General features: G+C 66.3%; 185 protein-coding genes, 5 tRNA genes and 1 pseudogene (1 of these 191 running past the window's edge). 84 read left to right on the plus strand and 107 right to left on the minus strand.

What is annotated here, in order from left to right; genetic code table 11:
• The 3 genes from ABD729_RS12880 to ABD729_RS12890 all read left to right on the plus strand — a co-directional run.
• A protein-coding gene (locus tag ABD729_RS12880) for a hypothetical protein (protein WP_344710890.1) crosses the window boundary here: on the plus strand, positions 1 to 821 show its 3' portion. The gene continues 364 nt to the left of window position 1, outside the view; 821 of the gene's 1,185 nt are visible here — the last part of the coding sequence; its start codon lies beyond the left edge, outside the window; it ends in the stop codon at positions 819 to 821.
• A gap of 86 nt (positions 822 to 907) precedes the next feature.
• Positions 908 to 2,869: a DEAD/DEAH box helicase gene (locus ABD729_RS12885; protein WP_425564897.1), complete on the plus strand. Its 1,962-nt coding sequence runs from the start codon at positions 908 to 910 to the stop codon at positions 2,867 to 2,869.
• On the plus strand, positions 2,862 to 4,043 hold the full coding sequence (locus tag ABD729_RS12890; RefSeq protein WP_344710894.1) for a GIY-YIG nuclease family protein: 1,182 nt from the start codon (positions 2,862 to 2,864) through the stop codon (positions 4,041 to 4,043). The genes ABD729_RS12885 and ABD729_RS12890 overlap by 8 nt, the downstream gene beginning before the upstream one ends.
• Positions 4,044 to 4,315: 272 nt before the next feature.
• Here ABD729_RS12890 and ABD729_RS12895 read toward each other — a convergent pair whose 3' ends face one another.
• Together ABD729_RS12895 and ABD729_RS12900 are read right to left on the minus strand one after the other, a co-directional pair.
• Entirely contained in the window at positions 4,316 to 5,218 is a 903-nt protein-coding gene (locus tag ABD729_RS12895; RefSeq protein WP_344710896.1) for a DUF4143 domain-containing protein, read from the minus strand.
• A complete protein-coding gene (locus tag ABD729_RS12900) occupies positions 5,218 to 9,216 on the minus strand; it encodes an NACHT domain-containing antiphage protein EruA (RefSeq protein WP_344710898.1) in 3,999 nt (1,332 codons plus the stop codon). Before ABD729_RS12900 ends, ABD729_RS12895 begins: the two co-directional genes overlap by 1 nt.
• A gap of 450 nt (positions 9,217 to 9,666) precedes the next feature.
• On the opposite strand from ABD729_RS12900, the gene ABD729_RS12905 reads away from it, so the two are divergent.
• Positions 9,667 to 10,509, plus strand: a complete 843-nt coding sequence (locus ABD729_RS12905; protein ID WP_344710900.1) for a DUF6615 family protein — start codon at positions 9,667 to 9,669, stop codon at positions 10,507 to 10,509.
• A 1,088-nt stretch (positions 10,510 to 11,597) separates the two neighbouring features.
• On the opposite strand, the gene ABD729_RS12910 is transcribed toward ABD729_RS12905, so the two are convergent.
• The 4 genes from ABD729_RS12910 to ABD729_RS12925 form a co-directional block, all read right to left on the minus strand.
• Positions 11,598 to 11,975: a hypothetical protein gene (locus ABD729_RS12910; protein ID WP_344710902.1), complete on the minus strand. Its 378-nt coding sequence runs from the start codon at positions 11,973 to 11,975 to the stop codon at positions 11,598 to 11,600.
• A gap of 238 nt (positions 11,976 to 12,213) precedes the next feature.
• Positions 12,214 to 12,411, minus strand: a complete 198-nt coding sequence (locus tag ABD729_RS12915) for a helix-turn-helix transcriptional regulator (protein ID WP_344710905.1) — start codon at positions 12,409 to 12,411, stop codon at positions 12,214 to 12,216.
• Positions 12,412 to 12,488: 77 nt separating this feature from the next.
• Positions 12,489 to 12,959, minus strand: coding sequence for a hypothetical protein (locus ABD729_RS12920; RefSeq protein ID WP_344710907.1), 471 nt, complete (start codon positions 12,957 to 12,959; stop codon positions 12,489 to 12,491).
• Positions 12,956 to 14,320: a tyrosine-type recombinase/integrase gene (locus tag ABD729_RS12925; protein ID WP_344710909.1), complete on the minus strand. Its 1,365-nt coding sequence runs from the start codon at positions 14,318 to 14,320 to the stop codon at positions 12,956 to 12,958. The genes ABD729_RS12920 and ABD729_RS12925 overlap by 4 nt, the downstream gene beginning before the upstream one ends.
• Before the next feature lie 128 nt (positions 14,321 to 14,448).
• On the opposite strand from ABD729_RS12925, the gene ABD729_RS12930 reads away from it, so the two are divergent.
• From ABD729_RS12930 to ABD729_RS12940, 3 genes are all read left to right on the plus strand, one after another.
• Positions 14,449 to 14,544: transfer RNA gene (locus tag ABD729_RS12930), tRNA-OTHER, on the plus strand.
• A gap of 85 nt (positions 14,545 to 14,629) precedes the next feature.
• The gene (locus tag ABD729_RS12935) at positions 14,630 to 15,178 is read left to right on the plus strand and encodes a pseudouridine synthase (protein WP_344710912.1); all 549 of its coding nucleotides are present in this window, start codon (positions 14,630 to 14,632) and stop codon (positions 15,176 to 15,178) included.
• Positions 15,179 to 15,213: 35 nt separating this feature from the next.
• Entirely contained in the window at positions 15,214 to 16,044 is an 831-nt protein-coding gene (locus ABD729_RS12940; protein WP_344710914.1) for a 23S rRNA (adenine(2030)-N(6))-methyltransferase RlmJ, read from the plus strand.
• A 42-nt stretch (positions 16,045 to 16,086) separates the two neighbouring features.
• On the opposite strand, the gene ABD729_RS12945 is transcribed toward ABD729_RS12940, so the two are convergent.
• Positions 16,087 to 17,571: a sensor histidine kinase gene (locus tag ABD729_RS12945; protein WP_344710916.1), complete on the minus strand. Its 1,485-nt coding sequence runs from the start codon at positions 17,569 to 17,571 to the stop codon at positions 16,087 to 16,089.
• Positions 17,572 to 17,714: 143 nt separating this feature from the next.
• Positions 17,715 to 18,179, minus strand: coding sequence for an arginine repressor (locus tag ABD729_RS12950; RefSeq protein ID WP_344710918.1), 465 nt, complete (start codon positions 18,177 to 18,179; stop codon positions 17,715 to 17,717).
• A gap of 58 nt (positions 18,180 to 18,237) precedes the next feature.
• On the opposite strand from ABD729_RS12950, the gene argC reads away from it, so the two are divergent.
• From argC to ABD729_RS12975, 5 genes are read left to right on the plus strand one after another with little or no spacing between them, the layout of a single operon-like run.
• Complete coding sequence (argC, locus tag ABD729_RS12955; RefSeq protein ID WP_344710921.1) at positions 18,238 to 19,254, plus strand: N-acetyl-gamma-glutamyl-phosphate reductase; 1,017 nt, start codon at positions 18,238 to 18,240, stop codon at positions 19,252 to 19,254.
• Complete coding sequence (gene argJ, locus ABD729_RS12960) at positions 19,251 to 20,414, plus strand: bifunctional glutamate N-acetyltransferase/amino-acid acetyltransferase ArgJ (RefSeq protein ID WP_344710923.1); 1,164 nt, start codon at positions 19,251 to 19,253, stop codon at positions 20,412 to 20,414. The genes argC and argJ overlap by 4 nt, the downstream gene beginning before the upstream one ends.
• Positions 20,411 to 21,349: an acetylglutamate kinase gene (argB, locus tag ABD729_RS12965; RefSeq protein ID WP_344710925.1), complete on the plus strand. Its 939-nt coding sequence runs from the start codon at positions 20,411 to 20,413 to the stop codon at positions 21,347 to 21,349. The genes argJ and argB overlap by 4 nt, the downstream gene beginning before the upstream one ends.
• Positions 21,346 to 22,206 (plus strand): ornithine carbamoyltransferase, encoded by an 861-nt coding sequence (locus tag ABD729_RS12970; RefSeq protein ID WP_344710927.1) that lies wholly within the window; start codon positions 21,346 to 21,348, stop codon positions 22,204 to 22,206. The genes argB and ABD729_RS12970 overlap by 4 nt, the downstream gene beginning before the upstream one ends.
• A 6-nt stretch (positions 22,207 to 22,212) precedes the next feature.
• Positions 22,213 to 23,436 carry an argininosuccinate synthase gene (locus tag ABD729_RS12975; protein WP_425564899.1) on the plus strand — a complete coding sequence of 408 codons (1,224 nt, stop codon included), beginning with the start codon at positions 22,213 to 22,215 and terminating at the stop codon, positions 23,434 to 23,436.
• Between the two features lies 1 nt (position 23,437).
• Here the strand turns inward: ABD729_RS12975 and argH are convergent, their stop codons facing one another.
• Both argH and ABD729_RS12985 read right to left on the minus strand, forming a co-directional pair.
• Positions 23,438 to 24,805 (minus strand): argininosuccinate lyase, encoded by a 1,368-nt coding sequence (gene argH, locus ABD729_RS12980; RefSeq protein ID WP_344711456.1) that lies wholly within the window; start codon positions 24,803 to 24,805, stop codon positions 23,438 to 23,440.
• Positions 24,806 to 24,846: 41 nt separating this feature from the next.
• Entirely contained in the window at positions 24,847 to 29,103 is a 4,257-nt protein-coding gene (locus ABD729_RS12985; RefSeq protein WP_344710929.1) for a PAS domain S-box protein, read from the minus strand.
• 152 nt (positions 29,104 to 29,255) lie between these two features.
• Here ABD729_RS12985 and ABD729_RS12990 point away from each other — a divergent pair, with 152 nt between their 5' ends.
• On the plus strand, positions 29,256 to 30,209 hold the full coding sequence (locus ABD729_RS12990) for an NAD(P)H-dependent flavin oxidoreductase (RefSeq protein ID WP_344710931.1): 954 nt from the start codon (positions 29,256 to 29,258) through the stop codon (positions 30,207 to 30,209).
• Here the strand turns inward: ABD729_RS12990 and ABD729_RS12995 are convergent.
• The 5 genes from ABD729_RS12995 to ABD729_RS13015 all read right to left on the minus strand — a co-directional run bounded on the left by ABD729_RS12995 (position 30,206) and on the right by ABD729_RS13015 (position 33,486).
• Positions 30,206 to 30,967 (minus strand): hypothetical protein, encoded by a 762-nt coding sequence (locus ABD729_RS12995; protein ID WP_344710933.1) that lies wholly within the window; start codon positions 30,965 to 30,967, stop codon positions 30,206 to 30,208. The two genes, ABD729_RS12990 and ABD729_RS12995, sit on opposite strands and share 4 nt — an antisense overlap.
• A 133-nt stretch (positions 30,968 to 31,100) precedes the next feature.
• Positions 31,101 to 31,532: an acyl-CoA thioesterase gene (locus ABD729_RS13000; RefSeq protein WP_344710935.1), complete on the minus strand. Its 432-nt coding sequence runs from the start codon at positions 31,530 to 31,532 to the stop codon at positions 31,101 to 31,103.
• Complete coding sequence (locus ABD729_RS13005; RefSeq protein WP_344710938.1) at positions 31,529 to 32,671, minus strand: iron-containing alcohol dehydrogenase; 1,143 nt, start codon at positions 32,669 to 32,671, stop codon at positions 31,529 to 31,531. The genes ABD729_RS13000 and ABD729_RS13005 overlap by 4 nt, the downstream gene beginning before the upstream one ends.
• 18 nt (positions 32,672 to 32,689) lie before the next feature.
• Entirely contained in the window at positions 32,690 to 33,184 is a 495-nt protein-coding gene (locus ABD729_RS13010; RefSeq protein ID WP_344710940.1) for a DUF1465 family protein, read from the minus strand.
• A 104-nt stretch (positions 33,185 to 33,288) separates the two neighbouring features.
• Entirely contained in the window at positions 33,289 to 33,486 is a 198-nt protein-coding gene (locus ABD729_RS13015) for a YdcH family protein (RefSeq protein WP_344710942.1), read from the minus strand.
• 156 nt (positions 33,487 to 33,642) lie between these two features.
• Here ABD729_RS13015 and ABD729_RS13020 point away from each other — a divergent pair, with 156 nt between their 5' ends.
• Complete coding sequence (locus ABD729_RS13020) at positions 33,643 to 33,807, plus strand: DUF465 domain-containing protein (RefSeq protein WP_344710943.1); 165 nt, start codon at positions 33,643 to 33,645, stop codon at positions 33,805 to 33,807.
• Positions 33,808 to 33,897: 90 nt separating this feature from the next.
• Here ABD729_RS13020 and dksA read toward each other — a convergent pair whose 3' ends face one another.
• Positions 33,898 to 34,359 (minus strand): RNA polymerase-binding protein DksA, encoded by a 462-nt coding sequence (gene dksA / locus ABD729_RS13025; RefSeq protein ID WP_344710944.1) that lies wholly within the window; start codon positions 34,357 to 34,359, stop codon positions 33,898 to 33,900.
• Between the two features lie 305 nt (positions 34,360 to 34,664).
• Here dksA and surE point away from each other — a divergent pair, with 305 nt between their 5' ends.
• The 3 genes from surE to ABD729_RS13040 are packed head-to-tail and all read left to right on the plus strand — an operon-like array spanning position 34,665 to position 37,425.
• Positions 34,665 to 35,435, plus strand: coding sequence for a 5'/3'-nucleotidase SurE (gene surE / locus ABD729_RS13030; protein ID WP_344710945.1), 771 nt, complete (start codon positions 34,665 to 34,667; stop codon positions 35,433 to 35,435).
• Positions 35,432 to 35,770 (plus strand): hypothetical protein, encoded by a 339-nt coding sequence (locus ABD729_RS13035; protein WP_344710946.1) that lies wholly within the window; start codon positions 35,432 to 35,434, stop codon positions 35,768 to 35,770. Before surE ends, ABD729_RS13035 begins: the two co-directional genes overlap by 4 nt.
• Positions 35,767 to 37,425 (plus strand): ATP-binding cassette domain-containing protein, encoded by a 1,659-nt coding sequence (locus tag ABD729_RS13040; protein WP_344710948.1) that lies wholly within the window; start codon positions 35,767 to 35,769, stop codon positions 37,423 to 37,425. Before ABD729_RS13035 ends, ABD729_RS13040 begins: the two co-directional genes overlap by 4 nt.
• On the opposite strand, the gene asnB is transcribed toward ABD729_RS13040, so the two are convergent.
• Positions 37,422 to 39,392 carry an asparagine synthase (glutamine-hydrolyzing) gene (asnB, locus tag ABD729_RS13045; RefSeq protein ID WP_344710951.1) on the minus strand — a complete coding sequence of 657 codons (1,971 nt, stop codon included), beginning with the start codon at positions 39,390 to 39,392 and terminating at the stop codon, positions 37,422 to 37,424. The two genes, ABD729_RS13040 and asnB, sit on opposite strands and share 4 nt — an antisense overlap.
• A 71-nt stretch (positions 39,393 to 39,463) precedes the next feature.
• Here asnB and ABD729_RS13050 point away from each other — a divergent pair, with 71 nt between their 5' ends.
• The 7 genes from ABD729_RS13050 (at position 39,464) to ABD729_RS13080 (ending at position 46,316) form a co-directional block, all read left to right on the plus strand.
• A complete protein-coding gene (locus tag ABD729_RS13050; protein WP_344710954.1) occupies positions 39,464 to 40,780 on the plus strand; it encodes a UDP-glucose dehydrogenase family protein in 1,317 nt (438 codons plus the stop codon).
• Between the two features lie 10 nt (positions 40,781 to 40,790).
• Complete coding sequence (locus ABD729_RS13055) at positions 40,791 to 41,786, plus strand: SDR family NAD(P)-dependent oxidoreductase (RefSeq protein ID WP_344710956.1); 996 nt, start codon at positions 40,791 to 40,793, stop codon at positions 41,784 to 41,786.
• Between the two features lie 79 nt (positions 41,787 to 41,865).
• Positions 41,866 to 42,294, plus strand: coding sequence for a sugar 3,4-ketoisomerase (locus ABD729_RS13060; RefSeq protein ID WP_344710958.1), 429 nt, complete (start codon positions 41,866 to 41,868; stop codon positions 42,292 to 42,294).
• A complete protein-coding gene (locus ABD729_RS13065) occupies positions 42,291 to 43,391 on the plus strand; it encodes a DegT/DnrJ/EryC1/StrS family aminotransferase (protein ID WP_344710960.1) in 1,101 nt (366 codons plus the stop codon). The genes ABD729_RS13060 and ABD729_RS13065 overlap by 4 nt, the downstream gene beginning before the upstream one ends.
• Complete coding sequence (locus tag ABD729_RS13070) at positions 43,388 to 43,855, plus strand: N-acetyltransferase (RefSeq protein WP_344710962.1); 468 nt, start codon at positions 43,388 to 43,390, stop codon at positions 43,853 to 43,855. Before ABD729_RS13065 ends, ABD729_RS13070 begins: the two co-directional genes overlap by 4 nt.
• On the plus strand, positions 43,852 to 45,327 hold the full coding sequence (locus ABD729_RS13075; RefSeq protein WP_344710964.1) for an oligosaccharide flippase family protein: 1,476 nt from the start codon (positions 43,852 to 43,854) through the stop codon (positions 45,325 to 45,327). The genes ABD729_RS13070 and ABD729_RS13075 overlap by 4 nt, the downstream gene beginning before the upstream one ends.
• Positions 45,324 to 46,316, plus strand: coding sequence for a glycosyltransferase (locus ABD729_RS13080; protein ID WP_344710966.1), 993 nt, complete (start codon positions 45,324 to 45,326; stop codon positions 46,314 to 46,316). Before ABD729_RS13075 ends, ABD729_RS13080 begins: the two co-directional genes overlap by 4 nt.
• Here the strand turns inward: ABD729_RS13080 and ABD729_RS13085 are convergent.
• From ABD729_RS13085 to rfbA, 12 genes are all read right to left on the minus strand, one after another.
• The gene (locus tag ABD729_RS13085; RefSeq protein WP_344710968.1) at positions 46,313 to 46,903 is read right to left on the minus strand and encodes an acyltransferase; all 591 of its coding nucleotides are present in this window, start codon (positions 46,901 to 46,903) and stop codon (positions 46,313 to 46,315) included. The genes ABD729_RS13080 and ABD729_RS13085 overlap by 4 nt on opposite strands.
• A gap of 94 nt (positions 46,904 to 46,997) precedes the next feature.
• Positions 46,998 to 48,143, minus strand: coding sequence for a glycosyltransferase (locus tag ABD729_RS13090; RefSeq protein ID WP_344710970.1), 1,146 nt, complete (start codon positions 48,141 to 48,143; stop codon positions 46,998 to 47,000).
• Positions 48,106 to 49,059: a UDP-glucuronic acid decarboxylase family protein gene (locus ABD729_RS13095; RefSeq protein ID WP_344710972.1), complete on the minus strand. Its 954-nt coding sequence runs from the start codon at positions 49,057 to 49,059 to the stop codon at positions 48,106 to 48,108. The genes ABD729_RS13090 and ABD729_RS13095 overlap by 38 nt, the downstream gene beginning before the upstream one ends.
• Before the next feature lie 130 nt (positions 49,060 to 49,189).
• Positions 49,190 to 49,912, minus strand: a complete 723-nt coding sequence (locus ABD729_RS13100; protein WP_344710974.1) for an NTP transferase domain-containing protein — start codon at positions 49,910 to 49,912, stop codon at positions 49,190 to 49,192.
• Positions 49,912 to 50,808: a glycosyltransferase gene (locus tag ABD729_RS13105; protein ID WP_344710976.1), complete on the minus strand. Its 897-nt coding sequence runs from the start codon at positions 50,806 to 50,808 to the stop codon at positions 49,912 to 49,914. Before ABD729_RS13105 ends, ABD729_RS13100 begins: the two co-directional genes overlap by 1 nt.
• Entirely contained in the window at positions 50,805 to 51,437 is a 633-nt protein-coding gene (locus ABD729_RS13110; RefSeq protein WP_344710978.1) for an HAD family hydrolase, read from the minus strand. The genes ABD729_RS13105 and ABD729_RS13110 overlap by 4 nt, the downstream gene beginning before the upstream one ends.
• On the minus strand, positions 51,434 to 52,645 hold the full coding sequence (locus ABD729_RS13115; RefSeq protein ID WP_344710980.1) for a 2-phospho-L-lactate transferase CofD family protein: 1,212 nt from the start codon (positions 52,643 to 52,645) through the stop codon (positions 51,434 to 51,436). The genes ABD729_RS13110 and ABD729_RS13115 overlap by 4 nt, the downstream gene beginning before the upstream one ends.
• Positions 52,639 to 53,871 (minus strand): glycosyltransferase, encoded by a 1,233-nt coding sequence (locus tag ABD729_RS13120; protein WP_344710982.1) that lies wholly within the window; start codon positions 53,869 to 53,871, stop codon positions 52,639 to 52,641. Before ABD729_RS13120 ends, ABD729_RS13115 begins: the two co-directional genes overlap by 7 nt.
• On the minus strand, positions 53,868 to 54,770 hold the full coding sequence (gene rfbD, locus ABD729_RS13125; protein ID WP_344710984.1) for a dTDP-4-dehydrorhamnose reductase: 903 nt from the start codon (positions 54,768 to 54,770) through the stop codon (positions 53,868 to 53,870). The genes ABD729_RS13120 and rfbD overlap by 4 nt, the downstream gene beginning before the upstream one ends.
• Entirely contained in the window at positions 54,767 to 55,822 is a 1,056-nt protein-coding gene (gene rfbB / locus ABD729_RS13130; protein ID WP_344710986.1) for a dTDP-glucose 4,6-dehydratase, read from the minus strand. The genes rfbD and rfbB overlap by 4 nt, the downstream gene beginning before the upstream one ends.
• Entirely contained in the window at positions 55,819 to 56,370 is a 552-nt protein-coding gene (gene rfbC, locus ABD729_RS13135; RefSeq protein ID WP_344710988.1) for a dTDP-4-dehydrorhamnose 3,5-epimerase, read from the minus strand. Before rfbC ends, rfbB begins: the two co-directional genes overlap by 4 nt.
• Positions 56,363 to 57,241: a glucose-1-phosphate thymidylyltransferase RfbA gene (rfbA, locus tag ABD729_RS13140; protein ID WP_344710990.1), complete on the minus strand. Its 879-nt coding sequence runs from the start codon at positions 57,239 to 57,241 to the stop codon at positions 56,363 to 56,365. Before rfbA ends, rfbC begins: the two co-directional genes overlap by 8 nt.
• A 117-nt stretch (positions 57,242 to 57,358) precedes the next feature.
• On the opposite strand from rfbA, the gene ABD729_RS13145 reads away from it, so the two are divergent.
• Positions 57,359 to 58,432: an EpsG family protein gene (locus ABD729_RS13145; RefSeq protein WP_344710992.1), complete on the plus strand. Its 1,074-nt coding sequence runs from the start codon at positions 57,359 to 57,361 to the stop codon at positions 58,430 to 58,432.
• A 13-nt stretch (positions 58,433 to 58,445) separates the two neighbouring features.
• Here ABD729_RS13145 and glmS read toward each other — a convergent pair whose 3' ends face one another.
• The 5 genes from glmS to phaR form a co-directional block, all read right to left on the minus strand.
• On the minus strand, positions 58,446 to 60,269 hold the full coding sequence (gene glmS, locus ABD729_RS13150) for a glutamine--fructose-6-phosphate transaminase (isomerizing) (protein WP_344710994.1): 1,824 nt from the start codon (positions 60,267 to 60,269) through the stop codon (positions 58,446 to 58,448).
• A 7-nt stretch (positions 60,270 to 60,276) separates the two neighbouring features.
• Positions 60,277 to 61,623 carry a bifunctional UDP-N-acetylglucosamine diphosphorylase/glucosamine-1-phosphate N-acetyltransferase GlmU gene (glmU, locus tag ABD729_RS13155; protein ID WP_344710996.1) on the minus strand — a complete coding sequence of 449 codons (1,347 nt, stop codon included), beginning with the start codon at positions 61,621 to 61,623 and terminating at the stop codon, positions 60,277 to 60,279.
• 88 nt (positions 61,624 to 61,711) lie between these two features.
• Positions 61,712 to 62,458, minus strand: a complete 747-nt coding sequence (locus tag ABD729_RS13160) for a hypothetical protein (RefSeq protein ID WP_344710997.1) — start codon at positions 62,456 to 62,458, stop codon at positions 61,712 to 61,714.
• 311 nt (positions 62,459 to 62,769) lie between these two features.
• The gene (locus ABD729_RS13165; protein WP_344710999.1) at positions 62,770 to 63,192 is read right to left on the minus strand and encodes a hypothetical protein; all 423 of its coding nucleotides are present in this window, start codon (positions 63,190 to 63,192) and stop codon (positions 62,770 to 62,772) included.
• A 10-nt stretch (positions 63,193 to 63,202) separates the two neighbouring features.
• Complete coding sequence (gene phaR / locus ABD729_RS13170) at positions 63,203 to 63,739, minus strand: polyhydroxyalkanoate synthesis repressor PhaR (protein WP_344711001.1); 537 nt, start codon at positions 63,737 to 63,739, stop codon at positions 63,203 to 63,205.
• Between the two features lie 19 nt (positions 63,740 to 63,758).
• On the opposite strand from phaR, the gene ABD729_RS13175 reads away from it, so the two are divergent.
• The 5 genes from ABD729_RS13175 to ABD729_RS13195 all read left to right on the plus strand — a co-directional run bounded on the left by ABD729_RS13175 (position 63,759) and on the right by ABD729_RS13195 (position 69,401).
• Positions 63,759 to 64,790 carry an alpha/beta fold hydrolase gene (locus ABD729_RS13175; protein ID WP_344711003.1) on the plus strand — a complete coding sequence of 344 codons (1,032 nt, stop codon included), beginning with the start codon at positions 63,759 to 63,761 and terminating at the stop codon, positions 64,788 to 64,790.
• Positions 64,791 to 64,802: 12 nt separating this feature from the next.
• A tRNA-Arg gene (locus tag ABD729_RS13180) sits at positions 64,803 to 64,879 on the plus strand.
• 217 nt (positions 64,880 to 65,096) lie between these two features.
• Positions 65,097 to 66,773 (plus strand): MFS transporter, encoded by a 1,677-nt coding sequence (locus tag ABD729_RS13185; RefSeq protein WP_344711004.1) that lies wholly within the window; start codon positions 65,097 to 65,099, stop codon positions 66,771 to 66,773.
• Positions 66,770 to 67,969 (plus strand): HlyD family secretion protein, encoded by a 1,200-nt coding sequence (locus ABD729_RS13190; protein ID WP_344711006.1) that lies wholly within the window; start codon positions 66,770 to 66,772, stop codon positions 67,967 to 67,969. Before ABD729_RS13185 ends, ABD729_RS13190 begins: the two co-directional genes overlap by 4 nt.
• Positions 67,970 to 67,973: 4 nt before the next feature.
• Positions 67,974 to 69,401 carry an efflux transporter outer membrane subunit gene (locus tag ABD729_RS13195; protein WP_344711008.1) on the plus strand — a complete coding sequence of 476 codons (1,428 nt, stop codon included), beginning with the start codon at positions 67,974 to 67,976 and terminating at the stop codon, positions 69,399 to 69,401.
• Here the strand turns inward: ABD729_RS13195 and ABD729_RS13200 are convergent.
• The 12 genes from ABD729_RS13200 to paaA all read right to left on the minus strand — a co-directional run bounded on the left by ABD729_RS13200 (position 69,364) and on the right by paaA (position 81,579).
• A complete protein-coding gene (locus ABD729_RS13200; protein WP_344711010.1) occupies positions 69,364 to 69,777 on the minus strand; it encodes a lasso peptide biosynthesis B2 protein in 414 nt (137 codons plus the stop codon). The two genes, ABD729_RS13195 and ABD729_RS13200, sit on opposite strands and share 38 nt — an antisense overlap.
• A 35-nt stretch (positions 69,778 to 69,812) precedes the next feature.
• A complete protein-coding gene (locus ABD729_RS13205; RefSeq protein ID WP_344711012.1) occupies positions 69,813 to 70,847 on the minus strand; it encodes an AI-2E family transporter in 1,035 nt (344 codons plus the stop codon).
• Positions 70,848 to 71,006: 159 nt separating this feature from the next.
• Positions 71,007 to 71,774: an SDR family NAD(P)-dependent oxidoreductase gene (locus tag ABD729_RS13210; protein ID WP_425564902.1), complete on the minus strand. Its 768-nt coding sequence runs from the start codon at positions 71,772 to 71,774 to the stop codon at positions 71,007 to 71,009.
• A 13-nt stretch (positions 71,775 to 71,787) separates the two neighbouring features.
• Positions 71,788 to 73,017 carry a zinc-dependent alcohol dehydrogenase gene (locus ABD729_RS13215; RefSeq protein ID WP_344711015.1) on the minus strand — a complete coding sequence of 410 codons (1,230 nt, stop codon included), beginning with the start codon at positions 73,015 to 73,017 and terminating at the stop codon, positions 71,788 to 71,790.
• Positions 73,018 to 73,029: 12 nt separating this feature from the next.
• Positions 73,030 to 73,827, minus strand: coding sequence for an SRPBCC family protein (locus tag ABD729_RS13220; protein WP_344711018.1), 798 nt, complete (start codon positions 73,825 to 73,827; stop codon positions 73,030 to 73,032).
• Positions 73,828 to 73,875: 48 nt separating this feature from the next.
• Entirely contained in the window at positions 73,876 to 75,105 is a 1,230-nt protein-coding gene (locus tag ABD729_RS13225; protein ID WP_344711021.1) for a dihydrolipoamide acetyltransferase family protein, read from the minus strand.
• A 2-nt stretch (positions 75,106 to 75,107) separates the two neighbouring features.
• The gene (locus tag ABD729_RS13230) at positions 75,108 to 77,156 is read right to left on the minus strand and encodes a transketolase C-terminal domain-containing protein (RefSeq protein WP_344711024.1); all 2,049 of its coding nucleotides are present in this window, start codon (positions 77,154 to 77,156) and stop codon (positions 75,108 to 75,110) included.
• Positions 77,149 to 78,342, minus strand: coding sequence for an aromatic amino acid transaminase (locus ABD729_RS13235; protein WP_344711027.1), 1,194 nt, complete (start codon positions 78,340 to 78,342; stop codon positions 77,149 to 77,151). Before ABD729_RS13235 ends, ABD729_RS13230 begins: the two co-directional genes overlap by 8 nt.
• 19 nt (positions 78,343 to 78,361) lie before the next feature.
• Positions 78,362 to 79,438, minus strand: a complete 1,077-nt coding sequence (locus ABD729_RS13240; RefSeq protein ID WP_344711029.1) for a 2Fe-2S iron-sulfur cluster-binding protein — start codon at positions 79,436 to 79,438, stop codon at positions 78,362 to 78,364.
• The gene (gene paaC / locus ABD729_RS13245; RefSeq protein WP_344711032.1) at positions 79,435 to 80,256 is read right to left on the minus strand and encodes a 1,2-phenylacetyl-CoA epoxidase subunit PaaC; all 822 of its coding nucleotides are present in this window, start codon (positions 80,254 to 80,256) and stop codon (positions 79,435 to 79,437) included. The genes ABD729_RS13240 and paaC overlap by 4 nt, the downstream gene beginning before the upstream one ends.
• Entirely contained in the window at positions 80,256 to 80,537 is a 282-nt protein-coding gene (paaB, locus tag ABD729_RS13250) for a 1,2-phenylacetyl-CoA epoxidase subunit PaaB (protein ID WP_425564903.1), read from the minus strand. Before paaB ends, paaC begins: the two co-directional genes overlap by 1 nt.
• 46 nt (positions 80,538 to 80,583) lie before the next feature.
• Positions 80,584 to 81,579, minus strand: a complete 996-nt coding sequence (gene paaA, locus ABD729_RS13255; protein WP_344711038.1) for a 1,2-phenylacetyl-CoA epoxidase subunit PaaA — start codon at positions 81,577 to 81,579, stop codon at positions 80,584 to 80,586.
• 62 nt (positions 81,580 to 81,641) lie between these two features.
• On the opposite strand from paaA, the gene ABD729_RS13260 reads away from it, so the two are divergent.
• Both ABD729_RS13260 and ABD729_RS13265 read left to right on the plus strand, forming a co-directional pair.
• Complete coding sequence (locus ABD729_RS13260) at positions 81,642 to 83,810, plus strand: primosomal protein N' (protein WP_344711041.1); 2,169 nt, start codon at positions 81,642 to 81,644, stop codon at positions 83,808 to 83,810.
• 38 nt (positions 83,811 to 83,848) lie between these two features.
• Positions 83,849 to 85,378, plus strand: a complete 1,530-nt coding sequence (locus ABD729_RS13265; RefSeq protein ID WP_344711044.1) for a hypothetical protein — start codon at positions 83,849 to 83,851, stop codon at positions 85,376 to 85,378.
• Here ABD729_RS13265 and ABD729_RS13270 read toward each other — a convergent pair.
• On the minus strand, positions 85,375 to 85,869 hold the full coding sequence (locus ABD729_RS13270) for a CAP domain-containing protein (protein ID WP_344711047.1): 495 nt from the start codon (positions 85,867 to 85,869) through the stop codon (positions 85,375 to 85,377). The genes ABD729_RS13265 and ABD729_RS13270 overlap by 4 nt on opposite strands.
• Positions 85,870 to 86,052: 183 nt before the next feature.
• Between ABD729_RS13270 and ABD729_RS13275 the strand changes: the two genes are divergently transcribed.
• The gene (locus ABD729_RS13275; RefSeq protein ID WP_344711050.1) at positions 86,053 to 87,627 is read left to right on the plus strand and encodes a cryptochrome/photolyase family protein; all 1,575 of its coding nucleotides are present in this window, start codon (positions 86,053 to 86,055) and stop codon (positions 87,625 to 87,627) included.
• Between the two features lie 40 nt (positions 87,628 to 87,667).
• Positions 87,668 to 89,188, plus strand: a complete 1,521-nt coding sequence (locus ABD729_RS13280) for a hypothetical protein (protein WP_344711053.1) — start codon at positions 87,668 to 87,670, stop codon at positions 89,186 to 89,188.
• A gap of 27 nt (positions 89,189 to 89,215) precedes the next feature.
• Here the strand turns inward: ABD729_RS13280 and ABD729_RS13285 are convergent, their stop codons facing one another.
• Both ABD729_RS13285 and ABD729_RS13290 read right to left on the minus strand, forming a co-directional pair.
• The gene (locus ABD729_RS13285) at positions 89,216 to 90,259 is read right to left on the minus strand and encodes a bifunctional transcriptional activator/DNA repair enzyme AdaA (protein ID WP_344711056.1); all 1,044 of its coding nucleotides are present in this window, start codon (positions 90,257 to 90,259) and stop codon (positions 89,216 to 89,218) included.
• Entirely contained in the window at positions 90,256 to 90,717 is a 462-nt protein-coding gene (locus tag ABD729_RS13290) for a DUF1203 domain-containing protein (RefSeq protein WP_344711059.1), read from the minus strand. Before ABD729_RS13290 ends, ABD729_RS13285 begins: the two co-directional genes overlap by 4 nt.
• Before the next feature lie 99 nt (positions 90,718 to 90,816).
• On the opposite strand from ABD729_RS13290, the gene ABD729_RS13295 reads away from it, so the two are divergent.
• The 7 genes from ABD729_RS13295 to ABD729_RS13325 all read left to right on the plus strand — a co-directional run bounded on the left by ABD729_RS13295 (position 90,817) and on the right by ABD729_RS13325 (position 98,026).
• Positions 90,817 to 91,278 carry a GNAT family N-acetyltransferase gene (locus ABD729_RS13295; RefSeq protein WP_344711062.1) on the plus strand — a complete coding sequence of 154 codons (462 nt, stop codon included), beginning with the start codon at positions 90,817 to 90,819 and terminating at the stop codon, positions 91,276 to 91,278.
• A gap of 234 nt (positions 91,279 to 91,512) precedes the next feature.
• Positions 91,513 to 92,067 carry a F0F1 ATP synthase subunit delta gene (locus ABD729_RS13300; RefSeq protein WP_344711065.1) on the plus strand — a complete coding sequence of 185 codons (555 nt, stop codon included), beginning with the start codon at positions 91,513 to 91,515 and terminating at the stop codon, positions 92,065 to 92,067.
• Positions 92,068 to 92,069: 2 nt separating this feature from the next.
• Positions 92,070 to 93,599 (plus strand): F0F1 ATP synthase subunit alpha, encoded by a 1,530-nt coding sequence (atpA, locus tag ABD729_RS13305; RefSeq protein ID WP_344711068.1) that lies wholly within the window; start codon positions 92,070 to 92,072, stop codon positions 93,597 to 93,599.
• 43 nt (positions 93,600 to 93,642) lie between these two features.
• The gene (locus tag ABD729_RS13310) at positions 93,643 to 94,530 is read left to right on the plus strand and encodes a F0F1 ATP synthase subunit gamma (RefSeq protein WP_344711071.1); all 888 of its coding nucleotides are present in this window, start codon (positions 93,643 to 93,645) and stop codon (positions 94,528 to 94,530) included.
• A 28-nt stretch (positions 94,531 to 94,558) separates the two neighbouring features.
• The gene (gene atpD / locus ABD729_RS13315; protein ID WP_344711074.1) at positions 94,559 to 96,037 is read left to right on the plus strand and encodes a F0F1 ATP synthase subunit beta; all 1,479 of its coding nucleotides are present in this window, start codon (positions 94,559 to 94,561) and stop codon (positions 96,035 to 96,037) included.
• Positions 96,038 to 96,150: 113 nt separating this feature from the next.
• Positions 96,151 to 96,411 carry an ATP synthase F1 subunit epsilon gene (locus tag ABD729_RS13320; RefSeq protein WP_344711077.1) on the plus strand — a complete coding sequence of 87 codons (261 nt, stop codon included), beginning with the start codon at positions 96,151 to 96,153 and terminating at the stop codon, positions 96,409 to 96,411.
• Between the two features lie 127 nt (positions 96,412 to 96,538).
• A complete protein-coding gene (locus ABD729_RS13325; protein ID WP_344711080.1) occupies positions 96,539 to 98,026 on the plus strand; it encodes a TadA family conjugal transfer-associated ATPase in 1,488 nt (495 codons plus the stop codon).
• Between the two features lie 81 nt (positions 98,027 to 98,107).
• Here the strand turns inward: ABD729_RS13325 and ABD729_RS13330 are convergent, their stop codons facing one another.
• From ABD729_RS13330 to recA, 4 genes are all read right to left on the minus strand, one after another.
• Complete coding sequence (locus tag ABD729_RS13330; protein WP_344711083.1) at positions 98,108 to 98,542, minus strand: hypothetical protein; 435 nt, start codon at positions 98,540 to 98,542, stop codon at positions 98,108 to 98,110.
• An 83-nt stretch (positions 98,543 to 98,625) separates the two neighbouring features.
• Positions 98,626 to 100,050 carry an NAD-dependent succinate-semialdehyde dehydrogenase gene (locus tag ABD729_RS13335; RefSeq protein ID WP_344711086.1) on the minus strand — a complete coding sequence of 475 codons (1,425 nt, stop codon included), beginning with the start codon at positions 100,048 to 100,050 and terminating at the stop codon, positions 98,626 to 98,628.
• A gap of 26 nt (positions 100,051 to 100,076) precedes the next feature.
• Positions 100,077 to 100,856 carry an SIMPL domain-containing protein gene (locus ABD729_RS13340; protein ID WP_344711089.1) on the minus strand — a complete coding sequence of 260 codons (780 nt, stop codon included), beginning with the start codon at positions 100,854 to 100,856 and terminating at the stop codon, positions 100,077 to 100,079.
• A 203-nt stretch (positions 100,857 to 101,059) separates the two neighbouring features.
• Positions 101,060 to 102,133: a recombinase RecA gene (gene recA, locus ABD729_RS13345; RefSeq protein WP_344711092.1), complete on the minus strand. Its 1,074-nt coding sequence runs from the start codon at positions 102,131 to 102,133 to the stop codon at positions 101,060 to 101,062.
• Positions 102,134 to 102,407: 274 nt separating this feature from the next.
• Here recA and ABD729_RS13350 point away from each other — a divergent pair, with 274 nt between their 5' ends.
• On the plus strand, positions 102,408 to 103,901 hold the full coding sequence (locus ABD729_RS13350; RefSeq protein WP_344711095.1) for a M28 family peptidase: 1,494 nt from the start codon (positions 102,408 to 102,410) through the stop codon (positions 103,899 to 103,901).
• A gap of 9 nt (positions 103,902 to 103,910) precedes the next feature.
• Here the strand turns inward: ABD729_RS13350 and ABD729_RS13355 are convergent, their stop codons facing one another.
• Together ABD729_RS13355 and ABD729_RS13360 are read right to left on the minus strand one after the other, a co-directional pair.
• Entirely contained in the window at positions 103,911 to 105,677 is a 1,767-nt protein-coding gene (locus ABD729_RS13355; RefSeq protein WP_344711098.1) for a DUF885 domain-containing protein, read from the minus strand.
• 141 nt (positions 105,678 to 105,818) lie between these two features.
• On the minus strand, positions 105,819 to 106,724 hold the full coding sequence (locus tag ABD729_RS13360; protein ID WP_344711101.1) for a LysR family transcriptional regulator: 906 nt from the start codon (positions 106,722 to 106,724) through the stop codon (positions 105,819 to 105,821).
• Between the two features lie 95 nt (positions 106,725 to 106,819).
• Between ABD729_RS13360 and ABD729_RS13365 the strand changes: the two genes are divergently transcribed.
• Together ABD729_RS13365 and ABD729_RS13370 are read left to right on the plus strand one after the other, a co-directional pair.
• Positions 106,820 to 108,388: a proton-conducting transporter transmembrane domain-containing protein gene (locus tag ABD729_RS13365; protein ID WP_344711104.1), complete on the plus strand. Its 1,569-nt coding sequence runs from the start codon at positions 106,820 to 106,822 to the stop codon at positions 108,386 to 108,388.
• Between the two features lie 29 nt (positions 108,389 to 108,417).
• The gene (locus ABD729_RS13370; RefSeq protein WP_344711107.1) at positions 108,418 to 110,802 is read left to right on the plus strand and encodes a YbcC family protein; all 2,385 of its coding nucleotides are present in this window, start codon (positions 108,418 to 108,420) and stop codon (positions 110,800 to 110,802) included.
• Between the two features lie 150 nt (positions 110,803 to 110,952).
• On the opposite strand, the gene ABD729_RS13375 is transcribed toward ABD729_RS13370, so the two are convergent.
• Together ABD729_RS13375 and ABD729_RS13380 are read right to left on the minus strand one after the other, a co-directional pair.
• A complete protein-coding gene (locus ABD729_RS13375; RefSeq protein WP_344711110.1) occupies positions 110,953 to 111,651 on the minus strand; it encodes a response regulator in 699 nt (232 codons plus the stop codon).
• Positions 111,648 to 114,530, minus strand: a complete 2,883-nt coding sequence (locus ABD729_RS13380; RefSeq protein WP_344711113.1) for a hybrid sensor histidine kinase/response regulator — start codon at positions 114,528 to 114,530, stop codon at positions 111,648 to 111,650. The genes ABD729_RS13375 and ABD729_RS13380 overlap by 4 nt, the downstream gene beginning before the upstream one ends.
• Positions 114,531 to 114,717: 187 nt before the next feature.
• Here ABD729_RS13380 and ABD729_RS13385 point away from each other — a divergent pair, with 187 nt between their 5' ends.
• The 7 genes from ABD729_RS13385 to ABD729_RS13415 all read left to right on the plus strand — a co-directional run bounded on the left by ABD729_RS13385 (position 114,718) and on the right by ABD729_RS13415 (position 125,371).
• Entirely contained in the window at positions 114,718 to 114,936 is a 219-nt protein-coding gene (locus ABD729_RS13385; RefSeq protein ID WP_344711116.1) for a hypothetical protein, read from the plus strand.
• A gap of 123 nt (positions 114,937 to 115,059) precedes the next feature.
• Complete coding sequence (locus tag ABD729_RS13390) at positions 115,060 to 119,310, plus strand: beta strand repeat-containing protein (RefSeq protein ID WP_344711119.1); 4,251 nt, start codon at positions 115,060 to 115,062, stop codon at positions 119,308 to 119,310.
• 50 nt (positions 119,311 to 119,360) lie between these two features.
• Positions 119,361 to 119,900, plus strand: a complete 540-nt coding sequence (locus ABD729_RS13395) for a hypothetical protein (RefSeq protein ID WP_344711122.1) — start codon at positions 119,361 to 119,363, stop codon at positions 119,898 to 119,900.
• Positions 119,901 to 120,206: 306 nt separating this feature from the next.
• Positions 120,207 to 120,965 (plus strand): HupA family protein, encoded by a 759-nt coding sequence (locus tag ABD729_RS13400; protein WP_344711125.1) that lies wholly within the window; start codon positions 120,207 to 120,209, stop codon positions 120,963 to 120,965.
• Between the two features lies 1 nt (position 120,966).
• Positions 120,967 to 122,289 carry a surface lipoprotein assembly modifier gene (locus tag ABD729_RS13405; RefSeq protein ID WP_344711128.1) on the plus strand — a complete coding sequence of 441 codons (1,323 nt, stop codon included), beginning with the start codon at positions 120,967 to 120,969 and terminating at the stop codon, positions 122,287 to 122,289.
• Between the two features lie 126 nt (positions 122,290 to 122,415).
• Positions 122,416 to 123,177, plus strand: a complete 762-nt coding sequence (locus ABD729_RS13410) for a PEPxxWA-CTERM sorting domain-containing protein (RefSeq protein WP_344711131.1) — start codon at positions 122,416 to 122,418, stop codon at positions 123,175 to 123,177.
• A gap of 124 nt (positions 123,178 to 123,301) precedes the next feature.
• Positions 123,302 to 125,371: a TonB-dependent receptor gene (locus ABD729_RS13415; RefSeq protein ID WP_344711134.1), complete on the plus strand. Its 2,070-nt coding sequence runs from the start codon at positions 123,302 to 123,304 to the stop codon at positions 125,369 to 125,371.
• Here ABD729_RS13415 and ABD729_RS13420 read toward each other — a convergent pair.
• A complete protein-coding gene (locus tag ABD729_RS13420; RefSeq protein ID WP_344711137.1) occupies positions 125,368 to 126,924 on the minus strand; it encodes a winged helix-turn-helix domain-containing protein in 1,557 nt (518 codons plus the stop codon). The genes ABD729_RS13415 and ABD729_RS13420 overlap by 4 nt on opposite strands.
• A gap of 209 nt (positions 126,925 to 127,133) precedes the next feature.
• Between ABD729_RS13420 and ABD729_RS13425 the strand changes: the two genes are divergently transcribed.
• Genes ABD729_RS13425 through ABD729_RS13435 form a run of 3 tightly spaced genes read left to right on the plus strand, consistent with a single transcriptional unit; the run spans position 127,134 to position 131,220 of the window.
• Positions 127,134 to 129,170: an HAD-IIB family hydrolase gene (locus ABD729_RS13425; protein WP_344711140.1), complete on the plus strand. Its 2,037-nt coding sequence runs from the start codon at positions 127,134 to 127,136 to the stop codon at positions 129,168 to 129,170.
• Positions 129,167 to 130,303, plus strand: a complete 1,137-nt coding sequence (locus tag ABD729_RS13430) for a glycosyltransferase family 28 protein (protein WP_344711143.1) — start codon at positions 129,167 to 129,169, stop codon at positions 130,301 to 130,303. Before ABD729_RS13425 ends, ABD729_RS13430 begins: the two co-directional genes overlap by 4 nt.
• Positions 130,300 to 131,220: a glycosyltransferase family 2 protein gene (locus ABD729_RS13435; protein WP_344711146.1), complete on the plus strand. Its 921-nt coding sequence runs from the start codon at positions 130,300 to 130,302 to the stop codon at positions 131,218 to 131,220. Before ABD729_RS13430 ends, ABD729_RS13435 begins: the two co-directional genes overlap by 4 nt.
• Here ABD729_RS13435 and ABD729_RS13440 read toward each other — a convergent pair.
• Positions 131,151 to 132,221 (minus strand): glycosyltransferase, encoded by a 1,071-nt coding sequence (locus ABD729_RS13440; protein ID WP_344711151.1) that lies wholly within the window; start codon positions 132,219 to 132,221, stop codon positions 131,151 to 131,153. The genes ABD729_RS13435 and ABD729_RS13440 overlap by 70 nt on opposite strands.
• A gap of 110 nt (positions 132,222 to 132,331) precedes the next feature.
• On the opposite strand from ABD729_RS13440, the gene ABD729_RS13445 reads away from it, so the two are divergent.
• Together ABD729_RS13445 and ABD729_RS13450 are read left to right on the plus strand one after the other, a co-directional pair.
• Positions 132,332 to 133,195, plus strand: coding sequence for an alpha/beta hydrolase (locus tag ABD729_RS13445; RefSeq protein ID WP_344711154.1), 864 nt, complete (start codon positions 132,332 to 132,334; stop codon positions 133,193 to 133,195).
• Between the two features lie 71 nt (positions 133,196 to 133,266).
• Positions 133,267 to 134,097: an aldo/keto reductase gene (locus ABD729_RS13450; protein WP_344711157.1), complete on the plus strand. Its 831-nt coding sequence runs from the start codon at positions 133,267 to 133,269 to the stop codon at positions 134,095 to 134,097.
• 14 nt (positions 134,098 to 134,111) lie between these two features.
• On the opposite strand, the gene ABD729_RS13455 is transcribed toward ABD729_RS13450, so the two are convergent.
• Positions 134,112 to 138,728 carry an Ig-like domain-containing protein gene (locus ABD729_RS13455; protein WP_344711160.1) on the minus strand — a complete coding sequence of 1,539 codons (4,617 nt, stop codon included), beginning with the start codon at positions 138,726 to 138,728 and terminating at the stop codon, positions 134,112 to 134,114.
• A gap of 274 nt (positions 138,729 to 139,002) precedes the next feature.
• Here ABD729_RS13455 and ABD729_RS13460 point away from each other — a divergent pair, with 274 nt between their 5' ends.
• Together ABD729_RS13460 and ABD729_RS13465 are read left to right on the plus strand one after the other, a co-directional pair.
• On the plus strand, positions 139,003 to 139,878 hold the full coding sequence (locus ABD729_RS13460; RefSeq protein ID WP_344711163.1) for a YitT family protein: 876 nt from the start codon (positions 139,003 to 139,005) through the stop codon (positions 139,876 to 139,878).
• A 158-nt stretch (positions 139,879 to 140,036) separates the two neighbouring features.
• Positions 140,037 to 140,891, plus strand: coding sequence for a metallophosphoesterase (locus ABD729_RS13465; RefSeq protein ID WP_344711166.1), 855 nt, complete (start codon positions 140,037 to 140,039; stop codon positions 140,889 to 140,891).
• Between the two features lie 81 nt (positions 140,892 to 140,972).
• On the opposite strand, the gene ABD729_RS13470 is transcribed toward ABD729_RS13465, so the two are convergent.
• The 5 genes from ABD729_RS13470 to ABD729_RS13490 all read right to left on the minus strand — a co-directional run bounded on the left by ABD729_RS13470 (position 140,973) and on the right by ABD729_RS13490 (position 156,246).
• The gene (locus ABD729_RS13470) at positions 140,973 to 142,616 is read right to left on the minus strand and encodes a ShlB/FhaC/HecB family hemolysin secretion/activation protein (protein WP_344711169.1); all 1,644 of its coding nucleotides are present in this window, start codon (positions 142,614 to 142,616) and stop codon (positions 140,973 to 140,975) included.
• A 79-nt stretch (positions 142,617 to 142,695) separates the two neighbouring features.
• On the minus strand, positions 142,696 to 144,642 hold the full coding sequence (locus ABD729_RS13475; protein ID WP_344711172.1) for a CHASE2 domain-containing protein: 1,947 nt from the start codon (positions 144,640 to 144,642) through the stop codon (positions 142,696 to 142,698).
• Complete coding sequence (locus tag ABD729_RS13480; RefSeq protein ID WP_344711175.1) at positions 144,639 to 145,361, minus strand: hypothetical protein; 723 nt, start codon at positions 145,359 to 145,361, stop codon at positions 144,639 to 144,641. The genes ABD729_RS13475 and ABD729_RS13480 overlap by 4 nt, the downstream gene beginning before the upstream one ends.
• The gene (locus tag ABD729_RS13485) at positions 145,358 to 148,378 is read right to left on the minus strand and encodes a CHAT domain-containing protein (RefSeq protein WP_344711177.1); all 3,021 of its coding nucleotides are present in this window, start codon (positions 148,376 to 148,378) and stop codon (positions 145,358 to 145,360) included. The genes ABD729_RS13480 and ABD729_RS13485 overlap by 4 nt, the downstream gene beginning before the upstream one ends.
• 32 nt (positions 148,379 to 148,410) lie before the next feature.
• On the minus strand, positions 148,411 to 156,246 hold the full coding sequence (locus ABD729_RS13490) for a beta strand repeat-containing protein (RefSeq protein WP_344711180.1): 7,836 nt from the start codon (positions 156,244 to 156,246) through the stop codon (positions 148,411 to 148,413).
• A gap of 391 nt (positions 156,247 to 156,637) precedes the next feature.
• Between ABD729_RS13490 and ABD729_RS13495 the strand changes: the two genes are divergently transcribed.
• The 3 genes from ABD729_RS13495 to ABD729_RS13505 all read left to right on the plus strand — a co-directional run bounded on the left by ABD729_RS13495 (position 156,638) and on the right by ABD729_RS13505 (position 158,033).
• The gene (locus ABD729_RS13495) at positions 156,638 to 156,826 is read left to right on the plus strand and encodes a hypothetical protein (RefSeq protein ID WP_344711183.1); all 189 of its coding nucleotides are present in this window, start codon (positions 156,638 to 156,640) and stop codon (positions 156,824 to 156,826) included.
• A gap of 254 nt (positions 156,827 to 157,080) precedes the next feature.
• Positions 157,081 to 157,530, plus strand: coding sequence for an ion channel (locus ABD729_RS13500; protein ID WP_344711186.1), 450 nt, complete (start codon positions 157,081 to 157,083; stop codon positions 157,528 to 157,530).
• 206 nt (positions 157,531 to 157,736) lie between these two features.
• Positions 157,737 to 158,033: a hypothetical protein gene (locus tag ABD729_RS13505; protein ID WP_344711189.1), complete on the plus strand. Its 297-nt coding sequence runs from the start codon at positions 157,737 to 157,739 to the stop codon at positions 158,031 to 158,033.
• A gap of 87 nt (positions 158,034 to 158,120) precedes the next feature.
• On the opposite strand, the gene ABD729_RS13510 is transcribed toward ABD729_RS13505, so the two are convergent.
• Entirely contained in the window at positions 158,121 to 158,807 is a 687-nt protein-coding gene (locus ABD729_RS13510; protein ID WP_425564905.1) for a TetR/AcrR family transcriptional regulator, read from the minus strand.
• Positions 158,808 to 158,946: 139 nt separating this feature from the next.
• Here ABD729_RS13510 and ABD729_RS13515 point away from each other — a divergent pair, with 139 nt between their 5' ends.
• Together ABD729_RS13515 and ABD729_RS13520 are read left to right on the plus strand one after the other, a co-directional pair.
• Positions 158,947 to 160,242, plus strand: coding sequence for a spinster family MFS transporter (locus ABD729_RS13515; protein WP_344711192.1), 1,296 nt, complete (start codon positions 158,947 to 158,949; stop codon positions 160,240 to 160,242).
• Positions 160,239 to 161,852, plus strand: a complete 1,614-nt coding sequence (locus ABD729_RS13520; RefSeq protein WP_344711195.1) for a carboxylesterase/lipase family protein — start codon at positions 160,239 to 160,241, stop codon at positions 161,850 to 161,852. The genes ABD729_RS13515 and ABD729_RS13520 overlap by 4 nt, the downstream gene beginning before the upstream one ends.
• A 2-nt stretch (positions 161,853 to 161,854) precedes the next feature.
• On the opposite strand, the gene ABD729_RS13525 is transcribed toward ABD729_RS13520, so the two are convergent.
• Both ABD729_RS13525 and ABD729_RS13530 read right to left on the minus strand, forming a co-directional pair.
• Positions 161,855 to 163,378 carry an AMP-binding protein gene (locus ABD729_RS13525; RefSeq protein ID WP_344711198.1) on the minus strand — a complete coding sequence of 508 codons (1,524 nt, stop codon included), beginning with the start codon at positions 163,376 to 163,378 and terminating at the stop codon, positions 161,855 to 161,857.
• 81 nt (positions 163,379 to 163,459) lie between these two features.
• Positions 163,460 to 165,682: a TonB-dependent receptor gene (locus ABD729_RS13530; RefSeq protein WP_344711201.1), complete on the minus strand. Its 2,223-nt coding sequence runs from the start codon at positions 165,680 to 165,682 to the stop codon at positions 163,460 to 163,462.
• A gap of 305 nt (positions 165,683 to 165,987) precedes the next feature.
• Here ABD729_RS13530 and ABD729_RS13535 point away from each other — a divergent pair, with 305 nt between their 5' ends.
• Positions 165,988 to 166,164, plus strand: a complete 177-nt coding sequence (locus tag ABD729_RS13535; protein WP_344711204.1) for a hypothetical protein — start codon at positions 165,988 to 165,990, stop codon at positions 166,162 to 166,164.
• Between the two features lie 171 nt (positions 166,165 to 166,335).
• Here ABD729_RS13535 and ABD729_RS13540 read toward each other — a convergent pair.
• The 5 genes from ABD729_RS13540 to ABD729_RS13560 form a co-directional block, all read right to left on the minus strand.
• Positions 166,336 to 166,410: transfer RNA gene (locus ABD729_RS13540), tRNA-Val, on the minus strand.
• A 51-nt stretch (positions 166,411 to 166,461) separates the two neighbouring features.
• Positions 166,462 to 167,403 carry an acetyl-CoA carboxylase carboxyltransferase subunit alpha gene (locus tag ABD729_RS13545; protein ID WP_344711207.1) on the minus strand — a complete coding sequence of 314 codons (942 nt, stop codon included), beginning with the start codon at positions 167,401 to 167,403 and terminating at the stop codon, positions 166,462 to 166,464.
• A 13-nt stretch (positions 167,404 to 167,416) separates the two neighbouring features.
• Positions 167,417 to 168,322 (minus strand): tyrosine recombinase, encoded by a 906-nt coding sequence (locus tag ABD729_RS13550; protein ID WP_344711210.1) that lies wholly within the window; start codon positions 168,320 to 168,322, stop codon positions 167,417 to 167,419.
• Between the two features lie 13 nt (positions 168,323 to 168,335).
• Positions 168,336 to 170,159 carry a hypothetical protein gene (locus ABD729_RS13555; protein ID WP_344711213.1) on the minus strand — a complete coding sequence of 608 codons (1,824 nt, stop codon included), beginning with the start codon at positions 170,157 to 170,159 and terminating at the stop codon, positions 168,336 to 168,338.
• Entirely contained in the window at positions 170,143 to 170,298 is a 156-nt protein-coding gene (locus ABD729_RS13560) for a hypothetical protein (protein WP_344711216.1), read from the minus strand. Before ABD729_RS13560 ends, ABD729_RS13555 begins: the two co-directional genes overlap by 17 nt.
• Before the next feature lie 49 nt (positions 170,299 to 170,347).
• Between ABD729_RS13560 and ABD729_RS13565 the strand changes: the two genes are divergently transcribed.
• Complete coding sequence (locus ABD729_RS13565; RefSeq protein WP_344711219.1) at positions 170,348 to 170,908, plus strand: shikimate kinase; 561 nt, start codon at positions 170,348 to 170,350, stop codon at positions 170,906 to 170,908.
• Complete coding sequence (aroB, locus tag ABD729_RS13570; protein ID WP_344711222.1) at positions 170,905 to 171,975, plus strand: 3-dehydroquinate synthase; 1,071 nt, start codon at positions 170,905 to 170,907, stop codon at positions 171,973 to 171,975. The genes ABD729_RS13565 and aroB overlap by 4 nt, the downstream gene beginning before the upstream one ends.
• A gap of 6 nt (positions 171,976 to 171,981) precedes the next feature.
• On the opposite strand, the gene ABD729_RS13575 is transcribed toward aroB, so the two are convergent.
• The 5 genes from ABD729_RS13575 to radA form a co-directional block, all read right to left on the minus strand.
• Positions 171,982 to 173,721, minus strand: a complete 1,740-nt coding sequence (locus tag ABD729_RS13575; protein ID WP_344711225.1) for a cation:proton antiporter domain-containing protein — start codon at positions 173,719 to 173,721, stop codon at positions 171,982 to 171,984.
• Complete coding sequence (locus ABD729_RS13580) at positions 173,718 to 174,107, minus strand: iron-sulfur cluster assembly scaffold protein (protein WP_344711227.1); 390 nt, start codon at positions 174,105 to 174,107, stop codon at positions 173,718 to 173,720. The genes ABD729_RS13575 and ABD729_RS13580 overlap by 4 nt, the downstream gene beginning before the upstream one ends.
• Before the next feature lie 20 nt (positions 174,108 to 174,127).
• Entirely contained in the window at positions 174,128 to 175,441 is a 1,314-nt protein-coding gene (gene cysS, locus ABD729_RS13585; RefSeq protein ID WP_344711230.1) for a cysteine--tRNA ligase, read from the minus strand.
• Complete coding sequence (locus ABD729_RS13590; RefSeq protein WP_344711232.1) at positions 175,438 to 175,950, minus strand: CvpA family protein; 513 nt, start codon at positions 175,948 to 175,950, stop codon at positions 175,438 to 175,440. Before ABD729_RS13590 ends, cysS begins: the two co-directional genes overlap by 4 nt.
• A 104-nt stretch (positions 175,951 to 176,054) precedes the next feature.
• Positions 176,055 to 177,416 (minus strand): DNA repair protein RadA, encoded by a 1,362-nt coding sequence (gene radA, locus ABD729_RS13595; RefSeq protein ID WP_344711234.1) that lies wholly within the window; start codon positions 177,414 to 177,416, stop codon positions 176,055 to 176,057.
• A 90-nt stretch (positions 177,417 to 177,506) separates the two neighbouring features.
• On the opposite strand from radA, the gene ABD729_RS13600 reads away from it, so the two are divergent.
• Entirely contained in the window at positions 177,507 to 178,388 is an 882-nt protein-coding gene (locus ABD729_RS13600) for an alpha/beta fold hydrolase (RefSeq protein ID WP_344711236.1), read from the plus strand.
• Here the strand turns inward: ABD729_RS13600 and ABD729_RS13605 are convergent.
• Positions 178,385 to 179,644 carry a pyridoxal-dependent decarboxylase, exosortase A system-associated gene (locus tag ABD729_RS13605; RefSeq protein ID WP_344711238.1) on the minus strand — a complete coding sequence of 420 codons (1,260 nt, stop codon included), beginning with the start codon at positions 179,642 to 179,644 and terminating at the stop codon, positions 178,385 to 178,387. The genes ABD729_RS13600 and ABD729_RS13605 overlap by 4 nt on opposite strands.
• Positions 179,641 to 181,101, minus strand: a complete 1,461-nt coding sequence (locus tag ABD729_RS13610; protein ID WP_344711240.1) for an AMP-binding protein — start codon at positions 181,099 to 181,101, stop codon at positions 179,641 to 179,643. The genes ABD729_RS13605 and ABD729_RS13610 overlap by 4 nt, the downstream gene beginning before the upstream one ends.
• Before the next feature lie 65 nt (positions 181,102 to 181,166).
• On the opposite strand from ABD729_RS13610, the gene ABD729_RS13615 reads away from it, so the two are divergent.
• Positions 181,167 to 181,442: an acyl carrier protein gene (locus ABD729_RS13615; protein WP_344711242.1), complete on the plus strand. Its 276-nt coding sequence runs from the start codon at positions 181,167 to 181,169 to the stop codon at positions 181,440 to 181,442.
• 18 nt (positions 181,443 to 181,460) lie between these two features.
• Here ABD729_RS13615 and trxB read toward each other — a convergent pair whose 3' ends face one another.
• The 5 genes from trxB to ABD729_RS13640 are packed head-to-tail and all read right to left on the minus strand — an operon-like array spanning position 181,461 to position 185,484.
• A complete protein-coding gene (trxB, locus tag ABD729_RS13620) occupies positions 181,461 to 182,405 on the minus strand; it encodes a thioredoxin-disulfide reductase (RefSeq protein WP_425564915.1) in 945 nt (314 codons plus the stop codon).
• Positions 182,406 to 182,439: 34 nt separating this feature from the next.
• Positions 182,440 to 182,658 carry a hypothetical protein gene (locus ABD729_RS13625; RefSeq protein ID WP_344711246.1) on the minus strand — a complete coding sequence of 73 codons (219 nt, stop codon included), beginning with the start codon at positions 182,656 to 182,658 and terminating at the stop codon, positions 182,440 to 182,442.
• Positions 182,659 to 182,698: 40 nt separating this feature from the next.
• Complete coding sequence (locus tag ABD729_RS13630; RefSeq protein ID WP_344711248.1) at positions 182,699 to 184,312, minus strand: hypothetical protein; 1,614 nt, start codon at positions 184,310 to 184,312, stop codon at positions 182,699 to 182,701.
• 60 nt (positions 184,313 to 184,372) lie between these two features.
• Positions 184,373 to 184,684 (minus strand): hypothetical protein, encoded by a 312-nt coding sequence (locus tag ABD729_RS13635; protein WP_344711250.1) that lies wholly within the window; start codon positions 184,682 to 184,684, stop codon positions 184,373 to 184,375.
• Between the two features lie 47 nt (positions 184,685 to 184,731).
• Complete coding sequence (locus ABD729_RS13640; protein ID WP_344711252.1) at positions 184,732 to 185,484, minus strand: MauE/DoxX family redox-associated membrane protein; 753 nt, start codon at positions 185,482 to 185,484, stop codon at positions 184,732 to 184,734.
• A gap of 40 nt (positions 185,485 to 185,524) precedes the next feature.
• On the opposite strand from ABD729_RS13640, the gene ABD729_RS13645 reads away from it, so the two are divergent.
• On the plus strand, positions 185,525 to 185,911 hold the full coding sequence (locus ABD729_RS13645) for a MerR family transcriptional regulator (RefSeq protein ID WP_344711255.1): 387 nt from the start codon (positions 185,525 to 185,527) through the stop codon (positions 185,909 to 185,911).
• A gap of 5 nt (positions 185,912 to 185,916) precedes the next feature.
• On the opposite strand, the gene ABD729_RS13650 is transcribed toward ABD729_RS13645, so the two are convergent.
• The 4 genes from ABD729_RS13650 to tpiA all read right to left on the minus strand — a co-directional run bounded on the left by ABD729_RS13650 (position 185,917) and on the right by tpiA (position 189,164).
• Positions 185,917 to 186,066, minus strand: coding sequence for a lmo0937 family membrane protein (locus ABD729_RS13650; protein WP_344711257.1), 150 nt, complete (start codon positions 186,064 to 186,066; stop codon positions 185,917 to 185,919).
• Between the two features lie 48 nt (positions 186,067 to 186,114).
• On the minus strand, positions 186,115 to 187,746 hold the full coding sequence (gene pyrG / locus ABD729_RS13655; protein WP_344711260.1) for a CTP synthase: 1,632 nt from the start codon (positions 187,744 to 187,746) through the stop codon (positions 186,115 to 186,117).
• 144 nt (positions 187,747 to 187,890) lie between these two features.
• On the minus strand, positions 187,891 to 188,277 hold the full coding sequence (secG, locus tag ABD729_RS13660; protein WP_344711263.1) for a preprotein translocase subunit SecG: 387 nt from the start codon (positions 188,275 to 188,277) through the stop codon (positions 187,891 to 187,893).
• Positions 188,278 to 188,411: 134 nt separating this feature from the next.
• Positions 188,412 to 189,164 (minus strand): triose-phosphate isomerase, encoded by a 753-nt coding sequence (gene tpiA / locus ABD729_RS13665; protein WP_344711266.1) that lies wholly within the window; start codon positions 189,162 to 189,164, stop codon positions 188,412 to 188,414.
• A 114-nt stretch (positions 189,165 to 189,278) separates the two neighbouring features.
• Between tpiA and ABD729_RS13670 the strand changes: the two genes are divergently transcribed.
• The 3 genes from ABD729_RS13670 to lexA are packed head-to-tail and all read left to right on the plus strand — an operon-like array spanning position 189,279 to position 192,568.
• Entirely contained in the window at positions 189,279 to 191,225 is a 1,947-nt protein-coding gene (locus ABD729_RS13670) for a peptidylprolyl isomerase (protein ID WP_344711269.1), read from the plus strand.
• Between the two features lie 35 nt (positions 191,226 to 191,260).
• On the plus strand, positions 191,261 to 191,902 hold the full coding sequence (locus ABD729_RS13675) for an anthranilate synthase component II (RefSeq protein WP_344711272.1): 642 nt from the start codon (positions 191,261 to 191,263) through the stop codon (positions 191,900 to 191,902).
• A gap of 3 nt (positions 191,903 to 191,905) precedes the next feature.
• The gene (gene lexA / locus ABD729_RS13680) at positions 191,906 to 192,568 is read left to right on the plus strand and encodes a transcriptional repressor LexA (protein WP_344711275.1); all 663 of its coding nucleotides are present in this window, start codon (positions 191,906 to 191,908) and stop codon (positions 192,566 to 192,568) included.
• 87 nt (positions 192,569 to 192,655) lie between these two features.
• Here the strand turns inward: lexA and ABD729_RS13685 are convergent, their stop codons facing one another.
• On the minus strand, positions 192,656 to 193,213 hold the full coding sequence (locus ABD729_RS13685; RefSeq protein WP_344711278.1) for a phytanoyl-CoA dioxygenase family protein: 558 nt from the start codon (positions 193,211 to 193,213) through the stop codon (positions 192,656 to 192,658).
• 358 nt (positions 193,214 to 193,571) lie between these two features.
• Here ABD729_RS13685 and ABD729_RS13690 point away from each other — a divergent pair, with 358 nt between their 5' ends.
• Entirely contained in the window at positions 193,572 to 194,135 is a 564-nt protein-coding gene (locus ABD729_RS13690; RefSeq protein ID WP_344711281.1) for a PRC-barrel domain-containing protein, read from the plus strand.
• 54 nt (positions 194,136 to 194,189) lie between these two features.
• On the opposite strand, the gene ABD729_RS13695 is transcribed toward ABD729_RS13690, so the two are convergent.
• A complete protein-coding gene (locus tag ABD729_RS13695) occupies positions 194,190 to 194,561 on the minus strand; it encodes a hypothetical protein (RefSeq protein ID WP_344711284.1) in 372 nt (123 codons plus the stop codon).
• Between the two features lie 143 nt (positions 194,562 to 194,704).
• Between ABD729_RS13695 and uvrA the strand changes: the two are divergent.
• The 3 genes and pseudogenes from uvrA to ABD729_RS13710 all read left to right on the plus strand — a co-directional run.
• Positions 194,705 to 197,617: pseudogene (uvrA, locus tag ABD729_RS13700) on the plus strand (excinuclease ABC subunit UvrA); the annotation flags it as partial.
• Between the two features lie 271 nt (positions 197,618 to 197,888).
• Positions 197,889 to 198,533: a hypothetical protein gene (locus tag ABD729_RS13705; RefSeq protein WP_344711290.1), complete on the plus strand. Its 645-nt coding sequence runs from the start codon at positions 197,889 to 197,891 to the stop codon at positions 198,531 to 198,533.
• Positions 198,526 to 198,885, plus strand: coding sequence for a hypothetical protein (locus ABD729_RS13710; RefSeq protein WP_344711292.1), 360 nt, complete (start codon positions 198,526 to 198,528; stop codon positions 198,883 to 198,885). Before ABD729_RS13705 ends, ABD729_RS13710 begins: the two co-directional genes overlap by 8 nt.
• A 35-nt stretch (positions 198,886 to 198,920) precedes the next feature.
• Here the strand turns inward: ABD729_RS13710 and ABD729_RS13715 are convergent, their stop codons facing one another.
• Complete coding sequence (locus ABD729_RS13715) at positions 198,921 to 199,661, minus strand: DUF2726 domain-containing protein (protein WP_344711295.1); 741 nt, start codon at positions 199,659 to 199,661, stop codon at positions 198,921 to 198,923.
• A 287-nt stretch (positions 199,662 to 199,948) separates the two neighbouring features.
• Here ABD729_RS13715 and ABD729_RS13720 point away from each other — a divergent pair, with 287 nt between their 5' ends.
• The 3 genes from ABD729_RS13720 (at position 199,949) to ABD729_RS13730 (ending at position 202,224) form a co-directional block, all read left to right on the plus strand.
• Positions 199,949 to 200,536, plus strand: a complete 588-nt coding sequence (locus tag ABD729_RS13720) for a hypothetical protein (RefSeq protein WP_344711298.1) — start codon at positions 199,949 to 199,951, stop codon at positions 200,534 to 200,536.
• A gap of 162 nt (positions 200,537 to 200,698) precedes the next feature.
• On the plus strand, positions 200,699 to 201,508 hold the full coding sequence (locus ABD729_RS13725; RefSeq protein ID WP_344711301.1) for a hypothetical protein: 810 nt from the start codon (positions 200,699 to 200,701) through the stop codon (positions 201,506 to 201,508).
• 98 nt (positions 201,509 to 201,606) lie between these two features.
• Positions 201,607 to 202,224: an Hcp family type VI secretion system effector gene (locus tag ABD729_RS13730; RefSeq protein ID WP_344711304.1), complete on the plus strand. Its 618-nt coding sequence runs from the start codon at positions 201,607 to 201,609 to the stop codon at positions 202,222 to 202,224.
• Between the two features lie 4 nt (positions 202,225 to 202,228).
• Here ABD729_RS13730 and ABD729_RS13735 read toward each other — a convergent pair whose 3' ends face one another.
• Together ABD729_RS13735 and ABD729_RS13740 are read right to left on the minus strand one after the other, a co-directional pair.
• Positions 202,229 to 202,444 carry a hypothetical protein gene (locus tag ABD729_RS13735; protein ID WP_344711307.1) on the minus strand — a complete coding sequence of 72 codons (216 nt, stop codon included), beginning with the start codon at positions 202,442 to 202,444 and terminating at the stop codon, positions 202,229 to 202,231.
• A gap of 136 nt (positions 202,445 to 202,580) precedes the next feature.
• Positions 202,581 to 202,657: transfer RNA gene (locus ABD729_RS13740), tRNA-Arg, on the minus strand.
• An 80-nt stretch (positions 202,658 to 202,737) separates the two neighbouring features.
• On the opposite strand from ABD729_RS13740, the gene ABD729_RS13745 reads away from it, so the two are divergent.
• Complete coding sequence (locus ABD729_RS13745) at positions 202,738 to 203,259, plus strand: hypothetical protein (protein ID WP_344711310.1); 522 nt, start codon at positions 202,738 to 202,740, stop codon at positions 203,257 to 203,259.
• On the opposite strand, the gene ABD729_RS13750 is transcribed toward ABD729_RS13745, so the two are convergent.
• Entirely contained in the window at positions 203,238 to 203,816 is a 579-nt protein-coding gene (locus ABD729_RS13750; protein ID WP_344711312.1) for a GNAT family N-acetyltransferase, read from the minus strand. The two genes, ABD729_RS13745 and ABD729_RS13750, sit on opposite strands and share 22 nt — an antisense overlap.
• A gap of 7 nt (positions 203,817 to 203,823) precedes the next feature.
• Entirely contained in the window at positions 203,824 to 204,816 is a 993-nt protein-coding gene (gene hemB, locus ABD729_RS13755) for a porphobilinogen synthase (protein WP_344711315.1), read from the minus strand.
• Positions 204,817 to 204,863: 47 nt separating this feature from the next.
• Between hemB and ABD729_RS13760 the strand changes: the two genes are divergently transcribed.
• The gene (locus ABD729_RS13760; protein WP_344711318.1) at positions 204,864 to 205,775 is read left to right on the plus strand and encodes a diacylglycerol/lipid kinase family protein; all 912 of its coding nucleotides are present in this window, start codon (positions 204,864 to 204,866) and stop codon (positions 205,773 to 205,775) included.
• Here ABD729_RS13760 and ABD729_RS13765 read toward each other — a convergent pair.
• From ABD729_RS13765 to ABD729_RS13790, 6 genes are all read right to left on the minus strand, one after another.
• Entirely contained in the window at positions 205,757 to 207,184 is a 1,428-nt protein-coding gene (locus ABD729_RS13765; protein ID WP_344711321.1) for an MATE family efflux transporter, read from the minus strand. The two genes, ABD729_RS13760 and ABD729_RS13765, sit on opposite strands and share 19 nt — an antisense overlap.
• 114 nt (positions 207,185 to 207,298) lie before the next feature.
• Positions 207,299 to 209,929: a valine--tRNA ligase gene (locus tag ABD729_RS13770; protein WP_344711324.1), complete on the minus strand. Its 2,631-nt coding sequence runs from the start codon at positions 209,927 to 209,929 to the stop codon at positions 207,299 to 207,301.
• A 101-nt stretch (positions 209,930 to 210,030) separates the two neighbouring features.
• Positions 210,031 to 212,082, minus strand: a complete 2,052-nt coding sequence (locus ABD729_RS13775; RefSeq protein WP_344711327.1) for a S9 family peptidase — start codon at positions 212,080 to 212,082, stop codon at positions 210,031 to 210,033.
• A gap of 55 nt (positions 212,083 to 212,137) precedes the next feature.
• On the minus strand, positions 212,138 to 212,572 hold the full coding sequence (locus ABD729_RS13780; RefSeq protein WP_344711330.1) for a DUF2497 domain-containing protein: 435 nt from the start codon (positions 212,570 to 212,572) through the stop codon (positions 212,138 to 212,140).
• A gap of 15 nt (positions 212,573 to 212,587) precedes the next feature.
• Positions 212,588 to 214,042, minus strand: coding sequence for a TolC family outer membrane protein (locus ABD729_RS13785; protein WP_344711333.1), 1,455 nt, complete (start codon positions 214,040 to 214,042; stop codon positions 212,588 to 212,590).
• A 20-nt stretch (positions 214,043 to 214,062) separates the two neighbouring features.
• The gene (locus ABD729_RS13790; RefSeq protein WP_344711336.1) at positions 214,063 to 214,695 is read right to left on the minus strand and encodes a protein-L-isoaspartate O-methyltransferase family protein; all 633 of its coding nucleotides are present in this window, start codon (positions 214,693 to 214,695) and stop codon (positions 214,063 to 214,065) included.
• Between the two features lie 235 nt (positions 214,696 to 214,930).
• On the opposite strand from ABD729_RS13790, the gene ABD729_RS13795 reads away from it, so the two are divergent.
• Positions 214,931 to 217,828: a M16 family metallopeptidase gene (locus tag ABD729_RS13795; RefSeq protein ID WP_344711339.1), complete on the plus strand. Its 2,898-nt coding sequence runs from the start codon at positions 214,931 to 214,933 to the stop codon at positions 217,826 to 217,828.
• 41 nt (positions 217,829 to 217,869) lie between these two features.
• Positions 217,870 to 217,943: transfer RNA gene (locus ABD729_RS13800), tRNA-Cys, on the plus strand.
• Between the two features lie 11 nt (positions 217,944 to 217,954).
• Here ABD729_RS13800 and ABD729_RS13805 read toward each other — a convergent pair.
• From ABD729_RS13805 to ABD729_RS13820, 4 genes are read right to left on the minus strand one after another with little or no spacing between them, the layout of a single operon-like run.
• Positions 217,955 to 219,364 (minus strand): efflux transporter outer membrane subunit, encoded by a 1,410-nt coding sequence (locus ABD729_RS13805; RefSeq protein WP_344711342.1) that lies wholly within the window; start codon positions 219,362 to 219,364, stop codon positions 217,955 to 217,957.
• Positions 219,365 to 219,375: 11 nt separating this feature from the next.
• On the minus strand, positions 219,376 to 222,558 hold the full coding sequence (locus ABD729_RS13810) for an efflux RND transporter permease subunit (protein WP_344711345.1): 3,183 nt from the start codon (positions 222,556 to 222,558) through the stop codon (positions 219,376 to 219,378).
• Positions 222,559 to 222,615: 57 nt separating this feature from the next.
• Positions 222,616 to 223,866, minus strand: coding sequence for an efflux RND transporter periplasmic adaptor subunit (locus tag ABD729_RS13815; RefSeq protein WP_344711462.1), 1,251 nt, complete (start codon positions 223,864 to 223,866; stop codon positions 222,616 to 222,618).
• A gap of 20 nt (positions 223,867 to 223,886) precedes the next feature.
• The gene (locus ABD729_RS13820) at positions 223,887 to 224,270 is read right to left on the minus strand and encodes a hypothetical protein (RefSeq protein ID WP_344711348.1); all 384 of its coding nucleotides are present in this window, start codon (positions 224,268 to 224,270) and stop codon (positions 223,887 to 223,889) included.
• On the opposite strand from ABD729_RS13820, the gene ABD729_RS13825 reads away from it, so the two are divergent.
• Positions 224,269 to 224,490: a hypothetical protein gene (locus ABD729_RS13825; protein ID WP_344711351.1), complete on the plus strand. Its 222-nt coding sequence runs from the start codon at positions 224,269 to 224,271 to the stop codon at positions 224,488 to 224,490. The genes ABD729_RS13820 and ABD729_RS13825 overlap by 2 nt on opposite strands.
• Positions 224,491 to 224,619: 129 nt before the next feature.
• On the opposite strand, the gene ABD729_RS13830 is transcribed toward ABD729_RS13825, so the two are convergent.
• Positions 224,620 to 225,231, minus strand: coding sequence for a TetR/AcrR family transcriptional regulator (locus tag ABD729_RS13830; RefSeq protein WP_344711354.1), 612 nt, complete (start codon positions 225,229 to 225,231; stop codon positions 224,620 to 224,622).
• Between the last annotated feature and the right edge of the window lie 115 nt (positions 225,232 to 225,346).

The raw sequence follows: 225,346 nt of genomic DNA on the forward strand, positions 1-225,346 counted from the left end.
CGCTAGTCGTAGTCTATGCGGCCGGCGGTGCGCCGGCCGAGCTGCGAGGGAAGGTTCTCGGCGTTCAGCAAATCTCTCACCGGACAGGCTTGAAGTGGGACTTCCTCGCCCCCGAACGCATGGACGCAGAGCGAGCCGATGCCGATCGTCGCGACAAATGGCTGTATGCGATCCAACTGCTCAGGGGATGGCGCGTGCCATTTGAGTGCCGCCCGAATGTTGAGCAATTTGCGCCTGAAACATACAAACACGCGAATGCCAGAGCGATCGGCTCAATGGGGCTTCGGCTGACTAAGGGCGAGGCTGAGGGCCTGCTCAACCTGACACTTATCGAGATACCTGTTTACGGCGGAGGAGCTGTGGAGATGCAGCTCCCTTCTGCGGCCTCCATCGTGCTGTCTCCGAGCCGTCCAGGCCCGGTTTCTCAGCGTCCCCACCTAACCCGGGAGGCGGAAGGGCCTAAGCATCTCTACATCCTCGGTCTCGATGGAAACGCAGATCATTTCCTCGGCTATCCCTCGGACCAAAAAGCGATCGTAAAAGTCGGTTTCTCGGTTAGTCCGCAAACTCGCTGCGACGCGCACAATGGCTCCCTTCCCGCTTGCGCATTCAAGTGGAGCGTCAGGTATTCTACTTACCTGAATAACCGGACACCATTCCCATCTTCACGGCATGCTCTCGCCGGCGAGGCAGCAATGAAGGATGCTCTCAGAGAGAGCGGGAAATCGCTGGGCGGCGAGTTTTTCTTGGCTGATCACCAAAGCATTGAGCGCGCTTGGATGCTGGGGCTCCGCGCTGCAGAAAGATGGACTGACGCATGACGATTGCAGGTAGCGTTCCCTCGGTTTCAGTCTCCTACGCCCGCAATGGCAATTCGACTAAGGCTAATGCGCTAGGCATGCGTCCCATGCAGGAGCGCGCCTACGAGAAACGCGGCGAGCAATATCTGTTGATCAAGTCTCCGCCCGCCTCAGGAAAAAGCCGGGCGCTTATGTTCATCGCGCTGGACAAGCTTGTGAACCAGGACATTAAGCAGGCCATCATTGTGGTCCCCGAGAAGGCGATCGGCTCAAGTTTCAACGACGAGCCACTGAGTCAGTTCGGCTTTTGGGCTGACTGGCGCGTGGAACCGCAGTGGAACCTGTGCAATGCGCCGGGCACTGACAACGGCGGCAAGGTCAATTCACTCGGGGCTTTCCTCGAAAGCTACGACAAGGTGCTGGTATGCACCCATGCCACATTCCGATTTGCGGTCGATCGCTTTGGCATAGAGGCCTTTGACGACCGCCTGATCGCCGTGGACGAGTTCCACCACGTCTCCGTAGGCGAGGACAATAAGCTTGGCCGGCATCTTGGCGAGTTCATCGCCCGCGACCGGGTGCACATCGTCGCCATGACCGGCTCCTACTTTCGCGGCGATGCAGAGGCCGTGCTTGCGCCTGAGGATGAGGCGCGATTCGATAGTGTGACCTACACCTATTACGAGCAGCTCAACGGCTACGAGCACCTCAAGCAGCTGGACATCGGCTACTTCTTTTATTCCGGTGCTTACGTCAACGACATTCTCGCGGTGCTCGACGCGGGCGCGAAGACCATCATCCATATCCCCAACGTCAATTCGCGCGAGAGCACGAAAGACAAGATCAGGGAAGTGGAGCACATCATCGAGGAGTTGGGCGACTGGCAGGGCACCGACGCCGCCACCGGCTTCCAGCTCGTCAGGACGCGGGATGGCCGCACCCTCCGCATCGCTGATCTTGTGGACGATGATGCGGCAAAGCGGGACCGTGTTTCGGCTGCGCTGAAGGACCCGACTCAGAAGAACAACCGCGATCATGTGGACATCATCATCGCATTGGGAATGGCCAAGGAGGGCTTCGACTGGATTTGGTGCGAACACGCGCTCACGGTGGGCTACAGGGCCAGCCTGACGGAGATTGTCCAGATCATCGGCCGGGCCACCCGCGATGCGCCCGGCAAGACCCGCGCTCGTTTCACCAACCTGATTGCGGAGCCTGACGCTTCAGAGGGTGCCGTTACCGAAGCGGTGAATGACACGCTCAAGGCTATCGCGGCCAGCCTGCTGATGGAGCAGGTGCTCGCGCCACGTTTCGAATTCAAGCCGAAGAACCCCGCGAACGCGGCGACGCCCGGGTTCGACTATGGGGCCGGCGGTTATGACGCCGACAAGTGCAATGTCGGCTTCCACGAAGAACGCGGCGTCTTCCAGATCGAGATCAAGGGGCTGGCCGAACCCAAGAGCCCAGAAGCAGCGCGCATCTGCCACGAGGATTTAAACGAGGTGATCGCAACCTTCGTCCAGGACAAGCCGTCGCTCGAGCGCGGCCTGTTCGACGAGGAACTCGTGCCCGAGGAGCTGACGCAGGTGCGCCTCGGCAAGATCATCAAAGACAAATATCCGGAATTGGGCGACGAGGATCAGGAAGCGGTGCGACAGCATGCAATCGCCGCGCTTAACCTGACTCAGCAGGCCGCGAGGATCGCCATTGGTGATGGTAACGAACCGAGCGCCAACACCGCCCTGATCGATGGCGTGCGCAAGTTCGCGATGGACGTGCGCCAGCTCGACATTGATCTGATCGGTCGGATCAACCCCTTTGGCGAAGCGTATGCCATCCTCGCCAAGACCATGAGCGAGGAGAGCCTCAAACAGGTTGCTGCAGCGATTGCCGCGAAGCGCACCAGCCTTTCGCCTCAGGAGGCGCTGGAGCTTGCAGACCGTGCTCGACGATTCATTCGCGAACGCGGCCGGCCGCCGTCGGTGACATCCGCTGACGCTTGGGAAAAGCGAATGGCGGAAGGTGCCGCAGCGTTCATGCGCTTCAGGAAAGAGGGGCGCTATGAGTAAGGGCCTCGACCTAGACGAACTGGCAGCCGAGCTTGCGGACTTTGACCAGCCGGACAAGAAAGCGATGCGCTCGCCGCGCGACGAGCGCATCATTGCAGGATTTGAGGAAATCCAGCGTTTCGTTGACGAGCACGGCCATGCCCCCCAGCATGGCGAGGAGCGCGACATCTTTGAACGGCTCTACGCTGTGCGGCTGGACAGGCTACGGGCGCTGGCAGATGCTCGAACCCTGCTGACGCCCTTGGACCATCAAGGCCTGCTTGCCGGCGCTACTGAGACCGTGCCTAATAGTGCTGAAGAACTCGACGTCGACGAATTAATGGCCGAACTCGAAGGCGCAATCGGACCGGCCGAAATCAGCGAGCTTCGCCACGTTCGATCGAGCGCCGAGAAGCAGGCAGCGGAAGAGATCGCCAACCGAGACCGGTGTGAAGACTTTGATCGCTTCAAGCCTCTGTTTGACCAGGTCCAGACCGACATCGAACACGGCGTCCGTCAGACGCGACCATTCGAACTGAAGGCAGAAATCACGCCCGGCACTTGGTTCATCGTTGGCGGTCAGAAGGCTTATGTCGCCGACGTTGGCGAGACGTTCACAAATGCACAGGGTCGAACCGACGCTCGCCTTCGCGTGATTTTCGACAATGGCACCGAGAGCAACATGCTGATGCGCTCTTTGCAACGCGCCTTGAACAAGGACGAAGCCGGCCGGCGCATTACCGATCCCATTGCCGGGCCACTATTTTCCGAGGAAAAGGAGGACGGTGATCAGGCCAGCGGGACGATTTATGTCCTTCGCAGTAAATCCGATCACCCGATCGTCGCTGCCAATCGCGATCTTGTGCATAAGATCGGAGTCACCAATCTGAAGGTAAGCCAACGCGTAGCCGGCGCGCGGCTTCAGCCAACCTTCCTCATGGCAGATGTCGAAGTCGTCGCGACCTACGAGCTATTCAACATCAACCGGAGCAGGTTGGAGGGATTGATCCACCGGGTCTTTGAAAGGGCCCGGCTGGACATCGAGATTGAGGACCGGTTCGGCCGGCCATGTCGGCCGCAGGAATGGTTTCTTCTGCCGCTTTTCATCGTCGATGAGGCTGTGGAACGGATAAAGGACGGGACGATCGGTGACTACCGCTACAACCCTCAGCACGCAGCGTTGGAGAAGGTTTAGGCCAGCTGACCGCCGCCCGCTCCCGAAATCACAGGTTCGAGTAGCCCTGACGTTGCCCCAAGACCTTAAGGTCCGATGCATACTCGGTAATTCCGGCTTATTTTAGCGACATTCGCCGCTCGGGTTTGCTGATTGATTCTCAGCGGCTGCTCCGTTCGTCGAATTCCGACCGGTCGATTCCGGCATTATCAAAGAGAACTTCGGCCATATGCCACGGCGCATCTTCGGAGCTCTGCATGCTTGCGAACCGAAGCGAGCTTCGCGCGACGGTGTTACGGTCCAGCATCGACGGCCAAGAGCGCTTCTTCGAGGTTCATGATTTCGAGATTGCGGGCCATGTCTCTGTCCCATTTGATCTTTGGCGCGCCTACCAATGAGTTATGGAGCAAAATTGCGCGTGTCGCCTGCACCTCTCCGCATCCGCGCTCGAAATGGCTTTTGATGCGTTTGCTTCGTCCCAGTGTAATCTCAATGGCCCAGCATTCGCGACTTTGTGACCATTGGAGGACCAGATCGATTTCGCCGTCAGGCGCGGTCCAATATGATGCGCGTCCGCGGACACCAACTGCGCGAACGAGACAACTAATTGCGAAACCTTCCCAACTTAGTTCACGTCGACGATCCCATACCGGGTCACGGTAACGCAGTGATCGCCGCTGCCAGTCCTTAAGCTCGGCCTCTGGCAAGCCGAGGAGATGATGCAAAATTCCGGGATCCGTAAGGTAGATGAAGCCCGGCCAAGGCGATGACTCTCCAGGCGGGGACCACGGCGGGAGACGAAAGATGAGGTCGCGCTGCTCGCCCACATCGCGAAGTCGGTCAAAAGCATCGCGGCGCAAGCGGCTTCGCTTCAAGAGTCCCGTTTCTTCATGCCCATTCTCGATCGCGAACCACCGCCACGGATGCGGAACAAGCGGGGAATGACCAGGCAAGTCGCCGCCCAACGGTAACAACTCGTCTTCGTTGCGGGCACGCCATTGATCGCTTTCGAGTCCGCTTGCGGCAAACAAGCTTCGAGCGAAGCGACCTCGAAACCACATCCTCTGAAGGTCGAACGAGCCGACGGGCTCCAAAACCACCGGCTGATCGGATGCTAGGCCTATGAGTGCGGCAGAATCTGCACGGCGGATACCGTGGTGCGCTTCGATCAGCCGCAGGCTGGCTTCGTCGAGCATTAGTGGGTTAGATCGAGAACAAACACGCTGAGATTTGCCCGACCAGATGTGGTGAGGGCCTCTTGAAGCGCCTGGCGGAGCATTTCAGGAGTGGTGGGGAATTTAACACCCGCAGGCGGCCTTTTTAGTCCCTTCCGTCCCTTCACCGCGCCAAACCAATAGACGAGGTAAATACCCTGACCTGCAGCTAGATGGTCTATCGCTTGCTGCCCGCCTAGTTGCCAATCGGCGGCGGTCCAAAGATCGGCGTTCCACTGCCCCTTCGCTTCTATCGGCATGCGAAGCTTGCCAACGGAGCAGGCGATATCGACTTCACGATCGCTCCCGATGTGAAACTCGGGGTCGAACCGGATCGCCGGCGCTTCGAGCGCGAGCAAGTTCGCCAAGTGATCGGAGCAATCTTCTTCCCCTTTGGGGGTGACCCCGTCGTCGCGGTAGAAGCCGCGCCAACAGTTAGTTGGGTCACTATGCACGCGCGCTTGCGTCCGAGCTAAGGCGGCCAGCACCTCCGCCTTGAGGGCGGTCACCGTCCTAGGTGCCGAACCGCTGAGCACCGTTGCGATGTCTGCGACGGACGGCGGTATGTAGGCGATCTCGGCCCGCTTCGCTTCTTGCTCAGCCGCCACTCGACGAAGATAATCGCTATAACCATCGCGTGGCGCGTCGCGCAGTTCTGTTAACAATCCCGTCGCTTCGTCACTCGGGTCGTCCCCGAGCTGGCCGATGAGTCTCGTGAGGTAATCGCTTGCGTCCCAAGCATTTTGATCGCCGCTGGTTACCCCGCTTGGATGATTGCGATACGGCCACGCGGCGCGAAAGGCGCGGACAATCCAAGCCGCTAACTCCGGCCGCAGCGCAACGGGGGGTTCTTCACGGTGCCGGTGCCCGCCCAAGCGGTTGCGGATAGACCATATTAGATCAGCATCGCGCTCTCCTATCCCGTTGAGCAACGCGCTGGCTCGCTCGAAGTCGGCCCAAAGCGCAACCGCCTGCCAGTTTCGGCGGCTGCGCTCGTCGCGGGCCTCGTCGTTCATTCGTTCAGCCGCCGCAGCGCGGAGGGTATCCGTTTCGTGTGCCCGTATGAGGCGGTCGATCAGCTCTTCCTCAACATCGGCCGACATCTGTGGAAACTCGCCAATCCACTCGGCCGCCAGCTTTGTTGCGAGCGCGGCATGCCTCTTCTCGCGCATCAGGCCATACAGACCGGTTATGTGGTCGCGCCGCTTGCGAAGGTGTGGTTCGATCAGCAGGCGAGCATACGCTTCGAAAGCACCGCGATTGATGAGTTCGGTCTCAAGCGCGTCGCCCAACTCTTTAGCTTCTTCGGAGCGCGCTAGTCCGTGCTCGGTCTGCAGCAGCGCCGCAATCAGGCGATCATCGGGAAGGTCCTCGAATCCGGCACCCTTGCGTATCCGCTCAACCAACGCGGCGACAAACACCCAGGCGAGCGGCCAAAACCGACTCTCAGCCCAGCTATCTGCGATCTGCTCCGGCGTTAGTGCTGGCGGCTCACGAGTTAGGAACGCCTCAAACCCAGCAAGCGCGTCAGCCTGAAGATCCTCGCCCAGCCAACGGCCGATCCGCTCATGCGGCGGTCCGTCCTTCGGCAAGTCGCTAAAGTGGCCGAGGTATGCCTGTGCCGGTTGATCACCGATGTCGCCAGTCAGTAGTTTATCGCGGTGAGCAAGAAACGAGGCACGGTGCTCGGCATTGCGGGCAGCGTTCTTGGCTTCGTGCTTCAACTTTCGCTCGCGGTCGCGCAATTCCCATTCTTGCGGCTTCGGCGTTTGGAGCTCGTCAATCCAGCGCAGCATGTCAGGCCGATTAGCGACAAATCGCTTTGCAGCTGCTCGCGCATCCGCGCCTCTTTCGCCGTCGTGGTGGATCATCTTAAGCAGGTCGCGCCAGCGGTCATCGGACGCGTCCAGGCTGTCGAGCAATGAGGCCAGATCGCGCGAGTCGAGTGCGGCCCCGGGCAATGGCTCAAGGAGTTGCCACTGACGTTGCCAAACGTTTTGGTCGCCTTCTAGGTCGAGAAGAATGTGGCGCTGGATAGCTCGCCGTTCGTGCTCATGACTCTTTAGCCACTCTGCGACTTCGTCGCGGTCCGAACGCGAATAACCTCGGTCGCCTCGAAATGGCCGCAGCCAACGCCAGAGTGCGACGGGGTCGGCGAGCGGTCTTCGATCGGTGAGGGACAGCCTACGAACGATCAATCCGCCGATTAACGTTTTGAGGTCAAACGCTTCGATTAAATCCGATCGATCATCGCTAAATGGCTCTAGAAACGCCGCGAACTCATCGAGCACGCCGTCCAGCCGTTCGTCCGGAAGTTCGTGCTCGAGATAGTAGAGGGTGCCGGCAGTGCGGCGCTCGTCGTAGACTCTCGGCAGCGAGCAGATGGTGATCCCATCGTAAGCTAGGACCAACTCCACTATTTGCCGGTCGCTGATGTCGCCGAACCCGACAGCGCCGAGCAGGTCGACCGCTAGGCGACACGAGTCCTCCGTCATCTGGAGGCGCAAGGTCTCTAGAAGTTTGGACCAGTCTTTAAGCGCGCCTTGAACGGCAAGCGCGTTGCCTGCGGCGGACCGAATGGCAAACTCCTGATCCTCGTTGAGGAGCATAGTGCGGAGTTCGCTTCGGCGTGCATCCACAACGTGCGGAGCGCTTAACTGCCGGGCAATCACGATCCTAAGCGAAAATGGATATTGCCAGCCTCGATCTGCATCGTCCCGTTGCGTCAGAATGCGCCAAGATTCGTCGAGCAATGAACCCTTTACCAACGATCCCGCACGGGGACTCCACCCGACGCTGAAAAGTGGATTACGCTCTACAAGTGATCCGAGTGCCTCGAGCAGAACACGGCCCTGCCCTTCCGGTAGATCGTCGGCGTCGCCATATTCGATGACGCCTGCCGGGTCGGTTCGGATTACGTCAGTCGCGAGCCGTGGATCGGTCGCTAACCAAGCATGAAGGCCACGCAAATTCGCGGGCACAATGCCGTTCGAGCGCAACATGGCGAGTAGGCGTGCCTGTTTCGGCGGCGTGTCCGCCTGTTTCGCAAGCCAACGCGCGCCGAGATATTCACCAATCCGCTTGTGCTGAAATGTGCGACGCTCCGCAGGGCCGATGCAAAGTCGACTTGCGAGTGCCGCCTCGAGGTGCTCGCCGCCGGGAAGGGTGACCACCTCGGCGCGAGGCAGGTCGCTAGGGACTAGCTTGTGTTGAGGCACGTCGGACAACGTAGCCGAACCTGTCAGGATCAAAGAAGCAAAGCCCGCGCCAAGTGCGTCGAGCACCGCCTCCTTGCCAAGTCTTTGCAGCGGTGCACCAGGGCGTCGGTCGCTGTGTTCGAACCAAGCAAGATCGACAAACCGGCCGAACAGGGCTGATGCCGACTCAGGCATCTTTTCGTCGCGCGCCATGTCTGCGACCATTTCGAGGGTCTGGGGGTTACCTAGCCATTCGGCGAGACCCCGCTCCCGAAAGCGCCACGAGACCTCATCGGCGAGGTTGGCATCATTGAGATAGGCCGAAAGAAACGCACGTGCGTCTTCATCCGTGAATGGCGCAAGTTCGACCTCAACTGGCGCTTCGCCATATTGCTCGCGGATGGCCTCCCGCATCGTTGCGGATCGCCATTCTGACGAGCGACACGACAGGATGAAACGCGGGAAGCCAACCTTACGAAGAGCGCGCAGGACCAGGTCGACTGCATCGCCGTCCGCTTTAGCAGCGATTTCATCGAGCGCATCGATCACAAGGACTTGGGAAGGCTTAAGCGAGTCCTGCCCATCACCGTTGATGAGCTGTCGAGCGGTGCAGCGCTTATGGGTCGCCACACTGCCCAGCCACTCGGTTAGCCGCGTCTTGCCGCCACCCGCCTCGCCTAGCAGGATGATATTACCAGGTAGCTCGAGCAGCAGTTCGTGCCCGACGTCCCGAACATCGCCGTCGGCGGCATACACGACCCTACGGGGAATGAAGACCTTCACTATCGCCTTTTGCTCCTTCGACGATTGTTCGGAAAGGAATGTTGCTCAACGGTCGAAGCAAGCACCAGACTGACTGGCTCACCTGACTTAGTCGGATTCACTCAGAGCGTGCTGTAAGCTATTCAACTTGATTTGGTAGGGCGCGCACCGGCTCGGCAGCTTTCCTTTGCTCAGCGACGTCGGAGGGCTCGGCAATGTTAAAGCAGGCCCCCCGTTGCCCCACGACCTCGTCGCCTCACGCAGGTTTGAGTTCTCGCGCCACTTTCAAATGCTTACTGCATCGGTGTCACTGCGAGCTAGTCAGCGGGCCTCCAAGGTCTTCGCCAATCAGCAGAAAGCGTCACGCCGGTCCGATAGACATACCTCCGACGTGGACGACATCCCTGGAGCCTCATAGAGACACGGGAAACTTCTAGGGGCGGGTTCGTGAGAGGCACTTTACTAAGTTCGTTGCTTGAACTGGGCCATGCAACGTCTCAAAATCTTGGCTTCGCGCATCGTGGCGATGTTCATGTCAGCTACGGCGAGGAGACCATTACAGAGACCAATCTACTTGAGCTGCGACGCCGCCACCCCGCCATCATCAGCTTGAAGACCTTCGGCAAGAAGAGTGAGGGGCTCAATGGCGCTGACTGGGAGTGGCACATCCTTGGCCGAGCGCGAAAACTCCGCATGCGTGTCCAAGCCAAGCGACTGCAGAGAAATGACAGGCTGACGATACCACACACGGTCGCATCGTCGGGCAAGCAACAAATCGATCTTCTAATCGCCGATGCGAAAACTTATGGAATGAAGCCGGTTTACTGCATCTACGCTGCCGAAAATCAGCGCGCGTTTTGGGCTAAGAAGGGAGGTTCAATCGTTGGAGATGAATTTGAATACGGCTGCCTTCTTATCTCTGCTTACAAGATAAAAGCAGCGATGCCGAAAGCGCTATCAACCATCGAAGCGGACTGCATTCCGTGGCACTATTTGGTTGAGCGCCGCCGCTACTCCGAGACCAAAATGTCTGGATGGTTTAAGGACGGTCCGGACCTCAGCTTTCTAAGTCTCTTTGACGCAGTTTCGATCGTTTCAGCCTCTGCGGAATTGACCGACGAACCGCGCGAGTTCCCCACCATTGATGAGCTAAATGCGGTGAATCTTCCGGAAACGACCTTCGACGGCGTCGTTGAGATCGGATCTCCTGAGTATGAGTTCAGCTTGCCAGAGGAGGCATACCTCGAACGTGGTATCACCAAGCTCGTTCAGATTGACGTACGAGACATACCCCCGGGGTATCCCGAATTCTGACATTGAGCGCCACACATCTCGTTTCGGCGCAACCCAAATCGAATATTTAAGTGTCAGCTCTGGCAAGTCTCTCTTCGAGCTATTCGGCGTGCCTGTCCTTTTAAGGGTGCCCACTAGGATCCGCACCTCTTTAGTTCGCTGTAGATCCGGCCTGAGGGTTGCTACTAGGGCCAACCGGCAGCCAGAGGTATCGGAAGCAGCCGGCAGGTCCGCCAACGTCAGAAAAATCACGCCATGCGAGACGATACCTTCCGGAAATCTGTAGGCTGGACTCACGGCCTCGGGTGGTTCCTGCCCCAGCCGCCGCTCCCCAGCTGAGGCTTCCGCCGAGAACGCGGGTCTCGGCAAGATCGAACGCAGCATCGACAGTGTCAGACCGTCGCCTGACGCGCCAGTAAGCTGGGTCGTTGGTCAGTACGAGCACAGCAGCGCTGTACCCCGTGCGCTCACTGTATCGCTCCATGCGCTGAATATCTTTGCATACATCATAACGCCGGATGTCATGCGCGCTCTGGTGGCGAAGTGTGATCTCTTCTCCGCCAACCTGCGCCGTCAGCCCCTTGCAGAGATACTTGAGCTCCAACGCAAATCGATCCGGCCCGAGAAGCAGGATGTCGATTGCGCCGCGTAGGTCAGGCCCGAGCGGATATTCGAGCCGGACTTGTAGGTCAGGCTTGGCAAGCCGAAGCTCGTGAGCGAGTTCATGTTGAAAATCTGCCTCTGAGCAGAACAAGCTTCGCCGCTCAGCGAGCCGAGACATTACCGAGTAGATATCCATCACAATCGTATAACGAGAAGTGCGCTAATGAGCCGTAAGCACGGCGAGAACTGATCGCGTGATCGCGCTGGCTCAATCTGCTGACCCGCGCACGTGCGCGTGCGCGCGCGCGAGACTGCTGCTCATGGTGATATATCGCGGCCAGGGCATATAAAAGTTGAGCGGTATCGCCGTGAGACGCGCGCATGCGTGAGCAAGGCTGGTGTGGCTGAAAAGCTGGTAGGCGAGAGACTGCGCCTCAGTCTTTGGGACTTCATCCGTGTGAGGTGGGGTATGGTATTCTATAAGTGGTGACGCCGCCTCAGCAGCCTCAGTCAGCGAGCTTCGCAGTTTTCCGCCGGTTTGCGGCAATCCTTGCTAATGCCGCTTCATCAAGCTTTCGCGCTGGTGATGATGCGGCTTGAGCAGCTACCCGGCACTCTGCTGACGCCGTGTCAGCGCAAGATTTCTCCCGCTTGACCCACGTGCGGTAGTCGTTGGTGGCACTCGCCGTTTTTGTTGAAACAAATGTTATCCGGTATTCGCGTGCCTGACGTGCCTTCCACTGACCCTCCGCGGTGACGTCGATGAAGCCGTGCTCCATTAGTTCTGCGATACCTTTGCCTATCGCCCGAAAGTTTGTTGTTCCAAGTGCTTCGGCAAGCTGTCGCTGGCTCCGCGCGATCTCTCCATTGTTGTAGCCGTTCATGGCTGCAACGAGTTCTATCAACAGCGCTCGTGCCCAGAGTGACAGATCCCGATAAGCCGGGCTCGTGATGACGCAAATGGGAATGCCGGCCCATGGACCTCCCCGCGTGTCCGCACGGCAATCCGCTTTGACCTTGCGCCTGCTCAAGCATGACGGGCCGCACAGGCGGCCCCTCCCCCGCACACGGGTGAGCCGTGCAGATCACCTGAGCAGCTGGAAATGTCGGCAGCGGCGCTACTCACGATCCGATGCTCTGGCTTTCCCAATCCCGCTTGCCAGCCAGGAACTGAACCAGGACGGACTTGCGCAGCCCCACCCGGCCAGCGCTGATCTGCTCGAACTTCGGAAAGCGGCCGGCGCGCTGCATTCTGTTGATCGTCGGAAAGGACAAGGTGGTCAGTTCACGCACGACGGCGCGATCGAGAAACGGATCCAATTCACTGTTCATCTGCAACCTCCTGACTCGGGTTGCACGCAAATGACGCCTCAGGATGGTATGGTCAGGAACGATAACTAAGTTAGTTTTTTGCCCCTATTCTTCATCAACTTGAGGATAGTCGAGGCACTGGCAGGATCACCATGCTCACCCCCGAACCCAGCTGCGGCAGACGCGGCTTCAAGTTCGGCCTCACCCGGAGCTACGCCGGTTTTCACCAAATAAGCCTTCACCTTCCGCGCGTAGGAGATGGCGGCAGCGCGTAAAGCTTTCTGGTGTCGCGACAGTCGAGGTCTGCCGGCCGGCCTTATTCTCGATTTCAACGCAATGGCGATGAATTCCGCTACGTCCAGACTTAGAAGGACTTCCTCCTGACCGCTGGAAAGTGCCGCCTCGATCTGTTCAATCAACGCGTCAATTGCATTTTCGATGATTGCCTGCGGGTGTTCCCGCTCGCCAATTTCAGCCGGCGGAAGGCGGAGGGAAATTGCATCTTTCGCACTCTCACTGTGCAGTGCGGCGAGCCGTGTCGCGGGACCGAGGCTCACACTCGGGCCGCCCTGATCGGCACGACTTTACCACTCTCCTCTCCGATGACGCGATTGCGAACAAAGTCCTCCCATGCGCAAAGAGCGAGCCGTCGTTGCTCAAACAATTCGGATTTATTGTAGACGCGCATGATCTTGGATGTGGTCGCGGTTGCCACATGATTGAGAATGCGGTCAGCGACGGCCGCATCCACACCCAGCTCCTCGCAGGCGAGCGTAGTGAACGACGTGCGGAGGTCATGGAACGTCCAATGTGGCATTGGGACCGGGTCAACCCCAGAAGCTTCAGCCGCCTTCGCTTGATTAGCCGCAATCGTTCGGTCCAACCGTCTTTTTGCTTTTGCAAATCCTGACACAGAAGTCGTTTCAGTTGTGCTGAAAACGAAGGGGCTCTTATTCGGCCGAGCCTCGTTTCTAATAGCCTCGCTAACGATGCTGCGGGCCAGCGGTCCGAGCGGCACCCGCAAGGCGTTTGCTCGTTTCGTCCTTTCAGCCGGCAGCGTCCAGATGCCCTCGGTGGCACCTTCGGGGCCGAGGTCGACTTCCGCGATCGGCATCGCCGCCAATTCTTCCCTCCGCATGGGCAGCACCATCAGCAGGCGAACGAGGTGGCCAAAGGGGTAACCCAATTCCACCGCCGCTCTCCAGATTTCCTGCAGCTCATCAAGAGAATGGTGCCTGTCGCGAGCCCTTTCGATTGACGGCTTGGCAATTGATTGGGCGGGGTTCGCGGACACGATCTCTTCAGCAACGCACCAGTTGAAGAAGGCCTTCGCATAGGCGAGCTGCCGGTTCGCGGAGATAGGGGAAGTTAGCGCACGTTTGCGCAAAGCTGCCCGAATCTCTGAGCGACTTATCGAATTTGGCTCCCGGTCTCTAAGATCGGCCAGAAGCCCGCAGCTGCCGTCCAACGCCCTCCTCGTAGCCTTCCCTCGTCGCAAGTTGGCCAGCTTGTCCGCCTCATACTGGTCCAGCACTTCGCCAATGGTGCGTCGGGATAGCCGGCGGTGCTCGGCTTCGGCTCTGCGCTGTTTGGCTTCCTCAGCAGGGTCAATCCCCCGGCGTATCAGAGTTTTCCAGTCGATGGCCTTCTGGCGCGCATCACCCAGCGAAAGCTCGGGGAAGGTCCCGAGAGTCCGCCTGGTGGGGTTCGCCTTAGGTGTGAAGCGCGCGAGGAGCACGAAACTGACGTGTCCGGCCTTCCCATTGCGTCGTCTGTCAGTGGATTCAATCTTGGCGTCGCCAACCCGGACCCGAAGCCCACCTACGTGAGTGTCCGCAATTTCATAACGTTGACCGACCGGCGCAGGCATGAGGGCTTCCAGCCGTTTCGTGGTCAGCTCTTCCTTAGCCGTCGTCATCAGCACTTTCCCCCACGGCGGGCAACACTGGGGCAACGTGGGCGCCGATCTCCGTTGTTGCCGCGTGAAACGGAATGATATGACCGAGATCAGCTAGATCAAGGAAAAGTCGCGGATTTTCTTCCGTGGGAGCGCTGATTGAACTCGGCTGAAATCAGCTGACTTGCTCGGATCGGCGGCTCTTAATCAGCGGGTCCTAGGTTCGAGCCCTAGTGCGTCCACCATTTTCCAGAACGATCAGCACGAACCAGACGGCCTACCGCGCGATGGCGCCGAGACATTGGCGCGATCGGGCGATATGCGGGGGCGATGGGCCGGCTGCTGCTGTTCAACAAGCCTTTCGGGGTATTGTCGCAATTCACCGACCGCGGGTCGCCGACGGTTCGCGCGACGCTGTCGGATTTCATCACCATCAAGGGCGTCTATCCGGCCGGGCGGCTCGACCGCGACAGCGAGGGGTTGCTGCTGCTGACCGACGATGGGCGGTTGCAGGCGCGGATCGCCGAACCGCGGTACAAGATGCCGAAGTCCTATCTGGTCCAGGTCGAGGGCGACCCGCAGGAGGAAGCGCTGGAGCGCTTGCGGACGGGCGTGGCGCTGAAGGACGGGATGACCCTGCCCGCAACTGTCGAGTCCGTCGACGCGCCGCCGCTGTGGCCGCGCGACCCGCCAATCCGCGCGCGCAAGTCGATCCCCGACAGCTGGCTGAAGATCACCATCCGCGAAGGGCGCAACCGGCAGGTGCGGCGGATGACCGCGGCGGTCGGGCTGCCGACGCTGAGGCTGGTCCGCTGGTCGGTCGGCGAGTGGACCGTCGGCGGCATCGCGCCGGGTCAGTTTGAGGAAATCGCGGTCTAGGTGAGCGCGGCCGTCCGCCCTAGAGGCACATCGCCATGAACTATCGCCATTCCTTTCACGCCGGAAACAGCGCCGATGTGGTCAAACACAGCCTGCTGATCACGCTGGTCCGGGCGCTGCAGCAGAAGCCGGGCGCGCTGACGCTGATCGATACCCATGCCGGTTGCGGGCTCTACGACCTTGAGGGCGAGACGGCGCAGCGCACGGGCGAGGCGCTGCAGGGCGTCGTTCGGGCGCTTGGCGACACCAACCCGCTCCTCGACGACTATCGCGCGGCCGTGCGGACGGTGAACGACGCGGGCGAGACGCGCCTTTACCCCGGGTCGCCGACCGTGCTGGCGCAATTGCTGCGCCCGCAGGACGGGTTGGTCCTGAACGAGAAGCACCCTGAGGACGTGGTCGCCCTGCGCCAGGCGATGCGCGGGACCATGGCGGCGGTGCACCAGCGCGACGCTTACGAACTGTGGCTGGCGATGGTCCCGACGAAGACCCCGCGCGGGGTGGTGGTGGTCGATCCGCCTTATGAACAGACCGACGAACGCGCGCGCATCACCGCGACCCTTGCCGCGGCGCACCGCAAGTGGGCGCATGGCGTGAGCGTGATCTGGTATCCGCTGAAGGATCGCGACACGCATGAGCGGTGGAAGCAGCAGCTACGCCGGCTCGGCATTCCGAAGTTTCTGACGATCGAGCACTGGCTGTTCGATGCCGAGCAGCCGGGGGTCTACAACGGTGCTGGCCTGTTCGTGGTCAATCCGCCTTATGCCTTCATGCAGGCGCTGCCGCCGATGCTTGAAGCGTTGCGCGCGGCGCTGGCCCCGGACGGGCATCGCGGTCAGCTTACGGCCGAGTGGCTGGAAGCGTAGGCGGCCGGCGCGCGACGAGGCTTTGCGCTTCGTGATCGTTCCTCAGCCGAGCGGGCAGACGATCCGGAGGGTGAGCCCACTCGCCTTCCACTCGCGGGAGACGCTGCCGTTCAATTGGCGGGTGACAAGCCGCTGGAGCAACTTCGATCCGAACCCCTGATGCGAAGGGGTCTGCACCGGCGGACAACCGCTCTCGATCCAGTCGATGGACAGCTGACTGCCCCGCTCCAGCTGATCGAGCGACCAGCGCACTTCGAGCGCACCCTCGGGCACTGACAGGCTGCCATATTTGCAGCTGTTGGTAGTCAATTCGTGCATGATCATACCGAGGGCAATGGCACGTTCCGAGGAAAGGAGGACGTCCGGGCCGCTGACGCTCAACCTCGATTCAATGGAAGCATAGGGCGCGATTTCAGCATTGATGAGGTCGGCCAGCCGAGCGCTCGCGCCGCCGCGGCGGAGCAATTCATAGGTCGTCGCGAGCGCATCAAGCCGCTGGCTGAAGGTCTTTTCAAACGTCGCTAGATCGGGCGAACTGCTGAGCGTGGTGCGGACCAACGCCTGCACCGTCGCCAGATTGTTCTTGAGGCGATGGTGAAGCTCGCTGTTGAAGATCTGCAGCTGCTGTTCAGCGGAGAAGCGATCGGTAATGTCGTGGTCGACCCCGACCATCCGGAGCGGACGACCATCGTCATCGCGGATGATGACGGCGCGGGTCTGGGTGCGGCGGATCCCTCCGTCGCTGCGAACCATCCGGAACGACACTTCATAGTCACCGTCGCCGGCCAGCGCAGCATCGAGCGCGGCGCGGACCAGGGCACGGTCATCTTCGTGCACGAGTTCCCAGAAGGATTCGAAGCTTCCCCCGAACTCTTCCTTGAGGCCGGCGAAGCGCGGCAGCGTTTCGTCCCAGGTGACCGCTCCGGTGGTGAGGTCCCAGTCCCAGCAGGCGATCTGTTCGGCCTGCATGGCGAGGCGCAAGCGCTGCTCGTTTTCCGCCGATTGCCGCTGAAGATTGACCAGCTCGGTCACGTCGACGTTGATCCCGAGCAGCTTGGCTGGCCCGCCGTCGCGGCCGAGCTGAACTCGGGCGCGGTCCTGGATCCAATAGGTGTCGCCGCCGCGCACGATGCGGAAACGCTGGTCGACGTCCCGGCCGTGCGCGATCGCTGCCTCGGCGACCGCCTGCACGCCCTCGCGGTCATCGGGATGGATGGCGGCGAGCCAGCCTTCGAGGGTCGGTTCCGCGTCGGCCGGAAAGCCATACAGGCTCTTGGTCGAGCGCGACCACAGGAGCTTGTGGGTCCTGAGATCGAAACTGTAGGCGGCGACGCTTCCGGCCTCCTGCGCGAGGTGCAGCCATTCATTGGCGGCGCGCAATTCTTCCTCGACTGCCTGGCGCTTGGAGATATCGGCCATCAGCGTCTGCAGGATCGCTCCCTCCCCGCGCACGGACAGCTCGCGTTCCAGCTCGGCAAGCTGCGCTTCCAGCTCGATGATCCGAGCAGCAAGATCGGCGGGAGCCATTTACGAGGGTTAGCCACGATTTTGTTGCGCCTGCAACATGAGTCTCGGCGGGTGCAGGATAGGTGATACCGCCGAAACGGTGGTTTTCAGGCCCTTACGGAGAATGACTGGTCCAGCCTATTCGCGGACGGCAGCCGGTTCGGTCAGGCCGCGAGCCAGCCTTGCCATTCACGCGCCAGCGCCTGGGCCTCGGCCGGGGTGCGGCAGGCGATGAACAGCGTGTCGTCGCCGCTGATGGTGCCGACCACGGCGGCAGGCGGCGCCGAATCGAGCGCGACCCCGACCAGGTGCGCGGAGCCTGGCGGGGTCTTGAGGACGACGAGGCTGGCGGCGGGCTCGGCGGCGCGGACCCACTCGGCAAACAGGGTGCGAAGGCGGTTCTGGTCGGGGGTGGCGGCGGCAAGCTGGTCGGGCAAGGCGTAGCGGGTCTCGCCCGCGCGGCGCATCTTGACCGCGCCAAGCTGGTCGAGGTCGCGGCTGACGGTCGCCTGCGTCACCTCATGCCCGGCCTCGCGCAAGGCAGCGACGAGTTCGTCCTGACGGGTCAGGCTGCGTCGTCGAAGCAGGTCGGTCAGCGCGGCGAGACGCCGATTGCGGCTATCGGTCATATGCAGCTTTATGCATGAACTTGCATATCAATGCAAACAGGACCATAGCCGCTATCCCATGATTCGATCAGCCATCCTTGGCGCCTCCGGCTATGTCGGCGGCGAATTGCTCCGCCTCCTGTCGCGCCACCCGGCGATCGCCGCGACGCGCCTGTTCGGCGACAGTAAGGCCGGGCAGAAGCTGGGGCAGGTGCATCCGCATATCGGTGGTTCGTTGGCAGCGCTCGAGGTCGAGCGGTTCACTGCCGAGGCACTCGACGGGATCGACCTGGTGTTCGCCGCGCTGCCGCATGGCGAAAGCCAGAAATGGGCGGAGGCGATCCTCGCGTCGGGGGCGAAGCTGGTCGATCTCGGCGCCGACTTCCGGCTGCATGACCCGCAAGATTATGCAAAATGGTATGGCGAGGCGCACCAGGCCCCGCACCTGCTCGATCGCTTCGTCTATGGCATTCCCGAGCTTCACCGCGATGCGATCAAGGGCGCGCAGGCGGTAGCCGCGGCGGGCTGCTATCCGACCGCCGCGATCCTTGCCTGCAAGCCGCTGGTCGATGCCGGGCTGATCGATCCCGCGAGCCTGATCGTGGACGCTGCGAGCGGTGTCAGCGGGGCCGGGCGCGCGGTCAAGGAGGGAACGGCGTTCAACACCGTGGACGGCAGCTTTGCGGCGTACGGCCTGCTCAACCACCGGCATACCGCGGAGATGGAGCAGGCGCTTGGCGCGACCGTGCTGTTCACCCCGCACCTGGCGCCGATGACCCGCGGCATCCTGGCGACCTGCTATGGTACCGCGACTCGCGCCATGGCGGCGAACGAGCCGCTGGACGCGCTGCGCGCGGCCTATGCCGGGGAGCCGTTCGTCCGGGTCAGCGACGATCCGCCCGCGACCAAGTGGGTGTCGGGCAGCAACGGCGCGGTGGTGACGGCGCGTTACGATGCGCGTACGGGCCGGGTGCTGGCGCTTGGCGCGATCGACAATCTCGGCAAGGGCGCGGCCGGGCAGATGGTCCAGTGCGCCAATCTGATGTTCGGCCTCGACGAGGCTGCTGGCCTGTCGGCCGAAGGGGTGTTTCCATGAGTGTCACTGCGCCCGAGGGCTTTGTCGCGGCCGGCCTTCATGCCGGGATCAAGAAGTCGCGTCCCGACATGGCGCTGCTGGCGACCGAGGACCGGCAGCCGGTGACCTGCGCGGCTGTCTTCACCCAGAACAAGTTCAGCGCGCCGCCGGTGCAGCTCGACCGTGCGCTGCTGGAAGCAAGCGGCGGGCGAGCGGCGGCGGTCGTGATCAATTCGGGCAACGCCAATGCCGGAACCGGAGCGGCGGGCCTCGCCGACGCGCGGGCGATGGGCGCCGCGACCGCGCAGGCGCTGGGCGTCGGGGCGACCGACGTGCTGGTCTGTTCGACCGGGATCATCGGCACGCCGCTGCCGATGGACGTCATCCTGCCGGCGATCCCGACGCTGAGCGCAAATCTGTCGGTCGAGGGCGGGGCCAAGGCGGCCGAAGGCATCCTCACCACCGATCACGTCGCCAAGGAAGTCGTGGTCCGCGGCGCTGGCTGGACGATCGGCGGCATGGCCAAGGGCTGCGGCATGATCGCCCCCAACATGGCGACCATGCTGGCGTTCCTGACCACCGATGCCGACGTCCCGCTGTCGACGCTGCAGGCGATGCTGAAGGTTGCCAGCGACGCGACCTTCAACACGTTGAATGTCGATGGCGCGACTTCGACCAACGACACCGCTATGCTGTTCGCCAGCGGCCGCAAGGGGGCGCCGTCCGACATCGACGGCTTTGGCCGCGCGGTCGAGGAAGCGTGCCGCCAGCTGACGCTCAAGATGGCGCACGACGCCGAAGGCATGACCCGGCTTGCGCACCTGCATGTGACGGGCGCCGCGAACGATGCCGAAGCACGGATCGCGGCCAAGAACATCGCCGAGAACAATCTCGTCAAATGCAGCTGGTATGGCGCCGATCCCTATTGGGGCCGGCTGCTGGCGGCGGCGGGATCGGCCGGCGTGGCGCTGGATGTCGAGAAGAGCTTCGTCAGCTACGGCGGGATCAGGGTCGCGCAGGGCGGGACCAACTTCGCGCATGACGCGCAGGCACTGACCGAGCATATGCTGGGGCAGGAATTCCGGATCGAGGTCAACCTCGGATCGGGCGACGGCGAGGCCCGGGTAATCGGGGTCGACCTCGGCCCGGGCTACATCAAAGAGAATAGCGTAACTTCATGAGCGAGATCCTGTCCCTCGACGTGCCGGCGACGGCGAGCAGCGCTGGAGCCGGGCTGGCGACCAGCATGGTGTCGCCGACCGGCACCGCGGAAATCCTGGTCGAGGCCCTGCCCTACATCCAGCAGTTCGCCGGCAAGTCGGTGGTGGTGAAGCTGGGCGGGGCGGCGATCGACCCCGAAAGCGATCGCGCGCTGGCGCAGGACGTGCTTCTGCTCCGCTCGGTCGGGGTGCGCTGCGTGCTGGTGCATGGCGGCGGTCCGCAAGTCGATGCGATGCTGCGCCGGGTCGGCAAGCAGCCGGAATTCCGCGACGGCCTTCGGGTGACCGATGCCGAGACGCTGGAAATCGTCCGGATGGTGCTGGTCGGCAAGATCAACCGCGACCTCGTCGCCACCATCAACGGCGAAGCGGGCGTAGAGCCGGTGGCGCTGGGCGTGTCGGGCGAGGATGCGGGCCTGCTCAAGGTCGTGACGCGTGACCCCTCGCTCGGTTTCGTCGGCGACGTGTCGCAGGTCAATGCCGATCATTTGCTGCGCCTTCTCGACAGCGGACTGGTGCCGGTGGTTTCGACCATCGGATCGGACGCTGCGGGGCAGCCGCACAACGTCAATGCCGACGAGGCGGCCAAGGCGATCGCCATCGCCATGGGCGCGGAGAAGATCGTCTATCTGACCGCCGCTCCCGGGTTGCTGGAAGACCCCAAGGACGAGACCAGCCTGGTCCCGCGCCTGACCGTTTCCGAGCTTCGCGAGCGGATCGCCCATGACAGCGTCGGCGGGGGCATGATCCCCAAGCTGACCGCCTGCCTCGAAGCGGTCGAGGGCGGCGTTCCTTATGCGCACATCATCGACGGCCGCGTGCCGCATGCCTTGCTGATCGAACTGCTGACGAGGCACGGCATCGGCACCATGATCCGGGCGGAGGCAAACTGGTGACCCATCTTCTGACCCTTGCCGGGCTGGCCCGCGGCGACATCGAAGCCATGCTGGCGCTGGCCGAGGCGACCCCTGCCCCGCTGCTGGCGGGCAAGGGCGCGGCGCTCTACTTCGAGAAGCCGAGCGCGCGAACCCGCAATTCGATGGAGCTCGCGGTCCACCAGCTTGGCGGGCACCCGGTCTATTTGACGCCGGGCGAGCTTGGCATCGGGACGCGCGAAAGCGTCGAGGACATCGCCCGCACGCTCGCCTGCTATCATGGCGTGATCTGCGCGCGAGTGTTCGATCATGGGCTGCTGGAGCAGCTGGCCTCGGCGAGCCCGGTTCCGGTGGTGAACATGCTGTCGGGGACCGACCATCCGCTGCAGGGCCTCGCCGACCTCCTCACCATCAGGCAGCTGTGTGGGCGGATCGAGGGCGTGAAGGTCGCCTATGTCGGTGACGGGGACAACAATGTCGCTCGCAGCCTCGCGCAGGGTTGCGCGGCGCTGGGCGCCGAGCTGACGATTGTCGCACCCGAGGGCTACCAGCTGTCGGACGCGCCGGCGGGTGTCAGGCAGACCACCGACCTTGCCGCGGTGGCGGGCGCCGACATCGTCTACAGCGACGTGTTCGTTTCGATGGGCCAGGATGCCGAAACCGAGCGGCGGATGGCCGACCTTGGCGCCTATCAGGTCAACGAAGCGCTGATGGCAAAGGCGCCCGACGCCTGGTTCCTCCATTGCCTGCCCGCACGGCGCGGCGAGGAAGTGACCGCGGGCGTCATCGACGGACCGCGATCGGCGGTCTGGCGGCAGGCCGAAAACCGGATGCACAGTGCGCGCGGCGCGCTGATGTGGCTCTTACAGCAGGACTGAACAATCATGGCTAAGCTCAAGGTCGTGCTCGCTTATTCGGGCGGGCTCGACACCTCGATCATCCTGAAGTGGCTGCAGACCGAGTATGATGCGGAGGTGGTGACCTTCACCGCCGACCTCGGCCAGGGCGAGGAAGTCGAGCCGGCGCGGGCGAAGGCGCAGATGCTGGGGATCAAGCCCGAGAACATCTTCATCGAGGACGTGCAGGAAGAGTTCGTCCGTGATTTCGTGTTCCCGATGTTCCGCGCCAACACGGTATACGAGGGGCAGTATCTTCTCGGCACGTCGATCGCGCGTCCGCTGATCGCCAAGCGCCAGATCGAGATTGCGCGCCAGGTCGGCGCCGATGCGGTGTGTCACGGCGCGACCGGCAAGGGCAATGACCAGGTCCGCTTCGAGCTTGGCTATTATGCGCTCGAGCCCGACATCCGGGTGATCGCCCCGTGGCGCGAATGGCAGTTCGCCAGCCGCGAGCAGCTGATCGATTTCGCCGAGAAGAACCAGATCCCGATCGCCAAGGACAAGCGCGGCGAGAGTCCCTTCTCGATCGACGCCAACCTCCTGCACTCGTCGAGCGAGGGCAAGGTTCTGGAGGATCCGAGCCAGGAGGCGCCGGAATATGTCCACCAGCGCACCATCTCGCCCGAGGACGCGCCGGACAAGCCGACCGAGATCACCATCGACTTCGAGCGCGGCGACCCGGTCGCGATCGATGGCGTGGCGCTGTCCCCCGCCGCCTTGCTGACGAAGCTAAACGAGCTTGGCCGCGACAATGGCATCGGCCGCCTCGACTTGGTCGAGAACCGCTTCGTGGGGATGAAGAGCCGCGGGGTCTATGAGACGCCGGGCGGCACCATCCTGCTGGCGGCGCACCGCGGGATCGAGAGCATCACGCTCGACGGCGGGGCGATGCACCTCAAGGATTCGATCATGCCGCGCTATGCGAGCCTGATCTACAACGGCTTCTGGTTCGCGCCCGAGCGCGAGATGCTGCAGGCGCTGATCGACAAGAGCCAGGAGATGGTCAGCGGCCGTGTCCGGATGAAGCTCTACAAGGGCAATGCCACGGTGATCGGCCGGGAGAGCGAATATTCGCTCTACGACGAGGACCTGGTGACCTTCGAGGAGGGCTCAGGCTCCTACGACCAGCGCGACGCGGCGGGCTTCATCAAATTGAACGCGCTGCGGCTGCGGATCGCGGCGCAGCGGGCCAAGAAGGTGGCTCGCTGACTTAGGCGAGCTGCTCCTTCCACCGCGCCACCTGTTCGCGCACGCGGACCGGCGCGGTGCCGCCGTAGCTGATACGGCTGTTGACCGAAGCTTCGACGCTGAGGACGTCGTAGACGCGGTTATCGATGCGGGCGTCGATTGCCTGCAGCGTATCGAGCGACAGGTCGGCAAGGTCGCAGCCCTGGTCCTCGGCGGCCTTGACCACGCGGCCGGTGATGTGATGCGCCTCGCGGAAAGGGACGCCGGCTTCGCGGACCAGCCAGTCGGCAAGGTCGGTGGCGGTGGCGAAGCCCTGCGCGGCGACGTCGCGCATGCGGGCAGGCTTGAAGGTGGCGCTTTCGACCGAACCGGCGAGCGCGGCGAGGCTGAGCATCAGGAGGTCGTGCGCTTCGAACGTCGGCGCCTTGTCGTCCTGCATATCCTTTGAATAGGCGAGCGGCAGACCCTTCATGGTAATCATCAGGCCGGTGAACAGGCCGACGATCCGCCCCGAATGGCCGCGCACCAGCTCGGCCGCGTCGGGGTTGCGCTTCTGCGGCATGATAGAGCTTCCGGTCGACCATTGATCCGAAAGCTGGACGAAGCCGAACGGCGGGCTGGCCCAGTTGATCAATTCCTCGGCGAGGCGCGAAAGGTGCAGGCTGCACTGGGCGGCGGCGGCGAGGTAATCGAGCGCGAAGTCGCGGTCGGAGACGCTGTCGAGGCTGTTGGCGGTCGGCCGTTCGAAGCCGAGCGCATGGGCGGTCGCTTCGCGGTCGATCGGAAAGCCGGTGCCGGCAAGCGCGGCGGACCCGAGCGGGCTCTCCCCTGCCCGCTCGTCGGCAGCAAACAGGCGCGACACGTCGCGCTGCAGCATCTCGACGTAAGCGAGGAGATGGTGGCCGAGCGTCACTGGCTGCGCGACCTGGAGGTGCGTGAAGCCGGGCATGATCGTTTCGGCATGTTCCTCGGCGCGCGCGACCAGCACCGACTGGAGCGAGACGATCGCCCCGGCCGCTTCCCGGCACGCGCGGCGGGTCCACAGGCGGAAGTCGGTCGCGACCTGATCGTTGCGCGAGCGGGCGGTATGGAGGCGGCCGGCGGCTGGGCCGATCAGTTCGGCAAGGCGGCTTTCGACCGCCATGTGGATGTCCTCGAGCGCAAGGTCGGTCGGCGGGCCGTCGGCCTCGAATTCGGCTTCGATGGTGTCGAGGCCGGCGAGAATGGCGGTGGCATCCTCGCCGCCGATGATCCCGGCGTCGCGCAGCATGGCGGCGTGGGCCCGCGAGCCGGCGAGATCCTCGCGCCACATCCGGCGATCGACCGGAAGCGAGGCGTTGATCGTCTGCATGATCTCGGACGGCCCGGCGGCAAAACGGCCGCCCCACATCTTGTTGCTGCTCATGGGCAGCGGCTCATAGAGGAGGAGGCCTACGCCGTCACCTTCTCCAGCGCCGCGGCCAGTTCGGCCTGGCGGAACGGCTTGCTGAGGTGCGGGAAAGCGGGCGACAGGCTGTCGAGGTCGGCATAGCCCGAGACGATCAGGACCGGCATGCTGGCCGACCGTTCGCGCAGGCGCACGGCAAGGTCGGTGCCGCTGACGCCCGGCATCAGCTGATCGGTGACGAGAAGGTCGGGGCGCAACCCGTCGGCGATCAGCGCTAGCGCCGCTTCGCCGCTATCGGCCTCGATCACGCGGTAGCCGAGGTCGGCGAGCATGCCGGCGGTCGACGCCCGGACCAATTCTTCGTCATCGACCAGCAGGACGGTGCCCGAACCCTGGGCCTCGGCTTCCTGGGCCGGTCCCTCCCCTTCGCTGACCGCGCGGTTGGCCAGCGGGAGCCACAGTTCGATCGTGGTTCCGAGCCCGAGCGCGGAGCGGATGTCGAGCGCGCCGCCGAGCTGAGCGGCAAGGCCGTGCACCATCGACAGGCCAAGGCCGGTGCCCTTGCCGAGGCCCTTGGTCGAGAAGAACGGTTCGATCGCGCGGCGTCGGGTTTCCTCGTCCATGCCGAGACCGGTATCGCTGACCGAGAGGACGACATGCGGGTCCGCGCCGAGGCCAAGGCGATGGCCTGCGCCCTCCTCCTCGAGGCGGGCGGCGATCGTCAGGGTGCCGCCTTCGGGCATGGCGTCGCGCGCATTCACGCTGAGGTTGAGCAGCGCCATTTCGAGCTGGTTGCTGTCGGCGAGCGCGGGCGGGAGTTCTTCGGTCAGGTCGGTCAGCACGCGGATGCGCGGTCCCGAGGTCGAATCCATCAGTTCGCTCATTTCCGCGACCACGCGGTTGAGGTCGATCGCCTGCGGCTTCAATGGCTGGCGGCGCGCAAACGCGAGCAGGCGCTGGACCAGCACCCGGGCCTTTTCGGCCGAAGCGAGCGCGCCTTCAACCAGGCGGCCCGTGCGCGCGTCGAGGATCTGCTTGCGCTGGAGGAGGTCGAGGCTGCCGATGATCGGGGTGAGCAGATTGTTGAAGTCGTGCGCGACGCCGCCGGTCAGCTGGCCCATGGCTTCAAGCTTCTGGCTCTGGCGCAGCGCTTCCTGCGCGGCCTCACGCTCGGCAATGACCTTTTCGACTTCCCGCTCAAGGCTTTCGGTAAGCCGCTTTTCGCGGTCGATATCGATCGAGGCGACTACGCCGCCGGTGATCCTGCCCTCGTCCCCGCAGATCGGCGCCGCGACGTAGCGGAGCCAGCGAAGCGATCCGTCGCTGCGCCGGACCCGGGCTTCGAGTTCGGGTCGTTGTTCGCCGGCAAGCGCGCGGGCGAGCGGATATTCGTGGCTTTCGACCTGCCGTCCGTCGCCGTGGTAGGCGACGTAATCTTCCTTGTAGCTGGCTGTCGTCGCGCTCGGGATCAGGTCATGGCCGAGATAGTCGACAATGCGGTCGTTGCTGCCCGTCAGGCGTCCATTCATGTCCGCAAAGATCAGGCCGACGGGCACGGCGTCGAGGATGGCGCGGAGGCGAGCCTCGCTTTCGCGGAGCGCCTGGTCGGCGGCGATGCGGTCGTCGATGTCGGTGCAGGTGCCCATCCAGCGCAGGATCTCGCCCGCGGCGTTGCGGATGGGGAGCGCGCGGCCGAGCACCCAGCGATAGGTGCCGGTGTGGTGTCGCAGGCGATATTCGATCTCGTAGGGCATGCCGGTGCGCAGGCTTTCATTCCAGCCTTCCCACGCGCGGGCCTGGTCCTCCGGATGGAACATTCCGTTCCACCCCTCGCCGTCGGTCGATCCGAGCGGCGTGCCGGTAAATTCGTACCAGCGGTCGTTGTAGAAATCATGGTAGCCGTCAGGCAGCGTCGACCAGACCATCTGGGGGATGGCGTTGAGGCGGAGGCGAAGCTCCTGTTCGCTTTCCCGCAGGTCGGTTTCGCGCTGGACCCGGTCGGTTACGTCGTTGAACAGGATCGCGACCTGCTGATCGTCAGCATCGCCGATCGGGAAGCCATAGACTTCGAACCAGCGACCGGTCGGGCCGGCGAACTCGATGAAGCGTTCCGATTGACCCGTCTTCACGATCCGGCCGTAGCGTTCGAACCATATTTGCTCGAGACCCGGGACGGCTTCGTGGATCGAGCGTCCCAGCACGTCCTGTGACAGGCCCGACTGCCGGGTGAATGCGGGGTTCAAGTCCGTGAACCGATAGTCGGTGGCCTGGCCGCTGTCGTCGAAGGAGACCCGCACGATGCAGAAACCCTGATCCATCGATTCAAACAGGGCGCGGTAGCGTTCTTCGCTTCGCCGCAACGCTTCTTCGGCGGTCTTGCGATCGGTGATGTCGATGGCGGTGCCGAGCACGCGCAGGCATCGCCCGTCCGCATCGAACAGGCCGCGGCCCTTGGCGGCGACCCAGCGGACCACGCCATCGTCGAGGCCAACGGTCCGATATTCGACGTCATAAAGTGCCCGCTGCTCCGGATCGGCGGCGGCGGCATAAGCGGCGGCGGTGCGGGGCCGGTCGTCGGGGTGAAGGCCGTTGTAGAAATCCTCCATGGTGACCGGCCGGTCGGACAGGACCCCGAACATCCTTCGCACCACGGGCGGCCAGATCAGCGCCTCGTTGACCTCGTCAACATCCCAGAAGCCGACCTCGGCATGTTCGGTCGCGATGCGGACACGCGCTTCGCTCTCGCTCAGTTCCTGCTGGGCCGCCTTGGTGGCATGGATGTCGATGCAGGTCCCCACCCAGGTTTCGCGCCCATTGCTGTCGCGTTCGGGAATCTTCATCGCCCGCGCGGCGATCCAGCGATAGTCGCCGGCGTGATTGCGCATGCGATATTCGACTTCGTAGGGGCGGTCGCCGGCCTTGGCATCGGCCCACGCCTGCCAGGTCCGCTCCATGTCGTCAGGGTGGATGAGCTTGGTCCAGCCCGTACCGAGCAATTCTTCCTTGGGAAGTCCGGAAAAGGTCGCGAACGTCTCGTTGACGTAGCTGTTGCCGCCTTCCTCGGTGGTGATGAAGAGCATCCCGGGGAGCGCCTCCGCGAGCGTCCGGAACTGGGCTTCGGAATGGGCCAGCTTGAGCTCGGCGGCCTTCTGCGCGGTGACTTCCTCCGCCGAGATGGCGATCCCGGTGATCTGGCCGTCCCGACCCCTGACCGGGAGCCAGTTTTCGCGCCAGGTGCGGACGGTCCCGGGCTGTGCCGGCGTGTCGCCGCTGATTTCGAGGCCCCACACTTCATCACCACTGAGGACCCGTTGAAGCGGCTCCTCGACCTGCGAGGCGAGCGACGGCAGCAATTCGGTGACGCGCTGGCCGACGTGCGCGGCCGCAGGAATGCCGTTGATCTCCGCCAATCGGTCGTTGATCCGCACATAGCGCAGGTCACGGTCGAGCTGGGTCAGGCCGATCGGGGCCGAAGCGTAGATGGCTTCGATCTCCTCGGCCGCCGCGCGCGCCTTTTCCTCGGCTTCGCGCTGGTCATGGACGTCGAGGCTGACCCCGACCCAGCGGACGATCTCGCCCTTGTCGTTGCGGGTCGGGCTGGCCTTGGTCGAATGCCAGCGGAACGCCCCGTCGTGGCGGCGCAGGCGGAAGTCGAACTTGAACTCCTCCCCCTTCGCACGGGCGCGCTCGGTCTCTGCCATGACGGCGGCGAGGTCGTCGGGATGGATGACGCCTGCCCAGCCGGTCCCGAGCACATCGTCCGAGCGGCCAGTATAGTCCTTGTAGAAGCGGTTGACGTAGATGTTCTCGCCGGCCGCATTAGTGACGAACAGCAGCCCGGGTACCGCCTCGGCAGTGGTCCGGAACTGCTCTTCGGACAATTGGAGCTGGTCCTCGGCCCGGGCCCGCTCGATCTGTTCGGTCACATCGGTGCTGGTGCCGAACCAGTTGCTGATCGCCCCGCTCGTGTCACGATAGGGCTCAGCGCGTGAGAGGAAGTGCCGGTAGTGCCCGTCCCGGCCGCGCAGCCGAAGTAGGCTTTCGTACGAGGTGCCGGAGGCGGCAGCGCCGAACCAGTCGGAACGGACCCGGTCGATGTCTTCGGGGTGGATGACGCTCGACCAGCCTTCGCTGTTGAGCTCTTCGACGCTCTTGTTGGTATAGTCGGCGCAGCGGCGGTTAAACCAGAACGGCCGGCCGTCGCCATCGGCCATCCAGACCAGCTGCGACACGTGATCCGCAAGCTGCTGCCACAAGTCGGACGAGAAGCCGTCCTGCGGCCGTGAGGTCAACTGATCCATGCCTTGCCTGTCGTAGTCCCGCCCCCGCGCCGAGGATAGGCAGGAGCCATGATTCTTAGCAAATGTTAGTCGGCCGTTTCCCTTTGGGAGCGCTTTGCGTGGCCGATGGCGGCTGCTAGCGATGCGCGAACAGCAATCCTGCCGGGGGAACCATGTCCTTGCCGTCCGTCTTCGCACCGCTTCGCCTGCCGGTCATCGGCGCGCCCTTGTTCATCGTGTCCACCCCGGCGCTGGTGATCGCGCAGTGCAAGGCGGGCGTGGTGGGGAGCTTTCCAGCTCTCAACGCCCGGCCCCAGAGCCAGCTCGACGAGTGGCTGCACGAGATCAGCGAAGCGCTGGCCGAGCATGACCGCGCCAATCCCGACGCGCCGGCCGCCCCCTTTGCGGTGAACCAGATCGTCCATCGGTCGAACACCCGCTTCGAAGAGGATATGGTGACCTGCGCTAAGTGGAAGGTGCCGATCGTCATCACTTCGCTCGGCGCGCGGGAGGAATTGAACCACGCGGTCCATAGCTGGGGTGGAGTGACGCTCCACGACGTGATCGACGACCGCTACGCTCGCAAGGCGATCGAAAAAGGCGCCGACGGCCTGATCGCGGTGGCGGCGGGCGCCGGCGGCCATGCCGGGCGCTGGTCGCCCTTTGCGCTGGTACAGGAAATTCGCGCCTGGTTCGACGGGCCGCTGGCGCTTTCGGGATCGATCGCCAACGGCGGCGCGATCCTTGCGGCACAGGCGATGGGCGCCGATTTCGGCTACATCGGTTCGCCCTTCATCGCCACGGACGAGGCGCGGGCCAGCGAGGACTACAAGCAGGGCATCGTCGCGGGATCGGCCAAGGACATCGTCTATTCGAACCTGTTTACCGGGGTCCACGGCAACTACTTGCGCTCGTCGATCGAGCAGGCGGGCCTCGATCCCGACAATCTGCCCGAAAGCAGCCCCGAAGCGATGAGCTTCGGCGGGGCCGCGGGCGCCAAGGCCTGGAAGGACATCTGGGGATCGGGCCAGGGCATCGGCGCGATCGACAAGGTCCAGCCCGCCGCCGAGCTGATCGCGCGCTGGAGCGAGGAGTATCGCGCGGCCAAGGCGCGGATCTGCGGCTAGGCCGGCACGAATGCAGCGCTCGGTTCGGTCCTGCGCTGGACGACCGTTAGCGACAACAAGGCCCAGGCCATGAGAACGACAAACCAACCGAAATCACTGACGAGCGCGGTGACCTGATGCAGTAATCGCGCCTGGGGCGCGGCGAAGCGATTGATGCTGCTAAGCTTCACCTTACCGGCGTGGGCGGCCGCGTGTAACAGCCGGGCACCCGTGGGCTCGTAGACGCCGTCCAACCGTGGATCGCCGCGTTGCAGCCACGCAAACGGATAGCGTCGCACGCTCACTTCCTGGTCGGCGTCATAGACCCACCAGCGACCGTCGATCTTCACCCCAGACATGAAATGCCCCGGAGCGCCGACCGCCGCATAGTCAAATCCCAGGCGACGGCTGACTTCGAGGAAGACCAGTGCCTGCTGACTGCAGGCGGCGCGGCGATGGAGAAGGATGTCGTCGGGCAGCACCGGGCTAGCGAGATCGGCCCAGATCGGTCGCAAGCTCGCCGCCAGCCAATTCTGGTCAAATCGAAAATAGCTGTAGGAATGGATGAAGCGGCGACGCAGCAGCGCATCGGCGGCATCCAGCTTCTGGAGGGCGGTCGCATGGGGATAAGCGGTGTCGAGCACGAGCATGATCTCATCCACGCTGTCGAGACCCGCGAGAAATGGATCAAATTGCTCCTTCACGGCCGGAATCCGCGAGCGCGGGACTTCGGTGACTGCAGCCGCCGCCGACAGGCAGGCGAGCAGGAGACCAAGCACCAAGAGCGATGGCAACAATCGTGAAGAACGAAGTGCAAACTGTTGAAATACAACCAGAATGGGACTATCACCAAGACGCGACGATGGGCTTTCGCCCCTAATCCGCACGCCGTCGATCGTCCAGAATTTTACGTCAGGAAAGCCCCGCGAGAACGGCTTTCCACGTGTCGGGCCACGGCACCGGGCGGCGCTCGGCCCGGCTGACCGCGACATGAATGAAGGTGCCCGCCGCCGCCGCTTCCTCCGCGCCCTTGGCGAAGACGCCGACGTCATAGCGGACGCTCGACCGGCCCAGTTCGGCGACCTTCAGGCCGACCTCCACGTCCCCCGGAAAACTGAGCGGGGCGAAGTAGTTGCAGGATGTGCCGACCACCAGGCAGATGGGATCGCCCGCAACGATGTCGAGCAGGCCTTCGGAGACGAGGAAGTCGTTCACCGCGCTGTCGAACCACTGGTAGTAGACGGTGTTGTTGACGTGCCCATAGGCATCGTTGTCGGCCCAGCGCAGGGTGAGGTCGTGCCAGCGGCGGAAAGCTGCGCGCAAGGGTGGCTGCGGGCGGCTCACCAGGCGGCCTCGTACAGGCGACGCGCATCTTCCTCGCCGATCGGGACCGGATTGTTCACCAGCAGGCGGGTCTGCTTCATCGCCTCACGGGCGAGCATCGGGGCTTCCTCGACGGCGATGCCATGATCGCGCAGGCGCGGTTTGAGGCCCGAGGCGAGGACCAGCGCTTCCAGCTGCTCGACAAGCTGGGCGGCCGCGGCCTGGGTGCCGAGCGCCGAAACCGTCGGGTCGAGGATGGCGGCGAGTTCGGCATAGGGCTCACGCGCCGCGGCGAGGTTGAAGGACAGGACCGGACGAAGCATCAGCGCATTGCTGAGGCCGTGGGGCAGGTGATGGATGCCGCCGAGCGGATAAGCGAGCGCGTGGACGCCCGCGACCGGCGCGTTGGCGAAGGCCAGTCCGGCAAGATGCGCGCCGACCAGCATCGCTTCGCGCGCGGCGATATTGCCAGGCTGCTCGCAGGCGGCGACGAGATTGGCCGACAGCAAACGCAAGGCCTCGCGGGCCTGCATGTCCGACACCGGGTTCTTGGCCCTGGCCGAGGTGTAGGCCTCGATCGCGTGGACCATGGCGTCGATCCCGGTCGCGGCGGTCAGTCCGCGCGGCTTGCCAAGGGTCAGGCCGGCATCAAGCACGGCCCAGTCGGGGATCAGCGCCGCACTGTTGACGCCGCGCTTCTCGGCCCCTTCGACGGTGATGATGGCGACCGGTGTCGCTTCGGAACCGGTCCCGGCGGTGGTTGGGACCAGCGCGAGCGGCAGGCGCCGGCCGCGGGCGAGGCCGACGCCCCAGATGGTATCGAGATCGTCGCCTGAGCCGAGGAGGTAGGCGGCGAGCTTCGCGACATCCATCGGGCTTCCGCCGCCGAAACCGACTACCGAGGTCGCGCCGGCCGCGCGCCCGGCTTCGACCGCAGCAAGCAGCGTGGCCCGGCTGGGATCGGCCTCGACCGAATCGAACAGGACGAGCTGGTGGTCGCGTTCGATTTCGGCGGTCAGCGCGTCGAGCAGGCCCATGGCGCGGACCGCCTGATCGGTGACCAGCAGGACCGGGCCGGGCGGAAGCAGTTCGGCAAGCTCGGGCGCACGGCCGTGGCCGATCAGCAGCCGTGGGCCGGGGTGGAGGATGGGACCACTCATGACGAGCGGCCTAGCCGGTCAACGCGGCGCGTTCCAGATGAGGTCGCGTTCGAGCCGCCCCATCAGGGCGCGGGCGGGGCTCGGCACTGGCTGACTGCTCACCTGCTCCTCGTCGAGGCGGCGGACCCGGTCGTATAGATCGATGCTGGACGAAATCAGCGAGCGGGCCGAGGCCGGCAATTGCCCGACGACCACCGGATCGCTTTCGCCGGCGTGGCCGAGGCGGCGTTCGGGTCGCTGCCCGGAAGTCTTGGTGAGTTCGCCCGTCTCCACCGCGCGCTGGGTCAGCAGCCAGGCGATGATGTGCATCAGCCGCGTCGTCACCTTGAGCGACTCGCAGGCGAAACCGACGCGCACGAAGGGGTCGAGCGAGTCGCGATCGGCCCGGCTGCCGCTGTCGAAATAGGTGCGCGCCTCATCGGCGAGCAGCATGGCCTCGGTATAAAGGCTTTCGATCAGACGCGGCGCGATGCGGCTGCCGATCTCGGGTTCGTGACTGTTCATCTCGTTCATACGCTACTCGTCTTAGGCTTATGAACCTTGGCGTGAAAACGTCGGGCGCGCCACATCGGCTCCGGTGCCGTCCCATGCAGGGACGTGGGGCGGCAATCCGCTCGTCAGGCGATGATGTCGGGGGTGCAGTCGTCGAGCAGCAGATGGATCTCGTCCTTCAGCCGCAGCTTCTGCTTCTTGAGCCGGGCGAGCGCTAACATGTCGTCATCGGCGGCGGCGATCCGCGCGGCGATTTCCTCGTCGAGCCGGCGGTGGGCGGCGCGCAAGGCGGCAAGGCGTTCGGTGGGCTGGTCGTCATTCATCGCTGGTGCTGGGAGCCATTAATATCGAGCGTCGGGCAGGTGGTCACGGCGGATTGCATCGCCAGCGCGCTTAATGGCGCAAATTGCCCGCGACAAACGGGCGATTTCATGGTTCTCTCTTGTGGTTGTCACACCATTGAAAGGGAATGACACAGAATGGAAAAGGCACACGTCGAGGCACTCGCATCAAAACATGCCACTCTTCAGGCGCAGATCGACGCCGAAGAGCAGCGACCAAACCCCGACGACATCCTTCTTCACAAGCTCAAGAAAGAAAAGCTCCGGCTCAAGGACGAGATGCTCGGGCTGACCATTCACTAGGCTGATGGCAGCTTAGGAGGGGTCCGCCGCAGCGCAGCAGGCCCCTCCCCTGGCTTCTCTGCCCGCCGCAACCGGCGAGCAAATCCTGGATCAGTCGTCGCGGCTGACCTTCTCGATCCGCTCGTGCCGTTCCTGCGCTTCCAGCGTCATGGTCGCGATCGGGCGGGCTTCGAGACGACCGAGGCCGATCGGTTCACCGGTGACTTCGCAATAGCCGTATTCGCCAGCGTAAAGGCGGCGGATGGCAGCGTCGATCTTGGCGATCAGCTTGCGCTGACGGTCGCGGGTGCGAAGCTCGATGCTCCAGTCGGTTTCGCTCGACGCGCGGTCGGCAAGATCGGGTTCGCGCAGGGTATCGACCTGAAGCTGGGCCATGGTCGCCCGGCTTTCCTCGATGATCGCTTCCTTCCATGCACGCAGCTTGGCGAGGAAATAGGCCCGCTGCATCGGGCCCATGAACTCTTCCTGCTCGGATGGGCGGTAGCCGTCGGGCAGCGTGATGCGATCAAACGGTTCTGGTGTGTCGTAAACATCGCTAAGCGCGGTTGCCATCGTCCCCTCCCCAAACGGGTCGGAAGTCCGACGGCCAGTCCACAACGGCGCGCCGGTACCAACCCAAAGCACACCCGCCACCTGTTCCTGCCGCACACGCAGGTCCACAAGGGGCGATCACTAGGCATTTCCGAAGCTTAGCTTGGGTAAACGCCGATTATTAAGCCCTGCAGCGCCTCTACTTAAGAGCAATAACTTGAACAAGCGCTGAAACCTCTTTCCCCCACCATGTTGCCAAAATGGCGCAACCGTTGCGGCAGGGGCGGTGGTTGCGCCGCGGCGGCCGCTTCGCGCATAGCGCGAGGATGCGCATTCTCCTCACCAACGACGATGGCGTGAACGCCGCTGGCCTGAAGCTCCTCGAGGAGGTCGCGAGCGCCTTCACCGACGATCTGTGGGTGGTGGCGCCGGCCGAAGAACAATCGGGCACCGGCCATTCGCTGACGCTGACCCGCCCGGTGCGGCTGCGGCGGCTGGGTGAGAAGCGCTTCGCCGTCGCCGGCACGCCGACCGACGCGGTGCTGATGGCGCTGTTCCACCTGATGCCCGACCAGCGGCCCGACGTGATCATCTCGGGGATCAATCGCGGCGCCAACCTGGGCGAGGACGTGACCTACAGCGGCACCGTCTCGGCCGCGATGGAAGGCGCGCTGGCGGGCGTGCGCTCGATCGCGCTCAGCCAGGTCTATGCCCGCGAAGGCATGGGCGACACGGTGCCCTTCGCGGCCGCGACCCACTGGGCGCCCCGGGTGCTGGAGCAATTGCTGCAGACCCCGCATGCGCCGGGCACGCTGGTGAACGTCAACTTCCCCGCACTCCCGCCGGAGGAGGTCAAGGGAATCAAGGTCGTGCGGCAGGGTATCCGCGATTACGGCCGGACCCGCATCGTCCAGCGCACCGATCCGCGCGGATACCATTATTACTGGTTCGGGCTCGGCCCCTCGGTCGAGACGCCTGGCCATACCACCGACCTCGAGGCGGTCGCCGACGGGCATGTGTCGGTGACCCCGCTCCACCTCGACCTCACGCATGAGGAGTCGCTGGCCGCCCTCGCCAGCCGTTTCGACGGGCGGTGAGCTTCGATTCCAGCAGCTGGTATCAGGTCAAGGAGCTGGTCCGCCACGCGACCGGCTGGCCGATGGACACGCTGCACGTGATGGCCGGGGTGTTGCTCCAGCTGCTTGCCGCGACTCTGCTGCGGACTTCGCTTGCCAGCAAGTGGCCGTGGCTGCTGGTCCTCGCGCTTGAGCTTGCCAACGAGGCCTATGACCTGTGGTTCGAGCGCTGGCCGTCGTGGGGAATGCAATATGGCGAGAGTCTTCGCGACCTGATCGGGACGATGCTGCTCCCGACCTTGCTGTGGTGGGTCGCGCGGACCTGGCCCAAGCGGCTGAGCGGCCGCGCGCGGTGAGCCCCTTTCGCTCCTTCGCGCTGCTCCTCAAGGCCCTGTCCGGCGAGGGTCGGCGGCGGCTGATGGCGCTCGCCGCGCTGACGGTCGTCGGTGCGCTGTTCGAATTCGCGGTGCTTGCGGCGCTGGTGACGCTGTTGCGGCAATGGCTCGGCGGCGCGGGCAGCGCTGCCGACGGGCGGGCGATCCTGCTGTTCGTCGCGGCCGTGCTGGCGGCGGGCGCGATCCGGTTCGTACTACTTGCCCTGACCCAGCGCCTCGCGCTCGACACCGGGCACCGGCTGATCGTCGCGGTCCAGCGGAGGGTGCTGGCGCGCGAATGGCCGGTGCATGCCGCGGCGCGCACCAGCGGTCCGCTGGCCGCGATGGAGTTCGCCGAGCAGTGGCTTTATTCGACCCTGCTGCCCTTGCTGCAGGCAGGCGGCGCGCTGGTGCTGGCGCTTGGGATCCTTGCTGGGCTGCTGTGGCTCGACCCGCTTGCCGCCATTGCCGCGGGCGGGCTGCTCGGCCTGCTGTTCCTTGTCGCCAACGCGCTTGTCCGGGGCACCATCCGACGCGGCGGCGCGGCGCTTGGCGACGGCTATGAAGACCGGATCGCGGCGGTGCAGGAAAATGTCGGCGCGATGCGCGAGCTGATCTTGGCCGGCGCACGGGGCGCCGCGGCAGAGCGTTTCCGCCGCATCGACCGCCGCCTGACCGATGCGAGGACCCGGATGCAGGTGGCGCAGGGCGTCCCGCGTATCCTGGTCGAGAGCGTCGGCCTCGTTGCCCTGGCCCTGGTCGCGTGGTGGCTGGCCGGGCGCGAGGGCGGGATCTCTGCAGCGCTTCCGACACTCGCCGCACTTGGCCTTGGCGCCCAGCGCCTGCTGCCGCTGCTCCAGACGGTCAACCACAGCCTTATCGCCTTAAGCGGGTCGAGCAGTATCCAGGACCGGATGGTGGCGTTCCTCAGTGAGCCCGACCTCAACCTATCGCCGCCGCCCCCGCCCCTGCCCTTCGAGTCCGAGATCAGGCTGGACGGCGTCGGATTCACCTATCCCGAACGCAGCGAACCGGCACTGCGCGAGATCGACCTCGTCATCGCCCGTGGTGAGCGGGTGGCGTTGAGCGGGGCGAACGGAAGCGGGAAGAGCACGCTCGCCGATCTCGTCATGGGCCTGCTGCGCCCGACCGAGGGCACATTGCTGATCGATGGCAAACCGCTCTCGCCCGGCGCGGTCACTGGCTGGCAGCGCAACATCGCGCACGTGCCGCAGGCGCCCTTCGTCGCCGACACCAGCCTCGAGGCCAATATCGCCTTCATGGCCCACGATCCCGATGCGGCGCGCGTGGCCGAAGCGGTCAGGCTTGCGGGCCTGAGCGATCTGGTCGCCTCGCTTCCGGACGGGCTGGCGACCCGGGTCGGGGATCGGGGGCAGTTGCTGTCGGGTGGGCAGCGGCAACGGCTTGCGCTGGCCCGCGCGCTTTATGCCTCGGCCCCGCTGCTAGTGCTCGACGAGGCGACCAGCGCGCTTGATGCGCAGAGCGAGGGCCATGTCCTCGGCGCGCTCGACGTGCTGCAGCAACGCGGGACGACCATCCTCATCATCGCGCACAGCGAAGCGATGCTGGCGCGCTGCGACCGTGTGCTTCGGCTTCAGGCGGGCCGGCTGGTTTAAGCGGCGCGGGACAGGCTGGACGGGGCCTGCGCCTCCAGCCAGCTTTCGAACATCAGGATCGACCACAGCGCGACCGTGCTGTCGCGGTGCCCGGACTGATGCTGGGCATAGCGGCGGCGGATCGCTTCGACGTCGAACAGCCCGCCGCGGCGGAGCCGGTCTTCGGAGAGGAGATCGTCGGCCCAACCCTTGAGCGGCCCGCGCAGCCATTCGCCGACGGGGACGCCGAAGCCTGCCTTGGGCCGGTCGGTGAGTTGCCGCGGGACGTAGCGGTCGAGGAGTTTGCGGATGACCAGCTTTCCGCGGCCGTCGGCAATCTTCATCCCGATCGGAATGCGGGCGGCGACCGCGGCCAGCCGGTGGTCGAGGAAGGGAACGCGCGTTTCGAGGCTGACGGCCATCGACGCGCGGTCGACCTTGCAGAGAATGTCGTCGGGCAGGTAGCCGAGCGCATCGCCGAGCATCATCCGCTCGGCCGGGCTCGCACCCACGAGATCGAACGGGACATCGGGAACGGGGGCGGCACCCAGCACCGGGCTGCGCTCAAAGGCCCATTCGTCGATAAAGGCGCGGTAGACGTCGTCGGGCGAGCGCGCGCTGGTCGCGACCCGCAGGCCCTTGGCGATGCGCGCGGCGCCGGTCCCGCGCGGACCGCTGCGGACGAGCAGCTCGAACCAGCGCTGGGGCAACAGCCCGAGTGGTCCGCCGAGCGCGCGGACGCCGGCCGGCACCGGCGCCAGCCGGCGCCACAGCGCGGGGCCGATAACGTGGCGATTGTACCCGCCGAACAATTCGTCGCCGCCGTCACCGGTCAGCGCCACGGTGACGTCCTGCCGGGCGAAGCGGCTGACGAGATAGGTCGGGATCTGCGAGCTGTCGGCAAACGGCTCGTCATACATGGTCGGGAGCAGCGGCAGGACGTCCATCGCCTGGCTTGGCGTCACGTACAGTTCGTGATGCTCGGTGCCGAGGTGAGCGGCAACCGCGCGGGCGTGCGGCGCTTCATCGAAGCCGGCTTCGGTAAAGCCGATCGAATAGGTCCGGACCGGCGCGCCCGACACCTGCTGGTACAGGGCAACCACGGTCGAACTGTCGAAGCCGCCCGACAGGAAGGCACCGACCGGAACGTCGGCGACGGCCTGGTCGGAAATGGCCTGGCGCAGCGCATCCTCGGCCGCGTCGAGGGCCTCGGCCTCATCGGCGATCGGGTCGGCGATGCCGGCCGCGACGACTGAGGAATAATCGTAATAGCAAGTGAGCCGCAGCCCCTGCCCTGCTTCGCCGACCGAGGGGGCGGTGCTGCGCGGCGCGGCGGCCGGGGTCAGCTCCAGGATGCACCCGGGCAGCAGCTTGAAGATGCCGCGATAGATGGAAAGCGGCGCGGGGATGTAGGATCTGGCGCACAGCCCGGCGACGGCCTGGCGGTCGATCTCGCCCGCGAAGCCGGGCAGCGCGCGGAGCGACTTGAGTTCGGAGGCGAAGGCAAGGTCCTTGCCGATCCACCCGTAATAAAGGGGCTTCTCGCCGAAGCGGTCGCGCACCAGGCTGAGGGTGCGGGCCTGCCTGTCCCATAGCGCGAGGGCGAACATGCCCGCCGCCCGTTCGAGGGTCGCGGCGAGGCCCCAATGCGCGATGCCCTCGGCCAGCGTTTCGGTATCGCTGTGCCCGCGCCAGCCGCCGGGGGGCGCGGCGCCGGCCGCTTCCAGCTCTGCCCGCAGGTCGCGGTGATTGTAGATCTCGCCATTGTAGCTGAGGACGAAGCGGCCGCTGGCCGAGGCCATCGGCTGCGCGCCGTGGGGGCTGAGGTCGACGATCGACAGGCGGCGATGGGCGAAGCCGATCCCTGCCTCGCGGTCGGTCCAGGTGCCGCCAGCGTCGGGGCCGCGGTGGAAGATCGGGCCGGCCATCGCCTCCAGCAGCCGATCATCCCCCGCCGAGGGCCCAAGCAATCCCGCGATCCCGCACATCCCGTCGGCCTAGCCATTGACGGCCCGCCCCGCTAGTGCCCGGCGCATCAGGGAAGGAAGTTACCAACACTATGCGCATCTGCATGATCGGCACCGGCTATGTGGGCCTGGTCTCTGGAGCCTGCTTCGCGGATTTCGGCCATGACGTCACCTGTGTCGACAAGATGCCGGAGAAGATCGAGGGGCTGCTTGCCGGCAGGATGCCGATCTGGGAGCCGGGCCTTGAAGCGCTGGTCAAGCACAATGCCGAGCACGGACGCCTGAAATTCACCACCGACCTCGTCGAAGGCATTCGCGATGCGGACGCGGTGTTCATTGCGGTCGGCACCCCCGCCCGCCGCGGCGACGGCCATGCGGACCTGAGCTTCGTCTACGCTGCGGCGAAAGAGATCGCCGGCGCGCTGACGAAGAAGGCGGTGGTGGTCACCAAATCGACCGTCCCGGTCGGCACCGGCGACGAGATCACCCGCATCCTGCATGAAAATGGCGCGCCCGAGGGCACCAGCGTCGCGTCCAACCCGGAATTCCTGCGCGAAGGTGCCGCCATCCGCGACTTTAAGATCCCGGACCGGATCGTGGTCGGCGCGGAGGACGAATTTGCACGCGAGGTGCTGCGCGAGGTCTATCGCCCGCTGTTCCTCAACAAGGCGCCGATCCTGTTCACCGGGCGCCGTACCGCCGAGCTGATCAAATATGCCGCCAACGCCTTCCTCGCGACCAAGATCAGCTTCATCAACGAGATCGCCGACCTGTGCGAAGCGGTTGGCGCCGACGTCCAGGAAGTGAGCCGCGGCATCGGCCTCGACAATCGCATCGGCCCCAAGTTCCTCCACGCCGGCCCCGGCTATGGCGGAAGCTGCTTCCCCAAGGACACGCTGGCGCTGCTCCAGACCGCCGAGAAGGAAGGCGTCGGCATGCGGATCGTCTCCTCGGTGGTCGAGGTCAACGATGCCCGCAAGGCCGCGATGGCCGACCGCGTCCGCGAGGTTCTGGGCGGCGAGCTTCAGGGTAAGAAGGTCGGCGTGCTTGGGCTCACCTTCAAGCCGAACACCGACGACATGCGCGATGCGCCGAGCCTGGCGCTGATCAAGCGACTCCAGGAAGGTGGCGCGGAGGTCGTCGCCTTCGATCCGGTCGGCCGCGAGCAGGCCGAACCGATGCTTTCTGGCGTGACCTTCGCCGAGGACGCCTATGCCGTCGCCAAGGACGCCGATGCCCTGGTGCTGGTCACCGAATGGGACGAATTCCGCGCGCTGGACCTGAAGCGGGTGGCGGGTAGCATGCGTTCGAAGCACCTCATCGACCTGCGCAATGTCTACGAGCCGTCGGACGTCGAACGCGCCGGCCTTTCCTATCGCGGGATCGGGCGCGGCGAGTATCACGGCTGAGGCCGGCGGCATGGCGGTCCTGGTCACCGGCTGCGCAGGCTTCATCGGCATGCACGTCGCCCGGGCACTGCTGGCCCGCGGCGAGACCGTCGTCGGGATCGACAACCTCAACGATTATTACGATCCGGCGCTGAAAGAAGCGCGGCTGGCGGAGCTCGATCGGCAGGGCGGTGACTTCACCTTCCACTGCCTCGACTTCGCCGATGCCGCGGCGCTCGGCACGGCGGTGAACGGGGTGGAGATCGACCGGATCGTCCATCTCGGTGCGCAGGCGGGGGTTCGCTACAGCCTCGAATCCCCGGCAACGTACATCCAGTCCAACCTCGTCGGGCATGCCAACATCCTCGAGCTGGCGCGTCACCGGCAGGTCGGGCACCTGGTCTATGCCAGCTCCTCGTCGGTCTACGGAGGTGGCACGACGCTGCCGATGTCGGTCGACCAGCGCGCCGATCGTCCCCTCTCGCTCTATGCCGCGACCAAGCGCGCGGACGAGCTATTGAGCGAGAGCTATGCCCATCTGTTCGCCCTTCCCCAGACGGGCCTGCGCTTCTTCACCGTCTATGGCCCCTGGGGCCGGCCCGACATGGCGATGTGGCTGTTCACCGACGCCGTGCTCGCCGGGCGGCCGATCCAGCTGTTCAATCACGGGCGGATGCGGCGCGACTTCACCTTCATCGACGACATCGTTTCGGGCATCCTCCTGACCCTCGACCAGCCCCCGCTGGCTGACGGGCGGGAAAAGCCGGGCGGAAGCCATTCGGCCCATGCGATCTACAATATCGGGAACAGCCGTTCCGAAGAGCTCGGCCGGCTGGTCACCCTGATCGAGCAGGCGACCGGCCGGACGGCAAGGATCGACTTTGCGGACATGCAGCCGGGCGACATGGTCGACACCTTCGCCGACACCAGCGCGATCGCTCGCGATACCGGCTTTGCTGCCCGCACCAGCCTCGATGAAGGCGTGCCCCAGTTCGTCACATGGTTCCGCAGCCACTACGCGCGGTGAAGTGCCGACACGCCGGGGCAAATGTCTTGCCTCGCCCCTGCCTGCCTCTAGTAACGGGCCGTTGTTTTCAGGAGCCTGCGTGACAATCCCTGCTCTTCCGTCCGGCTGCCGGATCATCGATTTCACGATGCGCGGGGACGAGCGCGGAAGCCTGATCGCGCTCGAGGCAGGGCGGGACGTTCCGTTCGACCTCAAGCGGGCTTATTACATCTTCGGCACGCAGGAAGGCGTCAGCCGCGGGTTCCACGCGCACAAGTGCCTCCAGCAGCTGATCGTCGCGGTGAGCGGGTCGTGCACCATCCTGCTGGACGACGGGGCGGAGCAGACGCGGGTGCTGCTCGACCGTCCGGATCGCGGCCTGACGCTGCCCCCGATGGTCTGGCACGAAATGCACGACTTCTCCCCCGGCTGCGTCCTCTTGGTGGTGGCCGACGATCATTATGACGAGGCCGATTACCTCCGCGACTATGCCGACTTCCTGCGGGAAGTGGAGCGCAGGGCCGCGTGAAGGTCCCGTTCCTCGATCTCGGCGAAGCCTATCGCGCGCTCAAGGACGACATCGACGCTGCGGTCGCCCGCGCGCTCGCCAGCGGCTGGTATGTCGGCGGGCCCGAGCTGACCGCGTTCGAGCAGGCCTATGGCGGGTCGGTTGGCGCGCGCCATTGCGTCGGGGTCGCGAACGGGCTCGATGGCCTTCACCTCGCCCTTCGCGCGCTCGGCATCGGCCCGGGGGACGAGGTGATCACGGCCAGCAACGGCTATATCGCCACCGTCCTTGCGATCAGCATGGCGGGCGCAACCCCGGTCCTGGTCGAGCCCGACCCCCTCACCCATAATCTCGATCCCGCCCGCGTCACGGATGCGATCACCTCGCGCACCAAGGCGATCCTGCCGACGCACCTGTACGGGCTTCCGGCCGACCTTGATCCGCTGCTGGAAGTCGGCCGCCAGCATGGGCTGAAGCTGATCGAGGACGCCGCCCAGGCGCATGGCGCGCGCTACAAGGGCAAGCCGGTCGGCGCCCATGGCGACGCGGTGTGCTGGAGCTTCTACCCGAGCAAGAATCTTGGCGCGCTGGGGGATGCCGGGGCGGTGACGACCGACGATCCCGAATTGGCCGACCGCATCCGGACGCTCGGCAATTACGGTTCGCACCAGCGCTATGTGAACGAAGTGCGGGGCGTGAACAGCCGGCTCGATCCACTTCAGGCCGCGGTACTGGGCGTAAAGCTTGCGCATCTCGAGGAATGGAACGCGCGCCGGCAGGAAACTGCGGCTTATTATCTCGAAGCGCTTGCCGATTGCGATCTCGTCCTGCCGACGGTGCCCGAATGGGCCGATCCGGCCTGGCACCTGTTCGTTGTCCGCAGCGCGCGCCGGGATGCCTTGCAGGCCAGCCTTGCCGAAGCCGGTGTTCAGACCCTTATCCATTATCCGATCCCGCCCCATCGGCAGGAGGCCTACGCCGATCTCGGCCTAGGCGCCGGGGCCTTTCCGATCGCCGAGCAACTGGCCGGCGAGGTGCTGTCGCTCCCGATCGGTCCCCATCTCATCCGCGAGCAGGCCGAGCAGGTCGTGAGCGCGGTGCGGAAGGCGGCAGCGTGACCGCGACGGGCGCCATGATCCACCCGCTGGCAGCGGTCGACGAGGCGGCCGAGGTCGGCGCGGGAACGCGTGTGTGGCAATATTCGGTCGTCCTTGCCGGTGCCCGCATCGGTTCGGACTGCAACCTCAACGCACTTACCCTGGTCGAGGGCGGGGCGGTGATCGGCGACCGCGTCACGCTGAAGTGCGGGGTCTATGTGTGGGACGGCATCACGCTCGAGGACGACGTGTTCTGCGGTCCCAATGCCACCTTCACCAACGACAAGACACCGCGATCGCGTCAGCGTCCTGACGAATTCGCGCGGACGATCGTGGAGCGCGGTGCGTCGATCGGCGCCGGCTCCGTGATCCTGCCCGGCATCCGCATTGGCGCGGGCGCGATGATCGGCGCAGGCGCAGTCGTCACCTGCGACGTTCCGGCGGGCGAGACCTGGGTCGGCAATCCCGCGAGACGGCTGGCGTGACCGAGGCCGCAGCCGCGGCGAAGGACCAATCCTCCTACCGCCGCATCCTCGCCTCGACCTCGATCATCGGCGGTGCGACCGTCGCCACCATCCTCATCGGGATCGTCCGGACCAAGATCCTGGCCCTGCTTTCGGGTCCGGAAGGGATCGGACTGCTCGGCATCCTCACCAACGTGTCGGGGCTCGTCACCACCATCGCCGGCTTCGGGCTCGCCGCCGCCGCGGTTCGAGACCTGTCGTCAGCTGACACGCCGCTTCGAAAGGCCGAGGTGCGCCGGGCGTTGTGGGCGGGCAGTCTTCCCCTGGCGGCAATCGGCGCGCTGCTGCTGTGGATCTTCCGCGGCCCGGTTTCCGGCCTGGCGGCCGGCAGCGGCGATTTTGCCTTGCTGATCGGCCTGTCGGGGATCGCCGTCCTGTTCGGCGTGGCGGCAGCAGCCCAGCAGGCGGTACTGCAGGGGTTACAGCGGATATGGGCGCTGGGGGTGGTGCGCGTCGGCTCCGCGCTTGGCGCGACCCTGCTCGCGATCCCGGCGGTCTGGTGGTTCGGGAATGCCGGAATGGTCGTCGCGGTGATCGCGGTGCCGCTTGCAGCCTGCCTGACCGCGGTGCCTTTCCTGCCGCGCGGAGACGTTAAGGCGGGCCGCTTCAGGCTCGGCCCCGTCGCACGCGACATCCGCAGCATGGCCGCGCTTGGCGGCGCGCTGACGCTGACGGGCGCTGTCCAGATGCTGACCCTCGCCGCGGTCCGGACGATCGTGGTGCAACAGGACGGGCTCGAACAGGCCGGCCTGCTGCAGGCGGTGTTCGCGATCACCACCATGAACATCACCCTCGTGCTGGGCGCCATGTCGGCCGACTATTTCCCCCGCCTTAGCGCGGCGCGAGGCGGCGACGAGGAAAGCCGGGGAATCGTCAACAACCAGCTTCATGTCGCGCTGCTATTCGGCGCGCCGCTGACGATCGCGATGGTCGCGGGCGCTCCGCTGGTCCTGTCGCTTCTCTACAGCAGCCAGTTCGCGGGCGCGGAAGCGATGCTGCGCTGGCAGGTCATCGGCGACCTGGTGAAGATCCCCTGCTGGGCGCTTGGCTTTGTCCTGCTCGCCCGGGGTGACCGGAAGGCCTACGTCGCCGTCGAGCTATTGTTCGCCGCGGTCTATGTGGCAGCGGCCTTCGCGCTGGTGCCGCGACTTGGGCTGGCGGGAACGGGGGTGGCGTACCTGCTTGCCTATCTTGCCTACGGACTGGTCATCGCGGTGCTCTGCCGACGGCGGCACGCAATTGTCATCTCGCGCGAGAACGGCCTGCTGATCGCGGGCGCGCTCATCGTGCTGGTCCTGCTCAAACTGGTGTCGGACTATTCCGAACCGCTGGCCTTCATCGGCGGTGGCGCGTTGGCTCTCAGCGCTGCCCTGCTCAGCCTGCGCAGTCTCGGCGCCCGCACGGGCCTCAGTATTCGAAAGCTCGGACGGTGAGTAGAGACAGCCTGCCGCTCGCGACAATGGTCATCCTGGCCTACAACCAGGAAGAGTTCATCGACGAAGCGATCGCCGCCGCGCTGGCGCAGGATTATTCCAATCTCGAGATCGTCTTCAGCGACGACTGCTCGACCGACGGCACCTTTACCCGGATCGAGCGCGCGGTGGCGGCATACAAGGGCCCTCACCGGCTGGTCGTGAACCGCACCGCGCGCAATGGCACCGGGCTGGTCAGGCATTTCTACGAGGCGGTCGAACGGAGCGCGGGCAAGTTCATCATCGTCGGCGCCGGCGATGACATCGCCTACCCCCAGCGCGTCGGCAGGCTGGTCGAAGCGTGGCGGGAGACTGGGGCGCAGGCGATCTCCTCCGCCTGCCAGCGGATCGACGCGGAAGGGCGGCCGTTCGGTCCGGTCGTCGGCGATCCCGTCGGGCAGCATCCGCCGAGCCGCTATTTCGTGAACAGCAGCGCCGGCCAAATCCACGGCGCGACGGCTGCCTACGACCGCCAGGTCTTTGAGAACATCCGCTGTCCCGACCAGCCGATCTACACCGAAGACGCCTTCTTCGGGCTGATGCTCGCGGCGAGAGGTTTCTCCCCTCATTACCTTGCCGAACCCCTGGTCGGCTATCGCAGCCACCCCGGGGCGATCAGCGGCGGGGCCTATGATACCGCGGAGTTCGAACGACGCTCCGCCTGGGCCGCCGGTGCCCTGGCGGACTTGCTGGAACTCCTCGGATCGCCTGCCAGCAAGGAACTGGTCGCGCCGGATTACGGCACGCAGGCGGTCATCGATTGGGAGAAGCTGCGCGGCGACCTCGCCTATTCGCGCTATCGGGCAGGCTGGATGACCATGTCCCTTCCGGCCCGGCTTGCGGCGATGGTTCGGTTCACCGACCCCCAGCAGAGGCGGTGGATGCTGCCGCGGCTGTTCGGCCTGCGTCCACTTGCTGCGAGCAAGAAATTGGCTGGTCGCTCCGCCTAGATCGCGGCCGGCTGTCCGACTTCGCGCCTCGGGCGGTGCCGCGCTGGTATTCCGAGGGCGACGCTATCGGGCGGCACGTCGCGGGTGACGACCGAGCCTGCACCCACCACGCTGTTCGCGCCGATCGTTACGCCCTTGAGGACGCAGGCATTGGCGCCAATCCAGACGTTCGCGCCGATATTGACCGGGTCGATATCGAGCGACTGGAGGCGAAAGGGCCTTGTCGTCGCCGTGCCATGATCCTGATCCCGGATCACCACGTTCGACGCGATCAGTACATCGCTGCCGATCGTGACACGGCCCGCCGCGACGATGATGCTGCCCTTGCCGACATAGCTGTCGGCGCCGACCTCCAGGACACCTTCGGATGCGAGATGTGTGCCGGGTCCGACCACCGTGCGGTCGCCCAGACGCATCCTGGCGCCGCGCACGACCAGCAGAACGGCCCCGCGTTCGAGGCGAACCGAACGACCAACCTCGAGCCCGGGATAGATCCAGCGAAACCATTGCAGCCTGCACCATTGATACGACCGCCCAACGGCTTGAGCGACGACGTTGCAGGCGTGACGGACCAGTCCAAGCGGCATCGTGTCAGTTGCCAGGAAGGTGCAGCGTCATCGCTCGGATCAGTAGACGCCGCCTCGCTTCAAGGAAAGTCGGCCGACCCGGGCCTACGGTCAGTCACCCGGCGAGCAAGGCCTCGTAGCGGCGGAGGTTTTGCTCGCCCGTGATCTGCCGCGCGCGGGCTTTCTGCCGCTCGGGGTTTTTGGGTTGGGCAAGGGTTTTCATCATTGCGGCGCTCAGGGCTGCCGCGTCGCCGACCGGAACGAGCGGGCCGTAGAGCCCGTCGTCGAGGATCTCGGCCGGGCCCGCCTCGCAGTCGGTGCTGACCACGGGCAGGCCGGCGTACAGAGCCTCCACGAGGACGAGCGACATTCCCTCATAGTCCGACGACAGGACGAACAGGTCGGCCCCCGCATAATAGGGCCAGGGATCGATCTTGAATCCTGCAAGCAGCACCTGCTCATGCAGGCCCAGTGCATCGCGCTGGCGCTCCAGGTCGGCGCGCAGCTGGCCCTCCCCAAGGATCAGCAGCCGGGCGGCGGGATGATGCTCGACCAGCCGCGCGAAGGCGCGGAGGAGCAGGCTGTGGTTCTTCTCGGGCTTGAGGGAGCCGACCGTGATGATCCGCGGGCTGGCGTCTCCCCACGCCATGGTCGCGGCGGCGGTCGGCGCGATGTGGTCGGGGACCTCGATCGGATTGTAGATGACCTCGACCGCTTCGGGCGGAAGCCCGGCCAGTCGCGCCACGTCGTTTGCCGCCCCGCTCGACACCGCGACACGGTGGTCGGCGAGGCGGTAGAGCAGGCGCATGCTGGCGCGGAGCACCCGCTGCGTCCGACGTCCGGTGTAATGGCTGGTCAGGAAGGTATGATCGCTCAGCACCAGCCGCGCGCGCGACCGCGCTGCAAGCCGCGCCGCGACGGCGATCACCGTGCACGGCCACATGATCGCCTGCAGCGACCATGGTTTTTCGATGCGCAGATAGCGGATCAGTCCGGGCATGGCGCCGGCCAGCCGCCTCGCGCGCAACGGGATGACCCTTACCTCGGGCGGCACCAGCGGCAGGAGCACGCCTCCGTCGAACGCCAGGATCAGGTCGACCTCATGACCCGCGGTGACGAGGTGCCGGATGATAGCGAGCTGCACGCGCTCGGCACCGCCACCGGCCATATCGGGGAGGAAGAAGGCGATCCTGCGCCGGAGCTGGGCCACCGGCGCGGGCGGCTCAGACGAAGCGGCGGAAATAGTCGATGGTGCGGGCAAGACCCTGCTCCAGCGGGACGGTCGGCTCCCACCCGAGCTTTTCACGAGCCTGCGTGATGTCGGGCTGGCGCTGCTTGGGATCGTCGGCGGGCAGCGGCATGCGGATGATCTGAGACGTGCTTCCGGTCAGGCGGATCGCCATCTCGGCCAGTTCGATCATCGTGAATTCGGACGGATTACCGATATTGACCGGGCCGGTCAGCTCGGCCGGCGAATCCATCAGCTTGATGAACCCGTTGATGAGGTCGTCGACATAACAGAAGCTGCGGGTCTGGGTGCCGTCGCCGTAGATGGTGATCGGCTCGTTCCGCAGCGCCTGCATGATGAAGTTCGACACCACGCGGCCGTCCGACGGATGCATGCGCGGCCCGTAGGTGTTGAAGATGCGGACGACCTTGATCTCCAGCCCGTGCTGGCGGTTGTAGTCGAAGAACAGGGTTTCTGCGCAACGCTTGCCCTCGTCGTAGCAGCTGCGCGGGCCGATCGGATTGACGTTGCCCCAATAGCCTTCGGGCTGCGGGTGGACGTGCGGGTCGCCATAGACCTCGCTGGTCGACGCCTGGAAGATCCGCGCGCCGAGCCGCTTGGCCAGCCCGAGCATGTTGATCGCGCCGAGCACGCTGGTCTTGGTCGTCTGCACGGGGTCGTGCTGATAGTGGATCGGCGAGGCCGGACAGGCCAGATTGTAGATCTGGTCGACCTCGACATAGAGCGGCCAGGTGATGTCGTGCCGCATGAATTCGAAATTCGGATGGTCACGGTAGTCGATGAGATTGTCGCGCGTGCCGGTGAACAGGTTGTCGACGCACAATACCTCGTCCCCGCGTTCGAGGAGGACGCCGATGAGGTGGGAGCCGAGGAAACCCGCGCCCCCGGTGACGAGAACCCTGCGGCGGGCGGAATAGCTGCGCTTCATCTTCTGTGTCGTTCCCTGGCTTTGCAGCGCAAGCTTGCGATCGTTGACCCGAGCTTTGCCCTGCCGCTTTCGCGCCGTCTAGACGCTAGGGGCCTCAAAGCAGGTTAACGGAGGCGATCGAGTGGGAGCTTCAGGCCTGATCGAGGTCGGAAAGCCGGTTGAGCGAGATGCAATCCTGCTCGGTGGCGATCGGCAGCGCTTCGACGAGAAGGCCCGCGGCGGCGGCTTTCGCGACGATGTAGAGAAAGCCATGCTCCCCCGTCTGCTTGCCAAGTCCTTCGCTGCGGAATTGTTTGAGCAGGTCGAGGATGGGGCCAGCGCGAAAGACGAACAGCCCGATATCGCGTTCGCCGGCGACCGGCTCGATGCCGAGCTCGCGGGTTTCCTCGAGCGCGGTCACCCGCCCCTCCCCGTCGCGCGCCACGCGGGTATAGGCCTGGTCGACCAGCCGGCTGGCGAAGGTCATCGCATTGTCGCTGGTGCGATGGCGCTCGACGCAGGCGGCGATCGTCGCTTGGTCGAGCAGCGGGATATCGCCCCAGGCGAGCAGCACGTCAGCCCGCGGGTCGAAGCGCGGACTGTGGCGGAAGGCGAGGACTGCGTCGCCCATGCCGCTGGGGCGTTCCTGGACCACCAGCGACGCGACTTTTCCGTCGGCTTTCAGCGCTTCCTCGATCAGCTCCTTGCCCGACGGGCTGACGATGATGGTCGGTTCGGGATCGTAACCGCCGACCCGATCGAGAAGCGAAAGGAGGATCGGTCGCCCGCGCACCGGGTGGAGGGTCTTGGGATACGGCAGGCCCGCGCGGCTGCCGGTGCCGGCGGCGGCGATCAGTACGCGCAGGTCCCGCATCAAAGGTCCTTGCCGATGCGATCCGTAAGCCCGCGCGAGACCGCTTTCCAGAGGATCGGCGCGCGCTTCCCGATCACATAGCTGAGCGCCTCTGCCGGAGAATTGCGGGCCGCCACCCGGGCCAGGGCCACCAGCGGGGTCGCCGCGTTCCGCACCGGCGCGAGGTCGTGATAGCGCTTGTTCAGGATCAGCGTGTTCTTGACGTAATAATAGACCTTGGTCTGGTTGAGTTCGCGCTGGCTGACGTCGGGGTGCAGGTGATGGGCGTCGAGGTGCGAGAGCACGGGCCCAAGCTGGCGCATGCGGGCGAAATAATCGACCTCGTCGCCGAACAGGAAATAGTCGCGGTTCACGTTGCCGATGCGGCGCGTCGCCGCGACGCTGAGCAGCGCGCCGTTGAAGAGGTGGGCAAAGGGATAAAGCCCGTCCTTTGCAAGCGGGCGGAGCGCTTCCAGCGTCGGTATCTTGCGCGGCCGCGCGAAGAGGACGGGCCAGCCATTGCGATTGAGCAGCGGGAACGGGAAGACGAAGTGGCTCGGATCGTCCTCGCGCAGGACGACGGAGGACACGCAGACCCGGTCGCCGGTGAGGTGCCGCTCGAGCAGCGCCAGCGCGTCGGGCGCGGGAAAGCCGTCGTCGTCCATCAGCCAGACCGCATCGTAGCCGCCCTCCTGCGCCTCGGCGATCGAGCGCGCCCAGCCGCCGGCCGAGCCGACATTGTCCTGCGTCAGGCAATCCACGCCCTTGGCATCAAGCATCGAGACGGTGCCGTCGGTGCTGCCATTGTTGATGACCAGCAGGCGGTCTGGCGGGCGGGTCTGGGCGCGGACGGCGTCGACGCAGCGTTCCAGCAGCGCGGCGCGGTTGAAGGTCACGATGCAGGCGAGGATCTTCACCGGGCCTGCCTAAGCCGAGCGATCGCTTCGAACCAGTCCGTTCCCTCGCTGCCGATGCGGATCGCTTCCATCCCGGCTGCGGCGGCGGCCGCGAGGCCGCTTTCGCTGTCCTCGAAGACCAGCGCCTTATCGGGGGCCACGCCTGCATGGCGCGCGGCAAGCAGGAAGCCTTCGGGATCGGGCTTGCCCCGGCTCACGTCGGCGGACGTAATGACGGGGCTGAACCAGCCGCTCATGCCGGTCTTGCGGAGCGCTGCCTCGACCGACGGCGGCGAGGCCGAGGTGCACAGGGCGCAGGGCAAGTGGTGGCGGCGAGCTTCGGCGACGAAATCGACGGCGCCGGGAAGCGCTTCGAGTTCGTCACCGATGAGCGCCAGCGCTCGCTGTTGCTTGTCGCGGCGGAGCGCGTCGCGCGCATCGGCGGCCAGATCGACTTGGGCCTCGCCCAGCAGCTGCGCGATCGCCTCGGTGGTCGTCATCCCGGCGATCCGCTCATAATCGACCGGAACCCCCAGCGGCGCCAGCGCGGCCACGTAAGCACGGGCGTGCAGGGGAGAGCTGTCGACCAGCGTTCCGTCGAGGTCGAAGATCAGCAGTTCCTTGCCGGCGAAGACGCTCCCGCCGCTCACCGACCCGGTCCTCGTTCGCCATAGAGCCGCAGTATTGCCGAGACGACCTCGGCGCCGTGGTGGCGACCGGGAAGGTCGGGATGCTCGAAGTCGGCGACCAGCCGCGGCACGTCGAGGCGATATTCGGCATCGTCATGTTCGACATAGGTCGTGTCGGCCTTGCGCCGGCCATTGTTGACCAGCACCGCGTCGAACAGGTCTTCCGGCGCATGGTGCCGGTCTTCGGCAAGGCAGAGATAGCGGTAGGCGCCGTGCAGATAGTCTGCCGCCGAATAGCTCGGCGTCTCGTAATCGGCGCCGATGTTGGTGACGAACACCTTCAGGGCGTTGCGATTCCCAGCGATGGTCTCGGCCACGCCGCGCGACATGTAAGTGGGGTAGAGCGAACTGTGCTGGGTCCCCGCGGAGTAGATGACGATATCGGCCTGGGCCAGCGCCAGGCGCACCCCGGCCGAGGCGATGGCAGGCGCATGGTGCGTTTCGAGGTAGCGCCGCTGCTGCGCCGGCGCGAGCCGTTCAAAGGTTCCGCGACGAAGCTCGCCGTCGAGGAGATAGATGCTGTCGATCAGCACGTTGGAGCGAAGCTCGACGATCTCCGCCTCCGAGCACAGCACCTCGCCATTCTGGCGCACCGCCGCGAGCCATTTGTTCTCTACGCTGTTGGGGAGCACCGTGCCCTTCAACCGGAACAGCCGGTCGATCGAGCGGGTGGTCAGTTCCATGTCGCGGCCACTGACCAGATAGGCGCCCGCATAAAGGCAGTTCATCAGCGAGCAGTCGGCAAAATCGAAGCGTTCGCCGCGCACCGTCTCAATCAGCGCCAGGGTCTCGACGAAGACCGCGCAGAACCATCGGAGCGAGGCGCCAATGGTCGGGTCGTCGATCGCGATCCCGGCCAATGTCGGCGCCCCCTCGGCGAAGGTGGTGAAGTCGGCGATGACCTCGTCATGCGCTGCGTCCAGCGGATAGCGGTGGTCGAACAATGCCTCGGCGACGGCGCGGTGGGCGCCTTCGGGGAGCATCAGCGACTGCACCTTGCGGATGTCCGACGGGCCCAGCATGTTGAAGAAACGACGGATGGCGCCGGTCGACTTGCCATCGTCATAGGCGTTGACGATCGAGGTGACGTTGAGCCCCGGCCGTTCGAGCAGCGCGGGGATCAGCGACGCGGCGCCGCGGCCGCCATTGAGCACGACGATATTCAGCATGGACGCGCTCCGTCGACGGGCGGCCCGATCAGCCGCTTGTAGATATCGGCATAGGCCTCGACACCGCTGTCGAGGGTGAATTCACCCGACCGAGCGCGGGTAGCGCGTCGGACATCGGGCGGAACGGCGAGCACCTGCTCGACCGCCCGGCGGAGCGTCGTGGGCGCGAAGTCCGGCACCACCAGCGAGGCGTTGACCCCCGGCTGGAGGATTTCGTCGAGGTCCCCTACCCCGCTGTTGCTGATCATCGGCACGTTTGCCGCGAATAGCTCCGCCATCTTGGTCGGCGAACAGCCGGCAAGGTCGGCGCTGGGGCGAAAGAACATCACCGACAGGGTCGCGAGCGCGAGATAGACCGGCACGTCCTCGCGCGGGGCGTGGACGAGGGAAATGCTGTCGGCGGGAAGCCCGGCGGCAGCGGCGGCGGCGGCGACTTCCTCCTGGCCGTTGTTGCAGACGAACAGGAAGCGGGCGTCAGGCCGGAGCTTCCTGAGTTCGACGAACAGCCGGATCATCTCGTCCAGCAGGTATACGGCGCCGATGCTGCCGAGATAGAGGAGGACGGTCTGCCCCGGGGCAAGGCCGAGCCTCGCCCGCGCCTCGTCCACCCGCCGCTCCTCTAGCAGCGACAGGTCGAAATGGTCGAAGTCCGCGCAGCAGGGGATGGTCGTGTAGCGCGACAGTCCGGCCGGGTTCGGATAGCGCGCGTCCAGCACCTGCGCGGCCCGGTCGGTCAGGGTGACGACATGATCGGCGGCGTCGAAATAGCCCCGCTCACGGGTGCCGAGCATCCGATAGACCCACGGAAAGCGGCTGTCCTGCACCCCGCTCTCGATATAGAAATGGCGGAAATCGAGGAGGAAGCGGGCTCCCGTCTCGCGCTTCACTGCCTTGCCGATCTCGAGCGGAAGCCAGCTTCGGGCATGGACCAGCCGCGGCTGCTCCTCAAGGGCGATGCGCAGCGCAAGGGACCGCATCTTCGCGACATCGTAGAGTTGCGCGGCGACCTGCGGCTGGTTGTGATAGGGCACATGCGACCAGCGGATGCCTGCCTCGGCAAAGCGCCGGGAATAACGCTCCATCAGCGCGTCGCGGCCGGGCTTTTCGGCGCTGACGATGTGGATGCGATAGCCGCGTTTCGCGAGCCCCAGGTTGTAGGGTGCGATCTGCGACTGGCCTATATGGTCGGTAATGCCGTTATGCGTAAGGTAGAGGACGTCGGTCATGACGGGGCAACGCGGCCCTCCTCGCTAATGACCGCAAGCAGCCCGGCCACCGTCTCGTCGATGCGCCTGCTCCAGCCGGGAACCGTCAACCCGAGGCGCTTCTCGAGCCGCTCGCCGGAAAGCCGGCTGTTGCGCGGCCGCGGCGCCGGCGCGGCAAATTCGTCCGAAGTGCAAGGGACGACCGCCGCGCTCGGCCCTCCCTGCGCCGCGCTGGCCGCGAAGATCCCGCGGGCAAAGCGGGCCCAGCTGGTCACTTCGGATCCGGCGACATGCAGTGTTTCACCGGCGGCTTCCTCACCCCTCTGCGCGAGCGCGAGGATCACCCGGGCGAGGTCGTCGCTGTGGGTCGGACAGCCATATTGGTCATCGACCACCTTCAATTCGGGCCGGGTAGCGGCAAGCCGCAGCATGGTGTTGACGAAGTTGGGCGGGGTCTGGCCGTAGACCCACGCGGTGCGCAGGATGATCGCGCCGGGGTGAGCGGCACGGACCTGCCATTCGCCCGCCGCCTTGGTCCGGCCATAGACATTTTGCGGATCGAGCCGATCGTCCTCGCGCCACGGGCGCTCGCCGGTGCCGTCGAACACATAGTCGGTCGAGACGTGGATGAACCCGGCGCCGACCTCGTGCGCGGCGGCGGCTGCTTCAGCGGGGGCGTCGGCATTGAGCCGCATCGCCGCCTCCGGCTCAGTCTCGGCCTTGTCCACCGCGGTATAGGCAGCCGCGTTGATGACAAGCTCGGGATGGTCGGCAAGGATGCGGGCGCGGGCAAGGCCCGGTTGGGACAGGTCAAGCTCGTCGCGGCCGGCGAATTGCAGCGAAAGATCGCTCCGCTCGTGACCCAGCCGGCGCAGCGATGTCGCCAGCTGGCCCGATCGGCCGAGCACCAGGATGTTCACGACGTCTTGCCCAGCCGCTCGCCGGCGTAGCGCGCGCGCAGCGGACCCCACCACCATTCGTGGTCGAGATACCAGTCCACGGTGCGCGCGAGGCCCTCATCGAAGTCGACCGACGGCGTCCACCCGAGCTCGCGCTCGATCCGCGAGCAATCGATCGCATAACGGCGGTCATGGCCCGGGCGGTCGGTGACGAAGGTGATGAGGTCACGCCGGGGGCGCCCGTCGGCAAGCGGACGGCGCGCGTCGAGGGCGTCGCAGATGGCTTCGACGACCTGCAGGTTGGTGCGCTCGGCCCGGCCGCCGACATTGTAGCTCTCGCCCACCGCGCCGGTGCGGAAGATCATCTCCAGCGCCGCCGCATGATCCTCGACGAACAGCCAGTCGCGGACATTCTCGCCCTTCCCGTAGACCGGCAGCGACTTGCCCTCGAGCGCGTTCAGGATGACCAGCGGGATCAGCTTTTCGGGGAAGTGATAGGGTCCGTAATTGTTCGAACAGTTGGAAAGCACCACCGGCAGGCCGTAGGTGTGGTGCCAGGCGCGGACCAGATGATCCGACGCGGCCTTGCTGGCGCTGTAGGGCGACGACGGCGCGTAGGGCGTTTCCTCGGTGAAGAAGCCGCTGTCGAAGGGAAGATCGCCGAACACCTCGTCGGTGGAGATATGATGGAAGCGGAAGGCGGCCTTGCGTTCCCCATCGAGGGCCCGCCAATGGTCGAGGGCGGCCTGCAGCAGCCGGTAAGTGCCGACGACATTGGTCTCGATGAAGACGCCGGGGCCGTCGATCGAGCGGTCGACGTGGCTTTCGGCGGCAAGATGCATGATGCCGCCCACATCCTCCTCACGCAGAAGCGCGGTGATCATCGCCTGATCGCCGATGTCCCCCTCGACGAAACGATGGTTGGGGTTGCCCTCCACTTCGCGCAGGCTGGTGAGCGAGCCCGAGTAGGTGAGCTTGTCGAGAGTGACGACACGCTGGCCGGACGCGACAAGCCGGCGGACCACGGCGCTGCCGATGAAGCCGGCGCCGCCGGTGACGAGAATGGCACTCATGCGAAGATATCCGCCTCTGCAAGAAGGGGGGCGTCCTGGTCCTTGGCCGACAGGAGCCACTGCTCGCGCGGCAACGGCCATTCGACGCCGATCGCCGGGTCGTCGGGGCGGATGCCGCGGTCATGGGCCGGGCTGTAGAGCGCCGACACCTTGTACTGGACCTCGCTTCCGTCCTCGAGCGCGAGGAAGCCGTGGGCAAAACCGGCGGGGACCAGCAGCTGGTTCCAGCTGTCGGCGGATAGGGTCACCGCCGTCCATTGCCCGAAGGTCGGGCTCGAGCGGCGGATATCGACCGCCACGTCATAGACGCTGCCGCGACTGACCCGGACCAGCTTGATCTGCGCCTCCGGTTCGAGCTGGTAGTGGAGTCCCCGCAACACGCCCTTGGCCGAACGGCTGTGGTTGTCCTGGACGAAGCTGAGATCGAGCCCCGCCTCGCGCATGGTCGCCGAATTCCACACTTCGGAAAAGAAGCCACGGTCGTCGCCGAAGCGCCTCGGCACGATCTCGAGCACGCCGGGCAGGCCGGTCTCCTTCACCTCAAGCATCGCCAAGCTCCTGCACCCGGCGACGGAGATAGGTGGCGTAGGGCGTCTTGCCGAGCTGGTCGGCGCGCTTCAGCACCGCCGCGCCTTCGAGCCATCCTTGCTCGAGCGCGATCTCCTCGGGACACATGACCTTGACGCCCTGTCGGTGCTCGATGGTCCGGACGAAGCTGCTCGCATCAAGCAGGCTCTCGTGCGTGCCGGTGTCGAGCCAGGCGTAACCGCGGCCAAGGCGCGTCACGAACAGGTCGCCGGCAGCCAGATAGGCGCGGTTGACGTCGGTGATCTCGAGTTCGCCGCGCGGGCTTGGCGCCAGGTTCGCCGCAATGTCCACCACGCGATTGTCGTAGAAATACAGGCCGGTGACCGCGAAGTGCGACTTGGGGTTCGCGGGCTTTTCCTCGATGTCGGTGACCTTGCCATCGGCATCGAAGTTGGCGACGCCGTAGCGTTCGGGATCGTCGACCGAATAAGCGAACACCGTTGCCCCGCTGTCGCGCGCCGCGGCCTCGCGGGCGAGGTCACCGAGCCCCGCCCCGTAGAAGATGTTGTCGCCGAGCACGAGCGCGACCTTGTCGTCGCCGATGAACTCGCGGCCGATGATGAATGCCTCGGCAAGGCCGTTGGGCTCGGCCTGCGTGGCATAGGACAGCGCGATCCCGAAGTCGCTGCCGTCGCCGAGCAGCCGCTGGAACAGGGGCAGGTCGTGCGGGGTCGAGATAAGCAGGATGTCGCGGATCCCCGCCAGCATCAGCATGCCGAGCGGATAATAGACCATCGGCTTGTCGTAGACGGGCAGCATCTGCTTGGAGACGGCGAGCGTGGCCGGATACAGCCGGGTGCCACTTCCCCCGGCAAGAATAATCCCCTTCACTGCATCCCCCCGCTTCGCTACGCCGCGCCTGTTACGCCTTCGGGCATCCAATTAGCAGAGACGTGGCGGCAAGCGAGCGCAAAGTCAGGCTGCCGAAGCCGTGAAGAAGGTTCTGGCGTGACTCCCTACTGGCTCCTCTGGACGTTCTTCTTCGCGGGTGTGTTCCTGTCGCAACGACAGGCGCTCGCCGCTGCCGATAGCTATGCGCCCGAGGAGCGGCCCGGCCTGCCCCCGATGCTGGTGGTCGGCCTCATCGCCATGACGATCATGATCGGGTTCCGCTACGAGGTCGGCGGCGACTGGATCAATTACGAGGACATGTTCAAGCGGTTCGCCTTTCGCGACTTCGCCGCGTCGCTGACCAGCATTGAGCCCGGCTACGGCCTCCTCAACTGGGCCGCGCAATCGCTTGGCCTCGACATCTGGTTCGTCAACCTGCTTTGCGCGGTACCGGTGGTGGCCGGGATCACCGCGTTGATCCGGCGCGAACCCAATCCGTGGCTGAGCGTGCTGCTGGCCATTCCCTACCTCGTGGTGGTGGTCGGCATGGGCTACACGCGGCAGGCCGCCGCGCTCGGTTTCGTGATGATCGGGCTTGCCGGGCTGCTCAGGAACGACAGCGTGCTGCGCTATGCGCTATGGGTTGCGCTGGGAACGATGTTCCATAAGAGCGCGATCGTCTGCATTCCGCTGATTGCCTTCACCGGCCATCGCAGCCGCCTCCTCGACCTTGTGCTGCTCGCGTCCGCATCGGTCGGGCTCTACGCCCTGCTGCTTCAGGATTCGGTCGACCGGCTGGTCAAGAATTACATCGACGCGCGATACATGTCGGCGGGCGCGGCCATCCGCATTTCGATGTCGGTGCTCCCGGCCATCATCCTCATGCTATTTCGCAAGCGCTTCGATTTCGACGAGGACGAGTACAAATTGTGGCGTAACTTCTCGCTCGTGTCGCTGGTCGCCGCGGTAGCGTTGCTCGTCTCGCCCTCGTCGACGGCGGTCGACCGGATTGCGCTCTACCTGCTTCCGCTTCAGTTCGTCGTGCTTGCGCGCATTCCGGGCACCTTGCTGAGCCGCGGGTTCGGCAATGCCCTAATCAGCCTCTATAGCGGAGCGGTGCTGTTCACCTGGCTGAACTATGCGGTCAATTCCCGCACCTGGCTGCCTTACAAGATCTGGTTCTTCAACTAACCTCTGCGCACGGTCACTCGACCGTCACGCTCTTCGCCAGGTTGCGCGGCTGGTCGACATCCGTGCCCTTGAGCACCGCGACGTGATACGCGAGCAACTGGACCGGCACCGCATAGACCAGCGGCGCGATCAGTTCATGTACCGCGGGCATTTCGATCGTCGCAAGGCAGCCTTCGCCGGCCTGCGCCAACCCGTCGGCATCGCTGATGAGGATGATCTTGCCGCCGCGCGCGCGGACTTCCTGCATGTTGCTGACGGTCTTGTCGAACAGCGGCCCCGAGGGCGCGATGACGATGACCGGCACATTGTCGTCGATCAGCGCGATCGGCCCGTGCTTCATCTCGCCGGCAGCATAGCCCTCGGCGTGGATGTAACTGATTTCCTTCAATTTCAGCGCCCCTTCGAGCGCCATGGGATAATCCGGGCCGCGACCGAGGTAGAGGACATCGCGCGCCGGTGCGACCAGTGGCGCCATCGCCTTGATCTGTTCGTCGTGATCGATCGCCTTGGCCATCGCTTCGGGCGCTTCGGCAAGGTGCGCGACGATCTCCCGCTCTTGTTCGGCGGTCAGCCGTCCGCGGGCACGGGCCAAATTGACGGCAAGCGCGGCAAGCACCGCCAGCTGGCAGGTGAACGCCTTGGTCGAGGCGACGCCGATCTCGGGCCCGGCACGGGTCGGAAGAAGGAGGTCGGCCTCTCGCGCCATCGAACTGGTCGGCACGTTCACCACCACCGCGATCTTTTGCCCCTGTTCGCGGGCGTGACGCAGCGCGGCGAGCGTGTCGGCGGTTTCACCCGACTGGCTGATGAAAAGCGCAAGACCGCCCTCTTCCAGCACCGGGTCACGGTAACGGAATTCGGACGCCACATCGATGTCGACCGGCACCCGGGCGAAACGCTCGATCCAGTATTTCCCGACCATTCCGGCGTAGAAACTGGTGCCGCAAGCCACCATCGTCACCCGGTCGACCTTGCTGAGGTCGAAATCGGCGGCAGGGATGGCGACTTCGCCTTCGAAGGCGCGGACGTAGCTCTGCAGGGTCTGCGCGACGACGAGGGGCTGTTCGAAAATCTCCTTACGCATGAAATGCGCGTGATTGCCCTTGGAGATCGTCTCGTCGGTCGCGTCATTTTCGACCAGTGCGCGATCGACCGGATTGTTCGCCCGGTCGAAGATCTGCACGGAATCACGGCGCACGACCACCCAGTCTCCCTCGTCGAGATAGGCGATACGGCGGGTCCAGGGCGCCAGCGCGATGGCGTCCGAGCCCAGGTAATTCTCGCCCTCGCCATAGCCGACGGTCAGCGGCGCGCCCATGCGGGCACCGATCACCAGTCCGTCATGGTCGCGGAAGAGGAAGGCCATGGCGAACGCGCCGTGCAGGCGCGGCAACACCGCGGCGACCGCCTCCTCCGGGCTCTTGCCGGCCTCGACCTCGCGGGCGACGAGATGGGCTACGACCTCGCTGTCCGTCTCGCTCAGGAGCGTGCGGCCTTCGGCGATCAGTTCGGCACGCAGCGGCTTGAAATTCTCGATGATGCCGTTGTGAACAAGCGCCACCGGCCCCGCGATGTGCGGATGCGCATTGGCCTCTGTCGGGGCGCCGTGGGTCGCCCAGCGGGTGTGGGCGATGCCGGTGATGCCGGGCAGCGCCGCTTCGCTCAGCCGGGCGCCAAGATTGTCGAGCTTGCCCTCGGCCCGCCGTCGTTCGAACGCGCCCTCGACAAGCGTGCAGATACCGGCGCTGTCATAGCCGCGATATTCGAGGCGGCGCAGGCCTTCGAACAGGCGCTCGGCGACCAGATCCTTGCCGACGATTGCGACGATTCCGCACATGCTTGTTCTAGCTGCCTTTCTTGGCGGACTGGCGCTCGCGGAAGCGCGCGGCCCAGCCTGAGAGTTGTTTCTGCTCGGCACGGGTGACGCCCAGCGCATCGCCGTCGACGTCGCGGGTGACGACCGAGCCGGCGCCGACGATCGCGCCCGGACCGACGTTTACCGGCGCGACCAGCGAACTGTTGGAGCCGATGAACGCGCCTTCGCCGATGCGCGTGCGATATTTGAAGAATCCGTCGTAATTGCAGGTGATCGTCCCCGCGCCGATGTTTGCGCCCGCCCCGACCTCGGCATCGCCAATGTAGCTGAGGTGATTTGCCTTGGCCCTGGCGCCCAGCTTCGCCTTCTTAATCTCGACGAAATTGCCCACCTTGGAGCGCTCGCCAAGCTCGGCTCCGGGGCGAAGGCGCGCATAGGGACCGACTTCGGCGCCTGCACCAACGTTTGCGCCTTCGAGGTGCGAAAAGGCGCGGACGACGGCGCCGTCGGCGACCGTCACGCCGGGACCGAAGAACACGCTCGGTTCGACCAGCACATCGCGGCCGATGACCGTGTCGGCGCTGAACCACACGGTGCCGGGATCGAGCAATGTGGCCCCCTCCGCCATCGCGCGGGTACGCCGGCGCTGCTGCCAGTCGCGCTCCACAAGGGCGAGTTCGGAGCGGCTGTTGATACCGGCGGTCTGCCACGCCTCGCATTCGACGGCGACGCTGTGACGGCCTTCGGCTGCGGCGACCATGACAATGTCGGGCAGGTAATATTCGCCCGCGGCATTGTCGTTGCCGACCATGCCGAGCCAGCGGAACAGGTCGGCGGCGGAAAGCGCCATCATGCCACTGTTGCAGAGACGGACGGCGCGTTCCTCGGCCGACGCGTCCTTATATTCCACCATCCTGGCGATCGTGTCGCCTTCCCCAAGGATCACCCGGCCATAGGCGGCGGGATCGTCGGGCGAAAAGGCGAGCACCACGATGCCTGGCTGGTCCGCTTCATCTAGGCGCGATCGCATCGCCTGGAGCGTAGCCGCCTCGATACAGGGGGTGTCGCCGTAGAGGACGAGGACGGTACCGTCGAAACCCGCCAGCGCCTCGGCCGCCTGCGCGACGGCATGACCTGTCCCTTTCTGCTCCTCCTGCACCGCGAGCGTCAGCGGGTGACTGGCAAGCGCCGCCTCAAGCTGTTCGCGCCCCTTGCCGACCACGACCACCCGGCGTTCGGCATCGAGCGTTTCGACCGTGTCGAGCAAATGCATCAGCATGGGCTTGCCAGCGAGCGGGTGGAGCACCTTGTGCAGGTCGGAGCGCATCCGGGTGCCCTGCCCGGCGGCGAGGATGACAGTCGCGAGCGGCTTCATGGGATTGGCTGTGGCAGACGCTCGCCCAAAGCGAAAGGGCCTCCGTTCCGGATGGAAGGAGGCCCTTTGCGTAACGTCTCGGTCCGGGTCAGGCGTTGCCGCCCTCGCCGCCCGATCCGCCGTCGTTCTTGCTGGTTGCCGGCTTGCGCGTCGTCCCGCGGCGGCCGGCGCCGGTGGCCCGGGACGTCGCGGAGCGCGAGCGGGTCGCGGTGGCAGCACGGGTCGCGGCAGCCCGCTTGGGCTTTGCGACCGCGCTTTCGCCGCTGTCCGATTTCTGGGCGCGCGTCGTCGTCTTGGCCGCGGTGGTCGACCGCGACGACGCCGAGCGGCCGGTCCCGGTCGCCTTTTCCTTCGCGCCTGCTGCACGCTGGCTTGCGCTGCGCTTCGCGCTGCTGGCGGTCGTCGACCGCGAGCCGCTGCTCGACGCGCTGCTGCCTGACGAGTTGCTGGTGCCGAGCACCTTCTGCGCCGCGTCGGCGACGGCATCGGCGATCAGCGAACCAAGCTTGCTGACGCTTGCCGCCATCGAGGTAGCGGCATTGGTCGCGCTGTCGGCGGCGTCGAGGCCGGCGTCGCGGATCTTGCGCCGAACCGACGGGCTGGCGCTGATCGCGGCTGCTGCAGCGGCGAGGCCTGCCGCAAGCATTTCCTTGCTCATCGCCGCCTTGGCGAGCTTGTCGAGGGTGTCGTTGAGGTTGGCGGAGCCGTCCTCGGACTTGGCGTTGTCGGCCTTGCCACCAGCGCCAGCGGTATTTCCGCCGAGCGTGTCTTCCTGGTTGGTGAAGCTGCTGTTGCCGCCCTGGTTGTTCGACTTCGAGGTTCTGGCCCTGGCCACGAGTTATTCTCCCCGTTCTGCTGTGTTGCCGACAAAGACGATGCAGCGCCGCAACAGTTCCGACAAGAGGGTAGCAAGATGTGTAAAAGGGACCGCCGCTGGTGAAAGCGACGGCCCCTTCGACATGGTCAGCGGCCGGAGAGCTCCAGCCCGGGAGACCTTGAAAGCAGGCTGGTCAGGCCTGCATCTCCCGAACGAACTTCACCGAGCCTCTTGCTGAACCATGAGACATCGGATCACCTCCTTTCGCTGTGTTGTTGGTGCGCTCAGAATGCGCGAACCGAAGGATCGTTCAAGACTTGTAATGATCCTCAGCTTCGGCAATCTTCGATGCTTCGCGCCGGCTCCGCAGCGGAGCGCAGGATCAGCGGCATCATTCCCTGAACATCCACCCACAAGCGCCCGCGACTGAACGAAATTGCGTCCAGCAAAGGGTCGCTCGCAAGCAGCATGTTGCCGAGCGGAAGCTGGCGCTCACTGCTGGTCGTAGCGATGCGAATCGGGGAGGTCGGGGCGGCACCGATTCGTGAGAAACTCACCCGCCGCGTGGCGCGCGTGCAACGCATCGTGAATTGGGACCCGCGCGAATCGGAAAAGGTGGCTTCGCTGGCTTCGGGTGAGCCGCGCCAGGTCCAGCTACCCGCGGTGACCGGACGATTGCGCCAGTCGGCGGGCGGCGTCGCGGGGAGAGCACCGGCAGCTGCCTGGAAAGCGGCAAGAGCAAGCAGGAACATCGCAGCCGCCTTATCGAACCAGCTTGTCGACCTTGCTGCGCAGCGCGTCGAGTTCGGCCTTCAGGGTCGCAACGTCATCCTGTTCGCTCTTCGGCGCCGGCTCGGCGGTGCGCGGCGTGGCAGCGCCGGTAAAGGCCTTCGCGCCCTGTTCGAACAGCGCCATCTGCCGCTTGGCGAGATCGGCGAAGAGATTGCTTCCGAAGGCGTCCTTGAAGGCCGCCTGATTCTTCGAAAAACTCTGCATCGCCGCGTCGAGATAGCCGGGAACCATGGTCTGCATACTGTTGCCATAGAGCGCGATCAGCTGCCGCAGGAAGCTTGCCGGGAGCATGGTTGCGCCGCCCCGTGCCTCTTCCTCGACGATGATCTGCGTCAGCGCCTGGTGGGTGATGTCCTCGCCCGTCTTCGCGTCGACCACCACGAAGTCGCGACCTTCGCGGATCATCTGCGCAAGGCGGTCGAGGGTGACATAGGTCGAACTCTCCGTGTCGTAGAGCCGCCGATTGGCATATTTCTTGATCGTGACCTTGTGAGCCGGGCTATTCATGGGCAGTCCTCTACGCGACGTGGCCAACGACGTAGCACCGCCCGATACTGCACCGCAACAAAGCCGCGGGCCGCGACCACTGCCCCTGTTCCTGGCGCTTCTTCGCGAGGCGGCCCTTCAGGATCCTGACCTGGCCCGAACCGCACTCGAGGGGCTGCGGCGCTACCAGTCCGCGCCTGCCGCGGCCGAGCCGGCCCGCGAGAAGCCGGTGCTTTTTCGGCAGCTCGGCGCAAGCCTGCGCGATTGCGGCGGGACGGGACCGACCCTAGTGCTAATCCCATCGCTGATCAATCCGCCGACGATCCTCGATCTCGACCCGCAATGCTCGCTCGCAAACGCGCTGGCGACGCGCCACCGCGTCCTGATGCTCGATTGGGGGACAGCGAGGTCTCGCCGCGAATTCGATCTCGACGACCATGTCGAGCATCTATTGCTGCCGTTGCTGCAGCAGGCCGGCGCGGCAACATTGGCCGGCTATTGCCTTGGCGGGACCCTGGCCCTGGCTGCGGCGACCCGGAGCAAGCAGGCGAACGCGGTCGTGACCCTCGCGTCGCCATACGACTTCAGCGGCTACCCGGCCGAGGCGCGCGAGCGTCTCCTGCAGATGTGGCAGGCCAGCGAGCAAGCGGCGCAGCGCTTTGGCTTCCTGCCGATGGAAGTACTGCAGTCTGCTTTCTGGCAGATCGACCCGGCGCGGCTGGTCGGCAAGTTCGCCAAGCTTGCAAGGGCCGAGCCGGCCAGCCCTGAGACGCAGCGCTTCGTAAGACTGGAGGAGTGGGCCAATGCGGGCGAGCCGCTCCCCCTCCTCGCCGCGCGGCAACTGGTCGAACGGCTGTTCGGCGAGGGCCGCGCCTTCTCCCCGCTGCCGTCCTGCCCGATGCTGCATGTTACGGCCAGCGGCGACCGGATCGTCCCGGCGGGGACTGCCGCGCCGGGGGAGCGACTGTCCTCGCCGTCGGGTCATGTCGGCATGATCGTCGGCCGCGACGCCGCCCGAACGCTCCACCAACCCCTGCTGTCATGGCTTGAAGGCGCCGCGGCAGGCGGCTAGGGCCTGTGGCAGGCACCCGTAGCTCAGCTGGATAGAGCGCTGCCCTCCGAAGGCAGAGGCCACAGGTTCGAATCCTGTCGGGTGCGCCACATCCCCTTCAGTGCGTCATGGCTTTTGGGCCGGTGACTTGCCCTTGCCGACCGTCCCTCGCTCGCCGGAACAATTGCGTGTCGTCTGCGTAACGTTTTTGGGTGATCCGGCAGCGCCAAAGGCGTGTCCCCCCCTGGTTCGCGTGCCCACCTGATCGCAGCGGAAGCCCTTTGATGACATTCTGGACAAGTCCGCCGGCGGTGGGGGACGGCTGACATGGCGCCCCTCAAGGATCCTCGCTCGGGTTATACCTTCCGGGCGCATGAACTGCCGCTCATTCCGGGATCGCCGGCGACCCCCGATCATCCGGCGGGGCGGCGCGTCGTCTATCTGGTCATCGGCCTGTTTCTCGGTCTGGTCGGCGGGGCCCAGAACGGTTTCCTGCTGGCGAATACCGCGGCGCTGCAGGCGGCGATGGCGCTGACCCCGGTCGAGGCAGGCTGGCTGTCGGTCGCGTTCTATTCGACCTATGCCTGCATGAGCATGCTTCTGCTGCGGATGCGGCAGGAATATGGGATCCAGCCGTTCGTCCGCTACGCCATGGTCGGGCTGCTTGCCGCCAATTTCGTCCAGTTGCTCGAGCTTGGCTATGGTCCGGAACTGGCCGCGCGCGCGGTCGCGGGCCTTGCGGCAAGCGGGCTGTCGGCGCTGTCCATCTATTACCTCATGCAGGGTTTGCCTCCCGCGTCGCGGATCGGGGGAATGGTCCTCGGCACGGGGCTATCGCAGATCGCCTTCCCGCTGGCGCGGGCGATCTCCCCCGCCCTGCTGGTCGATGGGGACATCAGCCGCGCGTTCGAGTTCCAGTTCGCCCTGTCGCTGCTTGCGCTTGGCGCGGTCACCATCTTCCGCCTTCCCCCCGGCGAGCGGCGCGAAACTTTCGAATGGCTCGATATCCCCAGCACCCTGCTCTTCATCATGGGCGTCGTGTCGCTGGTCATCTTCCTCATCCAGGGCCGCATCATGTGGTGGGATACGCCGTGGCTGGGAACCGCGCTTGCGATCGCGATCCTCGGGCTGGGCGGTTGCCTCCTGCTCGAGGCAAACCGGCGCAATCCGATGCTTCACACCCGCTGGCTGTCGAGCCGGTCGATCCTGTCCCTCGCCATTACCGGCGCTGCCGTGCGCGTCCTCGTCGCCGAGCAGAGCTTCGGCGCCACCGGGCTCTTCTCGGCGCTCGGCTATGCCAATGAACAGCTGACCGGCTATTATTTCGCCCTGGCCGGCGCCAGCGTGGCGGGGATCGTGCTGTCGCTGGTCAGGCTCGATCCAAAGGATCTCAATCGACCGGTGCTCTTCGCCATCCTGGTCATCGCCATCGCAAGTTTTGCCGATACCCGCACCGGGGTGATGTCCCGTCCGAGCGACCTCTATCTGACACAGGCCGCGATCGCCTTTGCCGCGGTCTATGCGATGGGCCCCGTGCTGATGGAGGGAATGGTCCGCGCGCTGGTCGCTGGGCCGGGCCATGTCGTCAGCTTCATCGCGATCTTCTCACTCTCGCAGACCCTTGGAGGTCTGGCCGGGACCGCCGCACTTTCCGCCCTGCATACCATCCGCCTCAAGACCCACCTCGTCGAGGCCGCGGCGACCCTCACCGCAACCAACGCGCAGCTTGCCGATGCCCTTCGCCAGACGACCCGCGGGTTGGGCACCGTCATCGCCGATCCCGCGCTTCAGCAGGCTGCGGCGTCAGCGCGCGTGTCGCGCGAAGCTGCCCGTGAGGCGGCGGTGCTGGCTTTCAACGACGTTTTCTTCGTGATCGGCTGGCTGGCGGTGATCGCCTTCGTTGCCGTTTTCATTCCCTGGATCCTCAACCGGGCCCGCGGACGCAATCCGCTCGGAAAGGAATTGGCCGCCCTCCAGACTATGCTCGCCAGGAGCCCCTCATGAACGACCAAGACATGCTCGATCAAAGGAAGATCGAGGATATTGATCCCGCCCCGGAAGGGCCTGGGCGAACCTCGCCCGCTGCCGAGGAAGTGCCCGCGCAGGCGGAGCCAGCGGTAGCCGATACGCCCGATCCTCCGCGCAGCACTGGCGGGTGGTCGCCCAACGTGTCGCGGGGCAAGCTTGCCGGCGGGGTCATGGTCATCCTTGCCGGCATCATCGCAGCGCTGTTCGCCTGGGGCCTGCCGCCATTCGACAGCGGCGATGAAAGCACCAACAATGCCTATGTGCGGGGCCAGACCACGGTCATCAGCCCGCAGGTCGCAGGTTATCTCATCGACGTGACGGTGCGGGACTTCGACCGGGTGCAGCCCGGGCAGTTGCTGGCCCGGATCGACCCGGCGCCCTTCCGCCAGCGACTGCGCCAGGGCGAAGCCAATATCTCCGCGCAGCGTGCAACACTCGCCAACAGCCAGCAGAGCCTGCGCTCGGGCGAAGCGCAGATGCGCCTGCAGGACGCGGCAGTGGCCAGTGCCCGTGCCGGGCTCGAGAAGGCGCAGGCCGACATGCGCCGGATCGATGAGCTGACGGGCGAAGGCTCGGTTTCGCTGCGGGAACGCGATCAGGCGCGCGCCGCGCTCAAGCAGGCCCAGGCCAGCGTCCAGCAGGCGCAGGCCCAGCGTGCCATCGCCGCCGAGCAGGTGCGAACTGTGCAGGTCGGCCGAGGCGCGCTGGAAGCGCAGGTCGAGGGTGCCGACGTCAATGCGGAACTGGCCCGCATCGATCTGTCCAGGACCGAGATACGCGCACCCAGGGCCGGGCGGCTGAGCGAGGTGTCGGCGCGAGTCGGGCAGCTCGTCTCGGCAGGGACGCAGCTGATGTATCTCGTCCCCGACGAGCTGTGGATCACCGCCAACTTCAAGGAAACGCAGACCGCTCACATGGCGGTCGGGCAGCGGGCAACCATGACCGTGGATGCGCTGGATGGTGCGAAGCTCACGGGACGAGTACAGAGCATTGCTCCGGCCGCGGGGACCGAGTTCAGCCTGGTCAAGCCCGACGCTGGCGCGGGAAATTTCGTCAAGGTCCCGCAGCGCATCGCCGTCAGGATCATGCTCGACCGCAACCAGCCGCTCGCCGCGCGATTGGGGCCGGGCATGTCTGTCATCGCGACCGTCCACACCCGCGGCGGAAAGTGACCGCGTGACCGGGCCAGTTCGCTCTTGTGTCGTCGCAAGCCTCACGGCGCTTTTGGCACTTGGCGGCTGCGCTCCCGCGCTTCGGCCGGTTCCGGCCAGTGCGGTGCTTACACCCCCGCTAGAATGGCGAACCCAAGTGCCGGGCACCGCGGCGGTGGAGCAGCGCTGGTGGGATTCCTTTTCCGACCCCGCCCTGTCGGCGCTGGTCGAGGCGGCGCGGGCCAACAACACCGATGTCCTGATCGCCGCGGCTCGGATCGAGGAAGCGCGAGGGACCGAAGCCGCGTCGCGCTCATTGCTCTTGCCGACCGTGGAAGCCGGGCTGAACGCCGCGGTCAGGCGCGAGGTGTCGGCGTTCGGAAAAGGCCAGGAATCGGTGGTGGCCCAGCCTCTTGCCCGCGTGTCCTACGAGCTCGACCTGTTCGGCCGTAACCGGGCCGGCATCGATGCCGCAGCCGCGGGCGTCGCGGCCAGCGAGGCGGCGCGGGAAGCGACCCTGCTCAGTGTCAGCGCCGCAACCGCGAGCGGCTATGTCACCTTGCTCGCCCTCGATGCGAGGCTTGCGACCCTCCGCAAGACGCTGGCCGTGCAGCAGCAGTCGGTTCACTTCGCGCAGCGTCGCGCCGAGGTCGGCTATACCTCGCAGCTCGAATGGCGGCAGGCGCAGGCCGAGTATCAGGCGACCGCCCAGAACGTCCCGCAGGTCGAGGCGCAGATCGCACGCCAGGAAAATGCGCTGTCGGTCCTGACCGGCGTCCTGCCACGGGCAATCCGGCGCGGCGGATCGCTGGCCGACCTGACCCGTCCCCCGCCGCCCAGTATCGTTCCGGCCGAACTGCTCCGGCTGAGGCCCGACATCGCGGCGGCGGAATATCAGTTGGCGGCCAGCGATGCGCAGATGCGAGCCGCGCGTGCCCGCTTCATGCCGACCTTCGGGATCAGTGCGTCGGCCGGTACGGTCTTCTCCGACTTGCTGAGCGCGCCAATCTCGGTCTGGTCGCTCGGTGGCAGCATCCTCGCGCCGATCTTCGATGGTGGACGACTTAGGGGGCAGCTTACCTCGGCGACGGCGCGGCGCGACCAGGCGGCGTTCGCCTATCGCTCGACCGTCCTCAATGCCTTTCGTGAGGTCGAAGACCGGCTCGCGACACTGGCAAGGCTGGGCGACCAGCAACGGGCACTCGACGCCCAGCGTGTCGCGGTGGCCGACGCGCTTCGCCATGCCCGCAATCGCTACGAAGCGGGCTACACGCCCTATATCGAGCAGGTGGATGCGCAGCGCAGCCTGCTGGGGGTCGAACTTTCGCTGGTGCAGCTTCGCGCCGATCAGCTCACTTCGACGATCAGCCTCTACCAGGCTGTGGGCGGCGCGCCGGCGGGTCGCAACCGGCCGGTCACTTCACCGGTGCCGGATAGCGGGCAACCTCGGTGAATTCCTCATGCTGCGGTGCGCCGATCAGCACCTGCCCCGCCGCACTGACCCAGACGTGGGCGGACAGGTCGGGCTGGGACTTGTCCAGCTGAACCCCGTAATGGAGCACCGCATCCACACCCCGCCGCCGAAGCATCCACTGCAGCGCCAGTCCGCGCTGGAGGCAGACGGCGCGAAATGGAGCGCGGTTCGCGAGGGCGTCGACGATCCAGCTTTCCGTCATGCCGTCGGAGCTTTGAGCCCGCCGCGAGACCGCCCTAGCGCCCATGCAAATGTAGCGATCGAACGGGAGCAGGCGAGTCACGACGCCGGCCGCCGCGAGCGCAGCGCCGGCCTCGACAATCGTTCCCCAATGACGCGGTGGCGGTAGTTTCATCGCAGCAGCGCCTTTAGCGCCGCCAGGCTTTCCCGTCAGCCCGTCTCGCCCGACTGGTCTTCACCCGGGATAGGCGTGTCGGTGTCGAGCGCCTCGCGCACGTACAGCCGCTTCACGAGGACGAAGATGACGACGGTGAGGGGTGCCGCGAAGACGATGCCGAGCGGTCCGAACAGCGAACCCATGGCGAGGAGCGAGAAGAGAAGCACCGCACCCGGCAGCTCGACCGCCCATTGCTGGAGCAGCGGCGAGAAAAGATATCCCTCGAGCTGCTGCACGACGAAATAGACCCCGGCCACCCAGATGGCGAGTGACGGGTCGACCGCGGCGGCGATCAGCACCGCCGGGATGGCGGCGAGGATTGGACCGATGAAGGGAATGAATTCGAGCAGGGCGGCGAGCAGACCGAAGGCCAGCGCATTATCTGCGCCGACAAGCCACAGTCCGAGGCCGGTCGCGGTTCCGACCGCGGCCATGGTAATGAGCTGTGCCTTCAGCCACAGCTTCAACGCCGTTCCGCTGTCGGACAGCGCATCGGCGGTCAGCGCGCGGCGTGATCCGGGCACCAGCTTGATGAAGCCGGTACGATAGAACCGCGGGGATGCGGCGAGGAAGATGCCGCCGACGACGATCAGCAGGGCATCGGCCACGGCCCCGCCAAGGCTCATCGCGAACTGGCCCGCAGTGGCGGCGAAGCCGCTTCCCTGCCCGCCCTTGGTCAACTGTTCGAGCTGACCCGAGAGGCCAAAGCCGGCGAGCCGCTGCTGGATGGTCGCCCAGGCGCGCGGCAGGGTTTCGCGAATCTGCTCATACTGGCCCACCAGTTGCGCGCCGAACAAGGTCACGCAGATCGCGACGACAAGGAGGACGGTGAGCACCGCCAGGAAAAGTGAAACCCCCTGCGGGATCCGGAAGCGCTGAAACACCGCGGCGAGACTGGTGAAGAGCGTCGCGATGACCACCGCCCCGAAGACCATCAGAACGACGTCGCGCAGCATCCACGCCAGCGCAAACAAGGCGACGATGGAAACAAGGATGAAGGTGCGACGGACGAACACGCCGTCGGTCATTGTCGATTGCCCGGCCATTGCGTGGCGAGCGAACGGCCGCGCGATCGGTTCCACTGCCGAAACAGTTCGTCCCGGAACATTCTGAACCGCGTTCCGCCCCGGCCCGTCATAGCCGGGGGGAACGCGGGCTATTTCCCCGATGGAAGCAAACGACCGCTGCTACTTGGCCTCGCCGCTGCCCGGCTCGTTCATCTTGCGGCCCTGCTCGGCCGAGACGCTTTCGGGCAGCACGCCTGCGGCCAGAACCTGCGCCTTGTTCAGGAGGCCATGCACGACCGCATGTTCGCCCTTCTTCATGGCTTCCCACCCGGTCCGTGCGACGGCCGCGGGACTGGCCTTCTTGGACTGGCCGACCTTGGTGTCCTCCATGTCGGCGCGGGCGAAGAATTCGGTCTCCGTCGCGCCAGGCTTGAGGCAGGTCACCGTCACGCCGCTGTCCTTGAGCTCGTTCCCGAGCGCCGCTGCAAAGCTGTCAACGAACGCCTTGGAGGCGTGGTAGACGGCCTGGAAGGCGGCCGGGACATGGCCTGCGATCGAACCGGTGATGAGGATCCGCCCCTCCCCGCGCTGCGCCATCTGCCTGGCGATCGGCTGGATCAGCAGCAACGTTCCGGTGATGTTGGTGTCGATGACATGCCGCCATTCGGTCACGCTCTGTTCGAGGAAGCCGTGGCCGAGCCCGTGGCCGGCGTTCGCAACCAGAACGTCGACCTGCCGATCGCCGATCTGTTGCAGCAGCTGCTTCACGCCTTGGTCGGTCGCAAGGTCGGCGTCGATCGAACTGACCTCTCCGTCCAGCCCGGCGCCGGCATTGACCATCGGGGTGTCGGACGCGACGATCAGGTCATAGCCTTCGGCCGACGCGAGGCGCGCGATTTCGAGGCCGATGCCCGACGAGGCACCGGTGATGACTGCAAGTTTGCTCATGATATTGTCCTTGTTATTCGGCCGGTTCGACCTGACGCGCGGCCGCAAGATCAACCTGCGGCTTCTGATCCATGCCGGGCTTCAGCACGATCTTGGTGTAGGTATCCTGCTCGTCGTGCCACTTCTGGTAGAGTTCGGCGGCATCGCTCAGCGGCTCGCGGTGCGAGATCATGAAGGTGGTATCGAGCTCACCTTCCTCGATCAGCTTCAAGAGGTCCTTGGTATATTTCTGGACCGGAGTCTGACCCGACTTGATGGTTAGTCCCTTCTCCATCAGCTGGCCAAGCGGGAACTTGTCGGCGAACCCGCCATAAACCCCTGGGATCGAGACGCGCCCACCCTTGCGGCAGGCGATGATCATCTGGCGCAGCGCGTGGGGACGCTCGGTGCCGAGCATGAGATGCGCCTTCACCGTGTCGGCCAGATTGTCGATGGCGATGCCGTGGCTTTCCATTCCGACACAGTCGATCACCGCGTCGGGGCCGATCCCGCCGGTCATCTCCTTCAGCGCCTCGAGCACCTCGACCTCGCGATAGTCGAGGATGTCCGCGCCCATCTGCTTGGCGAGCTTCAGGCGCGAGGGATAATGGTCGATCGCGATCACCCGGTGCGCCCCAAGCTTGAAGGCGCTCTGGATCGCGAACAGGCCGACCGGGCCGCAGCCCCACACGGCCACCGTATCGCCCGGCTCGATGTCGGCGTTGACCGCCGCGTGCCAACCGGTCGGCAGGATGTCCGACAGGAACAGGACCTGATCATCCTCCAGGTGGTCGGGAATGACGATCGGGCCAACGTCACTGAACGGCACGCGGACATATTCCGCCTGGCCGCCGGCATAACCGCCCGTGAGGTGCGCATAGCCGAATGCCGCACCCATCGCGTGACCCATCAGCGTTTCCGAGGCATCGCTGGTTTCGGCCGGATTGCTGTTGTCGCAGGCGCTATACTGATGCTTTGAACAGAAGAAGCAGGATCCGCAGCTGATGGTGAACGGCACCACCACGCGCTGGCCCTTCTTGAGCGTCGAACTCGTACCGGTCTCGACAACCTCGCCCATGAATTCGTGGCCGAGCACGTCGCCGGCACGAAGCGTCGGGATATAGCCGTCGTAAAGGTGAAGGTCGGACCCGCAGATGGCGGTCGAGGTCACCTTGAGGATCGCATCGCGCGGCAGGACGATCTCGGGATCGGGCACCCGCTCGACGCGAACGTCGTGGCGGCCATGCCAGGTAAGGGCTTTCATCGGTTCAAGCTCCTAGATGTGAGGCTGGGTCGGGCTTTCGCTCTTGCGACCCGACGGAGAGGCGTTGACCGGCACTTCGCCGGTTTCCATCAGCTGCTTGAACCGGCGCAGGTCGCGCCGAGCCTGGACGTTTGGCTCACGCTGCAGGACCTTGGCGAGCAGCCGACCGATCTCGCCCGCAGGCGGGGTGTAGCGCAGCAGCAGGCGGACATAGGTACCGCGTCCCGGCGGGGCATCGGCGAATTCGACCCGTCCCTCATGTTCGATCTGGCTGTCGGGTTCGCTGACCCAAGCGATGGTCTTACCGGGGACATCCTCGACGATGCGGGTCTTCACCGAAACGGTGGCGCCCGCCGGGGCTTCGATGATCCATTCGGAAAGGGTGTCGTCGATGCGCCGGATCTCGCGGACGTTGTCCATGAATTCGGGGAAGCGTTCGAACCTGCGCCAGAAGCCGTAAAGCTCCTGCGCGGGCTTGCCGATCGTCACGGTACGGCCGACGAGGGCGCGTCCGGAATCCTGGTTGCGGGCGCGTTGCAACGCCTTTCCGCGAAGGACATGGTCCGGCGCATCGCTGAGCAGCGGCCCGTCAGGCTCTTCGTCGTCGGCAGTCCTGGCCTTGGCGAAGAAAAAGGCCGCAGCTCCGGCAGTGGCAAGCGTCAGGCCAAGCCCGATCAATGCGCCGTTGCCGCCGCTTCCCTTGTCCGCCCCGCGCCGCGCAGCCTTGCCAGCTTGCGCCTTGCGGGCGGCATCCTCGTTTAGGCGGCCAGCCTTGGCTGCCACATCGTCATTGTCACTATTCAGGGCCACTTCGTCCTCCTGTCCCGGTTCGCCAACGGGCAGGAAGGTGGGCCGTTCCTATCGTTTCGGCTGTGCCACCGGCCAGTTCTCGATGATCTCGACGAAGCGAGAAAGCCAGGCGTTGGTCTGATGGCCGTCGAGCACGCGATGATCGATCGTCAGTGTGACATACGCCATCGGCCGAATGGCGATGACGTCCGACCCGTCCTGCTCCAGCACAACCACGCGCTTTTGCAGCTTGCCGACACCAAGGATCGCGGCCTGTCCTTGGTGGAGGATGATCGGTGCGGCGAGGAGCGAGCCCGACACGCCGTGATTTGAGATGGTGAAACTGCCGTTCGCGACGTCCGATCGCTCAAGTTTGCCCGACCGGGCCCGTGCGGTGAGCTCGTCGAGACGGGCACCGACCTCCTCGAGGCCGAGGCGCGCGCAGTCGCGCACCACCGGCACCACCAGGCCCTTGTCGCCGAGTGCGGTGCCGACACCAATGTCCACCGTCGGCGCGACGATGATGCGATCCTCCGCCCAACGGCCGTTCACCGTCGGGGCAACCGCCATCGCCTCGGCCGCAGCCTTCAGCAGGTAGGCGGTGTAGCTGAGCCTGGTGCCCTGCGCCGCCAGCGCCTTCTTATGTGCGGTGATTGCGGTGAAATCAGCTTCGAACAGCGCCGTTACGTGCGGCGCGTCGGTGACCGCCCTCGCCATGTTCTCGGCGATCGCTCGGCGCATCCGGTCGTGCGGGATGTCCTGCCAGTTGGCTTCGGACACGCGCGGCTGGGCGATCGGCATGGAGCCGCCATCGACGTGGCTGACGGTGGCGGTTTCGACCGCGCGGTCGACGTCCTCGCGGGTGATCCGACCGTTGCGGCCGGTGCCGGTGACACGCGCGGGATCGATGTCGTGCTGGAGCAGCGCTCGGCGGACAGAGGGCGAGAGGCGGGTTTCGCGCTCATCCCCAGGATCGTTCGTGCTGCGCGCATTCGAAGCACGATCGTGCGAAGGCGTTTCGACGACGCTCTCTGCGCTCCGCTCAGGTCGCGCGATGGTAGATTCACCCCCAGCCTCAATCCGACCCAGGACAGCGCCCGGCACCGCCTCTGCATCGGTGCCGAGCAGAATTTCCGCCAGCACGCCCGCGATCGGAGAAGGCACTTCCTGCGTGACCTTGTCGGTTTCGAGTTCGACCAGCGGGTCGTTTACCGCCACCTGGTCGCCCGGCTGCTTCAGCCAGGCGCGGACGACCGCCTTGGTGCCTTCCTGTTCATCGGGGACGCGGACGTCGATCACGTTTAGAACCCCACCAGGCGGTCGATCTCGGCCCGGATCCGCGCCACGCTAGGCACCGCAGCTTCGAGCAGCGACGGGTGATGCGGCGACGGAATGTCGGGCATAGTCACCCGCGCGACCGGTGCATCGAGGTCGAGAAAGGCTTCGTCGGCCACCACCGCAGCAATCTCGGCACCGAAGCCGCCGGTACGCAGGTCCTCGTGGACGATCAGGCAGCGACGGGTGCGGCGGACGCTGTCGAGCACGGCCTCACGATCCCACGGATTAAGGGTGCGCAGGTCGATGACGTCGGCGCTGATCCCTTCGGCCGCCGCTTCGCAGCGCGGAACCATGGCGCCCCAGGTGACGATGGTGATCTGGTCGCCTTGCCTCGTCTTCCTGGCCTTTCCGAAGGGCAGGACATACGCATCGCCCGGCCACGGCCGCCGCGCCCAGCTGTCGTCGAGCATCGCGCGATGTTCGAAGAACAGCACCGGATCGTTTCCGCGCAGGGCAGCGCGGAGCAGGCCGACCGCATCCTCGGCGTTGCTCGGCACCGCGACCATCCAGCCGGGATTGTGGACGAACTGAACTTCGTTGGTCTGGCTGTGCCAGGGGTCGCCGCACTTGAAGAAACCACCCGGCACGCGGAGCACCATCGGCGCGGCGAAGCGGTTAGCGGTGCGCCAGCGCATGGTCCCGGTATCGTTGATCTGCTCGGTCGCGGGCTCGGCATATTTGCGGAACTGGATTTCGGGGACGGGCAATAGCCCGGCAAGCGCCATGCCGACCGCGCGGCCGACGATCCCTTCCTCGTTCAAGCTGGTGTCGAACACGCGGGTCTCGCCGTATTTGTCCTGCAACCCCAGCGTCACCGCATGGACGCCGCCCTTCGGCCCAACATCCTCGCCAAACACGCACATCCGCGGGTTGGCGTCGAGTTCCTGGTCGAGCACCTTGCGGATCGCGGTCACCATGTTGATCCGCTGGCCCTCGGGGCGCGGTTCGTCGTGGGTGCCGTCGAGGCTCAGCCCGGCGCGGCCACCCACTTCGGCATGGGTGCCCGAAAAGAAGACGTCGTCCGCGACCCTGTCGCCGTCCAGCACCGGGCGCGCTTCGGCTTCCTCCCGGGCGCGGGCGACTTCCCAGGCGACCTGGGTTTCAAGCTCACTCCAGCGTGCTTCGCCGATCTGCAGGGCAGCGCAATGCGCCTTCAACCTGGGCAGCGGATCGCGCTCCCACTCGGCGGCGATTTCCGCTTCGCTCTTGTAGGTCTGGGTGTCCTGGTAGCTGTGGCCCTCGAGGCGGGGGACGGTCAGCCGCAACAGCGCCGGGCCCGCGCCCGACCGAACATGAGTAACCGCGGCATCGACCAGCCGCGCTGCTTCGACGGGGTCCGTCCCGTCGCCATTGAAGATGGTCAAGCCCTGGAAGCTCGCGAGGTTGGCGGCGATATTCTTACCCGGGGTCTGATAGGTCGACGGCACCGAAATGCCGTAGCCATTATCCTCGACATAGAAGAGCAAGGGCAGCTTCTGCGTGGTGGCGATGGTCAGCGCGGACCAGAAGCCGCCGGTCGCGCAGCTGGCGTCGCCGCCGAGCACCAGCGCGATATTTCCCTCGGCGCTCTCCTTCAGCCCCTCGGCCTTGTAGCGGATCGCCTGCGCCCAGCCGGCCGCGGGGGTATATTGCGCCCCCACCCCACCACACATCGGCAGAGCGTGGGCACCGCCTGGATTGGGATAGTTGAACACGACGCCGATATCGCGCCCGCCCGAATAGCCCCCGCTCCGCCCCATGCCCGAACCGAGCGCGTCGGCCAGCGGGACGCCCAGCGCCAGCAGCAGCGGCCGCGAGCGATAATAGCCGCAGGCCGCGTCGCCGTCCTTGAGCTTCAGTCCGAGCAGCACCTGCGCAAGGTCATGTCCGCGCGCGCTGAACTGGTAGAGTACCTGCTTGGCGGGGACGAGTTCCTCTTCCTCCAAGCGGTCGAGCTCACGGCTGGTCAGGACAAGCCTTGCAACCTCTTCCCAGTCGGTGGCGACCGTAAACTCGGCGTCCGCCTCAGCCATTCATCGTCTCGACGACCGCCGAACAGAAGCGATCGAGATCGCGATCGGCAATTCCCACCAGGTTCGCGCGGCCGCTGTCGGCCATGTAGATCGCATGCTTCGAGCGCAGCTGCTTCACTTGGTCGAGCGACAGCGGCAGCATGGAGAACATGCCCTGCTGATCGGCGATGAAGGAAAGGCGCGGATCGGCGGCGGCGATGGTCTGGCGAACGGTCCGGATGCGGGCGTGCATGCTGTCTAGTTCGGCGCGCCAGTCGGCGGCGAGATCCGCATTCTCGAGTACGGTCCGGACGCAGGCTGCACCATGGTCGGGCGGCATCGACCAGGCTTCGCGGCTGATCTGCAGCAGGTGGGTCAGCGCGAAGGAAGCATTGTCGGCGCTCGCCGCCTTGACGAACAGGCAGCCGACGCGGTCACGATAGACCGCAAAATTCTTGTCGCAGCTTTGCGTGATCAGCACCTCGTCGCACGCGTCGAGCAGCAGTTCGACACCGAAGCGGTCGGCCTCAAGTCCGCGGCCGAAACCCTGATAGGCGAAGTCGACCAGCGGAAGGAGCCCGCGACGAGCGACGATTGCGGCCACGTCGCGCCATTCGTCCTCGCTCAAATCCGCGCCGGTCGGATTGTGACAGCAGGCGTGAAGCAACGCGACGTCGCCCGGGCGTCCTGCGTCGAGCGCTTCGGCCATGGCCGCGAAATCGACCTTTCGGTTGTCGGCATCGTAATGGCGATATTCGCTGATCTCGAGCCGCGCGCCGCGCGTCATCGGCGGATGATTGGGCCAGGTCGGCGTGCCCATGATCACCCGCGCATCAGGGTTGACGACCGCGGCGAGCTTGAGCGCGAGGAACAAGGCACCGCATCCGCCCGGCGTCTGCAGTCCAACGATCCGCTCGTCGCCCGCATGGCGGCCGAGCACGATCGGACGGAGCAATTGGGCAAAGGCCTTGTCGCCCGCCCCGCCGAGGTAAGACTTGCTCTGCTGCGTGTCGTGCAGCCTTTGTTCGGCCTCGCGGACGGCGCGCATGACCGGGGTCCGCCCCTCGCCGTCGCGGTAGACCCCGACCCCCACGTCGATCTTTTCGGATCGGGTGTCGGCATTGACCATCGCGATCAGCGCCAGCAGCGAGTCGCTGACGATGGGTGGAAGATCGGCGAGGCCGCGGCGCGTGGGCGAGGTCAACATGGAGGAGCGATTAGCGCGGTCAGGCGTCGTAATCCACTGCGACGCCTTCACCCTTGGGAACGGCCTGGCAGGTCAACACGTAACCGGCGGCAATCTCCTCGTCGCTAAGACCGTAGCGGGCTGCCATGCTGACCTCGCCGGCCGTCACGCGGGCCCGGCAGGTCGCGCACACGCCCGCCTTGCACGCGAACGGCGCCGGAAGCCCGGAGGCACGCGCCGAATCGAGGATGTTCGTGCCATCGAACGCGATCCGCCGGGTCCGGCCATCGATGGTGACGGAAATAGTCTGGCCGGAAGCGGCCTGCTGCAATTGCGCCATCTCTGCGGCCAGTGCGGCCGACGGGCGTCCGGCAGTGAATCGCTCGATGTGGATGCGCTCAGGAGCGACGCCCGCGCCGAGAAGCGCTGCTTCGGCAGAATCCATCATCGGACCCGGCCCACAGATGAAGAAGCCGTCGACCTCCTTCACGTCGGGAACGAAGGCAGCGATGACCTCATCGCAGGTCTCGCGGTCGAGCATGCCGTTCAGCAATTCGACGTCGCCCTCTTCATCGCTGAGCAGATGGAACAGCTCGAACCGGCCGAGGTAGCGGTCCTTCAATTCGGCCAGCGCATCGAGGAAAATCACGCTGCTGGCGTCGCGATTGCCGTAGAAGAGCGAAAACCGGCTCGCCGGCTCCTCGGCCAGTGCAGTCCGCGCCAGGCTCATGATCGGGGTGATCCCCGAACCGCCGGCGAAGGCGACATAGCGACGGCTTGCCGAGGCATCGAAGTCGGTGGTGAACGACCCGTGCGGCGGCATCACGTCCAGCCGGTCGCCGGCCTTCAGCTCACGCGCTACCCAATTGGAGAAGGCGCCGCCCGCGATCTGCTTGACCGTCACTTTGAGCGCATTTTCGTTAGGTGCGGTGCAGAGCGAATAATTGCGCCGCACTTCCTCGCCGCCGATATCCGCCCGAAGCGTCAGATGCTGTCCGGCGCGGTAGCGGAAGGTATCGGCCAGATCGGGCGGGACAGCGAAGCGGATCGAGCGCGCCTCGGCGGTTTCCTCGACGATTTCGGCGACTTCGAGCGAATGAAAGTGCTTCTCGCTCACCACTTGGCGTCCGGATAGGTGCGCGGGAGATACTGCATGATCGCCAGCAGGTGACCAAGATGCTCGCTATGATGTCCGCGCCGTCCGCCGAGGATGGCACGCTGGTCGGCGGGAACTGGCAGGGTCGCCTCGGTCAGCACGGCCGCGATCGCCTCGCGATACTCGGCCTCGAACAAGCGTGGGTCGACTGCAATGCCGGCAGCGATCGCTGCTTCCAGTTCCTCGTCGACCTCGAACAGTTCGGGCACGAAGCGCCAGCACCAGTCGAGACCGTCCTGCATCCGGGCGCGGCTTTCCTCGGTCCCGTCGCCAAGGCGGATCACCCATTCGCCCGCAATCTCGCGGTGATAGGCGACTTCCTTGCCCGCCTTGGCGGCAACCTCGCGGATGGACTTGTCGCGGCTGTCGGCAAGCGACCGGTAGAGCAGATGTTGCCACGTCGAGAACAGCAACTGACGGACCATGGTGCGTGCAAAGTCGCCGTTCGGCTGTTCGACCAGCAGGCAGTTGCGAAAGTCGAGCACGTCGCGCTTGAAGGCCAGCTCGTCCGCATCGCCCGCGGCACCGAGAAACAGGGTTGCCTGCCCGACAAGGTCGAGCGCCAGATTGGCAAGCGACAGGTCGACCTCGACCGACGGTGCGTGTCCGGTCCATTCGCCAAGCCGCTGGCCGAGGATCAGGGCATCGTCGCCGAGCCGAAGCAGGTAGCCGGCGCGAACCGGATCATGCGCATCGGACGGCGCATCGAAGGCACCGGCCGGACGAATGCGCTCGGCGACCGCTTCGTCCTCGGGGCGGATGGGCGGAAGGCTCGGCATCAGATGTGCTTCACCTCATCCGGAATGTCGTAGAAGGTCGGGTGGCGGTAGACCTTGTCGGCGGCTGGTTCGAACAGTTCACCCGCTTGCGCAGGATCGCTGGCGACGATGTCAGAGGACTTCACCACCCACAGGCTGACGCCTTCCTGGCGGCGCGTGTAGGTGTCGCGCGCATGGCGCAGCGCGATCTCCGCATCCGGTGCATGGACGCTCCCGAAGTGACGGTGCGCAAGGCCGCCCTTGGTGCGCACGAAAACTTCCCACAATGGCCAGTCCGACATCACTTCCTCCGTCGCCTGGGGCCTGTCGCCGGGACGACGGATGAAATCAAGCTGCGGCCTTGCGCGCCTGCCGCTTGGCTTCGTGCGCCTGCGCCGCTTCGCGCACCCAAGCGTTCTTCTCCCACGCCTCGCGGCGCGCGGTGATGCGCTCCCTGGCGACCGGACCCTCGCCCTTCACGACCGAGTAGAATTCCTCCCAGTCGACCGCGCCGAAATCATATCCGCCCTTGGCCTCGTTCCACTTGAGGTCGGGATCGGGAACGGTGAGCCCGATAAACTCCGCCTGCGGGACGGTGATATCGACGAACTTCTGGCGCAGCTCGTCATTCGTTTCGCGCTTGATGCGCCAGCGCATCGACTGGGCGGTGTTGGGCGAATTGTCGTCGGGGGGGCCGAACATCATCAGGCTAGGCCACCACCAGCGGTTGAAGGCGTCCTGCATCATGCGCTTCTGTTCGGCCGTGCCGCGCGCGAGCTGCATGCTGATCTCGTAACCCTGGCGCTGGTGGAAGCTTTCCTCCTTGCACACCCGAACCATGGCGCGAGCATAGGGGCCGTAGCTGGTGCGTTGCAGCGGCACCTGGTTCATGATCGCCGCACCATCGACCAGCCAGCCGATCGCGCCGATGTCGGCCCAGGTCAGCGTCGGATAATTGAAGATCGTGCTGTACTTGGCCTTCCCCGAATGGAGCGCCTCGATCATCTGCTCGCGGCTGGTGCCCAACGTTTCCGCCGCGCAATAGAGGTAAAGGCCATGCCCCGCCTCGTCCTGCACCTTGGCCAGCAGGATCGCCTTGCGCCGAAGCGATGGCGCCCGCGTGATCCAGTTGCCCTCGGGCAGCATGCCGACGATCTCGCTATGCGCATGCTGGCTGATCTGCCGCGTCAAGGTGCGGCGATAGGCTTCTGGCATCCAGTCCTTGGGCTCGATGAATTCGTCCGCAGCGACCCGCGCCTCGAAGGCGGCGAGCAGCTGGGGGTCCTCGGCGGGGCCGATCGGCTGGACCTTGGCACCGGGCTTTGAGAGATCGGTCGTGTACATGAGCCTTAGATAGCGATTGCAGGGCCTTGGTTCCACCCGGTCCTTTCGCCTAGAGCGCAGCCGTGCCCCTCCCCCGCGCCCGTGTCGTCACCTTGAACGCTGCCCTCGGGCCGCTCGACTATCGCGTGCCCGACGGAATGGCGGTCGAGCCCGGAAGCGTGGTCGTGGCGCCCCTCGGGCCGCGGCAGCTGGTCGGTGTCGCCTGGGATGCGGAGCGACTGCCGAGCGAAGAGGTCGGCGACAACCGCCTGCGCCCGCTGGCCGGACTGATCGACGTTCCACCGCTTCGTGCGCCGCTGCGCCGGCTGTGCGAGTGGACCGCGGATTATTATCTGTCGCCGCTCGCCTCCGTCCTGCGGATGGTGTTGCCCTCGTCGTCGGCACTCGAAGGCTCGCGGCAACTGACCGAATATCGCCTCACGGGCCAACGCCCCGACCGCCTGACCCCGCAGCGCACCCAGGCGCTGGATCGGCTCGAAGGGCGACAGGGCACGATCCGCGAGCTGGCGGCCCACGCCGAAGTGAGCGACGCGGTGCTGCGCGGGCTGGTCAATGGCGGAGCGCTCGAGCGCGTGCAGGTCGAAGCCGACCAGCCGCTCACCTGCCCCGATCCGGACCATGCCCCGCCGGTGCTGAGCGACGACCAGGCTGAGGCCGCCGCCAGTCTCGTCGGCGGCATCGGCGGCGGGTTCGATCCCGTGCTTCTCGACGGGGTCACCGGTTCAGGCAAGACGGAGGTCTATTTCGAAGCCGTCGCAGAAGCCGTCCGCAAGGGTCTGCAAGTGCTCGTACTTCTTCCTGAGATCGCGCTTACGCAGCCGTTCCTGAAGCGCTTCGCTGCGCGGTTCGGCTGCGAGCCGGTGGCGTGGCACAGCGACTTGCGCTCCTCGCAGCGCCGGCGAGCCTGGCGCGGCATCGCCAGCGGCGAAGCGAGGGTCGTGGTCGGCGCCCGCTCGGCGCTGTTCCTCCCTTACGCCAATCTTGGCCTGATCGTGGTCGACGAGGCGCACGAGCCTTCCTTCAAGCAGGAAGAGGGTGTCCAGTATCATGCCCGCGACGTCGCGGTGATGCGGGGCCGGTTCGAGGAAATTCCGGTGGTCCTCTCCTCTGCCACGCCAGCGCTCGAGACCCGGCACATGGTGGAAACGGGTCGATACCGCGAACTGCGCCTGCGCCAGCGTCATGCCGGCGCCGAACTTCCCGCCCTGACAGCCCTCGACCTCACCGCCGACCCGCCGCCTCGGGGCCGCTGGATCGCGCCGCAGCTGGTCGCCGAGATGGAAGCGAACCTTGCCGCTGGCGAGCAGAGCCTGCTGTTCCTCAACCGCCGCGGCTTTGCGCCGCTGACCCTCTGCCGCACCTGCGGGCATCGCTTCCAATGCCCCAATTGCACCGCCTGGATGGTCGAGCACCGTTTAATGCGGCGCCTTGCCTGCCACCATTGCGGCCACGTCATGCCCCCGCCCGCGGCCTGCCCCGAATGCGGCGAGGCCGATAGCCTGGTCGCCTGCGGCCCCGGCGTCGAGCGGATCGCCGACGAGGTGCAGGCCCTGTTTCCCGATGCGCGCACCGCGATCGTCACCTCCGACACCATCTGGAGCCCGGCTCGCGCCGCGGACTTTGTCGCGCAGATGGAAGCTGGCGAGATCGACATCGTGGTCGGGACCCAGCTCGTCACCAAGGGATATCACTTTCCCAACCTCACCCTCGTCGGCGTCGTTGACGCCGACCTCGGCCTTGCCGGCGGCGACCTTCGGGCGGCCGAGCGCACGTTTCAGCAGATCAGCCAAGTGGCCGGGCGGGCCGGGCGCGGCGGCAAGCCTGGCCGGGTGCTGGTCCAAACCCATCAGCCCGACGCTCCGGTGATCGCCGCCCTGGTCAGCGGCGACACCGAGGAGTTCGTCGCCGCCGAAACCGAAGCACGCCAGGAAGCCGGCATGCCGCCGTTCGGCCGCCTTGCCGCGATCGTCGTCAGTGCCGAAGACAAGTATGAAGCCGAGCAGACCGCCAACCGGATCGGCCGCCGCGCGCCGACCGTCGATGGCATGGCGGTCTATGGCCCTGCCCCGGCCCCGCTGGCGATGCTGCGCGGTCGGCACCGCTTCCGGTTGCTGGTCCACGCCCGCCGTAGCCTCGATGTCCAGGACGTCATCCGCGACTGGCTCGGGCAGGTCGAATGGAGCGCCAAGGTGCGGGTTGCAGTTGACGTGGACCCCTATTCCTTCCTTTAAGGGGAAGTCGCTGCTCGGCCTGTCAAGGACCTGTAATAATGGCATTTCGTCGCGTTCTGCTTGCTTCGATCCTGCTCGCATCCACGACCAGCCCGGCGCTTGCCGCTTGGCGCGAGGCGCGAACCAAGCATTTCATCATCTATTCCGAACAAAGCCCCGGCGAGCTTCAGGCCTATGCCGCGAAGCTGGAGCGCTTCGACGCCGCGGTGCGCAAGATCCGCGGCTATGAAGACCCTCAGCTGACCGACGGGGCCCGGCTGACGGTCTTTGACCTGCCGACGATCTCGGCCGTCCAGCAACTCCTCCCGAGCCGCATGAATGCTGCCGGTTTCTATATCCCCCGCGCGTCGGGAGCGGTGGCTTTCGTCAGCACCCGCGGAAGCAGCATTGCCGGGCGCGGGCTCGAATCCGATCGCACCTTGCTGCACGAATATACCCACCATCTGATGCTGACCGACCCGAACAGCCCGCTGGCTGCCTGGCTGGTCGAGGGCACCGCCGAATTCTTCGGCACCGCCGTGGTCGAGAAAAGCGGCGATGTGACCATCGGCTACCCGCCGCGGAGCAGCGCCAACACCATCCTCAATGACGTCGGCTTCAGCGCTGGTGACCTTCTCGCCGGCGCCCGGCCGCGCAACGACATCGAGCGCAGCTCGGTCTACGGGAAGGGCTGGCTGCTGACCCATTATCTCGCTTTCAATCAGGCCCGCAGCGGTCAGCTCAGTCGCTATGTGGCGGGGTTGAGCCGGGGGGAGCCTCCCCGTCAGGCGGCCGAAGGGGCGTTTGGCGACCTCAAGCAACTCGACAAGGAAATCGACCTTTACGCCCGCAAGACCTTTCCGGCGCTCCAGGTGCCGGCCGGGCCCACGCCGGGGATACAGATTCGCTCGTTGAGCGAGGGCGAAGCAGCGATAATGCCGGTGCGTATCCGGGTCGATCGCGGCCTCAGGGCCTCGGACGTCCCCGCTGTCGCCGAACAGGCGCGCGCCATCGCTGCCCGTTATCCTGCCGATACAGCCGTTCAGGCGACGCTTGCCGAAGTCGAGCTTGCCGCCAAACGCTGGTGGCCGGCAGTCGAGGCCGCCGACAAGGCGCTCGCCAGCGACCCCAAGAACGTCGGCGCGATGATCACCAAGGGGCGCGCGATGCTTGCCGAAGCGCGGGGCAAAGGAAGCTCGGCCGACTGGAAGGAAGTCAGGCGCTGGCTCGTCCAGGCCAACCGGGCCGACACCGAAAATGCCGAGCCGCTCTACCTTTACTACCAGACCTTCCCCGCCAGCGGGGCCAAGCCGACGGCCGACGCGGTCAAGGGCCTCTATTATGCCCACACCCTCGCGCCGCACGACATGGGCCTGCGCTTCACGGTCGTGCGGCAGCAGCTGGAGGACGGGGAGATCGACAATGCGATCCGCAGCTTCTCACCGATCGTCGCGAATCCGCACATCGACGTTGAAAAGCGCCCCAAGCTGATCGAGGCGATGCAGAAGATGCGGGCTCGCGACGCTGCCGGCGCGCTGGCGGCGATCGAGGCGGATTACCGCGGCGATCGCGGCGGACCTGACGGCTAGGGCATCGCCCTTCCGTCGACGTTTCCGCCCGGAGAATAGCGGCACACAAGGTAGCTCCAGCCGCCACCTGTCCGGATGGCGCAGCCGACGCGCGTGGTGCGGCTGCTGATCATCTGGGTGTAATGGCCAACGTCACTCCAATTGCCTGTCGCGCTGACCGCAGGGAACACCCCGGGACGGAACAAGCGACGCTCGCCGACCCACCCGCCAACCATGTCGTCGATCTGGTAGGCGCCGGCCGTCCCCATCCACAGGTTCTCGCCCTGCCCGGGCCGGCTGTCGCGCGGACTGTGTCCCCACCGGCCGGTCCGTGCGAGCTCACTCGCATAGCGGTCGGCCGCAGCAGCCAGACCGAAATCCCATGCGAGCGGCGGCACCCGGAAGGCGGCGCGTTCGCTATTGTGCATGGCAAGCGCGGCGGCTTCCCAGGTTTGTGCGGACGCGGGCGCGGCTAGGCCGAGCAGACAAAGAACGGCGACGAAGAAACGCATGAATCGTTTTTGCCACGGAAGGTCTTAACAGCGAGTGGCGTTACCGCAGTTAGCGGCGAGCTCGTTTCAGCGAGCGGCGAACCGAGCAACCAATTCCCGGCTTAACTTTCGCTATATCGATGGCGGGTGGCAGTGGTCGAAGGGCCGCATCCAAACCCATCGGTGGACGGTCTAGGCAGGCATATGCTCCTTATTCCCATCCTCGGCGACCAGTTGACCCTTGAGCTCGCGTCGCTGCGCGGCGTCGACAAGTCGGAGACGCGCCTGCTGCTGATGGAGGTGATGGAAGAGGCGACCTACGTTCGCCACCACAAGGCAAAGATCGTGTTGATCCTGTCGGCGATGCGGCATTTCGCCGAGGAACTTCGCGGCGAAGGCTGGCAGGTCGATTACATCCGCCTCGACGATCCCGATAACAGCGGCAGCTTCACCGGCGAGGTAGGACGTGCCCTCGCCCGGCATGGCGCGGACGCGATTCGCATCGTCGGGGCAGGCGAATGGCGCGTTCAGAAGGCGATCGAAGGCTGGGCTGATCGGTTCGGCGTCCCTATCGAAATCGTGCCCGACGATCGGTTCATCTGCCCCCTGACGGATTTCTTCGCCTGGGCCGCCAGTCGCCGCGAACTCGTCATGGAGAGCTTCTACCGCCAGCAGCGCCGGCGGACCGGGCTGCTGATGGAAGCGGACGACACCCCCACCGGGGGGCAGTGGAACTTCGACAAGGACAATCGCGCACCTCCGCCCAAGGGCCGGCCGTTGCGCGAACCGCAGCGTTTCCCGCCCGACGACATCACCCGCGAGGTAATCGCGCTGGTGGAGGGACGCTTCAGCCACCACTTCGGCACGCTCGACAGTTTCGCGCTTCCAGTGAGCGCTTCCGAGGCGCGCGAATTGCTGGCCGACTTCATCACGGAGCGACTGCCCCGCTTCGGCACCTATCAGGACGCGATGCTGGAGGGGGTTGATTTCCTCTATCATTCGCGCCTTTCGACCAGCCTCAATTGCGGGCTGCTTACCGCGATCGAAGTGTGCGAGGCGACCGAGGCCGCCTACCGCCGCGGGGAGGTGCCCCTGAATGCCGCCGAGGGCTTCATCCGGCAGATGATCGGCTGGCGCGAATATATCCGTGGCATGTACTGGCTGGAGATGCCGGGCCTGTCCGGCGTCAACTACTTCGCCAACCAGCGCGACCTGCCCGACTTCTACTGGACCGGGCAGACCGACATGGCCTGCTGCGCCGACAGTGTCCGCAACACTCGCGACAATGCCTATGCCCATCACATCCAGCGGCTGATGGTTCTCGGCAACTTCGCCATGCTGGCCGGGATCGATCCGGCCCAGGTCGCCGACTGGTATCTGGTGGTTTATGCCGATGCCTATGAATGGGTCGAGCATCCCAACGTGCTCGGCATGAGCCAATATGCCGATGGCGGGCGGCTCGGGACCAAGCCCTATGCCGGCTCGGGCGCCTACATCAACAAGATGAGCAACTACTGCAAAGGATGTCGCTTCGACGTGAAGAAGAGGGTCGGCGAGGACGCCTGCCCCTTCAATGCGCTCTACTGGGACTTTCTCGACCGCAACGAGAAGAAGCTGCGCGCCAACCGCCGGATGTGGCAGCCTTATGCGACCTGGGACCGGTTCGGCGAGGACACCAAGGCCGACGTCCGGGCGCAGGCAAAGCGCTTTCTCGACAGCCTCGAAGGCGCCGCGCCGGGATGGGCGAGAGCGACTGGACAGGAGCCCGCGCCGCTGTAGTCTGATTGCACTACCAGGGGTGATCTGTATGCGTTTCAAGATGTTGGGCGGCGTCGTTGCCGCGGCGCTGTGGCTCGGGACGACGCCCGCGACGGCCGAATGGCGGGTCTACGAGGCGCGGCATTTCCAGATTTATTCGGAGAGCGGCGAAGCCAAGGCCTCAGAACTTGCGGCGCGGCTCGAGCGCTATGACAAGCTCATGCGGATGGCGACCGGCATCCCGGACGACAATCCGGCCAAGGTCCGCGTGTTCGAAGTCGCTTCGACCGATGACATCGAAAGGGCGCTGGGCGTTACCGATTCAGGAATTGCCGGTTTCTATTCGAGCAACAGCTTCGGCCCGTTCCTGCTGACCCCCCGCCGTATCGAATATGGCGGCGATCGCTATTTCACCCCACTGCTCGTCCTGCAGCACGAATATGCCCACCATTTCATGCTGCAATATTTCCCGGCGACCTATCCCAGCTGGTATGTCGAGGGCTTCGCCGAACTGATCGGCTCCTCGGCCATGGAGAAGGATGGGCGCATCCTTTACGGCGCCCCGGCCAAGCAGCGCGGCAACGAACTGACCACCTACTGGATTCCCCTGCAGGAATTGCTGGTCAAGGACGAGGTCAAGGATTTCGACAATTACGGGCAGGGCTGGGCGATCACCCAGTATCTGACCATGGACCCGGCGCGCGCCAAGCAGCTGCGCACCTATCTGGCGCTGCTGAATGCCGGCAAATCGAACAAGGACGCGGCGACGCAGGCCTTTGGCGACCTGGCCAGACTGAACGCCGACATCCGCGGCCACGTCCAGAGCGGAAGCTGGACGGTCCGACCGGTCAAGCCCGAGATCGCCCTTCCCGTCCTGACCGGATCTCGTGCCCTTCGGCCGGCCGAGGTCGCTCTCCTTCCCGAGATGGTGGCGTTCGACGACGACCCTCTTTCCGCGATCAAGGACAATGGCGAGCGGGAAAAGCAGGCCAAGCGGCGGCGGGCGCTGCTCGCAAGGATCAAGGACAAGGCGGCGACCTTCCCCAATGATCCCCATGCACTCGCCCTCCTCGCCGAGGCGGCAGCGGTGATCGACGACAAGGCCGAGGTCGACCGGGTGACCCGGCAAGCGCTGGCGATCGACCCCGGCAACGTCAAGGCGCTGGTGCGGCGCTCGCTATTCCTCTCGGATCAGGCGAAGGGCCTTGCCGGGCCCGCGCGAACCGCAAAGGCGGCCGAGGCCCGGGCACTGGCGGTCCAGGCCAATCGGGCCGACCCCGACGACGCGCTGCCCTTGTTCGCCTTTTACCAGAGCTTCAACCTGGTCGGGCAACCGCCGAGCCCGGCCGCAATCACCGGGCTTGAATCCGCCGTCGCTACCCTGCCCGATATTGACGAGATGCGGCTGGTCCTGGTCGAGGAATATGCGCGCGCCAAGCGCTGGCGCGCTGCGATGACGGCACTGGCGCCGCTTGCCAATTCGCCCCACGACAGCCCGCAGAGAAAGAGCGCGCGGGAGCGCATGGCTCAGCTGGTAGCTGCCGCCGGCGGTGGCGCATCCGCACGCTCCCCAGCCACGTAGGCCGGACGAGTCTGCAAGGCCGGTCGGTCAGGTCGAAAGCGGAAGCGCACCCTGGCTCTGGCTGGCTTCGGCGTTGAGCAAGGCTTTCTTTCGCTCCAGTCCGCCAGCATAACCGCCGAGCGCGCCATCATTGCGGACCACCCGGTGGCACGGCACGATGATCGCGATCGGGTTCGCTCCGTTCGCGGTCCCCACCGCCCGCGTCGCCTTGGGATCGCCGATCGCTCGCGCGATATCGAGGTAGGAGCGGGTCTCACCGGGCGGAATGCGCCGAAGTTCGGCCCAGACCCGCTGCTGGAAGGCGGTGCCTGACATGTCGGTCGGGAGCGACGCCGCAAGCCGCGGATCCTCGATCGCCCGCAAGGCGGCCTCGATCAGCGGTGCTTTCGCATCCTCCACCAGTTCAGCTGACGGGTAGCGCCGCCCAAGCGTATCGGGATCTTCATCGAAGCTGACCCGGCACAGCCCGCGATCGGTTGCAGCGATCAGCAGCGGACCAAACGGGCTATCCACCTTTGCCCAACGTATGATCATCCCCTCCCCGCCTTTCCGTTTGGTCGCGGGCGCCATCCCAAGCGCCTTCGCATCTTCGTAGAAACGGCTTGGGCCGCTATAGCCTGCCTCGTAGATCGCCTCGGTTACGCTCGCTCCCTCGCTCAGGCACTGGTCCGCGGCGCTCAGCCTGCGGGCGCGCTGCCAAGCAGACGGCGAGACGCCGACCTCTCTGGTGAACAGCCGCTGGAAATGATGTGGCGCATAGCCGACGGCCGACGCCAACGCTTCGAGGCGGATCGATTGTTCGGCCTGCTCCAACAGAGACAATGCCCGCGCGACCGCCTGCTTGTCCCGCGCGGCTTCATCGGGCTTGCAGCGCAGGCAGGAGCGATATCCCGCCTGTGCCGCTTCCTGGCCCGAGGGAAAGAAACGCACATGCTCGCGCCGCGGCCGCCGTGCAGGGCAGGACGGACGGCAGTAGATTCGGGTGGTCGAGACGGCGACGACGAAGCGCTCGTCGGCCGAGCGGTCGCGACGCTCGAAGGCGGACCAGGCCTCTTGCTCGCTGATCATCATGTCCGCTCCACCGCCGCGGCAAAACAGCCGCGGGTCGCATTGTGTGCATGAATGTAGTGCACCGCGGGTTTGTCGAACAGCCGCCGGATCGCCTCGTCCGCCTCCCCGGGCCCCGCTACCAGGGCATCGAGCATCATGTCTGCGGCATCGAACGCCCGCAATGAGAGTAAGCGGCGGTCGAGCGCAGGCGGGACTTCGTCCTCGTACCGTCCCTGCCGCGCGGCCTCACTGACAAAGATGGCGTGAGTCGCGGCATAAGGCCCCTGCTCCACACTGGCATGGTTGAGCAGGAGAACCGTTTCACCCGGCTCGGCATCATCAAGGCTGATGCGGCAGGGAAAGCCCGGCCATTCGGTCACCTCAATCCGCATGATCGAGCGTAGCGCAAGCTCGTCGTCCGGGAGTTGGAACAGTGGTGCGAAGCGGCTGGGGTCGAGTCCAGTGGTGCGGTAGGTCATGCCCCTTTACTAGCTTTTGACTTACGGCGGTGCGTCCCGCTTCTTGCGGTCAAACCTTCACCTCGCCGCTTTCGTATATCCCGAATAGGACAAGCCCCCGTGAGCATCACCATCCATCAGGGCGAGCTGTCTCAGCCCGACGTGCAGAAGCTGCTCGCCCTTCACGTCGCGGCGATGCACGCCCATTCCCCGCCCGAAGCTTGCCATGTTCTTCCCGGATCGGCCTTCGCCCACCCCTCGATCACTTTCTTCACCGCCCGGGAGGATGCGCGCCTGCTCGGCATCGGAGCGCTGAAGGCGCTTGGCCCCGAAGGCGGCGAGATCAAGTCGATGCGGACCGCCCCCACCGCTCTCAAGCGGGGCGTCGGCCAGGCGCTCCTGGAGGCGATCATCGCGGAAGCCCGCAACCGCGGCTATCCCGCGCTCTGGCTCGAAACCGGCACCGGAGAGGATTTCGCGGCCGCCACTGCGCTTTACGACCGGAATGGCTTCAGCGCGTGCGGATCGTTCGGCGATTACCCGGACAGCCCGTTCACCTGCTTCCTCAGGCTCCCCCTCTGACCAGAGGCGAATCGGTCCCAGCCCTTCCGTGAGCCGAGAAACACCGACGCTGCTTTGCCCGGCAGGCGAAGGCGAAAAGAGCGGGGTTCAAGTGACCGCGTCGCAAGTCCGACGCTAGGCTGTTCTTGCATCGCTTCGGACCCCCTGCTAGTGGCGCGCCAACTCGGCAGGGGCGAGCGCTCGAAAGATCGCAATTCGCCTCGCTTTGCATATCTTTGACGGAGCTTTGGGCGCGTGGAGACTTCCGGCGGCATTCGGGCCAGCTTAGCGGGACGCTACGCGTCTGCGCTGTTCGACCTTGCCCGTGACGAACGCCAGATCGACACGGTTTCACAGAGCCTTGATCGGCTGAAGACGGCGCTCGCCGAATCGGCAGAGCTGAAAAGCCTGGTCGCCAGCCCGCTGGTGTCGCGCGACGCGGCCGGCAAGGCGCTTGCGGCGGTCGCTCCGACCCTCAGCCTCGACCCGCTCAGCAACCGTTTTCTTGGCGTCCTCGCCAAGAACGGACGCCTGCGTCAGCTGTCCGACGTCATTCGCATCTTCGGTCACCTGGCCGCCGAGCATCGCGGCGAGACCACTGCCGAGGTGATCAGCGCCCGCCCGCTCGACGACGACCAGGTCGCGGCGCTCAAGGCCCAGCTCGGCGCGCGCGTCGGGCGTGACATCCGGATCGATGCCCGTGTCGATCCCTCCATCCTCGGCGGCATCGTCGTCCGGCTCGGAAGCCAGATGATCGACGCCTCCATCCGCACCAAACTCAATACTCTAGCTACGGCTATGAAAGGCTGAACATGGACATCCGCGCCGCTGAAATCTCCCGCGTCATCCGCGACCAGATCGCGAATTTCGACGCCGACGCGCAGGTCTCCGAAGTCGGCCAGGTGCTGTCGGTCGGCGACGGCATCGCCCGCATCCACGGCCTCGACAATGTCCAGGCCGGCGAGATGGTCGAATTCGAGAACGGCACCAAGGGCATGGCCCTGAACCTCGAAGCCGATAACGTCGGCGTCGTGATCTTCGGGTCGGACTCCAATATCTCGGAAGGCTCGACCGCCAAGCGCACCGGCACCATCGTCGACGTTCCCGTCGGCAAGGGCCTGCTTGGCCGCGTAGTCGACGCGCTCGGCAACCCGATCGACGGCAAGGGCCCGATCGTGGCCGAGAAGCGCAGCCGCGTCGAAGTGAAGGCGCCGGGCATCATCCCGCGCAAGTCGGTGCACGAGCCGATGCAGACCGGTCTGAAGGCGCTCGACGCCCTCGTCCCCGTCGGCCGCGGCCAGCGCGAGCTGATCATCGGCGATCGCCAGACCGGCAAGACCGCCGTCGCGCTCGACACCTTCATCAACCAGAAGGCAGCACACCAGGGCGATAACGAGAACGAGAAGCTGTACTGCATCTACGTTGCGGTCGGGCAGAAGCGCTCCACCGTCGCGCAGATCGTCCGCGCCCTCGAAGAGAATGGCGCGATGGAATATTCCATCGTCGTCGCCGCCACCGCTTCGGAGCCGGCCCCGCTGCAGTTCCTCGCGCCCTACACCGGGTGCGCGATGGGCGAATATTTCCGCGATAACGGCATGCACGCCGTGATCGTGTATGACGATCTGTCCAAGCAGGCCGTCGCCTATCGCCAGATGTCTCTCCTGCTGCGCCGTCCGCCGGGCCGCGAAGCCTATCCGGGCGACGTCTTCTATCTCCACTCTCGTCTGCTCGAGCGCGCCGCCAAGATGAACGATGCCAATGGCAACGGCTCGCTGACCGCGCTTCCGGTCATTGAAACCCAGGCGGGCGACGTCTCGGCCTACATTCCAACCAACGTGATCTCGATCACCGACGGCCAGATCTTCCTCGAGACCGACCTGTTCTACCAGGGCATCCGTCCGGCCATCAACGTCGGCCTCTCGGTCAGCCGCGTCGGCTCGGCCGCGCAGACCAAGGCGATGAAGAAGGTCGCCGGCTCGATCAAGCTCGAGCTCGCCCAGTATCGCGAGATGGCGGCCTTCGCGCAGTTCGGTTCAGACCTCGATGCCTCGACCCAGAAGCTGCTGGCCCGCGGCGCGCGCCTGACCGAGCTCCTGAAGCAGGGCCAGTTCCAGCCGATGCCGATCGAGGAGCAGGTTGTGTCGATCTTCGCCGGCACCCAGGGCTTCATCGACGCGGTGCCGACGAATGACGTGACCCGCTACGAGGCGGCGCTCTTGAGCTACATGCGCTCGGACAAGCCGGAGATCCTGGCCAAGATCCGCGACACCAAGGCGCTCGACGACGAAACCGCCGCCTCGCTCAAGACCGCGCTCGGCGAATTCGGCAAGCAGTTCGCCTGAAGCTTAGTCCCCTCCCCTTTGCGGGAGGGGAGAAGGAACCAAGATGGCATCGCTTAAAGCCCTCAAGATCCGCATCGGCTCGGTCAAGTCGACGCAGAAGATCACCAAGGCGATGAAGATGGTCGCCGCGGCGAAGCTGCGCCGTGCGCAGTCGAACGCCGAGCAGGGCCGCCCTTATTCGCAGCGCCTCTCGGACGTGGTCGCAAGCCTCGCCAGCCGCATCACCGTTGGCCCGCAGTCGCCCAAGCTGATTGCCGGAACCGGTGCCGACCAGCGCCACTTGATCGTGGTCGCCTCGTCCGATCGCGGGCTTGCCGGTGCGTTCAATACCAACATCGTCCGTGCCGTCCGCCGGCAGGCCGAGGAACTGGTAGCGCAGGGCAAGGACGTCAGCTTCTACGTCGTCGGCCGCAAGAGCCGCCCGGTGCTGACCCGCTTCTTTGGCGCGAACAGGATCGTCGGTCAGTATGACACGAGCGAGATGAAGAACCCGACCTACGCCGATGCGCAGGCCGTCGCCGCAGAGGTGATGCGCCGCTTCGAGACGGGCGAGTTCGACGTGGCGCACCTGGCGTATTCGAATTTCCGTTCGGTCCTCGCCCAGGAACCGACGGTCGAGCAGATCATCCCGGTCAAGCCGCGCGCTGCCAACGACGTTGGCGTTCCGGCAGCATCGGCCGCGGTCGAATATGAGCCGGACGAGGAAGATATCCTCGCCGCGCTGTTGCCGCGCAACGTCGCGATCCAGATCTACCGCGCGATGCTGGAAAACCAGGCCGGCTTCTACGGCAGCCAGATGACCGCGATGGACAATGCGACCCGCAATGCCGGCGACATGATCAATCGCCTCTCGATCCAGTACAACCGCCAGCGCCAGGCTGCGATCACGACCGAGCTGGTCGAGATCATCTCCGGCGCCGAAGCGCTCTAACGAACACGACAAGGCAAGGAAGACAGCCATGGCCACCGCCGCCGACACCCTCAACGCCCCGCAGGGCACCTCCTCGAACCTCACCGGCCGCGTTGCCCAGGTGATCGGCGCCGTTGTCGACGTTGCGTTCGACGGCGAACTGCCGGCCATCCTCTCGGCCCTTGAGACCGACAACAACGGCAACCGCCTGGTTCTCGAAGTCGCGCAGCACCTTGGTGAGAACATCGTTCGTACCATTGCCATGGACGCGACCGAAGGACTGACCCGTGGCCAGTCGGTTCGCGCCACCGGCTCGCAGATCCGCGTTCCGGTCGGTCCCAAGACCCTTGGCCGCATCATGAACGTGATCGGTGAGCCGATCGACGAGCGCGGCCCAATCGGTAGCGACATGTCGGCCCCGATCCACGCTGACGCCCCGCTGTTCGTCGACCAGTCGACCGACGCCGCCATTCTGGTCACCGGGATCAAGGTCATCGATCTCCTCGCCCCTTACGCGAAGGGCGGCAAGATCGGCCTGTTCGGCGGCGCCGGCGTCGGCAAGACCGTGCTCATTCAGGAACTGATCAACAACATCGCCAAGGGCCACGGCGGCGTCAGCGTCTTCGCCGGCGTCGGCGAGCGTACCCGCGAGGGTAACGATCTGTATCACGAGTTCCTCGAAGCCGGCGTCATTGCCAGCGACGCGGATGGCAACCCGACCAGCGAAGGGTCGAAGGTCGCCCTCGTGTTCGGCCAGATGAACGAGCCGCCGGGAGCGCGCGCCCGCGTCGCCCTGTCGGGTCTGACGCAGGCCGAATATTTCCGCGACGTCGAAGGCCAGGACGTGCTGTTCTTCGTCGACAACATCTTCCGCTTTACCCAGGCGGGTTCGGAAGTGTCGGCGCTGCTCGGCCGTATTCCTTCGGCCGTGGGCTATCAGCCGACCCTGTCGACCGACATGGGCCAGCTGCAAGAGCGCATCACCTCGACCAACAAGGGCTCGATCACCTCGGTGCAGGCGATCTACGTTCCCGCCGACGATCTTACCGATCCGGCCCCGGCCGCCTCGTTCGCCCACTTGGACGCCACCACTACCCTGTCGCGCGCGATCTCGGAGCTGGGCATCTACCCAGCGGTCGATCCGCTCGATTCGGTCAGCCGCGTGCTGACCCCCGCGGTCGTCGGCCAGGAGCATTACGAGACTGCCCGCGCGGTCCAGGAAGTGCTTCAGAAGTACAAGAGCCTGCAGGACATCATTGCCATTCTCGGCATGGACGAGCTGTCGGAAGAGGATAAGCTCACCGTCAGCCGCGCGCGCAAGATCCAGCGCTTCCTCAGCCAGCCGTTCCACGTCGCCGAAGTCTTCACCGGTATCCCGGGCAAGTTCGTCCAGGTCGAAGACACCGTGCGCTCGTTCAAGGCGGTCGTGAACGGTGAATACGACCACCTGCCGGAATCGGCCTTTTACATGGTCGGCGGCATCGACGAAGCCGTCGCCAAGGCCGAGAAGATGGCAGCCGACGCCTAAGCTTCGGCGGCTACGGGCTGCGGAAGGGTGAGGGCCTGTCCGCAGACTGAACATAACGATCAGGCCCTCCCCCAGCCCCTCCCCCACACGGGAGGGGAGCAGGCAAGGCAGAGATGGCAGACCTTCACTTCACCCTCGTCACCCCCGAGCGCCAGCTGATGAGCGACGACGTCTACATGGTCGTCGTCCCCGGCACCGAGGGTGAGTTCGGCGTGATGGCCGGCCACGCGCCCTTCATGACCACGCTGCGCGATGGCGATCTGGCGGTCTACCGTTCGGCCAACAGCACCCCGGAGCGCATCCGTGTGTCGGGCGGCTTTGCCGAAGTCGGCGATGCGGGCCTCACCATCCTCGCCGAGAGCGCCGAAGCCTGATTTTTTCCACCAAAGCCTGTCCAATCCGGCGCTTAGGTTAAGCGTCACAAACCCCGATTAGCTTTTTGGCAAAGTTTGCGTGTCATCAACCACGCTGACTTTGCGTTAGAAGACGGGACAGGACGGGATGAGCGCATTCGGCAAGCGTGGCGGCGGACGCCCGAGCTTCGGCGTCGCTCGCCCAATGAAGGGTGGCGCTGGGGGTGCCTCGGGCGGCGGTGAGCAATTCCCGCCGATTGAAGAAGACGTCGTCGTAACCGCGTCGGCACCGGTCGAACCCGGCGGCGCGATGGACCGCCTCAACAGCCGAATGAACGGCAGTGCCGACGCCGGTTCGTCCAAGCAGGAAGGCTTCGAGGCCTCCGTACACCGCATCAAGGAGCAGGTCCTCCCTCGCCTTCTCGAACGCGTCGATCCGGAAGCGGCCGCGACGCTGAGCAAGGAAGAGCTGGCGGAGGAATTCCGTCCGATCATCTCGGAAGTGCTCGCCGAGCTCAAGATCAACCTAAACCGGCGCGAGCAGTTCGCGCTGGAGAAGGTGCTGGTCGACGAACTGCTCGGGCTCGGTCCGCTCGAGGAGCTGCTCGCCGATCCGGCGGTCAGCGACATCATGGTCAATGGGCCCGACCAGACCTTCATTGAAAAGAAGGGCAAGCTACAGCTCGCTCAGATCCAGTTCCGCGACGAGGAGCATCTGTTCCAGATCGCCCAGCGGATCGTGAACAAGGTCGGCCGCCGTGTCGACCAGACCACGCCGCTGGCCGACGCCCGCCTTCAGGACGGCAGTCGCGTCAACGTCATCATCCCGCCCTTGAGCCTCAAGGGCACCGCCATCTCGATCCGTAAGTTCTCGGAAAAGCCGATCACGCTCGACATGATGCGTGGCTTCGGTTCGATGAGCGAGAAGATGGCGACCTGCCTCAAGATCGCGGGCGCGGCGCGGATGAACATCGTCATTTCGGGCGGTACCGGCTCGGGCAAGACGACGATGCTGAACGCGCTGTCGAAGATGATCGACCCGGGTGAACGCGTCATCACCATCGAGGACGCGGCCGAACTTCGCCTGCAGCAGCCGCACTGGCTGCCGCTTGAAACCCGCCCGCCCAACCTAGAGGGCCAGGGCGCGATCACCATTCGCGACCTCGTCATCAATGCCCTGCGTATGCGTCCTGACCGGATCATCCTCGGCGAAATTCGCGGCCAGGAGTGTTTCGACCTTCTGGCGGCCATGAACACGGGTCACGACGGCTCGATGGCGACGCTCCACTCCAACAGTCCGCGCGAATGCCTGGCGCGTATGGAGAACATGGTGATGATGGGCGACATCAAGATTCCGAAGGAAGCGATCAGCCGCCAGATCGCGGATTCGGTCGATCTCATCGTGCAGGTGAAGCGCCTCCGCGATGGTTCACGCCGCACCACCAACATCACCGAGGTGATCGGCATGGAGGGCGAGGTCATCGTCACCCAGGAGCTGTTCAAGTTCGAATATCTGGACGAGACGGCGGACGGGAAGATCATCGGCGAATATCGCTCGATGGGCCTGCGCCCCTACACGCTCGACAAGGCCAAGCAATATGGCTTCGACCAGCCGTATCTCGAGGCCTGCCTCTGAGCGCGCTCAAGGCACATCGAAGTGCCGGATAACGACGCGCGTTTCAGGAACGGCGCATACTGACTTCGTCTTGGCGGACCCTTACTTCTGGGCGCGTGGAGGAGTGAGCATGCTTTCGTGCTCCAGAATGATCCGCAGAACGCCACGCTCGCGCTTGAGCACGGCGGTATAGGCCATCGCCGCCGTCCGTTGGCCGACGGTCCAGTTGAAGCCGCCGGCCACCAGGCAATGATCCTGACCAAGCTGTTCGAAGCTCAAGTCAGTCCATTCGAATTTGTCCGGCTTCTGCCATTCGGGACCGGCATATCGCTTGCCGATCGCTTCGAAACTCTCGCGGGTCTTCGGACCGAAGCCTAACGAATAGGCCCCATTGCCGCTGTAGCGCGAAGCGATTGCCCCGCGGTCACCTTTGGCAAGATCCGCTGCATAGGAGGCCATGAAGGCTGGACCGCTTTTCGAGCATTCGAGAGAAACCGCTTGCGCCGCGACAGCAGCCGCCAAAATGAGAAGCCCCATCCGAAATCTCCCGTCAGTCCTTCGACGGTATCAGCAGCGGCCGGATTGGCAATTGCCGCGTTTCCAGGCTGGCGGACGAAGCTTTATTCCACCCTGCCACCGTTGCCGGCATTTTGCGGCTTCAACAGCACCGTCTTCACATTGACGAATTCGCGGATGCCATAGCCTGCGCATTCGCGGCCATAGCCAGAATGCTTGACCCCGCCGAACGGCATGCGCGGGTCGGAGCGGACGTTTTCGTTGACGAAGCTCATTCCGGCGTCGAGCTCGTCGCGGGCAATGCGGCGGCCGCGGCCCATGTCGCCGGTCAGCACGCCCGACCCCAGCCCAAATTCGCTGTCGTTGGCGATCCGGATGGCGTCGGCCTCATCCTCGGCAACGATGATCGCAGCGACTGGACCGAACACTTCCTCGTCATGCGCCGGTTGCCCGGAAGCGACATCGGTGAGCACCGTGGCAGGGTACCAAGCGCCAGGCCGGTCGGGCTTCTTCCCGCCGAGCAACAGCTTGGCGCCATTGGCGATGCTCTTCTCGACCTGTTCGTGGATGTCATCGCGCGCATCGGCGCTCTGCATCGGCCCGAGCTTCGTATTCTCGTCGCCGGGATCGCCCATGACATAGCCCTGCATGGCTTCGACCAAGGCCCGTTCGAAGCGCTCCTTCAGCGATTGCACCACGATGAAGCGCTTGCCCGCAATGCAGCTCTGCCCGCCGTTCACCATGCGCGCCGCCGCCGCTACCTTGGCCGCTGCTGCTGGATCGGCATCGTCAAGCACCAGATAGGCGTCCGAACCACCAAGCTCGAGAACGCATTTCTTGAGCACGCCGCCCGCTGCTGCGGCGACGCTCTTTCCCGCGGCGACGCTGCCGGTCAGCGTGACGGCAGCGATATGCTTGTCCTCGATCAGCCTGGCAATCTGCTTTCCCGGCAAGAGCAGCGTGCGGAATAAGTCCTTCGGAACGCCCGCATCGTGGAGCAACTGCTCGATCGCGAGCGCGCAACCCGGCACGTTGCTGGCATGCTTCAACAGCGCGCCGTTTCCCGCCATCAGTGCTGGGGCCGCGAAGCGGATGACCTGCCAAAATGGAAAATTCCACGGCATGACCGCAAGCACGATGCCAAGCGGATTGAAGGTGACGAACGCCTCCCCTGCCCCGTCGAGGTCGACCGGCTCATCGGCGAGGATGCGCTCGGCGTTCGCGGCGAACCAGTCGCAATGAAAGGCGCATTTCTCGATCTCGGCGCGTCCGTCGGTGACGGTCTTCCCCATCTCCTCCGTCATCAGCGCCGCATAATCCCCAGCCCGGGCGCGAAGAAGCTCGGCGGTCTTCCGCAGTACCGCCGCGCGATCCCCGAAACTGGTCCGGCGCCACTGTTGCTGCGCGGCTTGTGCCCGCGCCGCTGCCGCGAAAGCCTGATCGAGCGTATGCGCCTGGTAAGCCTTGCCCTTCGCGCCCGTTGCAGGATTGGTCACATGCACGGTTCCGGCGCCTTCGTGATCAGCCATGATTACTTCCTTGGGAAAGCGGCGCCCTAGCGCTCCATCCGGTAGATGAGGTTCAGGACAACGCCGGTTTCGAGCTGGCCGGGTGCGACCAGCGAGTCCGCGCTGGGCGGCGGAGGCGGCGGCGGAGGTGGCGGCGCGATCGCCATGTTCGCTTCAACCCGCCTGCCGGACACGACGACGTCGGTGCCGCGATAGCTTCGCCCTTCCTCTACCGAAAGCAGGGTTACACGCGAGAAGCCGCGGTTGCGCGCGAACTCCATCGCTTCCGCGTCGCCGCGCTGAAGTGCGCGGACGCGCGCTTCGCCCCGCAACACCGACGGGTCGCTGATCGAGAAGTTGGGTCCGTAGACGCTGTCAGCGCCGGCTGCAGTCAGGGTGTCGAGCAAGCCCGTCAGCTTGGCGATGTCGCGGGTCTTGAGCTGGATGTTGTTGCTGGCAAGGTAGCCGCGGAACACCTGCCGCCCGCTTCGCGTGCCCGGGTCCTGGACATAATCATATTCGGGCTGGAGCCGGATGCCCTGCGTCTGGATATCGCGTTCGCGCAAGCCCGCGCGGCGGATCGCGGCAAGCAGCTTCTCGGTCTTGTCCTTGTTCGCCGCGGTTGCGGCGACCGCGGTGGAAGCCCGTGCCTGCGTGCCGACCTGGATCGAGGCTTCGTCAGGCGGCGTGCGAAGGCTTTCGGCGATCTCCAGCTTGACCAGCGGGGTGGTCGCCATCTCAGCGATAGTGGCTTCAGGAGCGACCTGGGCCGCGGCCGGCGCCGCAAGGAAGGCGCCCGCAAGGGCCACAGTCAGTAACGGTCGCATCGATCACCCCTCGGCTTGGTTCCAATTCCGCAACGGCAGGACGTGCCGAGGGTTCCCGCCGCTGCCGCCGTCCCGCCACTGGGCGGGACCCCATGCGAAAAGGGGCCGGCAAGCCCCCTTGAAGCTTGCCGACCCTTTCATCGTTACTTTTCAATGACTAATTCGCTCGCGCCTTGCGCAAAGACTCCGGCCAGACCAGCGCATCAGACGTCGTCGTCGGGACCTGCACCGACCATCAGCGCGTCGCCGATCTGATCCTTGCCGCGGCGGATGGCGGCTTCGAGCTTGGCCATCAATTCGGGGTTTTCCTTGAGATAGGTCTTCGAATTCTCACGGCCCTGGCCGATGCGGACAGAGTCGTAGCTGAACCAGGCGCCCGACTTTTCGACGATGCCCGCCTTGACCCCGAGGTCGAGGATCTCACCCACCTTGCTGACGCCTTCGCCATACATGATGTCGAATTCGACCTGCTTGAACGGCGGCGCCACCTTGTTCTTGACGACCTTCACGCGGGTGGCGTTGCCAACGATTTCGTCGCGATCCTTGATCTGACCGGTGCGGCGGATGTCGAGCCGGACCGAAGCGTAGAACTTGAGCGCATTGCCGCCGGTCGTTGTCTCCGGATTGCCGTACATGACGCCGATCTTCATGCGCAGCTGGTTGATAAAGATCACCATGCAGCGCGAGCGGCTGATCGAGCCGGTCAGCTTGCGCAGCGACTGACTCATCAGTCGGGCCTGGAGGCCGACGTGGCTGTCGCCCATCTCGCCCTCGATCTCGGCCCGGGGGACCAGGGCGGCGACAGAATCGACCACCAGCACGTCGATCGCGTTGGAGCGGACCAGGGTATCGACGATCTCCAGCGCCTGTTCGCCGGTGTCTGGCTGCGAGACGATCAGTTCGTCGATGTCGACACCGAGCTTCTTAGCGTAGACCGGGTCGAGCGCATGTTCGGCATCGACGAAGGCCGCGGTGCCACCATTCTTCTGCGCTTCGGCGATGGTGTGCAGCGCGAGTGTCGTCTTGCCCGAACTTTCCGGGCCGTAAATCTCGATCACGCGGCCGCGCGGCAGGCCGCCGACGCCAAGCGCGATGTCGAGCCCGAGGCTGCCGGTGGAGATGGTCTCCACCTCCATCTGCTGGCGCGAGCCGAGCTTCATCGCCGAACCCTTGCCGAAGGCGCGATCGATCTGCGCCAATGCGGCGTCGAGCGCCTTCTGCCTGTCAACGCTCATTGCATCCCCGCCCATTCCAACGACCTTAAGCTGCGTTGCCATGCGCTCGTCCCTTCGTCCACATCTGAGGCCGAATGCCCCGTTACGAACTGCATGTACACTCTTCGTTCCATGAGAACAAGAGGAGAACATGCGTGAAATAGGATCGAGCGTGGCAAGAGTTGGCCGAGCGCCCTCAGTCTAGACGAAGGCGCAGCACGCGCAACCGTAAAGAGGGCCGCATGCACATGGCGACGCCCACGGACCGGTGCAGGATTGCCGCCGCGCACCTTTGCCGCAATGCTGTATTCGAACTCCATCCTGCTCGGGGAATGCCATGAACACTGCAGCCCTTGCCCTGATAGCCTCGGCCGCGATCGCGACGGGACCGCAGGATGCCGACACAAGGGCCTGGTGGCGACTGACGAGCGAACTGTCGAGCGATGCCATGGAAGGGCGCGACACCGGATCGCCCGGTTATGACCGTGCCGCCGCCGTCGTTGCGAGGCGCCTTGCCGCGGCCGGGCTGAAGCCGATCGGCGACCAGGGTGGCTGGTACCAGCGCATGGCGCTTGAGCAGGTGCAGATCACGCGGGCCACGGTCGGCGTCGGGACAACACCCATGCGCTTCCTGCATGACTTGACGGCCGCGCCCCTCAGCGTGCCGGCGAGCCTCGACCTGCCGATCGCCTACCGCGGCTATTGCGCGGCCGGAGCGCTCGGCGACGTGCGGGGGAAGCTGGTCGTCTGCCATGGCTCCCGCCGGCCCGGAATGCCGACGGCGCAGGAACAGATCGATGCAATCGCGGCGGCAGGTGGACGGGCAGCCGCGACAATCGCTGACCCAGGCTTCACCATCGAGCCGCCGCGCTGGCCCTATGCCTATGCACGCACGGTTTGGATTGCAGGATCACCGCCGACACCGCCGAAGATCGCGATCTTCACCCTCAACGCCGATGCGCTAGGCAAGCTGACCGGCGGGTCCGGCCGCAACGCGCCGGCGCTGATTCAGGCAGGTAGCAGGGGTGCGCCGCTTCCCTCTTTCGACGTGCCTGGCCGGTTCAAGGCAAGCTTTACCCTGCAACGAAGGAAGCTCCAGTCCGCCAACGTACTGGGGCTGCTCCCCGGCACGGACCCTGCCCTCGCGAGCCAGCCGATGGTCCTGACTGCGCATCTCGATGGCTATGGCTATGGCGAGCCGGTGCGCGGGGACAGCCTCTACAACGGCACGCTCGACGATGCGGCCTATGTCGCCCTGCTGGTCCGGTTGGTCGAGCGCCGCGGGGGCCAGGGCTTTCGCCGGCCCGTAGTGATCGCTGCCGTCACCGGCGAGGAAAAAGGGCTGCACGGTTCCCGCTGGCTGGCCCAGCACTGGCCTTCAGAGATCGCGAAGCCGGTCGGCAACATCAACCTCGACCAGCTGCGACCGATCTTCCCGTTGAAGCTGCTGACGGTACACGGGCTCAACGACAGCAGCCTTGGCGATGATGCGCGGAAGGTTGCGGAAGGGCTCGGGATCGCTGTCCAGACCGATCCCGAACCGCAGCGCAACCTGCTGCAGCGAACCGATCACTGGAACTTCATGCAGGCGGGCGTCCCGGCGGTGAATTTCGTCTTCGGCTACAAGCCTGGAAGCGAGAGCGAGCGCATCTACCGGCGCTGGTATCAGCAAGGCTACCACCGCCCACAGGACGACCTCGCCCAAGCGATCGATTGGCAGGCCGCCCGCGACTTCAATCGCTTCTTCTATGGACTTGTCAGCCGGGTCGCCGACCAGGAGCGCGCGCCGGCCTGGAACGCGAGCAGTCCTCTCGCGCCCAGACCGCGCTGAGCCGCTGCGTCAGGAGCGCGAAGCGATCCAGTCGTTGACCCGGCGCTCCAAGATCGACAGCGGCTGCGATCCCGACGCGATCAGCAGGTCGTGGAAACCCTTGATGTCGAACTTCGGCCCAAGCTGCTTCTCGGCCTTGCGGCGCAATTCCATGATCTTGAGCATGCCGATCTTGTAGCCGGTCGCCTGCCCCGGGAGAGTGATGTAGCGGCGGACCTCCGACCGTGCGCGCTCGGGTGATTGGCGCCCGGTATCGGTCATGTAGGTGACCGCCTGATCCTCGGTCCAGCCGAGCGCGTGGATGCCCGTATCAGTGACAAGGCGCGCGGCGCGGAACAGCTCGGCATCCAGGCGCATGAAGTCGGCGGCGATATCGGGAAATGCGTTCATCTCCTTGCAGAGCGCTTCGGCGTAGAGGCCCCAGCCCTCGCCGAACGCGACGTAGCCGGTGACCGACCGGAACTTGGGACCGCCCTTCTGACGCACCTGGATGTCGCCCTGCGTGTTATGGCCGGGAACCGATTCGTGGCACATCAGCGTGTACATGGCCGCCGGATCTTCCTGGTTGCCGACCAGGTGCACGTAGGTCCGCGACGGGCGCGAGCCGTCCGGGCTGGGCCCGGAGGCGTGAGCGGCACCGCCCGGCACTTCGCTGAACTCCGGTTCGCGGACCACCTCGATCCGGTAGGCCGGAAGCGTTCCGAAGTAGGCCGGAAGCAACGTGCGGGTGTGTGCGACAAAGGCATTGGCCTTGGCGAGATAGTCGGCCCGGGCGGCATCGTCCCACGGCCGCGGCGGGTAGAGCCGTTCGCGCTCGGCATAATAGGCGTGGCGGTCTTTGAGACCGGCCTGCCGCGCGAGCGCATCCTGCTCGGACTCGATCCGGGCGACCTCCTTGCGGCCGATTGCGTGGATCTGCTGCGCGGTAAGATCGGTGGTGGTGTTGAGCTTCAGTTCATGCGCGTAATAGTCCGCACCGCCGGGCAGCGAGATGGCACCGACCCGGCCTCTCGGCGCGGTCGGCAACGATTCCTTGGCCCAAGCAATCACCCGGCCGTAAGCGGGCTTGAGCGCGAGGATCGCGGCGCGGGCTTCGGCAAGCTGGGCGTCCGCATCCGCACGCGGCAGCTTGCCGCCTGCGACCAGCTTTTCGGTCTTGGCCTTGACGTCGGCCCACAGCGCCGCGTCCTTTCCGCTGGCGTCGAACGGCGCACCGCTGGTCAGCTGCGCGCTGCCCTCGATAATCGTTTCGAGCTGGAAGCGAGGGACGCGGATGCCGGCCTTCTCGCTGGCCCTGGTGCGCGCGACGGCGATGCCGAGCACGGCCGGAATGCCGCGTAGCCGCGCGACGTAGTTGCGAAGGTCGGTCGCATCGGCGATCCCGTGCGTGTTGATGAGGAAGTCGGGCAGCTGGCTGTGGGCCGAATAAAGCCTCGAGTAGAAGGGCGGCTTGTAGCCACGGTCAGCATCAGCCAGCGCGGCGCGCTCGGCTTCCAGCATCCAGATGTCGTAATTGACCTGCCCTTCGGGCGAGAGCTTTGAGCGGTCGAAGGCGCTCTTCATCCGTGCTGCGCTCGCCTGGCGCCAGATGGCAATCCGCGAGAGGCCGGCGTCACTGATGTCGTTCCACTTGTCGCCGCCGTCCTTCAGGCCAAGGCGGGTCGCGGTCTGTGGTTGCTGCTTCACGAGTTCGGCGAACTCGGCATCAAGAAAGGCGGTGAGCCGCGCATCCTCGCTCGTGGTGGATGCCGCGGGCGCGCTTTGCTGAGATGCCATTGCCGGGAGCGGCGCGATGGATGTGGCAACGGCGATCGTAGTGGCAAGGAGGAAGGGCTTCACGGTTGCTCCTGACGAGACACTGCAGTTCGGGCATGTGGTGGGCAAAAGCGCGGATCGGTGCAAGCCTTGCTCTAACGATCAGTCGGGCAGTGGCACTTTGCCGTGCAGCAGTTCGCGCAAGAGCGGATTGGGAAAGCGCCGTTCCATCGTCACCGCGTAAAAGGCGGCTGCAATCCCGGGGAGCTGCCCGGCCTCGATCAGTGTGCCAGCCGCGATCTCGTCCTTGACGACGATAGGCGGAAGCACCGCAAGACCAAGGTCGGCGCGGGCGAGCAAGCGAAGCATCGCCATATCCTCGACCTCGGCGGCGATCTGCGGGCGGATGTCGAGGCGGTCCATCAGAGCATCAAAGCCGAGCCTGATCTCGCTGTCGGTGGTCGGAAGGACGACCGGCTGTGTCGCAAGAAGGGCTGCAAAGGGGGCGATGCCGTCCGCAGGATGAGCCCTGCCAAGACGCTCGGGTGTCCCGACCAGGCTGACTGGCTGCTCAGCCAGGCGGTGCGCGACGAACGAGGTCATCGCGTCGCGGGCGGGCGGACTGCTCAGCAGGAGGACGTCGAGACTGAGCGCCTCGAGCGACCGGAGAAGCTCGGCAGTGCTTCCGGAACGCAGGATGATCTCGATGTCGTTGCGACCCATCAGCGGGCGCAGGAACTCGACTTGGAAATTGCGCGACAGCGTGGCCAGCGCGCCGATCCGCAACGCCTGGCGCGCCCGGCCAGTCTGCTGAAGCGTACCCAGCAGTTCGTCGCCGGTCGCGAAGATGGTGTCGGCATGGTCGAGCGCGATGCGACCGGCCTCGGTGAGGTGGAGCTGCCGGCCGCGGCGTTCAAACAGGTCGTGGCCAAGCCGCTCCTCGAGCTTGCGGATCTGCACCGACAGCGCGGACTGGGTAAGGTTCAGTCGGTCAGCGGTGCGGGTGAGATTGCCGTCGTGGGCGACAGCCCAGAAGTAACGCAGGTGGTGGTAATTCAATGCCGCCATCTGTTCGTTTTAGACGAACGATATTCTTAGAACAATGCATTTAACCTATAGCGTGCACTCTTCTATTCGCCCCAGGAACGAACCGGAGATCGTCCGTGGGTATTCAATATCTGCCGCTTGCCGCTCCCATTGTGCTGCTAATCGTGGCGATGCTCGCCGTGATGCGGCCAGGCCGGCGGCCGGGCGCGCTGCCGCGTCTGGCCGAGGGCGCGGCGCTGTTTGCACTGCTCGCGGCCGGTGCGTCACTGCTTGCGCTGCTGACGGCGGGCCCCTCAACCAGCCCGCTGATCGGGCTGAAGGGGCTCGGCCTTTCCGCCCGGATCGACGCGGTCAGCGTCACGATGCTTCTGCTGGTGTCGTTCGTCGGCTGGGTGGTCGTCCGCTACAGCCGCACCTACCTCGATGGGGAGGCACGCGAAGGCGCCTTCGCCGGCTGGCTGAGCGCCGCCATCGCCTCGGTGCTTCTGCTGGTCGGTGCGGGCAATCTGGTGCAGCTGGCCGTGGCATGGATGGCGACGAGCTTCTGCCTACACAAGCTGCTGCTGTTCTACGTCGACCGCCGCCCCGCCCAGCGCGCCGCACGCAAGAAGGCACTTTTCTCAACCTTCGGAGCCATCGCACTTGTGGGCGCCGTCGCGACCCTCGCCATGGCATTCGGAACGACCGACATTGCCGCGATCAACGCGACGGTGCGCGGCGGTGAGACACCGGGCGGCGTCTTGGTCGCGGCGATCCTGCTGGCGATCGCTGCCGTGCTCAAGTCAGCGCAATTTCCGACGCATGGCTGGCTGACAGAGGTGATGGAGGCCCCTACCCCGGTCTCGGCGCTGCTTCATGCCGGAGTGATCAACGCCGGCGGCTTCCTGCTCATCCGAATGGCAGACGTCATGCTGGCGGCTCCGGGTGTGCTGGCGTTGCTCGCTATGATTGGCGGCTTTACCGCCATTTTCGGGGCCGCCGTGATGCTGACGCAGCCGGCTGTGAAAACTTCGCTTGCCTGGTCGACGGTCGCGCAGATGGGCTTCATGATCCTGCAATGCGGCCTTGCGCTGTTTCCGGTCGCGCTGCTGCACATCGTCGCCCACTCGCTCTACAAGGCGCATGCTTTCCTCGCCTCGGGCGGTGCGGTGGAGCAGGTCGCGGCGATCCGTCGGCCGGGCCCGGTTGCAGTGCCGAGCGGCGGCGCGGTTGGCCGCGCATTCTTTCTTGCGCTCGCCATCTATGCCGCCATCGGCACCGGGTTCGGACTGGCGTTCGGGTTCGAACACAAGAGCCCACAGGCCCTGGCGCTCGGCGCGATCCTCATCTTCGGTGTCGCCTACCTTCTCGCGCAGGGGCTGGCCGATGCGGCGCCGAGGCCGCTGACGCGGCGCACGGCGCTTTATTCGCTCGCGGCAGCCATCGGCTATTTCTCTCTGCAGAGCCTCGCCGAGTGGATGACCCGTGGCACCCTGCCCGTCACGCCGGCCCCGGGACCGCTTGAATGGACGCTGATCGCCCTCGCGCTGCTGAGCTTCGGAACGGTCGCGATCGCGCAGGCGCTGTTCCTTTTATGGGTCGGTCATCCGGCGGCGGCGGGCCTGCGGGTCCACCTTTCCAACGGTCTTTACGCGAATGCGGCCCTCGACCGCCTGCTTGGTGGCTGGTCCGTCGGCCGCGCCTGACCCTTCATCTCAGCAGAAGGCTGCACGTCATGACAAACGCCATCCTCGCTGCGGCCGACCAGGCGGCCCGCGCCATTCCGCCTCTGTGGCCGCTCGCCTCGAGCGTCGCAGTGAACCCGTTCCTCGGCCAGTCGGAAGATGATCTTGCGACCGCTTCGGTCCGCCTGCGCCGCGCGGGCGGAGTGGCCATCACCATGCCCCGCGCCTGGTTCGCCGAGCGGATCGCGAAGGGCGACATTGCCGACATCGATCTCGCCGATGCGATGGTGGCCAACGGCCAGGCCCCCGATGTCGCTGCGTTTAAGCAGGAAACGCTGGTTGCACGCCGCGCACCGGTCGCCACGTCCACTATCGCCGATCTCGCGGCCGAAGCGTCGGATACCGACTGGCCGGCACTTGTCGCCGAGCGTGTCAGCCATTGGGCGGCGGGCTGGTTCGACCAGGGCCAGGCACTGTGGCCGGCTCCTGCGGGCCGTGGCGCCTATGCCGCGTGGCGGGCGGTCGCGACGCACGACCTGACCCCAGAGATCGCGGGGCTAACGGGCTTTGCAGCAACCGTCGCCGACCTGCCGGAGCAGGCCGAGGCAGCCATGGCGGTAGCCGTGGCCGAACTAGGCCTCAGCGAAAAAGCGCTGCCGGCTTACTTCCACCGGCTGCTTCTTTGCCTCGGCGGATGGGCGCAGGCGGCGCGCTATCGCCTGTGGCAGGCCGAGCTGCGCGACGGGACGGATGGCACGACCACCGACCTCGTCGCGATCATGCTGGTGTGGGAGCTCGCATTGAAAAGGCGCTTTCCCCAGGTCGGCACCGATTGGGAGCGTTCCGTGGCGGCCTTTGCCGAGCCGATCGCCGCCACCGCCGAAGACCGGACCGACGCCATTCTCCAGGAAGCCGCCGAACGCGCCGCCCAACGCAAGCTTGCCGTCTTGTTCGCGGGTGGAGCGGCCGAGGAGCGGTCGCCGGCTCCGGCACTGCAGGTCGCCTTCTGCATAGACGTCCGTTCCGAGGTGTTCCGCCGCGCGCTGGAGAGCCTTGACCCGGGGATCCAGACCATCGGCTTCGCCGGCTTCTTCGGGCTCGGCGTTGCTCACCGGCGGTTCGGATCCGACACCGTGGAGGCCCGACTGCCCGTCCTCCTCAACCCGGGCCTCAACAGCATAGCAGGCGGCGCGAGCGGCGATCCCGCCGCGACAGAGCTCAGCGCCCGCATCGCGGCCCGCGCCAAGCGCGCCTGGGGCCGCTTTCGCCTTGCAGCGGTGTCGTCCTTCGCCTTCGTCGAGGCGACCGGACCGCTCTACATCGCAAAGCTGGTGCGCGACGCCCTGAGCCTTTCTTCCGCCACGGCGCCAGACGATCTGAAGCCGCGGCTCGACCCGCCGCTCGACCCGGTCACCCGCCTTGCCACCGCGGAAACGGTGCTCCGCGCCATGTCGCTGACCCGTAGCTTCGCGCGGCTGGTCCTGCTCGCCGGGCATGGCGCCACTGTCGTCAACAATCCTCACGCAAGCGCGCTGCACTGCGGGGCGTGCGGAGGCTATTCCGGAGAGGTGAATGCGCGGTTGCTCGCTGACCTGCTCAACGATCCGCACGTTCGCGATGGGCTGAAGGCCAAGGACATCGTCATCCCGCAGGACACGCTGTTCCTCGGCGCGCTGCATGATACGACGACAGACGTGTTCACCATTTATGCCGACGATTTCCCCTCGGCCGCGCACGCGCCGGACGTGAGGCAGGCCCACCAATGGCTTCGTGCTGCCGGGGCGTTCGCAGCGTGCGAGCGGGCCGCTCGCCTGCCCCGGGCAAACGACGCTTCCGCCATCGCCAAGCGTGCCCGCAACTGGGCGGAGGTACGGCCGGAATGGGCGCTGGCGGGCTGCAAGGCCTTCGTTGCCGCCCCGCGCCACCGCACGGCGGGGAAGGACCTGGAGGGTCGCGCCTTCCTCCATGATTACAACTGGCGGGAGGACGCCGGCTTTGACGTGCTGGAGATGATCATCACCGCGCCGGTGGTGGTCGCGAGCTGGATCAGCCTTCAATATTACGGCTCGACTGTGGCGCCCGATCTGTTCGGCGCGGGCAACAAGCTGCTTCACAATGTGACGGGAGGGCTTGGCGTCGTCGAAGGCAATGGCGGTCTGCTGCGACCTGGCCTCCCGCTCCAGTCGATCAGCGAAGGAAAGCGGCTGGTTCACGAACCGCTTCGCCTGTCGGTGCTGATTGAGGCCCCGCGCGAGGCGATCAGCGACGTCCTTTCCCGCCACCCGGCGGTGCGTGCCTTGTTCGACAACAAGTGGCTCCACCTGTTCGCCCTCGACGAGGCAGGCCGAATGGCGTGGCGCTACGCCGGCGATCTCCAGTGGATCGCGATGGACGCAGCGGCCCAGCCCAGCACGCGCGAGCTGGTCGCGGCCTGAGCCGGAGCAGGCGGCGCGGGTCAGCTTCGCCTACTCAGCCCCGCAGGTCACCCATACCCGCCACCGCCAGGGCGTCGTTCGCGACTTCAGCGAAGGAATCGACGAGGAACCCGCGGCCTGATCGCGCCCCACGCCGAGCCAGCGTCGGCGTCAATGTCTCGGTGAAAACAGGTACCCAGCTCCGCGCACGGTCTTGAGTGCGTCAGGCTTCGCGGGGTCCTCTTCGACCTTGCGGCGGAGGCGGGCGATGCGAAGATCCACCGACCGGTCGAAGGGTTCGAGGTCACGGTTGTGCGCATGGTTGAGGATCTGGTCGCGGCTGAGCACCTTTCCGGGGTGGTCCGCGAACAGCTTGAGGAGGTCGAATTCCATCGCGGTAATCGGCACTGGCTCGCCCTGGCGGGTTCGCAACGTACGGGCCTCGAGATCGAGGATGCAGCGTCCGAAGCCGACCTCCCGCCGCGGCACTCCCGTCGCTGACGGTACTCCCGACCGCCGCAGGACCGCACGCACCCGCGCGAGCAACTCACGCAGTTCAAACGGCTTGGGAAGGTAATCGTCGGCACCGGTCTCAAGGCCGACGATCCGGTCGACCAGTGCCCCTTGCGCGGTCAGCATGACGATCCCGATCGATCCCGCCGCCCGTAGCCGCCGGGCGATCGACAGCCCGTCTTCGCCGGGCATGTTGACGTCGAGCACCACGAGGTCGACCGGCTTTTCCCGCATCACCGCATCAAGGCCTGCGCCACCCGACGCCTCGCTGACGGCATAGCCATGCCCGCGCAGGTAGCTGGCGATGGCGTCCCGCAGATCTTCTTCGTCATCGACCACGGCGATGTGGTGGCTCACGCCGCCACTCCCCGCCTCGCATGGAGGCGCTCGATCAGCTGGCGGACCCCGTCGCCCGTGAAAGGCTTCTCGATGACCGGGCAGCCCGTGCGTTCGAGGAACTGATCGGCCGCCTGCCCCATCGTATCGCCGGTAACGAAGCCCAGCCGGCCGAGCAGATGCGGCTGCTCCTCGGCGATCCAGGCGTAGAGCCCGGGTCCGTCGAGACCCGGCATCCGGAGATCCGACAACACGAGGTCGTAAGTCGCGCTCTTCAGCCGGGCGATGGCACTGGCTCCATCTTCGGCCATGTCGACCTGGTATCCGGCGCGCCCGGCGTAGATGGCGATCGCTTCGGCCAGCTCGGGCTCGTCATCGACGACCAGCAGTCGCCCGCGGTTTTGGGAGTGCGGACTGGCGCTGTCGCTCGGCCCGGTCGCCTCACCGATGGCGATCGGCAAGATCGGAAGCGTGATGCGGAAACATGCCCCGCCCTCGCGTCCATCGAAAAGATCGAGCCGCCCGCCGTGGGCTTCGACCAGACCTTGCGAGAAACTGAGGCCGACCCCGGTCCCGGTCCCTTGCGGCTTGGTCGAGAAGAAGGGCTCGAAGATCCGCGAGCGTATATCCTGCGGGACGCCCGGCCCATTGTCCTCGACCTCGATCCTGATCGCGTCGGACCCCGCGCGCGCGACCCGCAGGATCATCCGGCGCTGGCCCGCGCGATCCTGCAACGCCTGCTGCGCGTTGATGAGCAGATTGACCAGGACCTGGTGCAATTGGTCGGGATCGGCGGAGATCGGCGGGAGGTCGGGCGCGACCTCGAACGCCGTTTCGACGCCTCCTGTGCGCAATTGATACTCGACCAGTTCGAACGCCGCCCGCGCAACCTCGCCGACCCTGACCTCGCGGCGTTCGGGGGCTTTCTGCCGGGCCATGGCCAGGAACGTCTGCACGATCCGCGAACAACGCTCCGCGGCCCGGCGCACCTTGAACGCGCGGTCGGCCGCCGGCGTCCCCTCGACCAATTCCTCGAGCAGCGACGCCTGCGTGGTGACGATCGACAGCGGGTTGTTGAGCTCGTGACTGACCCCGGCCAGAAGCGAGCCGAGCGCCGTCAGCTTCTCGGCCTGGTGCAACGCCTCGCGTGAGCGGGCGAGTTCAGCCTGGCCGCGCTTGGCCTCGGTCAGGTCGAAGATCGAGACGATGACCGCCGGGGCCCCTCGATAGGCGATGCGGCGCCAGCTGAGGCTGACCGGGACGACCAATGTGCCGAGCGCGATACTTGCTTCCCTGTCATCCCCCTGCTCGGCGCCTTCGACCAGCGGATGGACGACCTCCCATGCCGCGGCCAGCGCCGCCTGCGTATCTGGGGCCGCGGGGCCGTACCCGAGGTGGACCAGCGCCGCGAAGGAGGGATTGGCGAGCACGAGGCGCCCGCCCTGCCCAATCACGACCGGGATCGGGTGCGCCTCGATCACCGACCGGAAAAGCTGCTCGCTTTCGCGCAGCGCCACTGCCGCGCGGGCGCGGCCAAGGGCCTCCCAGCTTCGCTCGGCTACCGCTTCGACCAGCTCGATATCGTCCTCGACCCACTCGCGCGCGGTGGCGGACTGCACCGACAGGCTGCCGATCAGCCTTCCGCCCGACAGGACGGGAACAGTCACATAGGCATTGATTCCGAGGTCGAGCAGCGCCTGGCGCAGGCTGCCGGGAAGATCGAGGTCGGTCGCGATGTCGGCCGACACCTTGGTCAGCCCTGCCTCGTAAGTCCTCTGCAGCGTGTCGCCAAGCGCAGTGAGCGGTATGTTCGCCTGCCGCGGCGGGACCGTGCCGTCCGACCAGCTGCGGAGCGAACAAAGGTGCGTCCCCTGCTCGTTGATCTCGGAGAAGATGACCTCGCGGACGCCGAGGAACTCGCCCAACGCCTGTGCCGACAGCGAGAGCACCTGCATCGGGTCGCTTTCGCCGCGCAGCCGGTCGCTCATCGCCAGCAGGAACACCCGCCGCCGCTCGGCGCTCGCCAGGTGGGCTTGGCTCTTGGCGCGTTCGAGTGTCGCCCAGATCCGTTCGGCCGCCTCGGCAATGAGGTGGAGATCGAACCGGCTCCATTGCCGGGGCTCGAACTGCTGCACCGTCATGATCGCGCGGGCGACTCCGCCTTTGACCAGGGGCACGCTGGCGAAAGAGACGACCCCCGCCGCTTCGAAGCGTTCACGGGCGAGGTCGGACACCAGTGGCTCGATCCTGACGTCGCTGACCGCCAGCGTGTCGCCGCGGGTGTGTGCCGCGATATGTTCTGGCGAATATGCGGCAAGGGGAAAGCGGTGCGCGGCCCAGACGGTCGCGTCCGAGCGCCAGTCGGGGCTCATCAACATGATCCCGCCTTCCCAGTCGACGGTGCCATAAACGACGCGGTCGGCGGCAAGCTCCAGTCCGACCGCTTCCGACGTCATGGCCAAGATCCGCTCGGGGTCGGTTTCCTCCCTGATCAGGTCACCGAGCTTAAGCAGAAAGGCTTGAAGGCGCTCGGATTCGACCTGCTCGGTCACCTTGGAGCAGGTTCCGATCCAGCCGGTCAGCGTCCCTCCCGCATCGCGTTGCGGCTGGACCTGGGCAAGAAACAGGTGCGCTTCCCCATCGCGGCCACGGATTCTTTCCACCCAGTGGAAGGGCTCTCCCGATGCAAAGCCCTGCTGATGGGGCGTGTCGTCGGCGCGGTCGCTCGCGCGGCGCCAGCGTGTTTCGGCGTCCTGACCCGGGCATTCCCCGACATATTCGTCCCACCGCCGGTTGAGCCAGCGAAGGCGTCCGCAGGGGTCGGCGGAAAAGCAGATGACCGGCAGTGCGTCGGCGAGCGCCCGTTCGTCGCTTTCTGTGTTGTCCAGACCGCCCGACATGTCCCGCTCGCCGCTCACCATTCAAAGGCTAATCGCCACCGTGTCCTGACACAACTGATACAAAAATGGCCGCCGCGCGACATCCGATTGATACGGGGCGGACCTTAAAAGCACCCCCGCAGCGCACCGGCATCCGGTGCCTCCATCCATCACCGGGCAAATGCTCTTCTTGCGAAGGAATGACGTCGTGACCAACCTGTCTTGCGCGCGCCGCCGGGCGGCGACCACCGCAGTCCTGTTCGGGCTGTTGTCCTGCATCGCTGCAACGGCGTCGGTCAGGGCCTCGGCTGGGACGGTCGAGCCGGCGGAGCGCCACAAGCTTCCGGCAAGGCTTTCGCCCGCAACCGTCCATGACGGCGGCGCGCGACCGGTCTTCTCGCCGATCCCGTCCTCCTTCGCCGCATGAACTGAACAGCGGGCGCCGGGCGTCCGCAAGGCAAACTTCAACCCACCTCGAGCACGGCAATCCGGGGCGCAGCAGCGCCCCGGGATTGCCGTCGCTCGCCTCCATTTCTGAAAGGACAAGCACATGGCTACGATCAAGGGCACCAACAACGCCGACACTCTGTGGGGTACCGCAGGCGACGACAATATCGACGGCGGCGGCGGCAACGACACTATTCGCGGCTTCACCGGCAACGACACCCTGCACGGTGGCAACGGCAACGACACGGTCTTCGGATCGGCCGGCGAGGCCGACCAGCTGTTCGGCGATGCCGGCAACGACAAGCTCTACGGCTATCTCGGCACGGCCCTGGTCGACGGCGGCGATGGCAACGACACCGCGATCCTCGACCTTCGCAATTTCAACCAGGGCATCGAATTCAACCTTGCCGACAACCTGGTCGGGACGGCGCGGATCGCCGGCATCGACATCCGCAACGTCGAGAACATCACCATTAACACCGCCTACGGCAGCGCACGCCTCACCGGAGGCACGGGCAATGACACCTTCACCAGCCTCGGCGGGTTCAACATCCTCAAGGGCATGGGCGGCAACGACCGGCTCGAGGGCGGCGACGGCGTCGACATCCTCGACGGCGGAAGCGGCAACGACGTCCTTCTCGCCGGGGCCGGCGACGACTTCCTGATCGCCAACAACCGCACGTCGGAGCCGGGCAAGGACACCGGTGCCGACCTGCTCGACGGCGGCAGCGGCTATGACACCGCCTCGATCGACCGGGCCAATGCCACGACCGACATCAATTTCAGCCTGGCCGATCCGACCGTCATGCAAGTGCTCGACAACGGCACCACCGTCGTCAACGTCGAGGCGATTGCGCTCTTCACGGGCAAGGGCAACGACACCCTGACCGGAGGCGCGAGCAGCGACTGGTTCGATGCCGGCGCGGGCAATGACACGGTCGATGCCGGGGGCGGCCCGAACACCATCTACGGCGGCGACGGCGACGACCTGGTCTACGGCCGCAAGGGCGACATCCTCCTGTCCGGCGGCGACGGCGCGGACAAGGCGATCCTCGACTTCCGCACGCATAATGACACGGTCACCTTCAACCTTGCGGACAATCTTGCCGGTGAGGTCATCATCGCCGGAACGCGCATCAGCGGGTTCGAGACCGTCTCCCTGCGCACCGGCCGCGGCGATGACCGGCTGACCGGCGGCTCGGGCGGCGACACCTTGAGCAGCGAAGGCGGCCTCAATGTCATGCAGGGCATGGCCGGCAACGACCGCCTGGAGGGCGGCGACGGGGTCGACATCCTCGATGGCGGCAGTGGCAACGACGTCCTGCTCGGCGGCGCGGGCGACGATTTCCTGATCTCGAACAACCGCCTGCTCGAACCGGGTAAGGACAGCGGCGCCGACGTCATCGATGGCGGTAGCGGTTTCGATACCGCTTCGATCGACCGCGCCACCGCGGCGAGCGACATCAGTTTTAGCCTCTCCGACCCCGCGGTCATGCAGGTGCTCGACAACGGCACTACAGTGGTCAACGTCGAAGCGGTCAGCCTCTACACCGGCCGCGGCAATGACAAGCTGATCGGCGGCGGCGCCAATGACTGGTTCGACGGTGGCGCCGGCAATGACGTGATCGACGCCCGCGGCGGTGCCAACACCGTCTTCGCCGGCGCCGGCGACGACATCGTCTACGGCCGCAAGGGCGACCTGCTGCTCGATGGTGGTGATGGCAAGGACAGCGCCATCCTCGACTTCCGTACGCACAATACGGCGATCAACTTCACCCTCGCCGATAACCTTGTCGGCACGGTCAACATGGCGGGCACCGACCTCCGCAACTTTGAAAGCTTCACCCTTCGCACCGGCCGCGGCGACGCTCGCCTGACCGGTGGAGCCGGCAACGACACCTTCAGCGCGGAAGGCGGCTTCAATCTCATGTTCGGCATGGCCGGCAACGACCGTCTCGAAGGCGGAGACGGCATGGACTATCTGAACGGCGGCAGCGGCAACGACGTCATGCTGGGCGGCGCGGGCGACGACACGCTGATCTCCAACAATCGCTACAGCGAGCCCGGAAAGGACACCGGCGTCGACGTCATCGACGGCGGCAGCGGCAACGACACCGCCTTCATCGATCGCGCGAATGCGACGACGGACATCACCTTCGACCTCACCAATCCGGCCGTGCGGCAAGTGCTCGACAATGGCACCAGCGTGGTCAACGTCGAATCGGTCGAGCTCTTCACCGGCCGCGGCAACGATACGCTGATCGGCGGCACCGGGCGGGTCACGTTCGATGGCGGGGCTGGCGATGACGAGCTGATCGGCGGGTCGGGCAACGACCAGCTGTATGGCGGAAGCGGTGACGACCTGATCATCGGCGGCGCCGGCGATGACATCATCGAAGGTGGCGACGGCAACGACAATATCGGGGCAGCGCTTGGCGACCGGGTGGTCGATGGCGGTACCGGCATCGATTATGCGTCGATCGACCTGCGCGGTTTCGACGGCAGCATCGATTTCAACCTGGCGAACAACCTTACCGGCACCGTCACCGTCGCCGGCGCCGAGATCCGCAATATCGAGCAAATCTACCTCCATACCGGCAACGGAAACGACGTGCTGGTCGGGGGCGCGCGGGACGATATCCTCGCCAGCACTGGTGGTCGCAACTTCATGATCGGCGGGGGCGGCAACGACCTGCTGGTCGGTGGCACTGGCGTCGACACGCTTTCGGGTGGCAGCGACGACGATCGGCTTCGCGGCGGCGCTGGCAACGACACGCTCGATGGCGGCACCGGCAACGACGTGGCGGAATTCTCCGGATCGTCGAGTGACTATCTGGTGACCAAGACCGCCGAGGGCTTTCTCATCCGCGACCTCGATCCTGCCGGGCGCGACGGGACCGACGTCCTCATCTCGGTCGAGACCCTGCGCTTTGCCGATGGCGATTTCACCCCTGCCGCGATGGTGGCGCGGGGCAGCGCCCCCGTCGTGGTCGCCGACAAGGTGACGACCACCGAAAATCTGTCGGGCACCGTGAACGTGCTCGCCAATGACAGCGACCGCGCCGGGACGCCCCTGAAGCTGGTGTCTGTCACCAGCACCGACCCGGGATTGAGCTTCGGCTTCAGCGCCAGTGGCGATGTCTCGGTCACGCCCGGCGCCGCCTATCAGTCCCTGGCCGCCGGTCAGGTCCGCACCAGCACTGCCAGCTATGTCGCCCAGAGCGCAACCGGGCAGCAGGCGACGGGATCGATCACCATCACGGTCACCGGCGAGAATGACGTACCCATCGCCTCGTCCGACAGCTTTTCAGTCGGCGAGGACAGCAAGCTGTTCAACGTCAACCTGCTCGGCAACGATACCGATGTCGACGCGGGCGCCCGGCTGACGGTGTCGGCGCTCGATACGAGCAAGACCGCTGGATCGGTCACGCTCAATGCGGACGGCACCGTCAATTATGACCCCGGCTCCGCCTTCCAGTATCTTGCCAGCGGACAGACCGCGACCGACAGCTTCGCTTATTCGATCAAGGACGAATTCGGGGTCGGCACGAGCGCTGTCGTCACCGTGACCATCGTCGGTGCGGACGAAGCGCCGGGACCGGTCGGACCGGTCGCGCGTGATGACAACTTCACGATCAGTGCGTCCGAGCATGCGGTCAAGCTGACCGGCCTTCTGGCCAACGACATCGGCCAAGGACTCCGCATCGTCTCCGTGCCGGAATTCAGCGAAGCCGGCCCGACCGTGACCCTCAATCCGGACGGCAGCGTGATCTATGATCCGTCGACCTGGTTCGACGGTTTGAACAAGGGTCAGGTCGTCACCGACGGGTTTGATTACACGGTTGAGGATGCCAACGGAGTGCGATCGACCGCACATGCCATGGTCACCGTCACCGGCGGGCACGAAGGTGCCTACTTCATCACCGTCCAGGAGGATGCGTCGACCGGGGATATCTCGACCGGGTTGCTGGCCGCCTTGCGTAACCAGTTCGGACAGCAGATCAATGACCTGACGTTCGATATCTCCCATACGGTCGGCACCTTCACGGCCGCTTCGGGGGCGATCAGCTACGCCGCGGACGATCCCTTCTTCGACCCGCTGATGGCGTGGAACAAGGTCGTGACGTCGGTCGGGATCAACTTCACCGACGGACAGGGCGCCGCGCACCACACTTACCTGCTGATCGAGGTCGATGGCGCCGACGAACCCGCCTCCGCGAGCGCCATGGCAGTGAACAGCGTTCCGGTCGGCGAGCCTGTCGCAGGGGAATATGCAGCCAACGACTTTGCGCCCGGCAGCATCGGCACGGCGGGCCATTCCCTCGTCACCTACGACGGCGGCTACCTGATCTGACCCCCTTCCCTGGCCGGCCCTCATTGCGGCCGGCCAACCCCTTTTCTTCGATGGAGAACCTCATGACTTCGAAAGTCCTTATCGCGCTCGCTGCAGCAACTGCGACGATCCTCCCGGCCCCTGTTCAAGCTGGCGAGGGGCAGCAAAATATGGATCAGGTGGTCCGTCAGATGCGCGAGACCGCAGAGAAGATGCGCGGGCAGCTGCCTGCGGATCAGATCGCGCAGATGCTGCGCGATGCCGACGAACTCGAACGCGAAACCAAGGCAGGAAGCTTCAACGCGCCGGCCGCTCCTGCCACGCGGAGCGCCGGGGTTATCGCGCATATGGAGCAGTCGCACGGCGCGATCTTTGAGTGGCTGATGCGCACATCGACCTGCGCTGGCTATCAGTGGGAGAACTGGCGGCGCTGGAACATCAGCACCGGCCAGTACATCGCCGAGCGCAATGAAGGCTGCAAGAAAGCCTTTGCATCGTACGAGCAATATTTCCGGGCACAGGTCAGCGGAAATGGCGAAATCGCCAAGCGCCACCTCGCCGAATACGACCGTGCAGCGCATCAGGTCGTCGATGCCTATCCCGAGAATTAGGGGCTTTGCGGAGGATCATCGGCAAATCATCGGCAGTTCGTCATGTTCTGAAATGGCAGTCGCGGTGACGGTGGTGGCGAAGGAGCCTGTCACATGCCAACACCGCGGAACGCTCTTGTCGTGACCTCGATCCTGTCGCTCGGGCTTATGGGCTGTGGAGGCGGCGGGTCGGCGGCGCAGGTCGCCTCCATCCCGGCTCCACCGCCGGCGGCGCCTCCACCCCCCACCAGCCCGCCTACCCCGCCGGTCCCTCCGCCGCTTCCGGCCGGCCTGATCGGACTGCAGAGCGACAAGCCTTTCTCGACGGTGAGCGCACTTACCGACGGCGGCGTCTATGTGTCGCTTCCCGAGCCTGACGCCGTGCATATCCGCTATTCGGCGGCCGACGGTCTCTACACCATGACCCTCGCGAACATGTCGCGCGAGGGTCAGCTCGCCCCTATCGGCGGAAACGGAAGCTTCCATGACAAGGGCTGGATCAATATTTCCAGCACGAGAAGCGATCTCCTGGACGGCAAAGGCCCGCAAAAGCAGGGCGTCATCGTCACGCTCGACTGGCCGGCCAGTTCGGTCTTCCGCTACACGAATTTCGGCCAGTGGAATGGGGGTTGCCCGATGGGCTGCAACATCGGGATGTTTGCGTACGGCATTCCGACCTCGGCTTCGCACATGCCCGTCACCGGCAGCGCCTCGTTCGATGGAGAAATTCGCGGCTACACCAGCAGGTCGGAAGGCTACGTCGACGTGCTTGGCTACGTGACGCTCAATTTCGATTTCGGCGCTGGCAAGCTGGCCGGCGTAATGCGGCCAGAAGCCTATTTCACCTGGGATCCGACGCCGCTCGGCGACTACGTGTTCCGCGATACGGTCTACGCGAAGGGCAGCACCAAATTCTCCGGCGCCTTTAATGTCCCGGGCAGCACGGCGCCCTCCTCCTTCACCGGCAGCTTCACGGGACCCAGCGCCAACGAATTGATGGCGCAATGGCAGGCGCCCTTCGTCCGACCCGGCACGACCGAGACAGGCCAGATGGTGGGAGTGTGGATCGCACAGCGGAGCAAATAGGATGCTCTCGCTCGAGAGCGCACTGCTGCTCCTGCCGCTTTCGCCCGCAATCCCTGTGGTGGACCTCGCGCCGAGCGCACAGGAGCAGCGCGTCAGCCTCACGCCGACCGCACTGCTCGAATGGGCGTCGCGCCGCGAAACGTCCGACCCCGTCCTATCCGAGCGCGCCTACCGACTGCTTTGCAACGATCCCGCCGCGCAAGTCCGTGCCGAAGCCCGCTATCGACTTGCAGCGCTTCTTGCGGGCCAAGGAAAGCTGCGCGACGCCGCGACGCTTCTGCGCCGCCTGCTCGACGAACAGCCCGGCGCGCAGCGGGTCCGGCTCGACCTTGCCGGGCTGCAGGAACGGCTGGGGGACGAAGACGGCGCCCGGCGCACGCTGCGCGCGGCGAGCGCCGGCCCCTTGCCGAAGGAGATCTCCCGCCTCGTCGACAAGTGGTCCGAGGCCTTGCGCTCAAGGAGGCCGGCGGGCCTGTCGATCGAAGTCGCCATTGCCCCCGACAGCAACATCAATCGGGCGACGAGGTCCGACAGGCTGAGCACGGTGCTCGGCGATTTCGCGATCGACCCGCAAGGCAAGGCGCGCTCAGGCCTCGGCGTGGCAAGTTCCGCCTCGGCATTCCGCCGGTTCAGTGTCGGCGATGACTTGAGCCTGATCGCCCGGGTCACCGGGGCCGGTCGCTTCTACCGCGACAAGCAGTTCAATCAGGTCGATCTCGAAGCCGCGTTGGGTGCCGAAGGAGCGTTCGGCAAAGCGCGCGTGTCCCTCGAAGCCGCTGTTGGTCAGGGCTGGTTCGGCGGAGTGCCCTTCATCAGGCAGGTGCACGCGACCGCCAGCTTCCGGCGCCCCGTGGGCAGGCGCGCGGCGATTGGCGTGAAGCTTACCGGTTCCGCCATCGATAACCGGCTTAACCGGCTTCAGGACGGCCGGAGCGTGCTTGGCGAACTGTCGCTGGAACGCGCCCTTTCCTCACGTTCGGGCGTCCTGCTCAGCGCCGCCGGGGAGCGATTTCGAGCCCGCGATCCCGGCTATAGATTCGGCCGCTGGGAAGCTGGAGCGACTGGCTGGCAAGACCTTGGACGGGTCACCCTTTTCGGCGGGGTCGCGCTGGGCAGCCTGCGCGGCGACGAATCGCTGGCGCTGTTTGCCGCCGCCCGGAGCGACAAGCTGATGCGGCTCAGCATAGGCGGCACCTTTCGCCAGCTCGGCTTTGCCGGACTCGCGCCGTTCGTCCGCGTCACGCACGAGCGCAATGACAGCAATATCGCCTTCTACGCCTATCGCCGGACCCGCAGCGAAGTCGGCTTCAGAAGTGCCTTTTGAAATGATCGGCATTCCGTCAGCCCTTCGTCATCCTCGGTCGGCAGCAAGGTCGGCACCACCGCCGCGCCAGTGCGCCGGCAGCTCCCTCGATCCGGCGCGCGCGGCAGGACGCGAGAGGACAGCAACATGACCAAGCTGATGCAAATGATCGTGGCCCTTGGTGGGGCCGCGCTTGCCGTCACGGCGACAGTTCCGCTCCGGGCGCAGATCAGCCAGACGGGATACAACACGTTGACGGGAACCCAGCAAGTGACCTTCGGCGGGGTTGCCGGGGGACCGGTGCCAGGCACCAATTACGATGGACTTCTAGTGATCGACGGCGTCGCGTTCGGCGAGCGGTTCGCCGGTCAGACCGTAACCGCCAACGGTGTCTACGACCAGATCGGCGGCGCGCCGACGGGTCCGCTGACGCTCCTTCCGGGAGCGCCGGGACAGAATGTCTCGGTCTTTGCCAGCCCGGCAGGCCCCGTGCTGAGCGGACTTGGGCCGCTTGGTTTTCCGGCCAGCGATGCCATCGGCGAAGGCGCATTCTCGATCCTGTTCCCGACCTTGCAGTCGGAGTTCGGCCTTCGCCTGACCGGCGGCAACGGAGGGAATGCCTTCATCAGCTTCTACGGTTCGGACGGCACGCTGCTCGGATCGTCGACCCTTTCCAACCTGCCGCTACTTTCTTCCTACGGCTTCACCAGCGCGAATGCCGACATTGCTGGGGTCTCGTTCTGGAACGCAGATGTGACCGGCGTTGGGCTTGCGGGCATCCGTTTCAATGTCGCGACAGGGGTGCCGGAGCCAGGCACCTGGATGACCATGCTTTTGGGTTTCGCGGTGATCGGGGTCGCCATACGCCGCCGTCGCTCGGGTGCCCGAATGCCGGTGGTGGCCGCGTGAGGGACCAGGCTCGACTGGTGCCGCCATGTTCCGTTCGTCTGGTGACGCCGGGCGCCACGCCTGTGAGACTTGCCATTCATGGCTTTCTGCAGTCCTCTTCCCACGGCGTCGGGGGGAGTCGCACATGATCGCTACACTGGCCGCTGCCATGGGTTTGATCGCTCCGGAGGCGCGTGCCAGGAAGCAGCCCGCGACGGTGGAGGCCCAGCGCTTGCCAGAAGCGCTGCCCGGGGACGTCGTCATCACCGGCGAACGGCTGCCGCGCCGGGTGCGCGACACGCCGTCGAGCGTGGTGGTGATCACCGGTGGCGCGATCGAGGCCGGCACCGACGACCGGATCGACCAGCTATTTGCCGCCGTTCCGAACGTGCAGGTCGGCTCGGGCGAGGAAGGGCCCGCGATCCGGGGCCAGGATTCGACCGGTGTCAGTCGCGGCCTGTTCGCCTTTCTCGGCGGTACCCGTCCCCGCGTGACCCTCCAGGTCGATGGCCGCGCGGTCAGCTTTTACGAATATGTCTCCGGTTCCGCGCCGCTCTGGGATGTCGATCATGTCGAGGTCTTCAGGAGCCCGCAAACCACGACGCAGGGGCGCAATTCGATCGCGGGCGCGATCTTCGTTCAGACCCGCGATCCCGAATTCGAATGGAAGGGCAAGGCCCGCCTCCTCGCCGGGGAGATCGGGACCCGGCAGGCGTCCGCGGTGATCACAGGGCCGCTGGCCGGTGACGAACTGGCGGTCAGGCTCAGCGGGGACATTCGCCGCGGCCGAATGGCGAGCGATCTGGCGGACGGCATTCCCGGCGCAGACATCAGGCGGGACGACTACGGGCAGGCGCGGCTGAAGCTGCTCTACCGTCCGGCGGAGGTCCCGGGGATGCGGATCGAAACCAGCCTGGTGCATACCAGCTCGCAGGCGCCGCCGTTCGAAGCGGTCGCGCCGCCATTCAAGCAGCGACGCTTTCCGACGCCGGATCGCACCAACGGGATTTTGCGGGTCGGGGTGACCAGTCTCACCACCACGGCCATCGTCCCACTCGCCGCGGCGCTGGAAACCGAGATGACGGTGAGCGGTGGTGACGCGAACCTGCGCCGCTTTGGACTGCCGGGCCTTGGCGATACGCGGGTCGACAACAAGGATGCCTCGCTTGAGGCCCTGCTTCGTTGGACCCCGGCTGGACCGCTGCAGGTCGTCGCCGGCCTTCGCGGCGCCCTGGTCCGTCAGAAGCAGTGGATCGACATCACCGGGCTCGGGCTCGGGATCGGGGGATTTCGGGACCGCCAGAAGAGCGCGGGCCTGTTTGGCGAAGCGCGCTGGCAGCCGATCGAGCACCTCGCCATCACCGGGGGGATGCGCCTGCAATGGGACCGGCAGGACCGCGTGGGACAGGTCGGTGTCGCGCCGACCGGAATTCGCGCCGACTATCACCAGTCCTTCTCGGCCCTTCTCCCCAAGCTGTCCGTCGCTTACGCGATCAGCGATGCGGTGAATGCCGGGATTCTCGTCCAGCGCGCCTTCAACCCGGGCGGAACGTCGGTCAGCCTGGTTCGCCGCGCGGAAGACCGGTTCGAGGCCGAGCGCCTGACCAACCTCGAAGGGTTCGTGCGGGCAGGCTTTGCTGGCGGTCGCGGGACGCTGTCGGCCAACCTGTTTGCGAACTGGATCGAGAACTCGCAGCGACAGCTGCTGGTGCCGGTCGTACTGCCAAATGGCGCGACGATCTTCTCGGCGGAATTCGCCAATGCACCAAAGGCTACCAGCCATGGGCTCGAGGCCGAATTCGGCTGGCGCGTGGACCGCCGGTTGAATGTCCGCGCCGGGCTGGGCCTGCTGCGGACGAGGCTCGATCAGACCCTCCTTCCCAATGATCCTACCCTCGGCAAGGAGTTCCAGCGTTCGCCTAGGCTCAGCGCAAGTGCGTCGGTGGAGTGGAAGCCAACCGACGCGATTCGGTTGAGCGCCCAGGTTCGGCATCACGGGCGCTATTTCAGCGACGACGCCAATACGCCGGTGCGGCAGATCGGTGCGGCAAGTTTCGTCGACCTGCGCGCGGCGTGGGAATGGCGGCAGCTCACCCTGTTCGGTTACGCCCGCAACGCCTTCAACCGCCTCGCGCTGACCTACTTATTCAGCCCGACCTTCGGTACCGCGGAGGACCCGCGGGAGGCCGGTGCCGGGATCGAGCTGCGCTTCTAGGCCGATCGCTCGCGCAGGAAGTCCGGCAGGACGCCGCGGCGCTTCCAATAGTCGGCAAGGCCAATGTCGCGCATCAGCGCAAGGAAGCGGGGATCGCGCTGCATTTCCTTGCCCAGCGGTGTGAACAGCATGTTGGTCTTGCGCCGCCGCTGGTCGGGGGCGAACGGCTGCCCGGGACGCCAATTGAGGGCGGCGAGGACCGGACCGCGCTCCAGATAATAGGCTTCGGCAAGGGCGAAGACCGCATCCAACGACTTCATGAGTTGCAGCAGCATGAAGGCGTTGACGACCGCCGCTACGCTGGTCCTGACGCTTGCCAGCACCTGCCGGGTGCTTGCCGCGATCGCCGCCGGATCGCCGCTCATTGCGGCAAGGTGGGCGTTGCGGAGAACCGCGATCATAGCAGGTGGCATCTTGGGGCGCCCTTGTTCGGTCTCGATCTGGTCGAGCGCGCGGTCGGTCCTTCCGGTCCCGTTCAGCAGCCACAGGCGCGCGAACCATACCGGCGCCAGCCGCGGCCACATGTCGAAAGCGCGCTGGGCGGCCTGGTCGGCTTGGGTGACCTGCCCGAGGAACCAGTGGCAATAGATGGCCTTGTACTGAAGCTGGCTGTCGTAAGGGTCGTCGGGCGACAGCTGGAGGCGGCTCCGGGCGCTTTCGGTCATCCGCCCGACCGCTCCCAGCATGAAGGAATGGGAATCGTTCGCGTAGAGGTGACCGGGGTGCCGGGCGAGCACGCGGTCGAACTGCTTTTCCACCGCCAGCCAGTTCCCGTAATAGGGGACCGCGATCACCAGCGCCGCTTCGGCATCGGCGTTGCCGGGATCGAATTGAAGGGCACGCTGTGCGGCTTCATCCACCTTCGGACCCGATGTCACCGTGTTGGCGAAGACATGCTCGTCGACCCGCGCCACCGTCAGCGCCAATTGACCCCAGGCAGCGGCGTTGCGCGGCGATTGCCTGACCGCCTGATCGAGCAAGGCGACGGCCGTGCGCTGGCCCTCCGCCGTCCCGGCCCGCATCGCCTGTTGCGCCTTTGCGATCAGCGGCGTGGCCGGATCGCGCCCGGCGCGTGTGCCCGCCCACCAGGCGAGCCCCGCGGCGCCGACGAGGAGCGAACCTCCCCCGGCGATGAGATTTCGGCGTGACAGGAGGCCGGTTTGAGCGTCCAGCGCAGGGTCGGCCTGCTCCCCTGCCGCGCCGAACCCCTCACCGACGAGCCTGTAGCCTGTCCGCGGCACGGTCTCCACGGCAAAGCCGGCACCGACCGCCGAAAGTCCCCGGCGAACCCCGGCAATTGCGCGATTGAGACTGTCGTCACCGACAAAGACACTGCCCCAGCAGCGGGCGAACAGCACGTCGCGGGTAACCACGCCGCCCCTGGCGTCGGCCAGCAGCGCCAGCACCTGCATCACGCGCGGTTCGAGCTGGCAGCTTCCCGCCGGGCCGCTGACGACCCGCGTCGCCGGGTCGATCCTGACTCCGGCAAGGGTAAATTCGGGACGAGCAGCCAGCTGATGGGTCGTCAGCAGGCCTTCGGCCGGTCCATGCATCGCAAGGCTCCCTGGCAAACCTACTGAAGGGTGTACGCCGCCATCCCCGCGACGATAGCAGAAATTGGCGGGTCCAGGGTAATTCCGCCTGAAGCGCTTGCTGGCCGCCGCTTCGACCGCACTTAGCCTATTGGCGGTAGCAACTTACCGCGCGCCCGTTCGCTTGATTAGCTCTTCCTGACTATCACACCGGAGCCGCTTTTTTGCGAATGATGTCGATCGCCCTCGGTGGATGCCTCCGTCCGCCGCCCATTCCCCTCGGGATCACCGAGGATAGCGGCGGGCATCTTACCTATCTTTGGGGAGCGTCAGAAGCGCTGGCAGCGCGGAGCGACGTCACCGAAGTCGAACTGGTCACCCGTCTGTTCGACGAGCCCTCGCTCGGCCCCGACTATGCGCGTGCCTCGCAGCAATGCGGCGCCAAGCTCACGATTACCCGCATCGACAGCGGCAACCGGCGCTACCTCAGCAAGGAGGCCGCGGCCGCTGACCGCCCTGCCTTTATCGCCGCCCTGCTCGCCGATCTCGACGCGCGCGAGGTGCGACCCGACGTCGTGCACGCGCATTTTGCCGATGCCGCGGAAGTCGCGATCGCCATCCGCGAACGCTTCGGCATCCCCTTCATCTACACTGCCCACTCGCTCGGGATCGACAAGGCCGATCATGTCGCGACCAGCCAAGGGCTAGAGGCGCGCATCGGATTCGAAGACCGCGCCATCGCCTGCGCCGACGCGATCATCGCCTCCTCCCGCGACGAGGCCGAACGCCAGCTGATGCGCTACCCCTCGGCCGACGCGGCCAAGATCCACCGGGTGCCGCCGGGTGCCGGACGGCGCCAGCGCGGCACCGACCGATCCCGGGCGCGGGAGCTCGTCGCGCCCTTCCTGCGCGATCCGTCCAAACCAATCATCCTCGCCATCGCCCGCCCCGTTCACAAGAAGAACCTTGGCCGGCTGGTCGAGCTTTATGGTCGCTCGCCGGCCCTGCAGGACGCCGCCAACCTCGTCATCGTCGCTGGCCTTCGCGACGGACCGCACAGCGGCGAGAGCGAGCAGCGCGAAGTGGTTCGCCAGCTGCTCGACGGGCTCGATCGCTGGAACCTCTACGGCAAGCTCGCCCTCCCCAAGCAGCACTGCCAAACCGATATCGCCTCCTTCTACGCCCATGCCCGGGAAAGCGGCGGCCTGTTCGTCAATCCCGCCGCCACCGAACCCTATGGGCTGACCCTGACCGAGGCCGCGCTGCACGGCGTGCCGGTGGTCGCCACCTGTCACGGCGGCGCCGCCGACATCGTCGCCGAGCTTGGCCACGGGATCAGCATCGATCCGGCCGATGGGGACGCCTTCGTCGGCGCGATCGAATGCCTGCTCGGCGACCGTGAACGCTGGCTGCGCGCGTCGAACTCGGGGCAAGCGAGGGTCCGCAATCACAGCTGGGAACGCTATGCCGAGCGCTTCTCCGACATTGCGCGCGCCATTTGCACTCCGACCGCTTCGATCGGTCGACCTCGCGACCTGCTGCTGTCGGACATCGACAATACGCTAACCGGCTGCCGCACCGGCGCGCGCCAGCTTCAGGCGGCGCTTGCCCGCGACCCGCGCCGGATGTTCGGCATCGCCACCGGCCGCTCTCTCCAAGAGGCGCAACGCATCCTTGGCGAATGGGATTATGAGGCGCCGGCGGTGATGGTCACCTCGGTCGGTTCGGAAATCTACTGGCGGCGCGGCCAGCGGCTCGAACGCGATGACGACTTTGCCCGGCACCTCGCGCACGGCTGGGAGCCCGGACGGATCCGCGACGCGCTGGCCGGCCTTGCCGGCCTGGAGCCACAAGGCGCGGTCGAGCAGCGCCGGTTCAAGATCAGCTTCTTCGCCAGCGAGGAGGCGGCCCACCGCGTCGAACAGCGCCTTATCGACGCGCAATTGAAGGCGCGCGTCATCCACAGTCACGGCAAGCTCCTCGACATCCTCCCCCTCCGCGGCGGCAAGGCGGCCGCGATGAGGTGGGTCGCGGCCCGGCTGTCGCTCCCGCCGTCGGCGGTCTTTGCGGCAGGTGACAGCGGTAACGACCGCGACATGCTCGAAGCCTGTCCGCGCGCGATCCTCGTCGCCAACCACTGCCCGACGGTCGCGGACCTCGCCGCGCGCGAAAATGTCTACCGGACCGCCGCGCCGCATGCCGGCGGGATCGTCGAAGCGCTGAACGCATTCGCCCGCACCGACGTCGCCCGGTTGCTCGCGGCATGAGGAACGCGATCGGCTATTTCGTCCACCATCAAGGTCGCGGCCATGCCGAGCGCGCGGCCTCGCTCGTCCACGCCCTCGGACCCGATACCCCCATCACCCTCTTTTGCGCGCGCGACGACATCTTTCCGCCGCTTCCGGAATGGGCCCGCGTAGAGCGACTGCCCTCCCTGTTCGAAGCGCAGGGCCCCGTGCCGGAAGGGCTGTCGACCGTGCGGACGCCCCCGACCCTCCACTGTGCTCCGCTCGGCTGGACGCAGATCACCGAGGCGGTCGCGACGCTCGCGCGGTGGTTCCACGAAGCGCGGCCGGCCTTGTTCATCAGCGATGTCTCGGCCGAACTCGCCCAGCTTGCCCGCATCGCGTCCATTCCGTGCGTTCCCGTCCTACAGCACGGCGATCGCGACGATCCCGGGCACATGGCCGCCTATGAAGGGGCCGTCGGCATCCTCGCCCCTTACGCCGCAGCGCTCGAGCAGCCCGGGCGGTCTTGGTGGATGGAGGATCTCATCTTCCATGCTGGCGGGCTTGGTGTTGCTCCGGCCGCACTCGACAAGCCCGAGGCCCGGCGGGCGCTCGGCATCGCTCCGGACGCCGACCTCGTCCTCGTCATCGCCGGCGGCGGGGGCGAGGGAACCCCCGCCCCGCCGCTCAGCCTCGGCGCCCGGGCCGAACCCAGCAGCCTGTGGGTCACGATCGGATCGGTCACGCAGGCGTGGCACGACACTCCGCCTGCCAACCTCCAGCATCGCGGCTGGGTCGATGACGCAAGCCGCTGGGTTGCCGCCGCGGACCGGATCGTTTCCTCCACCGGCAATACCACCGTCCACACCGTCGCCGCGGCCGGCAGGCCATGGATCGTGGTGCCCGAATGGCGCTATTTCGACGAGCAGCGCTGGAAGGCGCGGATGCTGGGCGAGGCCGGTGCGGCAGTCTTTGCCGATGGCTGGCCAGCCAGCGCCGCCGCCTGGCAACGGCTGTGGCAGCAGGCCGGCAAACTCGATCTCGAACGGCAGAAGAGGTTGGTCGATCCCGACGCCGCCGCGCGGACGGCCGATTGGCTGCGCGGCCTCATCGCGCGGTCATGGGGTGCCCAGCCCTCCACAACACCCTTGCTTCGGGCGGTCGCGTCGTGACCGCGCCGATCAGCGTCTGCACCCTCGGATCGGGCCGCGCCGAGCATCTGCGCAACCTCGTCGAGGGGCTTGCCCGCAGCCGCGTACGGCCCGCTGAACTGATCGTCGGCGTGATGCAGGATGAGCCCTACGACCTTCCGACGACGCCGTTCCCCATCCGACAGCATGTGCTTGGCAGCGGTACGCTGACCCTGTCGGCGGCGCGCAACCGGGCTGCCCGCGAAGCCACGAACGATCGCCTCGTGTTTCTCGACATCGACTGCATTCCCGATCCCGAGCTGGTCGGCGATTATGCCGACCGGATGGACATGGCGGACGGCATCCTGATGGGCGAAGTCCTCTACCTCCCGAAGGGCACGACCGATCATGGCCTCGACTTCGACGCCTTTGCCCGGCTCGGGGTCAAGCACAGCGAGCGTTCGGGGCCGCCGGACACGCCGCTTGGGTCCTGCACCGACTATCGATGCTTCTGGTCACTCAACTTTGCGATGCGGCGCGGCGATTTCCTGCGGCTCGGAGGCTTCGACGAGGGCTTCGTCGGCTATGGTGGCGAGGATACCGATTTCGGCCGCACTGCTGCCGAAGCGGGCATGACTTTCCACTGGACCCGCGGCGCTCGGGCCTACCATCAATATCATCCCCACCACATGCCGCCGGTGCACCACCTCGACAGCGTGATCGCCAACGCCCACCGCTTTCGCGACAAATGGGGTCACGTGACGATGGACCATTGGCTCAAGGCCTTCAGACTGATGGGCCTGGTCGAGCAGCGCGGCCCCGATTTCGTCCGGCTGCGCCAGACGCGCGAGGAGGACCTCGCGCTGACCAGGCAGCAGAGCGACCAGCCTTATGCCAGCAGCGCGCGGGTGCTCCGCCTGCTCGAAGCCGGGGCAAGGCCGGCGATGGCCGAGGCATAGGCCTCGGCGTAGCGCGCGACCATCGCCTCCGCCGAGAAGTGCTGCTCCACGCGCGCTCGGGGAATTGAGCGATCGATCGTCATCGCCCGGTTGATGGCGTCCGGCAGGCCGACAAGGCGGTCGGCGACCACGCCCGCCGCTCCGACCACCTCGGGAATGGCGCCGCGCGCCAGCGCCGCGACCGGCACCCCGCACGCCATTGCCTCGATCATCGTCAGGCCAAAGGGCTCGTCCCACATTGGCGTCGCGACCAGCACGCCGGCCTGCTGAACCGATGTCGTAAGCGCCGTTCCGGATAGATGGCCAAGATAGCGATGCGGCGCCCGCAGGCGGGGCCTGACTTCCTCCCAATAGTCGTGGCAGTCGATCGGACCGGCAAGGTCCAGTGCGAGCCCGGCAGCCTCGGCAGCATCGATCGCTTCCAGCGTGCCCTTGGTCGGGGTGATCCGCCCGACCCAGATGGCGCGGTCCCCGCCGGTCTTCGCGAAGGGCCAGCGCTGGATGTCGATCCCGTTCCAGGCGACGCGGGTCGCCCGGGCGGGCCACAGCGCCTGTTGCTGCGCAGAGCAGACGGTCAGTTTCTGCCATGCCACCTTCGCATTGCGCGCGACCGCCTCGGCCAGAGCATCGAAGGGCGGCACGTGCAGCGACGTCACCATCGCCACCCGGTCGCGCGCCGCCCAGTCGAGGAGGTCGGGAAACAGGGCGTTGTTGTGGACGACGTCGAAGCCGCCTGCGAGGACCGCGTCCCATGCCCTTCGATAGGCGCGCAGCAGCCACTCGCGTAAGGTCGGCGTGCCATGCCACGTCGCCCAAGGCAGCTCGGCCTCATAGGCGTGCGGGGCAATCTCCTGCACCGGGAGGGATGCATCGCTGTCTCCGCTGGCGAACAGGGTCACGTCATGGCCCTCGGCCAGAAGACCTCTGACGAGGGTGTCGCAATGGGCTTCCATGCCGCCCATGAAGGGAGCGGCCACGGGATGGCGGACGTGCGCGATCACCGCGATCCTCAGGGGTCTCGAAATGGTCGGATATCGCACCTCACCTGAACCGAGGCGCGCGCCCGATGTTCCTCTGCATCCACCCGCCTTCCGGCAACGTTACTTGGTAGATGAGGAAATTCATTCTTGCCGCGGCATCGCTGGCGCTGGTCTCCTGCTCGCCGCCGGGCCTGCTCAGTTCGGTCAACAGCTTCGTTCCCGGTGACAATGGGGCACGGCGGGTTGCGGAAGGAGTCGTTTTCGCACCCGGGCAGGGGCTGAAGCTCGACGTGTGGGCGCCGCGCCGCGCCGACCACAAGCTTCCCGTGGTCATCTTCTTCTATGGCGGCGGCTGGGTCGCGGGATCGCGTGGCGGATATGCGTTCGCTGGCTCGGGCTATGCGGGCCAGGGGTTCGTCACCGTCATTCCCGACTATCGCCTGGTGCCGGGCGTGCGCTTTCCCGCCTTCCTCGAGGATGGCGCGCAGGCGGTAAAATGGACGCGCGACAATATCGCGCGCTTCGGCGGCGACCCGAACCGGATCGCGGTCGCCGGCCACTCGGCAGGGGCCTACAACGGGGCGATGCTCGCGCTCGATCGGCGCTATCTGCAGAATGCGGGCGTGGCGCGCGGAACCATCAAGGCGGCGGCGCTGCTTTCTGGCCCGTACGACTTCTACCCCTTCACCGAACAGAGGGGTCGCGATGCGCTGGGTGCGTGGCCCCGGCCGGCCGAAACGCAGCCCGTCAATTTCGTGACCCGCGCTGCGCCACCGATGCTGCTCGCTACCGGCGGCGCCGACGACGTGGTCAATCCCCGCAACAGCCGGGCGCTGGCCGCCAGGCTTGCAGGCGCGGGGGTTCCGGTCGAGCTCAAGGTCTATCTCGGCAAGAGTCACGTCGACCTCGCCAAGTCGCTTTCCCGCCCATTCCGCACGACCACTCCCGCGCTGAACGACAGCGCCGCCTTTCTTCACCGCATCCTCGGCAACTGATCGTCCGCATTTGGTTGCGACCCGATCGCGTGACGGTCGTTGAGGTATCAGGCTTATCGAGGATGCCCCCAGTGAAAACCGTGACGCTTCGGGATGGAGAACAGATGCCGATGCTCGGCCAGGGCACCTGGATGATGGGCGAGCGCCCCGATCGGCGCACCGACGAGATCGCCGCGCTACGGACGGGGGTCGATCTTGGCATGACGCTGATCGATACCGCGGAAATGTATGGCGACGGCGCCGCCGAATGCCTCATCGCCGAAGCGCTCGGCGACCGGCGGGACGAGCTGTTCCTGGTCAGCAAGGCCTTCCCCCACAATGCCTCGCGCGATCGCCTGGGCCGGGCCTGCGAAGCGAGCCTGCAGCGGCTCGGAACCGACCGGATCGACCTCTACCTCCTCCACTGGCGCGGCCCGGTCCCCTTCGCCGAGACCGTGGAGGCGATGGAAAAACTCCGCGCGGAAGGCAAAATCCGCCACTGGGGCGTCAGCAACCTCGACGAAGACGACATGGATGAGCTGCTCGAGGCGGGAGGGTCTGCCTGCGCGACCAACCAGATCCTCTACAACCTGACGCGCCGGGGGCCGGAGCATGACCTGCTGCCATGGCTGGCCACGCGGCATATTCCGGCGATGGCGTATAGCCCGGTCGAGCAGGGACGCCTGCTGCAGGACGAGGATCTTTCCGCCATCGCGCGGCGGCTCGGCGCCACTGCGGCCGAGGTCGCGCTGGCCTGGACCATGCGTTCAGGCCAGGTGATCGCCATTCCCAAGGCCGGCACGCCAGCGCACGTCCGCGACAACCGGCGCGCCGCCGATCTCGTCCTGTCCGGCGACGATCTGGCGGCGCTCGACCGAGCGTTCCCGCAGCCGCGGGCGCCCGTGCCGCTCGAAATGCTCTGAGCGCCGCCGGAAGGTCAGGCGTACAGGTAGTTGTTGATCAGCAGATACTGGGTTCCGTCATTGCTATGGAAGGTGTCGGCCGCCGCGCTTTGCGCGGCCACCGTGCCTTCCGAATAGACGCCGGTCTGCACGCCGTTCAACGAGGACAGGCCAACGAGGGTCACCGATCCGCCGGTGGTGAGGTTGACGCGCAGGTCGGCGATCCCGTCGTTGTTCCAGTCCGTGACCTGCGTCGAGCGCACGCCCGTCGCGTCGAACAGCAGCCTGTCGTTGGCAATATCGAAGTCGGTGACGACATCGTTGCCGTTCCTGGCGGCAAAGACGAAACTGTCGCGCCCCGCGCCGCCTTCGAGCAGATCGTCGCCCTGCCCGCCGATCAGCAGGTCATTGCCGCGCCCGCCGAACAGCTGATCGTTGCCATTCCCGCCATCGAGCCGGTCGTGGCCGTCGAGGCCGAACAGCTGGTCATCACCGTTGCCACCGAACAGGCGGTCCTCGCCCCCGGTGCCGGTCAGGCGGTCGATGCCGTTGCCGCCATTGCTGACGATGCCGTCAGCAATTCCGGTCACGTCGACGGTGACGGTCGCGGTGCTGGTCAGCCCGGCCTTGTCGGTTACCGTGTAGGTGAAGCTGTCCACCGCCTTGGTCCCGGCGGGCAGCGCATCGAACGCGTCGTTGTCGGCGACGTAGCGAAGGGTGTGCGACAGCTGGTCGAAGACGAGGCTGCCGAGCGTGCCGGTGCTGTTGACCGCGCTAATGGTCAACTGGTCACCCGCATCGGGATCGCTGTCGTTGCCGAGAAGGAGCGACCACAGGTTGGCGCTGGTCGCATCTTCATCGACGGCAATCCGGTCGGCGGTGGCGGTCGGCGCTTCGTTGACGTCGCGCACGGCGACGGTGACGTCGTTGGACGAAGTAAGACCGGCGCTGTCGGTAACCTTGACCGTGACGGTGAAGCTGGAGGCCTCCTCATAGTTCAGCGGCTGCGCGGCGCGCAGGACGCCGGTTGCGGCATCGACCGTGAAGCGGCCGCCGGCGTCGTTGAGCAGCACGTAGGTGAGCTTGTCCCCCGGCGTGTCCGTTGCCGACAGCGTGCCGACCGCTGTGCCCGCAGGAAGGTTCTCGTCGACCCCGCTGCCGCCTAGCACGACGTCGTGCGGGGTGATCGCGATACGCAACAGGGCGACCTGCGGATCATGGTCCGTCGGGCGCGGAACGCCGGTGAATTCGGCATTGATGTGCACCGCATCATAGCGCGCGCCGGGCAGCAGCCCGCCCGTCACCAGCATGTTGTCGATCAGCTGCGAATTGCCGTCGAAGAGGTATGAATAGCGCTCTTCCTCTGGAAGCAGGCCGGCAAGGTTGGTGAAGACGCCGCCATTGGTCAGCTGCGTCTGCGCCTTTTCGAAATAGAAGCCGTTCCAGTCGCCCAGCAGGACGAATTGTTTCGACGCGTCGGCCGACAGGATGTTGCTGACATAAGCACCCACCGCCGCGGCCTGCGCCGTGCGCGAAGCGTCGCCGCCATCGGCGGGCGGCTGCGTATCGCCCCACAGAGGGTCGGACCCCAGCCGCGAGGTGAAATGGACGTTGATGGTGCTGAACTGCTGTCCGTTGAAGGACCAGGTCGCGACCAGCGGGTTGCGCGAGTTCGCAAAGGCTGAGTCGGTGATCAGCCCGAGGCTGCCATCGACCAGGCTTACCCGGTCCGCTTGATAGAGATAGCCGTTGCGGATGTTGCCGTTCGGCTCGCCCCCGGTCGAGTTGGCCGTAAACGGCGCAATTTCGACATAGGTGTAGACGATCCCACTCTTGGCATAGATGGCGTCGATCAGGCCCTTCACGTTGCTGGCACCCGACAGATTGCTGCCGGTCCCCGCGCCGTCCGCGTCCTGCACCTCCTGCACCGCGACGATGTCGGGCGCCTTCAGGCTGTTGACGATGTCGCTCGCGAGGATGTCGTACTTCTGGTCGGACGGATCGAGATTCTCCAGATTGTAGGTGGCGATGCTGACGAAATTGGCATCTCCTTTCAGGCCGGTATCGTTGTCGCCCAGCGTCCGGTCGGTGGTTATCACTGCCGTGTCGGTCGCCAGGACCTCATAATGTTCGAAGCTGTAGTTGACGACGCCGGTCACCGAGCCGAGCCGGTCGCCGATCGACAGGACGGGCTGCGCCGCCAGGCGGTCGTCGAGCTGAATCTTTTCGGGGTTATAGTCGCCCGGGCTGATCGTGATCCCGCCGCGCTCGTTGATGCCGGTGGCGCCAAGGCCGCCCGAAGCGACGATGTCGGTTTCGCCGAATTCATTGCTGTTCGACACCGCAACGGGCTTGTCGATGGTGACCCGCATCCCTTCCAGCGATTCCCAGAAGTCGATGCCGTCGACCTTGGGATTGAAGACGGTGAGGCCGTCGCTGTCGATGCTTTCGGTCGGAGGGAGGAGCCCGCCCGCCCCGATCATGATCGCTTGCGGTAGGGGATTGTTGCTCGACAGGACCGAGATGGCCGAGGCGGTAACCTGCGTCACCGACAGGCCGATGTCGCTCGGCTTGTATTCATTGACGACGCCGGTCACTTCGAGCGCATCGCCGACCTTCACGGCAGGGACGCCGGCGGTCTTGATGAAGATCCCGTCCGATGTGTTGGGGTTGCCGTCGCCGACCGCATCCTGGAGGTAGAAGCCGTTGCTATCCACCGCGGTGACGATGCCGCCGGTGATGACCGGCTGGCCGACGTAGCTCGAGAGATGGCCCTCGCCCTGGATGGCCATGATGGTCCGGGCGACGGGATCATCGTTGAGGATCACGCCGAGCGCATTGTCGTCGACGACGACGGCGTTCCCGGTCACCGCGCCAAGGCGCACGAGGAAGCCCTCGTTGTTCTCGCCGACCGTATCGCCCGCAACCGACAGGGTGATGGTCTTGCTGAACTCGCCCGCGGCAAAGGTGACGGTGCCGCTGATCGGGGAGCCGGCGACGAGATCGTCAGACGTAGCGGACGTCCCGAAGTCGACGCTCCAGCCGACGGTGGCCTCGGTCGCGAAACCGCCGGCGCGGGTGAGCGTAAAGGTGATCGGCGTCGCGCCCGCATTGCCTTCGACCACCGCGGCATCGCCGATCCGGATCTGGCCCTGGTCGGTGCCCGACAGGAACTGCTGGCCGCTGTTGCCCGCACCGCTGGTCGAGGCAACGTCATAGGCCCATGTGAAGTCGCCATAGCTGGAGCCGGTGCCTACCAGCTGGAGGCTGGTGCCGGCCGGGGCCTGGTCCTGATAGACGCCGATATCGGTCGAGGTCATGCCGGCAGCGGGCCCACCGACTGCCTTCATCTCGCCCTCGTAGCTCAAAAACTGGACCACGCGGCCGAACGGGTCGACCAGTGCGATCCCGTCAGGCGCACCGTTCTGGACGCCGTTCGACGGATAGGTGACCGAGCGGAAGCCGAAGCCGTTGGTGCTGTCGGCGAGCACGCCGGACAGGTTGGTCGTGCTGTACGGTGCGCCGCCATTGCCGTTGTACAGGACCAGGGTCCAACCGGTGAGGTCGGTCCCCGCAAGGCCGGCGATCTCGATGAACTCCCCCGTGTCGGTCCCGGCGGGATCGTAGTTGATCTCGTTGATGAAGACGTTGGAAAGCGGCGGGATATCGTCGTTGCGGATGGTGCCGATGCCCGTTCCGTCGCCGATGCTCGCGCCCCCGGTCGGGTTGGCGAGACGCACCGAGAAGGTCTCGTTCGGTTCGGCGGCAAGGTCGCCGGTGACGGGCACCCGGATGGTCGCGCTGGTCGCGCCAGCAGCGAAGCTGACCGTGCCCGAAAGCGTCGCGCCAAGGTCCGCCGCATTGGCAGTCCCATCGAACTTCACCGACCAGCTTGCCGTCACCGCCCCGTCGCTACCGCCGGTGCGGGTGACGGTGAACAGCATGTCGGTGCTTCCGTCATTGCCCTCGACGAGGGTCGCGTCGCCGATCGACAGGATGCCGGGGGTGACCGAGGCAAGCGCGGTGCTACGCACGGCGATGTCGTCGATGCCGATCCATTCGTCGCTGCCCACCGCGTTGGTGGTGAGGACGCGCACCTGAAGTTCGGCCTGGTTGTTGGCTTCGGGCGGCAGGGTCACGAAGACGGGGGTGACCAGCGTCGCGAGGCTCGGCCCGCTCGACGCGTCGGCGACCGAGCCGGTCGGAATGGTAATCCAGGCGCCGGTGTCGCCGATGCGATACTGGACGGCGATCGGCTGGATCGCATTGTCCACGCTGCCGTCGATGTCCCGCGCATTGAAGCTGAGGGTGATGTTTTCGCGCCCCGTCGCGTTGAGATAGATGGCGAGATAAGGCGCGCCGGCCGTGCCGGAGCCCTGCAGCGCGACGGTCGGATTGGCGATCTGGAACTCGGCGACGCCGCCGGAGGTGTTGGTGTTCGGTGCCGTCTGGTTGGCGATGACGTCGATGTCGGTGCTGTCGCCCGTCACGCTGCCCGGGTTCACGCCGGTGGAGGACCCGACCATCCCGTTGCCGAGGTAACCGACGATGCTCGGGACCTTGCTCCAGTCGTCGTTGGCGGTGATCAGCGAGGTATCGGTCCAGTCCTGAAGAAGATCGCCGCCGCTCAACTGGAAGTAGGTCTTGCTCACGCTCGGTTCCCCTTGACTGCGAACAGCCTGAACCGCCCCCAGGGGTCGGCTGGACTGCACCGCTTGCTAAGTGATGTGGTGGCGATGCCAGTGGCCGGGCCAGGTTACAAGCTCTTGACAGCCCTTGCGATTTGGCGGGCGACGAAGGTCCCGAGATGGCACGGCGAACCGCCTGCGACACCGACCAACGACCAGCAATCACATTGCCGATAGCCTTTGATACATAACTTTCGTATGAGCGGGAACTTAACCGGGGATAATGGATGATTGGGGCATGACGGGCCAGGCCGGACGCGCCATGCCGAGCATGCGAGGCATTGTCTCGATCCTGCTCGGTGCCCTGCTCTCGGCCTTCGCGCTGCGCGGATTCCTAGTGCCCAACCGCTTCTTCGATGGCGGTGTGACCGGGGTCAGCCTCGTCCTTCACGAGATCTACCACATCAACATCGCCTATCTGATCGTGGCGGCAAACCTTCCCTTCGTGGTGCTGGCAGCCCGCCAGATCAATCGCGCTTTCGCCGCCCGCATGCTGTTCGCGGTGATGGCGTTCGGGCTTTGCCTGCTGGTCATCCCCTACCCGGTCGTCACCCCCGACCGCCTGCTCGTCGCGATCTTCGGCGGGGTGTTCCTGGGCGTGGGCGCGGGACTGGCGGAGCGGGGCGGCGCGGCGCTCGACGGCATCGAGGTGCTCGCTCTCTACACGGGGCGGAACCTTGCCTTCAACACGCGGGAAATCATCCTTGCGCTCAACGTCATGATCTTTGCGATCGCGGCGTTCATGCTGGGGATGGAAACCGCGCTTTATTCGACGCTGACCTATTTCGCGGCGTCGCGCTCGGCCAACTTCGTGGTCGAGGGGATCGAGCAGCTGACGGAGATCACCATCGTCTCGTCCCAGGCCGAGGCGATCAAGAAGGTGATCGTCCTCGAGCTCGGGCGGGGCATCACCGTCTACAAGGGCGAGCGCGGCTTCCTTCCGCACGACTTCAATTCGAGCACGCCGGTCGATATCATCAAGACCGTCGTCACGCGCCTGGAGGTCCCGCGCTTGCGCAAGGCGGTCTATCAGATCGATCCGCGTGCCTTTATCGTCACCACCAACGCCCGCGAGGCGCTTGGCGGCATCTTAACCCGCCGCCATTTACATTGAGGACGGACATCTGATCATCAACCGTAGATGGACTGCATGAAAAGGACCTCGAGGACGATAGGTGCAGTCCGGCAATCGCCCCGCGCTGAACGGGCAATGCGCCGCAGCCATTCGCGGCTGGCCGACCACAGCGGACGGAGAACGTCGCGGCAGCGTCCATGCTGATCGCGCAGATCACCGACCTTCACCTGGGGTTCGAAGGAAACGATCCTGCCGAGCTCAACGGCCGCCGCCTGGACATGACGCTTGCGCATCTGCGGTCGCTCGATCCCCGCCCGGACCTGCTCCTCCTGACGGGTGATCTGGTCCACAACGAAGATGACGATGTTGCCTATCGGCGACTGAAGAGCGCGCTCCAGGATTTCCCATGTCCGGTCTATTTCGCGATGGGCAATCACGACGATCGCGCGGCCTTCCTGCGCGTCTTCCCCGAGGCGCCCCAAGCCTCCGGCTTCGTTCAATATGCGATCGAAGAGCATCCGGTGCGCATACTCGTGCTCGACACGCTGGAGGTCGGCCGTCACGGGGGCGGCTTCTGCGAACGCCGTGCCGAGTGGCTTCACGACCGACTTTCGGAAATGCCGGATCGGCCGACCTTCCTTGCGCTTCACCATCCGCCGCTCGCCACGGGCCTTAGCTGGATGACCGAAAACCCGAACGCCCACTGGGTCGAGCGGCTGCGCGGGATCGTGTCGGCGCACGATAATATCGTAGGAATGACGACCGGGCATCTTCACCGGCCGGTCGCGACGCTATGGGCGTGTAAGCAATTGATCGTCTGTCCTTCGACCTCTCCCCAGGTCGCGCTCGACCTCGGGACGATCGATCCTGAGCGGCCGGACGGAAGACCGATGATCGTGGCGGCGCCGCCAGGCTATGCGCTGCACTACTGGAACGGCACGGAAATGGTGACGCATTTCGGCTTCGTGCAGGAAGATCTGGTCCTGGCGCGCTACGACGCCGCGTTCCAGCCGGTTGTGCGCCAGATCGCCGAGGAAGATGCCGGCCGGTAACGGGGCCACCCCTCCTCTCGATCCTTGAATCAGGACGCCGTCCAGATCGAACCGGCAACCGGCGTGGCGCGGCTTTCGTGCCTAGAAGCCGACGGACGTCGAAATAAGAATTCGCGGATTGCGACGTTCGTCCGCGCTGCCAAGCCTTCGGCCCGCATCGGCAATCTGAAGGTCGATGGAGCCATGGGGGTGGAACAGCCGGAAACCGGCCCCGATCGAGTGGATCCGCTCACTCGATCGGGGGCCCAGAACGGTGGCGAGGGTCGTCACCCGCGCGGCATCGGCGAAGACGTAGGGTTGCGCGGTGTAGAACCCCAGGGCCTTTACCCGAACGTCACGCCGAACCTCAAAAAGCCCGCCTATCCCGCGATCGCCGGCGATCGCCGACGGATCATAGCCTCGCCCGATGGACGGGCCACCGAATGACACAAGCTCCCCGGCCAGAAGCTTTGAACTGCTATACTGCCCCTGCAGCGCGGCCAGCGCGCTGAACCCCCGCGGCAAGCGCTGGGTGCGCTGGATCGTGTAGGTCAGCTTGGTGAAGCCGGGATCGAAACCCAGCACCGACGGAAAGGGTGCGGCCTTGTCGCCTGCGCCGAGTATCGGCAGCCCTTGCGCCACGCCCAATGCCACCGTGGTCGATCCTGCCAGCCATCCATTCTGCTGATAGATCAGGCCGACGTCGCCGACGGTGCTTCGGTCATCCACGATGCGTTGACCGAGAATGTCGGTGACAAAGCGATTGACCGCCAATCCTGCCTCGAGAAACAGGGAATGTTTGCGCCCTCGCAGGATCGGATAGCGGCTTCGCAAACTGAGGGAGGTCAGGTCGCTCTGGATTTCAAGGGGGCGCAGCGATCCTGCGGGCCGGGACCGAGCGATCACCCCGCCAAGACTTGCGATCAGACCACTGGTTCCGATCGGCACGCTGTACCGCAGGTTCGCGCTCCGCACCGCTTCGATCTTCCGGCCACCGGCGCTGACCCCGAGCAACAAGGTGCCCGGCAGGGAAAACGGCCGGTTGATCACGGGAAGCGCCGAATAGGACCAGGGGCCGAGTATCTTCGAGGCGCTGTTGTTCACGGTGACCTGATAGAGGTCGGCCGGCTTGGCCAAAGTCACCACCAGGTCGGACGCGCCGAGGTCGGCGCCCGGCCGCAAGACGCTGGTCCCGGACAGGCCCGGAAGGTCGTTCAGGACCAGCAACCGCCGTTCTACCGATGCAAGGTCGATCGGCTTGCGCTTGAGCAGCGGCGCCAGCATCGCCTCCACCCGCGCCCGGCTACCGCGGTCCATGCCTTCGACGTAGATGTCCCCGATATAGCCCTCGATCACCCGCACCGTGAGGACGCCGTCCTTGACCTGCTGCGGCGGGACGAAGACCCGCGACAGGAAGAAGCCCTTGCGCGAGTATAGGTTTTCCAGCCTGGTCGCGGCTTCGCGCAAGGCTTCCAAACCGACGGTCTTTCCGACGAGAGGGGCGAAGAAGGCGTTGACCTGGTCAGGCGGAAAGGCCGTCGCGCCGTCGACCATGATCCCCGTGACAGCAAAGTCGACTTCATCGATCGCCCTTGCGACCGGGGCCTTTTCGGGGCGCTGGATCCGAAGGTCGAAGTCCGGGGTCTTCGGCGGCGGAAGCGTGACGCGCGAGCGCGAGATGTCGCTCTGGCTCGGCAGCGACGGCGGAGTCACCTGGGCGAGCGCCGGCTGAGCCGCGAGCAGCACCAGCGCGAGGCCCCCTGCCCCCGTTTCCCGGCGCAGTCCGATTGACCGGTACGACGCTAATCCTGCGGACGAGACGGGATTATTTGTCATCGAGGACGATCTGCGAAGAGAAGATGCCCGCTTGGATCCGCCGGCAGTGATAGCCGATGACGGGATCGTCGGGATATCGTTCCTTGAGGGTGAGGAAAGCTTCCCCTGCTTTCGCGTCGCCGGACTCTAGCATGGAGTAGGTCGCCTCATAGTCGTTGGAGAGGTTGGTCGCGCCCTCGGCGGCCGAGATCGGCGAATAAAGGCCGACGAAGTGCTTCTTCCCTTTCAGAAGCACATCGCCGATCTTCCTGAAGGGGATGTCGGAGCATTGATCGACCGTGTCCTGCGTGACGCAGACCCGCGTGCCGAAATATTTGTTCACCCCTTCCGACCGCGCGGCCGTGTTGACGGTGTCGCCAAGCGCGGTGAAATCCATCCGCGAGCTTGAACCGAAATTGCCGATGGTGGCGGAGCCGGTGTGCACGCCGATGCGGGTCAGGCCGATCGGGATTCCCAACTCATTCTGGGCAATGCGAAATTGTTCGGCATATTCGTCGAGCTCCAGCCCGCATCGCACCGCGCGCTGGGCATGATCCGTCTGCGCGATCGGCGCATTGAAGATCGACATGATCGCATCGCCGATGAATTTGTCGATCGTGCCCTGATATTTGAGGATGATCGCGCACGCTCCATCGAGGTAGGCGTTCAGCACCTCGGCCAGCGTTTCCGAGCTGAGCTGTTCTGACAGGGTGGTAAAGCCCGCGATGTCGGTGAAGATGAAGGTGGCGTCTCGGCGCATGCCGCTGATGCTGAGCGCGCCCGGATCATCGACGAGCTGGTCGACCACGACGGGTGAAACATAGCGCGAGAAGGCGGTCTGGATGAACTCGCGCTGCTTGCGTTCGGCGCGGCCGATGACGACGTCCATCAGCCACAGCGACAGCGCAAAGGCGAGGCTCGGCCCGACCAGCGGGACGAGCGGAACGCCGTGGGCATATCCCAGCATCGCATAGGCCCAGTAGAGGCTGAGCATGAGCGCACCGGCGGACAGGTTGAACGCGACACCGCGCTTCAGGAGGCCGATCCCCATCCCGATCAGTGCGAACAGGATGGTCAGCGCCACGACCTGGGGCTGGCCCATGCGGCCGGCGTCGCGCCCTTCGAGCAGCTGGGAAAGGCCATGGGCCTGAACGATGACACCCGGCATCATGCCATCGTCCCCGTCGTAGACCACCGCCAGGGGCGTCCGGTGACGATCGGTGATCGACAGGACCGCGCCGACAAGGACGATCTTGCCGCGGAACCACTCGTCGGGAAGCACGGGGACCGCCTGCGCGGGATAGATGGGAAATGGCGGCGTTTCGATGTTCGGCTTGGGGCGCCAAGCAATCTCGACTTGCTTGGGCGAGGTCTGCATGCCGAGCAGGGCGAGCGCCTTGCGCGCGAAGCCGAGCGGCATTCCGGGATTCGTCTCGCCCGCGAAGATCCAGCGGACGGTGCCGTCGAACGGGTCGGTCGGAAGATTGGCACCGGCCCTGAGATTGGCCGGAACGAAGTCGTTTAAATAGGCCAGCTGGTCTTCGTTCACGATGTTCGGAGAATTCGTATAGCTGAAGAACAAGGGTGTCCTGATCTGGCGGATGACGCTTTTCAGGAGTTCGTCCTTGGCCTCTTCGGTCGGCTGATCGAGAAGCACGTCGACCCCGATCTCCCGCGCGCCTTTCGCGTCGAGCGACTTGATCAGATTGGCCAGGAATTCGCGGTCGACCGGGGAGCGATAGGGGAATTGGGCGAGCGTATCTTCGTTGATCGCCGCGATGACGATGTCCTTCGATTGCGGCATCGGTGGGGACAGGGCGGCAACACGAATGTCGCGCGCGATGTTCTCGAGCGTGGCCACGAACGTCAGATACTGAACCGCGAGCGTCGCCAGCATGGTGGCAAGCAACGCAACACCAAGCGCCGTCAGGAATGTCCGGGCCTTCTTGGAGATCATTTCGAAGAGGCTTGAGCCACTTCCACCTTTCGGAGCAGTGCGTCGGCCTGCTGGATGCAGCCCTTTTCGAGCATCCACGAAGCTAGGACGAAATCATTCTCGAGGTCCGCCGGGACGAGGTCGACGGTGATTCCATAGTCCTGATCGTCCATGCGGATCACGAACCCCGTCTGCCCCTGGAATTTGGCGAGCGGCGGCGCAGAAATGCTGTGCTGCCCGGCCGCCCATGCGAAATCGGCGCGCCAGGACTGGTCGATCGGGAGGATCGTGAACTTCTGCGCTGCCGCGGCTTCGGGGCGCCACCAGACCGGCTGCTTGCCGACCTCCAGGCAACGCTCGCCGGGGCGGGAGATATCGATCAGCCAGGGCTCCGGCAGCGGCGCCGCATCGGTCGCGCCCCGTACCACCCCGATCGAGCTGGTACGGGCGTTCCGGGTCGCGATCAGTGCAGCGAGCGCCTGCTTGGGATCGGTGGCCGAGCTTGCAAGCATGGTCGGCGCGCCGGAGAAACTTCCCCGCAGCGTGACGGTCTTGCCGTCGGGCCCGATCATCGTGACGCGCTCCCCCTGCTTGAGCGTGATCGGACGGGAGCTGTCGATCCGCTGACCGGGCTTGAGGCCCCCGCCACGCGCATCGACCACGATCAGCGGCGCGGCCATCGCCGGAACGGCCGAAAGGGCCAGCATCAAGGCAGGCGCCAGGCGAAGCAGATGGTTCATGGGAGTGCCTCCGGGGATGAAATGGCGCCAGCAAGATTGACGGAAGCAGGCCGCGACTGACCGTCGCCGATCACGACGAAAGCGGCCCAGAAGAAGGGATGCGCGGTCTGGCGCTGCGCGATCAGCGTGAGCTGGGCACGCCTCAGGGCATCGCTGACGTCTCCTCCGCCCGGCTTGGCGAGGGTGGTGAAAAGCATCGACATCAGCTCGGCGGTCGCGGCGGACGGCACCTGCCAGTGGGTGACAACCATGTTCCGCGCGCCGGCGTAGAAAAATGCTTCGGCCAGCCCCGACATCGCGTCACCGCCGCCAAACCGGTTGTCGCTCGACGCGGTGTTGCAGGCCGAAAGCACGACCAGGTCGGCGTTAAGGCGCAGGCTGGCGATCTCGCTGGATTCCAGAAGCCCGTCGAACGACCTCTTGTCGTTCGCTGCGGTTGGCGGCGTCAGCACCAGCCCGGGTTCGGCCTGGCAGCGAAGCTCCCCGGGCAACAGGCCATGGGTGGCGAAATAGATGACCCGATAATCGTCGAGCGTCTGGTCGCGCAGATTGGCCTCGGTCGCGCGGTGGCCGAGAAACAGGCTCTGGCTGGACGCATTGAGCGTTTGCGCGACGACGCCGAGTTCTCTCGTCGTATCGGGCAAGGGTGCGAGCGCTTCGAGCAACGCGGCCGGCATGGGACCGCCCTGACGACAGTTGCTGGCGAGCAGCGACATCGGGCTGACGTCTTCCTTTCGCGCAGCCGCGCGTCCGGCAAGCGCTGGATCGCCAAAGGCAAGCAGCGGTCGCCGCGGAAGGGTCGCGGGCCTTGCGTTGCGCAGGGCGATCATCGCCTGGAGCGAAGGCGCGTGGGTGATGGTCTTGGTGCGCACCAGCCAGTCGGCTTCGGCATAATTGGCCGTGGTCGGCGGGGTGGCGACCAGCAGACCGAACGGAAGATTGGACAGCGGCCCGGTCGGGACGACGATGAGCTGGTCCACACCAGCGAGCGTCGATTTCAGCCGGCCGAGCAACATGTCATGCAGCTTGCTGGCCTCACCGAGGTTGAACTCGTTGATCGACCCTCCTTCGATCTCGAGCGAACGGCGCAGCCGCATGACGGCATCGCGCAAGCCCGACTCGCCTTCGGGGATCACGGTGATCTGCACCGTGTCGCGGGTGATGAGTTGCGCAAACGACCTGTCGCGCCCGATCAGGAAGGACAGCACCCCTTCCCTCGGCTTGAGCGCACTGCGAACGACCTCGAGGTTGACCGGCGTCGGCAAGGCGAGACGCTCGTAATTGGGGAATTGTGCAGCAAGAGCGGCCTTGGCGACCTTCGACTTCGCTGCAGCATCGGCAACCTGCGCCGCCAATGTATTTTCGACGAGGCTGCTTCGCTCGCTGTCGGGAAGCGTCTGTTCCTGGGCAAGCTTGGTCAGCGCAAGGTCATGCGCTCGCTGCTGGTCCTGCATTTCGCCGACCAGCTTGCCGATCACCGGGTTGTCGGTGGACAGCCGGGCGGCGGCCTGAGCAATAGTCTTGTCGACGACGGACGACTGAACCAGCTGGAACGCGTCGAACGCGTCGGCGAACAGCGCCTGCCGCTCGGCCGGATCCTTGATCGTTTCGGCGGTCTCCACGACGGCAGCGGCGTAGGGGACCAGCATTTCGGCGCTGAAGACACCCGCGGTTGACGGCAGGGCGCGCGCCAGCTTGAACACTTCCCGGAAGGTCGCGATCGCCGCGCTGTCGACATTTTCGGTCTGGTAGGCCTTGCCCAGCGCCGCGAGCACCTGAATGGTCTGAGGCCCATCGCCATAGGATTGGCGGCGGAGCTTCAGCGCCGCATTGAAATAGGTTTCGGCGGCGGACAGGCGTCCCTGCGCCACGCTGGTTTCGCCGAGCGCGACCAGGGAGTCGGTCTTCCACCAGCTGGGAAGCGTATCGGCCTTGTTGAGGATCAGCATGGCTTCGCTGGCGGCGGTATAGGCCTGGGTGACATTGTTCGCCCGCAATTCCAGCCGCGCACGCAGGTTAAGCGCGTTCGCCAGTTCGCCCTGTTCGGCTATCCCGAGGTTGCTGGATCCCTCCTCGCGGCCCCGCGCTGCCGCCTGCTCCGCAAGCCGCCGCCACAAGGCAGTCGCTTCACGGGCAAAGGCGAGAGCGGCCTGGAAGTCGGCGCGATTGGCAGCGTCCCACGCCTGATACGTAGTCATCCGGGCCCGCAACACGTCACTCGTCAGCGCCTGGACCGCGGGCGCAGCACGGCGAAACAGTGCGGCGGCTTCCTCGGCACGGCCCTGGTTGCTGACATTCAGCGCCAGTTCGAGCAGCGTTGAGGACATCGCCTCCTCACTTGCCCGCAACGCGCTGGTCTGAATGTTCAGTGCCTGGCGGAAGGATGCCTCGGCGTCGGCGAACTGGCCCATCCGGTTGGCGAGCCGGCCCGCCCGCAACGCCGCGTTGAGGCGCGCCATGTCGGCGGAGGCGACCAGGTCGACCGGCCGTCCCCATATTTTCTGCAGCGTCGCCAGATGCTTGTCGCGTGCTTCCGCGCTGTTGGGAGAGTTGACCGCTGCCAGCATCGACGGCAGCAACCCGGGTCCCCCATCGGCGATCGCGATATGGTCGCCCATCGACGCGACCAGGACGAGGTGGAGCCAGTTGCCGTCGCGCAGGGTGCACGGAACGGCGAGGAGCGGCAGACCGCCCGGCCCCGCGCCATCGATCCATTTGCCCCGGCTGCATTCGACCCGCTGCTGCAGCTCCGCGAAGGGCCGGCTGTCGAGGAACCTCTTCTCGATCAGGTCGCGACGCGCTCGATCGCCCGGCGCGGCAGCCAGTCCGATGAGCGGCGCGTAGTTCACGCTTCCGAACACCAGGCCTGCGCAGCGGATCTCCTGGTTGGGGGGAAGGCCCGGTTCGGTGGCGACATTCTCAAGCGGCGCCGTGACGCAGGTATCGCCATCGAGAGTCGTCCCCGCCGCCGTCCGGCCGGGTGGCGCGGCCACCGACGGCGTCGCGAACGCGGCCATCAGACATATGCCGGGTAAGAGATAGCGGATCATCAGAATTGCTTCCCGGCACCGGAAAAGGCCTGGTCGAGCCCGGGCACGTCGCCCAGCCGCGGAGGCAGCGGCCGCTGTTCGCTGAGCACCCCCGGCACGATCTCGAAGGAAGCATTCTTTTGGCGGACTTCGTTTGGCGCCGGGCCATCGCCCTCCGACACGTTCACTGCCGCCAGGATAGGATCGTTCGAATCCGCGGCATCTTTCGGAGTCTGGCTTGCCGGAGCGGCTGCCCCTGCCCCCTTGTCAGCGCCGCTGACGGCAGAAGGCGCCGGCGGGGCCGAAGAAATCGACGTGGACGGCAGGACCGCCAGCTTCGAAAGGATGGTATTCTGGACGGGCGCCGTGATCGTGCCGATGGGCCCGGAAAGGCCGCCGGTGGGAAGGACGTAGTTCGCCAGGTTCGTCCCGCTGGCGGCCTCGAAATTGGCGGCGGCCAGACCGGTCGAGACAATTATGCCGGTCCCGGTGCTGGCGGTCGCATATTCTCCGATGGACTGATTGATAAGCGCGGTTTCGCCAGCGACAAATCCGCTGAGCGCGAAGTTGGCGGGCCCGAGAAGCGCCAGTGTCGATCCGTTGGCGACCTTGCTGACCGTGCCGGTCAGCGAAGCGGTCAGCGCGCGCTGGTTTATGGTTCCGATCGCGGCGGAGGCCGAGCTGTTGACGAGGTAATTGCCAGCGTCTGCTCCCGTCAGCGTGATGCCTGCGACGCTCACCGTCTTGCCGATTCCGGCATCGCGGTTGTCGAAGGTGCCGAGCGTCGATGTGTTGAGGCCGACCGCATCGCCCGCAATGAGATTGGACAGCGCATAATTGCCGGCCGACAGGCTGGCCGCGGTCGTGCCGTCATAGGTCTTGGTCACCGTGCCCGTCAGCGAGGCGACCAGCGTGCGCTGGGTGATCGTGCCGATCGCGCCCGAGGCCGAGCTGTTGACGAGATAATTGCCTGCATCGGCTCCCGACAGTGCGAGACCTGCGACGCTGACCGTCTTGCCGGTCCCCGAGTTGCGATTGTCGAAGGTGCCGTTGGCAGGCGTGCTCAGGCTCACCGCGTCGCCGCTGATCGCATTGCCAAGCGCGTAGTTGCCCGCCGCGAGGCTCGCCGTGTTGGTTCCGTCGTAGGTCTTGCTGACGGTACCGGTCAGCGAGACGACTAGCGAGCGCTGGTTAATCGTGCCGATCGCAGCCGAGGCCGAGGTATTGATGCTGTAATTGCCCGCGTCCGCGCCGGTCAGCGCAAGGCCGGCGACACTGACCGTCTTTGCGGTGCCAGCATTGCGATTGTCAAAGGTGCCGCTTGCCGGGTTGTTGAGCGTGACGGCATCGCCCGCGACGAGGTTTGACAGCGCATAATTGCCCGCCGAGAGACTTGCCGCGTCGGTACCGTCGTAAGTCTTGGTCACGGTTCCGGTAAGCGAGGCGGTCAGCGCGCGCTGGTTGATCGTCCCGATCACGCCCGAGGCCGCACTGTTGACGAGGTAATTGCCCGCGTCCGCGCCGGTCAGCGCAAGCCCGGCGACGCTAACGGTCTTGCCGGTACCGGCATTGCGATTGTCGAAGGTGCCGGTCGACGGATTGTTCAGCCCGACCGCATCGCCCGCGACCATGTTAGACAAAGCGTAGTTACCGGCCGCAAGGGCAGCTGCGGTCGTTCCGTCATAAGTCCTGGTCACCGTTCCGGTCAGCGAGGCGATCAGCGCGCGCTGATTGATCGTTCCGATCGCGCCCGAGGCCGCACCATTGACGAGGTAATTGCCAGCATCCGCCCCGGTTAGTGCGAGCCCGGCGACGCTGACGGTCTTGCCGGTCCCGGCGTTGCGATTGTCGAAGGAGCCGCTGACCGGACTGTTGAGCGTGACGGCATCGCCCACGACGAGATTTGACAGCGCGTAGTTGCTTGGGGCGAGGCTGGCAGCGGTCGTTCCGTCATAGGTCTTGGTGACCGTTCCGGTCAGCGAGGCCGTCAGCGCGCGCTGGGTGATCGTCCCGATCGTAGCCGAGGCCGCGCCGTTGACGATGTAGTTGCCCGCGTCGGCGCCCGTCAGTGCAAGTCCCGCGACGCTGACCGTCTTGCCGGTCCCCGCGTTGCGGTTGTCGAAGGTGCCGCTGGCCGGGAAATTGAGCGCCACCGCATCGCCGCCGATCGCATTGGCGAGCGCATAATTATCCGCAGCGAGGGTCGCCGCGGATGTCCCGTCATAGGTTTTGGTGACAATGCCAGCCAGCGAGGCGGTCAGCGCGCGCTGGTTGATCGTCCCGATCGCCGCCGAAGCCGAGCTGTTGACGAGATAGTTGCCGGCGTCAGCCCCGGTCAATGCGATGCCCGCCACGCTGACCGTCTTGCCAGTCCCGGCATTGCGATTGTCGTAGGTGCCGGGCGCCGAAGTGCTGAGCCCCACCGCATCCCCCGCGACGAGGTTGGACAATGCGTAATTGCCCGCCGCCAGGCTCGCCACGTTGGTCCCGTCGTAGGTCTTGGTTACACTCCCCGTCAGCGAAGCGATCAGCGAGCGCTGGTTGATCGTCCCGATTGCGGCCGAGGCGGTTCCATTGACGAGGTAGTTGGCGGCGTCCGCCCCGGTCAGCGTGATGCCGGTGACCGTCACCATCTTGCCGGTGCCCGCGTTACGGCTGTCAAAGGTGCCCGTCGCGGGACCGCTCAGCGAAATCGCCTCACCGCCGACCAGGTTGGACAGGACATAATTGCCTGGGGTCAGGGCCGCCGCAGTGGTGCCGTCATAGGTCTTGCTCACGGTCCCGGTCAGCGAAACGACCAGTGCCCGCAGCGCGATCTGCCCGATCGCCGCAGAGGTCGCGCTGTTGACGAAGTAATTGCCGGCATCCGCGCCAGTCAGGGCAAGACCCGCAACGCTGACGATCTTGCCGATGCCCGTATTGGGCGTGTCGAAACGTCCGGAGACCGGATTGTTGAGCGCGACCGCATCGCCGCTGACGGTGTTGGACAGCGCGTAGTTGCTCGGGTCGAGGGTCGCCGCCGTGGTTCCGTCGTAGATCTTGCCCACCGATCCGGTCAGCGAAGCCATCAGCGCGCGCTGGTTGATGGTTCCGATCGCCCCCGTGGCCGCGGTGTTGACGCTGTAGTTGCCGGCATCGGCGCCGGTCAGCGCGAGACCGGCGACACTGACCGTCTTGCCGGTGCCCGCATTGCGATTGTCGTAGCTGCCGCTCGCCGGACCATTGACCGCCACTGCATCGCCGCTGATCGCATTGGACAGCGCATAGTTGCTCGCCGTCAGGGCTGCGCTGGTCGTGCCATCATAGGTCTTGCTGATCGTGCCCGTCAGCGAGGCCACCAGCGAGCGCTGATTGATGGTCCCGATGGCGCCCGAGGCAGCGGTGTTGACGCTGTAGTTGCCGGCGTCCGCGCCGGTGAGAGCCAGTCCTGCGACGCTGACCGTCTTGCCGGCTCCGGCATTGCGGTTGTCGTAAGTTCCGGCGGCAGGCGCGTTGAGCGCAACCGCGTCGCCGCCGATCACATCGCTCAGCGCGTAATTGCCAGTGGCGAGGCTGGCCGCGGTCGTGCCGTCATAAGTCTTGGTCACCGTCCCGGTCAGAGAGGCGACGAGCGCGCGTTGGGTGATGGTGCCGATCGCGCCCGAGGCAGCGGCGTTGACGCTGTAATTGCCCGCGTCCGCTCCGGCCAGCGCCAGCCCGGTCACACTGACGGTCTTGCCAGTCCCGGCATTACGGTTGTCGAAGGTGCCGTTGGCGGGAGACGTCAGCCCGACCACATCGCCCGCCACGAGGTTCGACAGCGCGTAATTGCCGGCCGCCAGGCTCGCCGCCGTGGTCCCGTCATACGTCTTGCTGACCGTGCCCGTCAGCGAGGCGACCAGCGCGCGCTGGTTGATCGTCCCGATCGCTCCCGAGGCCGCGCTGTTGACGAGGTAGTTGCCGGCGTCGGCCCCGGTCAGTGTGATGCCGCTGATACTGACAATCTTGCCGGTCCCGGCGTTGCGATTGTCGTACGTACCGAGTGTCGCGGTGTTGAGGCCCACCGCATCGCCAGCGACGAGATTGGACAGCGCGTAATTGCCCGCCGCAAGGGTCGCGGCGGTGGTGCCGTCATAGGTTTTGGTCACCGTACCCGTCAGCGATGCGACCAATGTGCGCTGGGTGATCGTCCCTATTCCAGCCGACGCTGATGCATTGACGCTGTAATTGCCGGCGTCCGTCCCGATCAGCGCAAGGCCGGCGACACTAACCGACTTTCCGGTGCCCGCGTTGCGGTTGTCGAAGGTGCCATTGACCGGATTGTTGAGCGATACGCTATCGCCCCCGACGAGGTTGGAGAGCGCGTAATTCCCCGCCGCTAGGGTCGCAGCACTGGTCCCGTCGTAGGTCTTGCTCACCGTGCCGGTCAGCGACGCGACCAGCGAGCGCTGGTTGATGGAACCGATCGCACCCGACGCCGAACCGTTGACAAGGTAGTTGCCGGCGTCTGCCCCCGTCAGCGCGAGCCCGGCGACGCTGACGATCTTGCCGGTCCCCGCATCGCGACTATCGTAGGTGCCGCTGACCGGATTGTTGAGCGAGACGGCATCGCCCGCGACGAGATTGGACAGCGCGTAGTTGCCGGGCGCGAGGCTGGCCGCGTTCGTGCCGTCGTAGGTCTTGGTCACCGTTCCGGTCAGCGAGGCGACGAGCGAGCGCTGGTTGATGGTTCCGATGGCTGCCGAAGCGGAGGTGTTGACGAGGTAGTTGCCCGCGTCCGCGCCGGTCAGCGCAAGCCCGGCGACGCTGACGGTCTTTCCGGTCCCTGCATTGCGATTGTCGTAAGCGCCGGTGACCGGATTGTTCAGCGTCACCGCATCGCCCGCCACCAGATTGGACAACGCGTAATTGCCTGCCGCCAGGGTCGCGGCATTGGTCCCGTCGTAGGTCTTGCTCACCGTGCCTGTCAGCGACGCGACCAGCGAGCGCTGATTGATTGTCCCGATCGCAGCCGAAGCCGTGCCGTTGACGAAGTAATTGCCCGCGTCCGCGCCGGTCAGGGCAAGCCCGGCAACGTTGACCGTCTTTCCGGTCCCGGCATTGCGATTGTCGTAAGCGCCGGCGACCGGATTGTTCAGCGTCACCGCATCGCCCGCGATCAGGTTGGACAGCGCGTAATTGCCCGCCGTCAGGCTGGCCGCGGTCGTGCCATCATAGGTCTTGGTCACCGTGCCGGTCAGCGCGGCGACGAGCGAGCGCTGGTTGATCGTTCCGATTGCAGCCGAGGCCGCACTGTTGACGCTGTAATTGCCCGCGTCCGCCCCGGTCAGCGCGATCCCGGCGACACTGACGGTCTTGCCGGTCCCTGCATTGCGATTGTCATAGGTGCCGAGCGCCGACGTACTCAGCCCGACCACATCGCCCGCGACAAGGTTCGATAGCTCGTAATTGCCCGCCGCCAGGCTGGCAACATTGGTTCCGTCATAGGTCTTGGTGACGCTTCCTGTCAGCGAGGCGACGAGTGCGCGCTGGCTAATCGTCAGCAATGCCGAGGTGAAGCCAAGACTATATCCCGCCGGTGCGACGAGGGAGCCTTGTACCGGGGTCAGCGCATAGGATCCGACGGGAGCGCGGATGGCGAACCCGTCCGACTTAAAGCCAGGGGTCCCCGTCAGATTGTCCTGGAGGAAGACGTTGCCGAAGCTCTCGGCATTGACCAATCCGCTGACCCTGTATGCCAGCTGGGACGCCGCCAGACTGTCGCCATAGGTCTTGGCGGCATCGAGGGCGGTCACCCGGACGACAGGGCTGTCAGCGAAGATGTAGCGGTTTCCGCTCTGCGCGATGGTCTGAGGAGGCGCCGAGGAAAGCGTCTGCCCCCACAGGGCGTTCGTGCCGCTGGCGAGACCGCCGAACACGTTGCCCTGGGGCGACTGGGAATAGATCAGCCAGCGGGCGTTGCCAGTGGTGAGGACGGCGTTGGAACCAGCCGCGTTGCTGAAGCGCGTGCCGGCCGAAAGGACGATATCGGCGGCGGCTGACGAATTCGCCCTGACCTGCGCTGCGCTGCCCAGCCGGATCTCGCCCGCCGCCTGCAGCAGGGAGGGCGCACCGACGGTAAAGGCATTGTTGAGTTCGAGCGCGCCCGCCGAATTGAAGGTCACGCCGCCCGACCGGGTGTCGATCGCCGCGTTGACGAAGATACCGCCCACCCCCGCGTTGAAGATGAGGTTGAGTGCGTTGCCAGCCGTATCGATCGCCTGATTGACGACGATCTTGTTTTGCGCGTCCAGCTGGAGCGTCGCCGCGCCGCCGATCGTCTTGTGGATCGCCGAGTTGACCGTGATGATGCCGGCCTGGGTTCCGGGGCTCGAGGCGCCGCCGGTGGCGATCCGGACATTGGTGCCGCCGTTCAGGAAGCCCGTGACTTGGGCGACGTCGATCCTCGATGCGCTGCCGGTCGGCTGCCACGTAAAGCCGCCCGACGCGGCGACGAAGCTGCCGTCGTTGCTCCTGCCGATGTAATTGCCGGTATTGTCGAAAACGATCGGGACCGCGACCCCGGGCTTCGGATCGACGATCTCCACGTCATAAGGGTCGAACAGCCAGAGGCCGGCCTTTCCCTTCGATGCCGCGGCCGACCCTTGCGCGCCGGTGGTCGACAGATTGCCGCCCGATGTCTCGATCCGGCCGCCATTCCCTCCGTTCGCACCGCCCACCGCGTAAAAGCTGCCATGCGCCAGGGTCTTCGACGCGGGATTGCGGACGTTGGACCACAGGACGATTGTCCCGCCATCGCCCGTATCCGTGGCACTCGCATCAAGCGTCGCGTTCGAGGACACGCCCACCCGGACCGCGCTTGCATGGCCGTCGATCGTCTCGCCTTGCCAGCCGCCGCCGACCAGGATCCTGCCGCCGCCAATGGCGCCCCTCGCGTCGAGAAGGCCCTGATCGCCGACAACGACTGTGTCGCCAAAGGCCTTGATGGCGCCGCCTGTCTGTCCCGCTGCCTTTCCGCTGACATCGAGCGTCCCTGCGGCAAAGACGGTCCCGGAGTCGCCGCCGTCAAGGACGATCTCACCGTTCTGGAGCCGCACGCTCGTGGCGTCGATCACGCCGGTCGTGTTGATGACGTTCCGCGTGACGCTTGCCGCAGCCCTCGCGGTAAGCAGCACCCGTCCGCCCTGGGCCGAGATGTTGCCGCTGTTGTCCACCGCGCTCCCGCCGAGCGGCAACACGCTCAGGGGCTCGGTCACCGCGAACGACAGCAGGCGGTCGCCCGACACGTCGATGGTGAAGGCCTTGCCCGAGCCCAAGACCACCTGACCGAGGCGAGCCTGGACCAGGCCACTGTTTCCAACCTGGTTGCCGGCAAGAACGGCATAGCCACCCTCGGCCGCAGTAATGATGCCGGCGTTGGTCACACTGCCGGGCGAACCGTCCCCGGCGCCGAACGAATAGTTGCCGGCGAGAAAATCCTCGTTCGACATGGCATGCGTGGTGGCAAGGAACCCGCCAGCAGTGACCCGGCCGCTTGCGCCGATCAGGACGCCATTGGGATTGAGCAGCCACACCTGCCCGTTCGCCAGCAGCGACCCGTCGATCCGGGTCCCACCCGAACCGGTGATCCGGTTGAGCGCGATCGATCCTGCACCCGGCTGGACGAACTGGACGCTCGATCCCGCGTCGATCGAAAACGCCCGCCAGTCGATGACCGCCTTGTCGGTTTGCTGCCTGATCCTGACATCGTTCGAACCGACGCCCTCGATCACCGCGTTGCCGGCGCGCACGGTCGGGTCGGCGATCGACTGGGCCTGCGCCGCGTTGGCGAGGAGATAGATCAGGCAAAAGCTGACGCAGTGCCGATAGCTGGGCACCGGGATGGCAAACCTCGGGAGCGTCTCTGTTGACGCCATGAGTTTCTCTCCGGAAAGGACGGAAACCCCCGCTCGAACGCGCGCGGCAATCCAAATATCGCTGTTTACAAAGCCTTACAGGTGATCCCTCCGGCATTCCGGGGATCGCGCGACGCGAGTGACGACTCGGCAGATAACTTTGGTTAAGAAAACGTTACCCTAACTCGGCCCTTCCAACAACGCGGCCGGCCCGCGCCTCAGGATTCCCGACGGCGCGCGCGGGGTGCGAGGAGCTGCCGAAAGGGTGTCGTCGGCCTTCTCGAACTCCCTGGCAGTAACCCTTTGTGAACTGCGGCCCGGTAAGATGACCCCTTCGCCAGCATCGCTCGTGCACGAGTGACGGAAGGGTATCATGCGGCAATTGCTTCGGAAGCTTCGCGGGCACGAAAACGAGCCGACGGCGATCGAATGCGGCCTCGTCGCCGCCGCCATTGCCATCGCCGGGACCGCTGCCGTCGACAGCGTCGGCAGCAAGTTGAACGGCCCTTCTCAATCCCCGGCAGTCGCAAGCCTCGATGGCAAGGCCCTTGCCGCCCGATAATCCGCAGGTCGTCTGACGTCTTGAGGCCTCCGCTTGCGGGCCTTTGACGGATGAAATCGACTGCCGCTACAAGCCGGATGCTCCTGGCGGCCAAGGCGATCGGATTGGCCTCACCAGGAAAACGGAATGCTCGTCGAGCGATCGACTGGTCGTCGCCTCGGCGGCCGGCGGGTCCCGTGAAGTCCAGCGAGGCGTAAACTCGCACCGATCCTGTTTCACGCAAAAGGCTCGCCACTCTACGCGACGGGGGGAAGATGCTGCTGACGACGGTGGTGGCCGTGGCGCTGATCGGCGCCTGCTTCCTCGTGCACCTGTGGGTGCTGGAGGGGCTCGGCCGCTGGATCTACCGCAAGGGAAACCGGATCCGCCATCCGCTGCCGATCGTGCTGACCACCGTCTTTGCGGCGCATCTGGTCGAGGTGGTTCTCTATGCGCTTGGTCTTTCGCTGCTCGACTGGGCTGGCGAGGGAGAACTGACTGGGGCGATCCTCGGCGGGCCCGGGTGGTTCGAGGATCACTTCTATTTCTCGATCGCCTCGTACACGACGCTCGGGATCGGCGACATCCTGCCGCGCGGCAATATCCGGATCGTCGCCGGCCTCGAGGCGCTGAACGGCCTCGTGCTGGTGGCCTGGAGCGCGTCCTTCACCTACCTGATCATGGAGCGGTTGTGGGGGCGCAAGGGTCCGGGCGAGGACATCTGACGCGGGCAATCAGGAGGTCCGACCCGATCCGCTGGCTCGGCCATTCTCTTCGTGTTGCACCGCAAGTGATTTTCCATAATCTTACCCAAGCGAGCGACTCGCTGTGTTCGAGTTCGCCGACGAGCGTGGTCCCCGATAGGACCGCCGGCTCCCCTGTGCTTGCGTAAGCCGTGTGACGATTATGCCTCCCCTAATCCGGAGTTCGTATGCCTCTTCGCAGCAAGACCATGTCAATTGGCGAATGGTGCAGGTTCCAGATGGCCTATGAGGCGCTCTTCGTGACCTGCGGCGGGGACGAGGAAATGGCCCTCTTCGCCCGCCGCGACCGTGAAAAGGGCGAGCATCTGCTGCTCATCACGGAACGCCATTCGGAGCGCGTCGAAAGCCTTTCGCCAGGTGGCTGGGCCGATCGCGAACAGGCCTGCCAGACGGAGTGGGAGCTGCTCGTAGGGCATGCAGACGCACCGCAACGCTTCGGTATTCGGCTGGATAAGCGGTGCTGAGCTAGGGCCCGACTGTCTGATCAGCAAAGCTGGTAGCCGATCGAAAACGCGGCACCGACCGAACTGAACTCAGCGCGTTCATAGAATCTAGCTGACTGCTTTCTGCACGCAGATCTCGCGTAGCCCCGCGGCCATGAACCGCGCCATCCGTTCCTTGACCGCGGTGAAGTCGTCAGAGCGACACAGCCCGCCCGATAACTTGTCGATTCGCCCCGTGCGGGCAAGAGTCAGCATCAGGGCTCCCGTGACGAAGTGGTAGCCCCAGAAGATGTCAGCGCGCGAGCACCCGGGAAGGGCCTTCTGCAGCAAGGCGATCAGGCGCAGGACAACAGGGTCGAAATGTTCGTCCATCAGGTCGGCACCCCACTCGGGCGTGTTCGCGACTTGCGCACCGAGCTTGGCGTAATTTCGCCAACCTTCGCCGCCGGAAATGTAGGTGTCGAGGTCAGTATCGAGGAAGGCATGAAGAGCGCCCTCGACCGTGACCTCATCGCCGACTGCCGCTTCATAGTCGTCCAGCGCCTTCATGCGCCGCGCGCTGGTGACGACGGCGCGGCGGCCGAACACCGCGTCGAACAGGGACTTCTTGTCGGTGAAATAGTAATTCAGCAGGGTGTGATGGACCCCGACCTGCTTGGCCACGTCTTTGAGGGTGACACCATGGAGCCCATGCTTCGAGAAAAGCTCCTCTGCTGCATCGTAGATGGCCTCCATAGTCTCGGCACGCTGTTCGGCCTTGCGGGAGCGGCGGACGGGTTTGGCTGCCTCTGTCACCCTCCTTACCTGTGCTGCGCCGCAGCATGCGTCAAGCGCACTGGGAGGCCAGAATACATATTCACACACGAGTGAGCGTGCATTGACTTGCGCCCGTTGCTGCTGTCCATTCCAGACCTGACAGTGGAGGGTCGGGCGTATGGCGGTGCAGGCGGAGCAGTTCGGCAACGGCATGACGGGTGCGAGGCGGCGCAGCCCGGGCTTGATCCTGACATCCCTGACCTTCGTCTATGTCCTGAACTTCCTCGACCGGCAGTTGCTGGCGATTCTGGCCAAGCCGATCCAGGACGAGCTGCAGATCAGCGACGGTCAGCTCGGGTTGCTCGGCGGGCTCTACTTCGCGGCATTTTATTGCTTCATCGCCATTCCGGTCAGCTGGCTGGCCGACAGAACCAATCGGGTGGCGGTGCTGAGCCTTGCCTGCGGAATCTGGAGCGCAGCGACGATGGCCTGCGGCTTTGCCCGCACCTATCCCCAGCTCGCGCTGGCGCGGATGACGGTGGGCTTCGGCGAAGCGGGAGGCGTGCCACCTTCCTACGCGCTGATCACCGACACCTTCCCGCCCGGTCGGCGCGGCATGGCGTTCGGCATCTATAACCTCGGGCCGCCGATCGGCGCGGCGCTTGGCATCTCTCTCGGTGCCTCGATCGCCGCCGCCTTCGACTGGCGCGACGCGTTCATCGCGATCGGTGCGGTCGGCATCGTCACCGCGCTGGCCCTGCCCTTCCTGGTGCCCGAGCCGGTCAAGGGGGCGACCGACGCCAATCCCATCGATGTGGCCGGCCCCGCCCCCTTCTGGGGAACGGTGAAGAGCTTTTTCGGCAATCCGGTGATGTCGCTGGCGGCATTCGGCGGCGGGGCGACGCAGTTCGTCACCTACGGCCTTGGCAACTTCGCCGTGCTGTTTCTGATGCGCGAAAAGGGGATGAGCCTGTCCGAGGTCGCGATCTGGTATGCGCTGGTGATCGTGATCGGGATGGGCGGCGGGATGCTGGCGTCCGGCCGGATCATCGACCGCGTGACGCGGACCAGCCGCCGCGGGTTCGCCACCCTTCCGGCCATCTCGCTGGGGATCGCCCTGCCCTTCTACCTCGCTTTCGTGTGGGCGCCGTCCTGGCCGCTGGCTCTGATGCTGCTGACGGTCGTCATGTTCTTCAATTATTTCTATCTCTCCTGCTCCGTCACGCTGGTGCAGGAGGAGAGCGCCCCCAACCAGCGGGTACTGGCGGGAGCCCTGCTGCTGCTGGTGATGAATTTCATTGGCCTCGGCCTCGGACCGACCTGGGTCGGTCAGCTTAGCGACTGGTTCGCGGCACGCGGCACAACGAACGGCCTGCAGCTCGCGCTCTACACGCTTACCCCATTCTACCTGATCGCCATCGCGCTGTTCATGCGACTGGCGCGAACCATCGACCGCAGGGAGGCCCGGGCATGAAGACGATGCTGCTTGCTGTGGCTGCGCTCGCCGCAAGTCCTGCCCCCGCCCAGCGGGTCGACGCACCGGCCGGCGCGGTGCGCGGAACGACTTCCGGCGCGATCCGGGTGTTCAAGGGTATTCCTTATGCCAAGCCGCCGATCGGGGAGCTTCGTTGGCGCCCGCCGGTCGCGCTGGAGCGGTGGACCGGCGATCGCAAGGCCACCGACTTCGGACCAGCCTGCGTGCAGCCCTCGGGCGGACCGCCAAACATCTACAATGGCGTGACCCTGCCGATGAGCGAGGACTGCCTGTCGCTCAACATCTGGACCCCCGCCAAGGCGCGCAAGGCACCGGTCATGGTGTGGATCCATGGCGGTTCGCTGCTGACCGGCAGCAGCCGCGAAGCGCTCTACGACGGGCAGCGGCTGGCCGAACGCGGCATCATTGTCGTGTCGATCAATTACCGCGTCGGCGTGCTCGGCTGGCTGGCGCATCCGGACCTCGGCAAGGAGAATGCGACCGGGCGATCGGGTAATTACGGGCTGCTCGACCAGATTGCGGCATTGCGCTGGGTGCAGCGGAACATCGCGGCATTCGGCGGTGATCCCGCCAAGGTGACGATCGCGGGCGAATCCGCCGGGGGGCTGAGCGCGCTATATCTGATGACATCTCCGCAGGCGCGTGGGCTGTTCCGCGGGGCCATCGCGCAGAGCAGCTACATGATCTCGATGCCGGAACTGAAGCGGGCGCGCTTCGGGCTTCCAGCCTGGGAATTGGGCGGGCAATTGCTCGGGGCAGCGCTGAAGGCGCCGTCGATCGCGGAAATGCGCAAGCTTGATCCGCTGGCGCTGACCGGCGCTGCGGCCAAGGCTGGATTCTTCCCGTTCGGCGTGGTCGACGGCGAGGTCCTACCGAGCCAGATGGTCGATGCCTTCGATCGCGGAGAGCAGGCGAAGGTGCCGATGCTGGCGGGTTTCAACCAGGGTGAGATCCGCTCGCTGAGGATGCTTGCGCCGAAGACCGCTGCGAGCGCCACCGAATATGAGCGCGAGATCACCGCCCGCTACGGCGATCTCGCCCCGGCTTTCCTCAAGCTCTATCCAAGCGCGGCTCACGCCGAGGGCACCATCGCGGCGACACGCGACAGCCTCTACGGCTGGACCGCCGAGCGGGTCGCCCGCAAGCAGACAGCGATCGGCCAGCGAGCCTATCTCTACCTGTTCGATCATGGCTACCCGGCGGCCGACGAGGCGGGCTTGCACGCCTTCCACGCGTCCGAGCTGCCCTACACCTGGGGCACGTTCGACGGCACCCCGCCGCGCTGGCCCAAGGTCCCGGCCACGGCGTCCGAGCGCCGGTTGTCGAACACGATGATCGACTATTGGACGAGCTTTGTGACGACAGGACAACCCGTCGCGCGCGGCGCTCCGGCCTGGCCCGCCTACGGTGCGGCAGAGAATTACCTCTGGTTTGGCAGCACACCTGTGCCGAAGCGCGACCTCTTCCCGGGCATGTTCGAGTTCACCGAGAGCGTCATGTGCCGCCGCCGCGCCGCGGGCAAGGACGGGTGGAATTGGAACGCCGGGCTGCTAGCCCCGCCGATCGCGCCGCCGGCCGCCGGCTGCTGATCTCAAGCCGCGCTGGCGTGGTCGGCGCGGAGGCGTTGCTTGTCGATCTTTCCGGTGGTGGCAAGCGGCATGGTTTCGACCTCGATCACCCGGTCGGGAATCCACCAGTCGGCGACGCGGCCCTTGAGCAGGGCGAGAAGCTCGGACGCATCGCCGCCGGCCGAGCGCTCCACTACCATTAGCGGGCGCTCGCCCCATTTGGGATCGCTGCGGCCGATCACGGCTACGTGGCGGATCGAGGGGTGGTCGCCGACGATCGCTTCGATCTCCGCCGGATTGATCCACTCGCCGCCAGACTTGATCAGGTCCTTGGAGCGGCCGCAGATGATGAGATTGCCGGCCTCGTCGATCATGGCGAGGTCGCCCGTGTCGAAATAGCCTTGCTCGTCGAGCGCGTCGCTGTCGTCGCCGAGGTAACGGTCAAGCACGCTGGCGCCGCGCGCCTTGAGGTGGCCCTGGACACTGCGCTGCTCAAGGAGGGTCGTTCCCTGTGCATCGGTGAGCTTGAGGTCGAGGCCGATTGCCGGGCGGCCGGATGTGCCTGCCACGGCTTCTTCGCCGGGCGGCGACATGGTGCCGATCGGCGACAGTTCGGTCATGCCCCAGCTGGTCTGGATGCGCGCACCCAACCCTTCCTCCAGTCGGCGTAGCAACGCCTCCGGGCAGTGCGAGCCGCCGATGATGACCCGCTCCAGTTTCGGCAAATGGGTGCCGGTGCGCTCGAGGTGATCAAGGAGGCCGAGCCAGACGGTCTGCACGCCAACGGCGAGTGTGACCTCTTCGTCGCGCATCAGCCTTGCCAGGCTGGCGCCGTCCAGAGCACGACCTGGCAGCACCAGCTTCGCCCCTACCGCGGGCGCCGCGAAGGGCAGGCCCCACCCGTTGGCATGGAACATCGGCACCGCCAGTAACAGGCTGTCGGCGGCGGTGAGCCCGACGACATCGGCGCCAAGCGCGCGAAGCGTGTGAAGGTAGTTCGAGCGGTGCGTGTAGGGCACGCCCTTGGGCGCTCCGGTGGTACCCGAAGTGTAGCAAAGCCCCGCCATGCTGCGCTCGTCGAAGTCGCCCCACGCATGGTCCGCGCCGGCACGGTCCAGCAGGTCGTCGAGCGAGCCGGGTCCGTCGGTGTCGAGGAGGATGCGGTGCCTAAGGCCGGGGCACATCGCCATCAGCTCATCGGCCAGCGGCGCGAGATCTTCCGCCACGGCGATGATAACGTCCTCGGCCTCGATGACCATGGCCGCGAGCTGCGCGGAAGTCAGGCGTGGGTTGAGCGTGTGGCAGACAGCGCCCATCCCCATGACCGCGAAATAGGTCTCGACATGATGGCGGCTGTTCCAGGCCAGCGTCGCCACCCGCGTGCCCACCTCGACGCCGAGACTGGCGAGCGCACCGGACAGGCGATTGGCGCGCGCGTGCACCTCCGCGTAGCTGGTGCGGACGCTTCCTCCGCCATGGCGGGCGGACACGATCTCGCGCGAGCCGGACCATTTGGCGGCGTGCTTCAGGAACCGATCTATCGTCAACGGATAGTCTTGCATGGTGCTCGCTCGCGGGAGGATGGGGCGCGTCCTTGTCGGCGCGCGCCCCGCTCTGGTTCTTCGGTGCTAGAAGGCTTTCTGGACCTTCAGCCCATACTGCCGCGGGGATCCCGCGAAGTAGAGGCCGCTGTTGAGCGCCGCCGGATAATGCTTGTCCGTCAGGTTGGTCGAATAAGCCGTCACGGTCAGGTCGCCGTGCCGCAGTGCAAGCTGCGCGTTGATGATGTTGCGCTGCGGAATGCGATCGCCGCGGGCGGCATTCTCGAACAGGGTCGCCCACTGCTTGCCCACATGACCGAAGTTGATCCGCGGTGTGAGCGTGGTGCTGTTGCCGAGCGCAAAATCATAGCTTGCGTTGGCGTTGAAGGTGAAATTCGGCGCGTAGGTCTGGTCGTTGCCGCCAAGGTTGCGGCACAGCGCGGTCGCGGGACCGGTCGCCGGCAAACACGGGGCCAGGCTCAACGTGCCCCGCTGGTCGAGCGCGAAGAACTGGCCGATCTTGCTGTCGAGAACGTTGAACCCAAGGCCGAGCGTCAGGCCGCCGAACCGCCCCTCGATCTCTCCCTCGATACCCTTGATCTTGGTCGTGCCCGGGACGTTGATCTCGAGCCCGAATACCGGCAGCGTCGGATTGCCGACGATGACCTGGAAGTCCTTGTACTTGTTGTAGAAGGCCGCGAAGTTGGTGCGGATGTGGCGGTTGGCGAAATAGCCCTTCCAGCCAAGCTCGAACGAGGTCACGGTTTCCTCGGTGAACGGCGCCGGGATGCCGAGGCCGACCGGAACGTTGAGGCCGCCCGGTTTGAAACCGGTCGCGACGAAGCCGTACAGGTAATGGTCGCGGCTCGCCTCATAGCCGAGCGACGCCTTGTAGGAGAAATCGTTCGACTTGGTGAGCTGTTCGGCGACGATCGGCGTACCGAACTGCAGGATATCTACGTCGTTGCGACTGCGGCTGGCGGTGTAGCGGCCGCCGAGCTCGACCTTCAGTTGCGGCGTCAGCGCGAAGCCGATCTGACCGAAAGCCGCCAGCGAGCGGTTCGGATTGATGCCCTGCAGGCGGTATTCGCTGGCGGCGCCCGGTGCCGAGCTGTTGTCGCTGACGAACTGGAAAGGCGCGAGGAAGTTGTACTTGTTCCACACCCCGAAAGCGCCGAGCAGGTAGGTGAAGCGCCCGGTGTCGGGCGAGATCAGGGTGACTTCCTGGCTGATCTGGCGTTCGTCGACACTGTCGAAGAAGGTGCGGTCGGCGGTGACCGGGGTCAGTGCCGCGGTACCGTCGAGGTCGGCGCGATACTTGGTGTTGCCCTTGGCATAGGCGCTGACGGACCGCAGCTGCATCCCGCCGCCAAACTCATAGTTCACGCGCAAGATAGTACGGAAGAACTTGTCGCGCGCTTCCTGAGGCGAGTTGAGATTGATGTCGTAGAGGTCGCTGTAGGTCGGGTTCGGCGTCGACGAGCCGATCGGGAAGTTCTTGTAATAGTTCTGGAACGGGCTCGCCGGATAAGCGCCCATATCGAGATAGACGAGGTCGGTCTTCGACAGGACGGAGAGCTGGCTGGTCGGCTTCCACAGCAGGCTGAGGCGGCCGGCCGCGTGGCGCTGATCGCCATTGTTGCCGGTATACTTGGTGCCGCCCGGACCCTTGACGTTGAAGAAGCCGTCGCGGCGCAGGCCGTAGGCGGCGATGCGGGCAGCGAAGGTTTCGCTAACCGGCAGGTTCACCGCGCCTTCGCCGCCGAACTGCGAATAATTGCCAACGTTGCCGTTGATGTAGCCGCGATAGCCGCCACCGATGATCGGATCGTTGCTGTTGACAAACACCGCGCCGCCGGTGGCGTTCTGGCCGACGATCGTGCCCTGTGGGCCGCGCAGTACCTGGATGTTGGCGACGTCGTAATAAGGCTCGAGCTGGAAATAGCCCGGGAAGGTCGGAGCGCCGTCGCGGTAGGTGATAACGCCCGTCGCGGTTTGGGTGTTGTGCTCGCCCTTGCCGATGCCGCGGACGTTGAAGTCGATGCCTTGGCCGAAATTATTGACGACGACGCTCGGCGTGCCGAACTGCAGCGCATCGACGTTGGCAATGCCCTTTTCAGCCAGATCGGTGCCCGAGAGGACCGAGCCGGACAGCGGAGTGCGCTGGAGATTCTCGCTGCGGCGGCGAGCGGTGACGATGACTTCGCCCGGCTCTGCCGTCGTGCTGTCCGCCTGCGCAGTGGAGGCGCCCGGGTCGGCCGGCGGCGGCGTCTGCGCCTCGGCCGCACCAGCCCACATCAAGGCCAACATCGACACGCCCACAAAGCGATTGCAGATCCCCATCGTCCCCTCCTCCAAGGTCGCGCCCCTAGCGCCGATGAGGGAACGTGCCGCAAGTTGCGAAGCCTTGCAACACTAATTCTCTTACGAGTGAACGTTTGGGTTTATGCACCCTCTTTTTCCGCGGCGGTTACGTAGATGCCGAGGCGAGCTTCGGCGCTCGTCAGGTCGCTCGCCCCGACCGTGCCTCGGACCGCGTTCGGCGGGAAGTATCATGGACCCGCGACACTCATCACCAGGGGCCGCGGATCGAGGCGCTGAGCGAAGCGAGCGGGATGAGCCGTACAAGCCTGCACCGGCAATTGCTGCTCGCCGACGATTGCAGCGCGACCTCGGCCGCCTTCGCCGTCGGCTACTTGAGCGCTTCGCAATTCTCGCTTGAACGCCAGCACCAGTTCGGCGCGCCGCCAGCCACTGACGTCCGGCGCAACCACCAGGCTATCGCGGCATAGTTGGTAAATTGCGGCTGCCTGGCTGACGGGTTTTAAGTGCCGCAACGCGACCGCTTTCCGGCCAGCATCCGTTATCGACCATGCGCCGACCTACACTGTCAGCCAGCTCAGGCATCCTGAGCGACCCAGAAGGATCGCCGATCCTGCAAATCTGCTCTGAGGAAGGAAAAATGGTGGGCGTGGCAAGGATTGAACTTGCGACCCCTGCGATGTCAACACAGTGCTCTACCACTGAGCTACACGCCCACGCTGGAATGGGCCTCTAGAGACGACTTGCGCGCGGCGCAAGGCGTTAGGTCAGGCAATTGCGAGGAATTTCTCGCGGCGGGCCTGGCGGAGCTGGTCGGGGGTCTTGCCGGTAAGGCCGTCAAGCTCCTCGACGATCGCGGCCTTGAGGTTGGCGATGGCGTCGGCGGGGGCGCGATGGGCACCGCCGAGCGGCTCGGGCACGATCCGGTCGATGACCTTCAGCGAGAGAAGATCGGCGGCGGTGATCCGCATGGCTTCGGCGGCATCGGCCGCCTTGTCCGCGGTGCGCCACAGAATCGACGCGCAACCTTCGGGGCTGATCACCGAATAGACCGCATGCTCCAGCATCAGCACCCGGCTGGCGGCGGCGATCGCGATGGCGCCGCCCGAGCCCCCCTCGCCCACCACTGCGGCGATCGAGGGTACGCCGAGCGCAAGCCCGCGCTCGGTCGAGCGGGCAATCGCCTCGGCCTGCCCGCGCTCTTCCGCCTGGACCCCCGGAAACGCGCCCGGCGTGTCGACCAGGCTGATCACCGGCAGTCCGAAGCGGTCGGCGAGGTCCATCAGGCGGATCGCCTTGCGATAGCCCTCGGGCTTGGCCATGCCGAAGTTGTGCTTGAGCCGGGTCGTCGTGTCCGACCCCTTTTCATGCCCGATCAGCATCACCTTGCGCCCGTCGATCCGGGCCAGGCCGCCGAGGATCGCCTGGTCGTCGGCAAAGGCGCGATCGCCGGCCAGCGGCATGAACTCGTCGGTCAGCCCCGCGACATAGTCGCGAAAGTGCGGGCGCTCGGGATGGCGGGCGACCTGGGTCTTCTGCCACGGGGTCAGCCGCGAATAGGTGTCCTTGAGCATCCGGCTGCTCTTGGCCTCGAGGCGTTCGATTTCGGAATCGATGTCGAGGTCACCGCCGCGTGCCGTGTCCTTGAGCTCGGCCACGCGGGCGTCGAGTTCGGCGATCGGCTTTTCGAAGTCTAGGAAGGTCAGCATATCGGGCCGCGGGCTAGGCCGGACGGCCCTGCTTGGCAAGGTTGGCGCGTGCCAGCGGATGGACGCGGTTGACCAGCTCGACCAGCCGGCCGGCATCGACATGGGTGTAGATCTGCGTCGTCGCGATATCCGCGTGGCCAAGCAGCGCCTGAAGCACGCGAAGGTCCGCACCGCCCGCCAGCAGATGGGTCGCAAAGGCGTGGCGCAGGACATGCGGGCTCACCCGCTCGGGCGCGATCCCGGCGTCGGCGGCCATGGCACGGACCAGCTGAAACAGGCGGACCCGGCTGATATGCCTGGTCCCGCCCGGAAACAGCCAGGCGCCGCCCTTGGGCCGATGCTCGCGCCAGCGCGCGACGGCATTGCGGGCCCGGTCGGAAATCGGCACCAGCCGCTCCTTGCCGCCCTTGCCGGCGAGGATCAGGAACGGCTCGGGCCGGGCCAGCGCGGCGGCGGGCAGGCTGACCAGTTCGGTCGCGCGCAGGCCCGACCCATAAAGCAGTTCGAGGAGAGCAAGATTGCGCAGGCGAAGCGGCTCCCCGCTCGATGCCCGCGCCTCGGCCTCGGCGAACATCGCGTCCACTTCGTGCCGCTCGAGGATGCGCGGAAGTGGGCGCACCGTGCGGGGACGGGGCAAGGCGGCGGAAGGATCGTCGGCGCGCAGCCCTTCGTCGACGAGGAACCCGAAGAAGCGGCGCAGCGCGGCGGAACGACGGGCAAGTGTTGCCGGGCTAAGCTCGGCCCAGGCGCCTGCAAGCAGGCCGATCTCGTCGGCGCCGGCGTTGCCAAGGCCCCCCATCACCTCGGCGGCGGCGGCAAGGTCGCTGCGGTAGGCGAGCAGCGTATTGCGCGCGGCCCCGCGCTCGGCAGCCAGGGCGTCGGCGAAGCGGTCGACGAGCGCGCGGTCGTCCCCGTTCACATGGCCCCCGGCATCACTGGCCCTTGACTGTCCTTGCGATCATCTCGGCCGCGATCAGGCGGGCCTGGCTCTCGAGCCCGGCACTGCGCATGGCCTTCAGCGACTGGAACAGGTGCGCGGACGGAATGCGCTCCGGGTTGGACGCCTGCATCCCGATCGCCACCAGAACCAGCGTGCTGCCCGACTGGCGGCGGGTGCCCGCCTCGATCATCAGGCGGGTCCAGACGCTGGTCCGCCCGAGCCCGAGCCCATAGCTGCGGTTGAGCGCGGTCGCGGTCTCCGAATCGATCCGGCCAAGCCCGGCAAGCCCGGCGACCAACAGCTTGGAGCGGGATTTGTCGGTGCTGGTGTCGGCGTCGATGAAATCTTCGATCCGGCTCGACGACATGTCGACCTGCGCGGTGGTGCCGAGCGCGAGGAGTGCCCAGGCCTGGTCGGCCGCCGCATCATCGCTGAGGTCGCCGATCACCCCGGCCCAGCGCGCCGCCGCCGCCTCGTCCCCGCCGGCAAGCAGCGAGGCGATCAGCTTCGGCGCGTCGCTTCCAAGCGCGGCGGCGGGCCGCACCCGGCTGGCGGCGAGCGACACCAGCGCTTCCCCGGCGAGGCGCTGCAGCTGGTCGTCGCCGCTCCCCCACAGGCGGCGCATTGCCGCGACCCGCTCATTTTCATCGCGCGCTGCAAAGGCGAGGCGCAACTGCCAGGCGTCGGTGCCCGGAAGGTCCGACGGATCGGTCGCGTCGTAGATGGAAGCGTAAAGATCGCCGAGCGCCGCCGAGGAAAAGACCCCTAGCCCCGTCGCGATCCGCGCCGATGGCAGGCGCTGCTCGGCGCTCAGCATGGGCGCGCGCGCCTGCCACGCCCGAAGCCGCGCCGGTGCCCGCTCGAGCAGCTTGGCCGGCGGCATCAGCCCAGTGGCGGCGGAAAGGCCATAGCGCCAGGCGGTCAGCGCCTCGACATTGTCCCATTCGACCGTCGCGGCGCGGCCGGTGTCGGCACCGGCACCCACGACCTTGTCGGCAAGCACATGGTCGATGCCGGTGATCGGCCCGCGGCGGCGGGCCTGCTCTATCCGGGTCGCGGCAGCGCTCGCCTCGCCGGTCAGGCCAGCGCACATGGCGTCGGTCAGCGGCATCACCCTGGCTTCGACCTTGGCCATCTTCTCGCGCAGCGGACAAAGCCCGCCCGGGTCGGCGGAGGCAAGCGCGCTCTGCACCGCGACCTGCGTCATCTTGGGCGTGAAGTCGGCGACATCGACCCCGGCGACCAGCATCGCCGCGGCATCGGCCTCACCCATCCGGAGCAGCAGCCACGCGCGCTCGGCAACCCAGTCGACGGGATTGACCTCGGGCGGCGCCTCGCTTCGGGCCAGCAAGGCGTTGCGAAGCGCGATGTGCAGCCACCGGCTCGGCAGCGGCGTATCGAGCCTCCGCATCAGCCCCGACAGGAAACTGCCGTTGGCATTGCCCCACGGCGAAGAACCGAGGCCCCATTGCGAGGGGTCGAGCGCCCCCACCAGCCGCGGATCACGGCGCGCGGCATCGGGTATTTCGACCGGCGGAGCGGGCGCGGGGATGTTGGCCAGTTCGTCGGGGGTAAGGCTTTCGCTTTCGACCACCGCCGCGCCTTCGGACGCGCCGCCGCGCTGCTGCCCGCTGGCTTCGGCCGCGCTGCTGTCGGGCGCCTGCTGCTGGTTGGCCTGCGCATTCGACTGCTCGTTGGCGGTCGCGGTATCGTTGAAATTGGGCGGAAGCAGGCTCTGCTGCGCCAGCGCCAGCGCCGGAATCGTCAGGGCGGCCAGCGCGCCCGTCAGAAGCAGCCGGTTACGCGGGACGGGCAACGTCCACCTCGATCGGGCGGGTGGGTTGTTCCTTGACGCTCCCGGCCAGCCAGATGGCGAGCGCCACCAGCACGGCAAGCAGGATCAGCCAGATGATGAGCCCGCGGGCCGGATGCGGGGGCTTGCGTCGGATAGCCATGAGGCGGGCTTTTGCCGACTGGAGCGAGCGCTGTATAGCCCCGTCGGACATGTCCCGCCGCCCCCTTCCCTTCGATGGCAAGCTCGACCGCCCGGTGGTGCTGGTCGGCCTGATGGGCGCGGGCAAGTCGACGGTCGGCCGCCGTCTCGCGCGGCGGCTCGGCCTGTCTTTCGTCGACAGCGACAGCGAAATCGAGGACGCCGCGGGCCTCAGCGCGGGCGAAGTCTTCCGCCGCTTTGGCGAGCGCGACTTCCGCGATGGCGAACGACGGGTGGTGGCGCGCCTCGCGACCGGGCCCGTGCGGGTCATCGCCACCGGCGGCGGCGCCTTCGTCAACGAACACACCCGCCGGCTGCTCAACGACAAGTGCATCACCGTGTGGCTCGATGCCCCGGTCGATCTCCTTGCCGAACGCACCGCGCGCCGGCCCGAAACGCGGCCGATGCTGGCCGACGGAAGCCGCGCCGAAACCCTTGCCCGCCTCAATGAGGAACGCCGCCCCGCCTACGCCGAGGCGCATATCCGCGTGACCAGCGAGGGGGTACCGCATCAGGAAGTGGTCGAGCGTATCGTCTCCGCCATCGACCGCCATCTCCGGGAGCCGAAGTGAAGAACCTTACCGTTGAAGCCGGGGACGAGCGCTATGACGTGCTGGTCGGCCGGCTCGAAGATTGCCGCAGCCGCCTGCTCGCCCTCGCCGCAGGGCGGCCGCTGGTGGTCGTCACCGAGCCCAAGGTGTGGCGCCTGCACGGCCCCCGGCTCGAAGCGCTTCTGCCGTGCGACCCGATTCTGGTGCCGGAGGGCGAGGAAGCCAAGGACTGGCCCCACCTCCAGGCGCTGATCGAAGCCTTCACCGCCCGCAATCTCGATCGGTCGGCGGCGGTCGCGGCGTTCGGCGGCGGGTCGGTCGGGGATCTCGCGGGGCTGGCCGCCGGCCTGTTCAAGCGCGGGCTGCCGATCGTTCAGCTGCCGACCACCCTCCTCGCCCAGGCCGACAGCGCGGTCGGCGGCAAGACCGCGATCGACGCCTTCGGGCAGAAGAACCTTGTCGGCATGTTCCATCAGCCGCGGCTGGTCATCGCCGACGTCTCGCTGCTCGACACGCTGGACGAACGGCAGCTTCGCGCGGGCTATGCCGAGGTCGTCAAATACGGCCTGATCCGCCACGAGGCGCTGTTCGAATGGCTCGAAGGCCACGGCGCCGCCCTGCTCGCCGGCCAGCGCGAATATCGCGAGGAAGCCGTGTGGCAGAGCGTCGCCGCCAAGGCCCGCACGGTCGAGGCCGACGTCACTGACCGCAATGGCGCGCGGGCGCTGCTCAACTTCGGCCACACCTTCGCCCATGCGCTCGAAAGCGCGGCAGGGCTCGGGACAATGCTTCACGGCGAGGCGGTCGGCCTCGGCATGGTGCTGGCGTTCGACCTGTCGGCGGCGCTCGGCCTGTGCGCGCATGACGACGCGCGGCGGGTCCGCGCACACCTCGAGGCGGCCGGCCTGCCGGTGACGATCGCCGCCACCGGTGTCGACAGCGCCGCGCTGCTGCCCTTGATGCGGACCGACAAGAAGAACGAAGCCGGGGCGATCAGGCTCGTCCTGACCCGCGGGATCGGCGACGCCTTCCTCAGCGAGGGGGTCGACGAAACCGTGCTCGCGGACTTCCTTGCCGCGGCACCCTAGCGCCGCTCAATCCTCCAGCGGCGAATGGGCGAAGCTGCGTTCGAGCAGGGTCCTGAGGTCGCCCGATTTGGCCTGTGCGGCATAGCGTTCCTGGTCCCGCTGGCGATATTCGCGTTCGACCCGCGCCGCCTCGCGTTCGGCGATCCCAAGCGACAGTAGCGCCGCCCGGCCCATCGCCACCGCGCTGTCGAACACCTCGCGCTGCAGCAGGACCACGTCCAGCCCCTCCAGCGCCATCGCCTGCCGCCGGTCGAACACCCGCACCATCACCGTCGCCTGCGGAAAGGCTTCGAGGATCGGCTCGAGCTGCTCGCGCGAGAAATCGGGATCGTCATGGCAGAAGAAGATCCCCTCCGCTTCCTCGGCGCCGGCGGTGCGCAGCAGGTCGATCCGGGTGCCGTCGCCATAATAGACCTTAGTCCCGAACGAGTCCGCCCGCTCGATCTGCTCGGCCTTGACGTCGATCAGGGTAAGCGGGACGCGCTTGGCCATCAGCATCTGCGACACGGTCTGCCCGAAGCGGCCGTAGCCGACGACGATGGCGTTGGTTTCCGGGCTGTATTCCGGCCCTTCGAGGTCAACATGCTTGTGCGGCTGCTTGGTCTGCAGCCAGCCGATGAAGCGCATCAGGAAGGGCGTCGCAACCATCGAGGCGGTGACCACGGCGCCAAGAAGGCTCGCCTGGTCGGTGGTGATGAGCCGCCCCGCCGCGGCGCTGGCGAACAGCACGAAGCCGAATTCGCCCGCCTGGCTCAGCAGCAGCGACAACGTCGCGCTGCGCCCGGGCCTGGTCCCGAAGGCCCGGGCGATCGGGTAAAGCACGGCGGCCTTGAGCACGATCACCGCCAGCGCCAGCCCGACCACCATGAGCGGGTTGGCGGCGATGACCCTGAGGTCGAGCAGCATTCCGACCGACATGAAGAACAGGCCGAGCAGGATCGAACGGAAGGGTTCGATGTCGCTTTCGAGTTCGTGCCGGTAAGGGCTCTCGGCCAGCATCACGCCGGCGACGAACGCGCCAAGCGCGACCGACAGGTGCAGCGAATGCATCACCGCCGCCGCCCCGATCACGGTGGTGAGGCCGGCGACGATGAACAGCTCGCGCTCGCCGAGCCTGCCGATCAGGCGGAACAGCGGCGCGATGACGAACCGCCCGGCAAGGACCAGCCCGATCACCGCGGCCACCGTCATCCCGGTCATCTCGAGCCCCGAGGGCGCATCGGGATCGCCGCCGACGCTCAACGCCGCGACCAGCGTGATCAGGGGGACCAGCGCCAGATCCTGCAGCAGCAGGATGGAAAATGCGCGCTCGCCGTGCGGGCTGTTGAGCTCGCCGGTCGACCGCAGCATCGGCAGCACCTGCGCGGTCGACGACAGGCCGAGCGCCAGCCCGATCGCCGCCGCCGGACCCCAGTCGAGGCCAAGCACCACCTTGACCAGCACCGCCAGCACCGCCCCCGCGGCCAGCAGTTGCGCCAAGCCGAGGCCGAAGATTTCCCGCTTCAACCGCCACAGGCGCGAGGGCTGGAGTTCGAGCCCGACGATGAACAGCAGCAGCGCGATCCCGATCTCGCTGACCTGGTTGATCGCCTCCGCGTCGCCCGACAGGTTCAGCACCGACGGTCCCACCACCACGCCGCCGACGATGTAGCCGAGGGTTGCGCCGAGCCCGAGCTGGCGAAACAGCCCGACGAACAGCAGCGCCGCGCCGAGCAGGATCGTCAGCCAGGTGAGATAGTCGATCATTCCTGCGTCTCCAACGCCCTCAGCAGGGCGTCGAACGGCAGCAGCACGGCGCCGTGCCGGCCGCTACGGCCCTGAACCGGTGCCAGCACCGCATAATCGGCGGGGACCTCGCCCCTGCCCTCGAGCCACGCCTTCAATGCCGCGCGCATGACGATGACCTCGGCCCTGAGCTTGCCGGGCCCCCAGTCCTGCAGGATTGCGGCGCTGGCCTGGCCGTAGGCGCAGGCGGTCACCTGCTGCCCGATCGCCGCGATCCGCCCGTCCGCCATCACGAGTTGCGTACGGATCGTCGATCCACAGGTCGGCGAACGCGCCTCGGCAGCATGGGTCGCGCCTTCAACGCTGCCATCGACCGGCAGGGAAGCCGCCAGCCGCAGGATATCCAACGTATAAGGCGGCTCGCGCGTCACGCCCTGCGCCAGCTCGTGCCCTGCGGCCCGTCCTCGAGCAGGATGCCCTCGGCTTTCAGCTCGTTGCGGATGCGGTCGGCCTCGGAAAAGTCTCGCGCCTCCTTGGCGGCGTTGCGCGCCTCGATCTGGGCCTCGATGCGGGTCGCATCATCACCCCCGGCGCCCTGAAACCACCGCGTACCGCTCTCGACCAGCAGGCCGAGCAGGTTCGCGCTCGCCTTGAGCGCCGCGGCATCCTCGATCTGGCCGAGCCGTGAAATGGCGAGCGGCGTGTTGAGATCGTCTCCCAGCGCCTCCAGCACGCCCGCATCGACCTCGCCCACTTCGGCATCGCCGACCCGCCGGTACAGCCCGTCGAGCGTCGCCCTCGCCTGCGCCACCAGCGCTTCTGTCCACGGCAGCGGCGAACGGTAATGCGCGCTCAGCAGCGCGAATCGCAGCACTTCGCCCTTGTGCCCCGCCGCCAGCAGCTCGCCCGGCGTGATGACGTTGCCGAGGCTCTTGCTCATCTTCTCCGCGCCCATGTCGACGAAGCCGTTGTGCAGCCAGTAGCGGGCCAGCGGCGCGCCGTGGGCGCAGCGCGATTGCGCGGCCTCATTCTCGTGATGCGGGAAGACCAGGTCGATCCCGCCGGCGTGAATGTCAATCGTCTCGCCAAGGTGTGCGCGGATCATGGCCGAGCATTCGATATGCCAGCCCGGTCGCCCGCGGCCCCACGGGCTGTCCCACCCGATGACGTCCGCACTGCTCGGCTTCCACAGCACGAAATCCCCAGGCGCCCGCTTGTAGGGCGCGACCTCGACCCGCGCGCCGGCCAGCATCGCGTCCCGGTCGCGCCGGCTGAGCGAGCCATAGTCCGGGTCGGACGCGACATCGAACAGCACGTGCCCTTCCGCGGCATAGGCATGGCCCGCCGCGATCAGCTGCTCGATCATCGCGACCATGCCCGCGATCTCGCGCGTGGCATGCGGCTGCACCTCGGGATCGCGAACGCCGAGCGCGCGCATGTCGTCGAGGAACAGTTGCTCATAGCGGTTGGTGACCGCCTCGGGCGCGACGCCCTCGCTCGCCGCGGCGGCGATGATCTTGTCGTCGACGTCGGTGATGTTGCGGGCATAAACCACGCTGCCGTCGCCATAGGCATGGCGCATCAGCCGGCTCAGCGTGTCGAACACCACGTAGGGCCGCGCATTGCCGATATGCGCCCGGCCATAGACCGTCGGTCCGCACACATACATGGTGATGCGCTCGGGGTCGGCGGGCTGGAAGTCGCGCTTTTCGCGGGCGGCGGTGTCGTAAAGGCGGATCATTTCTCTTGGTTTCGCTTCAATCGGGTCTCGTTCCAGGTGGCGAGCAGCGCGCGCCCGCTGGCATCGAGCAGGGGATAGGTTCGGCTGTCGCGCATCCATTCGGGCCGCTGCGCGCGCGCGCCGTAGACGAGGTCGGTACCAAGGTTGGCGAGCAGGAAGAAGAGCGTCGCCCCGATCAGTCCCTTGAGCATCCCGAATCCGCCGCCGAGCAGCCGGTCGAGCGGCATCAGCGCCGAGGCCCGCGCCTGCCGCCCCAGCCGATGGGCAAGGTAGCGCATGATGAGGTAGGCGGGCAGGAACAGGATCACGAACGCCAGCGCCGCGGCGCCTGTCGGCCCCTTGGCGAGATGGCTGACCGCCGCCGCTGTCGGCGCATGGAACAGCACCAGCGCGACGATCCCGGCGGCCCAGGCGGCGAAGACCAAAGCCTCCTGCACAAAACCGCGCACGAACCCGACCAGCGCGCCGCCGCCGAGCGCCAGGAGGACAAAGATGTCGAGCGCAGTCATGGTGCGGTGCGGTATACGAAGCTTTTCGTCATTGCGAGCCGGCGGCGAAGCAATCCATGTCCGCTATGTGGATTGCTTCGCGGCGCTCGCAATGACGACAGGCGCTACCGGCCCGTGACCTTCTCCACCAGCCCGCGCAGCTGGGCGAAACGGGCGACCCTGATGCCGCTCGCCTCGACGCCGCCCGGCACCCACGCTTCCTCGAAGCCGAGCTTGGCCGCCTCCTTCAGCCGCAACTGCGTGTGCGCCGCCTGCCGCACCTCGCCCGACAACGCGACCTCGCCCAGCACGACCGCTTCGGCCGGGACCGGCCGTTCGCAAAGCGCCGAGACCAGCGCCGCCGCCACCGCCAGGTCCGCCGCCGGGTCCTGCAATTTATAGCCGCCGGCGACGTTCAGATAGACTTCGGCCGAAGCGAAACTGACCCCGCAGCGCGCTTCCAGCACCGCCAGCAGCATCGCGAGGCGCGAACTGTCCCACCCGACCGCCGACCGCCGCGGAGTCGCCCCGCTCGCCAGCCGCACCGTCAGCGCCTGGATTTCGACCAGCACCGGCCGCGTGCCCTCCAGTGCCGGGAAGATCGCCGTCCCGCTGACCGGATCGTCGCGCCGGGTCAGGAACAGGGCACTCGGGTTCGGCACTTCGGCCAGCCCCGCGCCCTCCATCGCGAACACCCCGATCTCGTCGGTCCCGCCAAACCGGTTCTTGACCGCGCGAAGGATGCGATACTGGTGGCTTCGCTCGCCTTCGAAGCCGAGCACCGCGTCGACCATATGCTCGAGCACGCGCGGACCGGCGATGCTGCCGTCCTTGGTGACATGCCCGACCAGGATCAGCGCCGTCCCGCGCTCCTTGGCGAAGCGGATCAGCTCCTGAGCGGAGGCGCGGACCTGCGACACCGTCCCCGGCGCGCCCTCGATCAGGTCCGAATGCATGGTCTGGACGCTATCGATCACCAGCAGCGCAGGGGGGCTCTCGCCCTGCAACGTGGTCAGGATGTCCCGCACGCTGGTGACGCTGGCCAGTCGGACCGGCGCCGCGCCAAGCCCAAGGCGGAGCGCGCGCAGCCGCACCTGGTCGACCGCTTCCTCGCCCGACACATAGACCGCGCCCTTGCCCGCCGCCGCCACGGCCGCGGCAACCTGCAGCAGCAGGGTCGACTTGCCGATCCCCGGATCGCCCGCCAGCAGCATCGCCGAGCCAGGGACGATCCCGCCGCCAACCGCGCGGTCGAACTCGGCGATACCGGTCGAGACCCGGGTCGGCAGCGCGACTTCGGCGTCCAGCCCGACCAGCTCGACCGCCCGCCCGCCGGTCGACAGGTCGTGCTTCTGGCTGAACACGGTCGGCGCCGCGCTTTCCTGGATCAGCGTGTTCCACTCGGCGCAATCGGGGCACTGCCCCTGCCAGCGCGGCTGAACCGACCCACAGGCCTGGCAGACATATCGGGCTTTGAGCTTGGCCATATCTCACTTGGCCTAAAGATCAGCCCCGCCACAGGCAACGGCAAGCAGCCTCGTCCGTTAACCTTCCACATATCAAGACGGAGACGACCAATGCCCTACGCCAAAGCCAAAGACGGCACGATGCTTTACTACAAGGACTGGGGCCAGGGTGATCCCGTCGTCCTGCTGCACGGCTGGCCGCTGACCGGCGACACCTTCGACGACCTTGCGGTCAAGCTGGTCGAAGCAGGCAAGCGCTGCATCATTCCCGACCGCCGCGGCTTCGGCCGGTCGGATCAGCCGTGGAACGGCTATGACTATGACACCTTCGCCGACGACGTCGCGGCGATCCTCGAGGATGCCGACATCAACCAGCCGGTGGCGCTGGTCGGCTTCTCGATGGGCGGCGGCGAAGTCGCGCGCTTCACCTCCAAGCAGGGCAAGGGTCGCGTCAGCGCCGCGGTGTTCGCCAGTTCGGTGGTGCCCCAGGTGGTGCAGACCGACGATTGGCCCGACGGCGTGCCGCAGTCGAAGCTCGACGACATCACCAAGCAGATGAAGGAAGACCGCGCCGGCTTCATGAAGACCTTCCTGCAGCAGTTCTACGGCTGGGGCGTGCTGTCGCGTCCGGTCAGCGAAGCGGTGCTCGATTCGGGCTTCCAGCAGGCGATGATGGCCGGTGCCCGCCCGACCTACGCCGCCGCCGCCGCATGGGCGAGCACGGACTTCCGTCCTGACCTTGCCGCCTTCGACGGTGTTCCGACGCTGATCCTCCACGGCACCAGCGATGCCAACGTCCCGATCGAAGGCACCGGCCGCAAGACGGCCGAGCTGATCCCGCACGCGACGCTGATCGAATATGACGGCAGCCCGCACGGCATCTTCGAAACCGACAAGGAGCGCTTCGCCCGCGACGTGACCGAATTCCTCACGCGCGAAACCCGTGGCACCAGCGCCGACACCAGCGCCAGCGCGATCCCGCTGACCAACTAGACGAGGACCTCCCGCGCGGCCCCCTGGCTTAAGAAAGCCTCGGGGCTCGCGGTGCGGCCATAGGCCCCGGCGCAGAAGATGGCGATGAAGTCGCCGACTTCTGCGCGCGGGAGCATCACCTCGTCGCCGAGAAGGTCGAGCGGGGTGCAAAGGCAGCCGACCACCGTGACCTCCTCCTCCGCTTCCGCGCCACGGCGGTGCGCCACCGCCACCGGATAATTGCGCCGCAGCAGCTGGCCGAAATTGCCGCTCGCCGCCAGCATGTGGTGAAGCCCGCCGTCGACAACCAGGAAGGTCTTGCCGCGGCTGACCTTCCGGTCGATCACGCGGGTCAGGTAGACCCCGCCCTCCCCGACCAGCCAGCGGCCGAGTTCGATCACGAACTTTGTATCCCGCAGGATCGCCGGCCGCGCCGCCAGCGTCTCTTTGAGCGCCGCGCCCACTGCTTCGATGTCGAGCGGCTTGTCGCCCGGGAAATAAGGGATGCCGAACCCACCGCCGAGATTGACCTCGGGCGGGCTCAGCCCAACCTCCGCTGCAATCTCGCCGGCCAACGCCACCGTCGCCCGCTGCATCTCGCTCACCGCCTCGGCGCTCAGCGACTGCGAGCCGGCATAGACGTGCAGTCCCCGCCATTCCGCGCCGGCCTCGACGATCCGCCGCACCAGCCCCGGCACCGCCTCGTGATCGACCCCAAACTGGCTCGCCAGCCCGCCCATCTTCATGCCGCTGCCCTTGAGCCCGAACGGCGGATTGACCCGCACCGCCAGCCGCGGCCGCCCCCCTCGCCCCTGCTCCCGCCCAGCAGCCAGCCGAACCACCCGTTCAAACTCGCCCTCGCTCTCGACTTGAAAGGTGATTCGACTTTCAAGTCCTGCAGCCAGTTCCTCGTCAAGTTTGCCGGGGCCGGCGAAGCTCAGCGGAAGGTGACTCCCCTCCGGCGCCGCGCCGGTGGCCAACGCCGCCTGCACCTGCCGCAGTTCGCCAAGGGACGCGAGGTCGAAGCCGTCGACCAGCCCCGACAGCTCGGCCAGCAGCGGCCCGTAAGGATTGGCCTTCACCGCATAATGCAGCGCCACCTCGCGCGGCATCGCGGCCCTGAACTGCTCGACGCGGCGACGGATCACGCTTCGGTCATAGGCAAAGACGGGCGTCGGCTCGTCTCCGACAACCTCCGCGAAATCGGTGCCGCCAAGCTGCAGCCGCTCATGGCCCGGCACCACGAACTCGGGCGGGATCGGCCCCATCGCCTTCATGCGCCAAGCTCCGCAGCAAGCGTGGCGCGGTCGATCTTGCCGTTGGGCGACAGGGGCAGCGCATCGACCCATCGGATATCGCCCGGCCGCATATGCGCAGGCAGCTCCGCGGCGAACCAGCGCTTCAAACGCACCTCCGCATCCTCGCCCTTGGCCACCGCGACCAGCACGATCCGTTGCCCCAGCCTTTCGTCCTTGACGCCCAGCGCCGCGCAATCGGCCACCGCCCCGCTCGCCAGCGCCGCTTCCTCGATCTCGCTCGGGCTGATCCGGTGGCCCGACACCTTGATCATCGCGTCGTCGCGGCCCCTGATCCGCAGCAGGCCGTCGCTGCCGATCACCGCCCGGTCGCCCGACCAGACCGCCCCTTCGCGAAAGCGCTGGGCGGTGCGCTCGGGGTCGTCCCAATAGCCTTGCGCGACCAGTGGCCCGGCATGCACCAGCTCACCCTCCTCGCCCGCTGTCGCCGCGCTACCGTCGGGACGGCGCACGCTGAGCTCGGCGAAGGGGATCGCGGTTCCGACGGCATCCGGCGTGGCGTCGACCAGCGCGGGGTCGAGGCTGGACGAGCGGAACGCCTCGGTCAGGCCGTACATGAGGTGCAGCCGAGCCTCCGGGAACAGCGTCCGCAGGCGGCGCACCAGCGGCTCTGGCATATGTCCGCCCGAATTGGTCAGGGTCCTGAGGCTCGCCCCCGCCCCGTCCCACGCCTGCTCGGCCAGTTGCACCCACAGCGGCGGCACACCGGCCAGCACGGTCGCTCCTGTCCGCTCCACCGCCCGGACCACATCGCGCGGCAACAGATAGTCGAAGGCCACCGCCTCGCCCCCCGCCGCCCAGGTCGAGAGTAGCTGGTTCTGCCCGTAATCGAACGCCAGCGGCAGCACGCACAGCGTGCGATCGGATGCCGTCAGCCCGAGGTAATGCGCCACGCTGATCGCACCGAGCCACAGATTGGCATGGCTCAGCATCACGCCCTTGGGCCGCCCGGTCGACCCCGAGGTATAGAGCAAGGCCGCCAGCGCGTGCGGATCCGCCTTGCTCGGCGGCAGCGCCTCGTCGCCGTCCTGCCATTCCTCCAGCGCCACCGCCTGTGCGGGCCGCTGCTCGAGCGTCTCCAGCCGCGCGCGATTGGCGACCAGCAGCCGCGTCCCGCTGTCGGCGAGGATATGCTCGGCCTGTGCGCGGCGAAGCACCGGGTTGATCGGTACATGGATCAGCCCCGCCCGCGCCGCGGCCAGTGGCATCAGGCAGGCAAGCTTGGTCTTGCCCATCCAGGTCGCCACCCGGTCGCCCGGCTGCAGTCCCAAGGCCAGCAGCCGATCGGCGGCCCGCCCGACCGCCTCCTCCAGCGCGGCATAGCGCAAGGTCTCGCCGCCGACCGTCAGCGCGGGCGCGTCGGAAGCGCCGCGCAGCGTCAGGTGATCGAGCGGAAAGGGCGTCGGATCGGGGACCATGGCGGACGCGGGAATGCCGCCTAACTTGCGCCTTGGCCAGCTTTTCCCCTAGAGGCCCCGCCACCATGGCCGCCAAGCCCCAGATCCTGTCGGCCGACGTCGACTCCGCCCTTCGCGCTCTGCTTGCCGAGACGCTGGGCCTCGACCCGGCCCGGGTGGCCGACTTCACCGCCGACACCGAATTGTTCGGGGCGTTGCCCGAATTCGATTCGATGGCGGTCGCCAACCTCCTCACCGGGATTGAGGAACGCTTCGACGTCCTGATCGAGGACAGCGACGTCGAGGCCGAGGATTTCGCCACCCTCGGCACCCTGACGGCGTTTGTGAACAGGCTCCGCTAAGCGCCTGCACCTGGGCGGCTATTCGGCCGCCTGAAGCTCCGCAAACTCTTCGGCCGCGAGGAACCGCTCGGCATCGAGCGCGGCCATGCAGCCGGTCCCGGCGGCGGTCACGGCCTGGCGATAGATCTTGTCCATCACGTCGCCGCAGGCGAACACGCCCGGAATGTTGGTGCGGGTCGACCCCGTCTCGACCGCAAGATAGCCATCCTCGTCGAGGTTGAGCTGGCCTGCGAACAGCTCGGTCGCGGGCTTGTGGCCGATCGCCACGAACGCGCCGTCGACGTGGAGGTCGCTCAGCTCGCCGGTAATCCGGTTCTTGAGCCGAAGCCCGGTCAGCGCCTCGGGCTCGCCGCCCGACAGGAACTCCTCCACTTCGCTGTTCCACACCACGGTGATCGCCTTGTGCGCGAACAGGCGGTCCTGGAGGATCTTCTCGGCCCGCAGGCTGTCGCGGCGGTGGATCAGGGTCACGTCGTCGCTGTGGTTAGTGAGGTAGAGCGCTTCCTCGACCGCGGTATTGCCGCCGCCGATCACCGCCACCTTCTTGCCGCGATAGAAGAAGCCGTCGCAGGTCGCGCAGGCGCTCGCGCCCTTGCCCTTCATCCGTTCCTCGCTCGGAAGCCCCAGCCACTTGGCCTGCGCGCCGGTCGCGATGACCAGCGTATCGGCAAGATAGACGGTCCCGCTGTCGCCGATCAGCCGGAACGGCCGGCCGTTCAGCTCGACCCGGTCGATATGATCCCACAGCATCCGCGTGCCGACATGCTCGGCCTGCGCTTGCATCTCCTCCATCAGCCAGGGCCCCTGGATGACGTCGCGGAAGCCGGGGTAATTCTCGACATCCGTGGTGGTCGTCAGCTGTCCGCCCGGCTGGATGCCCTGGATGACGATCGGCTTCAAACCGGCGCGCGCGGCATAGATGGCGGCGGTCAGACCAGCCGGGCCGGAGCCGAGCACGATCATGCGGCTGTGAATGGTCTCGCTCATGGTGGCCTACTTAGTGTGCGTGCTCGTGGCCGTCATGGCCCTCGGCGGCAGGCGCTTGCGTCTTTTTCATCTTGTCGCAGCAAGCCATCTTCTTCTCGCCCTTGCAGCAATCCATCTTGCAGCAATCGTCCTTCATGCCCTCGTGCTGAGCATGGTCCTGATGCTGGTCGGCGGCCGGAGCCGGGGCGGGAGCAGCGGCGAGCGCGGCGGCGAGAAGCAAGTGAATCATGCCCCGCCACTAGCACCCGCCGCGCGCTCACGAAAGCGGACTAGCCGACCTTCAGCCGCACGAAGGCCATGCCGCCAAGCGGTCGCGCCTTGCCATAGTCGGCGCGCAGCCCTTCCGGCACGAAGTTCACCGACACGAGGCCACCGATGCCAAGCTTGACCTGGTCGGCGATCGCAAAGTCGCGGATCGCGCCCGCCGACAGCTTCCCGACCCGGAACGCCTCGCCATGATGATCCTCGTCGTGGAGATCGACCAGCTCGCTGTTCTCGGTAATCTCCCCGCGCCCGAAGAGGGTCCACAGCCCCTTCTTGAGCGATGTCTCCGCAACGAACGCGTCATAGTCGTGGCCTTCCGCGCTCTTGCGCCCCCAGGCCAGCGTCGAGGCCGAACGCCAGCCGCCCGCCAGGTCCGTCGCGTAGATGGCGCTCGCCGACCACCGCTTCTGGTTGACCCCGGGCTCAAGCTGCTCGGGCTCCTTGAGGCTGGCCCAGCTCGCCTGCAGGGACAAGTCACGGGTCGGATTCACGCTGACGCGCACTGCGGTCGAATCGAGCGGTCCCGTTTCGATGTTCCAGCGATACTGGTCGGGCTCGCGCCCGTTGAAGCGCGACAATTCGACCTTGGCCCGGTCCACGACCAGCCCGCCCGTCAGCACGCCGAAGCTGATGTGCTGCGAATCGAGCCAATGGTGGCTGATCGGCGCCTCGGGCGAATCCATGATCGATTCGCGGTGCATGAAGGCGCCCGGCCCGAACGCCGGCTCGCCCGGAAGGCCGCCATAGAGGAACACGCTGCTGTTCGGCCCGATCGGCTGCGAGACACTGGCCGACAGTTCCATCACGAAATCGTGCGGGTGCTGGCGGTCGATCAGGCGGTCGACGCCGTTCGCCGTCTCGCCGCTCGCCAACAGCAGCGGATAACCGCTTTTGCCCATCAAGGGATCGGGGCTGAACCCCGCGCGCAACTGCAGCGTCCCGCCACCGACCGGGCGCCGGGCCATGCCCATCACCATGCCGGCCCCGAACAACTTGTCGTCCCCGCGCCGACTGCCCTGCTTGGAATAGACGCCGAATAGGTCGGCATGGCCCATCAGCATCCAGTCGCCGGCCATGCTCATCAACCCGCGATGCTCAGCGGAGTCCGGTTGCCATGAGGTACCGGAGGACTCGCGACCCATTGGATAGGATCCGAGGGCGCCGGTCATCTCGTCGTGGCTACCGTCGTCCATCGGTTCCATGTCGTGCCCGGCGTGAGGGTCCATCGTACCCATGTCGTGACCCTCGTGCCCGGTGGTCGCGGGCGCGGGGGTCGCCGGCATCGGCTGCGCTTCCATGCCGTGGCCGGCATGATCCATCGGCGCCGGGGACGCGGGCATGGCCATGCCCTGGTGGGCGCTATGGTCGTTCGCCGCCGGCTCGGGCGCTGCCGCTTCGTGCGGTTGGACCGCCGGCTTGCTGGCCAATGTCTTCTGCGCGGCAACCTTCCTGACCGGCTTGGCGGCGGACTTGTTCGCGGCTTTCTTCTTTGCGACCGGCTTCTTCGCCGGCTGATGCATGGACATGTCATGCCCCATCGGCATGGACATCTGAGCCGACACGGGGCTCGCGGCGAGCAGGCCAACAAGGCCGCACGCCAGCAGATACTGACTCTTCACGATATTCTCCTGGAAAACGAGAGACGCGGGCGGTTGCGCCCGCCGGAACTCAGTCGCTTCTCAGACGCGCGGCGGCGGGACCTCGACCTCGCGGCGGACGCCGTGCTGCGCGGGCAATGCCGGCGCAACCAGTGGCACGCGGAGCGAAGGCGCCTCCGCCATTACGTCCACAACGGGCAATGCCGCCGCCATCGCGGTGCAGCAGCTCTTCACCGCCGCCGCTCCGCCATGATCCTGCTGTGGCTGCCGCTGGCCGTGGTCCATCCCCGCCATCTCGGCGCAATGATCGCCGCTCGTCCGCGCTTCGGCCGGCATTCCGACCGGGCCAAGGGCGAGCGCGATGAACGCAAGGAAGGCGAGCAGCATCCGCATTGCCGGCCATGTGCGGCGCTGGGCGGAGAAGCGCAAGGCGGGACCGCTCACATCGCCACCATCCAGACCGCCATCGCGACCATCATCACATTCTCGGTCAACGACACGAAACCGAGCGGCACGTTCGACGATCCGCCGACACACGCGCATTTGAGCTCGCGCTTGTCGATGTAGACCGCCTTGAACACCGACACCGCGCCGATTCCACCGATGAACAAGGCGACCGGTACCGCCAGCCAGGTCGCCCGCCCGCTCAGCATCAGGACGCCCGCCAGCCCCTCCAGCCACGGATAGGCATAGGAATAAGGCACCCAGCGCTTCGCCAGCAGGTCGTAGTTGAGGAACATCGAAGAGAATTTCTCCACGTCCTGCAGCTTCAACAGCGCCAGCACGCACATCGACAGGCCGATGAACCACTCCGCCGCCCGCACGGTCAGCGGCGTCCCGAAGACCGCGATGCTGAGCGCTACCGCCATCGCGGCGGTCATGCCGAACAGCGCCGCGACGGGGCGGTAGCTGGTCGCACCCGCCTGAGCGACGCGCAGCCCGAGGAACCGGCGCAAATCGTCGTGCCCGCCGATCCGCTCCCCATTGATGAAGATCTGCGGCGTCGTCTTGACCCGCGCCTCGGCCTTGTAGGCATCGACCTCTGCGCGGGTGGTCAGGTGGCGGTCTTCGACCGCATAGCCACGACTTTCGAGCAGGTGCAGCGCCTTGAGGCCAAACGGGCAGACGTGTTCCGGCATGACCATCCGGACAAGGGTCGCCGTGGGGTGGATGCTGCTTGATTCGCTGTTCATGACTTCTCTATAGCTTCCGTACCATGGTACGGAGTCAAGCATGGCCGGACTGACCATCGCCCGTCTCGCGAAGGCCGCCGACGTCGGCGTCGAAACGGTTCGCTACTACCAGCGCCGCGGCTTGCTTGCGGTTCCCGACGGGGCAGGCAGCGTCCGTCGCTACGACGGGGGCGACGTCCAGCGCCTCCGCTTCATCCGTGCGGCGCAGGGCGCGGGCTTCTCGCTCGACGAGATCGGCCGCCTGCTGGCCTTCGACCCGGTGACCGACCGTCCCTCGATCCGGGCACTGGCCGAGCAGCGGATCAAGTCGCTCGACGCGCAGATCCGTTCGCTCGAGGTGTCACGAACCGCTCTTGCCCGCCTCGCCCGCGAATGCGGCAAGGGGGACGCAGGTCCCTGCCCGATCCTCGAAGCCTTCGAAGGCTAGGTCCGTCAGACCACCCGGCGTCCGCGCACGAAGTGCAGGACCAACAGGATGACGCCGATCACCAGCGCGATGTGGATGAGGCCGCTCGTCACGTGGAAGGCGAACAGTCCGAGGAGCCACAGGACGATAAGGATGAGCGCGATGGTTGCGAGCATGGGAGACACTCCTTCCCATCGCCAACCGCCATCCGGCCCAAGCGTTCCTCAGACCAGCCGGCTCTGCTTCAGAGCGGCTGCGATGAAGCTCGCGAACAGGGGGTGCGGATCGAACGGGCGGCTCTTGTATTCGGGGTGGAACTGCACCCCGACGAACCACGGGTGATCGGGCCGCTCGACGATTTCCGGCAGGCGCCCGTCGGGTGACATCCCGCTGAACACCAGGCCGCTCTTTTCCAGCGCCGGGCGGTAATGGGCATTCACCTCGTAGCGATGGCGGTGCCGCTCGGTGATACTGGTGGTGCCATAGATCGCCGCGACATGGCTGTTGCCGCCAAGCGTCGCCTCATAGGCGCCAAGCCGCATCGTCCCGCCAAGGTCACCGCCCGCGCGGCGTTCCTGCAAGCCCTCTTCGCTCATCCATTCGGTGATCATGCCGACCACCGGCTCGGTCGTATCGCCGAACTCGGTGCTCGACGCGCCCTCGACTCCGGCCGCCCGGGCGCCTTCGATGCAGGCCATCTGCATGCCAAGGCAGATGCCGAAGAAAGGCACCTTGCGCTCCTTGGCGAAGCGGACCGACGCGATCTTGCCCTCGGTCCCGCGCTCGCCGAACCCGCCCGGCACCAGGATCGCGTGCATCGGCTCGAGCTCGCTGATCGTGTCGCCGTCGGGCTTCTCGAACAGTTCGGCGTCGACCCACTTGATGTTGACCTTGACCCGGTTGGCGATCCCGCCGTGGACCAGGGCTTCACGCAGCGACTTGTAGGCGTCGGGAAGGCCGACATATTTGCCGACCACGCCGATCGTCACTTCGCCTTCGGGATGATCGACCGCGTCCATCACCTGTTCCCAGCGCGAGAGGTCGGGGCGCGGGTCGGTCGGCATGCCGAACGCCTTCAGCACTTCGTCGTCGAGGCCTTCGCGGTGATATTGCAGCGGCACGTCGTAGATCGAGCGCGCATCCAGGGCCTGGATTACCGCGCTCCTCGGCACGTTGCAGAATTGCGCGATCTTGGCCCGCTCGGCCTCGGGGATCGGCATTTCGCAGCGGCAGAGCAGCACGTCGGGCTGCACGCCAAGGCTCGCGATCTCGCGGACGCTGTGCTGGGTCGGCTTGGTCTTGAGCTCGCCCGCGACCTTGATCCACGGCACCAGCGTGGTGTGGACGCTGACCGTGTTGCCGCGGCCAAGATCGTTTCTCAGCTGGCGGATCGCCTCGATGAACGGAAGGCTCTCGATGTCGCCCACCGTTCCGCCGATCTCGCAGATCACGAAATCGAGGCCGTCGGTGTCGGCCAGCGCAAATTCCTTGATCGCGTTGGTGACGTGCGGGATCACCTGCACCGTGGCGCCAAGGTAATCGCCGCGCCGTTCGCGCGCGATGATGTCGCGGTAGATCCGCCCGGTGGTGACATTGTCCGACTGCCGCGCCGACACGCCGGTGAAGCGCTCGTAATGGCCAAGATCGAGGTCGCTCTCCGCCCCGTCGTCGGTCACATAGACTTCGCCATGCTGATAGGGACTCATCGTCCCCGGATCGACGTTCAGATAGGGGTCGAACTTGCGGATGCGGCACTTGTAGCCGCGCGCCTGCAGACACGCTGCAAGACTAGCCGAGAGGAGACCTTTGCCGAGGCTGGAGACCACGCCGCCGGTAACGAAAACAAACCGCGCCATGGGAGTCGGGCCTTAGGGTTGAGAATCGAAAAGGGGCAAGGAGAATATTTTGCCGCGACCCGTCATTGCGAGCCAGAGGCGAAGCAATCTAGCGTCAGGACGGGGATCGCGTCGCTGGGCTGGCGATGCCGAGGATGGCGTGAATTACTGCGCCAGCGGCACCGCGCCATTGTCGGTCGGCGGCGCATTGTTCGGCTTGACCGTGCCGGTCGCGGGCGCCGGGGCAGTGCCCGGATCGGACAGCGGCGCTGCCGGTGCCTGCTGGATCGGCGCATTGGCGATCGCGGCATCGACCGACTGGCCATCGTTGCGGGTCCCGGCGATCGCCGCCAGCGCGATGCACAGAATGATGAACGCGCCGCCCAGCCATGCCGTCGCCCGGCTCAGGAAGTCGGCCGCACCGCGCGCGGTCATGAACCCCGCCGACGAACCGCCGACGCCAAGGCCACCGCCCTCGGAACGCTGCAGCAGGATGACCGTGCACAGCGAGAAGGCGACAATGGTCTGGACGATCAGGAGGAAGGTGAACATGGGCGGCCACTTAGCGGCGGGCGCGCGCAAGTTCAATGTCGCGAAGCATCGCTAAGTCTCGTTCGTGCTGAGCGAAGTCGAAGCACGGTAGCGCCAACGCCCTTCGACTTCGCTCAGGGCGAACGAGGAGTGACCTAGGCGGCCGCGCCCGCTTCCACGATCGGCAGGAAGTCCGCGGCCTTGAGGCTCGCCCCGCCGACCAGCGCGCCGCCGACCTCGGGAACGGCAAATATCTCCGCCGCATTGTCGGGCTTCACCGACCCGCCATAGAGGATTCGGACCGCACTGCCCGCCTGGCCATAGGCCGCGACCAGGCGCTGGCGGATGGCGGCATGCATCTCCTCGATATCGCCGACCCCCGCGACACGGCCGGTCCCGATCGCCCAGATCGGCTCATAGGCGAGCGCCAGCTGCGACAGGTCGATTTCGCCCTGCGGAAGCGACGCGTCGACCTGCGCGGAGACGGTGGCGACCGCCCTCCCCGCCTCACGCTCGTCGAGGCTTTCGCCGATGCACAGGATGACGCTCAGCCCAGCGCCCAGCCCCGCTTCGGCCTTGGCCCGCACGTCCGCATCCGCCTCGCGGTGCGCGTCGCGTCGCTCGCTATGCCCGACGATCACGACCGTGGCGCCCGCATCGTGGAGCATCGCCGCGCAGACGTCGCCGGTATGCGCGCCCTTGTCCTTGTGGTGAATGTCCTGCGCCCCGATCGCAAAGCCCGGAACGGCTTCGGCCGCGCGGTGGATGAGGGTCGCCGGGACGCAAAGCGCCACCTCGACCCTGCCCGCCAGTTCGCCCGCACGCGTCGCGATCGCGCGCACCTCGCCAAGGTCGGCGGAGGTGCCGTGCATCTTCCAATTGCCCGCGATCAGCTTGACCATGTCCATCCCGTTCAGTTGCGCTACAAGCCCGGCCGCCTAGCAAGGCCCTCTGCTTGAAGGAAGGCGGCCGCGCCCCTAAAGCCCCGTTCCACACGCTTCCACCAGGATCACAGTCGACCCATGAAGACCTTCCGCCGCCTGTCCAAGTCCAAGGTTGGGACGGGCATCCTGATCCTGTTCCTCGTCCTGATCCTCGCCAGCTTTGCGATCTCGGACATCAGCAACTTCCGCAGCGGCGGCAGCTCGCTGCCGCAAAATACGCTCGCCAAGGTGGGCGACGCGGAACTGACCGCGGCCGACCTCGACACTGCCATGCAGCGCCGCCTGGCGGCAGTCCGCCAGCAGAACCCGCAGGCGACCTATGCCGACCTCGCAGGCGACTTCGACCAGATCGTCGATGCCCTGATCCAGGAACGGACCTTGTGGGCCTATGCCCGAAAGCACGGCTTCACCGTCTCGAAGAAGCTGATCGATGCCGAGATCGTGAAGCTGCCCGGCGTGCGCGGCCTCGACGGGCGCTTCAGCGAAGCCAATTACCAGAATTTCCTCCGCTCCGAGCGGCTGACCGACGCGCAGATCCGCCGCGAGATCGAAACCGCGATCCTCCAGCGGCTGGTAATTGCCCCGCTCGCCGCCAATACCCGGCTCGCGCCCGGCATCGCGCGGCCCTACGCCGACCTCCTGCTCGAACAGCGCTCGGGCAACCTCGGGCTGATCCCTTTCGCCGCCTTCACCGGCGGACCGGCCCCGACTGCGCAGGAACTGCAGGCCTTCTACCGCCAGAACGCCGCACGCTACACCGTGCCCGAACGGCGCAGCTTCCGCATCGCCCGCATCACCAATGACCAGCTAGGCGCGGTCGCCCCGACCGAGCAGGAGATCGCGGCATATTACCAGCAGAACCAGGCGACCTACGGCGGCACCGAAAAGCGCGTGCTCAGCCGCGCCACCCTGCCCGACCAGAGGGCGATCGCCGGCATCGTTCAGCGCGCCAAGGCGGGAGGCACCTTCGCCGCCGCCGCCGCGCCCGCCGGCTTCTCCGCCTCGGACGTCAGCGTCGGCCCGCAGACCCGCGCCGAGCTTGCCGCCAAGGCCGGTGAAGCGGTTGCCGCCCAGGTCTTCTCCGCCCCCGCCGGAAGCGTGATCGGCCCGGTCCAGTCGTCGACCGGCTTCGACGCGATCAAGGTCGAAAGCATCCAGGCCTCGACCGGCCGAAGCCTCGCCGACGTCCGCGGCGAAATCGTCGAGAAGCTCTCCGCCGACAAACGCAAGAACGCGATCGCCGACCTCGTCGGCAAGATCGAGGATGCGCTGGCCGACGGCAGCAGCTTCGAGGAAGTCGCCACCGCCAACAAGCTGCCCGTCCTCGCCACCCCGCCGCTGACCCGTGCCGGCGCCGCGTTCGACCAGCCCGACTTCAAGCTCCCGCCCGAATTCGCCGGGGTCCCGACCGCTAGCTTCGACATCGGCGCCGACGACGAGCCGGTGGTCGAGCCGCTCCCGAACGAGGCCGGCTACGTCCTGGTCGACGTGGTTGAAGTGGTCGCCGCGGCCCCCGCGCCGCTCGCGCGGATTGAGGCGCAGGTGCGCACCGACTTCATCGCCCGCCGTGCGCAGGACCAGGCCAATGCCGCCGCCACCCGCGTGCTCGCCGCGATGGATCGCGGGACGCCGATGGCGCAGGCGCTTGGGAGCCTCGGCCAGGCCGGGGTCCGCCCGCCCGAACCGATCGAGATCCGCCGAGGCGCCCTCGCCCAGTTCGCGCAGCAGGGCCAGGAAGTGCCGCCGCCGCTTCGCATCCTGTTCACGCTCGCCCCCGGCAAGGCCCAGCGCGCGGCCGGCCCGTCGGGCATCTACCTCGTCAAGCTCGACAAGGTCGTGCCGGGCAATGCCGCCACCAACCCGCAGCTGGTCGCAAGCGAGGTCACCGGCCTCCAGCGCAGCGCGGGCGAGGAGATCGCGCTGCAGTGGATCGCCGCCGCGCAGAAGGAGCTCGGCGTCACCCGCAACGACGACGCTATCCGCGCCGCCCGCACCCGCATCCTCGGCGGCGCGCCGGTCAACTGATCGCCGCCGGCACGCGCAAGGCAAGTGACGCTGTCGTGGCGATCGACCTCCTCGTCGTCGACAACCACGACAGCTTCACCTTCACCCTGGTCGACTATTGCCGCCAGCTCGGCGCCACGGTCACCGTCGCCCAGTCCGACGCGCTGAGTGTGGACGAGGCCCTCGCCCACCCCGGCCCCCTCCTCCTCGGCCCCGGGCCCGGCCATCCCGCCGACGCCGGCATCTCGGTCGCCCTCGCCGCCGCCTGCATCGCGGCGGGAAAGCACCTCCTCGGGGTCTGCCTCGGCCATCAGGCCATCGCGCTCGCCGCCGGCGCCACCATCGCCCGTGCCGCCCCGATGCATGGCAAGACCGACCCGATTACCCACGACGGCGGCCCACTCTTCGCCGGCCTGCCCTCGCCCGTCATCATGACCCGCTACCACAGCCTGGTCGCGACCGACCTCCCGCCGACCCTCACCGCCACCGCCCACGGCAGCGACGGGACGATCCAGGCGCTCGACCATGCGCACGCGCCCGTCCACGGCATCCAGTTTCACCCCGAGAGCATCGCCAGCACGCACGGCCTCCGGCTGCTCGGCAATTTCCTTGCGCTCGCGGGCGCAACAAAGCTGCTTGACACCCCCGCTTACGTTCCTTACCCGTTCCCCGTCTGTTCACATCCGGGGCCTGCGTGAACCATGCTGACTGTCAAGCAACGCGAACTTCTCACCTACATCGATCAGCGCCTCAAGGCGTCGGGCGTCAGCCCCAGCTTCGATGAGATGCGCGAAGCGCTCGACCTCAAGAGCAAGTCGGGGGTCCACCGCCTGATCTCCGCGCTCGAGGAACGGCAGTTCATCCGCCGCCTCCCCAACCGCGCCCGCGCGCTCGAAGTCGTCCGGCTTCCGGAAACGCAAGGCTCGACCCCGGTCCCCGCCCCCGTCGCGCCGCAGCCCCGGGCGGTGGTGCCTGCCAACGACACCATCGACCTGATGCTCGCCGGGCGGATCGCCGCCGGCACCCCGATCGAGGCGCTGCAGGGGCAGGACAGCTTCCCGGTACCCGCCGCCCTGCTCGGCCCGGGCGAACATTATGCGCTCGAAGTCAGCGGCGATTCGATGGTCGACGAAGGCATCCTCGACGGCGACTATGTCCTCATCCGCAAGGTCGAAACCGCGCGCGAGGGGGAGATCGTGGTCGCCCTGATCGACGATGCCGAAGCGACCCTCAAGACCTTCCGCCGCGAAGGCCAGATGGTCCGCCTCGACCCCGCCAACCGCAGCCACGAACCGCAGCGCTACGACCCCCGCCGGGTCAAGATCCAGGGCAAGCTCGCCGGGCTGATCCGCCGCTACCATTAAGCCGTCGTCCCGGCACAGGCCGGGACTCCGGGCGATTGAAGCGCCAAGCCGGCGGAGGTCCCGGCCTGCGCTGCGGTGACGCCTAGGCTACAGCAGCCCCTCGATCACATGGTTCTGCTCGATCATCTCGAGCGCGTCGACCACCCGGCAGGTCAGGTGATCCCGCACCCGCGCCGGCAGCGCGTCGTGATAGGTGCGCGTCACCTGCAGGTCATGGTGCCCGGCATTGCCGGCATCGGGCGCATCGACCCCTACCACCAGCACCGGCCGCGGCTCGTCTGACCGGTTGGCGGTCCCGCGATGAATGGTCAGCGCGGACCGCGCCGACATGTCGCCGCGCTTCGGCAGCTTCTGCACCGCGCGCTCCTGATAACGCCCCCACAGCGACTGATCGGGAAACATGCCGTCGACCGCCCCTTCGATGGCATCCCACTGCGTTCCCGGCGCGATCTCGAACGGCCCATGCTCGGGCCGCGTGTCGACCGCGGTCAGGTTGAACGCCAGGCTATTGAGGCGCCGCCCCTCCAGCGTTGCCGGCGGGGCCTGGAAATCGCGGTGCCACGGCTGGTCCTCCGCCCCCGGGAACGGGATGTCGAAGCCGACTTCGACGATGCGATAGTCGCAGGTCAGCACCGCCTCGCACACTGCCACGAATCAGGGGTGGGTAACGATGTCGACAAACCCCGACACGTCCTCGGGCGCGACCTCGACGTAAAAGCGGTGCGGTCCGCGCGGCAGCGGGCTTGTCCTTGACCCGGTCCCATACGCGCCAGATGTCGGCCGCCATCCGGTCCGCCCATGCAGCACTGAACGCCGCCGGGCAGGCGATGATGCCCTCGCCGTACAGCCCGCCCATGATCCGCGCCTGGTCGAGGTCCACCGCTTGAAATCCTTGCCGATTCGCCCGCCCGAAGCTTGCCCGCGCCAGGCCGCCCGGTCACGCGGGAACGCTTCGCCCGTCCCCCGCTTTATCGCAAACGACATCGATGAGGAGGCAGCAGACATGGCTTACGACCACTTCCGCGACGACGACGACCGCCGCGAACGCCTGACCGACCGCGACCGCGACCTTGATTTCGACCGGGACCGCCCGCGCGGGCGGGGCCGCGGCTTCTTCCGTGACGGGACCGACGATCGCGGCACCGCCCGCTACGAGGACGACACCCGCCAGCGCGACTACCAGCGCCCGCAACCGGTCCAGCGCGACGATCATCGCGCCCGCCGCGGCATCCCCTATGACGAGACGAGCGAGCTCATCTCCTCCAGCAAGGTCGAAGGCACCCCCGTCTATGGCCGCGACGACCAGCGCCTCGGCACCGTCAAGGCCTTGATGATCGACAAGGTCCGCGGCGAGGTTCGCTACGCCGTGCTCAGCCATGCGACCGGCTTCCTCGGCCTCGACGAGGAGGTCGTGCCCGTTCGCTGGGACGAATTGCGCTACGACGAACGCCGCCAGGGCTACCGCGTCGACTTTACGTCCGATGACGTCGCCTACACCCTCGAGAACCGTCGCCGCAGCCGCTTGGAAGGCCGCGACCTCGATCGCGAAGGCCGCCCCCGGCGCTGAGGGCAAAATCGGCGGCTGGGCGACATGCTCAGCCGCCGCTTGCCCCCTCGCCTCTCAGGCGCCCGCCAGCCGCTTCACCAACGCGGTCGCGCAAAGATACACAAATCCCACCGGCAGGTAGAGGATCAGCAGCAGCGGCCACAGGTTGCTGTCCTGCGCATAGGCGTAGGCCGACCAGGCGATCAGCAGCCCGGTTCCCGCCATCGGCAGCTGCGCTGCGCTGCGCCAGCCCCCACGCCATCGCCACGGCAGCAGCAACTGCAACGCGACATAGCCGATCGCCATGCCCGCATAAGCAAGGCCTAGCAGCCATAACGGACCCGTCGCCGGCTCGGCCGCGCCGGCACCGACCGCTGCCAGCGCGCTCGACATCCACCCCAGTGCTGCCGGGATTGCCGCCGATGCCAGCCGTGTCTTCCTGGTCATGCCGCAGTCATTGCCACGACAAGCTTTGATAAGTCTTACCGCTCTCTTTCGCAGCCTTGCCCTTGGGGGTCGAAATACCCATTTCGCCCGCTTGCTCGCGCCCTGCGCTTGCCTCCAGAACGAAAACGGAACAAACTCCTTCCATGCTGACTCACATCACCGTCAAGGGCGCGCGCGAACATAATCTGAAGGGCGTGGACGTCTCGATCCCGCGCGACCAGCTGACGGTAATCACCGGGCTCAGCGGTTCGGGCAAATCCTCGCTCGCCTTCGATACCATCTATGCCGAAGGCCAGCGCCGCTACGTTGAATCGCTGTCGGCTTATGCCCGCCAGTTCCTCGAGATGATGCAGAAGCCCGACGTCGAACATATCGACGGCCTCTCGCCCGCCATTTCGATCGAACAGAAGACCACCAGCCGCAATCCGCGCTCGACGGTCGCCACCGTGACCGAGATCTACGATTACATGCGCCTGCTTTGGGCGCGCGTTGGGATTCCCTATTCGCCCGCCACGGGTGAGCCGATCCAGGCCCAGCAGGTCAGTCAAATGGTCGACCGGGTGATGGCCCTGCCCGAAGGCACCCGCCACTACCTGCTCGCCCCCGTCGTGCGCGGCCGCAAGGGCGAATATCGCAAGGAACTGCTCGAATGGCAGCGCGCCGGCTTCACCCGCGTCCGCATCGACGGCACCTTCTACGACATCGACGAGGCGCCCGCCCTCGACAAGAAGTACAAGCATGACATCGAAGTCGTGGTCGACCGCATCGTCGTGCGCGACGGCATCCAGACCCGCCTTGCCGACAGCTTCGAAACCGCACTGAAGCTCGCCGACGGCCTCGCCTACCTCGACCCCGCCGACCCCGCGCCCGAGCCTGCCGGGACCGAGCGCACCGGCGTCGCCGACGTGCTGGAAAAGGCCGCGACCCGCGCCGTCCTCGCCACCAACGCGCCTCCGGGTCGCATCACTTTCTCCGAAAAGTTCGCCTGCCCCGTCTCGGGCTTCACCATCGCCGAGATCGAGCCGCGGCTGTTCTCCTTCAACGCTCCCCAGGGCGCCTGCCCCGCCTGCGACGGCCTTGGAGAGCGGATGGAGTTCGACGAGGACCTGGTCGTTCCCAACCACGATCTTTCCCTTGCCAAGGGCGCGGTCGTGCCGTGGGCCAAGTCGCAGCCCCCCTCGCCTTATTACATGCAGGTGCTCGGCAGCCTCGCGAAGCATTACGGTTTCGACCTGCAGACCCCGTGGAAGGACCTCGGTCCCGACAACCAGCGCGCCATCCTCCACGGCACCGGCGGCAAGGCGATCACCCTGCGCTTCGTCGACGGCCGCAAGAGCTACGAGGTCAGGAAGGCGTTCGAAGGCGTCATCGGCAATCTGAACCGCCGCCTCGCCCAGACCGAAAGCGCGTGGATGAAGGAGGAGCTTTCCCGCTACCAGGCCGCCCACGCGTGCGAGACCTGCCACGGCGCCCGCCTCAAGCCCGAAGCGCTGGCGGTGAAGATCGCCGGCGAGGACATCTCGATCGCCGTCCGCCGCTCGGTCGCCGACGCCTATGCCTGGTTCGGCGCGCTCGAACCCCGGCTCACCCCCCAGCACCAGGAAATCGCCCGCGCGATCCTGAAGGAAATCAACGAGCGTCTGGGCTTCCTGCACAACGTCGGGCTCGACTATCTCCACCTCGACCGCACCAGCGGCACCCTGTCGGGCGGCGAAAGCCAGCGCATCCGCCTCGCCAGCCAGATCGGCAGCGGGCTTTCCGGCGTCCTCTACGTCCTCGACGAACCCTCGATCGGCCTTCACCAGAAGGACAACGACCGCCTTCTCGAAACCCTCCAGCGCCTGAAATCTCTCGGCAACACCGTGCTGGTGGTGGAGCATGACGAGGACGCGATCCGCGCCGCCGACCATGTGATCGACATGGGCCCCGGCGCGGGCGTCCACGGCGGCACCGTGCTCCACTCGGGCACCCTCGACACCCTCCTCGCGCAGGAAGGCAGCCTCACCGCCGACTATCTCTCGGGCCGCCGCTCGATCCCGCTCCCGGCCAAGCGCCGCAAGGGCTCGGGCAAGAAGCTCACCGTCCACAACGCGCGCGAGAACAACCTCACCGGCGTCACCGCCTCGATTCCCTTGGGCACCTTCACCTGCATCACCGGCGTCTCGGGTTCGGGCAAGTCGAGCTTCACCATCGACACCCTCTACGCCGCCGCCGCGCGCCACCTGAACGGCGCCCGTATCCTCGCGGGCAAGCACGACAAGGTCACCGGCCTCGACCAGCTCGACAAGGTCATCGACATCGACCAGTCGCCGATCGGCCGCACCCCGCGCTCCAACCCCGCCACCTACACCGGCGCCTTCACCCAGATCCGCGACTGGTTCGCCGGCCTCCCGGAATCAAAGGAGCGCGGCTACAAGCCCGGGCGCTTCTCCTTCAACGTCAAGGGCGGCCGCTGCGAGGCGTGCACCGGCGACGGCCTGCTCAAGATCGAGATGCACTTCCTCCCCGACGTCTACGTCACCTGCGACGTCTGCCACGGCCAGCGCTACAACCGCGAAACGCTGGAGGTGAAGCATAAGGGCAAGAGCATCGCCGACGTGCTCGACATGACGGTCGAGGATGCGGTGGAGTTCTTCAAGGCCGTCCCCGGCATCCGCGACAAGATGGCGATGCTGGCCGAAGTCGGCCTTGGCTACATCAAGGTCGGGCAGCAGGCGACGACCCTCTCGGGCGGCGAGGCGCAGCGGGTCAAGCTCGCCAAGGAGCTCAGCCGCCGCGCCACCGGCAACACCCTCTACATCCTCGACGAGCCCACCACCGGCCTCCACTTCGAGGACGTCCGCAAGCTCCTCGAAGTCCTCCACGCCCTGGTCGAGCAGGGCAACACCGTGGTCGTGATCGAACACAACCTCGACGTCATCAAGACCGCCGACTGGATCATCGACCTGGGGCCCGAAGGCGGGGTTAAAGGCGGCGAGATCGTCGCGGTGGGGACGCCTGAGCAGGTGGTGAAGGAGGAGCGGAGCTTCACGGGGGCGTACCTGCGGCCGTTGTTGGAGCGGGCGGTCCCGGTTTCCGGTTCTGCTGGTGAAACGGCGGCTGGCAACCTTTCACCACTCGGGCCGAGCGAAGTCGAGGCACCAAAGCGGGGACGTCGGAAGAAGGTGGTTGAGGCGGCAGAATAGGAGCAGAACTGCGCGTTGCATGCCAGTGAGTCACCAGTGCACCACAGATTCCGCTGTTAGACCATCAACCGGAACGGTGTAGACTATCTTCCTTTACAGAGCAGCTCGTTGACAAAGCGATCCTCGTTTCTGAAAACGAAGTGTGACCAAGCCATCGGGTGAAGATTCGCAACCACCGGCCGTATCGGCCTTGCGACTGATCCGAGAGCATTCGACGCTCACTCTCTTCGTCGCCGCGGCATTGTTAGGTATCTCGTACCTACTTTTCGGATACTTTTACAAATTGAATTCGCAGGCAGCCGGCGCGAACGGGTTAGTGCTTGGGATCTGGGGACTGCTTGTTTCGATTGTCGGCTTCGTAATCACCTTATGGCAAATCCAGAAAACTGCGAATGCCACTCAAGCAGTTAGTATAGCGCTCTCGCGCCTACGAAATCGGATGGGGACCTTTGATTATGCTTCGGAGTGCATGAGAGCAAATCGAGGCTTGCAGCACTCTTGCCAGCTACTCCGACTGAAGCAATGGAATGATGCGGCTGCGTCGCTGTTTGACGCCCAGATAGTACTCCATCGGCTATCAGTTAGTCAGCATGGTGACGCCAGCGCTCGGACATCTGCAGGCAGCACCTCAAATCAAATTCTCGAGTCTTTACCACTCCTTGAAAGTGCAGCTGAGAAGGATATCGACTTTTCAGCTGCTGAACTTGTTATGACTTTGCGGAAACAGATAAATATCCTTGAGGCCGAAGCTCTGGGGATCAATCAGGAGCTATATGACAATGTCTAAGGTGCAGCAGATTCAGGCTAGCTTCCTAGACTCGCTGCAAGCCAAGCACGCTGAAGGTAAGCTGGTGTGGAAGCCCAGAGAAGGTGAAGATTCTTTCGAAACCGATCTAGACGATCATACCGTTCACATAGACCGGAAAATTATCGGTACCCAGCCAAACTATCGAGTATGGATTTTCCCAAGCAAAGGAGAAGCATTCAGCTTCGACACAAAGAACCTTACTGAAGTCGTGCCTACTTCAGGAAGTGCCGAGACATTCACGAAGTTAGTCGGCGCGATATATAGAGAGCTCAAAGAAAACGTTGCGTTAGAAGTGATTGCGAAGGCGCTTGACGACCTAAATAAACGATAAGCGGCTCAGGAGCTTCGTTCCGCCCTTGAAGGCGTTCAGCCTAGCAGGGCGCTGTTCCGAACACCAAAGGTCTGCTGCACGCCAGCACCCGCCATCACCCGCGCTACCACTTGTGCCAGCTCGTTCGGTCCGTCACCTGCGAAAACCTCGCCATAGCCGACGCCCGCGCGCCGCAAAGCCTCGCGCTTGACGGCGTCGCGGGCGGCCGCAGCGCCCTGGTGATGCCCTTGCCCCTGATACTCAATCGCCAGCCGCGGGCGCTGGTCGGTGTCGACCAGCAGGAAGTCGACTCTCTTGGCGTTGATCGCGTTGAACGCCTCCACCGTGCCGCCGTCCAGCACCTCGCCCAGGCTCACCTGCGTCCAGACCCGCCAGCCGGGCTCCAGCTGCGCGACGATCGGCTCCAGCGCAGCCAGCACCTTCTCCTCGCCCTTGTTGAGGAGGCGCTTGGTCTTGAACTCCGACGCCATTACGATGCGCAACTGCTCGGCGGCATCATTGACGTTGGCGCGGATCGGCGGCGCCGGTTCAGCGGAGCCCAATTGAGAAGGGGGCCACGGCCCGCGCCACCCCGGAGGGGCACCTTTGCGTGGTTGCCGGTTCCACTCGCCTTTTTGCCGCCAATTGCCGCCACCCCTACGCTTTTTCTTCCTGAACATTCGCTCAAGAGCGGCAAAGGCCACCACGCTCACGAAAGCAAAGATGGCTAGAGGGGCAAGATGCGGGAGGGCTTGACCTGCGGCTTTCACCAATAGGTCCATGTAGGGATTGCTCATAGGCTAATCCTGCCACGACAAAGTTATCCAGAAGTTGATCGGAACAAGTAAAAGAACCCGTCACGGAGTAAATCCGTGACGTCGATCAGGTTGCCCGCCTCGGCCTGACGGCCTCGCCAAGCACCTGTCGGCCGGCCGGCTTCGCGGCTCTTCGCGCAAGCTCCCGGTTGCTTTCGCAACCGCTCCCTTGCGCTCGGCGCTTCGCAAATGCGTCTTTCGCACCTCCCCACCCGTTGACCTTCCGAACTCCCCCGGCGTTTTCCGGGTTGAGACCTAGGAAATCCCCCATGCGATCACTCGCACTTCTCCTCGCCGCCGCGTCGATCGGCGCCGTGGCCGCCCCCGCCATCTCGCAGCCCTATCCCGGCCAGACCCCTCAGCCCTACCCCGGCCAGCCGGGCTACGGTTACCCGCAGCAGCAGGGCTATCCCCAGCAGACCTACCCCCAGCAGCAGGGCGGGATCGCCGGGATCATCGGCCAGCTGCTCGGCGGCCGCAACTATGCCGCCACCGACCAGCAGCTGATCGCCCAGTGCGCCGCCGCCGCCCAGGCCGACGTCACCCGCCGCACCCAGGCCGCCTACGGCCAGAACCGCTACCCGCAACCGGGCTACGGCCAGCAGAACTACGGCCAGGCCTATGCCGGCCAGGCCCGCGTCACCGCCATCACCGCCGTCGAACGCCGCGCCCGCGGCAATCTGCGCGTCACCGGCCTGATCGACAGCGGCATGAACGGCTATGCCCAGCCGCCCTATGGCAATGCCTATGGCTACAACCGCAACCAGGTCGCGGCGCAGCAGGGCGACATGCGCTTCGTCTGCAATGTCGACACCGCCGGGCGGGTCACCAACCTGCGGCTGAACCGCACCCGCTGATCGAGCCGGAGCGCGCGGCCGCAAGGTTGCGCGCTCCCCTTCCTACAACCGTCCGGCCGGTTGCGCGGCTCTTCGTGCAGCGCCCCTTCGCTTGGCCTCAGTCGCGCAACGCTCGGCGCTTTCCCATTGACTAGTAGGATTTGTCCTGTCCTATTCTGGTGAATGACGGACGACGCTTCCAACCAGCCCGGTTATTCGCCCCACGAAATCGCCGCCGCCGAACGCCTCCTCGCCCGCGAGCAAGAGCAGGCCGTCCACCGCGGTGACGAGCGGCGGCGCTGGCTGCAGCGGCTCAGCGACGGCAACGATGCCCGCGAACGGCTCGAGACCGAGGCCTTCTACCCCGCCCGAGACGACGGCATGGTCGACCATTATGACGGCGACCACGCCGCGGTGATCGCCGAAACCCCCGAGGGCCAGCGCAAGGATGGCTGGACGGTCGAACGCCGCCTGCTGTTCCTCGACCGCCTCGCCGAACATGGCAGCATCGTCTCGGCCTGCCGCGCGGTCGGCGTCACCCGCCAGTCGGTCTACAAGCTACGCCCCCGCGCCCCGGCCTTCGCCGCCGCCATGGACGAGGCGATCCGCTCCAGCACCGCCCTCCTCGCCGACGTGCTGTTCGACCGCGCCCTCCACGGCCACCAGGTGCCCGTCCTCCACCAGGGCGAGGTGGTCGCCACCCGCACCGTCCACCACGACGCGCTCGGCCTCTACCTGCTGCGCGTCCGCGATCCCCTGAACTACGCCCCGATCGACGAGCTCGACCGCTGGAAGAAGCACCGCGCGATCGACGCCGCGCCCGCCCCCGCCGCCCCGCCGACCGACCTCATCGGGCAGGAGCGCTGCCTTCCGCTCACCGACGGCGGGTTCGATCCTGCCACGTTCCACGCCCTCCCAGCCCCCGCCGCACCTGCCCCCGCCGCCGACCCCGACCCCGCGACCGTGTCAACTTCGACAACTTCGCCGTCCTGAACCGCCGCGCCGCCGCCCTTTCTTCTCTCGTTGAAGAGGCGTAACATTCCCCTCTCGTGACCCTGCGTACCTCCTCGAACCGAAGGAAGGTCTAAGCCATGTTCACCAGCGCTCCGCTCGCCGCCACCACCGCCCTGGCCCTCGTCCTCGCCGCCGCCTCCCCTGCCCCCGCGCAGGACGCGCGCGCGTCCAGCCAGCTGTCCTCTTCCGGCCCGCAGACCAACCCGGCCGCGCCCGCCTGCAGCGCCGACGCGCGCTGCGTCGGCACCGGCACCCTGTCGTTCGCCGGCGGCAGCGCCCCGATCGAGGTCGCCAGCTGGAGCTTCGGGGCCAGCAACCCGACTTCGGTCGGCTCCTCTGGCATGAGCGCGGGCCGCGCCACCGCTCCCCGCGACGCCGCCTCGGGCCTCGCCACCGGCAAGCGCCAGCACCAGCCGGTGACAATGTCCAAGGTCTCGGTCAGCGACCTCAGCTTCACCAAGCGCACGGCGCTGTGCGGCTCCTCCTCGGCTTGCGATTCGCCCTCCAGCGTGACCGTGTCGATGGCCGGCAAGGGCTCGGCCGGCGGCCCCCGCTGCGTTTCGGGCACCCACTTCCCGACCGTGGTCCTGACCGCCGGCCGCGCCTCGGCCCAACTCAGCGACGTCACCGTCGGCGACTGCGACGATGCGGCGGGGACGGTCAGCCTCAACTTCACCAAGATCGAATGGAAATGAGCTCCTAGACCGGCGGCAGCACCGTCAGCCGCGCCGAACGCCCGCCGCAGCGCGAACAGCGCAGCCGCCGCTCGGCGCTTTCCAACGGGCAGGAACCGAAGGCGGTCACCGCCTGCGGCCCGGTCATCGTCCGCGCCGACGCGCAGTCCAGGCAGTCGAGCCGGATGCTCGCCTTGAACCGCACGAGGTCCCCGATGACCCGGATATGCTTGGCCGACATGAGTCGGGGTTCTAGCGCGATGAGAACGTAACAGGAACATCGCCCGCCGCACAAAGCTGTGGATGGACAGCCGCCGGGATCACGCTGCCCCGGAACGACAAAAGGGCCCACCTTGCGGTGAGCCCCTTGAAGAAAATGGCGCGCCCGGAACGATTCGAACGTCCGACCCTCAGATTCGTAGTCTGATGCTCTATCCAGCTGAGCTACGGGCGCTTGCCGAGGGCGGCCTCTAGAGGGGGTCGGGCCCGGGCGCAACCCCTTGTTGCAGGTGAGGCCGCTGTTAGAGGGGATGAATGCGTGCCCCAAGCTCCGCCCCCGTCCTGCTGCTGATGCCGCTGTTGCTGGCAACCGGCCTCGCCGCCTGCGCCCCGATCAAGGACGCCCCGTCGCTTGCCCGCCGCCCGGCCGAGGCGATCGACCCGCGCCTGCCCATCGTCGACGGCTCCGCCGCCCTTCCCTCCGACCCGGCCCTTGCCGCCGCCCTCCGCCAGGTCGCGGCCCCGGCCTTTGCGCAGGCGCCGGCGGTGGACAGCGCTATCTCCCGCGCGGAAACGCTCGCCGCCTCCGCCGGCGCCAATGGCAGCGAAAGCTGGATCGCCGCGCAGCAATCCCTCTCCGCCGCCGTCGCCGCGCAGGAACCCGTCACCCGCGCCATCGGCGCCTTCGATGCCGCCGTCGCCGACCGGATCGCCAGCGGCACGCGGCTGGTGCCCCAGGACCTTGCCAGCGTCCGCGCGATCGCCGCGCAGCTTGACGAACTCGACCGCCGTCAACGCCAGCGGCTGGCTGCCATTCAGGCCAGGCTGGCGCGCTGAGCCTTCCACTCCTCCGCGGTGATCCCGAAGGTCACCTGCGGATTGGGCGGCACGTCGGCCGCAAAGCGCTGGTCGATATAGTCATGCGTGGCCCAGTGCTGCATCCCCAGCCGAAGCATCAGCCCCTGGCTCGGCAGATTGCCCGAGGCCGTGAAGGCGACCACCCGCGGTGCGGCGAAGCGTCCGAACGCAAGGTCGAGCGAGGCAATGGCCGCCTCCTTGGCATAGCCCTGCCCCCACGCCTCTTCCCGCAGCCGCCAGCCCACCTCGACCTCGCCGTGCAGCGCTTCGGCGCCGGGCGCATTGGCCCGCTTGAGCCCGCAAAAGCCGAGGAGCGCGTCGTCGGACCGCCGCTCCACCGCCCAGAAGGTGAAGCCGAAGTCCCGCTGATAGCCGTCGAGCCGCTCGCGCGCCGCCGCCATCTGCGCGGGCGAGAAGACCCCGCCGAGCCAGCGCATGACCTCGGGCGTGTTGGTGACCGTCACGAACTCGTCCCAGCGCGCGTCGTCCCACGTCCGCAGCCGCAGCCGCGCGGTCTCGACCACGATCTCGCTCATCGAAGGCTCAACCCGCGATCAGGCGGGCGGCATCGAGCGCGTGATAGGTCAGGACGCCCGTTGCGCCGGCCCGCTTGAACGCAAGCAGAGTCTCGAGGATCAGCGCGTCGCGGTCGCCCGCGCCGGCCGCCGCGGCATGCTCGATCATCGCATATTCGCCGCTCACCTGGTAGGCGAAGGTCGGCACCTCGAAGCGGCCGCGGACGGCGGCAACGATGTCGAGGTAGGGCATTCCCGGCTTCACCATCACCATGTCGGCGCCCTCGGCGATGTCGAGCGCGACCTCCCGCAGCGCCTCGGCGCTGTTGGCCGGATCCATCTGATACCCGCGCTTGTCGCCCTTCAGCCGGCCGCCCGAGCCAACCGCGTCGCGAAACGGTCCGTAAAAGGCCGAGGCATATTTGGCGGCATAGGCCATGATGGCGGTGTCGCATTTGCCAGCCGCCTCGAGCGCCGCGCGGATGGCGCCGATCCGGCCGTCCATCATGTCCGATGGGGCGACGATGTCGGCACCCGCCTCGGCCTGCACCAGCGCCTGCTGCACCAACATTGCGCTGGTTTCATCGTTGAGAACGCAGCCGCGGCTGTCGATCAGCCCGTCGTGGCCATGCTCGGTATAGGGATCGAGCGCAACGTCGGTCAGCACGCCGATCTCGGGACAGGCGTCCTTCACCGCCTTCACGGCGCGGCAGATGAGATTGTCCGGATTGAGCGCTTCCTCGGCACCGATGGTGCGCAGATTGCCGGGCGTGTTGGGAAACAGGGCGACGCAAGGGATTCCGGCCTCCCATGCTTCCTTCGCACGCGCCCCGATCCGGTCGACCGTCCAGCGGCTGACCCCCGGCAGTGCGGCAATCGGCTCCTCGCAGCCCTGACCGTCGCAGATGAACAGCGGAAGGATGAAGTCGCTCGGATGGAGGCGATGCTCGGCGAGCATGGCGCGGATCCAGGGCGAGGTGCGGCCGCGGCGGAGGCGCAGCGCGGGAAAAGCAGCAGTCATGGCCGCACTATACGGCACCGCTTGCCCGTTCCAAGCATTGGTGGGCCATGAACAACGATACGCTTCCGAAACAGGCCGTCCTCATCGTCAATGCCATGAGCCGAAGCGGAGGTGACGTATTCGAAGAAGCCAAGCGCCTGCTCGAGGAAAGCGGAATCGAGCTGCTCGCCGCGCACGCCATCACCGAACCCGAAAAGATGCAGCCCACCGTGGTCGACGCGCTGGAGGCCAAGGCGCCGATGATCATCGTCGGCGGCGGAGATGGTTCGCTGTCCAAGACGATCGACGACTTTCTCGGGCATGATACCGTCTTCGCGCTGCTGCCGCTGGGGACGGCGAACAGCTTTTCGAAGACCCTCGGGATCGGCACGGATCTCAAGGCCGCGGTGGAAACCATCGCGACCGGGCGCAAGCTACGGATCGACCTTGGCGCGGTGGACGGCGACTATTTCGCCAATGCCGCTGCGATGGGCCTGTCGCCGATGATCGCCGAAACGGTGCCGCACAACCTCAAGCGGACGCTGGGGATCCTCGGCTACATGATCTGGGCGATCCGGGTGGCGTTCAACTTCCGTCCCTTTCGCCTGCGCATCACCGAAGGCGGCAAGGTCCACAAGATCTGGGCGACCGAGGTGCGCATCGCCAACGGCACGCACCACGGCGGGGTCGAACTGGTCGAGAGCGCGGACCTGCAATCGGGCGAGATTGTGGTGCAGGCGGTTACCGGCAAGAGCCTGCTTCACCTCGGCTGGAGCTGGTTTGCGACCCTGTTCAAGCTGCGGTCGCGCAACCAGACCGTGACCGAATATCGCGGGCGCGAGCTGCGGATCGAAGCGCGGCCCAAGCAGAAGGTATCGATCGACGGGGAGCTCAGCGCAGAGACGCCGGTCACCGTCACCGTCGCGCGCGCTGCGGTGTGGGTCGCCGCCCCGCGCGCGGTTCAGACCGCCGCGGGCTGAGTTCGTCCCGCCGCCATCTTCGCCTGCCGCCAGTGGCCCGAGCGATAGTAAGCGATCGCCAGCGTCAGGTTGACGAGGGTCGAAGCTGGAAAGCTCCACCACAAGGCGTCCGGCCCGAGCCAGCGTGACCCCAGCCAGGCGACACCGAGCCGCACCGGCAGAAGCCCGATGGCGAGGATCACCAGCGGCCCCACCACCGCGCCATTGGCGCGAACGGTGCCGAACAGCACCAGCGTGACCCCGAACAGGAGGAAGCTCCAGGTCGCAATCCACTGGATGTGCATGGCGATCGGAAGCGCCGGGCTGTCCATCCCGAGGAACAGCCCAAGCGCGGGCCGCTCGAACAGCAGGAACAGCCCGATCAGGCCGGCGGTGATGATGAGCGTCTGGACGATCGCGGTCTTGGTGATCTCCGACACCCGGTCCCAGCGCCCGGCACCGATATTCTGCGCGGTCATGGCGCTGACCGCAGCCCCGAACGCCATCGCGGGCATCTGGATATAGGTCCATAGCTGCATGGTGACGCCGTAGGCGGCGGTGGTGTGGACGCCCTGCTGGTTGACGAGGCCGACCAGCAGCAGGCTCGAGACCGAGATGACGATCATCTGCAGGCCCATCGGCAGGCCCTTCAGGACGATCGTGCTGAGGCAGGCGCCGGAGGGTTTGAGATAGGCAAGTTCGGCCCCGCGCAGGCGCAGCACCAGGTCCTTGGCGTAGATGTATATGACGAGGCCGCCGAGCGCGATCCAGTTGGCGATCACGGTGGCGGTGGCCGAACCTGCGATCCCCATCCGCGGGAACGGACCGATGCCCGCGATCAGCAGCGGATTGAGGCCGCTGTCGAGGATCACCGCGAGGATCATGAACCACAAGGGCGTCATGCTGTCGCCAGAACCCCGCAGGGCCATCATGAACATCACCAGCAGGATGACCGGCGGCATCCCGAGGAAGATAACGCGCAGGTAATCGTCGGCGAGCGGCACCGCTTCGCGCGGGGTGCCGAGCAGGCCGAGGATATAGGGCGAAAGGAACCAACCCGCGATCGCGACGACGGTACCGAGGATGGCGAAGAAGCCGGCCGCAGTGCCGAAAGCGCGGCGGGCGGCATCGATGTCGCGGCGTCCGAAGGCTTGCCCGATCAGGATGCTCGATGCCATCGAGAAGCCGAAGGTGAAGGCGGTCAGCACGAACACGGTCATGTTCGCATTGGCGGTGGCGGCGAGCGCGTCCTCGCCGATCAGGCGGCCGACCCAGGCGGCATTGATGGAGCCGTTCAGCGACTGGATGATCGACGACCCCAGGGTCGGCAGTGCGAAGGCCAGCAGGGTGCGGGCGATCGGCCCCTGCGTCAGGTCGCGGCGGTTCGGACTTTGCCGCGAGGGAACGGGGGAAGCGTCAGCATCGGCCATCAAGTCACTTTCGTCGTGCCGGGCCTTTGTCCGGCATCTACCTGCCTCTTTGAACGCCGCACCGAGGAAGGTGGACCCCGGCTCAAGGCCGGGGTGACGACTTGCCGTATCGCGTCATCCCAGCCGCGCCAGCGCGGCGCGAAGCCGCTCGGCTTCCGCGGCGCGGGCGTCGTGGTCGGCCCGGGCCTTGGCGACGGCTTCGGGCTTGGCGCGCTCGGCAAAGGCCGGGTTGCCGAGCCGCGCGGCCAAGCTGTCGCGATCCTTCTCCGCCGCTTCGGCGGCCTTCGCGAGGCGCGCGCGTTCGGCGTCGAGGTCGATCGCATCGCCAAGCGGGAAGGCGACGGTCGCGCCGCCCACGACGATCTGCGCCGAACCCGTCGGCGGCGCGTCGGCAAGGACGGGCGCGCCGACCTTGCCCATCCGCCCCAGCGTGGCGGCTTCGCGTTCCGCAAGGTCGAGCAGGGCGCGGTCGCCCTCCCCTGCCAGGACATGCGGCATCAGCGTCGCGGTCCACGGCACGTTTAGTTCGGAACGAAGCGTGCGGACGCCCTCGACGAAGGCGATCAGCGCTTCGACCGTGGCCTTCGCCCCGCCGTCGGCGGCAGCCTTCGGCTCCGGCCACTTGGCGAGGATGAGGTCGTAGGGCCGCTCACCCATGCCGTGCCACAGCTCTTCCGTGACGAACGGCATGAACGGGTGGAGCATGACCAGGATTTGATCGAACGCCCAGCCGGCGACCGCGCGGGTCTCCTCGTCGAAGCCGCCCTTCACCAGCTCCACATACCAGTCGCAGAAGGTGCCCCAGGTGAAGTGGTAGATGGCGTCGGCCATGCCGTCGAATCGCAGGTCGTCGAAGGCGCTGTTCAGCCGTCCGAGCGTCTCGACCACTTCGCCGATGATCCAGCGGTTGACCGGCTTGGCCGCCTCCGGAGCCTCGATCGACTGCGACGGGCCGACCCCGTTCATCTGCAGGAAGCGGGCCGCGTTCCACAGCTTGGTCGCGAAGTTGCGATAACCCTCGACGCGTTTCTCATCCAATTTGATGTCGCGGCCCTGGCTTTCCATCGCCGCCATGGTGAAGCGCAGCGCGTCGGCGCCGTACTTGTCGATCAGGCCGAGCGGATCGACCGTGTTGCCCTTGGACTTGGACATCTTCTGGCCAGCCGCGTCACGTACCAGGCCATGAAGATAGAGCGTGCGCCACGGCACTTCGTCCATGAACTCAAGCCCCTGCATCGCCATTCGGGCATCCCAGAAGAACAGGATGTCGAAGCCGGAAATGAGCACGTCATTGGGATAATGGCGGGCGAGGTCTTCGGTCTTCTCGGGCCAGCCGAGGGTCGCGAACGGCCACAGCGCCGAACTGAACCAGGTGTCGAGGACGTCCTCGTCCTGCTTGAGTGGGCGATCGTCGCCGGCCTGGGCTTGCGCTTCCTCGGCGCTCATCGCGACGAAGGCATTGCCGTCGGCGTCATACCAGGCCGGGATGCGGTGCCCCCACCACAGCTGGCGAGACACGCACCAGGGCTGGATCCCCTCGAGCCAATTGTACCAGGTCTTGGCCCAGGTCTCGGGCACGACCTTGATCTCGCCGCTGCGCGTGGCGGCGGCGGCGCGCTCGGCGAGCGGCTTCACGTCGACATACCATTGGTCGGTCAGCCACGGCTCGATCACCGCGCCCGAACGGTCGCCCAAGGGGGTGGCGATGGTGCGGTCCTCGACCTTGACCAAAGCGCCGGCCTCTTCGAGCAAGGCGACCACACGCTTGCGGGCCTCGAACCGCTCCAGCCCGAGCAATTCCGCCGGCACCAGACCGTCCGCAGTCTGGCAGACATTCGCCGCGGCATCGAGCATGTTGAGCATCTCGCCGGCCTTGAACCCGGCACGCTTGCCGACCTCGAAGTCGTTGAAATCGTGGCCCGGCGTGATCTTGACCGCGCCGCTGCCAAGCTCCGGATCGGCATGTTCGTCGGTAACGATCGGGATCAGTCGGCCGGTGATCGGAAGCCTGATCTGCTTGCCGACATGGCCGGTATAGCGCGCGTCGTCCGGGTGCACCGCGACCGCCATGTCGGCGAGCATCGTCTCGGGGCGGGTTGTCGCGACCTCGATATGGCCGCTGCCGTCGGCGAGCGGATAGCGCAGGGTCCAGAACTTGCCGGCTTGGTCGCGGGTCTCGACCTCGAGGTCGGAAATGGCGGTCTGGAACTTGGGGTCCCAGTTCACCAGCCGCTTGTCGCGGTAGATGCGGCCGCGCTTGTGGAGCTCGACGAAGGTGTGGAGGACGGCCTTCGAAAAGCCCTCGTCCATGGTGAAGCGTTCGTTCGACCAGTCGCACGAGGCGCCGAGGCGGCGGAGCTGACGGGTGATCTGGCCGCCGCTTTCGTGCTTCCACTCCCAGACCTTCGCCACGAACTCGTCACGAGTGAAGTCGGTGCGCTTCTGCTGCTGGGCGTTGAGCTGCCGCTCCACCACCATCTGCGTCGCGATGCCGGCATGGTCGGTGCCGACCACCCACAAAGCGTCCTTGCCCTGCATGCGGGCGCGGCGCGTCAGGATATCCTGCAGCGTGTTGTCGAGCGCGTGGCCGATGTGGAGGCTGCCCGTAACGTTGGGCGGCGGCATGACGATGGTGAACGGCTCCGCGTCCGGACGCGCCGGGCGGAAGGAGTTGCTCTCCTCCCAATGCTGGTACCAGCGGGCTTCGATGGGGCCGGGTTCGAAGGTCTTGGGCAGGTCGGTCATGGAGGGTCCGTTAGCGAACCCTTTCCGTCATTGCGAGCCGGGGGCGAAGCAATCCACCTCGCGCAATGGATTGCTTCGCATCGCTCGCAATGACGAAGTGCCTAGTTGGCGGGCGTGTTCCCAGTCCACTGGCCGAGCCACTTGCCAACCTCACGGTACCATTGGATCGAATTCTGCGGCTTCAGCACCCAGTGGTTCTCATCGGGGAAGACCACCAGCTTAGACGGGATGTTGCGGCGCTGGAGGGCGGTGAAGGCGGCGATCCCCTGCGTATAGGGGATGCGGTAATCCTTCTCGCCGGTGATCACGAGCTGCGGGGTCTTCCACTTGGCGACATGGTTGACCGGGTTCCACTTCTCGAAGGCCGCGGGGTCTTCGAAATAGGCCTTGCCGCCATGCTCCCACTCGTCGAACCACAGTTCTTCGGTCTCGTAGGCCATGGCCCGGGCGTCGAACACGCCGTCATGCTGGACGATGCACTTGAAGCGGTCGGGCCACTGTCCCTCGATCCAGTTCATCATGTAGCCGCCGTAGCTGGCGCCCAGCGCGCAGGCATTGTCCGCCTGCAGCTGCTTGTCCTGGCTGGTGGCGAAGGCGAGGCCCTTCTGCAGGTCCTCCAGCGGCCAGCCGCCCCAGTTGTTGCGGATCGAGTCGGTGAAGGCCTGCCCGTAGCCGGTCGACCCGTGGAAATCGACGCTCACGACTGCATAGCCCGAACCGAGGCCGGCAAAGGCGCGCGAATTCCAGCGGTAGGACCAGCCGTTGCCGAAGCTGCCCTGCGGCCCGCCATGGACGACGAAGGCGATCGGCATCGTCTTGTTGACTACCGGCTTGACCTTGATGCCCCAGACCTTGTCGCCATTGGCGCCGGTGAAGCTGAAGCGGTCGACCGTGATCGGGTCGAGTTCGGCCAGCAGCTCCTTGTTGACGGCGGTAAGCTGCACCGGCTTGGCCTTGCCCTGCAGGAGGTAGAGGTCGTCGGGCGCCTGGATGCTGTTGGAAGTGTAGAGGATCGCGCCGCCCGGCAGCGCGTGGACGTTGCCGGTGTGGCCCTCGCCGGTCAGGCGGGCGATCTTTCCGGTGCCGACATCGACCCGGAAGATCGGTGCTTCGAGCGTGTCCTCGGCCGTGACCAGGATCGACTTGCCGTCGGGCGCCCAGGCGATGGAGCCGACCGAGCGGTCCCATCCTTGCGTCAGCGCGCGGACCTTGCCGCTGGCAAGATCGCGCAGCATCAGCACCTGGCGGTCGGCTTCGTAGCCGGCACGGGCCATGGCGAAATAGGCCAAAGTCCGGCCGTCGGGCGAGACGGTCGGAAGATTGTCGGTGCCGTCATTGTCGGCGGTGAGGTTGGTCGGCTCGCCCGATCCGTCGGCCGGCGCCGCGAAGATGTCGAGGTTGGTCGACAGCGGCTCGATCCGCCCCGCCTCACGCAGCGTGAAGAAAATCGTGCGGCCATCCTTCGACCAGTCGATCTCCTCGCCGCCGCCGAACGGCTTGGACGGCGTGTCGCCGACCAGCGCGCCGGTCACGCGCGTTCCGAACCCTTGCAGGCGGCCGCCCGTAATCGGGAAGGTGTAGATGCGGCTCTTGGTGCCGGGCTCGGCCCAGCTATCCCAATGGCGCACGAACAGCTGGTCGTAGACGCGGCCCGAGCCGCCTTCCTTGGCCGCAAAGGTCGTCGCGGCACAGGCGAGGTCGGGACAGTCGCGCTGGTCGGCCCAGACCAGCACCGCGTCACCCTTGGGCGACAGCTTGAACCCGCTGATATCGGCGCCGAAGTCGCTCATCACGGCCGGCTGGCCGCCGATCGCCATGTGGTGGAGCTGGTCGCGGTCGCCCACGGCCTTGAGGAAATAAAGCGCGCCGTCCGGTCCGAACACCGCGTCATGCCCGCCGTCTGCGCCCGCGATCGGCTGCGGCGCGCTTCCGCGCTGCTTGAGGTCGAGCAGGTGGAGGACATTGGACCGCTTGTTCTTGGCAAGATCGGTCGTCGACAGGCTGAACACTGCATAGCGACCGTCGGGCGAGACTTCCGGCGCACCGAGGCGACGCATCATGTGCATGTCGGTGGCGGTCATCGGCCGGGCGGTGGCGACGGTCGGGGCGAGAACGGCGGCAGCGGCCGCCAGCAGCAGGGTGCGCTTGATCATGGCGCCGAGGGGTAGCAGCGCTGCGATGAACCGCAAGCGACTTGCGCGCGGCGGGTTAGAGGCCCTGCCCCGTGATCCGCCCGATCTCGCGCTTCACATGTTCATCGACGATGCCCGGCAAGTTCTGGTCGAGCCAGTCCTTGAGCATCGGGCGGAGCATGTCGCGCACCATCTGCTCGAGCGGATTGACCGCGGGCGGCGGCGGCGCGGCGGCGGCGGCTTCCTGCAGCGCGGCAAGCCGGGCGCGGCTCGCCTCGGCAGCATCTTCGCTGACGAGCGGCGGGCCAAGGTCGACCTCGAGCAGGCGCAGCTCCTCGATGACGGGCTCGTCCAGCTCAAGCACTTCGGCCTCGGGCGGCTCGTCTTCGGCCGGCAGCTCGAGCGGGACCGGCGCCGCGACCTGGACGGCGCTGCGCAGCTCCTTTTCCTCCGCGATCACTTTCTTGATCGACGCAAGGATGTCTTCCATCGAGGGTTCGCGGCCGGCCATGCGTCGTAGCTAGCCTTAACGCGGCGGGCTTGTCACCCCTGACGCCGGGGGACCGGCGACCGGCGTCTCCTCGGGTGAGACGGTGCGGGTCGAACGGGGGACGTACCGGCCTTCGCTCGACCAGTCGTTCCACTGCCCCGCGACCTGACGATAATTACCGAGCGGATCGTAGAGCGGGCCCCCATCGAGGCCGAGATCGTCGGCCTCGGCCTGGCCCATGGCGTTCAGCAGCTGGAAGCCGGCGACATATTGGTCGCGGCGGGCGCTGACGAGCTGTACCTGCGCGTTGAGGAGCTCCTGCTCGGCATTCAGCACGTCGAGCACGGTGCGGGTGCCGACGCTGCGTTCCGCCCGGGCGCCCTCGAGCGCAAGCTGGGCGGCCGAGACGGCGACCTCGTTCGAGGTGATCGCCTGGCGTGCGGCGGCAAGGCTGGCATAGGCCGAACGGACCGCCTGGACGACTGCGCGCTCGGTCTCGATCGTGCGTTCTAGAAGCTGGCCCTCGATCGCCCGTGCTTGCGAGATACGGGCGCTCGGAAGGCCACCCTGATAGATCGGGATGCGGGTGTTGACCCCGACGCTGGTCTGGGTGCCAGAGCGGCCAAGATTGCCGACGTCGCCCGACACGGTGTTGATGTAATCGCCGCTGACGACACCCGACACGGTCGGCAGCCGGTCGGCTCCGGCGACGCGGACGTCGAGGCCGGCGGCCTGGGTCTGCCGGACAACGGCGATGACATCGGGATTTTCGACCAAGGCGATTCGAACCGCTTCCTCGGCCGTGGCCGGAAGCGGCGGGAGCGGCGGCGGCGAGGCGAGCTGGCCCGGGGCCTGACCGATCACCTGCCGGTAAAAGGCTTCGCTCGACAGCAGGCGGCCCTGCGCCAGCGCAAGGTTGGAGCGGGCCAGCGCCAGTCGCGATTCGGACTGGGCGACGTCGGTGCGGGTAAGGTCGCCGATCTGGAAGCGGTCGCGGGTCGCCTCGAGGTTGGTCGAAAGGACCTGCACCTGGTTGCGGTTCAGCTCGACCACGTTGCGATCGCGGATGACGTCCATGTACGCCTGAACCGCCTGCACGAAAACGTCGCCTTCGACGGCGCGAAGGGTGGCGCGACCGGCCTCGACACGGGTGCGCGCGGCATCGACCGAATTGCGGACCCGGCCGCCCTGGAACAACGGAACGCTGAGATCGACCCCGCCCGACACGATCGGTCCCTTGCTGCGCCCGGTATCGAGCACGCCCGAACGCGTTAGGTCGCGGTTGAGGCCTACCGTTGCGGCGACCTGCGGCCGGCCCGCGGCACGGGCGATCGCGACACTGGCGTCGTTGACACGCAGCGCCTCGCGCTGGCCGTTCAGCGTCGGGTTGAAGCGATAGGTCGAGACCAGGGCTTCACGCAGGGTATCGGCCGCGGCTGGGCTCGCGAGGGCCAGCGCGAGGAGCGCGCTGCAGCTGAGGAGGTGGCGCAAGGGTCTGCTTTCCAGTTGATTCAAAAGGTGAAGGCCGCCGGCCGGGCGAACCCCGGGAGCGGTGCCATGGAGGCGTCGGCAATGCTCTTGAGCCCGAAGCCATGAACCGAACGTGTGCCGAGCATCAGCCGCGGCACCCCGCCTTCGAGAAGGCCGGCGGCAAGTCGTCCGCCCGGCTTGAGCTGCTCGACGAGCGCATCGGGCAGCTGCTCGACCTGGCCGTCGATCAGGATCACGTCATAGGGTCCGTGGTCCGGCGCGCCCTGTTCGAGCGGGCCGGCAACCGCCGTGACACCGTGGAGGGCGCCAAGCTGCGCGAAAAGGGCGGGATCGCTTTCGACCGCCACGACCTCGAGCCCCATGGCGGCGAGGACGGCGCTGCTGTACCCGCTTCCGGCGCCGACGACGAGCGCGCGCTCACCGGCGCGGCATTCCAGTTCGGTCAGCATCCTCCCGACGCTCGCGGCCGGGCTGAGGCCGCGGCTGGCGTCGAGGGGAACGATGCGATCGATATAGGCGATGGCGGTGGAGGCCGCCGGAACGAAGGATTCGCGCGGGACGCTGGCCATTGCCGCGACCACCAACGGATCGGTCACCGCCTGCGGGCGTAGCTGGCTGTCGACCATCGCTCGGCGCGCCTGGGCAAAATCCATCGGGTCCTCGTCGTCCTTCTTGGCTGATCGTCCGCGGGTGTCTTATCGCACTAAAACACCGCGAGTGGCAATGCCCATGTAGCCATCGCAGGCCGCTCCGCCAAGCAAGGCGGCGACCGTTTATCGAAGACTCGCGCCACAAGGTCGAGCGGGCGAACGGCCATGCTTGGCAGGAACAGCACGCTCGGCTCTAACAGGAAGGTGCCGTAAACGCCTGATTCCCTGCGGAGAATGAATGACCTTGAAGCGTAGTGCGGCATTTGCCTGCCTTGTTCTGCTCAGCGGCTCCGCCCTGGCATCGGGCGTTGCAGCGCCCTCCCCCGCCCGCGCTCCGGCGTCCGCAAAGTCGGGATCCGGCTGGATGCGCGGCGAAGGGTTGCGCGCCGATCCCGAACTGGTGCTCGGAACGCTGCCCAACGGAATGCGCTACGCGATCCGCCGCAACAAGACACCGCCGGGGGAAGCCTCGGTGCGCCTCAGGATCGACACCGGCTCGCTGAACGAGGCCGACGACCAGCGCGGATTAGCCCATTTCCTCGAACATATGGTGCTGAACGGCACGGAAAACGTCCCCGAGGGCGATTTCGTCAAACGGCTGGAGCGCGCTGGCCTCCGCTTCGGACCCGACACCAACGCCTCGACCGGGTTCGGGCAGACGGTCTTCAAGCTCGACCTGCCCCAGGCGGACAAGCCGACGCTCGACGAAGCCTTCTTCCTGCTGCGCGAAGTCGTCGGGCGGGCGAAACTGGACGCCGCGGCGGTCGACCGCGAACGCGGAATCATCCTGTCGGAAGAACGCGCCCGGGCGACCCCCGGCTATCGCCTTCTGGTCGATCAGCTGGGCTGGCTCTATCCCGGACAGAAGCTCGGCTCGCGGCTGCCGATCGGCAGCACCGACGTGATCCGCACCGCCCCGCGCCAGCGCCTCGTCGACTTCTACCGTGCCTGGTACCGGCCCGAGCGGGCGACGCTGGTGATCGCGGGCGATGTCGATCCCGCCGACATCGAACGGCGGCTCCGCGCGACCTTTGGCGACTGGAAGGGCATGGGCCCGGCCGGTACTCCAGCCGACCAGGGCCGACCCTCGCCGCGGGCCGGCGACGGGCGGCTGTTCGTCGATCCCGCCGTCGCCGCCGGCGTGACGATGAGCTGGGTTCGCCCGCCCGATCTCAGCCCCGACAGCATTGCCGGGCGGACTCGCGACCTCGAGGAGCAGCTCGCCGCCGCGATCCTCAATCGCCGCCTCGAAAAGCTCGCCCAGAGCGATGGCAATCCGCCCTTCGTCTCGGCGCGCGTCGGCAGCTCGGAACTGGAAGAGACGGCCGGCACCACCTCGCTGATCGGCCAGGCCCGCCTCGGCGACTGGCGAAGCACGCTCACCGCCATCGAACAGGAACAGCGCCGCCTCGTTCAACACGGCGTTACCGCCGACGAAGTGGAGCGCGAACTGACCGGGCTCAAGGCCGCGCTCGAAGCCGGGGTCGCGGGGGCGGCGACGCGGACCTCCAGCTCGCTCGCCGAAGCGATCGTAGGATCGGTCGACAATGACACGGTGGTGACCAGCCCGGCCGACCGGCTCGCCTTCTACAAGGCCGTCGCTCCGACCCTGGACCCCGCAAGCGTCGGAGCGGCTGCCAAGCGGCTGTTCGAAGGATCGGGACCGCTCGTCTACCTGACCCTGCCGCGTCCGGCCGCGACCAAGGAAATGCTGCTCGCGGCCCTCGACGCATCCCGCAAGGTCGCGGTCTCCGCGCCCGCAGCGCAGGCCCGCATCGCCTGGCCGTACGGAAACTTCGGCGCGCCCGGCAAGGTCGTCGAGCAGCGCGCCTTTGCTGACATCGGCGCGACCTCGGTCCGCTTCGCCAACGGGGTGCGGCTGATCGTCCGCCCGAGCGCCGCGCGCAAGGAGCAGGTGCTGGTCAGCGTGCGCTTCGGCAACGGGCGGCTCGCGATGGCGGCCGATCGCAGCAGCCCGGAATGGGCGCTTGGCTCCGCCTTTACCTTCGGCGGCACCGGCAAGCTCGACGCCGACCAGGTCAATCGCTCGCTGACCGGACGGCTGGTGGGCGCGACCTTCGGGGTCGACGACGATCGCTTCGTGCTCGCGGGCGTCACCCGTCCCGAAGACCTGACGACGCAGATGCAGCTGCTCTCGGCCTATGTCACCGATCCGGGCTGGCGACCGCTCGGGTGGGAGCGGATCAAGGCGCAGGCCGCCTCGATCCACGACCGCTTCGAAAGCTCGCCGGGCGGCGTGCTCAGCCGCGATCTCGGCCTTATCCTGCGGTCGGGCGACAAGCGCTGGCAGATCCCGAGCCGCATGGCGATGCGGATGAGCAGCATCTCGGAAGGACGCTCCCTTGTCGACCCGGCGCTCAAGAATGGGCGGATCGAAATCATCATGGCCGGCGACATCAGCGTCGAGCGGGCGATTGCAGAAACCGCTGCAACCTTTGGGGCCTTGCCGCCGCGGGGCGACAGCGACCTCAAGCCTGGATCAATAAGCTTCCCCCCGCCCCCGCCGGGCGGTCTCCTCACCCTTACCCACAAGGGCCGCGACGATCAGGCGGTGGCGCTGATCGCCTGGCCGACCACCGGCTATTCGCCCGAAACGCGCCAGCTGGCGCGAACGCTGACCCTGCTCGGCGCGGTCTTCCAGCTGCGGATCACCGACGAACTGCGGGAAAAGGAAGGCGTCAGCTACGCTCCGGCAGCGGCGCATGGAGCATCATCGACCTGGCAGCGCTACGGCTATCTGGTCGCGCAGGTGGAGGCACCGCCAGCGACCCTCGACCGCTTCTTCATCGAAGCCCAGAAGATCGCCGACGACCTCGCGACCAAACCGGTCGATGCGGACGAGCTCACCCGCGCCCGCCGCCCGATGCTGGCCTCAATCGAACGGGCGCGCGACGGCAACGCTTACTGGGCAAGCGCGCTCGAGGATCTCGGCACCGATCCCTTCACGCTCGAAAGCATCCGCACCCAGCGCAGCGATATCGAGGCGATCACGCCGGCGATGCTGCAGGAAGCCGCCAGGCGCTACCTGCTTCCCGCGACCGCCTATCGCGTCAAGGTGATCAAGGAAGCGGCGCCCACGCCGATTTCCCCGCCGGTCGCAGCCACGAAAGATTGACAGGCGAGCGGCACCCCTGCTTAGGGGTCGCGCCGCATCGGGGCCCGATGGCGGAGTGGTGACGCAGAGGACTGCAAATCCTTGCACGCCGGTTCGATTCCGGCTCGGGCCTCCATTTTTCTTATCTCAGCGGTTCGCCGCCTGCGCAGCGAGCCAGCCACCCCCAAGAGCACGGAACAGGTCGATCTGCGCACTGACGATTCGCGCATCGCTCTCGGCCAGGCTTGCTTCGGCATCGGCGTAGGTCCGCTCCGCGTCGAGCAGTTCGAGCGAGCTGATCTGCCCTTCGCGCTGCAGCGCACGGGTGCGGCGCACGACGGCCTCGGCCTGCGTCCGCGCGGAAGCCAGTGCGGTGCGGCGCTGCTGGGCGCCCTGGTAGGCCGACAGCGCGGTCTCGGTCTCCTGCAGCGCGGTCAGGATGCTCCCGTCGAACTGCGCCAGCGCGATCTGGCTGTCCGCCTCGGCCGCAGCGATCCGGGCCCGGGTCGCCGAGCGGTTGACGGTCCAGTTGAGGAGCGGCCCGACCAGCCAGCTGAGCGGATTGAAAAGGTTCGAAACGCTCGTCCCGCTCCCCCCGACCGAACCGCCGAGCGAGATGCTGGGATAAAGGTCGGCGGTGGCGACCCCGATCCGAGCGGTGGAAGCGGCGAGGCGCCGTTCGGCGGCACGGACGTCGGGGCGACGGGCAAGCAGACCCGCGCCGTCGCCGACCGGGATCGGCTGGTCGAGCGACAGGGTATCGGTGCGCGCCGCCGCGACAGCCGGCAGGTCGCGCGGGGCGCGCCCAGTCAGGGCCGCGAGGCGCAGCAGCGCGGCGGTGCGATCGGCTTCAAGCAAGGGCACCTCGGCCTGGCGCTGATCGCGCAGCGCGGCGATGCGCGCGGTATCAAGCCCGGTCGCCAGCCCCACCACCCGGCGGCGCTCGGTCAGGGCGAGCGAGCGGTCGAGCAGTTCCACGATCCGCTGCGCCACCGCGATCCGTGTCGCCGCCGAGGCTGCATCGGCATAAGCGCGCGTCGTTTCCGCGACGACCAGCACGCGAACGGCATCGGCCTCGAAGGCAGCGGCGTCGGCATCGCCCCGCGCGGCCTCGACCGAGCGCGCAAGCTTGCCGGCAAGATCGACTTCGTAGGCGACGCTCAAGCCTGCATCGAGCTGCAGATCGGTCCCGCCCTGCCCGCTCGCGACACCCTGCGGCGATCGCCCGACCTGAGAACCGGCGCTGACGCCAAGCTGCGGCTCGCGGGCAGAGCGAGCCTGCCTGACCAGCGCCCGCGCCCGCTCGAGCCGCCCTGCCGCGACGCGCACGTCGGTGTTCGCGGCCAGCGCGTCGGTAACGAGGCCGTCGAGCACCGGATCGCGGTACAGCCGCCACCAGTCGCCCGCCGGCTGCGCCGCCGACACCAGCGGGCTGCCCGATCCCAGAAACGGAGCGGCGGCGGTCGGTGACAGCGGGCGAGCCGCATAGTCCGGCCCGCTGGTGCAGGCGGCAAGGGCAAGCGCCGACGCGGCGACCAGGAACAGGGGCTTGAACATGATCGGTTTCCTCATTCGGCCGGAAGCGGGGCCGGGGTTTCCGCCGGACGCGCCCTGTTGCGCAGGCGGGCGATCCGGTCGGCCAGCGCGCGGCAGACGACATAGAAAGTCGGGGTGAAGATGAGGCCGAAGGCGGTGACTCCGATCATCCCGAAGAAGACCGCGGTGCCGAGCGCCTGGCGAAGCTCCGCCCCCGCCCCTTCCGCAATCAGCAGCGGAAGCGATCCGAGGATGAACGCAAAGCTGGTCATCAGGATCGGCCGCAAACGGTCCCGCGCCGCCCGCACCGCCGCCTCGACCGGGGACATCCCCGCCGCTTCGTCCTGCTGGGCGAATTCGACGATCAGGATCGCGTTCTTGGCCGCCAGCGCGATCAGCACGACCAGCCCGACCTGCGTCAGGACATTATTGTCCATGCCGCGCAGGTTCACCCCAGCCATGGCGGCGAGCAGGCACATCGGCACGATCAGGATGATCGCCAGCGGAAGCACCAGGCTTTCGAACTGCGCCGCGAGCACGAGGAAGACGAACAGCACCGCCAATGCGAAGACGAGCGTCGCCGTGCTTCCGGCCGCCTTTTCCTGATAGGCGATGCCGGTCCATTCGGTCCGGAAGCCCGCGGGAAGCTGCGCCGAAGCGATCTCCTCGAGCGCCTTCAGCGACTGGCCTGACGAATAGCCCGGCGCCGTGTCGCCATCGATCTCGACCGCCGGAAAGCCGTTGTAGCGCGAAACGCGATACGGGCCGGTGCGGTCCTCGAAGGTGGTGACCGACCCGATCGGCACCATCGCGCCCGAATTGGAACGGGCCCTCAGGTTCGCGATGTCGGCCTCGCTGGCGCGAGCGTCGGCTTCCGCCTGCGCGGTCACCCGGTAGGTCCGGCCGAGCAGGTTGAAGTCGTTGACGAACGCGGAGCCGAGATAGACCTGCAGCGCCTCGAAGATCCGCTCGGGCGGAACGCCCAGCATGTCGGCCTTTGTGCGGTCGACGTCGGCATAGACACGCGGGGTCGAAATATCGAACAAGGTGTAGACCTGCTTCAGACCCGGGGTCTGGTTGGCCTTGCCGATGATGCCCCACGACAGGCCGGACAGTTCGGCGAAGCTGTGCCCGCCGGTGTCCTGCACCATCATCCGGTAGCCACCGGCCGAACCGATGCCCTGGATCAGCGGCGGCGGGATGATCAGCAGCCGCGCCTCGTTGATGTCGGCGGTGCGCTTCTGCGCCTCGGCCATGATGGTGGCGAGGTCGGCACCGAGCTTCTTGCGCTCCTCGAAGGATTTGAGGGGCACGTAGGCCGCGGCGGCATTGGGCGCCTGGGTCTGCGACGCGCCGTCGAACCCGGCCAGCATCACCGCACCCTCGACGCCCTTGATCGGCAATATCCGGTCGGCGACCTTGCGCAGGACTTCGTCGGTGCGTTCGAGCGAGGATCCCGGCGGCAGCTGGACGACCGTCAGGAAGTAGCCCTGGTCCTGCGCCGGGATGAAGCCGGTCGGGGTCAGCGAGAAAAGCCCGACGGTGAGCGCGATCAGCACCGCATAGGTGGCCATCATCCGCTTCGGTGCCGCGACCAGCCGGCGGGTCAGCCGCGAATAGGCTTCGCTGAAGCGCTCGAACATCCGGTTGAACGCATCGCCAGCCCGCTCCGCAAGCGCAGCCGCGCGGTTCTTCGGCGGCTCATGCCCGTGGGGCTTCAGCAACAGCGCGGCCATCGCCGGCGACAGTGTCAGCGACAGCAGCAGCGAAATCAGCGTCGCGGCCGAAATCGTCACGGCGAACTGATGGTAGAAGGCGCCCGACAGCCCGTTCAGGAACAAGGTCGGCAGGAACACCGCGCACAGCACCAGCACGATTGCGACCAGCGCGCCCGCTACCTCGTCCATCGAGGTCCGCGCGGCGTCGAGCGCGCTCATCCCCTTGGCGAGGTTGCGTTCGACATTCTCGACCACCACGATGGCGTCGTCGACCACGATGCCGATCGCCAGAACCAGCCCGAACAGCGACAGGTTGTTGAGCGAATAGCCGACCATCTGCAGCACCGCGAAGGTGCCGATCAGCGACACGGGTATGGCGATCACCGGGACCACCGCCGCTCGCCAGCGCTGCAGGAAGACGATGATCACCAGCACGACCAGCAGGATCGCCTCGAACAGCGTCTTGCCGACCTCGTCGATCGACTGGGCGATGAACTCGGTCGGGTTGTAGATGACCTTATATTCGAGGCCTTTGGGGAAGGACTTCGACGCCGACTCCATCTCCTTCTTGACCAATTCGGCGGCGGCGAGCGCGTTGGAACCCGGGCGCTGGAACACGCCGAGCAACACGGTCGGCTCTCCCGACAGATAGGTGTTCGACGCATAGTCAGCAGCGCCGAGCTCGACGCGGGCGACGTCCGACACGCGCACCTGGCGGCCGTCGGCATCGCTGCGGATGATGACGTTCGCGAATTGCTGCGGGTCGGTCAGGCGGCCCTGCGTTTCGACGTTGAGCTGGTAGGCCGCACCGGTCGCATAGGGCGGCTGGCCGAGCGTGCCCGCGGCGACCTGCACGTTCTGCGCGCGCAGTGCGGCGACGATCTCGCCCGCCGTCAGGTTCAGCGCGGCGGCGCGGTTGGGATCGATCCATACCCGCATCGCATAATCGCGCGCACCGAACAGCTGCACGTCACCGACGCCATCAAGTCGCGCCAGCCGGTCACGGACCTGCGTCAGTGCATAGTTCGACATGTAGCCGCGATCGAGCGAGCGGTCGGGCGAGACGAGGTTCACCACCATCAGGAAGTCGGGCGACGTCTTGCGGGTGATGACGCCCAGTCGCTGCACTTCCTGCGGCAGGCGCGGGGTCGCGACCGCGACGCGGTTCTGCACCAGCACCTGCGCGGCGTTTAGGTCGGTCCCCTGCTTGAAGGTGACGGTGATCGTCAGCCGCCCGTCGCCGGTCGACTGCGACGACATGTAGATCATGTTGTCGACGCCATTGATCTCCTGCTCAATCGGCGCGGCGACGGTCTCGGACACCGTCTCGGCCGAGGCGCCGGGATAGCTGGCGTTGACCGTCACCGTGGGCGGGACGATGTCCGGATATTGCGACACCGGCAGCCCGAAATAGGCGATTGCGCCCATCACGGTGATGAGCACGGCAATCACCGCCGCGAAGATCGGGCGCGTGATGAAGAAGCGTGACAAACGCATGGATGTTCTCCCCGCCGGCGCACGGGTGCGTCCGGCGGCTGGAAGGAAGTTCAGGTCTTAGCGGGTCGAAAAGGTCGCGGAGCCGGCCAGCGGCGCAGCGCTCGGCGCCGACGGGGGCGCCGCCGCGGCCTTGATCGTGCCGGGACGAACATCGACGTTCATCCCCGGCATGACGAGTTGCGCGCCGCTGATGACGATCCGGTCCGTGGGCTCGATCCCCGAACGGATCACCCGCAGGCCGTCGATCAGCGGACCGGTGACGACGGCGCGCGGGGTCAGATTGCCGTCGCGGCCGACCACCGTCACCACCTTGCGCGCCTGGTCGGTCTGCACTGCCGCATCCGGCACCAGCAGCGCCGTCCGCGCGCCGCCCGACGCCAAGCGAAGATTGCCGAACATGCCCGGCGTCAGGAACTGCCGGCCATTGTCGATCGACGCGCGAAGCCGGATCGTCCCCGACCGGGTGTCGAGCCCGTTGTCGGTGAAATCGAGCCGCCCGCGCCAGCGATAATCGGTCTCGTCCTGGAGCCGGATCAGCACCTCGCTCGGGGCCTCGCCACTTTCCTGCGCGCGGCGCGCCTTGAGGTAGAGCGCTTCAGACGCATCGAAGGTGAAGTACATCGGGTCGAGCGCGTTGATGGTGGTGAGCAGGGTCGCCTGCCCCCCGCCCTCGCCCTGGACGAGATTGCCGGCATCGATCCGCCGGTCCGAAATGCGCCCGCCGATGGGTGCCCGGACCTGGGTGAAGCCGACGTCGAGCTGACGCGACCGGACCCGTGCATCGGCCGCGGCAAGCGAGGCCTGCGCGGCCTGCACGCGGGCACGCAGCCGGTCGACATCGCTACGCGACACCGCATCGACCTCGAGCAGCCGCAAGGCGCGGGAAAGATCGGCCTGCGCCAGGCCAAGCTCGCTGCGCGCACCGAACACCGCCGCGCGTGCTTCCGCCAGCGACGCGGCGAACGGCCGGGGGTCGATGGTGAAGAGAAGCTGCCCCTGCCGGACGTAGCTGCCGTCCTTGAAGTGAACGCCGACGATCGCGCCCGATACCCGCGGACGCACCTCGACCGTGCGGCTGGCTTCGAACCGGCCGGCATAATCGTCCCACTCGGACACCTGCCGGACGAGCGGCTGGGCAGCGGTCACGGTGACCGGCGGCGGCGCGGCATTGGCTTCGGGGCCACCGGGCCGCCCGACGGCGATTCCTGCGATCAGCACCAGCGGTGCCACGCCAAGCGCAATCTTCTGCGCACGGCTAAGCCGCGACGCGCCCGCTGGCGCGGGAACGGGCGTGGCGTCACCGGCCATTGCGGGATGCGACGGCGCGTTCACGATCGGCCCCCACGCTGGCGCGACGAGGAAAGCTGCTTGCCGATGCTCGCCTGGATCAGCTCATACTGGTCGAGCGTGAACCCTTCGGCGAGAAACGCCGTGAGTTCGCTCTTGGGCACCTTCCAGCGCTGCCGCCACACGAACACCGCGACCCGGCGCAGGACTTCGAGGCGCGGGTTGGCGAGCTTGTTCGGCCGGTGCAGCCCGAACAGGCTTTCGAGTGCCGCCGCGATCCGCCCGGGCTCGCGCAGGCTTGCGACCGTGTCGCGTTCGGCCAGGGCGACCACCGACCATTCGATCGCCGACAAGCGGGCTGCCGCCGCCGGCGTTTGGGCGGCCACCGCCTCGACCGGCACCAGCCGCGGCTTGGCAATTGGCATGACGGAGGCCGGCTCGGCGGGCCAGGCGGTGATCGGCAAAGAGGCCATGGGGAGTTCCTTTCAGAAAGGCGCGGCGCGGCGCTCCCCGAAGCGCATGGCTCGAAGGCAGACCGGCAAAAACATGAAGGCAAGCAGCGACCGGGGCAGCGACGCGAAAACGCGCGTCGGCCTGCAAACAAGCTGCGAAAATATCGGGGTGGTTCTGAAACCCGCGCCCTAACGCGTGTCGAGAACCCTTTCAGGCATGGATGCCATAGGAGCTTTCCTCTGTTCTATACTGAACGGTATATAAACAGGATTCGCTCGGGTCAATACTTCTATACCGGCCGGTAGCGAAATTTTTTGCGGCTTACTTCCCTGGCCACACCGCGACGCTCGTGCGCACTACTTCCTGCAGTTGCTCGCGCGAGGCGCCGCTGCTGGCCTGGACCGACATCCCCTGCAGGATGGCGAGCAGGTAATTGGTCATCGCCTCCGCCTCGACGTGCGGCGGCAGGTCGCCCTCGTCCTTGGCGCGCTGCATGCGGTCGAGCATCGCCCGGTGCGACGAACCACGGCGGGCCATGAGGTCGGCACGGACCGAATCGGCTTCCTGGCCGCAACTGATGGTGCTGATGACGCGCAGGCATCCGCGCGGCTCGCATTCGCTGGTCTGCATTTCCAGCGCCCCGGTCAGCAGCCGCTCGGCCACCTCGCGCGAGGTCGGCGCGCTTAGCGCCTCACCAATGTAAGCGAGCTTTTCGCGCTCGTAGAGGTCGAGCGCCTTCTTGAAGAGCGCTTCCTTGTTGCCAAAGGCGGCATAAAGGCTTGGCCGGGTGATCCCCATCGCATCGGTGAGGTCGGTCAGCGACGCGCCTTCATAGCCCTTGCTCCAGAAGACGCGCAGCGCCGCGGCCAATGCCTCGTCGACATCGAACTCGCGCGGGCGGCCTTTGCAGACCTTGGTCAGAACGCTTACCATATCGACCGGTATATAAGTCGAACCGCGAGGAAGTCCAAGCGGTCTGCAAATATGCCGTTACGGCAAGGATCAGGCCGGCCGCCGCGCATAGAAGCCGTAGGCGGCGATGATCGCA

This window comes from Sphingomonas humi (assembly GCF_039536725.1).
GTDB classification, from domain to species: Bacteria; Pseudomonadota; Alphaproteobacteria; order Sphingomonadales; family Sphingomonadaceae; genus Sphingomicrobium; species Sphingomicrobium humi.

Excerpts from the sequence above, each read along its gene's own strand:
- paaC (WP_344711032.1), bottom strand. The coding sequence starts at position 80,256 with ATGCCGAGCCTTCCGCCCATCCGCCCCGAGGACGAAGCGGTCGCCGAG.
- argC (WP_344710921.1), top strand. The coding sequence starts at position 18,238 with ATGATTCGATCAGCCATCCTTGGCGCCTCCGGCTATGTCGGCGGCGAA.
- paaA (WP_344711038.1), bottom strand. The coding sequence starts at position 81,579 with ATGTACACGACCGATCTCTCAAAGCCCGGTGCCAAGGTCCAGCCGATC.
- argB (WP_344710925.1), top strand. The coding sequence starts at position 20,411 with ATGAGCGAGATCCTGTCCCTCGACGTGCCGGCGACGGCGAGCAGCGCT.
- argJ (WP_344710923.1), top strand. The coding sequence starts at position 19,251 with ATGAGTGTCACTGCGCCCGAGGGCTTTGTCGCGGCCGGCCTTCATGCC.
- ABD729_RS13200 (WP_344711010.1), bottom strand. The coding sequence starts at position 69,777 with ATGAAACTACCGCCACCGCGTCATTGGGGAACGATTGTCGAGGCCGGC.
- ABD729_RS13635 (WP_344711250.1), bottom strand. The coding sequence starts at position 184,684 with ATGCGGATGCTGCTCGCCTTCCTTGCGTTCATCGCGCTCGCCCTTGGC.
- glmU (WP_344710996.1), bottom strand. The coding sequence starts at position 61,623 with ATGAAGCCGCTCGCGACTGTCATCCTCGCCGCCGGGCAGGGCACCCGG.
- ABD729_RS13615 (WP_344711242.1), top strand. The coding sequence starts at position 181,167 with ATGGCCGCCAAGCCCCAGATCCTGTCGGCCGACGTCGACTCCGCCCTT.
- ABD729_RS13815 (WP_344711462.1), bottom strand. The coding sequence starts at position 223,866 with ATGGCCGGTGACGCCACGCCCGTTCCCGCGCCAGCGGGCGCGTCGCGG.
- ABD729_RS13745 (WP_344711310.1), top strand. The coding sequence starts at position 202,738 with ATGCGTGCCCCAAGCTCCGCCCCCGTCCTGCTGCTGATGCCGCTGTTG.
- ABD729_RS13565 (WP_344711219.1), top strand. The coding sequence starts at position 170,348 with ATGTCCCGCCGCCCCCTTCCCTTCGATGGCAAGCTCGACCGCCCGGTG.
- ABD729_RS13230 (WP_344711024.1), bottom strand. The coding sequence starts at position 77,156 with ATGGCTGAGGCGGACGCCGAGTTTACGGTCGCCACCGACTGGGAAGAG.
- ABD729_RS13500 (WP_344711186.1), top strand. The coding sequence starts at position 157,081 with ATGCTGCTGACGACGGTGGTGGCCGTGGCGCTGATCGGCGCCTGCTTC.
- ABD729_RS13485 (WP_344711177.1), bottom strand. The coding sequence starts at position 148,378 with ATGGCCGCGTTCGCGACGCCGTCGGTGGCCGCGCCACCCGGCCGGACG.
- lexA (WP_344711275.1), top strand. The coding sequence starts at position 191,906 with ATGCTGACTGTCAAGCAACGCGAACTTCTCACCTACATCGATCAGCGC.
- ABD729_RS13735 (WP_344711307.1), bottom strand. The coding sequence starts at position 202,444 with ATGTCGGCCAAGCATATCCGGGTCATCGGGGACCTCGTGCGGTTCAAG.
- ABD729_RS13415 (WP_344711134.1), top strand. The coding sequence starts at position 123,302 with ATGATCGCTACACTGGCCGCTGCCATGGGTTTGATCGCTCCGGAGGCG.
- ABD729_RS13610 (WP_344711240.1), bottom strand. The coding sequence starts at position 181,101 with ATGGTCCCCGATCCGACGCCCTTTCCGCTCGATCACCTGACGCTGCGC.
- ABD729_RS13355 (WP_344711098.1), bottom strand. The coding sequence starts at position 105,677 with ATGGCATCTCAGCAAAGCGCGCCCGCGGCATCCACCACGAGCGAGGAT.
- argH (WP_344711456.1), bottom strand. The coding sequence starts at position 24,805 with ATGTGGGGCGGCCGTTTTGCCGCCGGGCCGTCCGAGATCATGCAGACG.
- ABD729_RS13600 (WP_344711236.1), top strand. The coding sequence starts at position 177,507 with ATGCCCTACGCCAAAGCCAAAGACGGCACGATGCTTTACTACAAGGAC.
- ABD729_RS13165 (WP_344710999.1), bottom strand. The coding sequence starts at position 63,192 with ATGTTCCTGCTTGCTCTTGCCGCTTTCCAGGCAGCTGCCGGTGCTCTC.
- ABD729_RS13020 (WP_344710943.1), top strand. The coding sequence starts at position 33,643 with ATGGAAAAGGCACACGTCGAGGCACTCGCATCAAAACATGCCACTCTT.
- ABD729_RS13475 (WP_344711172.1), bottom strand. The coding sequence starts at position 144,642 with ATGATCTCCAAGAAGGCCCGGACATTCCTGACGGCGCTTGGTGTTGCG.
- ABD729_RS13670 (WP_344711269.1), top strand. The coding sequence starts at position 189,279 with ATGAAGACCTTCCGCCGCCTGTCCAAGTCCAAGGTTGGGACGGGCATC.
- ABD729_RS13320 (WP_344711077.1), top strand. The coding sequence starts at position 96,151 with ATGGCAGACCTTCACTTCACCCTCGTCACCCCCGAGCGCCAGCTGATG.
- ABD729_RS13010 (WP_344710940.1), bottom strand. The coding sequence starts at position 33,184 with ATGAACGAGATGAACAGTCACGAACCCGAGATCGGCAGCCGCATCGCG.
- paaB (WP_425564903.1), bottom strand. The coding sequence starts at position 80,537 with ATGTCGGACTGGCCATTGTGGGAAGTTTTCGTGCGCACCAAGGGCGGC.
- ABD729_RS12895 (WP_344710896.1), bottom strand. The coding sequence starts at position 5,218 with ATGCTCGACGAAGCCAGCCTGCGGCTGATCGAAGCGCACCACGGTATC.
- tpiA (WP_344711266.1), bottom strand. The coding sequence starts at position 189,164 with ATGGACATGGTCAAGCTGATCGCGGGCAATTGGAAGATGCACGGCACC.
- ABD729_RS13645 (WP_344711255.1), top strand. The coding sequence starts at position 185,525 with ATGGCCGGACTGACCATCGCCCGTCTCGCGAAGGCCGCCGACGTCGGC.
- ABD729_RS13395 (WP_344711122.1), top strand. The coding sequence starts at position 119,361 with ATGGAGAACCTCATGACTTCGAAAGTCCTTATCGCGCTCGCTGCAGCA.
- ABD729_RS13590 (WP_344711232.1), bottom strand. The coding sequence starts at position 175,950 with ATGACTGCGCTCGACATCTTTGTCCTCCTGGCGCTCGGCGGCGGCGCG.
- ABD729_RS13330 (WP_344711083.1), bottom strand. The coding sequence starts at position 98,542 with ATGGGGCTTCTCATTTTGGCGGCTGCTGTCGCGGCGCAAGCGGTTTCT.
- ABD729_RS13605 (WP_344711238.1), bottom strand. The coding sequence starts at position 179,644 with ATGAAGGCGATGGGGCCGATCCCGCCCGAGTTCGTGGTGCCGGGCCAT.
- atpD (WP_344711074.1), top strand. The coding sequence starts at position 94,559 with ATGGCCACCGCCGCCGACACCCTCAACGCCCCGCAGGGCACCTCCTCG.
- ABD729_RS13115 (WP_344710980.1), bottom strand. The coding sequence starts at position 52,645 with ATGCTGAATATCGTCGTGCTCAATGGCGGCCGCGGCGCCGCGTCGCTG.
- ABD729_RS13830 (WP_344711354.1), bottom strand. The coding sequence starts at position 225,231 with ATGGTAAGCGTTCTGACCAAGGTCTGCAAAGGCCGCCCGCGCGAGTTC.
- ABD729_RS13420 (WP_344711137.1), bottom strand. The coding sequence starts at position 126,924 with ATGCATGGACCGGCCGAAGGCCTGCTGACGACCCATCAGCTGGCTGCT.
- ABD729_RS13085 (WP_344710968.1), bottom strand. The coding sequence starts at position 46,903 with ATGCCGCTTGGACTGGTCCGTCACGCCTGCAACGTCGTCGCTCAAGCC.
- ABD729_RS13445 (WP_344711154.1), top strand. The coding sequence starts at position 132,332 with ATGAGGAAATTCATTCTTGCCGCGGCATCGCTGGCGCTGGTCTCCTGC.
- ABD729_RS13505 (WP_344711189.1), top strand. The coding sequence starts at position 157,737 with ATGCCTCTTCGCAGCAAGACCATGTCAATTGGCGAATGGTGCAGGTTC.
- ABD729_RS13625 (WP_344711246.1), bottom strand. The coding sequence starts at position 182,658 with ATGATTCACTTGCTTCTCGCCGCCGCGCTCGCCGCTGCTCCCGCCCCG.
- ABD729_RS13410 (WP_344711131.1), top strand. The coding sequence starts at position 122,416 with ATGACCAAGCTGATGCAAATGATCGTGGCCCTTGGTGGGGCCGCGCTT.
- ABD729_RS13820 (WP_344711348.1), bottom strand. The coding sequence starts at position 224,270 with ATGCCAATTGCCAAGCCGCGGCTGGTGCCGGTCGAGGCGGTGGCCGCC.
- ABD729_RS12885 (WP_425564897.1), top strand. The coding sequence starts at position 908 with ATGCAGGAGCGCGCCTACGAGAAACGCGGCGAGCAATATCTGTTGATC.
- ABD729_RS13380 (WP_344711113.1), bottom strand. The coding sequence starts at position 114,530 with ATGTCGGGCGGTCTGGACAACACAGAAAGCGACGAACGGGCGCTCGCC.
- ABD729_RS13185 (WP_344711004.1), top strand. The coding sequence starts at position 65,097 with ATGGCGCCCCTCAAGGATCCTCGCTCGGGTTATACCTTCCGGGCGCAT.
- ABD729_RS13775 (WP_344711327.1), bottom strand. The coding sequence starts at position 212,082 with ATGATCAAGCGCACCCTGCTGCTGGCGGCCGCTGCCGCCGTTCTCGCC.
- ABD729_RS13465 (WP_344711166.1), top strand. The coding sequence starts at position 140,037 with ATGCTGATCGCGCAGATCACCGACCTTCACCTGGGGTTCGAAGGAAAC.
- ABD729_RS12910 (WP_344710902.1), bottom strand. The coding sequence starts at position 11,975 with ATGAACGGCTACAACAATGGAGAGATCGCGCGGAGCCAGCGACAGCTT.
- ABD729_RS12950 (WP_344710918.1), bottom strand. The coding sequence starts at position 18,179 with ATGACCGATAGCCGCAATCGGCGTCTCGCCGCGCTGACCGACCTGCTT.
- ABD729_RS13770 (WP_344711324.1), bottom strand. The coding sequence starts at position 209,929 with ATGACCGACCTGCCCAAGACCTTCGAACCCGGCCCCATCGAAGCCCGC.
- ABD729_RS13265 (WP_344711044.1), top strand. The coding sequence starts at position 83,849 with ATGGCATTTCGTCGCGTTCTGCTTGCTTCGATCCTGCTCGCATCCACG.
- ABD729_RS12985 (WP_344710929.1), bottom strand. The coding sequence starts at position 29,103 with ATGGATCAGTTGACCTCACGGCCGCAGGACGGCTTCTCGTCCGACTTG.
- ABD729_RS12890 (WP_344710894.1), top strand. The coding sequence starts at position 2,862 with ATGAGTAAGGGCCTCGACCTAGACGAACTGGCAGCCGAGCTTGCGGAC.
- ABD729_RS13480 (WP_344711175.1), bottom strand. The coding sequence starts at position 145,361 with ATGAACCATCTGCTTCGCCTGGCGCCTGCCTTGATGCTGGCCCTTTCG.
- ABD729_RS13325 (WP_344711080.1), top strand. The coding sequence starts at position 96,539 with ATGAGCGCATTCGGCAAGCGTGGCGGCGGACGCCCGAGCTTCGGCGTC.
- ABD729_RS13005 (WP_344710938.1), bottom strand. The coding sequence starts at position 32,671 with ATGAGTGGTCCCATCCTCCACCCCGGCCCACGGCTGCTGATCGGCCAC.
- ABD729_RS13780 (WP_344711330.1), bottom strand. The coding sequence starts at position 212,572 with ATGGCCGGCCGCGAACCCTCGATGGAAGACATCCTTGCGTCGATCAAG.
- ABD729_RS13520 (WP_344711195.1), top strand. The coding sequence starts at position 160,239 with ATGAAGACGATGCTGCTTGCTGTGGCTGCGCTCGCCGCAAGTCCTGCC.
- ABD729_RS13360 (WP_344711101.1), bottom strand. The coding sequence starts at position 106,724 with ATGGCGGCATTGAATTACCACCACCTGCGTTACTTCTGGGCTGTCGCC.
- ABD729_RS13825 (WP_344711351.1), top strand. The coding sequence starts at position 224,269 with ATGACGGAGGCCGGCTCGGCGGGCCAGGCGGTGATCGGCAAAGAGGCC.
- glmS (WP_344710994.1), bottom strand. The coding sequence starts at position 60,269 with ATGTGCGGAATCGTCGCAATCGTCGGCAAGGATCTGGTCGCCGAGCGC.
- ABD729_RS13100 (WP_344710974.1), bottom strand. The coding sequence starts at position 49,912 with ATGCGGGACCTGCGCGTACTGATCGCCGCCGCCGGCACCGGCAGCCGC.
- ABD729_RS13190 (WP_344711006.1), top strand. The coding sequence starts at position 66,770 with ATGAACGACCAAGACATGCTCGATCAAAGGAAGATCGAGGATATTGAT.
- ABD729_RS13760 (WP_344711318.1), top strand. The coding sequence starts at position 204,864 with ATGAACAACGATACGCTTCCGAAACAGGCCGTCCTCATCGTCAATGCC.
- ABD729_RS13290 (WP_344711059.1), bottom strand. The coding sequence starts at position 90,717 with ATGACCTACCGCACCACTGGACTCGACCCCAGCCGCTTCGCACCACTG.
- ABD729_RS13370 (WP_344711107.1), top strand. The coding sequence starts at position 108,418 with ATGACAAACGCCATCCTCGCTGCGGCCGACCAGGCGGCCCGCGCCATT.
- ABD729_RS13710 (WP_344711292.1), top strand. The coding sequence starts at position 198,526 with ATGTCTAAGGTGCAGCAGATTCAGGCTAGCTTCCTAGACTCGCTGCAA.
- ABD729_RS13695 (WP_344711284.1), bottom strand. The coding sequence starts at position 194,561 with ATGACCAGGAAGACACGGCTGGCATCGGCGGCAATCCCGGCAGCACTG.
- atpA (WP_344711068.1), top strand. The coding sequence starts at position 92,070 with ATGGACATCCGCGCCGCTGAAATCTCCCGCGTCATCCGCGACCAGATC.
- ABD729_RS13640 (WP_344711252.1), bottom strand. The coding sequence starts at position 185,484 with ATGAACAGCGAATCAAGCAGCATCCACCCCACGGCGACCCTTGTCCGG.
- ABD729_RS13390 (WP_344711119.1), top strand. The coding sequence starts at position 115,060 with ATGGCTACGATCAAGGGCACCAACAACGCCGACACTCTGTGGGGTACC.
- cysS (WP_344711230.1), bottom strand. The coding sequence starts at position 175,441 with ATGATCCGCCTTTACGACACCGCCGCCCGCGAAAAGCGCGACTTCCAG.
- ABD729_RS13275 (WP_344711050.1), top strand. The coding sequence starts at position 86,053 with ATGCTCCTTATTCCCATCCTCGGCGACCAGTTGACCCTTGAGCTCGCG.
- ABD729_RS13530 (WP_344711201.1), bottom strand. The coding sequence starts at position 165,682 with ATGTTGGCCTTGATGTGGGCTGGTGCGGCCGAGGCGCAGACGCCGCCG.
- ABD729_RS12935 (WP_344710912.1), top strand. The coding sequence starts at position 14,630 with ATGGGCCGGCTGCTGCTGTTCAACAAGCCTTTCGGGGTATTGTCGCAA.
- ABD729_RS13575 (WP_344711225.1), bottom strand. The coding sequence starts at position 173,721 with ATGATCGACTATCTCACCTGGCTGACGATCCTGCTCGGCGCGGCGCTG.
- ABD729_RS13810 (WP_344711345.1), bottom strand. The coding sequence starts at position 222,558 with ATGCGTTTGTCACGCTTCTTCATCACGCGCCCGATCTTCGCGGCGGTG.
- ABD729_RS13545 (WP_344711207.1), bottom strand. The coding sequence starts at position 167,403 with ATGCTGACCTTCCTAGACTTCGAAAAGCCGATCGCCGAACTCGACGCC.
- ABD729_RS13790 (WP_344711336.1), bottom strand. The coding sequence starts at position 214,695 with ATGGATTTTGCCCAGGCGCGCCGAGCGATGGTCGACAGCCAGCTACGC.
- ABD729_RS13335 (WP_344711086.1), bottom strand. The coding sequence starts at position 100,050 with ATGGCTGATCACGAAGGCGCCGGAACCGTGCATGTGACCAATCCTGCA.
- ABD729_RS13495 (WP_344711183.1), top strand. The coding sequence starts at position 156,638 with ATGCGGCAATTGCTTCGGAAGCTTCGCGGGCACGAAAACGAGCCGACG.
- ABD729_RS13460 (WP_344711163.1), top strand. The coding sequence starts at position 139,003 with ATGACGGGCCAGGCCGGACGCGCCATGCCGAGCATGCGAGGCATTGTC.
- ABD729_RS13650 (WP_344711257.1), bottom strand. The coding sequence starts at position 186,066 with ATGCTCGCAACCATCGCGCTCATCCTTATCGTCCTGTGGCTCCTCGGA.
- dksA (WP_344710944.1), bottom strand. The coding sequence starts at position 34,359 with ATGGCAACCGCGCTTAGCGATGTTTACGACACACCAGAACCGTTTGAT.
- radA (WP_344711234.1), bottom strand. The coding sequence starts at position 177,416 with ATGGCCAAGCTCAAAGCCCGATATGTCTGCCAGGCCTGTGGGTCGGTT.
- ABD729_RS13050 (WP_344710954.1), top strand. The coding sequence starts at position 39,464 with ATGCGCATCTGCATGATCGGCACCGGCTATGTGGGCCTGGTCTCTGGA.
- ABD729_RS13730 (WP_344711304.1), top strand. The coding sequence starts at position 201,607 with ATGTTCACCAGCGCTCCGCTCGCCGCCACCACCGCCCTGGCCCTCGTC.
- ABD729_RS13235 (WP_344711027.1), bottom strand. The coding sequence starts at position 78,342 with ATGTTGACCTCGCCCACGCGCCGCGGCCTCGCCGATCTTCCACCCATC.
- ABD729_RS13215 (WP_344711015.1), bottom strand. The coding sequence starts at position 73,017 with ATGAAAGCCCTTACCTGGCATGGCCGCCACGACGTTCGCGTCGAGCGG.
- ABD729_RS13430 (WP_344711143.1), top strand. The coding sequence starts at position 129,167 with ATGAGGAACGCGATCGGCTATTTCGTCCACCATCAAGGTCGCGGCCAT.
- ABD729_RS13205 (WP_344711012.1), bottom strand. The coding sequence starts at position 70,847 with ATGACCGACGGCGTGTTCGTCCGTCGCACCTTCATCCTTGTTTCCATC.
- ABD729_RS13560 (WP_344711216.1), bottom strand. The coding sequence starts at position 170,298 with ATGGCTATCCGACGCAAGCCCCCGCATCCGGCCCGCGGGCTCATCATC.
- hemB (WP_344711315.1), bottom strand. The coding sequence starts at position 204,816 with ATGACTGCTGCTTTTCCCGCGCTGCGCCTCCGCCGCGGCCGCACCTCG.
- secG (WP_344711263.1), bottom strand. The coding sequence starts at position 188,277 with ATGTTCACCTTCCTCCTGATCGTCCAGACCATTGTCGCCTTCTCGCTG.
- ABD729_RS13055 (WP_344710956.1), top strand. The coding sequence starts at position 40,791 with ATGGCGGTCCTGGTCACCGGCTGCGCAGGCTTCATCGGCATGCACGTC.
- ABD729_RS13210 (WP_425564902.1), bottom strand. The coding sequence starts at position 71,774 with ATGAGCAAACTTGCAGTCATCACCGGTGCCTCGTCGGGCATCGGCCTC.
- pyrG (WP_344711260.1), bottom strand. The coding sequence starts at position 187,746 with ATGGCGCGGTTTGTTTTCGTTACCGGCGGCGTGGTCTCCAGCCTCGGC.
- asnB (WP_344710951.1), bottom strand. The coding sequence starts at position 39,392 with ATGTGCGGGATCGCGGGATTGCTTGGGCCCTCGGCGGGGGATGATCGG.
- ABD729_RS13405 (WP_344711128.1), top strand. The coding sequence starts at position 120,967 with ATGCTCTCGCTCGAGAGCGCACTGCTGCTCCTGCCGCTTTCGCCCGCA.
- ABD729_RS13015 (WP_344710942.1), bottom strand. The coding sequence starts at position 33,486 with ATGAATGACGACCAGCCCACCGAACGCCTTGCCGCCTTGCGCGCCGCC.
- ABD729_RS13425 (WP_344711140.1), top strand. The coding sequence starts at position 127,134 with ATGATGTCGATCGCCCTCGGTGGATGCCTCCGTCCGCCGCCCATTCCC.
- surE (WP_344710945.1), top strand. The coding sequence starts at position 34,665 with ATGCGCATTCTCCTCACCAACGACGATGGCGTGAACGCCGCTGGCCTG.
- ABD729_RS13795 (WP_344711339.1), top strand. The coding sequence starts at position 214,931 with ATGACCTTGAAGCGTAGTGCGGCATTTGCCTGCCTTGTTCTGCTCAGC.
- ABD729_RS13310 (WP_344711071.1), top strand. The coding sequence starts at position 93,643 with ATGGCATCGCTTAAAGCCCTCAAGATCCGCATCGGCTCGGTCAAGTCG.
- ABD729_RS12940 (WP_344710914.1), top strand. The coding sequence starts at position 15,214 with ATGAACTATCGCCATTCCTTTCACGCCGGAAACAGCGCCGATGTGGTC.
- ABD729_RS13120 (WP_344710982.1), bottom strand. The coding sequence starts at position 53,871 with ATGACCGACGTCCTCTACCTTACGCATAACGGCATTACCGACCATATA.
- ABD729_RS13350 (WP_344711095.1), top strand. The coding sequence starts at position 102,408 with ATGAACACTGCAGCCCTTGCCCTGATAGCCTCGGCCGCGATCGCGACG.
- ABD729_RS13805 (WP_344711342.1), bottom strand. The coding sequence starts at position 219,364 with ATGTTCAAGCCCCTGTTCCTGGTCGCCGCGTCGGCGCTTGCCCTTGCC.
- phaR (WP_344711001.1), bottom strand. The coding sequence starts at position 63,739 with ATGAATAGCCCGGCTCACAAGGTCACGATCAAGAAATATGCCAATCGG.
- ABD729_RS12975 (WP_425564899.1), top strand. The coding sequence starts at position 22,213 with ATGGCTAAGCTCAAGGTCGTGCTCGCTTATTCGGGCGGGCTCGACACC.
- ABD729_RS13340 (WP_344711089.1), bottom strand. The coding sequence starts at position 100,856 with ATGCGACCGTTACTGACTGTGGCCCTTGCGGGCGCCTTCCTTGCGGCG.
- ABD729_RS13280 (WP_344711053.1), top strand. The coding sequence starts at position 87,668 with ATGTTGGGCGGCGTCGTTGCCGCGGCGCTGTGGCTCGGGACGACGCCC.
- ABD729_RS12990 (WP_344710931.1), top strand. The coding sequence starts at position 29,256 with ATGTCCTTGCCGTCCGTCTTCGCACCGCTTCGCCTGCCGGTCATCGGC.
- ABD729_RS13720 (WP_344711298.1), top strand. The coding sequence starts at position 199,949 with ATGCGATCACTCGCACTTCTCCTCGCCGCCGCGTCGATCGGCGCCGTG.
- ABD729_RS13285 (WP_344711056.1), bottom strand. The coding sequence starts at position 90,259 with ATGATGATCAGCGAGCAAGAGGCCTGGTCCGCCTTCGAGCGTCGCGAC.
- rfbC (WP_344710988.1), bottom strand. The coding sequence starts at position 56,370 with ATGCTTGAGGTGAAGGAGACCGGCCTGCCCGGCGTGCTCGAGATCGTG.
- ABD729_RS13095 (WP_344710972.1), bottom strand. The coding sequence starts at position 49,059 with ATGAAGCGCAGCTATTCCGCCCGCCGCAGGGTTCTCGTCACCGGGGGC.
- ABD729_RS13535 (WP_344711204.1), top strand. The coding sequence starts at position 165,988 with ATGAGCCGTACAAGCCTGCACCGGCAATTGCTGCTCGCCGACGATTGC.
- rfbB (WP_344710986.1), bottom strand. The coding sequence starts at position 55,822 with ATGAGTGCCATTCTCGTCACCGGCGGCGCCGGCTTCATCGGCAGCGCC.
- ABD729_RS13270 (WP_344711047.1), bottom strand. The coding sequence starts at position 85,869 with ATGCGTTTCTTCGTCGCCGTTCTTTGTCTGCTCGGCCTAGCCGCGCCC.
- ABD729_RS12945 (WP_344710916.1), bottom strand. The coding sequence starts at position 17,571 with ATGGCTCCCGCCGATCTTGCTGCTCGGATCATCGAGCTGGAAGCGCAG.
- ABD729_RS13725 (WP_344711301.1), top strand. The coding sequence starts at position 200,699 with ATGACGGACGACGCTTCCAACCAGCCCGGTTATTCGCCCCACGAAATC.
- ABD729_RS13750 (WP_344711312.1), bottom strand. The coding sequence starts at position 203,816 with ATGAGCGAGATCGTGGTCGAGACCGCGCGGCTGCGGCTGCGGACGTGG.
- ABD729_RS13765 (WP_344711321.1), bottom strand. The coding sequence starts at position 207,184 with ATGGCCGATGCTGACGCTTCCCCCGTTCCCTCGCGGCAAAGTCCGAAC.
- recA (WP_344711092.1), bottom strand. The coding sequence starts at position 102,133 with ATGGCAACGCAGCTTAAGGTCGTTGGAATGGGCGGGGATGCAATGAGC.
- ABD729_RS12925 (WP_344710909.1), bottom strand. The coding sequence starts at position 14,320 with ATGACGACGGCTAAGGAAGAGCTGACCACGAAACGGCTGGAAGCCCTC.
- ABD729_RS13690 (WP_344711281.1), top strand. The coding sequence starts at position 193,572 with ATGGCTTACGACCACTTCCGCGACGACGACGACCGCCGCGAACGCCTG.
- ABD729_RS13715 (WP_344711295.1), bottom strand. The coding sequence starts at position 199,661 with ATGAGCAATCCCTACATGGACCTATTGGTGAAAGCCGCAGGTCAAGCC.
- ABD729_RS13515 (WP_344711192.1), top strand. The coding sequence starts at position 158,947 with ATGGCGGTGCAGGCGGAGCAGTTCGGCAACGGCATGACGGGTGCGAGG.
- trxB (WP_425564915.1), bottom strand. The coding sequence starts at position 182,405 with ATGATCGTGCTCGGCTCCGGCCCGGCTGGTCTGACCGCCGCCATCTAT.